214 protein-coding genes, 1 tRNA gene and 5 pseudogenes (2 of these 220 cut by a window edge) are annotated in these 227464 nt (G+C 61.5%); 125 read left to right on the top strand and 95 right to left on the bottom strand.

Features of this window, described 5'->3' with window-relative positions; all coding sequences use genetic code 11:
- The 4 genes from qhpC to ABVN19_RS18620 all read left to right on the top strand — a co-directional run.
- Positions 1-145, top strand: partial view of a quinohemoprotein amine dehydrogenase subunit gamma gene (qhpC, locus tag ABVN19_RS18635; RefSeq protein ID WP_028944146.1) — the end only. The gene continues 179 nt to the left of window position 1, outside the view; 145 of the gene's 324 nt are visible here — the last part of the coding sequence; its start codon lies beyond the left edge, outside the window; its stop codon occupies positions 143-145.
- Positions 146-174: 29 nt separating this feature from the next.
- The gene (gene peaD / locus ABVN19_RS18630) at positions 175-1293 is read left to right on the top strand and encodes a quinohemoprotein amine dehydrogenase subunit beta (protein WP_028944147.1); all 1119 of its coding nucleotides are present in this window, start codon (positions 175-177) and stop codon (positions 1291-1293) included.
- A gap of 258 nt (positions 1294-1551) precedes the next feature.
- Positions 1552-3159 (top strand): tetratricopeptide repeat-containing response regulator, encoded by a 1608-nt coding sequence (locus ABVN19_RS18625; RefSeq protein WP_028944148.1) that lies wholly within the window; start codon positions 1552-1554, stop codon positions 3157-3159.
- Positions 3156-3848, top strand: a complete 693-nt coding sequence (locus ABVN19_RS18620; protein WP_105641629.1) for a HAMP domain-containing sensor histidine kinase — start codon at positions 3156-3158, stop codon at positions 3846-3848. Before ABVN19_RS18625 ends, ABVN19_RS18620 begins: the two co-directional genes overlap by 4 nt.
- Before the next feature lie 46 nt (positions 3849-3894).
- On the opposite strand, the gene dctM is transcribed toward ABVN19_RS18620, so the two are convergent.
- From dctM to dctP, 3 genes are all read right to left on the bottom strand, one after another.
- Positions 3895-5175 (bottom strand): C4-dicarboxylate TRAP transporter large permease protein DctM, encoded by a 1281-nt coding sequence (dctM, locus tag ABVN19_RS18615; RefSeq protein ID WP_028944150.1) that lies wholly within the window; start codon positions 5173-5175, stop codon positions 3895-3897.
- On the bottom strand, positions 5172-5804 hold the full coding sequence (locus ABVN19_RS18610) for a TRAP transporter small permease (protein WP_028944151.1): 633 nt from the start codon (positions 5802-5804) through the stop codon (positions 5172-5174). The genes dctM and ABVN19_RS18610 overlap by 4 nt, the downstream gene beginning before the upstream one ends.
- Before the next feature lie 62 nt (positions 5805-5866).
- Positions 5867-6862, bottom strand: coding sequence for a C4-dicarboxylate TRAP substrate-binding protein DctP (gene dctP, locus ABVN19_RS18605; RefSeq protein WP_028944152.1), 996 nt, complete (start codon positions 6860-6862; stop codon positions 5867-5869).
- 235 nt (positions 6863-7097) lie between these two features.
- Between dctP and ABVN19_RS18600 the strand changes: the two genes are divergently transcribed.
- Entirely contained in the window at positions 7098-7742 is a 645-nt protein-coding gene (locus ABVN19_RS18600; RefSeq protein WP_105641628.1) for an MBL fold metallo-hydrolase, read from the top strand.
- Between the two features lie 96 nt (positions 7743-7838).
- On the top strand, positions 7839-8534 hold the full coding sequence (locus tag ABVN19_RS18595) for an OmpA family protein (RefSeq protein WP_028944154.1): 696 nt from the start codon (positions 7839-7841) through the stop codon (positions 8532-8534).
- Between the two features lie 264 nt (positions 8535-8798).
- Here the strand turns inward: ABVN19_RS18595 and ABVN19_RS18590 are convergent, their stop codons facing one another.
- From ABVN19_RS18590 to ABVN19_RS18575, 4 genes and pseudogenes are all read right to left on the bottom strand, one after another.
- Entirely contained in the window at positions 8799-9377 is a 579-nt protein-coding gene (locus tag ABVN19_RS18590; protein WP_028944155.1) for a hypothetical protein, read from the bottom strand.
- Between the two features lie 167 nt (positions 9378-9544).
- A complete protein-coding gene (locus tag ABVN19_RS18585) occupies positions 9545-10438 on the bottom strand; it encodes an acyltransferase (protein ID WP_028944156.1) in 894 nt (297 codons plus the stop codon).
- Between the two features lie 2 nt (positions 10439-10440).
- Positions 10441-12537 carry a phosphate acetyltransferase gene (gene pta / locus ABVN19_RS18580; RefSeq protein ID WP_105641627.1) on the bottom strand — a complete coding sequence of 699 codons (2097 nt, stop codon included), beginning with the start codon at positions 12535-12537 and terminating at the stop codon, positions 10441-10443.
- A 185-nt stretch (positions 12538-12722) separates the two neighbouring features.
- Positions 12723-12839: pseudogene (locus ABVN19_RS18575) on the bottom strand (DUF3565 domain-containing protein); the annotation flags it as partial.
- On the opposite strand from ABVN19_RS18575, the gene ABVN19_RS18570 reads away from it, so the two are divergent.
- The 3 genes from ABVN19_RS18570 to ABVN19_RS18560 all read left to right on the top strand — a co-directional run bounded on the left by ABVN19_RS18570 (position 12808) and on the right by ABVN19_RS18560 (position 15202).
- Positions 12808-13293: a peptidylprolyl isomerase gene (locus ABVN19_RS18570; protein WP_028944158.1), complete on the top strand. Its 486-nt coding sequence runs from the start codon at positions 12808-12810 to the stop codon at positions 13291-13293. The pseudogene ABVN19_RS18575 and the gene ABVN19_RS18570 sit on opposite strands and share 32 nt — an antisense overlap.
- A 155-nt stretch (positions 13294-13448) precedes the next feature.
- A complete protein-coding gene (locus ABVN19_RS18565) occupies positions 13449-13931 on the top strand; it encodes a glutathione peroxidase (RefSeq protein WP_028944159.1) in 483 nt (160 codons plus the stop codon).
- Between the two features lie 167 nt (positions 13932-14098).
- Positions 14099-15202 (top strand): NADH:flavin oxidoreductase, encoded by a 1104-nt coding sequence (locus ABVN19_RS18560; RefSeq protein ID WP_105641626.1) that lies wholly within the window; start codon positions 14099-14101, stop codon positions 15200-15202.
- On the opposite strand, the gene ABVN19_RS18555 is transcribed toward ABVN19_RS18560, so the two are convergent.
- The gene (locus ABVN19_RS18555) at positions 15171-16388 is read right to left on the bottom strand and encodes a glycosyltransferase family 1 protein (RefSeq protein WP_105641679.1); all 1218 of its coding nucleotides are present in this window, start codon (positions 16386-16388) and stop codon (positions 15171-15173) included. The two genes, ABVN19_RS18560 and ABVN19_RS18555, sit on opposite strands and share 32 nt — an antisense overlap.
- A 178-nt stretch (positions 16389-16566) precedes the next feature.
- Here ABVN19_RS18555 and ABVN19_RS18550 point away from each other — a divergent pair, with 178 nt between their 5' ends.
- The gene (locus tag ABVN19_RS18550; protein WP_028944162.1) at positions 16567-17883 is read left to right on the top strand and encodes a PAS domain-containing methyl-accepting chemotaxis protein; all 1317 of its coding nucleotides are present in this window, start codon (positions 16567-16569) and stop codon (positions 17881-17883) included.
- Positions 17884-17907: 24 nt separating this feature from the next.
- Here the strand turns inward: ABVN19_RS18550 and ABVN19_RS18545 are convergent, their stop codons facing one another.
- On the bottom strand, positions 17908-19242 hold the full coding sequence (locus ABVN19_RS18545) for an amidohydrolase (RefSeq protein WP_036989870.1): 1335 nt from the start codon (positions 19240-19242) through the stop codon (positions 17908-17910).
- A gap of 100 nt (positions 19243-19342) precedes the next feature.
- Between ABVN19_RS18545 and ABVN19_RS18540 the strand changes: the two genes are divergently transcribed.
- Positions 19343-20293: a LysR family transcriptional regulator gene (locus tag ABVN19_RS18540; RefSeq protein ID WP_028944163.1), complete on the top strand. Its 951-nt coding sequence runs from the start codon at positions 19343-19345 to the stop codon at positions 20291-20293.
- An 82-nt stretch (positions 20294-20375) separates the two neighbouring features.
- Here ABVN19_RS18540 and cysZ read toward each other — a convergent pair whose 3' ends face one another.
- Positions 20376-21104: a sulfate transporter CysZ gene (cysZ, locus tag ABVN19_RS18535; RefSeq protein ID WP_105641625.1), complete on the bottom strand. Its 729-nt coding sequence runs from the start codon at positions 21102-21104 to the stop codon at positions 20376-20378.
- Positions 21105-21369: 265 nt separating this feature from the next.
- Here cysZ and ABVN19_RS18530 point away from each other — a divergent pair, with 265 nt between their 5' ends.
- Positions 21370-21969: a peroxiredoxin gene (locus ABVN19_RS18530; protein WP_028942691.1), complete on the top strand. Its 600-nt coding sequence runs from the start codon at positions 21370-21372 to the stop codon at positions 21967-21969.
- Between the two features lie 119 nt (positions 21970-22088).
- Complete coding sequence (gene trxB, locus ABVN19_RS18525) at positions 22089-23051, top strand: thioredoxin-disulfide reductase (RefSeq protein ID WP_028942692.1); 963 nt, start codon at positions 22089-22091, stop codon at positions 23049-23051.
- An 81-nt stretch (positions 23052-23132) separates the two neighbouring features.
- Here the strand turns inward: trxB and nadC are convergent, their stop codons facing one another.
- The gene (gene nadC, locus ABVN19_RS18520) at positions 23133-23981 is read right to left on the bottom strand and encodes a carboxylating nicotinate-nucleotide diphosphorylase (protein WP_028942693.1); all 849 of its coding nucleotides are present in this window, start codon (positions 23979-23981) and stop codon (positions 23133-23135) included.
- 256 nt (positions 23982-24237) lie between these two features.
- Here nadC and ABVN19_RS18515 point away from each other — a divergent pair, with 256 nt between their 5' ends.
- The 6 genes from ABVN19_RS18515 to ABVN19_RS18490 all read left to right on the top strand — a co-directional run bounded on the left by ABVN19_RS18515 (position 24238) and on the right by ABVN19_RS18490 (position 32464).
- On the top strand, positions 24238-26427 hold the full coding sequence (locus tag ABVN19_RS18515) for a DUF1631 domain-containing protein (RefSeq protein ID WP_028942694.1): 2190 nt from the start codon (positions 24238-24240) through the stop codon (positions 26425-26427).
- Between the two features lie 78 nt (positions 26428-26505).
- Positions 26506-27072, top strand: coding sequence for a 1,6-anhydro-N-acetylmuramyl-L-alanine amidase AmpD (gene ampD / locus ABVN19_RS18510; protein ID WP_028942695.1), 567 nt, complete (start codon positions 26506-26508; stop codon positions 27070-27072).
- Complete coding sequence (ampE, locus tag ABVN19_RS18505; RefSeq protein WP_105641624.1) at positions 27069-27902, top strand: regulatory signaling modulator protein AmpE; 834 nt, start codon at positions 27069-27071, stop codon at positions 27900-27902. The genes ampD and ampE overlap by 4 nt, the downstream gene beginning before the upstream one ends.
- 156 nt (positions 27903-28058) lie before the next feature.
- The gene (locus ABVN19_RS18500) at positions 28059-30089 is read left to right on the top strand and encodes a methyl-accepting chemotaxis protein (protein WP_105641623.1); all 2031 of its coding nucleotides are present in this window, start codon (positions 28059-28061) and stop codon (positions 30087-30089) included.
- A gap of 167 nt (positions 30090-30256) precedes the next feature.
- Positions 30257-31456, top strand: coding sequence for an enoyl-ACP reductase FabV (gene fabV, locus ABVN19_RS18495; RefSeq protein WP_028942698.1), 1200 nt, complete (start codon positions 30257-30259; stop codon positions 31454-31456).
- 60 nt (positions 31457-31516) lie between these two features.
- Positions 31517-32464 (top strand): alpha/beta fold hydrolase, encoded by a 948-nt coding sequence (locus ABVN19_RS18490; protein WP_028942699.1) that lies wholly within the window; start codon positions 31517-31519, stop codon positions 32462-32464.
- On the opposite strand, the gene ABVN19_RS18485 is transcribed toward ABVN19_RS18490, so the two are convergent.
- Positions 32451-32789, bottom strand: coding sequence for a HopJ type III effector protein (locus ABVN19_RS18485; RefSeq protein ID WP_028942700.1), 339 nt, complete (start codon positions 32787-32789; stop codon positions 32451-32453). The genes ABVN19_RS18490 and ABVN19_RS18485 overlap by 14 nt on opposite strands.
- 444 nt (positions 32790-33233) lie before the next feature.
- Here ABVN19_RS18485 and ABVN19_RS18480 point away from each other — a divergent pair, with 444 nt between their 5' ends.
- Positions 33234-36671: an autotransporter outer membrane beta-barrel domain-containing protein gene (locus tag ABVN19_RS18480; protein ID WP_105641621.1), complete on the top strand. Its 3438-nt coding sequence runs from the start codon at positions 33234-33236 to the stop codon at positions 36669-36671.
- 39 nt (positions 36672-36710) lie between these two features.
- Here the strand turns inward: ABVN19_RS18480 and ABVN19_RS18475 are convergent, their stop codons facing one another.
- Genes ABVN19_RS18475 through ABVN19_RS18465 form a run of 3 tightly spaced genes read right to left on the bottom strand, consistent with a single transcriptional unit; the run spans position 36711 to position 38355 of the window.
- On the bottom strand, positions 36711-37007 hold the full coding sequence (locus ABVN19_RS18475) for a DUF1244 domain-containing protein (protein ID WP_028942702.1): 297 nt from the start codon (positions 37005-37007) through the stop codon (positions 36711-36713).
- A gap of 24 nt (positions 37008-37031) precedes the next feature.
- Positions 37032-37730, bottom strand: coding sequence for a dihydromonapterin reductase (gene folM, locus ABVN19_RS18470; protein WP_036989554.1), 699 nt, complete (start codon positions 37728-37730; stop codon positions 37032-37034).
- A gap of 55 nt (positions 37731-37785) precedes the next feature.
- Positions 37786-38355, bottom strand: a complete 570-nt coding sequence (locus tag ABVN19_RS18465) for an antibiotic biosynthesis monooxygenase (protein WP_028942704.1) — start codon at positions 38353-38355, stop codon at positions 37786-37788.
- Positions 38356-38581: 226 nt separating this feature from the next.
- On the opposite strand from ABVN19_RS18465, the gene ABVN19_RS18460 reads away from it, so the two are divergent.
- Positions 38582-39532: a MerR family transcriptional regulator gene (locus ABVN19_RS18460; RefSeq protein ID WP_105641620.1), complete on the top strand. Its 951-nt coding sequence runs from the start codon at positions 38582-38584 to the stop codon at positions 39530-39532.
- Here ABVN19_RS18460 and ABVN19_RS18455 read toward each other — a convergent pair.
- On the bottom strand, positions 39517-40134 hold the full coding sequence (locus ABVN19_RS18455; protein ID WP_028942706.1) for a hypothetical protein: 618 nt from the start codon (positions 40132-40134) through the stop codon (positions 39517-39519). The genes ABVN19_RS18460 and ABVN19_RS18455 overlap by 16 nt on opposite strands.
- A gap of 73 nt (positions 40135-40207) precedes the next feature.
- Positions 40208-40666: a PAS domain-containing protein gene (locus tag ABVN19_RS18450; RefSeq protein WP_105641619.1), complete on the bottom strand. Its 459-nt coding sequence runs from the start codon at positions 40664-40666 to the stop codon at positions 40208-40210.
- 140 nt (positions 40667-40806) lie between these two features.
- On the opposite strand from ABVN19_RS18450, the gene ABVN19_RS18445 reads away from it, so the two are divergent.
- Positions 40807-41262, top strand: a complete 456-nt coding sequence (locus ABVN19_RS18445) for a flavodoxin (protein WP_105641618.1) — start codon at positions 40807-40809, stop codon at positions 41260-41262.
- On the opposite strand, the gene ABVN19_RS18440 is transcribed toward ABVN19_RS18445, so the two are convergent.
- Positions 41263-42150, bottom strand: coding sequence for a LysR family transcriptional regulator (locus tag ABVN19_RS18440; RefSeq protein ID WP_028942709.1), 888 nt, complete (start codon positions 42148-42150; stop codon positions 41263-41265).
- A 97-nt stretch (positions 42151-42247) separates the two neighbouring features.
- Between ABVN19_RS18440 and ABVN19_RS18435 the strand changes: the two genes are divergently transcribed.
- From ABVN19_RS18435 to ABVN19_RS18415, 5 genes are all read left to right on the top strand, one after another.
- Positions 42248-42634 (top strand): CidA/LrgA family protein, encoded by a 387-nt coding sequence (locus tag ABVN19_RS18435; protein WP_028942710.1) that lies wholly within the window; start codon positions 42248-42250, stop codon positions 42632-42634.
- Positions 42624-43310, top strand: a complete 687-nt coding sequence (locus tag ABVN19_RS18430) for an LrgB family protein (RefSeq protein ID WP_028942711.1) — start codon at positions 42624-42626, stop codon at positions 43308-43310. The genes ABVN19_RS18435 and ABVN19_RS18430 overlap by 11 nt, the downstream gene beginning before the upstream one ends.
- Positions 43311-43495: 185 nt before the next feature.
- Entirely contained in the window at positions 43496-44401 is a 906-nt protein-coding gene (locus tag ABVN19_RS18425; protein ID WP_105641617.1) for an alpha/beta hydrolase, read from the top strand.
- Between the two features lie 129 nt (positions 44402-44530).
- Positions 44531-45439, top strand: coding sequence for an SDR family oxidoreductase (locus tag ABVN19_RS18420; protein WP_028942713.1), 909 nt, complete (start codon positions 44531-44533; stop codon positions 45437-45439).
- Positions 45440-45517: 78 nt separating this feature from the next.
- Positions 45518-45871 (top strand): hypothetical protein, encoded by a 354-nt coding sequence (locus ABVN19_RS18415; protein WP_028942714.1) that lies wholly within the window; start codon positions 45518-45520, stop codon positions 45869-45871.
- A gap of 295 nt (positions 45872-46166) precedes the next feature.
- Here ABVN19_RS18415 and ABVN19_RS18410 read toward each other — a convergent pair whose 3' ends face one another.
- Positions 46167-46952, bottom strand: coding sequence for an IclR family transcriptional regulator (locus ABVN19_RS18410; protein ID WP_028942715.1), 786 nt, complete (start codon positions 46950-46952; stop codon positions 46167-46169).
- 173 nt (positions 46953-47125) lie between these two features.
- Here ABVN19_RS18410 and hmgA point away from each other — a divergent pair, with 173 nt between their 5' ends.
- From hmgA to maiA, 3 genes are read left to right on the top strand one after another with little or no spacing between them, the layout of a single operon-like run.
- On the top strand, positions 47126-48427 hold the full coding sequence (hmgA, locus tag ABVN19_RS18405) for a homogentisate 1,2-dioxygenase (RefSeq protein WP_028942716.1): 1302 nt from the start codon (positions 47126-47128) through the stop codon (positions 48425-48427).
- Between the two features lie 3 nt (positions 48428-48430).
- The gene (gene fahA / locus ABVN19_RS18400; RefSeq protein ID WP_028942717.1) at positions 48431-49723 is read left to right on the top strand and encodes a fumarylacetoacetase; all 1293 of its coding nucleotides are present in this window, start codon (positions 48431-48433) and stop codon (positions 49721-49723) included.
- 12 nt (positions 49724-49735) lie between these two features.
- Positions 49736-50362 carry a maleylacetoacetate isomerase gene (gene maiA, locus ABVN19_RS18395; protein ID WP_105641616.1) on the top strand — a complete coding sequence of 209 codons (627 nt, stop codon included), beginning with the start codon at positions 49736-49738 and terminating at the stop codon, positions 50360-50362.
- A 1-nt stretch (position 50363) separates the two neighbouring features.
- Here the strand turns inward: maiA and ABVN19_RS18390 are convergent, their stop codons facing one another.
- Entirely contained in the window at positions 50364-51170 is an 807-nt protein-coding gene (locus ABVN19_RS18390; protein WP_028942719.1) for a tetratricopeptide repeat protein, read from the bottom strand.
- A 125-nt stretch (positions 51171-51295) separates the two neighbouring features.
- Between ABVN19_RS18390 and ABVN19_RS18385 the strand changes: the two genes are divergently transcribed.
- Positions 51296-52315, top strand: a complete 1020-nt coding sequence (locus ABVN19_RS18385; RefSeq protein WP_028942720.1) for a Glu/Leu/Phe/Val dehydrogenase dimerization domain-containing protein — start codon at positions 51296-51298, stop codon at positions 52313-52315.
- A 3-nt stretch (positions 52316-52318) separates the two neighbouring features.
- On the opposite strand, the gene ABVN19_RS18380 is transcribed toward ABVN19_RS18385, so the two are convergent.
- Entirely contained in the window at positions 52319-52582 is a 264-nt protein-coding gene (locus ABVN19_RS18380; protein ID WP_028942721.1) for a YebG family protein, read from the bottom strand.
- A 237-nt stretch (positions 52583-52819) separates the two neighbouring features.
- Here ABVN19_RS18380 and ABVN19_RS18375 point away from each other — a divergent pair, with 237 nt between their 5' ends.
- The 7 genes from ABVN19_RS18375 (at position 52820) to ABVN19_RS18345 (ending at position 59990) form a co-directional block, all read left to right on the top strand.
- On the top strand, positions 52820-53326 hold the full coding sequence (locus ABVN19_RS18375) for a disulfide bond formation protein B (protein WP_028942722.1): 507 nt from the start codon (positions 52820-52822) through the stop codon (positions 53324-53326).
- 564 nt (positions 53327-53890) lie between these two features.
- On the top strand, positions 53891-54835 hold the full coding sequence (cyoA, locus tag ABVN19_RS18370; protein WP_028942723.1) for a ubiquinol oxidase subunit II: 945 nt from the start codon (positions 53891-53893) through the stop codon (positions 54833-54835).
- A gap of 3 nt (positions 54836-54838) precedes the next feature.
- Positions 54839-56857: a cytochrome o ubiquinol oxidase subunit I gene (gene cyoB, locus ABVN19_RS18365; RefSeq protein WP_028942724.1), complete on the top strand. Its 2019-nt coding sequence runs from the start codon at positions 54839-54841 to the stop codon at positions 56855-56857.
- A gap of 3 nt (positions 56858-56860) precedes the next feature.
- Positions 56861-57490 (top strand): cytochrome o ubiquinol oxidase subunit III, encoded by a 630-nt coding sequence (gene cyoC, locus ABVN19_RS18360; protein ID WP_028942725.1) that lies wholly within the window; start codon positions 56861-56863, stop codon positions 57488-57490.
- Positions 57491-57823 carry a cytochrome o ubiquinol oxidase subunit IV gene (gene cyoD, locus ABVN19_RS18355; RefSeq protein WP_105641615.1) on the top strand — a complete coding sequence of 111 codons (333 nt, stop codon included), beginning with the start codon at positions 57491-57493 and terminating at the stop codon, positions 57821-57823.
- Between the two features lie 11 nt (positions 57824-57834).
- Positions 57835-58722 (top strand): heme o synthase, encoded by an 888-nt coding sequence (gene cyoE, locus ABVN19_RS18350; RefSeq protein WP_028942727.1) that lies wholly within the window; start codon positions 57835-57837, stop codon positions 58720-58722.
- 137 nt (positions 58723-58859) lie between these two features.
- Positions 58860-59990: a hypothetical protein gene (locus tag ABVN19_RS18345; RefSeq protein WP_028942728.1), complete on the top strand. Its 1131-nt coding sequence runs from the start codon at positions 58860-58862 to the stop codon at positions 59988-59990.
- 8 nt (positions 59991-59998) lie between these two features.
- On the opposite strand, the gene ABVN19_RS18340 is transcribed toward ABVN19_RS18345, so the two are convergent.
- Complete coding sequence (locus tag ABVN19_RS18340) at positions 59999-62188, bottom strand: TonB-dependent siderophore receptor (protein WP_353632763.1); 2190 nt, start codon at positions 62186-62188, stop codon at positions 59999-60001.
- Positions 62189-62398: 210 nt separating this feature from the next.
- Here ABVN19_RS18340 and alaC point away from each other — a divergent pair, with 210 nt between their 5' ends.
- The 4 genes from alaC to ABVN19_RS18320 all read left to right on the top strand — a co-directional run bounded on the left by alaC (position 62399) and on the right by ABVN19_RS18320 (position 65348).
- Entirely contained in the window at positions 62399-63598 is a 1200-nt protein-coding gene (alaC, locus tag ABVN19_RS18335) for an alanine transaminase (protein ID WP_028942730.1), read from the top strand.
- A gap of 195 nt (positions 63599-63793) precedes the next feature.
- Positions 63794-64165, top strand: coding sequence for a YkgJ family cysteine cluster protein (locus tag ABVN19_RS18330; protein WP_028942731.1), 372 nt, complete (start codon positions 63794-63796; stop codon positions 64163-64165).
- A 65-nt stretch (positions 64166-64230) separates the two neighbouring features.
- A complete protein-coding gene (locus ABVN19_RS18325) occupies positions 64231-64791 on the top strand; it encodes a GNAT family protein (RefSeq protein WP_028942732.1) in 561 nt (186 codons plus the stop codon).
- A 2-nt stretch (positions 64792-64793) separates the two neighbouring features.
- The gene (locus ABVN19_RS18320) at positions 64794-65348 is read left to right on the top strand and encodes a hypothetical protein (RefSeq protein ID WP_028942733.1); all 555 of its coding nucleotides are present in this window, start codon (positions 64794-64796) and stop codon (positions 65346-65348) included.
- Here the strand turns inward: ABVN19_RS18320 and ABVN19_RS18315 are convergent.
- Positions 65345-65824 (bottom strand): DMT family transporter, encoded by a 480-nt coding sequence (locus ABVN19_RS18315; protein WP_028942734.1) that lies wholly within the window; start codon positions 65822-65824, stop codon positions 65345-65347. The genes ABVN19_RS18320 and ABVN19_RS18315 overlap by 4 nt on opposite strands.
- An 89-nt stretch (positions 65825-65913) precedes the next feature.
- Between ABVN19_RS18315 and ABVN19_RS18310 the strand changes: the two genes are divergently transcribed.
- Complete coding sequence (locus tag ABVN19_RS18310) at positions 65914-66834, top strand: LysR family transcriptional regulator (protein ID WP_051270475.1); 921 nt, start codon at positions 65914-65916, stop codon at positions 66832-66834.
- Between the two features lie 97 nt (positions 66835-66931).
- Positions 66932-67300 carry a lysozyme inhibitor LprI family protein gene (locus ABVN19_RS18305; RefSeq protein ID WP_105641249.1) on the top strand — a complete coding sequence of 123 codons (369 nt, stop codon included), beginning with the start codon at positions 66932-66934 and terminating at the stop codon, positions 67298-67300.
- Positions 67301-67311: 11 nt separating this feature from the next.
- On the opposite strand, the gene mnmH is transcribed toward ABVN19_RS18305, so the two are convergent.
- Both mnmH and selD read right to left on the bottom strand, forming a co-directional pair.
- A complete protein-coding gene (gene mnmH, locus ABVN19_RS18300) occupies positions 67312-68415 on the bottom strand; it encodes a tRNA 2-selenouridine(34) synthase MnmH (RefSeq protein ID WP_028942736.1) in 1104 nt (367 codons plus the stop codon).
- Positions 68415-69449 (bottom strand): selenide, water dikinase SelD, encoded by a 1035-nt coding sequence (gene selD, locus ABVN19_RS18295; RefSeq protein WP_028942737.1) that lies wholly within the window; start codon positions 69447-69449, stop codon positions 68415-68417. The genes mnmH and selD overlap by 1 nt, the downstream gene beginning before the upstream one ends.
- 122 nt (positions 69450-69571) lie before the next feature.
- Here selD and ABVN19_RS18290 point away from each other — a divergent pair, with 122 nt between their 5' ends.
- From ABVN19_RS18290 to phnE, 4 genes are read left to right on the top strand one after another with little or no spacing between them, the layout of a single operon-like run.
- The gene (locus ABVN19_RS18290) at positions 69572-70426 is read left to right on the top strand and encodes a putative selenate ABC transporter substrate-binding protein (protein WP_028942738.1); all 855 of its coding nucleotides are present in this window, start codon (positions 69572-69574) and stop codon (positions 70424-70426) included.
- Positions 70423-71217, top strand: coding sequence for an ATP-binding cassette domain-containing protein (locus ABVN19_RS18285; protein WP_028942739.1), 795 nt, complete (start codon positions 70423-70425; stop codon positions 71215-71217). The genes ABVN19_RS18290 and ABVN19_RS18285 overlap by 4 nt, the downstream gene beginning before the upstream one ends.
- Positions 71211-72041, top strand: coding sequence for an ABC transporter permease subunit (locus ABVN19_RS18280; RefSeq protein WP_028942740.1), 831 nt, complete (start codon positions 71211-71213; stop codon positions 72039-72041). Before ABVN19_RS18285 ends, ABVN19_RS18280 begins: the two co-directional genes overlap by 7 nt.
- Positions 72038-72805 (top strand): phosphonate ABC transporter, permease protein PhnE, encoded by a 768-nt coding sequence (phnE, locus tag ABVN19_RS18275; protein ID WP_028942741.1) that lies wholly within the window; start codon positions 72038-72040, stop codon positions 72803-72805. The genes ABVN19_RS18280 and phnE overlap by 4 nt, the downstream gene beginning before the upstream one ends.
- Before the next feature lie 23 nt (positions 72806-72828).
- On the opposite strand, the gene ABVN19_RS18270 is transcribed toward phnE, so the two are convergent.
- The 7 genes from ABVN19_RS18270 to gabP all read right to left on the bottom strand — a co-directional run bounded on the left by ABVN19_RS18270 (position 72829) and on the right by gabP (position 80810).
- Positions 72829-73494 (bottom strand): hypothetical protein, encoded by a 666-nt coding sequence (locus ABVN19_RS18270; protein WP_105641248.1) that lies wholly within the window; start codon positions 73492-73494, stop codon positions 72829-72831.
- A gap of 145 nt (positions 73495-73639) precedes the next feature.
- Positions 73640-76183, bottom strand: coding sequence for a TonB-dependent receptor (locus ABVN19_RS18265; RefSeq protein WP_028942743.1), 2544 nt, complete (start codon positions 76181-76183; stop codon positions 73640-73642).
- Positions 76184-76295: 112 nt separating this feature from the next.
- Positions 76296-77288, bottom strand: coding sequence for a FecR family protein (locus tag ABVN19_RS18260; RefSeq protein WP_105641247.1), 993 nt, complete (start codon positions 77286-77288; stop codon positions 76296-76298).
- A gap of 5 nt (positions 77289-77293) precedes the next feature.
- Positions 77294-77803 (bottom strand): sigma-70 family RNA polymerase sigma factor, encoded by a 510-nt coding sequence (locus ABVN19_RS18255; protein ID WP_105641246.1) that lies wholly within the window; start codon positions 77801-77803, stop codon positions 77294-77296.
- Between the two features lie 96 nt (positions 77804-77899).
- Positions 77900-78790 carry a bestrophin family ion channel gene (locus ABVN19_RS18250; protein WP_105641245.1) on the bottom strand — a complete coding sequence of 297 codons (891 nt, stop codon included), beginning with the start codon at positions 78788-78790 and terminating at the stop codon, positions 77900-77902.
- 76 nt (positions 78791-78866) lie between these two features.
- Positions 78867-79343 (bottom strand): GNAT family N-acetyltransferase, encoded by a 477-nt coding sequence (locus ABVN19_RS18245; protein WP_028942747.1) that lies wholly within the window; start codon positions 79341-79343, stop codon positions 78867-78869.
- 66 nt (positions 79344-79409) lie between these two features.
- Positions 79410-80810: a GABA permease gene (gabP, locus tag ABVN19_RS18240; RefSeq protein WP_028942748.1), complete on the bottom strand. Its 1401-nt coding sequence runs from the start codon at positions 80808-80810 to the stop codon at positions 79410-79412.
- Between the two features lie 300 nt (positions 80811-81110).
- On the opposite strand from gabP, the gene ABVN19_RS18235 reads away from it, so the two are divergent.
- Entirely contained in the window at positions 81111-81302 is a 192-nt protein-coding gene (locus ABVN19_RS18235) for a YhfL family protein (protein WP_028942749.1), read from the top strand.
- A gap of 193 nt (positions 81303-81495) precedes the next feature.
- Positions 81496-82008, top strand: a complete 513-nt coding sequence (gene sodC, locus ABVN19_RS18230) for a superoxide dismutase family protein (protein WP_105641244.1) — start codon at positions 81496-81498, stop codon at positions 82006-82008.
- A 66-nt stretch (positions 82009-82074) separates the two neighbouring features.
- Here the strand turns inward: sodC and ABVN19_RS18225 are convergent.
- A tRNA-Leu gene (locus ABVN19_RS18225) sits at positions 82075-82159 on the bottom strand.
- 108 nt (positions 82160-82267) lie between these two features.
- Between ABVN19_RS18225 and queA the strand changes: the two genes are divergently transcribed.
- The 6 genes from queA (at position 82268) to ABVN19_RS18195 (ending at position 88354) form a co-directional block, all read left to right on the top strand.
- Positions 82268-83317 (top strand): tRNA preQ1(34) S-adenosylmethionine ribosyltransferase-isomerase QueA, encoded by a 1050-nt coding sequence (gene queA, locus ABVN19_RS18220; RefSeq protein WP_105641243.1) that lies wholly within the window; start codon positions 82268-82270, stop codon positions 83315-83317.
- Between the two features lie 14 nt (positions 83318-83331).
- The gene (gene tgt, locus ABVN19_RS18215) at positions 83332-84447 is read left to right on the top strand and encodes a tRNA guanosine(34) transglycosylase Tgt (RefSeq protein ID WP_167332098.1); all 1116 of its coding nucleotides are present in this window, start codon (positions 83332-83334) and stop codon (positions 84445-84447) included.
- 46 nt (positions 84448-84493) lie between these two features.
- A complete protein-coding gene (yajC, locus tag ABVN19_RS18210; RefSeq protein WP_028942753.1) occupies positions 84494-84835 on the top strand; it encodes a preprotein translocase subunit YajC in 342 nt (113 codons plus the stop codon).
- Between the two features lie 63 nt (positions 84836-84898).
- Entirely contained in the window at positions 84899-86764 is a 1866-nt protein-coding gene (gene secD, locus ABVN19_RS18205) for a protein translocase subunit SecD (protein ID WP_105641242.1), read from the top strand.
- Positions 86765-86773: 9 nt separating this feature from the next.
- On the top strand, positions 86774-87685 hold the full coding sequence (secF, locus tag ABVN19_RS18200) for a protein translocase subunit SecF (protein ID WP_105641241.1): 912 nt from the start codon (positions 86774-86776) through the stop codon (positions 87683-87685).
- Positions 87686-87805: 120 nt separating this feature from the next.
- Positions 87806-88354: a glycine zipper 2TM domain-containing protein gene (locus ABVN19_RS18195; RefSeq protein ID WP_105641240.1), complete on the top strand. Its 549-nt coding sequence runs from the start codon at positions 87806-87808 to the stop codon at positions 88352-88354.
- A gap of 71 nt (positions 88355-88425) precedes the next feature.
- Here ABVN19_RS18195 and suhB read toward each other — a convergent pair whose 3' ends face one another.
- Positions 88426-89244 (bottom strand): inositol-phosphate phosphatase, encoded by an 819-nt coding sequence (gene suhB, locus ABVN19_RS18190; RefSeq protein ID WP_028942757.1) that lies wholly within the window; start codon positions 89242-89244, stop codon positions 88426-88428.
- A gap of 145 nt (positions 89245-89389) precedes the next feature.
- On the opposite strand from suhB, the gene trmJ reads away from it, so the two are divergent.
- The 21 genes and pseudogenes from trmJ to ABVN19_RS18085 all read left to right on the top strand — a co-directional run bounded on the left by trmJ (position 89390) and on the right by ABVN19_RS18085 (position 108066).
- Positions 89390-90163, top strand: coding sequence for a tRNA (cytosine(32)/uridine(32)-2'-O)-methyltransferase TrmJ (trmJ, locus tag ABVN19_RS18185; RefSeq protein WP_028942758.1), 774 nt, complete (start codon positions 89390-89392; stop codon positions 90161-90163).
- Positions 90164-90946: pseudogene (gene cysE / locus ABVN19_RS18180) on the top strand (serine O-acetyltransferase).
- A gap of 152 nt (positions 90947-91098) precedes the next feature.
- Positions 91099-91590 (top strand): Fe-S cluster assembly transcriptional regulator IscR, encoded by a 492-nt coding sequence (iscR, locus tag ABVN19_RS18175; protein ID WP_028942760.1) that lies wholly within the window; start codon positions 91099-91101, stop codon positions 91588-91590.
- A gap of 42 nt (positions 91591-91632) precedes the next feature.
- Positions 91633-92847 carry an IscS subfamily cysteine desulfurase gene (locus tag ABVN19_RS18170; RefSeq protein ID WP_028942761.1) on the top strand — a complete coding sequence of 405 codons (1215 nt, stop codon included), beginning with the start codon at positions 91633-91635 and terminating at the stop codon, positions 92845-92847.
- 46 nt (positions 92848-92893) lie between these two features.
- Positions 92894-93280 (top strand): Fe-S cluster assembly scaffold IscU, encoded by a 387-nt coding sequence (iscU, locus tag ABVN19_RS18165; protein WP_002552476.1) that lies wholly within the window; start codon positions 92894-92896, stop codon positions 93278-93280.
- Positions 93281-93308: 28 nt separating this feature from the next.
- Positions 93309-93632, top strand: a complete 324-nt coding sequence (gene iscA / locus ABVN19_RS18160; RefSeq protein ID WP_028942762.1) for an iron-sulfur cluster assembly protein IscA — start codon at positions 93309-93311, stop codon at positions 93630-93632.
- Positions 93633-93640: 8 nt separating this feature from the next.
- Positions 93641-94162: a co-chaperone HscB gene (hscB, locus tag ABVN19_RS18155; protein WP_028942763.1), complete on the top strand. Its 522-nt coding sequence runs from the start codon at positions 93641-93643 to the stop codon at positions 94160-94162.
- Positions 94163-94204: 42 nt separating this feature from the next.
- The gene (hscA, locus tag ABVN19_RS18150; RefSeq protein WP_028942764.1) at positions 94205-96067 is read left to right on the top strand and encodes a Fe-S protein assembly chaperone HscA; all 1863 of its coding nucleotides are present in this window, start codon (positions 94205-94207) and stop codon (positions 96065-96067) included.
- Positions 96068-96070: 3 nt separating this feature from the next.
- On the top strand, positions 96071-96412 hold the full coding sequence (gene fdx, locus ABVN19_RS18145; RefSeq protein WP_028942765.1) for an ISC system 2Fe-2S type ferredoxin: 342 nt from the start codon (positions 96071-96073) through the stop codon (positions 96410-96412).
- Positions 96413-96425: 13 nt separating this feature from the next.
- Complete coding sequence (gene iscX / locus ABVN19_RS18140) at positions 96426-96626, top strand: Fe-S cluster assembly protein IscX (RefSeq protein WP_028942766.1); 201 nt, start codon at positions 96426-96428, stop codon at positions 96624-96626.
- A 91-nt stretch (positions 96627-96717) separates the two neighbouring features.
- Positions 96718-97143 carry a nucleoside-diphosphate kinase gene (gene ndk / locus ABVN19_RS18135; RefSeq protein ID WP_028942767.1) on the top strand — a complete coding sequence of 142 codons (426 nt, stop codon included), beginning with the start codon at positions 96718-96720 and terminating at the stop codon, positions 97141-97143.
- Positions 97144-97171: 28 nt separating this feature from the next.
- Positions 97172-98317: a 23S rRNA (adenine(2503)-C(2))-methyltransferase RlmN gene (gene rlmN / locus ABVN19_RS18130; protein ID WP_028942768.1), complete on the top strand. Its 1146-nt coding sequence runs from the start codon at positions 97172-97174 to the stop codon at positions 98315-98317.
- Between the two features lie 13 nt (positions 98318-98330).
- Positions 98331-99089, top strand: a complete 759-nt coding sequence (gene pilW / locus ABVN19_RS18125) for a type IV pilus biogenesis/stability protein PilW (RefSeq protein WP_105641239.1) — start codon at positions 98331-98333, stop codon at positions 99087-99089.
- Entirely contained in the window at positions 99089-100108 is a 1020-nt protein-coding gene (locus ABVN19_RS18120) for a RodZ family helix-turn-helix domain-containing protein (RefSeq protein ID WP_105641238.1), read from the top strand. Before pilW ends, ABVN19_RS18120 begins: the two co-directional genes overlap by 1 nt.
- 3 nt (positions 100109-100111) lie before the next feature.
- On the top strand, positions 100112-101221 hold the full coding sequence (gene ispG, locus ABVN19_RS18115; RefSeq protein ID WP_028942771.1) for a flavodoxin-dependent (E)-4-hydroxy-3-methylbut-2-enyl-diphosphate synthase: 1110 nt from the start codon (positions 100112-100114) through the stop codon (positions 101219-101221).
- Positions 101222-101245: 24 nt separating this feature from the next.
- Positions 101246-102535 carry a histidine--tRNA ligase gene (gene hisS / locus ABVN19_RS18110; RefSeq protein WP_028942772.1) on the top strand — a complete coding sequence of 430 codons (1290 nt, stop codon included), beginning with the start codon at positions 101246-101248 and terminating at the stop codon, positions 102533-102535.
- Between the two features lie 39 nt (positions 102536-102574).
- Complete coding sequence (locus ABVN19_RS18105; RefSeq protein WP_028942773.1) at positions 102575-103216, top strand: YfgM family protein; 642 nt, start codon at positions 102575-102577, stop codon at positions 103214-103216.
- Entirely contained in the window at positions 103217-104359 is a 1143-nt protein-coding gene (gene bamB / locus ABVN19_RS18100; RefSeq protein WP_028942774.1) for an outer membrane protein assembly factor BamB, read from the top strand. It begins immediately after the preceding gene.
- Between the two features lie 116 nt (positions 104360-104475).
- Complete coding sequence (gene der / locus ABVN19_RS18095) at positions 104476-105939, top strand: ribosome biogenesis GTPase Der (protein ID WP_028942775.1); 1464 nt, start codon at positions 104476-104478, stop codon at positions 105937-105939.
- A 199-nt stretch (positions 105940-106138) separates the two neighbouring features.
- Entirely contained in the window at positions 106139-107287 is a 1149-nt protein-coding gene (locus ABVN19_RS18090; RefSeq protein WP_105641237.1) for a pyridoxal phosphate-dependent aminotransferase, read from the top strand.
- Positions 107275-108066, top strand: a complete 792-nt coding sequence (locus tag ABVN19_RS18085) for an amidohydrolase (RefSeq protein ID WP_028942777.1) — start codon at positions 107275-107277, stop codon at positions 108064-108066. The genes ABVN19_RS18090 and ABVN19_RS18085 overlap by 13 nt, the downstream gene beginning before the upstream one ends.
- Positions 108067-108127: 61 nt before the next feature.
- Here ABVN19_RS18085 and ABVN19_RS18080 read toward each other — a convergent pair whose 3' ends face one another.
- Both ABVN19_RS18080 and ABVN19_RS18075 read right to left on the bottom strand, forming a co-directional pair.
- Positions 108128-110680, bottom strand: coding sequence for a sulfite reductase flavoprotein subunit alpha (locus ABVN19_RS18080; protein WP_105641255.1), 2553 nt, complete (start codon positions 110678-110680; stop codon positions 108128-108130).
- A gap of 104 nt (positions 110681-110784) precedes the next feature.
- The gene (locus tag ABVN19_RS18075) at positions 110785-113061 is read right to left on the bottom strand and encodes a TonB-dependent siderophore receptor (RefSeq protein WP_028942779.1); all 2277 of its coding nucleotides are present in this window, start codon (positions 113059-113061) and stop codon (positions 110785-110787) included.
- A gap of 220 nt (positions 113062-113281) precedes the next feature.
- Between ABVN19_RS18075 and ABVN19_RS18070 the strand changes: the two genes are divergently transcribed.
- The gene (locus ABVN19_RS18070) at positions 113282-113962 is read left to right on the top strand and encodes a Fe2+-dependent dioxygenase (RefSeq protein ID WP_028942780.1); all 681 of its coding nucleotides are present in this window, start codon (positions 113282-113284) and stop codon (positions 113960-113962) included.
- 3 nt (positions 113963-113965) lie between these two features.
- Positions 113966-114724, top strand: coding sequence for a tetratricopeptide repeat protein (locus ABVN19_RS18065; RefSeq protein WP_028942781.1), 759 nt, complete (start codon positions 113966-113968; stop codon positions 114722-114724).
- 86 nt (positions 114725-114810) lie between these two features.
- Here the strand turns inward: ABVN19_RS18065 and ABVN19_RS18060 are convergent, their stop codons facing one another.
- On the bottom strand, positions 114811-115974 hold the full coding sequence (locus ABVN19_RS18060) for a type III PLP-dependent enzyme (RefSeq protein ID WP_027595561.1): 1164 nt from the start codon (positions 115972-115974) through the stop codon (positions 114811-114813).
- Positions 115975-116621: 647 nt separating this feature from the next.
- Here ABVN19_RS18060 and ABVN19_RS18055 point away from each other — a divergent pair.
- The 3 genes from ABVN19_RS18055 (at position 116622) to ABVN19_RS18045 (ending at position 120658) form a co-directional block, all read left to right on the top strand.
- Positions 116622-117110, top strand: coding sequence for a sigma-70 family RNA polymerase sigma factor (locus tag ABVN19_RS18055; RefSeq protein ID WP_028942782.1), 489 nt, complete (start codon positions 116622-116624; stop codon positions 117108-117110).
- A 17-nt stretch (positions 117111-117127) separates the two neighbouring features.
- A complete protein-coding gene (locus ABVN19_RS18050) occupies positions 117128-118102 on the top strand; it encodes a FecR family protein (RefSeq protein WP_105641254.1) in 975 nt (324 codons plus the stop codon).
- A 108-nt stretch (positions 118103-118210) separates the two neighbouring features.
- Positions 118211-120658: a TonB-dependent receptor gene (locus tag ABVN19_RS18045; RefSeq protein WP_105641236.1), complete on the top strand. Its 2448-nt coding sequence runs from the start codon at positions 118211-118213 to the stop codon at positions 120656-120658.
- 66 nt (positions 120659-120724) lie between these two features.
- Here the strand turns inward: ABVN19_RS18045 and ABVN19_RS18040 are convergent, their stop codons facing one another.
- Genes ABVN19_RS18040 through ABVN19_RS18025 form a run of 4 tightly spaced genes read right to left on the bottom strand, consistent with a single transcriptional unit; the run spans position 120725 to position 124135 of the window.
- The gene (locus ABVN19_RS18040; RefSeq protein ID WP_028942785.1) at positions 120725-121879 is read right to left on the bottom strand and encodes an ABC transporter ATP-binding protein; all 1155 of its coding nucleotides are present in this window, start codon (positions 121877-121879) and stop codon (positions 120725-120727) included.
- A complete protein-coding gene (locus tag ABVN19_RS18035) occupies positions 121876-122529 on the bottom strand; it encodes an ABC transporter permease (RefSeq protein ID WP_028942786.1) in 654 nt (217 codons plus the stop codon). Before ABVN19_RS18035 ends, ABVN19_RS18040 begins: the two co-directional genes overlap by 4 nt.
- A complete protein-coding gene (locus ABVN19_RS18030; RefSeq protein ID WP_028942787.1) occupies positions 122526-123434 on the bottom strand; it encodes a glycine betaine ABC transporter substrate-binding protein in 909 nt (302 codons plus the stop codon). Before ABVN19_RS18030 ends, ABVN19_RS18035 begins: the two co-directional genes overlap by 4 nt.
- 14 nt (positions 123435-123448) lie before the next feature.
- On the bottom strand, positions 123449-124135 hold the full coding sequence (locus tag ABVN19_RS18025) for an ABC transporter permease (RefSeq protein WP_177431032.1): 687 nt from the start codon (positions 124133-124135) through the stop codon (positions 123449-123451).
- A 481-nt stretch (positions 124136-124616) separates the two neighbouring features.
- Between ABVN19_RS18025 and ABVN19_RS18020 the strand changes: the two genes are divergently transcribed.
- Both ABVN19_RS18020 and ABVN19_RS18015 read left to right on the top strand, forming a co-directional pair.
- Positions 124617-124940 (top strand): XRE family transcriptional regulator, encoded by a 324-nt coding sequence (locus ABVN19_RS18020; RefSeq protein ID WP_028942789.1) that lies wholly within the window; start codon positions 124617-124619, stop codon positions 124938-124940.
- A 128-nt stretch (positions 124941-125068) separates the two neighbouring features.
- The gene (locus tag ABVN19_RS18015) at positions 125069-126652 is read left to right on the top strand and encodes a peptide chain release factor 3 (protein ID WP_028942790.1); all 1584 of its coding nucleotides are present in this window, start codon (positions 125069-125071) and stop codon (positions 126650-126652) included.
- Positions 126653-126744: 92 nt separating this feature from the next.
- On the opposite strand, the gene ABVN19_RS18010 is transcribed toward ABVN19_RS18015, so the two are convergent.
- The 13 genes and pseudogenes from ABVN19_RS18010 to ABVN19_RS17950 all read right to left on the bottom strand — a co-directional run bounded on the left by ABVN19_RS18010 (position 126745) and on the right by ABVN19_RS17950 (position 142321).
- Positions 126745-127824 (bottom strand): polyamine ABC transporter substrate-binding protein, encoded by a 1080-nt coding sequence (locus tag ABVN19_RS18010; protein WP_028942791.1) that lies wholly within the window; start codon positions 127822-127824, stop codon positions 126745-126747.
- 54 nt (positions 127825-127878) lie between these two features.
- Positions 127879-128220 carry a cupin domain-containing protein gene (locus tag ABVN19_RS18005; RefSeq protein ID WP_028942792.1) on the bottom strand — a complete coding sequence of 114 codons (342 nt, stop codon included), beginning with the start codon at positions 128218-128220 and terminating at the stop codon, positions 127879-127881.
- 31 nt (positions 128221-128251) lie between these two features.
- On the bottom strand, positions 128252-129658 hold the full coding sequence (locus tag ABVN19_RS18000; protein WP_028942793.1) for an FAD-dependent oxidoreductase: 1407 nt from the start codon (positions 129656-129658) through the stop codon (positions 128252-128254).
- 63 nt (positions 129659-129721) lie between these two features.
- A complete protein-coding gene (locus ABVN19_RS17995; RefSeq protein WP_028942794.1) occupies positions 129722-130531 on the bottom strand; it encodes a nuclear transport factor 2 family protein in 810 nt (269 codons plus the stop codon).
- Between the two features lie 114 nt (positions 130532-130645).
- Entirely contained in the window at positions 130646-131614 is a 969-nt protein-coding gene (locus ABVN19_RS17990; protein WP_028942795.1) for a peptide ABC transporter ATP-binding protein, read from the bottom strand.
- Positions 131614-132582 carry an oligopeptide/dipeptide ABC transporter ATP-binding protein gene (locus ABVN19_RS17985; protein ID WP_028942796.1) on the bottom strand — a complete coding sequence of 323 codons (969 nt, stop codon included), beginning with the start codon at positions 132580-132582 and terminating at the stop codon, positions 131614-131616. Before ABVN19_RS17985 ends, ABVN19_RS17990 begins: the two co-directional genes overlap by 1 nt.
- A 10-nt stretch (positions 132583-132592) precedes the next feature.
- Entirely contained in the window at positions 132593-133522 is a 930-nt protein-coding gene (locus ABVN19_RS17980; RefSeq protein ID WP_028942797.1) for an ABC transporter permease subunit, read from the bottom strand.
- A 10-nt stretch (positions 133523-133532) separates the two neighbouring features.
- Positions 133533-134543 carry an ABC transporter permease subunit gene (locus ABVN19_RS17975; RefSeq protein ID WP_028942798.1) on the bottom strand — a complete coding sequence of 337 codons (1011 nt, stop codon included), beginning with the start codon at positions 134541-134543 and terminating at the stop codon, positions 133533-133535.
- 73 nt (positions 134544-134616) lie between these two features.
- On the bottom strand, positions 134617-136212 hold the full coding sequence (locus ABVN19_RS17970) for an ABC transporter substrate-binding protein (RefSeq protein ID WP_105641234.1): 1596 nt from the start codon (positions 136210-136212) through the stop codon (positions 134617-134619).
- Positions 136213-136284: 72 nt separating this feature from the next.
- Positions 136285-137609: pseudogene (locus tag ABVN19_RS17965) on the bottom strand (OprD family porin).
- 220 nt (positions 137610-137829) lie between these two features.
- Positions 137830-139422 carry an ABC transporter substrate-binding protein gene (locus tag ABVN19_RS17960; protein WP_105641233.1) on the bottom strand — a complete coding sequence of 531 codons (1593 nt, stop codon included), beginning with the start codon at positions 139420-139422 and terminating at the stop codon, positions 137830-137832.
- A gap of 249 nt (positions 139423-139671) precedes the next feature.
- Positions 139672-141297, bottom strand: a complete 1626-nt coding sequence (locus tag ABVN19_RS17955; RefSeq protein ID WP_105641232.1) for an ABC transporter substrate-binding protein — start codon at positions 141295-141297, stop codon at positions 139672-139674.
- A gap of 307 nt (positions 141298-141604) precedes the next feature.
- On the bottom strand, positions 141605-142321 hold the full coding sequence (locus ABVN19_RS17950; protein WP_105641231.1) for an SIMPL domain-containing protein: 717 nt from the start codon (positions 142319-142321) through the stop codon (positions 141605-141607).
- Between the two features lie 202 nt (positions 142322-142523).
- Here ABVN19_RS17950 and ABVN19_RS17945 point away from each other — a divergent pair, with 202 nt between their 5' ends.
- The 4 genes from ABVN19_RS17945 (at position 142524) to ABVN19_RS17930 (ending at position 146912) form a co-directional block, all read left to right on the top strand.
- The gene (locus ABVN19_RS17945) at positions 142524-143780 is read left to right on the top strand and encodes an ATP-binding protein (RefSeq protein ID WP_028942804.1); all 1257 of its coding nucleotides are present in this window, start codon (positions 142524-142526) and stop codon (positions 143778-143780) included.
- A complete protein-coding gene (locus tag ABVN19_RS17940) occupies positions 143780-144340 on the top strand; it encodes a response regulator transcription factor (RefSeq protein WP_028942805.1) in 561 nt (186 codons plus the stop codon). Before ABVN19_RS17945 ends, ABVN19_RS17940 begins: the two co-directional genes overlap by 1 nt.
- 206 nt (positions 144341-144546) lie before the next feature.
- On the top strand, positions 144547-145488 hold the full coding sequence (locus ABVN19_RS17935; RefSeq protein WP_028942806.1) for an AEC family transporter: 942 nt from the start codon (positions 144547-144549) through the stop codon (positions 145486-145488).
- Between the two features lie 50 nt (positions 145489-145538).
- Complete coding sequence (locus tag ABVN19_RS17930; protein ID WP_105641230.1) at positions 145539-146912, top strand: amino acid permease; 1374 nt, start codon at positions 145539-145541, stop codon at positions 146910-146912.
- Between the two features lie 23 nt (positions 146913-146935).
- Here the strand turns inward: ABVN19_RS17930 and ABVN19_RS17925 are convergent.
- The 6 genes and pseudogenes from ABVN19_RS17925 to gatC form a co-directional block, all read right to left on the bottom strand.
- Positions 146936-147314: pseudogene (locus tag ABVN19_RS17925) on the bottom strand (carboxymuconolactone decarboxylase family protein).
- Between the two features lie 10 nt (positions 147315-147324).
- Positions 147325-148368, bottom strand: coding sequence for a calcium/sodium antiporter (locus ABVN19_RS17920; protein WP_084167939.1), 1044 nt, complete (start codon positions 148366-148368; stop codon positions 147325-147327).
- A 62-nt stretch (positions 148369-148430) separates the two neighbouring features.
- Entirely contained in the window at positions 148431-148802 is a 372-nt protein-coding gene (locus ABVN19_RS17915; protein ID WP_105641228.1) for a septal ring lytic transglycosylase RlpA family protein, read from the bottom strand.
- 81 nt (positions 148803-148883) lie between these two features.
- Entirely contained in the window at positions 148884-150329 is a 1446-nt protein-coding gene (gene gatB, locus ABVN19_RS17910; protein WP_028942811.1) for an Asp-tRNA(Asn)/Glu-tRNA(Gln) amidotransferase subunit GatB, read from the bottom strand.
- Between the two features lie 11 nt (positions 150330-150340).
- Complete coding sequence (gene gatA / locus ABVN19_RS17905; RefSeq protein ID WP_105641227.1) at positions 150341-151792, bottom strand: Asp-tRNA(Asn)/Glu-tRNA(Gln) amidotransferase subunit GatA; 1452 nt, start codon at positions 151790-151792, stop codon at positions 150341-150343.
- A 16-nt stretch (positions 151793-151808) separates the two neighbouring features.
- The gene (gatC, locus tag ABVN19_RS17900) at positions 151809-152096 is read right to left on the bottom strand and encodes an Asp-tRNA(Asn)/Glu-tRNA(Gln) amidotransferase subunit GatC (protein ID WP_028942813.1); all 288 of its coding nucleotides are present in this window, start codon (positions 152094-152096) and stop codon (positions 151809-151811) included.
- A gap of 202 nt (positions 152097-152298) precedes the next feature.
- Here gatC and mreB point away from each other — a divergent pair, with 202 nt between their 5' ends.
- The 8 genes from mreB (at position 152299) to tldD (ending at position 163443) form a co-directional block, all read left to right on the top strand.
- Positions 152299-153336 carry a rod shape-determining protein MreB gene (gene mreB, locus ABVN19_RS17895; RefSeq protein ID WP_008371426.1) on the top strand — a complete coding sequence of 346 codons (1038 nt, stop codon included), beginning with the start codon at positions 152299-152301 and terminating at the stop codon, positions 153334-153336.
- Positions 153337-153479: 143 nt separating this feature from the next.
- Complete coding sequence (mreC, locus tag ABVN19_RS17890; protein WP_105641226.1) at positions 153480-154571, top strand: rod shape-determining protein MreC; 1092 nt, start codon at positions 153480-153482, stop codon at positions 154569-154571.
- Complete coding sequence (gene mreD / locus ABVN19_RS17885) at positions 154571-155059, top strand: rod shape-determining protein MreD (RefSeq protein WP_028942815.1); 489 nt, start codon at positions 154571-154573, stop codon at positions 155057-155059. The genes mreC and mreD overlap by 1 nt, the downstream gene beginning before the upstream one ends.
- Positions 155060-155093: 34 nt before the next feature.
- Positions 155094-155699: a Maf family protein gene (locus ABVN19_RS17880; RefSeq protein ID WP_028942816.1), complete on the top strand. Its 606-nt coding sequence runs from the start codon at positions 155094-155096 to the stop codon at positions 155697-155699.
- An 80-nt stretch (positions 155700-155779) separates the two neighbouring features.
- Positions 155780-157237 (top strand): ribonuclease G, encoded by a 1458-nt coding sequence (gene rng, locus ABVN19_RS17875; protein ID WP_028942817.1) that lies wholly within the window; start codon positions 155780-155782, stop codon positions 157235-157237.
- Between the two features lie 88 nt (positions 157238-157325).
- Positions 157326-161135, top strand: coding sequence for a YhdP family protein (locus ABVN19_RS17870; protein WP_105641225.1), 3810 nt, complete (start codon positions 157326-157328; stop codon positions 161133-161135).
- 14 nt (positions 161136-161149) lie between these two features.
- Entirely contained in the window at positions 161150-162001 is an 852-nt protein-coding gene (locus ABVN19_RS17865; protein WP_105641224.1) for a carbon-nitrogen hydrolase family protein, read from the top strand.
- A 2-nt stretch (positions 162002-162003) separates the two neighbouring features.
- On the top strand, positions 162004-163443 hold the full coding sequence (gene tldD / locus ABVN19_RS17860) for a metalloprotease TldD (protein WP_028942820.1): 1440 nt from the start codon (positions 162004-162006) through the stop codon (positions 163441-163443).
- 42 nt (positions 163444-163485) lie between these two features.
- On the opposite strand, the gene yjgA is transcribed toward tldD, so the two are convergent.
- On the bottom strand, positions 163486-164007 hold the full coding sequence (yjgA, locus tag ABVN19_RS17855; RefSeq protein ID WP_028942821.1) for a ribosome biogenesis factor YjgA: 522 nt from the start codon (positions 164005-164007) through the stop codon (positions 163486-163488).
- 108 nt (positions 164008-164115) lie between these two features.
- Between yjgA and pmbA the strand changes: the two genes are divergently transcribed.
- The 6 genes from pmbA to ABVN19_RS17825 all read left to right on the top strand — a co-directional run bounded on the left by pmbA (position 164116) and on the right by ABVN19_RS17825 (position 169422).
- Positions 164116-165462, top strand: a complete 1347-nt coding sequence (gene pmbA, locus ABVN19_RS17850) for a metalloprotease PmbA (protein WP_105641223.1) — start codon at positions 164116-164118, stop codon at positions 165460-165462.
- A 188-nt stretch (positions 165463-165650) separates the two neighbouring features.
- Entirely contained in the window at positions 165651-166052 is a 402-nt protein-coding gene (locus ABVN19_RS17845; RefSeq protein WP_028942823.1) for a hypothetical protein, read from the top strand.
- Positions 166045-167421: a class II fumarate hydratase gene (locus tag ABVN19_RS17840; RefSeq protein WP_105641222.1), complete on the top strand. Its 1377-nt coding sequence runs from the start codon at positions 166045-166047 to the stop codon at positions 167419-167421. The genes ABVN19_RS17845 and ABVN19_RS17840 overlap by 8 nt, the downstream gene beginning before the upstream one ends.
- A gap of 20 nt (positions 167422-167441) precedes the next feature.
- Positions 167442-167903, top strand: coding sequence for a hypothetical protein (locus tag ABVN19_RS17835; protein ID WP_028942825.1), 462 nt, complete (start codon positions 167442-167444; stop codon positions 167901-167903).
- Positions 167904-167905: 2 nt separating this feature from the next.
- Positions 167906-168517, top strand: a complete 612-nt coding sequence (locus ABVN19_RS17830; protein ID WP_028942826.1) for a superoxide dismutase — start codon at positions 167906-167908, stop codon at positions 168515-168517.
- 11 nt (positions 168518-168528) lie between these two features.
- Positions 168529-169422 (top strand): ZIP family metal transporter, encoded by an 894-nt coding sequence (locus ABVN19_RS17825; protein WP_028942827.1) that lies wholly within the window; start codon positions 168529-168531, stop codon positions 169420-169422.
- A 16-nt stretch (positions 169423-169438) separates the two neighbouring features.
- On the opposite strand, the gene ABVN19_RS17820 is transcribed toward ABVN19_RS17825, so the two are convergent.
- The 10 genes from ABVN19_RS17820 to ABVN19_RS17775 form a co-directional block, all read right to left on the bottom strand.
- Positions 169439-169711, bottom strand: coding sequence for an HPr family phosphocarrier protein (locus ABVN19_RS17820; RefSeq protein WP_028942828.1), 273 nt, complete (start codon positions 169709-169711; stop codon positions 169439-169441).
- Positions 169712-169731: 20 nt separating this feature from the next.
- Positions 169732-170586 carry an RNase adapter RapZ gene (rapZ, locus tag ABVN19_RS17815; RefSeq protein ID WP_028942829.1) on the bottom strand — a complete coding sequence of 285 codons (855 nt, stop codon included), beginning with the start codon at positions 170584-170586 and terminating at the stop codon, positions 169732-169734.
- Between the two features lie 3 nt (positions 170587-170589).
- On the bottom strand, positions 170590-171054 hold the full coding sequence (gene ptsN, locus ABVN19_RS17810) for a PTS IIA-like nitrogen regulatory protein PtsN (RefSeq protein ID WP_105641221.1): 465 nt from the start codon (positions 171052-171054) through the stop codon (positions 170590-170592).
- Between the two features lie 12 nt (positions 171055-171066).
- Entirely contained in the window at positions 171067-171375 is a 309-nt protein-coding gene (gene raiA / locus ABVN19_RS17805) for a ribosome-associated translation inhibitor RaiA (RefSeq protein WP_028942831.1), read from the bottom strand.
- Between the two features lie 81 nt (positions 171376-171456).
- A complete protein-coding gene (locus tag ABVN19_RS17800; protein WP_028942832.1) occupies positions 171457-172950 on the bottom strand; it encodes an RNA polymerase factor sigma-54 in 1494 nt (497 codons plus the stop codon).
- A gap of 179 nt (positions 172951-173129) precedes the next feature.
- Entirely contained in the window at positions 173130-173855 is a 726-nt protein-coding gene (gene lptB / locus ABVN19_RS17795) for an LPS export ABC transporter ATP-binding protein (RefSeq protein ID WP_028942833.1), read from the bottom strand.
- Positions 173856-174380 (bottom strand): lipopolysaccharide transport periplasmic protein LptA, encoded by a 525-nt coding sequence (lptA, locus tag ABVN19_RS17790; protein WP_105641220.1) that lies wholly within the window; start codon positions 174378-174380, stop codon positions 173856-173858.
- The gene (gene lptC, locus ABVN19_RS17785) at positions 174367-174936 is read right to left on the bottom strand and encodes an LPS export ABC transporter periplasmic protein LptC (protein WP_028942835.1); all 570 of its coding nucleotides are present in this window, start codon (positions 174934-174936) and stop codon (positions 174367-174369) included. Before lptC ends, lptA begins: the two co-directional genes overlap by 14 nt.
- Positions 174937-174944: 8 nt before the next feature.
- On the bottom strand, positions 174945-175469 hold the full coding sequence (locus ABVN19_RS17780) for an HAD family hydrolase (protein ID WP_028942836.1): 525 nt from the start codon (positions 175467-175469) through the stop codon (positions 174945-174947).
- Positions 175470-176444, bottom strand: coding sequence for a KpsF/GutQ family sugar-phosphate isomerase (locus tag ABVN19_RS17775; RefSeq protein ID WP_028942837.1), 975 nt, complete (start codon positions 176442-176444; stop codon positions 175470-175472). It abuts the gene before it with no gap.
- Between the two features lie 243 nt (positions 176445-176687).
- Here ABVN19_RS17775 and ABVN19_RS17770 point away from each other — a divergent pair, with 243 nt between their 5' ends.
- The 14 genes from ABVN19_RS17770 (at position 176688) to ABVN19_RS17705 (ending at position 187514) form a co-directional block, all read left to right on the top strand.
- A complete protein-coding gene (locus ABVN19_RS17770) occupies positions 176688-177497 on the top strand; it encodes an ATP-binding cassette domain-containing protein (RefSeq protein WP_028942838.1) in 810 nt (269 codons plus the stop codon).
- Positions 177497-178294, top strand: a complete 798-nt coding sequence (gene mlaE, locus ABVN19_RS17765) for a lipid asymmetry maintenance ABC transporter permease subunit MlaE (protein WP_028942839.1) — start codon at positions 177497-177499, stop codon at positions 178292-178294. Before ABVN19_RS17770 ends, mlaE begins: the two co-directional genes overlap by 1 nt.
- Positions 178294-178761: an outer membrane lipid asymmetry maintenance protein MlaD gene (gene mlaD, locus ABVN19_RS17760; RefSeq protein ID WP_028942840.1), complete on the top strand. Its 468-nt coding sequence runs from the start codon at positions 178294-178296 to the stop codon at positions 178759-178761. The genes mlaE and mlaD overlap by 1 nt, the downstream gene beginning before the upstream one ends.
- Positions 178762-178770: 9 nt before the next feature.
- Positions 178771-179418, top strand: a complete 648-nt coding sequence (locus tag ABVN19_RS17755; protein ID WP_028942841.1) for an ABC transporter substrate-binding protein — start codon at positions 178771-178773, stop codon at positions 179416-179418.
- Positions 179415-179720 (top strand): STAS domain-containing protein, encoded by a 306-nt coding sequence (locus ABVN19_RS17750; RefSeq protein WP_028942842.1) that lies wholly within the window; start codon positions 179415-179417, stop codon positions 179718-179720. Before ABVN19_RS17755 ends, ABVN19_RS17750 begins: the two co-directional genes overlap by 4 nt.
- Before the next feature lie 114 nt (positions 179721-179834).
- Entirely contained in the window at positions 179835-180074 is a 240-nt protein-coding gene (locus ABVN19_RS17745) for a BolA family protein (protein WP_028942843.1), read from the top strand.
- A 24-nt stretch (positions 180075-180098) separates the two neighbouring features.
- Positions 180099-181364: a UDP-N-acetylglucosamine 1-carboxyvinyltransferase gene (gene murA / locus ABVN19_RS17740; RefSeq protein WP_028942844.1), complete on the top strand. Its 1266-nt coding sequence runs from the start codon at positions 180099-180101 to the stop codon at positions 181362-181364.
- Between the two features lie 105 nt (positions 181365-181469).
- Positions 181470-182105 (top strand): ATP phosphoribosyltransferase, encoded by a 636-nt coding sequence (hisG, locus tag ABVN19_RS17735; protein WP_028942845.1) that lies wholly within the window; start codon positions 181470-181472, stop codon positions 182103-182105.
- Between the two features lie 126 nt (positions 182106-182231).
- Complete coding sequence (gene hisD / locus ABVN19_RS17730) at positions 182232-183557, top strand: histidinol dehydrogenase (RefSeq protein WP_105641219.1); 1326 nt, start codon at positions 182232-182234, stop codon at positions 183555-183557.
- 2 nt (positions 183558-183559) lie between these two features.
- Entirely contained in the window at positions 183560-184606 is a 1047-nt protein-coding gene (gene hisC, locus ABVN19_RS17725) for a histidinol-phosphate transaminase (RefSeq protein WP_105641218.1), read from the top strand.
- 96 nt (positions 184607-184702) lie between these two features.
- The gene (locus ABVN19_RS17720) at positions 184703-185353 is read left to right on the top strand and encodes a FadR/GntR family transcriptional regulator (protein ID WP_028942848.1); all 651 of its coding nucleotides are present in this window, start codon (positions 184703-184705) and stop codon (positions 185351-185353) included.
- Positions 185354-185368: 15 nt separating this feature from the next.
- Positions 185369-186652 (top strand): CynX/NimT family MFS transporter, encoded by a 1284-nt coding sequence (locus ABVN19_RS17715; protein ID WP_028942849.1) that lies wholly within the window; start codon positions 185369-185371, stop codon positions 186650-186652.
- A 51-nt stretch (positions 186653-186703) separates the two neighbouring features.
- A complete protein-coding gene (locus ABVN19_RS17710; protein ID WP_028942850.1) occupies positions 186704-187174 on the top strand; it encodes a nuclear transport factor 2 family protein in 471 nt (156 codons plus the stop codon).
- A gap of 40 nt (positions 187175-187214) precedes the next feature.
- Positions 187215-187514, top strand: a complete 300-nt coding sequence (locus tag ABVN19_RS17705) for a GIY-YIG nuclease family protein (RefSeq protein ID WP_028942851.1) — start codon at positions 187215-187217, stop codon at positions 187512-187514.
- On the opposite strand, the gene yejK is transcribed toward ABVN19_RS17705, so the two are convergent.
- Positions 187495-188502 carry a nucleoid-associated protein YejK gene (yejK, locus tag ABVN19_RS17700; RefSeq protein ID WP_105641217.1) on the bottom strand — a complete coding sequence of 336 codons (1008 nt, stop codon included), beginning with the start codon at positions 188500-188502 and terminating at the stop codon, positions 187495-187497. The genes ABVN19_RS17705 and yejK overlap by 20 nt on opposite strands.
- A gap of 408 nt (positions 188503-188910) precedes the next feature.
- Here yejK and ABVN19_RS17695 point away from each other — a divergent pair, with 408 nt between their 5' ends.
- Positions 188911-189192 carry an HU family DNA-binding protein gene (locus tag ABVN19_RS17695; protein WP_009398256.1) on the top strand — a complete coding sequence of 94 codons (282 nt, stop codon included), beginning with the start codon at positions 188911-188913 and terminating at the stop codon, positions 189190-189192.
- A 61-nt stretch (positions 189193-189253) separates the two neighbouring features.
- Here the strand turns inward: ABVN19_RS17695 and rlmF are convergent, their stop codons facing one another.
- The 5 genes from rlmF to ABVN19_RS17670 all read right to left on the bottom strand — a co-directional run bounded on the left by rlmF (position 189254) and on the right by ABVN19_RS17670 (position 195642).
- Positions 189254-190210, bottom strand: a complete 957-nt coding sequence (gene rlmF, locus ABVN19_RS17690; protein ID WP_105641216.1) for a 23S rRNA (adenine(1618)-N(6))-methyltransferase RlmF — start codon at positions 190208-190210, stop codon at positions 189254-189256.
- Positions 190211-190305: 95 nt separating this feature from the next.
- Positions 190306-193152: a valine--tRNA ligase gene (locus ABVN19_RS17685; protein WP_028942854.1), complete on the bottom strand. Its 2847-nt coding sequence runs from the start codon at positions 193150-193152 to the stop codon at positions 190306-190308.
- A 149-nt stretch (positions 193153-193301) separates the two neighbouring features.
- Positions 193302-193664, bottom strand: coding sequence for a DNA polymerase III subunit chi (locus tag ABVN19_RS17680; RefSeq protein ID WP_105641215.1), 363 nt, complete (start codon positions 193662-193664; stop codon positions 193302-193304).
- 4 nt (positions 193665-193668) lie between these two features.
- Positions 193669-194097, bottom strand: a complete 429-nt coding sequence (locus ABVN19_RS17675) for a DNA polymerase III subunit chi (RefSeq protein ID WP_028942856.1) — start codon at positions 194095-194097, stop codon at positions 193669-193671.
- Between the two features lie 51 nt (positions 194098-194148).
- A complete protein-coding gene (locus ABVN19_RS17670) occupies positions 194149-195642 on the bottom strand; it encodes a leucyl aminopeptidase (RefSeq protein WP_028942857.1) in 1494 nt (497 codons plus the stop codon).
- Positions 195643-195928: 286 nt separating this feature from the next.
- On the opposite strand from ABVN19_RS17670, the gene lptF reads away from it, so the two are divergent.
- Entirely contained in the window at positions 195929-197044 is a 1116-nt protein-coding gene (lptF, locus tag ABVN19_RS17665) for an LPS export ABC transporter permease LptF (RefSeq protein WP_028942858.1), read from the top strand.
- A complete protein-coding gene (lptG, locus tag ABVN19_RS17660; protein ID WP_028942859.1) occupies positions 197037-198098 on the top strand; it encodes an LPS export ABC transporter permease LptG in 1062 nt (353 codons plus the stop codon). The genes lptF and lptG overlap by 8 nt, the downstream gene beginning before the upstream one ends.
- Positions 198099-198213: 115 nt before the next feature.
- Here lptG and ABVN19_RS17655 read toward each other — a convergent pair whose 3' ends face one another.
- The 12 genes from ABVN19_RS17655 to arcD (ABVN19_RS17600) all read right to left on the bottom strand — a co-directional run bounded on the left by ABVN19_RS17655 (position 198214) and on the right by arcD (ABVN19_RS17600) (position 212366).
- Positions 198214-198702 (bottom strand): RDD family protein, encoded by a 489-nt coding sequence (locus ABVN19_RS17655; RefSeq protein ID WP_028942860.1) that lies wholly within the window; start codon positions 198700-198702, stop codon positions 198214-198216.
- Between the two features lie 95 nt (positions 198703-198797).
- Complete coding sequence (locus ABVN19_RS17650) at positions 198798-199010, bottom strand: cold-shock protein (protein WP_010220199.1); 213 nt, start codon at positions 199008-199010, stop codon at positions 198798-198800.
- A 348-nt stretch (positions 199011-199358) separates the two neighbouring features.
- Positions 199359-200483 carry a glycine cleavage system aminomethyltransferase GcvT gene (gene gcvT, locus ABVN19_RS17645; RefSeq protein WP_105641214.1) on the bottom strand — a complete coding sequence of 375 codons (1125 nt, stop codon included), beginning with the start codon at positions 200481-200483 and terminating at the stop codon, positions 199359-199361.
- A gap of 28 nt (positions 200484-200511) precedes the next feature.
- On the bottom strand, positions 200512-201888 hold the full coding sequence (locus tag ABVN19_RS17640) for an L-serine ammonia-lyase (protein WP_105641213.1): 1377 nt from the start codon (positions 201886-201888) through the stop codon (positions 200512-200514).
- 86 nt (positions 201889-201974) lie between these two features.
- The gene (gcvP, locus tag ABVN19_RS17635) at positions 201975-204830 is read right to left on the bottom strand and encodes an aminomethyl-transferring glycine dehydrogenase (protein WP_105641212.1); all 2856 of its coding nucleotides are present in this window, start codon (positions 204828-204830) and stop codon (positions 201975-201977) included.
- 9 nt (positions 204831-204839) lie between these two features.
- Entirely contained in the window at positions 204840-205223 is a 384-nt protein-coding gene (gcvH, locus tag ABVN19_RS17630; RefSeq protein ID WP_028942864.1) for a glycine cleavage system protein GcvH, read from the bottom strand.
- A 290-nt stretch (positions 205224-205513) separates the two neighbouring features.
- Entirely contained in the window at positions 205514-207022 is a 1509-nt protein-coding gene (locus ABVN19_RS17625; RefSeq protein ID WP_105641211.1) for a sigma-54-dependent transcriptional regulator, read from the bottom strand.
- Positions 207023-207134: 112 nt separating this feature from the next.
- Positions 207135-207497 (bottom strand): DUF5064 family protein, encoded by a 363-nt coding sequence (locus tag ABVN19_RS17620; RefSeq protein WP_028942866.1) that lies wholly within the window; start codon positions 207495-207497, stop codon positions 207135-207137.
- Positions 207498-207551: 54 nt separating this feature from the next.
- Positions 207552-208484: a carbamate kinase gene (arcC, locus tag ABVN19_RS17615; protein WP_028942867.1), complete on the bottom strand. Its 933-nt coding sequence runs from the start codon at positions 208482-208484 to the stop codon at positions 207552-207554.
- 85 nt (positions 208485-208569) lie between these two features.
- Positions 208570-209580, bottom strand: a complete 1011-nt coding sequence (locus ABVN19_RS17610) for an ornithine carbamoyltransferase (protein WP_028942868.1) — start codon at positions 209578-209580, stop codon at positions 208570-208572.
- Positions 209581-209649: 69 nt separating this feature from the next.
- On the bottom strand, positions 209650-210906 hold the full coding sequence (gene arcA / locus ABVN19_RS17605) for an arginine deiminase (protein WP_028942869.1): 1257 nt from the start codon (positions 210904-210906) through the stop codon (positions 209650-209652).
- A gap of 32 nt (positions 210907-210938) precedes the next feature.
- Positions 210939-212366 carry an arginine-ornithine antiporter gene (gene arcD, locus ABVN19_RS17600; RefSeq protein WP_028942870.1) on the bottom strand — a complete coding sequence of 476 codons (1428 nt, stop codon included), beginning with the start codon at positions 212364-212366 and terminating at the stop codon, positions 210939-210941.
- 442 nt (positions 212367-212808) lie between these two features.
- Here arcD (ABVN19_RS17600) and arcD (ABVN19_RS17595) point away from each other — a divergent pair, with 442 nt between their 5' ends.
- The gene (gene arcD, locus ABVN19_RS17595) at positions 212809-214236 is read left to right on the top strand and encodes an arginine-ornithine antiporter (protein WP_105641210.1); all 1428 of its coding nucleotides are present in this window, start codon (positions 212809-212811) and stop codon (positions 214234-214236) included.
- An 84-nt stretch (positions 214237-214320) separates the two neighbouring features.
- Here the strand turns inward: arcD (ABVN19_RS17595) and ABVN19_RS17590 are convergent, their stop codons facing one another.
- The 6 genes and pseudogenes from ABVN19_RS17590 to gap form a co-directional block, all read right to left on the bottom strand.
- Positions 214321-214716, bottom strand: a complete 396-nt coding sequence (locus ABVN19_RS17590) for a YbaN family protein (RefSeq protein ID WP_028942872.1) — start codon at positions 214714-214716, stop codon at positions 214321-214323.
- 59 nt (positions 214717-214775) lie between these two features.
- Positions 214776-215390, bottom strand: a complete 615-nt coding sequence (locus tag ABVN19_RS17585) for a biliverdin-producing heme oxygenase (protein WP_028942873.1) — start codon at positions 215388-215390, stop codon at positions 214776-214778.
- Positions 215391-215641: 251 nt separating this feature from the next.
- Positions 215642-218160, bottom strand: a pseudogene (locus ABVN19_RS17580) (TonB-dependent receptor).
- Positions 218161-218351: 191 nt separating this feature from the next.
- Positions 218352-219314, bottom strand: a complete 963-nt coding sequence (locus tag ABVN19_RS17575; RefSeq protein ID WP_105641209.1) for a FecR domain-containing protein — start codon at positions 219312-219314, stop codon at positions 218352-218354.
- A 68-nt stretch (positions 219315-219382) separates the two neighbouring features.
- Positions 219383-219901 (bottom strand): sigma-70 family RNA polymerase sigma factor, encoded by a 519-nt coding sequence (locus tag ABVN19_RS17570; RefSeq protein ID WP_028942876.1) that lies wholly within the window; start codon positions 219899-219901, stop codon positions 219383-219385.
- Between the two features lie 172 nt (positions 219902-220073).
- Positions 220074-221075, bottom strand: a complete 1002-nt coding sequence (gap, locus tag ABVN19_RS17565) for a type I glyceraldehyde-3-phosphate dehydrogenase (protein ID WP_028942877.1) — start codon at positions 221073-221075, stop codon at positions 220074-220076.
- Between the two features lie 268 nt (positions 221076-221343).
- Between gap and edd the strand changes: the two genes are divergently transcribed.
- The 5 genes from edd to ABVN19_RS17540 form a co-directional block, all read left to right on the top strand.
- Positions 221344-223170, top strand: a complete 1827-nt coding sequence (gene edd, locus ABVN19_RS17560; protein WP_028942878.1) for a phosphogluconate dehydratase — start codon at positions 221344-221346, stop codon at positions 223168-223170.
- Positions 223167-224123 carry a glucokinase gene (locus ABVN19_RS17555; protein ID WP_028942879.1) on the top strand — a complete coding sequence of 319 codons (957 nt, stop codon included), beginning with the start codon at positions 223167-223169 and terminating at the stop codon, positions 224121-224123. The genes edd and ABVN19_RS17555 overlap by 4 nt, the downstream gene beginning before the upstream one ends.
- 14 nt (positions 224124-224137) lie before the next feature.
- On the top strand, positions 224138-224836 hold the full coding sequence (locus ABVN19_RS17550) for a response regulator transcription factor (RefSeq protein WP_105641253.1): 699 nt from the start codon (positions 224138-224140) through the stop codon (positions 224834-224836).
- 43 nt (positions 224837-224879) lie between these two features.
- Entirely contained in the window at positions 224880-226274 is a 1395-nt protein-coding gene (locus tag ABVN19_RS17545; protein WP_280643230.1) for an ATP-binding protein, read from the top strand.
- Positions 226275-226419: 145 nt separating this feature from the next.
- Positions 226420-227464, top strand: the 5' portion of a protein-coding gene (locus ABVN19_RS17540; RefSeq protein ID WP_105641208.1) for an ABC transporter substrate-binding protein. Its footprint extends 218 nt past the window's final position; only the first 1045 of its 1263 coding nucleotides appear in the window; it begins with the start codon at positions 226420-226422; its stop codon lies off the right edge, out of view.

The following is a 227464-nucleotide window of genomic DNA, read 5'->3' as shown; positions in this document are numbered from 1 at the left end:
CGACCTGTATGGCTGCTCCGACCCTTGCTGGTGGCCGGCCCAGGTGCCGGACATGATGAGCACCTACCCGGACTGGAACAAGGACGCCCAGGCGTCCAACGACAACTGGCGCAACCTGGGCACGGTATTCCCGGACGACAAATGAGCCCCGAGCCCAACAAGAGGGATATTCGCATGCTTCAGATTGCAACCCGCGGCGTGGCCGCGCTGGCCCTGTGTGCCGCCAGTTCCGGTGTCGTCCTTGCCGATGCCGGCAAGGCCCTGAACCCTGGGCAGGAGTACCTGGTCGCCGTCAACTACCCCAACAACCTGCACGTTCTGGAGCTGGCCAGTGACAGCCTGTACAAGACCTGCCCACTGCCCGACGCCTTTGGCCCGGGCACCGTGCAGCTGTCGCCGGACCGGCGTATCGCTTATGTGCTGAACAACCATTACGCCGATATCTATGGCGTCGAGCTGGACAGCTGCAAACAGGTGTTCCACGCCAGCATTACACAGCTTCCGGGCGAGAAAGCACGTTCGATGTTCTCCTTCACCGTCAGTCACGACGGCAAGGAGATCTACACCGTCGCCAATCCCACGCGCATGCTTAACGACCGCTACGAGGTGCAGCCGCCGCGCCTGGACGTGTACGCCAGCAATGCCGGGCTCGATGCAAAGCCTGTGCGCAGCTTCCCCGCACCGCGCCAGCTGACCATCATGCAGAGCGGCAACGATGGCACGCTGTACGTGGCAGGCGCGGACATCTACAAGGTGGATGTGCAAACCGGCAAGTTCGAGGTGATCATCCCCAGCCGCAACTGGCAACGGCCGTTGTACAGCGCGCCGGATGTGCTCTACATCTGGAACCAGCAGACTTACCGGAACGACTTTTCGCTGCTCTACACCACGGCGAAATTCAAGGATGAAAAACGCGATCCGGCCACGGCCGAGAACCTTTATGGTTTCTTCAATATCGACCTTGCCACCGGCAAGACGCAAACCGTCGACTTCGGTCCACTGACCCAAATCTACTTCAGCGGCATGCGTTCGCCCACTGACCCGAACCTGGTGTATGGCGTGCTCAATCGCCTGGCCAAGTACGACATCAAGGAGAAAAAGCTGCTCAAATCAGCCACGCTCGATCACAGCTACTACTGCATTGCCTTCAACAAGGCCGGCACCAAGATCTACCTCGCCGGCACCTACAACGAAGTAGCGATTTTCGACGCCGACAGCCTGGAGCCCATCGGCAAGATCAAGCTGCCGGGCGGCGACATGGCCATTACCACGGCGCAGATCTTCACCCGTTGAGTGTCACCCTGCGCCGCTGCCTTGCCTGGGGCAGCGGCGCTTTACGATCCACTGGGGTTGAACGAAGATGGCGCAACGCCATCAATCGCCGTACCACTGCCCCGGCTGTCATCCGCCTTTGACAGCGCTCTGGCTCAAGCTATTGCCCTGTGCGGCCGATACTGTGCGAGTACGACGAAAACGTTCGTCCCGCGAAGCCAGCCCAGGATTGCACAGGTCTGTGCATCCTTTTTTTATTTGCCATGTCAGGTCTCATGGATGCAGGTCTACAGCAACAAGAGCTTTCTGATCGTCGATGACTATTCCGACTTCCGCAGTTCGGCCCGCTCGATGCTGCGCGAGTTGGGCGTGCGCGATGTCGACACCGCCGACAGTGGCGAACAGGCCCTGCGCATGTGCGGGCAGAAGCGCTACGACTTCATTCTTCAGGACTTCCACCTGGGCGACGGCAAGAAAAACGGCCAGCAGGTGCTCGAAGACCTGATCCTCGACAAATTGATCAGCCATGAGTGTGTGTTCCTCATGGTCACCGCCGAAAGCAGCCAGGCCATTGTGCTCAGTGCCCTTGAGCATGAGCCGGACGCCTATCTGACGAAGCCCTTCAACCGGATCGGCCTGGCCCAGCGCCTGGAAAAACTGGTGCAGCGCAAGACTCTGCTCAAACCGATCCTGCAGGCCCTGGACCGTGGACGTCCGGCTGAAGTGCTGGCGGCCTGCGCGGCGCTGTGCAAACGTGACCCGCGTTTTGCGCCGCTGTGCCTGCGCTATCGCGCCGACGCACTGCGGGACTTGAACCGCTTTGAAGAGCTGGGCAAGTTTCTCAAGGCCATCATTGCCAGCCGCGCCACGCCCTGGGCCTATGCAGCGTTGGGCAGCATGCTGTTCAAGCGCAACCAGATCGCCCAGGCCCAGGGGGTGTACGAGCAAGCGCTAAAGGCCTTCCCGATGATGCCTGGGCTCTACGACGGCCTCGCCGATGTACTGATGGCGCAGGGTGAAAACAAACGTGCCCAGGGAGTGCTGGAGGAGGCGGTGCGCCTTTCGCCGCTGGCGGTACGCCGGCAGATGATGCTGGGCAAGCTGGCCATGGCCAACCAGGATTTCGAGGCGTCTGCCAAGGCCTATCGGCACGCCGTGAGCCAGGGCAAGACCTCCCGCTACAAGGATCCGGAAAGCAACCTGGGCCTGGTCCAGGCCTTGATGAGCAAGAACGCCGGCAATGGCCTGGATGCTCGCACCCGGGTCGAGATCAACACCGTGCTCAGTGACGTTGCCAAGGAAAACGTCGAGGACCAGGGCCTGCAGGTACGGGCACGCTTGATGAAAGCCGCGAGCCTGCTGCAGGCCGGTGATGCCGAAACCGCTGGCAAGCTGACCGAGCAGGCCTTGGTGCGGCTCGACAAGATGGAGCAGTTTTTCTCGGTGGACGCGGCCCTGGTGGTTGCGGCGCAACTGCAGAAACTCGACCAGCATGGGGCGAGTATCGCGATCCTGAAGAGCTGCGTGGAAACCTACGGCGATGACCCCAAGGTGATGCAGAGCGTATCGCAACTGACCGACGACCCCACGGTGCTCAACGCGATCACCGAAGCCGTCGACGTCAACCGCAAAGGCGTGCGCAGCTACCAGGCCGGTCAACTCGACGAGGCGCTGGGCATGTTCCGTCGCGCCCTGACGCTACAGCCTAAAAACATCAGTATCGCCCTGAACACCGCACAGGCGCTGATGCGCATGGGCGGCGAAACGCCCGGGCCGGCCGTGATGGAAGAGTGCCGTGCCTGCCTGACCTGTGTGGCTGGCATTCCGCCGAGTGACAGCCGCTATGACCGTTACCGCAAACTGCATATCCGAGCGTTTGGCGCATGAACCAGAACGACCAGGGGCTGGACTTTTCCACGGTGATCGCCTCCACCGTACACGACATGAAGAACTCCCTGGCAGCGCTCACCCAGGCCCATAGCCAATGGCTGTCGCGCTTGCCCGAAGGGCAGCGCGAGGGCAGTGAGCAAGGGGTGATGGAGCACGAGTTCACCCACCTCAATGGCATGCTGGTGCAACTGCTGGGGCTGTACAAGCTGGGTGTGAATCAGCTGCCCCTGTGCCCGGACTACCACGAGCTGGACGACTTTATCGAGGCCCAGCTAGCGGCCCAGCAGAACCTGCTGCAGCACCGCGACATACTCGCCAGCTGGCGCATCGACACCGCCAGCCCCTTGGGCTTTTTCGACCGTGAGCTGGTCGGCTCGGTGATTGCCAACATCCTCAACAATGCCATTCGCTATGCCGGCCACGCCCTGTTGATCACCGTCAGTGATGAAGGCGAACAACTGGTGCTGAGCATCAACGATGATGGCCCGGGCTTTTCCCAGCACATGCTCGAACGGCAGCAAGACTATGCCCAGGGCATCGATGCGCAAAGTGGCAGCACCGGGTTGGGGCTGTACTTTGCTGCGCGCATTGCAGCGCTGCACGAACGCGACGGCGTGAAGGGGCGGATCGAAATTGCCAATGGCGGGGCGTTGGGAGGCGGGGTGTTCAACCTGTATCTGCCGTGAAATGCTGCAGGGGCAGCACCGAAGACGGCGCCGCCCCTGCAGGACGCTACATGCCCAACATGTTCGGCAATACCAGCGAGATCCACGGTACGTAGGTCACCAGGATCAGGAACAGTACCAGCAACGACAGCCACGGCATGGCTGCCCGCACGGTGGCGGTCAGTGGCATTCCCGTTACCGCCGAGGTGACGAACAGGTTCAGCCCCACCGGCGGTGTGATCAGGCCGATTTCAAGGTTGACCACCATGATGATCCCCAGGTGAATTGGGTCGATACCCAGTTTCATGGCGATCGGGAACAGGATCGGTGCCAGGATCAGGATGATCGCCGATGGCTCCATGAAGGCGCCGGCCACCAGCAGCACGATGTTCACCACCAGCAGGAAGGTCACCGGGGTCAGGCCGGCGTCGATCACCCAGGCGGTAATCTGCTGGGGCAGCTGTTCAGTGGTCAGTACGTGGGCAAAGAGCATGGCGTTGGCGATGATGAACATCAGCATGATGCTCAGCTTGGCCGACTCCAGCAGCACCTTGGGTGCTTCCCGGAAGGTCATGTCCTTGTACACGAACAGTGCAATGAAGGCTGAATACACCGCAGCCACCGCTGCTGCCTCGGTGGGGGTGAACATGCCGCTGTAGATACCGCCGAGGATGATCACCATCAGCAGCAGGCCCCAGACCGCCTTGCGGGCGGCGCTGAGCCATTCCCTGAAAGTGGCGCGAGGCAGGGCGGGCAGGTTCTTCTTCACCGCCACGATGTAGATGGCGATCATCAGGATCAGGCCCAGCATCAGGCCCGGTACCACGCCGGCCATGAACAGCTTTCCCACCGAAGTCTCGGTGGCGGCGGCGTACACCACCATCACGATCGACGGCGGGATCAGGATGCCCAGGGTCCCGGCGTTGCAGATGATGCCAGCGCCGAAGGCCTGTGGATAACCCGAGCGGACCATGCCGGCAATGGCAATCGAACCCACAGCCGCCACCGTCGCCGGGCTTGAGCCGGAGAGCGCCGCGAACAGTACGCACGCCAGTACCGCGGCAATGGCAAGCCCGCCGCGGATATGCCCCACGCAAGTGTTGGCGAAGTCGATCAGGCGCTTGGCCACGCCTCCGGTGGTCATGAACGCGCCGGCCAACAGGAAGAATGGGATCGCCAGCAGGGTGTAGTGCTCGGAGGTCTCGAACAGCTTGATGGCCAGCGAGCGCACCGAGTCCTGACTGAACAGCATGATGGTCAGCGAGCCGGACAGTCCCAGGGAAATGGCAATGGGTACCCCGATGAACATCAATACGAACAGGGTGACGAACAGAAAGAGGATGGTCATTTCTTGTCGTCCTCCTGGTCGGCCAGTTTGAGCGCGTCTGCCGCTTCGTCAGCCAGCCCGAGGCCGGTCTGGCGGTGAGTCAGAATGCGTACGAAGATCTCGGCAAAGCGGATGAACACCAGGGCAAAGCCCACCGGCACGATCAGGCCGATGTGCCATTGCATGATGCCGAAGTGCCCCAGGTCTTCGGCGCCGATGCTGGCGACGAACAAGGTGTGAATCCACTCGAAACTGGCGATGCTCAGGAGGCCCGCGTAACCCAGGCAGCACAGGCAGGCGATCAGGCCGAGCAGGCGTTGGGTGGATTTACTGGTGAGGTTGACCAGCGCATCGACGCCGATATGACCGGCCACGCGCACACCATAGGACAGCCCGAAAAAGATCAGCCAGCCAAACAGCGCCTTGGTCAGGGCGTTGCTCCAGGTCATGGACTGGGCGGCGTCCATCACATGGTCGCCGATGCCATTGAACAGATCGGCGGTAGCGGTCCAGCGTTCGGCCAGGCTGTAGAAGACGGTGTAGAGGTTGTTGAGGATAACGTAGACGAAGGTCACCAGGGTCATGGCGGCCAGGAGGAAGACAATGAATCCCTCCTCGAAATGTTCCCAGATACGCCGCAAGGCATTCATGCGTATTCTCCGATGCGTGACGGTAGCGGGCGCCGCCTCGTGGGCAGCGCCCGCCTGCGGGCTTACTGCGCCTGGTTGGCCGCCTCGGCCGCCTTGATCAGGTCGGGGCCGATATCACCTTCGAACTTCTTCCACACTGGTTTCATCGCCGTGCGCCATTGTTCCCGTTCCTCGGGCGTCAGGGTGATGATCTCGGTGGTCTTGGCTGCCAGGATGCGTTCCTTGTCGCCCTGGTTCAGCGCCTCGGCTTCCTGGTTCACGTGCTGGGTGACCTCGGTAATGATCTTCTCGAGCTCAGGCTTCACGTCGGCCGGCAGGCCATTCCAGAACTTGGTGTTGGTGATCAGCATGTAGTCGAGCACGCCGTGGTTGGACTCGGTGATGTACTTCTGCACCTCGTGCATCTTCTGGCTGTAGATGTTCGAGTAGGGGTTCTCGGCACCGTTGACCACGCCGGTCTGCAGGCCCTGGTACACCTCGGCGAAACTCATCTTGCGCGGGTTGGCCCGGACCGCCTTGAACTGCTCTTCCAGTACCGCCGAGGCCTGTACGCGGAACTTCAATCCGCGTGCATCGGCGGGTACGCGCAGCGGCTTGTTGGCCGACAGCTGCTTCATGCCGTTGTGCCAATAGGCCAGGCCGGTGATGTTCTTGTCTTCCATCGACTTGAGCAGGGCTTGCCCGTCGGGGCTGAGCTGGAAGCGGTTGACGGCGTCGATGTCGTTGAACAGAAAGGGCAGGTCGAACAGTTGCACCTTCTTGGTGTACTGCTCGAACTTGGCCAGCGACGGCGCGATGATCTGTACGTCGCCCAGCAGCAGCGCTTCCATTTCCTTGCCGTCGCCGAACAGCGACGAGTTCGGGTAGACGTCTACCTTGACCTTGCCGGGCAGGCGTTCTTCCACCAGTTTCTTGAACATGATCGCGCCCTGGCCTTTGGGCGTGGAATCGGCGACGACATGGGAAAACTTGATGGTGATCGGATCGGCTGCTTGTGCCCAGCCAGTAGCGGAAATCGCGAGTGCGCAGACAAGCGCCTTGAGTTTGGGAATAGACATCCAGGTACTTCCTCTTGTTGTTGTGGTGCAGCTGCTCCTTGCGCAGGCGCGCGCAGGCAGGTTTGACCCCAGCAAGTCTAGGCGGCAATTGCAGACTTGCTTTGTGCGAGATCAATGAGACGCGTTGTAAGGCTCGTTGTGCCTGGGTTTCGTCAGACTGGGCTGGTCAGAATGCGAAATTGCGGTTATGAAGGGGGATCGTTTCAGGCATGACCCTCACTTCACTGGATTTCCCATGCACGTTGCACAGCCTCAGCTCATCCGCGAAACCTTCCCCGTCGGCCCTTTGCAGTGCAACTGCACCATCATTGGCGACCCGATCAGCAAAAAGGCCATCGTTGTCGACCCGGGCGGCAACCATGAACAGATCCTTGCCCGCCTGGAGGCCCATGGCCTGAAGCTGGTGAGCATCATTCACACTCATGCGCATCTGGACCACTTCCTGGCCTCGGGCCTGTTGAAGGAGAAGACCGGCGCCACCCTGCACCTGCACAAGGAAGACCAGTTCCTCTGGGACAATCTGGAAATGCAGTGCCAGATGTTCGGCGTGCCCTACACCCCGGTGCCTTCGCCGGATCACTGGCTGGCCGATGACGAGGAGCTGGCCTGTGGTTGCGGCGTGGCCTTGCACACGCCGGGGCACACGCCAGGGTCGATGAGCTTCTGGTTTGCCGATGCCAAATTGCTGATTGCCGGCGACACGCTGTTCAAGCGCGGAATCGGCCGCACCGATTTGTGGGGCGGCGACCAGGCGACTATCGTTCGCTCGATCAAACAGCGCCTGTACAGCCTCGATGAAGATGCCACGGTGGTGACCGGCCACGGGCCGGATACCCGCCTGGGCGACGAGATGCGCCAGAATCCTTTTGTCCGGGCCTGATTTTTCAGGGAATTTTTCTGATGTTTGCCACTCCAAGGCTGGCACCGATACGTCAATCGGTCCGCTGCACTTTCGAATTACAGTAGGAGCTTGTCCATGTTCACCATGCGTCGTTTGATTATCGTCGCTACCGCTGCCGTCCTGATGACCGGTTGTGCCAGCCCCAACCCGTACGACAGCCAGGGGCAGGCGCAGCAAGGCTCCACCGGGATGAGCAAAACCGCCAAGTATGGCGGCCTGGGTGCATTGGCCGGTGCCATCGCTGGTGCTGCCATCGACCATGACAACCGTGGCAAGGGTGCGCTGATCGGCGCTGCAGCCGTGGGCGCCGCTGCAGCCGGTTACGGCTATTACGCCGACAAGCAGGAAGCTGCCCTGCGCGCGAGCATGGCCAACACTGGCGTTGAAGTTCAGCGTCAGGGTGACCAGATCAAGCTGATCATGCCGGGCAACATCACCTTCGCCACCGACTCGGCGAACATCGCGCCAAGCTTCTACTCGCCGCTGAACAACCTGGCCAACTCCTTCAAGCAGTTCAACCAGAACACCATTGAAGTGGTCGGCTACACCGACAGCACCGGCAGCCGCCAGCACAACATGGACCTGTCCCAGCGTCGTGCCCAGTCGGTCGTGACCTACCTGACCTCCCAGGGTGTGGATGGTAGCCGCGTGACGGCTCGTGGTCTGGGCCCGGACCAACCGATTGCCAGCAACGCCGACGCCAATGGTCGTGCGCAGAATCGTCGCGTAGAGGTCAACCTCAAGCCAATTCCTGGCCAGCAGTACCAGTAAGTACTTGTGACGTGAAAAAGGGGAGCCAGGCTCCCCTTTTTTTATGAGTGGAATGGTGTGGAGTGGGAGCAACTGTCTTGAGCCACGACCGCTGTGCGGTCAATCGCAGGCTGTCGCCAGCGGCTACACCGGCACTCTGTAGCCGCTGCCGAGGAACGAGGTTGCGATCGGCTGCGTAGCGGCCGTATTCCAGGCATCTCCAGTTGTGCTGGATGTAAGGGCCTTTCGCGGGGCAAGCCCGCTCCGACTCATGCGTGGTGGTTTCTAGTGCTTGGTAGTGATCTTCAGCAAGTCGGTGAAGACCATGTCCACCGTCTGCCCGACCTTCAGGTTTTTCATCCGCTCTTGCAGCTGCGGATCTTCAACCTTCACCACCTTCTGCGGGCCGTCAGGCGGCAACAGGGTCACTTCGTGGGTCTTGAGGTCGATCTTGGTAATTTTCGAGGTGACTTTCACCTGACGGAACGCTTCGCCACCGGGGTTGGGGTTTTCTTTGGTGGCACGAATCACTCCGGCCTCCTTGCTCACGCCAGGCTCACCGCCCACCGTGGTGTCCAGGACCGTCGCCACGGAGCGATTGACCTTGATGTTCACCTGGTCCCCAACCTTGAGGTTATGCAAGTCCTTGGCGTTCTCGCTCAACTGGATCGGTACCTGGGAATCATCCGGGCCGGCGACGGTGACGAGACGCTTGTCGACATCGACAGCCAGTACCTTGGTATCCACGATATTTTCACTGGCAATCCCGTTGATCAAAATGTCTTCTGCCTGCACCGTGAAACTGGCTGCAGACAGGAGTGAAGCAAGAGCGATAGCGTGGGTGAAGGTGCGCAGCGGTTTCATAGGCTTACATTCCGTGTGTTGGCTATTGAGAAACTGAAGGTGCGAAATAGCGTGGGGGAGAGCATAGATGCTCGGAGCGAGTTCGGGGGCGGCGGGGCGATTTTCTGTTGATCTGCCTCAAGCCCAGGGGCAAGAAAACTTCCCGCCTGGGCATAGGGCGATAGGCTTCAGTTGCGTTTCAGGCGGTCGAGCAGGGCGTCCTTGTCTTCCCACAACTGGTTGATCCACTGCTGGAAGGCCAGGCGATAGGCTTCATCCTGGTCGTAGTTCTTGCCAAGGAACTCGGGCGGAATCATCACTTCCTCGAACTGCACCACGATGTGCTTCACCCGACCGCACAACAGGTCCCAGAACCCTGGCGCGCCAGACGGGTAGTGGATGGTGACGTTGACGATCGACTGCAACTGTTCGCCCATGGCATCGAGCACAAAGGCGATGCCGCCGGCCTTGGGTTTGAGCAAGTGCCTATAGGGCGACTGCTGCTGGCGGTGCTTGGCCGGGGTGAAGCGGGTGCCTTCGGCAAAGTTGAAGATGGCTGTGGGTTTACCGCGAAACTTGGCGCAGGTGCGTCGGGTGGTTTCCAGGTCTTTGCCGGCCTTCTCAGGGTGCTTGGCCAGGTAGGCCTTGGAGTAGCGTTTCATGAACGGAAAACCGAGGGCCCACCAGGCCAGGCCAATCACCGGCACCCAGATCAGCACTTGCTTGAGGAAGAACTTCAGCGGGCGGATGCGGCGGTTGAGCACGTACTGCAGCACCAGGATGTCGACCCAGCTCTGGTGATTGCTGGTGATCAGGTAGCTGTGCTGGTAGTCCAGCCCGGCCAAGCCTTCGACCTGCCAGCGCGCCTTGCCCAACAGGTTGATCCAGGCGTTGTTGTTGCTGATCCAGGCCTCGTGGATATGCCGCATCAGTTCGTCGGTCACCCGCTGCGCCGCCGTGAACGGCAGGCACAGTTTGAACAGGCTGACGATGAACAACGGGGTACAGCAGACAATGGTGTTGAGCCCCAGCAGCAGCGAGGCGATCACCCCGCGCAGTGGCGCGGGTAGAAGTCCGAGCATGTTCAGCTATCCAGTGAGCGGTTGGCCTGAATCGCGGTCAGGGCAATGGTGTAGACGATATCGTCGACCTGGGCGCCGCGCGGGAGGTCGTTGACCGGTTTGCGCAGGCCTTGCAGCATCGGCCCCAGGCTGACGCAGTCGGCACTGCGTTGCACGGCCTTGTGGGTGGTGTTGCCGGTGTTGAGGTCGGGGAACACGAAGACCGTCGCGCGACCGGCTACCTGGCTATTGGGTGCCAGTTGCCGGGCGATTTCGAGATTGGCCGCGGTGTCGTACTGCAACGGGCCGTCGATCTGCAGGCTGCGTTGGGTTTCCTGGGCCAGTTGGGTGGCTTCGCGGACCTTTTCCACTTCTTCGCCACTGGCCGAATCGCCACTGGAATAGCTGATCATTGCTACCCGTGGAGCGATGCCGAAAGCCTCGGCGGAGTCGGCGCTCTGCAGGGCGATTTCCGCCAGCTCGCTGGCGCTGGGGTGCGGGTTCATGACGCAGTCGCCGTACACCAGCACCTGCTCGGGGAACAGCATGAAGAACACCGACGACACCAGGCTGCAGCCCGGTGCGGTCTTGATCAGTTGCAAGGCCGGGCGGATGGTATTGGCGGTGGAGTGGACGAGCCCGGATACCAGGCCGTCTACCTCATCCAGGGCCAGCATCATGGTGCCGATCACCACTGGGTCTTCCAGTTGCTGTTCGGCCATGGGGGCGTTGAGGCTCTTGCTCTTGCGCAGGCTGACCATCGGTTCTACGTAGCGACCCCGGATCAGGTCGGGGTCGAGGATTTCCAGGCCTTCGGGCAGGCTGATGCCCTGGGCCCGGGCCACCGCCTGGACATCGTCGGGCTTGGCCAGCAGCACGCAGCGGGCGATGCCTCGGGCCTGGCAGATGGCGGCGGCCTGCACGGTCATGGGTTCGGCGCCTTCGGGCAGGACGATGCGTTTATTGGCCTGCTGGGCACGCTGGATCAGTTGGTAGCGGAACACAGCGGGGGACAGGCGCAATTCGCGCGGGGTACCGCAGCGCTGGTGCAGCCAGTCGGCATCCAGGTAGCTGGCAACGAAGTCGGTGATGATTTCCGCACGTTCGCGGTCATCGACCGGGATTTCCTTGTTCAACTGATTCAACTGGTTGGCGGTGTCGTAGGAGCCGGTGCTCACCGACAGAATCGGCAGGCCGGCCAGCAGCGCGCCCTGGCACAGTTCGAGGATGCGTGGGTCGGGCTTGCTGTCGCTGGTCAGCAGCAGGCCGGCCAGCGGCACGCCATTGATGGCGGCCAGGCTTACCGCAAGGATGATGTCGTCGCGGTCGCCCGGGGTTACCACCAGGGTACCGGGCTTGAGCAGTGGCACGGTGTTGGCCACGGTGCGCGCGCAGATGATGATCTTGTTCATCCGCCGCTGCTCGTAGTCACCGGCGTTGAGCACCTGGGCGCCCAGCAGCTCGGCCACATCGCGGGTGCGCGGGGCGTTGAGGTCGGCCTGGTAGGGAATGCAGCCGAGCAGGCGGAACTCCCCGCCGCGCAGCAGGGGCGAGTGCTCCTTCAGGCGTTCGGCGAAGGCGTCCATGCTCTCGTCGGTGCGGACCTTGTTGAGGATCACGCCGAGCACTTTCGGATCTTTCGGCCCGCCAAACAATTGTGCCTGCAGCTCCACCCGGCCAGACAACTCGGTGAGCACTTCGTTTTCCGGCGCCGAGACCAGGATCACCTCGGCATCCAGGCTCTTGGCCAGGTGCAGGTTGACGCGTGCGGCGTAACTGGCGTGACGGGTCGGGACCATGCCTTCGACCACGACCACGTCCTTGCCCACGCAGGCTTGCTGGTACAGGGTGATGATTTCTTCGAGCAGCTCATCGAGCTGGCCATCGCCGAGCATGCGCTCGACATGGGCCAGGCTCAGCGGCTGCGGCGGCTTGAGGCCGTGGGTGCGGGCCACCAGTTCCGTGGAGCGTTCAGGGCCGGTGTCGCCGGGGTGCGGTTGGGCGATGGGCTTGAAAAAACCGACTTTCAGCCCGGCGCGTTCCAGGGTGCGAACCAGGCCCAGGCTGATGGAGGTCAGGCCGACACCAAAGTCAGTCGGCGCGATGAAAAATGTCTGCATGCGAGCTTCTCGAAGTGAGCTGTGCAAAAGATTCAATTGCCAAGGGTATCGCTTCTGTAGCCGCTGCCGCCAGGCTGCGATCGACCGCGAAGCGGTCGTAGACGTTCACTGGCGACTGCGTTGCAGTCGATTGCAGCCTGGCGGCAGCGGCTACGATCCTGGCTGCGTTGCCGGGGGGAGCGGGCCCGTTTGTCCGGGTTGCGTTCGCTTTCAGGCGATGCGTTGGTTACACTTGTGCGCTCTACATTCTTATGCAAAAGGTCTCGCCCCATGCTGATCGCCGCCAACAAGGCTGTCTCCATCGACTATACCCTGACCAACGACGCTGGTGAGGTCATCGACAGCTCCGCCGGCGGCGCTCCGCTGGTCTACCTGCATGGCGCAGGCAACATCATTCCAGGCCTGGAAAAAGCCCTGGAAGGCAAAACCGCCGGTGACGAGCTGGAAGTTGCCATCGAGCCGGAAGACGCCTACGGCGAATACCTGGCCGAGCTGGTCAGCACCCTGAACCGCAGCATGTTCGAAGGCGTCGACCAACTTGAAGTGGGCATGCAGTTCCACGCTTCCGCTCCCGATGGCCAGATGCAGATCGTGACCATCCGTGACCTGGACGGCGACGACGTGACCGTCGATGGCAACCACCCACTGGCTGGCCAGCGCCTGAACTTCAAGGTCAAGGTCGTCAACATCCGTGACGCCAGCGAAGAAGAAGTAGCCCATGGCCACGTCCATGGCGAAGGTGGCCATCACCACTGATTTTCTGCGCTAAGCTCAGAGAGTCGCGAAGGCGCCCGGGCAAGTCCGTCGCACTCCAGCAGGGGAAGACGGCTTGGCAGGGCGCTTTTTTAATGGGCTGGTGTTACTGATTGCAGCCCGCAGCGGCAACCGGGACCTGGAAAGGGGAGTACCTCATGAGTGCATTTCACGACCTGAAGTTGCAGGCGCTCAATGGCCAGGAGTTGCCTCTTGCGCCATTCAAGGGCCAGGTGGTGCTGGTGGTCAATGTCGCCTCCAAGTGTGGCCTGACCCCGCAGTACGCAGCACTGGAAAACCTTTATCAGCAATACAAAGGACAAGGCTTCAGCGTCCTGGGCCTGCCGTGCAACCAGTTTGCCGGCCAGGAACCGGGCAGCGAGAGCGAGATCGCCGAGTTTTGCAGCCTGAACTACGGGGTGAGTTTCCCCCTGGGCAGCAAGCTCGAAGTCAACGGGGCGCAGCGGCATTCGCTGTACCGCTTGTTGGCAGGCGAAGGGGCGGAGTTCCCCGGCGACATCACCTGGAATTTCGAAAAATTCCTGGTGGGCAAGGATGGCCGTGTATTGGCGCGTTTCTCGCCACGTACCGCGCCCGATGATGCAACTGTCGTGCAGGCCATCGAAAAAGCCCTGGCCTGATTGGCCCTGTCGCGGGGCAAGGCCGCTCCCACAGCACCTGTAGGAGCGGCGGTGCGACGTTTCGCCTTGCCCCGCGATTGCCGTCAAATCACTCCCATCAATAGTGCTGGGCCAGCCCAACTTCTCCCCCTATCCTCAGGCGCATTCCCACCCCATTGGAGCGCCGCATGTCCGCCACCGCACTGTTTACTCCCGTCCAATTGGGCGCCCTCGAGCTGGCAAGCCGTGTGGTCATGGCACCGATGACACGTACCTTCTGCCCGGGCGGCGTACCCCACGCCCAAGTGGTCGAGTACTACCGTCGCCGTGCTGCTGCAGGCGTTGGCCTGATCATCACCGAGGGCACCACCGTCGGCCACAAGGCCGCCAACGGCTACCCGAACGTGCCGCGCTTCTACGGTGAAGATGCCCTGGCTGGCTGGAAAAAGGTCGTGGAGGCAGTACACGCCGAGGGCGGCCGGATCGTTCCGCAGCTCTGGCACGTGGGCAGTGTGCGCCGCCTGGGCGTGGAGCCGGACGCCAGCGTGCCGGGGCATGGCCCAAGCGAGAAGGTAAAAGACGGCCAGGTGCTGGTCCATGGCATGAGCCAGGACGACATCCGCGAGGTCATCGAAGCCTTCGCCCAGGCCGCCCGCGACGCCCAGGCCATTGGCATGGACGGTGTCGAGATCCACGGCGCCTATGGCTACCTGATCGACCAGTTCTTCTGGGCGGCGAGCAACCAGCGCACTGATGAATACGGTGGCGACCTGGCCGCGCGTTCGCGGTTTGCCATCGAGTTGATCCAGGCCGTGCGCGCCGCCGTGGGCCCGGATTTCCCGATCATCTTCCGCTTCTCGCAGTGGAAGCAGCAGGACTACACCGCACGCCTGGTCGAAAGCGCCGAGGCGCTGGGGGCGTTCCTGCAGCCGCTGAGTGAGGCCGGCGTGGATATCTTCCACTGCTCCACCCGTCGCTTCTGGGAACCGGAGTTCCCCGGCTCGGACCTGAACCTGGCGGGCTGGACCCGCCAGCTCACCGGTAAACCGACCATTACTGTCGGTAGCGTGGGCCTGGATGGCGAGTTCCTGCAATTCATGGTCGCCACCGACAAGGTGGCGCAACCGGCCAGCCTGGAAAACCTGCTGACCCGGCTGGACAACGACGAGTTCGATCTGGTGGCGGTGGGCCGCGCACTGCTGGTGGACCCGGACTGGGCCGCCAAGGTCCGCGATGGCCGCGAGCAGGATATTCTGCCGTTCAGCCGCGAGGCGCTGACGACCCTGGTTTGATCGCCAGTGTTGCTGCAGGCTGGGGCGTGATTGCGCCTTGGCCCTGGCGGCAGGCGGCGCTCAAGAGGCTTTCAAACTGCTCGACAATCGCTGGCCAGCACTGACGACTGGCGTGTTGGCGGGCATTGAGGCGTACCCGGCGCAAGGTTTCCGGGTCTTCCAGCAGCCAGTTGCAGGCATCGATAAAAGCGTCGGTATCACCCGGCATGGCCAGCGCGCCGCTATGGCCATGGCGGATATGCTGGGCTGCGGCAGCTTGGTCGTAGGCCACCACGCCAAGGCCCGAGGCCAGGGCTTCGAGCACCACATTGCCGAAGGTTTCGGTGAGGCTGGGGAACAGGAAGATATCCCCCGAGGCGTAGTGTTCGGCCAGCGCGTCGCCGCGTTGGGCACCGCAGAACACGGCGTCGGGCAGTTGTTGCTCCAGGGTGCTGCGCTGCGGGCCGTCACCCACCACGATCAACTTGATGTGCTGCTGTGGATAGTTGCGCCGTGCAGCGTCCAGGCATAGCTGCAGCACACCGAGGTTCTTCTCCGGGGCCAGGCGTCCGACATGGATCAGGGCGATGTCATCGCTGCCCAGTCCCCACTGTGTTCGCAACGCCTCACGGCGCCTGCCCGGGTTGAACAGCTGGCTGTCGACACCTCGGGCCATCAGGGTCAGGTTGTCAAACCCGCGGCGTTCCAGCTCCAGGCGCTGGCTCAGGCTGGGCACCAGGGTGGTGTGGGTGCGGTGGTGGAACCAGCGCAGGTAGTGCGTCAGCAGCCGGGCCAGCAGGCCCAGGCCGTATTCGCTGGAATACTGGTGGAAGTTGGTGTGAAAGCCACTGACCACGGCAATGCCCAGGCGCCGCGCCGCACGCAAGGCGCTCAAGCCCAGCGGGCCTTCGGTGGCGATATACAGCACATCGGGACGGTGCCGGCGCCAGCGGCGGATCAGCTTGTGCATCGACACCTGGCCCCATTGCAGCCCTGGGTAGCCGGGCAACGGCCAGCCGCGGCACAGTAGCTGCAAGTCATCGCCAGGCCCGGCGGGATCACCGCCCTGGCGCGGGCGCACCAGCTCGACCTGATGGCCACGCTGGCGCAAGCCTTCGCTCAGCCGACCAAGGGTATTGGCCACGCCGTTGATCTCCGGTGGGAAGGTTTCGCTGATCAGGGTGACATGCAGGGGCGGTGTGCTCATGAATACCAGTTTGCGCGGCCTCGATTGCGTCGCCATGAAACATTTGTGACGGATACGTGACGCCCGATTTCCGGCGCTTTGGCCTGCAAAATATTTCCCACGCGGGCACTCAAGATTGTTGCGCAATCAGCCGATGCAGACTCATCCGGATGACCGATTTCGCTCCAGGAGAGCGTTGATGTTCAACAGCAAACTGAAAAAAGAAAACCTGCAGCTGCGTGAAGACCTGCTGTCCATCGAGCAGGTCAAAAGCAGCCTCGACAGCGAGATGCTGGTCCTGCAACTCGACCCTCAGGGACGGATCGAGTCGGTCAACGGCAATTTCGAGAAAGAAATGCTGTACAGCAGCCATCAGTTGCTCGGTCGAAACATCGAAGAGATCATACCGGCGCACGTCAAGCAGCTGGATTTCTACCAGCGCATGCGCAATGCCATTACCCGTGGCGAACACCTGAACGGCGCCTTCCGCCTGTTGCGCGGCAACGGTGAAGAGGCCTGGTTGCGTTCGATCCTGCAGCCGGTGAAAAGCAGCGATGGGCGGCTCAAATATTTCACGCTGCACTCCAGTGACCTGACCCGCACCATCGAGACCTCCCGCGAGCACGAAAGCCTGATCAAGGCGCTTATGCGCTCTACTGCGGTCATCGAGTTCAACCTGCAAGGTGAAGTGCTGACCGCCAACGACCGCTTCCTGCAGACCATGGGCTACCGCCTGGAGCAGGTGGTAGGCAAGCACCACCGTATGTTCTGCGAGCCGAATGAGTACAACTCCAAGGCGTATCAGGCGTTCTGGGACCAGTTGCGCCGGGGGGAGTTCATTGCCGAGCGCTTCAAGCGGATGGACGCCCACGGGCGGGTGGTCTGGCTGGAGGCGTCGTATAACCCGATCATCGATGCCCACGACGTGCTCTACAAAGTGGTCAAGTTCGCTACCGTCATCACAGAGCAGGTCAACCAGGAAATCGCCGTGGCCGAGGCAGCGGATATCGCCTACAGCACCTCGGTCGAGACCGACGCCAGCGCTCGCAAGGCCACCGACGTAGTGACCCAGACCGTCGAGGTGATGCGGGGTCTTGAAGCCTGCATGCAAGAGGCCGCCAACGGTATCGAAGCGCTGGACAAGCAGTCCCAGGTCATTGGCTCGATCATCAAGACTATCAGCGACATTGCCGGGCAGACCAATCTGCTGGCGCTCAACGCGGCGATCGAGGCGGCTCGCGCCGGTGAGCAGGGCCGCGGCTTTGCCGTGGTTGCCGACGAAGTGCGGCAACTGGCATCACGCACCAGTACCGCCACCGAGGAGATTGCCCGGGTGGTTCAGCAGAACGAGCAGTTGGCCAAGGCGGCAGTGGATATCATCGACAGCAGCAAGCGCCAGGCCGAACAGGGCCTTAGCCTGGCCGGGCAGACCGGCACGGTGATTGTCGAGATTCAGGACGGGGCCAAGAAAGTGGTCAATGCGGTGGGGCAGTTCTCCAGCCAGCTGTCGGGCTGATGAACGCCGACCACCGCGGGTGCCTCAGCGTGGTTGATTGAAGAACGCCGTGAGCGTCGCGGTGACCGCGCGTGCGCCTGTCGCAATGGCCGGCAGTTCGACGACAAAGCCTGGGGTGTGGTTCATCGCTGCCGGCAGTTGCTTTTTCTCGACCATGTTCTTGTAGACGTCGGGTTTGCCCGAGCCCACTTCAAGGAACAGCACTTTGGTGTCGGGGTAAGGGCTGGCGAGCATGTGGAAGTCCTCCGAGCCCATCAGCGGCGGCACGCCCGGCAACACCTTGTCGGCACCCAGTTGCTGCACCAGAGCGGCCTGGGCCACTTCGGTCTGCTCCTTGCCGTTGAACACCGGGGTGGCATAACCCTTCATGGTGTACTGAGCCTGGTAGTCGGGCGGCATGTCATTCATGACCAACACACCACGGGTGACCGCCTTGATCCCGGCGATCATTCGTTCACGCACCTTTTCGTCGTACCAGCGCAAATTGAGCTTGAGCGTGGCGCTGACCGGGATGATGTTGTTGTTTACCCCGGCCTGGAAGGCACCGACCGTGAGCACGGCAGGCTTTGACTGGTCGAGCATGCGGCTGATGATGGTCTGGTAGCCCATGACCGCCATGGCGCCCATCACCACCGGGTCCTTGGTGACGTGAGGCGTGGAGCCGTGGCCACCGACACCGGGCAGCACCACGTCGATCTGGTCGGTACCGGCCAGGCGCGGCCCTTCGCGAAGGCCGACGCTGTCGGCCGGGTACACCGGTGACACATGGGCCGCCACCAGCACATCGGGTTTGGGCGCAAAGTCATAAAGCCCGTTGTTGACCATGGCGGAGGCGCCTTCGAGCAGCTCCTCGGCCGGTTGCGCTACCAGCACCAGCGTGCCGGACCACTGATCCTTGAGCTGGACCATGACCTTGGCCACTTCCATCAACCAGGTGGTGTGGGCGTCGTGACCGCAGGCGTGCATCACCGGCTGAGCGGGGTTGTCGAGCCAGGGGGTGACTTTGCTGCTCTGGTAGGGCAGGCCGGTCGCTTCCTTGATTGGCAGGGCATCCATGTCGGCGCGGTACATTACCACCGGTCCCGGGCCATTGCGCAAAATGCCGACCACGCCCGTGGTGCCGATGGCGCTCTTGACCTCAAAACCCTGGGCTTTGAGAGCCTTGGCGACCTGGGCAGCGGTTTCTTTCTCCTGGAAGGCCAGTTCGGGATTGCGGTGCAGTTGCTTGAACTGCTCGATCATCTGCGGTTCGTCCTGTTTGACCAGGGTGTCGATGCGCGTGTTCAGGTCGGTGGCGTGTGCCGAAAAGGCGGCGACGCAGGCAAGGGCAAGCAGGCTCTGCTGGGGACGCGAGGGCATGGCGTAATTCCTTGTACTTGTAGGATTTGTTGCGAGGCCGGGTAAGTCTGTGTATCTATGCCTGGTGCGTCCAATGCAAAAGTAGGTGGGGATTAATGCAGTGGCTGACTCAATCGATGTGAAGCGAATCCGCCATCTGGTGCTGCTCAGTGAAGAGCTGCACTTCTCCCGGGCGGCGGAGCGCGCCAACCTTTCGCAGACCGCATTCAGCCGCAGTATCCAGACGCTGGAGGCTGATCTAGGGGTGCGTTTGTTCGATCGCGACACCCGTTCCGTCACGCTCACCGCTGCCGGGCGTCAGTTGCTGGCCCGGGGCCGGGAGTTGCTGGGCAGTGCCGGACGGTTGGTCGCCGAGGCTAACCACATTGCCAAGGCCGACGGTGGGGAGCTGAAGTTCGGTGCGGGCATGATGGCGGCCAATCTGTACCTGGCCGATACCCTGACGACACTGCGCAGGCGCATTCCGAAGCTCATGATGAAGGTCGAAGTCAATCACTGGCATCACCTGATCCACCAGTTGGAGCAGGAGCAGATCGAGTTCTTTGTTGCCTATACCTGCGACCCCGGACGTCTGTCCGACCCCCGTTTTGCAATCACACTGTTGCCGGCCAAACCCACCTCGATTTTCTGCCGCGGCGATCACCCACTGGTACAGCAGCAGGCACCGGTGACCCGCGAGCAACTGCTGGACTATCCGTGGAGTTCAGTGTTGTTTGACGAGGTGGCGCCCGCGCGGTTGCGTGACTTGCTGGATTTGCCCGAAGGGACGAGCGCGCCGTTGGCACTGGGCTGTAATGACTTGCAGTTGCTGCGCAGCACAACCCTGGGCAGTGACTCGTTGCTGTTCACCTGGCGCGCCTGGCTCGAAGATGACCTGCGCAGCGGCGCGCTCCGTGATGTGGGGGCCTTGCTGCAGCCGGGGTTTCCCGGGGGTGGCTGCAACATTGCCAGTGCGATTGTCTGCCATGCCGGGCGGACCTTGTCGCCGATCGCACGCCAGGCCATCGAGCTGATTAGCGCAAGCGCAGGCTTGCCCCTGCCCCCTGGATGAGCGGCTACGGGTTGCAGGTCAGGCCTCTGTAGCCGCTGGCGATAGCCTGCGATCGACCGCGCAGCGGTCGTGGTTCTCGCGGTTATGTGCGTTCGCGCACCCAGAACAGCGTAGCCCCGGCCACGGCCGCCGGCATCATCAGGATATTGACGAAGGGGATCATCAGCGCCAGGTAGGTGATGCCGCCAAAGCCCAGGCTCTGCCAGCGCTTTTCGCGCAGCCAGGCAAGCATGTCCTGCCAGCTCATCTTGTGGTTGTCGGCCGGGTAGTCGATGTACTGGATGGCCATCATCCAGATACCGAACAGCAGCCACAGCGGGGCGGCAATGATGTTGACCACCGGGATCAACGAGAGGATGAACAGGCCGATTGCCCGGGGCAGGAAGTAACCCAGCTTGCGCATTTCACGGCCCAGGGTGCGCGGCACCATGGCCATCAGTTCGGCCCAGCTGAACGCCGGGAAGTCGTCGGTGCCACGCACCACCACTTCGACTTTTTCCGCGAGAAAGCCATTGAATGGCGCGGCAATGACGTTGGCCAGCATGGTGAAAGTGAAGAACACCATCAACGCCACCAGCACCACGAACAAGGGCCACAGGACGTAGCTGAGAAAGCTCAGCCAGTTCGGCAGGCTGGGCATCAGAGAATCGACCCAGAGGCTGAATTGATGGCCGGCAACGTAGATCAGACCGACGAACAGCAGCAGGTTGACCGCCAGGGGCAGCAACACAAAAAGGCGCAGGCTCGGGCTCAGGACCAGTTTCAGTCCTTCGCGCAGGTACTGTGGGCCAGAGAGGACAGGGGCTTGCATAGAGGGCTCCGGGTAAAGGAAAACGCGCTGACCTTACCGAGTTTGAGCGGTCGACGAAAGCGCAGCGCAAAGCGGGACACGGGCCGTAACAAATCCTCGGCGACAGCCCTTGTAGGCTTGATAGACAAACAGCTGTAGCTTTTAGCGATGAATAGAGCCGGCCTATAAGGTGGATTGTCTAAGGATATTTCCTTAATCTCTGCGGCCTCGCTAAAGTGCGCACAACTTTTCAACGCCTTCGAATTCAAACTTTCAAGGAGTTTTCATGAGCATTCTGGTCAACAAGCAAGCCCCTGATTTCGATGCGGCGGCAGTATTGGGCGACGGTTCGATCGTCGACAGCTTCACGCTTTCTTCCCTGCGCGGCAAATACGTCGTGTTGTTCTTCTGGCCGCTGGACTTCACCTTTGTCTGCCCGTCGGAAATCATTGCCCACAATAATCGCATGGATAAATTCCGTGAGTTGGGTGTCGAGGTGGTTGGTGTGTCCATCGACTCGCAGTTCACCCACTACGCCTGGCGCAACACGCCGGTAGAGAAGGGCGGTATCGGCGAAGTCGAGTTCACCATGGTGGCCGACGTAACCCACGAAATCACCCGCGCCTACGGTATTGAACACGAAGCGGGCGTGGCCCTGCGTGCCTCGTTCCTGATCGACCAGCAAGGCGTGGTTCAGCACCAGGTGGTGAACAACCTGCCACTGGGGCGTGAAGTCGACGAGATGATCCGTCTGGTCGAAGCCCTGCAGTTCACCGAGCAGCACGGCGAAGTCTGCCCAGCCGGCTGGCGTCCAGGCCAGAAAGGCATGAAGGCTGACGCCAAGGGCGTTGCCGACTACCTGGCCGAGAACGCCAACAGCCTGTAAGGCTACTGCGATTCAACGTTTTTCAGGACCTGCGACCCAAAGCCTTCCCCAAGTGCTTCGCAGGTTCTTTTTTATTCCAGAAGCGGGCAAGCCATCGCCCGCCTCGACAGGAGAGCGTCATGTCTGAAGTACGTCATTCGCGAGTGATTATCCTCGGCTCCGGCCCTGCCGGTTACAGCGCCGCGGTCTACGCCGCCCGTGCCAACCTCAAGCCACTGCTGATCACCGGCATGCAGGCTGGCGGTCAACTGACCACCACCACCGAAGTCGACAACTGGCCGGGCGACCCCCATGGCCTGACCGGCCCGGCGCTGATGCAGCGTATGCAGGAGCACGCCGAGCGTTTCGAGACTGAGATTGTGTTCGATCACATCAACGCTGTGGACCTGGCCAGCAAACCGTACACCCTCAAGGGTGACAGTGGCTCCTACACCTGCGACGCACTGATCATCGCCACCGGTGCCAGTGCGCGCTACCTGGGGCTGCCGTCGGAAGAAACGTTCATGGGCAAGGGCGTTTCCGCCTGCGCGACCTGCGACGGCTTCTTCTACCGCAACAAGCCTGTGGCTGTTGTTGGTGGCGGCAACACCGCTGTCGAAGAAGCCCTGTACCTGGCCAACATCGCGAGCAAGGTCACTCTGGTTCACCGCCGCGAGACCTTCCGCGCCGAGAAGATCCTGGTCGACAAGCTCAACGCCCGTGTGGCCGAAGGCAAGATCGAACTCAAGCTCAACGCCAACCTGGACGAAGTCCTGGGTGACAACATGGGTGTGACCGGTGCGCGCCTGAAGAACAACGATGGCAGCTTCGACGAAATCAAGGTCGACGGCGTGTTCATCGCCATTGGCCACACCCCGAACACCTCGCTGTTCGAAGGCCAGCTGACCCTCAAGGACGGCTACCTGGTGGTCAACGGCGGCCGTGACGGCAACGCCACCGCTACCAACGTTGAAGGTGTATTCGCCGCAGGCGACGTGGCTGACCACGTGTACCGCCAGGCGATCACCTCGGCGGGTGCTGGCTGCATGGCAGCACTGGATGTCGAGCGTTACCTGGATGGTCTGCAGAACGCTTCGCTGTAATTGAAATGATCGCGGGGCAAGCCCGCTCCCACCTTTGTGTAGGAGCGGGCTTGCCCCGCGATGTTTCCGGTGTCTGACGCCTCAAAGGCTCAGGCGCATGGACAGGTCCACTGCCTTCACATCCTTGGTCATGGCACCAATCGAGATGTAGTCCACACCCGTTTCGGCAATCACCCGCAGGGTGCTTTCATTCACGCCGCCGCTGGCCTCAAGCTTGGCCTTGCCGGCATTCAGGCGTACCGCTTCGCGCATGTCGTCCAGGCTCAGTTCGTCGAGCATGACGATATCGGCACCGGCCTCCAGGGCTTCTTTCAATTCCTCCAGGCTTTCCACTTCTACTTCCACCGGCTTGCCCGGGGCAATCCGCCGTGCGGCGCTGATCGCCTGGGCGATACCGCCGCTGGCCGCGATGTGGTTTTCCTTGATCAGGAAGGCATCGAACAGACCGATGCGGTGGTTGTGGCAGCCGCCGCACGTCACTGCGTACTTCTGCGCCAGGCGCAGGCCCGGCAGGGTCTTGCGGGTGTCGAGCAGCTTGACCTGGGTATCGGCCACCTTGTCGGCAAAAAACTGGGCGTGAGTCGCCACGCCCGAGAGCAATTGCAGGAAGTTCAGCGCGCTGCGCTCGCCGGTCAACAACGAACGAGCCGGGCCTTCGAGGTGAAACAGCGGCTGGTTGGCCCTGGCCCGCTCACCATCCTTGACTTGCCAATGCACTGCCACCCGCGGATCGAGCTGGCGAAACACCGCATCGACCCAAGCGGTGCCAGCGATCACGCAATCATCGCGCGTAATAATGGTGGCCTTGGCCAGGCGCTCAGCCGGGATCAGTTGGGCGGTGATATCGCCACTGCCCACGTCTTCAAGCAACGCACGGCGCACGTTGGCTTCGATTTCGGCGGTCAGGTCGGCGAGACGTAAATTCGGCATGGCGGGCTCCACAAGCTAAGTGCCCGGGATTATAGGGCAGGGCGGGGCGCGCTTGCAGCAAGCACGGCACGCTTGACCTCTGGTCAGTCCAAATGAGCTTTTTACTGATTGCCCGGTCTATCTCCACTCGTGCCAGCGAAGACGCTGCCCAACTGGCGAGTGTCCGGTTTTTGCCAGATAATGCGACTTGTATTTGGCGCCATAGCTTTGACGATTTATCGATTCATTTCACACTTTACCCAGCAAGGAGTCCGGGATGCACAAAGACGGCAAGGTGGTGCCAATCACGGCTTCCATCGAACAGGCGCATTCTGCGCCGCTTGCTCGTCTGCCCGTGGTACTCCTGCAAGTGCGTGACAAGGCAGCCCTGCAACTGCGCCAGGGCTTGCAGGCGTTGTTCGACAACGCCGATGACACCCTGTTCGAGATGGCCGACAAGGCTGCCAGCAACAGTGAGCAGAACTACCTGTTCGAAGCCATGCGCGACCTGCGCCTCAAGCGCAAGCATATCGAGCGCGGCTACCTTGACCGCTTCTACCAGGCATTCGCGCGCCTCGGCCAGACCGACCCGATGCCGTTGGCCACACCCTGTGGCGGCTATGACAAGCTGACGCTGGTGGCCAACGATGAACTGGAGCGAACGGTGGCCCTGGACGCCATGGTTGCGCGGGTGCTGGCCCGCGAAGGTTTTGCTCTCAACCAGTTGACCTTGCGTTTCTCCGCCCTGACCGGGCTGGCGCTGGATGACCGCAGCAATCCCCTGGGGCCGGCCATGCTCTGCGAGTATTTTCTCCAGGCCGGGCGCAACCTGGGGGTTGGCATCAAGGTCAAGCTGATCATCCTCAAGTTGTTCGAGCACTATGTACTGCAAGATGCCGATCAGTTGTATGGCGAGGCCAACCAGTTATTGGTGGCCACCGGCATTCTGCCTGAACTCAAGTCGGTGCCCCGCCGTCGGATCCAGGATCGCAGCGCCCCCAACCGCAGCGATCCGACCAACCACGCCGGTGACGAACGCCTGGGCGCCACCCTGGATGCCAACGAGCAAGCCGTGTTCAGTGCCTTGCAATCCTTGCTGGCGCGGGTGCGCGGTCGAGTCGCACCGCGGCTGGAGGCGGGTGGCACGGTGCAGCCGATCAGCACCCGCGACCTGCTGCGCTTGCTCTCGCACCTGCAGCACTATGTGCCGCCAACCTCGCAGGTCGATGATTTCGACCTGCACCATCAGCTTGAGCAGTTACTGACGCGGGTCAGCGTCAAGAGCGGTACCTACCGCAAGGTCGAAGGCGTGGATGAGGATGTGATCAACCTGATCGCCATGCTCTTCGAATTCATCCAGGCTGATCACAACCTGCCGCATTCGCTGCGGATGCTGATCGGTCGCCTGCAGATTCCCATGCTCAAGGTCGCCGTGCTCGACAAGCGCTTTTTCAGCCGCAGCAGTCACCCGGCCCGACGCCTGCTCAACGAGATCGCAAACGCGGCAATGGGCTGGGGCGCCGGTGACGACTGTCAGCGCGATGCCCTGTACCCGCGCGTGGAGAAGATCGTCCAGCGGTTGCTCAGTGACTTTGTCGACGACCCGGCGATTTTTTCCGACCTGCTGGCCGAGTTCCTCGCCTTCAACAGTGATGAGCGACGACGCAACGAGCTGCTCGAACAACGCACCCGTGATGCCGAAGAGGGTCGTGCCCGCGCCCAGCTGGCTCGCCAGCGGGTGCAGCAGGAACTCAACCGACGCCTGCTTGGCAAGACCCTGCCACGGGTGGTGGTGAGTTTGCTTGAAGAAGCCTGGAGCCAGGTGTTGCTGCTGGCCTGTCTGAAACATGGCGACAATTCGGCGCAGTGGGTGGGGGGGCTGGAGACCATGGACACCTTGATCTGGAGCGTCGAGCCGCATGACGAGGCAGATGCGGGCCCGCGCCTGCTGGAGGTTGTGCCCGGCTTGCTCAAGGCCTTGCGCGATGGCCTGGCCAGTGCTGCCTTCGATCCGTTTGCTACCCGTGAATTCTTCGCCCAACTTGAAGCCTTGCACGTTCAGGCGCTCGACGCTCCGTTCGCAAGCCATGCCCAAGCCTGCGAGCGGGTACTGGTACTCGACGAAATTGTTCTCGCCAGCCCGGAACATCCCGGGCCCGTGCATGGCCTGGTACACCTGGCGGATGATGATCCGGCCTTGCTGCAAGTGCAGCGATTGCGAATCGGCAACTGGGTCGAGTTGAGCGAAGAGGGGGACGTGCAGCGTTGCAAGCTGATCGCCCAGATCGCCAGCACCGACAGGTTCATCTTCGTCAATCGTACCGGCATGAAGGTGCGTGACTACTCGCGCATGGCGCTGGCGGTTGCCCTGGACCGTGGCGATGTGCGCTCGCTGGATGACACGCTGCTGTTTGATCGCGCGCTGGACTCGGTGCTCGGTAAACTGCGCCTGGCCCAGGCGCGCTAGTGCGAATGTGTTTTAACGATGCATCCCGCAACGCCTCGGGGCATACTGGGGCAGTGCTCTCGTGCCTCAGGATTTTCTATGCAACTGGACCGCGCTACAGGCTGGTTCGCCGGTGTCACCCATTGCCCCTCGCCGAACTTCAACGCCCGCCCCGAGGGTGAAGTCATTTCCCTGCTGGTGATTCACAACATCAGCCTGCCGCCTGCGCAGTTCGCCACCGGCAAGGTCCAGGCGTTCTTCCAGAACCGCCTGGACCCCAACGAGCATCCCTACTTCGATGGCATCAAGGACCTGCGAGTGTCGGCGCACTTCTTGATCGAGCGTGACGGCAAGGTCACTCAGTTTGTCTCCTGCCTGGACCGTGCCTGGCATGCCGGGGTCTCGTGCTTCGATGGGCGTGAGGGGTGCAACGACTTCTCCATCGGTATAGAGCTTGAAGGCACCGACGAGTTGCCCTTTACCGATGCCCAATACCAGGCGCTTGAACGGCTGACCCGGCAGATCCGGGCGGCCTGGCCCGCTATTGACGACCAGCGGATTCAAGGCCACAGCGACATTGCCCCGGGACGCAAGACCGACCCTGGCCAGGCATTCGACTGGCCGCGCTACCGTGCGGCCCTCAAGGATAACGAGGACAGATCATGACTTTTCTGGTGTTGTTACTGGTGCTCTGGTTCGAGAAGTTCTCGGCCCTGCGCCAGCGACTGCAGCGTGATGGTTTCTTTCGCAGCGAACTGGCTCGCCTGGAGCGCAACGGCAAAAGCCACCCCTGGTGGGTATTGGCGATCCTGGTGCTGCTGCCGGTCGCGTTGCTGGCCCTGCTCACGCACGTACTTGAACCGGTGGCCTACGGGTTGCTGGCGCTGCCGGTGCATTTGCTGGTGCTGATCTACAGCCTGGGGCGTGGCGATGTGAAGGCTTCCCTGGGACCGTTTCGCGATGCCTGGCGGCGCGGTGACGAACAGGCGGCAGTGCATGTGGCCGAACGCGACCTGGGTGTGACCGGCGATAGCGCGCAATCCTTGCTCGAACGGGTCCAGGGGCATCTGTTGTGGCAGGCCTACCAGAGCTTTTTTGCGGTTATTTTCTGGTATGTGCTGCTGGGGCCCGCCGCTGCGCTGGCCTATCGCCTGCTGGCCCTGACAGCCGAACATGCCCGTCACCCGGCACTGCAGGAACGTGCCCAGCAATTGCGCCATGCCTTCGACTGGGCACCGGTGCGAGTGCTGGGCGTGAGCTTCGCCCTGGTGGGCAACTTTTTGGCCGTGAGTCGGGTGATGCTGCATGAACTGCTCAACTGGAACATCACCGCCGCTCGCTTGATTGCTACGGTAGGCCAAGTGGCGGGGGAGATGCCCGCCAGCGCGGCGGCAGGCCCCGAGGGCCTGGTCGGGCTGGACTCGCTGTGGGAGCTGCTGCTGCGCTCGGCGGTGCTCTGGTATGCCTGTTTTGCCCTGTGGACCGTACTGGGCTGAGGCATTGCGCGGGGCGGCCATTGGTCCGCCCCGCTGACGGTTTACCTTAAGTTACAAAACCCCCTTCCGATATACGTTATACAGGTGCCGGCGAAGACCATCGGTGGCCTAGTGCCATTGTGTGCGCAAAAACAATAAGAATCGGAGGGTACACCCTTGAAGAGCCTGTTGTATCCGGCCATCGCGCTGATGAATCGGCTGAGCTTCGGGATGAAGTTCAGCCTGATCAGTATTCTGTTTTTCCTGCCCATGCTGGTGACCAACTATTACCTGGTCCGTGACTCCTACCGACAGTTCCACGCCACCCAGGTCGAGCTGCAGAGCCTTGAGTTGCTAGGCAGCAGCCTGGCCTTGCGCGGCAACCTGGAAACCCTGGGCAACCTGGTGCAGATTAATGCGGTGCTCGGGCAGTCGGGCAAGGCCGAAAATGTCGAAACGCAGATCGCCAGTCTCGAACAACAGGTGATGAGCCGCTTATCAGGGCTTTCGGCCGTTATCGCCGACGAGGACCAGGCCCGGGATCTTCACGCCAGGCGCGACGAGATGCTTGCCCAGTTGAAGGCTGCCCAGGCGGAGTCGTCGCTGCAAAGCAAGGTCGCCATGCTGGACAAGTTGCTGGGCCAGGCCCAGGTGCTGAGCAAGATGATTGCCAGCCAGGCCGGGCTGAACCAGGACAGCGACTCTGCCATTCGCCAACTCAGCGAGCTGATGACCACGGTCACCCCGGAAGTGACCCAGGTGTTGGGCGAAGGTCGAGCCATGGGCGCGTACTCACTGGGGCAGGGCTTTCTCAATTCGGCGGTCAGTACCCGTTTTGAAGACTTGCTGCAGCGCCTGGATAAACTGGGCGCCGACTATGCCCTGAAACTCCAGGACGCCCTGGCCACCGAGCCCGGTGCCCATGCCAAGCTGAGCACCCTGGCCCAGCGCAGCCAGGCATCGCTCAAGCAAGCCGGCGAGTTGTTCGAGGAACAGGTAGTGGTTGCCGATACCCTGGATGCTCCTTGGCCGGCGTTCTACCAGCAAGTCAGCGACCTGATGGCACAGACCTACGCGTTGAACACGGCGACTGGCGAATTCCTCGACCAGTTATTGCAGCAGCGTCTGGCCGAGCACCGCCTGCACATGATCGTGCTGGTGTCGGCGCTGGCCGGCGTGTTCTTGTTGATCGTCTACCTCTACGGCGGCTTTTATGCCTCGACCCGCCATACGCTCAAGTCCCTCGGTGCGGTAATGGACAAGGTGGCCGCGGGCGACATGACGGTTAATTTCCAGCTCAGCAGTCGCGACGAGCTGGGGGAGCTGGGGCAAGTGTTCAATGGCACCGTGCAGCGCATTCATGACTTGATCGAGCAGGTCGGCCACACCGTGGTTGAAGTCGAGCGCCAGGCTGAACAAGTGCATGCGGTGTCGGCGCGCAGTAACCAGGCGGTCAGCGGTCAGCGCGGGCAGATCGAGCAAGTGACCACGGCCATGAACCAGATGTCGGCCACTGCCCAGGAAGTGGCGCGCAGCGCTGCAGCGGCGGTCAACAGCGCCCACAGCGTCAACCAGGAGACGGTCAGCGGGCGCGGCCTGGTGGAGTCTCAGCAGGGCAATATTGCCCGGCTGGCAGGGGAAATCGACCAGTCGGTGGCGGTCATCCACCAGTTGGCCGGTGACAGCCAGGCGATCAGCCGGGTGCTGGAAGTGATCAAGAGCATTGCCGAGCAGACCAACTTGCTGGCCCTCAATGCTGCCATCGAGGCAGCCCGGGCGGGAGAACAGGGACGTGGATTTGCGGTGGTGGCCGACGAGGTTCGCACCCTGGCCAAGCGTACCCAGCAGTCGACCGAGGAAATCGAGCAGATGATCTCGCGGCTGCACGGCGGCGTCGGTGCGGCGGTCAAGGCGATGGACGCCAGCCATCAGGTGGCGGCCGGTACGGTCGGGCAGTCGCAACAGGTGCAACAGGCGCTGGAGAACATACTCGCAGCGGTGGGCAGCATCGTCGACCAGAACCAGCAGATTGCCGCTGCGGTGGAACAACAGACGGCAGTGGCCCAGGACATCGACCAGAACATCGTCGAGATCAACCGGGCGGCGGAACACACCACCCAGGGGGCGCACCAGACCGAGGACGCCAGCCGTCAGTTGTCGGCCCAGGTGATGGAGCTCAAGCGCTTGATCGGTGCATTCAGGGTCTGAGTGATGTTGCTGAACTTTTCCACGCTGTGACAAAGTAGCGCCCTGAGGGATTCCAGGGAGCCGGATGTGTCGGCAACGCCGCGGGTGTAGTCTCACCCTCACAGCAACGGAACCTCGAGTCCCCGCGATTCGGCTCCCTCAGCAAATTCACTGACGAGGTACAGACATTGGCCATCATCCATCCTAAAGTTCGCGGTTTTATCTGCACCACTACGCACCCGACCGGTTGCGAGCTAAATGTACGTGATCAGATCGAAGCCACCCGCAAGCAGGGCGTGCGCAAGGATGGTCCGAAGAAGGTCCTGGTCATCGGTGCATCCAGCGGCTACGGCCTGGCGGCCCGCATCACCGCAGCCTTCGGTTTTGGCGCCGATACCCTGGGCGTGTTTTTCGAGAAGCCGGGCACCGAGACCAAGCCAGGCACCGCCGGCTGGTACAATGCCGCCGCTTTCGACAAATTCGCCAAGGCCGAAGGCCTGTACAGCAAGTCGATCAACGGTGATGCCTTCTCCGATGAAGCTCGTGCCAAAGTGATCGAACTGATCAAGAACGAAATGGGCGGCCAGGTCGACCTGGTGGTCTACTCGCTGGCATCGCCTGTGCGCAAGCTGCCGCAAACCGGTGAGCTGGTGCGTTCGGCCTTGAAGCCAATCGGCCAGCCGTACAAGTCGACTGCTATCGACACCAACAAAGACACCATCATCGAAGCATCCATCGAGCCTGCCACCGAGCAGGAAATCGCCGATACCGTGACCGTGATGGGCGGCCAGGACTGGCAGCTGTGGATCGACGCCCTGGACACTGCCGGCGTGTTGGCACCCCAGGCGCGCACCGTGGCCTTCAGCTACATCGGTACCGAAATCACCTGGCCGATCTACTGGCATGGCGCCCTGGGCAAGGCCAAGCAAGACCTGGACGAAACCGCCAAGCGCCTGAACAGCAAGGTCGGTGGTGGCGCCAACGTCGCTGTGCTCAAGTCGGTGGTGACCCAGGCCAGCTCGGCCATCCCGGTGATGCCGCTGTACCTGTCGATGGTCTTCAAGATCATGAAGGAGAAGGGTGTTCACGAAGGCACCATCGAGCAACTGGACCGCTTGTTCCGCGACCGTCTGTACCGTGCCGATGGCGCGCCGGCGGCGCTGGACGAAGAGGGCCGCCTGCGTCTGGACGACTGGGAGCTGCGCGATGACGTGCAGGACGCCTGCAAGGCCCTGTGGCCAACCGTGACCACCGAAAACCTGTTCACGGCGACCGACTACAAGGATTACAAGCGCGAGTTCCTCAAACTGTTCGGTTTCGAGCGCCCGGATGTGGACTACGACGCCGATGTCGCCACCGACGTGAAGTTCGACTGCATCGACCTGTAAGGTCATCTTCATCGCCGCCCCTGCCTGAGCCGGGGCGGCGTTTTGCTTGAGGTTCGTGAAATGAGCAGCCTCGAAAGTTTTCCACCCCTGCCTGTCTCCCGCAACACCGCACACGCCTTTCGCGAACGTGCTGCCGATGGCTACACCCTCGGTGGTTTCAGTTGGCGCCACGCCGTACCGGACCGCAATCGCCCGGTGGTGATCATCAACGCGGCCACCTCCGTGCGCTGCAGCTACTACGCCCGTTTTGCCCAATACCTGTTCAGCCATGGTTTCGATGTCATGACTTATGACTATCGCGGCATCGGCGAGTCGCGCCCGGCTGCCATGCGGCACTTCAAGGCCAGTTGGACCGATTGGGGGGCTCTGGATTTCGAAGCCATGCTGCAACGCGCCGCCCGCGAGTTTCCGGGGCAACCGATCGATGTGGTCGGACATAGTTTTGGGGGGTGTGCGGCGGGGCTGGCGGCGTCGGCCGATCGCTTGCGCAGGTTGGTCACGGTCGGTGCGCAATTTGCCTACTGGCGTGATTACGCCCAGGACAGCCGCTGGCAGCTGTTCGGCAAGTGGCATGTGGTGATGCCGTTGCTGACACGGGTGTTCGGCTATTTTCCCGGCAAGCGCCTGGGTTGGCTGGAAGACACCCCGGCCGGGGTGGTGAAGGACTGGAGCACGATGACGCCAGCCTATGAGCGCCGTCCCAGTGGCAGGGCGCATGGGCAGTTGCCATTTGCCAGGGTCAGGGCGCAAACGCTGGCCATCAGCCTGACCGACGATCCGTTCGGCACCATGGCGGCCATCGAGCGGCTACTGGGGTATTTCGAGTCCAGCACACGAAGCCATTTGCGCATCGCCCCTGCAGACATCGACGAAACGCAGATCGGCCACTTCGCTTTTTTCCACAAACGCTTTGAAGCCAGGCTTTGGCCAATTGCCCTGCAGTGGCTGCAGCAGGGGCAACTGGCCGACGATACGCCAGGCCGCGTGGTGACGCTTAGCGTGCCTTGAGTGGCTGGGCGTCGAACTTCACCCCGGCCAGTCCGTGCTGGATCAGCGCGCGGATGTTGGCGTGATCGCTGCCCTCAGGCGTTGCCAGCACCGAGCGGTAGTGCTCGCCGAACGCCAGTAACGCTTCCTGATCGCTCAGGCCTTCAAGCACGGCCAGGCCCAAGGTCTTGCAGGAGCCTTCGTTCTGTCCGGCGGCGTTTTCGACACCACCGTTGTTGAAGGCCTGTGGCTGGTAGTCGTAGTGCGCAGCGATGAATGCCAAGGTGTCGGCGAAGAGATGCTCGCCGCTGTTCAGGCGTTGGCGCAGGGTGTCGAGATCAATCATTCTTTTACAGCTCCTTGTTAACCAATATTAGCGTTGTCAATGATAGCCTGCCGCAACTGCGCTTCATCAGAGACGTTATACTCAGCGGCACCAACAGATGAGCAATATATAGCCAACGCGATAGTTGCTAACCAGGCGAGTTTGCTCCCTGACGGCAGCATAATACCCGCCCCCTCTTGGGCTTTTCGGGTCGAGTTTAAAAACGTCACCCGGGTGATTTCCCGGCCCTGGCACCGCCTAGGCAAATGACATTTACCATGATGCTGGCCTCTGCAAAAATAAAACGTTGCACCTGGTTTTATTAAAGCAGAACTGAATGTAGCCACCGCGATTTTAGAAGTGCAGGTAGGGCGAATTTAAACCGGAAAACTTCGAAAGACGCCGGCAACTTGAAACGACATAAAAAAGTAAATAGCAATTACTCGTAGGCACTCACCATTAGCTATGAACGCCAACAACGATGGCGATCCGGAATCAACTATCACACTTACTGCGAATATCATTGTCAGCGATCCATCTTTCTTGCAGCAGGTCAATAAGGCCTTGCTTATCGATAGTGGGATTTTCCAGCTGGGCACGGCGAGCGCGGGCTCAAATCCAGGCGTAAATCTAACCCTGTCCGGCGGACCACTGCGCTTTAGCGGCAACATTTCGATTGGCGCCGCAGGACCGACCAACAATAGCAATGCGGGTGGCAGCTTTGTCCATTCGAATGGCAGTGTCACGAATCTGGGTTCGATCCAAGGCGGTGCTGGTGGCAATACCAGTACGGCCGCTAATGCGGGTCGCGGCGGTGTGGGCATGAACCTGACGAACACAGTACTCGTCAATTCCTCCACCGGCACCATCGTCGGCGGCGCCGGCGGTTCTAACAACGCTAACAGCACTACGTCAAATTCCACACGCCGCGGTGGGGCAGGGGATGCAGGCATCCGAATATCGAGCGGTGTGCTGGACAATCAGGGATCGATCCGAGGGGGGCGAGGTGGTAGCGTCATCAATATCGGAACAGGAAACGGTGCTGATAACAAATTCGGTGGCGCAGGAGGGGCTGGCGCCATCTTGCTGGAGGGCACTCATAGCAATAGTGGCTTGATCACGGGGGGCATGGGCGGGGCGGGGCGTAATTTTGGTTTCAACGGTAGCGGAGGAGGCGGTGCTGGATTGGAGCTGCGCAACGGAGCGGTACTTACCAACGCCCCAAGCGGCACGATTGTCGGTGCAAACGGCCACCCCGGCGTCGAAGGCGCCCCCACCGTTGGAGGCATTGCTGGAGCGGGTGCATTGGTAGTTGGCAGTACGCTGGTGAATCTGGGGGTCATCAGCGGAGGGAGTGCCGACCCGGCTGTTACTAGTGGGGGGCAGGCGGGGCGGGGCGTTACAGGCAATACCATATACCTCGTCAATGCAGGCTCCATTAATGCCGGTATGGGACTCAGCGGCGCGCCCGGTGTTGCTGTCCAGTTCGACAGTGGTATCAACACCCTCGAACTTCGCTCGGGCTTCAGTTTCAATGGCTCTGTTATCGCAAATGGCTCCGATAGATTCGCCTTGGGCGGTGCAGGCAACGGTACGTTCAACGTTTTTGATATCGGACCCACTCAGGTGTTCCAAGGGTTCGAGACCTTCACGAAAATAGGCGCTTCCACATGGATACTGACGGGGGCAACAAGCCAGCTCACCTCATGGTCCATCCAGGAAGGAGTACTTCAGATTTCGTCCGACCAGAGCCTTGGTGACCCGGCCGCAGGTCTGTCGTTCGATGGCGCCGGTTTAGGCACGCTTCAGGCTACCAGCGATATCTCCATGGCGCGCGCCGTCGTACTCGATGCGAACGGCACCTTGCTGACTGAACCGGGCACAACATTGACCATGACGGGTGTGCTTGCCGGGCCAGGCCGTCTCACCAAGGATGGGGATGGCAGCCTCCTGCTGTCGGCGGCGAATAATTACAGCGGCGGTACGGCATTAAAAGCGGGTCAAATCATAGTAGGCCACAACACGGCATTGGGCAGCGGACCCTTGGCTATGGATGAGGGCACTACGTTGGGATTTTCGGTCGGCGATTTGAACGTGGCGAATGCCATCGAACTCACCGGAACCACCGATCCGGTTATCGATACCGGTAGTTTCACTGAAACATTGTCCGGTGCAATCACCGGCAGCGGAACACTGACTAAGCAGGGCGATGGCACGCTGTTACTGGCTGGGGCCAATACCTACTCCGGCGCGACCCAATTGACAGCAGGGACCTTGCTCGCGGCGGGGCCAAATACCTTCAGTGCCGCCTCGGTGCATGCGGTTGCCTCGGGCACAGTACTCGATACAGGCGGCTTCGATCAGCAGGTCGCCGGGTTGAGTAATAGCGGCCGAGTCAGCCTGGTCGGCAGCAGTGGCAGTAGCACGCTGACGGTCGCCGGACCCTATATCGGTAACGACGGTGTATTGGCATTGAGCACTAGCGTGGCAGGCGGTACCAGCGTGAGCGATCGGATGGTCTTGGATGGGCCGGTCAATGCGAGCGGTCACACCACGATCGAGATCACCGATATAGGTGGGCTCGGTGCCTTGACCAGCGGCAACGGCATTGAGGTCATCGGCGCGATCAATGGAACCACCACCACCGCCCAGAGCACAAAGAACGCGTTCAGCCTCTCGGGTGAGCATGTGGATGCGGGAGCTTTTGAGTACCACTTGTTCGCTGCCAATGCCGATGGCACAGGGGAAAGCTGGTATTTGCGTTCGAGTTTGCCAGCTACACCGGTTGTGCCGACCATACCACCGACACCGACACCGACACCGACACCGACACCGACACCGACACCGACACCGACACCGACACCGACACCGACACCGACACCGATAGGAGACGATGAAGGGAACATAGTGGATGACCAGCCGATTTACCGAAGTGAAGTGCCGCTTCTGGTCGCCCTGCCGTCGCAGGTCAGGCAGGTAGATCTGGCTATGGTGGGTAACCTGCATCGGCGAATGGGTGATGAAGTACCCTCAGGTAGCCGCTCGACCATGCGTGTCAGCGATGACGCAGTTGACCTGCGCGAATCCTGGATACGGGCTGTGTATACCGATATGAACCTTTCGCAATCCGGCCCTGGCCAGGCCCAGAGCGACGGGCATGTGGCTGGCCTGCAAGTGGGCACCGATCTCTGGGCCAATGCCAATTGGCACACCGGTATCTATGTTGGTTACCTGGGGGGTGATATCGACGTCTCCGGGGATGCCAGCGCGCGCAACGGACGTGTCGGCAGCAATGACCTGAGCTCTAACTACCTGGGGGCGTACGCGACCTGGCGGGACAATCAGGGCTGGTACGTCGACAGCGTGCTGCAGAGCGGTCGTCATCATTACGATATCAATCCTGACACTAGCCCCAGCCAGTCGGGCAAGGCGACAAGCTATGTCGCGTCGGTGGAAACGGGTAAGGCTTATCCGCTCAATGATCAATGGGTCATCGAGCCACAGGTTCAGCTGATCTTTCAGCACAGCGATTTTGACGACGAGACGCTGTCCGGTGCCCGGGTTGAACAAGATGCCGGCAATGGCTGGATCGGCCGTGTGGGGGTGCGGATAAAAGGTGATGTGATCGTCGACAAAGTTGGACACGTGCAACCCTATGCTCGCCTCAACGTCTACCGTGCCCACCTCGATGATGATGAAGCTACATTCGTCGGGCCCGGCGGGTCGGCAGTGCTTAGCAACGACGGGGGATACACCTCGGGTGAAGTGGCTGCGGGCGGTACCGTGGCGCTGACTTCCAGCATGGACCTCTACGGTGAGGTCGGCCATATGTGGGACATCAGCGGCGATACCCGCGTGGAGGCTGATGTACAAGCTTCGCTCGGGTTGAAAGTGCGCTGGTAAGTGCGAACCTCATCGCCTATGAGGTTCGCCCGCTAGCGCCTATTCCTTGGGCGTTCCTTTGGCAAATGCCGCCTGTTGCTCGGCGCTGGCTTCTTTCTGGTATTGGGCTTTCCATTCGGCATACGGCATGCCGTAGACCACTTCGCGGGCCTCATCCATGCTCAGGTCGATCTGACGCTCGTCGGCGGCGGCCTTGTACCACTTGGACAGGCAGTTGCGGCAGAAGCCGGAGAGGTTCATCAGGTCGATGTTCTGCACATCCTTGCGGCTGTCCAGGTGGGCAACCAGCCGGCGGAAGGCGGCGGCTTCGAGTTCAAGCTTTTGTTGATCGTTCATGGTCGTTCTCGTGACAAGGGCAATTCAGTCTGTTGCGATGCGGTTCTTCAGGTGGCGACCACCGTTGATCACCACGTTGCTGCCGGTGCTGTACTGGCTGTCGAGCAGGAAACGCACTGCCTCGATCAGCGGCTGGGCGCCGGGTTCGAATTCCAGCAGGGCCTTTTTCAGCGTCTGTCGGCGGTAGGCCTCGTCGCTGTTCTCCTTGAGGATCAACAGCCCGGGCAGGATCGCGTTGACCCTCACCACCGGTGCGTATTTCTCGGCAAACGACAGCACCATGTTCTGCAACGCGGCCTTGGTGGCGGCATAGCCGATGTGGCTCTTGCTGCCGCGCGAGGAGGTCTCGTCGCAGATGTGGATGATGTCGGCCTTGTCCAGCTTCAGCAGTTGCTCGCCCAGCGCCAGGTTCAGGTGATAGGGCGCCTCGACGTGCAGCTTGAACATGGTGTTGAGGTTGGCCAGGTCGTCGTCGAGCCACAACGAGGCGTTGTGGATGATCGCCCGCAGGCCATCGTAGTTGCTCTTCAGGTGATCGATCAGGGCCAGGCGGTCCTGTTCCAGGCACAGGTCGGCCTGGAACTGGATGATGTTGGGGTGGGCCGCTTCGGGGCTTTTGCTGCGGCTGGCGCTGACCACGGTATGGCCGGCCTGCGCCAGGTTCAGGGCCAGCGCCAGCCCGACTCGCTGGCTGGCTCCGGTGACAAGAATTGGGCTTTTCATGGTGGGGGCGGTCAACTTTTACTGGTTCGCTTGGATAACCCCCAGCATACCCGAACTAGGCTGGATTGCGCGCGCCCTGCGGCCTGGCACTGCGGGCCGGGGCATTGAGCCAGTTGGCCAGCAGACGGGTCGACAACGGAATGAACAGGTACACCATCAAAGGCGTCAGGCCCAGGGTGCTGAGCAAGATGCGCGGCACCAGGTCCAGGGCGCCGAGCCAGTGGCCGAACAGCACGTTGAACAGCAGTGAGACCGGGAAGAACGCCAGCCAGATCGCTACGGCCTGTTTCCAGCGCGGCGGGCGCTGCACCGGATGGGTGCCAAACCAGCCGTCCAGGCCGCTGGCGCGCAGTTCCTGGGGTTGTTCGAACAGGCCGTTGCCGCGGGTCAGCCAGGCCTTGCGCGAGGCGGAGTGTTCCCACGCCTGCATGGTCTGCTCGTTGGTGAAGCGGAAGATGATCTGGAACTCGTCGCCCTGCGGGGGCGGCGCCAGTACGCCGGAGCCCAGGTAACCGGTAAAGTCGGTGGCCAGTTGTTCGCCTTCGTGCAGCCAGGCCATCAGGTCCTGGTAGCGGCCTTGGGCAACGCGGCGCGTCACCATCAGGGTTACGGGTGGGGTAGACATCGTGTATCTCCTGGCAACTGGGCGTGGCGGGTGGCCTGCCCATGAAATGCCGCCTGGGGTGGTAGGCGACATCTGGCTGCATGCAAAAAACGGGCGCGGATTATTGCCGAAATAATCTGACCCGTCAGTGCTGGCAGACAAACCGTACCGGCCTAAATGCCAATGGTCGTGTTTCCGCCCCCGGAGTAGAATGCCCGTCGGCCCCTGAATCGTGGTTTTCCCGGCAATGATCGAACCTGCCCAGCCTTCGTTGAACCCCGGCGATCTCGACCACGAGGAGCTGTTCCCGATCCGTGAAGTGTCGCGCCTGACGGGCATCAATCCGGTGACCTTGCGGGCCTGGGAGCGCCGTTATGGGCTGATCCAGCCCACACGCACCGAAAGTGGGCACCGCTTGTACTCCCAGGCCGATATTGACGAGGTGCGCACTATCCTCGGCTGGATCGAACGGGGTGTGGCAGTCAGCAAAGTCGGCAAGATCCTTGCTCGCAGTCACAGCCTCAAGGCCCAGGCTGAGCCACTGCACAATCCTGCGTCCCAGAATGACTTCAAGCAATGGCAGCTACAGCTGCGCCAGGTCGTGCGCGCTTTCGATGAGCAGCGTCTGGGGCAGGTCTATGGCCAGGTATTCAGCGGTTATCCCCTGCTGGTGGCATTCCAGGAGATCCTCATGCCGGTTTGGCAGGCGCTGCGCAGCACCCGCGAAGCCTTCGGCCAGACCAGCGAGTGGCTGTTCCTTGATGGTTTTTTGCGGGGGCGAGTTTTGCAGCGCTTGCAACTGGCCGAAGAGCAGCAGGAGGTGCGGGTTGTGCTGGCGGCCATCCCCGATCATTGCCGGGAACTGGAACTGCTGGTGGCAGCCCTGCTGCTGGGCAGCAGCGAAATTGCCGTGACGGTGTTGAGCCTGGGGCAACCGCTGGAGGAGTTGGCGTTGGTCTGCGAGCACATGGCGCCTCATGCCCTGGTGTTGTTCTCCAACCGCCCGCCGGCGCCGGACATGCCCAAGCGCCTGGCGCGCCTGGCCCTGACACTGGAGTGCCCGTTGTTACTGGCGGGGGAGGCAGCGGACCTGGCCCAGGACAGTCTGGTCGGTTCGCAAGTAGCGTGTCTTGGCAGCGAGGCGCGCCTGATGCGCCGCCGGTTGCAGCAATACCTGGACGGTCACCTGGACAGTTGAGGGTGAAGCTCTGGATGGGCCTGACGATGGGCCTGGAGGATGTACTCGCGAAGCCGTTCGATTTCCTGCGGTTGGCTGGGGCTCAGGTTATAGGCCGCCAGGCTGTCGCCGGTGCGCCGTTGCAGCACACCCTGCAACGCAATCGGCGGGCAGTGGGCGGGCGTGAACCAGAGATTGAAGGAATTCGGCGGCTCGGGTTGATCACGAATTTCGATCAGAACACCCTTGAATGAAATTTCCCGTACCCACAGGCCAGCGCTGAGGCCCAGCTCATCTTCCAGCGCGACCGGTTCATCAAGCGTCAACCGCCATGGCCGGACCATGGGGCCTTCTTCATAGATGTTCGGCGCACCCAACTGAAGGTGCAGGGAATGGAACTCGTCTTCGACCAGTTGCAGGGGGAAGGTCATTTGCTGGTTGTCGAACTGCGCCTGCAAGGTGACTTGTTCCTGGGCAATGAGCCGGGTCAGCAGGTCTTTGATCTCGCTGCCGCCATTGACCAGCAGGCGCGACGCCGGCTCAGCCATCGAGGGCTGCGACGTGTGCTGCATGGACCTGATGAAATCCAGCTCATCCTGAGTCAGGAGGGCATCTGCTTGCATGATCGAACTCGAAAATGTCAGTCGTGAATGCATTTCTTCACCGGGATTGACAGCCAAACGGTGGTTTAGTTTTTTACCGTTGGTCGCTTTCCAGTTCGGCAATGCGTGCCCGTGCCTGTGAAAGCTCACGTTCCAGTTCAATCACCCGCTGTTCGGCCTCGACCTGGCGGCTGACATCCTTCTGGATGCCAATGAAGTACTTGAGCTGGTCGGCTTCGTTATACACCGGGGTAATCGACAGCTCATTCCAGAAGGCGCTGCCGTCCTTGCGGTAGTTACGCAGAATTTCCCGGCACGGCTGGCCGCTCTTGATGGCCTCGCGGATTAGGCTGCGAGGGGCCTGGTCGCGGTCGTCGTTCTGCAGGAAGCGGCAGTCGCGGTAGAGGATGTCGTTGGCGTCGTAGCCGGTCAGGCGCTCGAACGCCGGATTCACGTAGATCAGGATAGTGTCGTCGTCGCCTTCCTGTTCGGCGACCACGATGCCATCGTTTGAGGCGTCAATCATGCGTTGCAGCAGTTTGGCATTGATCATCGAAAGATTCGCAAGGTCATTGGAGCGGGCACGGCGGCTGATTCTAGTTTATTGGTGCGGGGCTCACACCTGGAGAGTGAGGCCTTTTGCCAGTGTCGGATGTTAGTATCCTACGCTTTTACTCAGTTTCGGAATCCACTATGAAAGTCGCCATCCTTTCCGGTTCGGTCTACGGCACGGCCGAAGAAGTCGCACGGCATGCCGAATCCCTGCTCAAGGCCGCAGGTTTCGAGGCCTGGCATGCAGCCCGTGCCACCTTGCAAGACCTCCAGGGCTATGCCCCGGACGCCTTTCTGGCCGTGACTTCGACCACCGGCATGGGCGAGTTGCCCGATAACCTCATGCCGCTGTTCAGCGAAATTCGCGATGTGCTGCCTGCCGCCTGGCGCGGCCTGCCCGGTGCGGTGATCGGCCTGGGTGATTCGAGCTACGGCGATACCTTCTGTGGCGGTGGCGAACAGATGCGCGAGCTGTTCGCCGAACTGGGCGTCAATGAAGTGCAGCCGATGCTGCGCCTGGATGCCAGCGAAACCGTGACGCCTGAAACCGATGCCGAGCCCTGGCTGGCCGAGCTCGTCGCCAAGCTGCGCGGCTGATCACGATGGCTGCGGTTGCTCGCGCAGCAGCTGCAGCCAGGCCTGGGCCGCGCGCGACAGGTAGGCGCCCTGGCGCCAGATGAAGGCGATGTCCCAGCGCAGGTCGGTGGGCTCGCTCAACGCCAGGCGAACCACGCCGGGGCGTTCCAGCCCCCTTGCCACCACGCTGGGCAGCAACACCACACCCTGGCCGGCCGCCACCAGTGCGGCGAGAAAATCGGCCTGGCCGCTGCGTCCTCCCTCCTTGGGAGTAAACCCCAGTTGCTGACATGCACTGAGCAAACGGTCGTTGAGCACGAAACTGCGCTGGTACAGCAGAAACGGCGTGTCGGCCAGTTGCGCCAGGCTGACACGTCCGGCGTTGGCCAGGGGATGGTCGACAGGCAACAGCGCATCGAGCGGTTCGTTGCAGAACGGCTGATAGGCAAAGGCCGGGTCATTGGGAGTGAGGCTGCCTCCCAACTCCAGTTCGCCGCTTTGTACCGCCTGTTCGACGCTGCGGCTGCCGCCTTCTAGCAGATGAATGGTGATGTTCGGGTAACGCCGACGGTATTCGGCAAACAACCCGGCAAACAGCGCATCGCTGCCCAGCAGCGGCAGGCCAAGGCGCAGTTCGCCGCGGCCCAGCTGGCTCAGGTCGTCGAGTTCGCTCTGCAACTCCTGGCGCAGGCGCAGCATGGCTTCGCCGCGCTCGAGGACAATCCTGCCGGCAGCTGTCAGGTGCAGGTGTGAACCCTGGCGTTCGAGCAGCGGCGTACCCAGGTCCTGCTCCAGTTGGGCGACTTGCTTGCTGACCGCCGACTGACTGATATGCAGGGTGTGGGCCGCCTGTGTGAAGCCACCGCGGTGGACCACTTCGATAAAACTGCGCAGTTGTTTGAATTCCATGATCGCAATTCCATTGTGGAATGGAGGCAAGTCTAACAATTCGCTTTTGGCGTGTGGGGCAGGCTTTTAGAATGAAGGCCTGAAGAGGTCCCCTGCGATGAAACCCGCGTCTATCAAACGATTCCTGCGCTTGCTCGCCGAGCTTGCGATCTTCCTTGGCCTTTATCTGTTCGGTGGCCAGCTGGCGGTCTGGCTGGGTTGGCCGATCCCGGGTGGGGTCATGGGCCTGGCCTTGCTGTTGCTGCTGTTTGCCCTGGGCTGGTTGAAGCCTGCCTCGCTGCAATTGGGCGCGGGCCTGCTGATGGCCGAGATGCTGCTGTTCTTCATTCCCGCGCTGATGAGCCTGCTCGACTATGGCAGCCTGATGCGTGACGAAGGCTGGCGAATCCTGCTGGTGATCGGCGTCAGTACCTTGATGGTCATGGTCATGACGGCGGTGACGGTGGAATGGGTGTGCCGCTGGAGGATGCGCCATGACGCTTGAGCCGATGCCACTGTTCTGGCTGGCCCTGACCTTGCTCGCCTACCTGGGCAGCCGCTGGTTGTACCGGCGAACCGGGCGCTACCTGCTGTCTCCGCTAATTCTGGTGCCCGCGCTGCTGTTGTCGGTCGCGGTGCCCTTGCACACGGCCTATGCCGAGTACTCGCGCAATACCCATTGGCTGATGTCGGTGCTGGGCCCGGTGACGGTGGCCTTTGCCGTGCCGATCTGGCAGCAACGCAAATTGCTGGCCCGGCACTGGCCGGCGTTATCGCTGGGCATGCTGGTGGGTAGTGCGGCGTCGATCAGCAGTTCCTGGGGGTTGGCGCACCTGCTGGCGTTGGACCATTCGGTGAGCTTGTCGTTGCTGCCGCGCTCGATCACCACACCTTTTGCCATGCCCCTGGCCCGTGACCTGGGCGGGGTTCCGGAGCTGACGGCCGTGTTCGTGATGTTCACCGGGGTGCTTGGGGCCCTGTTCGGCGGGGTGCTGCTCAAATTTCTGCCACTGCGCACGGCATTGGCCCGTGGTGCGCTGTTCGGGGTGGGTGCCCATGGCGCTGGCGTCAGTCGCGCTCATGAGGTGGGCGGTGAAGAAGGCTCTGTCGCGGGGCTGGTGATGGTCCTTACTGGATTGCTCAACCTGTTTGCCGCGCCACTGCTCACGGTACTGTTGTGACGCGCCTCTCTATTTGCGCGGCTGACTCACAGGGTCAATAAGCTGGCTGCCAATGCAACTTTCCTCCGGATCGGTACTCGCTAGACTGGATCCAATAGAGCACACGAATGTGCCGAGGTGATTGCAATGATCGCAGCCGCTGCCTTGCTCAACACTCCGCTCCACTACCAACCGGGACTGCACTGATGCCTTTGGCCGAGATTCCATTGTGCGTCTGGCGTACCCGGGGCCTGAGTTTTTCGTTCCGGGGCCAGGACATTCGATACTGGACGGCAGGGCAAGGTGATCCCCTGCTGCTTATCCACGGATTTCCCACCGCGAGCTGGGATTGGCACTACCTGTGGGCGCCACTGGCCCAGCGCTTTCGGGTCATTGCCTGCGACATGCTCGGTTTTGGTGACTCGGCAAAGCCGCTGCATCACCCCTACAGCCTTATGGAACAGGCCGATCTGCAGCAGGCGTTGCTCAGCCATCTGCAGATCGATCAGCCGGTACATTTGCTGGCCCATGACTATGGCGCCAGTGTTTCCCAGGAGCTGTTGGCGCGTCGCCACGAGGGGCGGGCGAAGGTCGCCAGTTGCGTGTTCCTCAATGGTGGCCTGTTCCCCGAGCGGCACCGGGCATTGCTGATCCAGAAATTGCTGCTCAGCCGCTTGGGGTGGCTGGTGGGGCGTTCGTTTGGCCGCGATGACCTGGTGCGCCATGTTTCCCAGATCTACGGGCCCTGCACTCGCCCCAGTGAAAGCGCACTGGACGACTACTGGAGCCTGATTGCCACGAATCGCGGTACGCGGATCCTGCACAAGCTGGTGGCCTATGTACCGGAGCGCTCGACCTACCGCGAGCGCTGGGTCGGGGCCCTGATGAGCCAACAGGTGCCGCTGCGCTTTATCAATGGCGCCGTCGATCCTGTTTCCGGGGCACACATGCTTGAGCGCTACAAGGAGTTGGTGCCCAATCCCGATACCGTGTCGCTGCATGGCATCGGCCACTATCCCCATACCGAAGCACCGGTACAGGTGCTGCGCCATTATCTTGATTTTCGTGAACAGCCACTGGCGTACCTTCCCCAGAAGGTCGCCTGGTCCTGATGGACCAGGTGCAACCCCATCATCGTCTGACCTTATCGCCTGCCATTCACCCCGCGCCCGCTTCGTTGTATGCGGGCCGGTGCTGATCGACACTCGGGCATCCCTTGCCGAATTCCTGGAGTGTTGAGCATGAACGATTCGCTGCGCCTGGACGATAAAGTGGTCATTGTCACTGGGGCCGGTGGTGGCCTGGGGCAGGCACATGCCTTGCTGTTTGCCCGTCATGGCGCCCGGGTGGTGGTCAACGACCTGGGCGGCTCGACCCATGGTGAAGGGGCCAGCACCTCAGCTGCCGACCGGGTAGTGGCGCAGATTCGCGAGGCCGGTGGCACAGCGGTGGCCAACCATGACTCGGTCAGCGACGGTCAGCGGATCGTCGAGCAAGCGCTGGATACCTTCGGGCGGGTCGATGTGCTGGTCAACAATGCCGGCATCCTGCGCGACAAGACATTCCACAAGATGGAAGACAGCGACTGGGAGCAGGTTTACCAGGTGCATGTCGCAGGCGCCTATAAGGTTACCCGTGCTGCCTGGCCGCACCTGCGCGAGCAGAACGCAGGACGGGTGATTTTCACCTCATCGACCTCGGGCATCTACGGCAACTTTGGCCAGGCCAACTACGGCATGGCCAAGCTTGGCCTGTACGGCTTGACCCGGACCCTGGCCATCGAAGGGCGCAAGCACGGCATCCTGGTCAATGCCATTGCCCCTACCGGCGGCACACGCATGACCGAAGGGCTGTTGCCGCCCCAAGTGTTCGAGCAGCTCAAGCCAGAACTGGTCAGCCCATTGGTGGTGTATCTGGGAAGCGAGCAGTGCCAGGACAGCGGCGGCCTGTATGAAGTGGGTGGAGGCTGGGTCGGCAAGGTGCGTTGGGAACGCAGCCTGGGCGTGGGATTCAACCCCCATGAAGGCTTTTCAGCGGAGGATGTGGCTGCCAACTGGGAACGCATCAGTGATTTTGCCGACGCGGTACATCCCCGTGACAGCTTGGAGGCCTTGCAACAGATGATGGCCAACTTGCAGAAGTATCAATAGGCACGATCACCTGTGGTTGTGGTCGCCGGATGAAGTTGCCTATGCTGGACGGCCACGTTCGTTACAGGAGTACAGGGGATGTACGAGTCCAAAAGCGACGCCGTCATTTCGCCCCGCCAGTTTCGCTGGCGCCTGATCTGGCATGCCCTGGCGGCCTGCCTGTTGCTGATCGGCTCGATCTTGTTCGGGGTGGTGGGGCACCTGTACTTCGAGCCGCACATCCCTCTGCATGACGCCATCTTCAACGCCACCTTGCTGCTGGGTGGGGTGGGGCCGGTGATCTTGCCGGAGAGTATCGGTGGCAAGCTGTTCTTTGCCGGTTACGGTCTGTACGTAGGGCTGGTGTTCGTTGCCAGTATCGGCCTGATCCTGGCGCCCATCGCTCACCGGTTACTGCACCGCTTTCATTTCGACGACAGCGATGACGACTGACTGCTCGGCATAAAAAAGGCCGCTACAAACGTAGCGGCCAAGTAAGACGCAGATCAAGGAGCTTCAAAATCAACGTCGGTGAACCTGCTGCCGGAAGAGCGGGGTGTACACGCCTCGAATGTCCGGTCTAGAGGGCTTTCTGCTGCAGCGTCGTCCTCGTGCAAACAGAATAAGTCGCTGACCCTCAAGGAAAAATAGCGGTTGCTGACATTCACTGTTACACGCTTGGCAACAGTGTCGTGCCGCTCACGTTATCCCAGGCACCTGTTAATGACTGTGATCCTTTGTAATGAGTTCACGGGGTTTCTTCGTAGCCCATGCGCCAGCTGATTTGCCTGGCTGCTGCCAGCAATTGCTGTGCGGCCGGGCCTTGCTCGTCGGCATGAAAGATCGAGGTCGGGCCAACCACGGTGAGCACTGCGGCAATCTTGCCGACTGCATTGAACACGGGAGCCGAGAGTGCATCGACACCCGGCATCAACAAACCGTGGACATGGTGCAGGCCCCGTTCACGAATGCTGGCGAACAACGCCTCGTATTCGCTGGCGTTGTGGCCGAGGGCAGACAGCTCCTGATCACGCAACTCGATGGTTTCGCGCTCCGGCAGGTAGGCGCCGAACACCAGCCCGGTGGATGAACTGAGCAGCGGCAGCACCGAGCCGATCTGGGTTACCACGGTCACTGCGCGTACAGCAGGCTCGATATTCACCACGGTGGCACCCTGGTTACCCCAAACCGCGATAAAGCAGCTTTCGTTCAAGTCGTCGCGCAGTTGCGACAGTGGCATCGCCGCGACCTTCAGCACATCCATCCCACCCAGGGCTGCAAGCCCAACGCGAAGGGCTTCGCGGCCCAGGCCGTAGTGGTTGGTGGCCGGGTTCTGTTCGGCAAAGCCACTGGCGATCAAGGCCTGCAGGTAGCGATGGACCTTGCTGGCCGGCATGTCGACATGCTCGGCCAAGCGTGAAAGGGAGGTGGAAGGCGACAACTGGGCCAGGGCCTTGAGAATGTCGGTGCCGACTTCGGCCGAGCGTACCTTCTGTTTGCCGGCGCTGTCGGCGGGGGAGCTGGCTTTGGCCATGGTGCATTCGATCCGGGTTGTCCAGGTGGGCGTCTTTATAGCTTGACGGTCTTCGTCAATCAAATTACGTTATGCGTAATTTAATTACGATAAAAATAACGCAGAAGCGCTGCCACGCTGACCGACTCGCAGCCAACTGCCATCAACCGGCCTGCATTGGGCCCGGAGGCTCGATGAACCTCGATAGCACCCCCGTCCTCGACTACCTGAGTGGATTTGGCAACGAATTCGCCAGCGAAGCTTTGCCTGGCGCCTTGCCAGTGGGGCAGAACTCGCCGCAAAAAGCACCCTATGGCCTGTATGCCGAGCTGTTCTCCGGTACCGCCTTCACCATGACCCGCAGCGAAATGCGCCGCACCTGGATGTACCGCATCCGGCCGTCAGCCCTGCATCCGCGCTTCGAGCGCCTGGAGCGTCAGCTGGCCGGTGGCCCGCTGGGGCAGGTAACGCCTAACCGCTTGCGCTGGAACCCGCAGGAACTGCCGAACGCGCCGACCGACTTCCTCGACGGCTGGGTGGCCATGGCCGCGAATTCGGCGAGCGAGAAGCCTGCCGGTATCAGTATCTATACCTACAGTGCCAACCGCTCCATGGAGCGTGTGTTCTTCAACGCCGACGGCGAACTGTTGCTGGTACCGGAGCTGGGCCGCCTGCGTATCGTCACCGAATTGGGCGTACTGGACGTCGAACCGCTGGAAATCGCCGTGCTTGCGCGGGGCCTGAAGTTCCGCGTTGAGTTGCTCGACAAACAGGCCCGTGGTTACCTCGCCGAGAACCATGGCGCGCCGCTGCGCATTCCGGACCTGGGCCCGATCGGCAGCAATGGCTTGGCCAACCCGCGTGATTTCCTCGCGCCGGTGGCGCACTATGAGGACCATCAGGGCCCGGTGCAGCTGGTGCAGAAGTTTCTGGGCGAACTGTGGGGTTGCCAGCTCAACCATTCGCCGCTGGATGTGGTGGCCTGGCACGGCAACAATGTGCCGTACAAGTATGACCTGCGTCGTTTCAATACCATCGGCACGGTCAGCTTCGACCACCCGGACCCGTCGATTTTCACCGTGCTCACGTCGCCGACCAGCGTGCCGGGCATGGCCAACCTCGATTTCGTCATCTTCCCGCCGCGCTGGATGGTGGCCGAGAACACCTTCCGTCCACCGTGGTTCCACCGCAACCTGATGAACGAGTTCATGGGCCTGATCCAGGGCGCCTACGATGCCAAGGCCGAAGGCTTCCTGCCCGGCGGCGCGTCCCTGCACAGTTGTATGAGCGCCCATGGCCCGGACGCCGAGACCTGCGCCAAGGCCATCGCCGTCGACCTTGCACCGAGCAAGATCGACAACACCATGGCCTTCATGTTCGAGACCAGCCAGGTGCTGCGTCCGAGCCGCCATGCTCTTGAATGCCCGCAATTGCAGGCCGACTACGATAGTTGCTGGGCAACGTTGCCGAGCACCTTCACCCCGAATCGGAGATAACCCATGAATCAGTCCGCCATTGCCCGCAGTTGGGTCGAACACGCCAACGGGCATCGCGATTTTCCGCTGCAGAACCTGCCGCTGGGGATCTTCACTCACAAGGATCAGGCCAAACGCTGCGGCGTGGCCATTGGCGATGCCATTCTTGACCTGGAAGGCGCTCTGGCTGCCGGCCTGTTCGAGGGCCAGGCCCGCGCCGCGGTCGAAGCGACCCGTGGTGGTTCGCTGAACGCCTTCTTCGCCCTGGGCCGTGGTGCCCGTGTGGCCCTGCGCGAGCGACTGCTGGAACTGCTGGGTGAGCACAGCGACGATCAGGTCGCGCTCAAGCCACTGTTGCTGGCAAGCGCCGATTGCCAGTTGCACCTGCCGGCGCAGATCGGTGACTACACCGATTTTTATGTGGGTATCGAGCACGCCAAGAACGTCGGCAAGTTGTTCCGTCCCGACAACCCGCTGCTGCCCAACTACAAGTACGTGCCAATCGGCTATCACGGTCGCGCCTCGACCATTCGCCCGTCGGGCACCGACGTTCGCCGCCCCAAAGGCCAGACCCTGCCGGCCGGACAGAACGAGCCGAGCTTCGGACCGTGCGCGCGCCTGGACTATGAGTTGGAGCTGGGTATCTGGATTGGCCAGGGCAACGAGATGGGCGAGTCGATTCCGGTGTCGGAGGCCGCCGAGCATATCGCCGGTTTCTGCCTGCTCAACGACTGGTCGGCCCGTGACATCCAGGCTTGGGAATACCAGCCCCTGGGTCCATTCCTGTCCAAGAGCTTCATCTCGACCATTTCCCCTTGGGTGGTCACGGCCGAAGCGCTGGCGCCATTTCGTTGCGCCCAGCCTGCGCGCCCGGCAGGCGACCCGCCGCCGCTGTCGTACCTGCTGGACAAGCGTGACCAGGCTGGCGGCGCCTTTGACATCGAACTGGAAGTGCTGCTGCTGACCGAGCGTATGCGCGAGCAAAACCTGCCAGCTCATCGCCTGACCTTGAGCAATACTCTAAGCATGTACTGGACGGTGGCGCAGATGGTTGCCCACCACAGTGTCAACGGTTGCCAACTGCAGCCGGGCGATCTGTTCGGTTCGGGTACGCTCTCGGGTGCCCAGCCTGGCCAGTTCGGCAGCCTGCTGGAGATCACCCAGGGCGGCAAGGAGCCTGTGCAATTGGCGTCTGGCGAGGTGCGCAAGTTCCTCGAAGACGGCGACGAGATCATTTTGCGTGCCCGTTGCGTGCGCGACGGCGTGGCGTCGATCGGTTTCGGTGAATGCCGCGGCAAGATCCTTCCGGCACATTGAGAGGGCAGGGCCATGGATCTGTTCAACTATTACCGCTCGACCTCGTCCTACCGGGTGCGCATTGCCCTGGCACTCAAGCAGCTTGAGTACCAGTACGTGCCGGTCAACCTGCTCAAGGGGGAGCAAGGGCAGCCCGACTTCCTGGCACTCAACCCCCAGGGGCGGGTACCGGCGCTGCGGATCGATTCCGGTGAGCTGCTGGTGCAGTCGCCAGCAATCATCGAGTACCTGGAAGAGGTTTATCCACAGCCGGCGCTGCTGCCCGAGGATCACGTGTTGCGTGCCCAGGTGAGGGGCGTGGCAGCGTTGATCGGTTGCGATGTGCATCCATTGCATAACGTCAGCGTGCTCAAGCAACTGCGCGGACTGGGCCACGATGAAGACCAGGTCAACCAGTGGATTGCCCACTGGATCAGCCAGGGCCTGGCGGCGGTGGAAGGGTTGATCGGCGACGAAGGCTTCTGCTTTGGCGAGGAGCCAGGGCTGGCGGATGTCTACCTGGTTCCTCAGCTGTATGCGGCCGAGCGCTTCAACATCGGCCTGGGTGACTATCCTCGGATTCGCCGAGTGGCGGCGCTGGCCGAACAACACTCGGCGTTCGTCCAGGCGCATCCCTCCCGCCAACCTGATAACCCCTGAGCTAATGCAGTGACGGTGTCAGCGGCGGCAGTTGTCCCAGGCGCTCGGTCAGGCGCAGGCGCTGGATCGGGTCGTCACTAAGCAGCAGGGCGTACTCCAGGTCGAAACGTTCGGCCTGGGGGCATTCCAGATGCTGGTACAGGGTGGCGCGGGCCAGGTAGTCGCTGGCAGTGGCGGGGCCCAGTTGCAGGACGCGCTCGGCATCCTTGAGGGCGGCCAGGTCATCGTCGTGGGTCGTATGCAACTGGCGCAGGTTGCGTGACAGGCGTTGCAGCATCTGTTGCGGGGTGGCGGTGAGCAAATGCTCGGCACTGAGCTGCAACTGCGGGCCGAACTGTCGGCCGAGGAGTTCGCGGCAATCGGTCGGGTACAGCCTGCGTCCACCGCAAGGGTCGAGCAGGTGATCGGCACCGGGTACGCGCAGCAGGAAGTGTCCGGGAAAATTCACCCCTTCCAAGGGGATCGACAGGCCCCGGGCCAGTTCCAGGGTCAGCAGCGCCAGCGCCAGCGGTTGCCCGCGGCGACGCTCCAGTACTTTATCGAGAAGGGCTGCCTGCGGGCGCAGCGGGTGATACTCATCCTGCTGGAAGCCCATTGCATTGAGCTCGCGCAGCAAGGGCTGTGCAAGCTCGCCAAGCGGCAACATGGGCAGGTGGTTGCTGACGTCAATCTGCAGGTCGCGAACCTTGCGCAGTTGCTGGGCGGGGTCGACGCCGCCATCGTGTTCGGCAGCGATCCACAACGCCGCTTCCAACAAGGCGACGGGGTCACGTTCGAGGCAGGCCATACAGGCTTGGCGTGGGGTCATGACAATCTCCGCTCAAGCTTCTGTTGTAGCGCTGGCCAACGCGTTCGTCCAGTGGTCCGGGCATTGTCATCATTCGGCAAACGGCGACCTATACTGGGAACAGCACCTCACTGAGGAGCCCGCTGATGTTCGCACTCATGCAAAGCACTCGTACGCAATCGCTGCACCTGTGCATTGACCCGCCGACAGGTCTGAAGGCTGTGGTCGCCATTCACAGCGAACACCTGGGGCCGGCGATGGGCGGGTGTCGTTACCTGGCCTATCCGGATGACGACAGCGCCATGGTCGATGCGATTCGCCTGGCTCAGGGCATGAGCTACAAGGCGGCGCTGGCCGGCCTGCCGCTTGGGGGCGGCAAGGCCGTGATCATTCGCAACCCGCATGTGGAAAACCGCGCGGCGCTGTTCGAAGCGTTCGGTCGCTTCGTCGAAACCCTGCAAGGGCGCTTCATCACTGCGGTGGACAGCGGTACTTCGACCCTGGACATGGACTGCATCGCCCAGACTACCCAGCACGTCACCAGCACCACGTCAGCGGGCGATCCTTCGCCCCATGCGGCCATGGGTGTGTTCGCCGGTATTCGCGCCACGTCCATGGCCCGCCTGGGCAGCGACAATCTGGAAGGTTTGCGGGTGGCGGTGCAGGGGTTGGGTAATGTCGGCTATGCACTGGCCGAACAACTGCATGCCGCCGGTGCCGAGCTGTTGGTCAGCGACCATGACCCGGGACGGGTGCAGTTGGCAATCGAACAGTTCAATGCGCGGCCGGTGGCCAACGAGATGTTGATCAGCACCCCGTGCGACATTTTCGCGCCGTGCGGGGTAGGGCCGGTGCTCAATGGCCAGAGTGTGATGCAGTTGCGGTGTGCCGCCGTGGCGGGGGCAGCGAACAACCAGCTGACCACCTTGCAGGTGGCCGATCAGTTGGAGAGCCGCGGGATACTCTATGCACCCGACTATGTGATCAATGCGGGTGGCCTGATCTACGTGGCGCTCAAGCACCGTGGCGAAGACCTGGGTACCATCACCGGCCATCTGGCGCGCATACCCTCGCGCCTGACCGAAGTGTTCGCCCATGCCCAGGCGGAAAAACGCTCGCCGGCGCGGGTGGCACAAATGCTGGCCGAACGTTTGATCTACGGCTGAGCGTTATTCGGCTGGGGTGTCCGACAGCAGCTCGGCCAGGGCATCGGGCTGGCTCTTGAACGCCTTGGCAAAGACGTCGCGATTCTTTGCCATATAGATGCCGGCATCCTCGACCTGCTGTTCGCTGAGCGACGGCACGGCTTTTTTCAGGACCTCGGCCAGCAGCTCGGCCAGTTCGAGCATCTTGTCGTGACGGTCTGCTTCGGCTTTATCCATGAACAAGCGCTCCAGATCGCGGCTGCTGCGGTATACCACTTCGACGGCCATTCATCACCTCACATGCCTTTTGAATAACGGTGTGCGTAACACTGTGTTTTTGTACAGTGTTAATGATAGGGTAATCCTCAGGACTAAGATAGTGGCAATTCAGCCGTCTGCCGTGCGGGACGAGTCGCGTCGGTTTATCCAGCCCTGGCGCGGCACTTTTACTGCTCTCAATGGTCTTGTCCTGCGTGTAGAATTCCGGAGCAGACCACCCGTTATCCAGTCAATCAAGGATTTGCAATGAACGATCAAACATCGCGCCTGAACCGGGAACGGCGCTTTCTGGTACTGCTGGGTGTGATTTGCCTGGCGCTTATCGGCGGTGCCTTGTACATGCAGATCGTTCTCGGTGAGGCGCCATGCCCTCTGTGTATCCTGCAGCGTTATGCGTTGTTGCTGATTGCCTTGTTTGCCTTTATCGGTGCCGCGATGCCGGGGCGCCGCAGCCTCACGATCCTCGAGGGCCTGGTTGTGCTCAGTGCCATGGGTGGCATGGCCGCGGCGGGCAACCACGTCTATATCCTCGCCAACCCTGCTGTCAGTTGCGGTATCGACACGCTGCAGCCGATCGTCGATGGTCTGCCGTTGGCAACGGTGTTGCCGCTGGTGTTCCAGGTCGATGGATTCTGCTCCACGCCGTACCCGCCCGTACTGGGTCTTTCACTGGCGCAGTGGGCATTGCTGGCGTTCACCTTGACCGCCATTCTGGTGCCCTTCGGGATCTACCGGAACCGTCGCAAGGCTTAGACAAAAGTCATGTATTGACGCAAGTCTGTTGGGCAATGAAATTTTCACATTGTGTCGCACCCCAGTTGATCTGAATCAAGCACCAAGCCTTGTAGATAGGGCGTTACAGGGCTATTGGAAGGGGTGCGACAAACTGTCGCGAAACTGATTTGTAACGCCCGATTGTTGCAGGATCGGTAAAGGACTGTTGCTCAATTAGTCATAGTCATTGATTGCCTACCTATCTACAATCGCCCCCAATTTCCGTTCGGCACCGCTTGCGAGTCGCAGGAACAAAGGAGCTTAAGCCTTCTTTTTGCTGACTCTGACGAGCATCGCCTGCGGCGATGCCGGGCTGACCCCCCTCCGTGATTTCCCGCACCAAATGGAATTGGTCTGAACACAGGCCTGTTGCCTACGAAGTCAAAATAATAAGCACCGTAATACCCGGTCGATACCGAGCCGCCGCAGCTGGCATCACGGTATGACCGTATTCGATCCCATAAATGCTGACGCTTGGCAGGACGAAGTGTTGGCGACCAAAACACAAATTGCATTGAAGCAAGCTGCTCTAGAGGTCGTGAGATGAGTAAAAAGCGTTACCCCAGACTGTTTGGCATTCTGCCCTTTTTAGGCATGCTTTTACTCAGTGGGTGCAACTGGACCCTGCTCGACCCGAAGGGCCAGGTCGGCATTGAGCAAAAGAACCTTATCCTGATCGCTACCGGTTTGATGTTGCTGGTGGTGATTCCTGTCATTTTCATGACCATCGCGTTCGCCTGGAAGTATCGTGCTTCCAACAAGGCGGCGACCTACACCCCTGACTGGTCGCACTCGACCAAGATCGAAGTGGCGATCTGGACCATCCCGGTACTGATCATCATTGCCCTGGGCTATGTGACCTACAAGACCACCCACGAGCTGGACCCTTATCGTCCGCTGGTTTCCGATGTGAAGCCGGTGCAGATCGACGTGGTCGCCCTGGACTGGAAATGGCTGTTCATCTACCCGGAACAAGGCATTGCCACGGTCAACAAGATCGTCTTCCCGGCCAACACTCCGGTCAACTTCCGCGTGACTTCCGACTCGGTGATGAACTCGTTCTTCATTCCGGGCCTGGGCGGCCAGATCTACGCGATGGCAGGCATGACCACCAAGCTGCACTTGATCGCCAACGAGAATGGCGAGTTCGACGGTATCTCGGCGAACTACAGCGGTGCAGGTTTCACCGGTATGAAGTTCAAGGCAATCGCCACCTCCCAGGCCGATTTCGAGGCATGGGTGAACGAAGTCAAGCAATCGCCTAAACAGCTGGATCCGGCTGAATACGCGGCATTGGCCAAACCTAGCGAAAACAATCCAGTCGCGCTGTACAGCGTGGCCCCGTCTGACACGTTCCAGGACATCGTAGACAAATACGAAGGCATGAACCGTGGCAAGCCGGTGGTTCACGAAGTGCAGACCAAAGCAGCGGCCGGTACCGAAGGGATGGACGTGAGTATGCATTCAGCTGCTGGGGCAGAGGAGTAAGAGATGTTCGGTAAACTAAGTCTGGAGTCGATTCCGTATCACGAGCCGATAGTCATGGTGACGATTGCCATGATTGCGCTCGGCGGTCTCGCGCTCGTTGGTGCTATCACCTATTTCCGCAAGTGGACCTACTTGTGGACCGAGTGGCTGACTTCGGTCGACCACAAAAAGATCGGGGTGATGTACATCATCGTCGCGATGGTCATGCTGCTGCGCGGCTTTGCCGACGCCATCATGATGCGCTCGCAACTGGCCATGGCCACTGCCGGCTCCGAAGGCTACCTGCCGCCTGAACACTATGACCAGATCTTCACCGCCCACGGTGTGATCATGATCATCTTCATGGCGATGCCATTCTTCACCGGCCTGATGAACCTGGCGCTGCCTCTGCAGATCGGCGCACGTGACGTTGCCTTCCCATTCCTGAACTCCCTGAGCTTCTGGCTGCTGGTGTCCGGCGTTGCGCTGGTCAACATCTCCCTGGGCGTTGGTGAATTCGCCAAGACCGGCTGGGTGGCCTATCCGCCACTGGCAGGTATCCAGTACAGCCCTGGGGTCGGTGTCGACTACTACATCTGGGCGCTACAGATATCCGGTCTGGGTACAACACTGACAGGCGTCAACTTCCTTGCCACCGTGCTGAAAATGCGCGCCCCTGGCATGAAGCTGATGGACATGCCGATCTTCACCTGGACCTGCACCTGGGCAAACGTCCTGATCGTGGCTTCGTTCCCGATCCTGACCGCTACCCTGGCACTGCTGACGCTTGACCGTTACATGGATTTCCACATTTTCACCAACGAACTTGGTGGCAATCCGATGATGTACGTCAACCTGTTCTGGGCTTGGGGTCACCCTGAGGTCTACATTCTGATCCTGCCGGCCTTCGGTGTGTTCTCGGAAGTTACCTCGACCTTCACCGGCAAACGCCTGTTCGGCCACAAGTCGATGATCTACGCCTCGGGCGCGATCGCGGTACTGGGCTTTGCGGTATGGCTGCACCACTTCTTCACCATGGGTTCGGGCGCAAGCGTCAACACCTTCTTCGGGTTGGCAACCATGCTGATTTCGATCCCGACCGGTGTGAAGTTGTTCAACTGGCTGTTCACGATCTACCAGGGCCGTCTGCGCTTCACCGCGCCGATCATGTGGACCCTGGGCTTCATGGTTACCTTCTCGATCGGTGGTATGACCGGCGTTCTGCTGGCTGTTCCAGGTGCTGACTTCGTTCTGCACAACAGCCTGTTCGTAATCGCCCACTTCCACAACGTGATCATCGGCGGTGCGGTGTTCGGCTACATCGCCGGCTTCGCCTTCTGGTTCCCGAAAGCCTTCGGTTTCACCCTGAACGAGAAGTGGGGCAAAGCTGCCTTCTGGTTCTGGATCTCCGGTTTCTACGTGGCTTTCATGCCGCTGTACGCACTGGGCTTCATGGGTATGACCCGTCGTCTGAACCACTCCGACAACCCTGCCTGGGAACCGTACCTGTACGTTGCCATGGTTGGTGCTGTGCTGATCCTGTTCGGTATCGCCTGCCAGCTGATCCAGCTGTACGTTTCGATCCGTGACCGCAAGGACAACATGGACGTGACCGGTGACCCATGGAACGGCCGTACCCTGGAATGGTCGACCTCGTCGCCACCTCCGTTCTACAACTTCGCCACCATGCCAGAGAAAGTCGGCCTGGACGCCTGGCACGAAGCCAAGGAAGCGGGTGTTGCCTACAAGGCTCCGGCCAAGTACGCACCGATCCACATGCCTAACAACACTGCCACCGGCGTGTACATGGGCGCACTGATCACCGTCTTCGGCTTTGCCTTCGTCTGGCACATCTGGTGGTTGGTCGCGGCCAGCCTGGTCGGCACCATCGCTGTCTTCGTTGCTCACGCTGCGCGTGACGACCAGGGCTACATGGTTCCTGCCGAGGAAGTGGCGCGCATCGAAGGTGAGCGCATGAAGGCCCTGGGCCTGGCTACCGGTTCTCCGGTTGGCGCACGTGTCGAATCGTTTGAACGGGTTTAATCAATGTCCAGTCATGTAATCAACGCTGATACTCATGCTCATGGTCACGACCATGGGCACGATGACCACCACCACGACTCGGGCCAGATGACCGTCTACGGTTTCTGGCTGTACCTGATGACCGACTGCATCCTGTTTGCGTCGCTCTTCGCAGCTTACGCGGTGCTGTCCGGCAACTTTGCCGGCGGCCCGTCGGGTCACGACATCTTCGAGCTGAACTTCGTACTGGCCGAGACCGCGCTGCTGCTGTTCTCCAGTATCACCTTCGGCTTCGCCATGCTGCAGATGTACAAAGGCAACAAGGGCGGCGTACTGGGCTGGTTGGCGGTGACCTTCCTGCTCGGTGCAGGCTTCATCGCGATGGAAATCTATGAGTTCCATCACCTGATCGCTGCGGGTTTCGGCCCACAGCGCAGCGGCTTCCTGTCGGGCTTCTTCGCCCTGGTCGGCACCCACGGTCTGCACGTGACCGCCGGTCTGATCTGGATGGCTGTGATGATGTACCAGATCAACAAGCACGGTATCACCGGTACCGCCAAGACCCGCATGAGCTGCCTGAGTCTGTTCTGGCACTTCCTGGACGTGGTCTGGATCTGCGTGTTCACCGTTGTGTATCTGCTGGGGGTTCTGTAAATGGCTAACGCACATAACAGCCACGCCGAGGGCAACCACGGTAGCGTGAAGTCCTACGCAATCGGCTTCATCCTGTCGGTGATCCTGACTGCCATTCCTTTCGGCCTGGTGATGTTCCCAAGCCTGCCGAAAGACATGACCGTGCTGATCGTGGTGGCTTTCGCCGCGATCCAGATCGTGGTGCACCTGTACTACTTCCTGCACCTGGACCGTTCGAAAGAGCAACGTGAAAACGTCAGCGCCTTCCTGTTCACGGCAATGGTCATTGCACTGTTGGTTGGCCTGTCGCTGTGGATCATGTTCAGCATCCACACCAGCATGATGGCGAAGTGAGGTAAAACGGCATGTCCATTAAGCACTTTATCCAAATCACCAAACCGGGGATCATTTTCGGTAACGTGCTTTCTGTGGCAGGCGGTTTTTTCCTTGCCGCGCAAGGGCATGTCGACTTCATGCTGTTCCTGGCCACGGTGATTGGCACTTCGCTGGTGGTGGCGTCCGGTTGCGTGTTCAACAACTGCATCGACCGTGACATCGACATCAAGATGGAGCGCACCAAGAACCGTGCAATGGTTCAGGGCCAGATCTCGCTGAAAGTCGCACTGGCCTACGCCACCCTGCTCGGGGTGGCCGGGCTTGGCCTGCTGTATGTGCAGGCCAATGCCCTGGCTGCGCTGTTCGGCCTGATCGGCTTCGTCATCTACGTGGGTTTCTACAGCCTGTACCTGAAGCGCAAATCGGTGCACGGCACCCTGGTTGGCAGCCTGTCCGGTGCCATGCCTCCGGTGATCGGCTATTGCGCCGTGAGCAACACCTTCGACCTGGCTGCATTGACCCTGCTGGTGATGTTCAGCCTCTGGCAGATGCCGCATTCCTATGCCATTGCGATCTTCCGCTTCAATGACTACCTGGCTGCCTCGATTCCGGTCCTGCCGGTCAAGCGTGGCATCCTGGTCGCCAAGAAGCACATCCTCTGGTACATCGTGGCATTCCTGGCGGCAACCCTGATGCTCACCATCGGTGGTTACGCCGGCATGAGCTACATGGCCGTCGCTGCCGCCATGGGCATGTACTGGTTGTACATGGCCTGGACCGGCTACAAGGCCGTGGATGACCGGCTCTGGGCGCGCAAGCTGTTCGTGTTCTCGATCTTCACTATCACTGCCCTGAGCGTGATGATGTCGCTGGATACCAAGGTGCCGACCGAGCTGCTGCTGACCTACGCGCACTGATCTCATTGCGGGTAATCAAGAACGCCCCGTGCTGCAAAGTACGGGGCGTTTTTGTTTGTGGCGGTATGGCTGCCCTCTGATCCCGACGGGGATTGCCGATTAGCGTGACCTTCCATTCAACTGTGAGGGTTCGCACCGTGAGTACCTTGACTGTCTATTTCTGCGGCACTGGTTCGCACCGCTTCGACACCGCCAACCCCAGTTTCTGGAACGGCGAGTTGGTATCCACACTGGCCAGCAATGAACAAGGCCGCGAGTTTGCCCAGTGGGTGGCTATCGACGGGCCGGGCAGCGGCAACCTGCAGGCCGATGAGCTGTTCGTCAAGACCGAGTTGTACGGCCCCACGGGCACGCTGTTTGGCAGTGGCTGGGAAGAGAACGTCGACCATGCCCTGCACATCATCAGGGGCCGCTGTGGCTGGCAGCGCAAGGCGCTGAGCCAGCAGCAGTACCAGCAGCTCAAGGCTGCGGGGATACCGATCGAAGAGGTAGGGGAGACCGGCTCCTGGTTCTGGCGAACCTACGACTTCGGCGAGCGCCTGCTGACACCCCAGCAACTGCAGGAACAGATCATCAAGACGTTTCGAGTGGGTGGTCCGATTCCCAGCCAGGTCAACATCGTCGGCTGGAGCCGGGGAGGCGTGAGTTGCCACATGCTGGCCAATGCCATGCTCGAGGACAGCGCGCTCGAACAAATCCCGGTCAACATCTTTGCTATCGATCCGGTGCCAGGGTTGCTGAATTTCCAGGCCCACCGGGTCCAGCTTGGGGAAAACGTCAAACAGTACGTGGGGTTTTATTCGCGCGACGAGCGCTCCAGGGGGTTCGATTGCGTGATACCCAAGACCCACCCCAGCACGCGCTGCCATCTCTATCCGCTGCCGGGGCGCCACGCGACCCTGGTGGGCAATGCATCGCTCGACGGTGCGAGCGAGGGTAATGCGCTAATGGAGCCCGGCCTGATCGTGCGTCACTTTGCCGAGGTCTGCCTGACGCGCTGGGGCGCCAAGCTGGATAAAAGGCTCAATCTCAGCGATAGCAAACTGCAGGCCTACCATCACGCGATGGCCAGGGATGACGACGAGTACCAGAACATGCGGGATTACTCCTACACCGTTCTGTACGCGTCCAGGGAGGGAGAGCGTTGTGTGTCACTGGGAGATGAGGGAACGGCATTTTCCAGGGTGACGGGGGCGATGTTCCAGCCTGACAGTGGCCTTGCCGCCCCTGTCAGGTGGGATTCAAACGCTTACAAGGCGATCCGCTGAAGCTTCACTCAGAAGTCATAGCGGGCGCTGACGCTCAGGTTGCGTGGGTCGCCGTAGTAGTACGAGTTGTAGAAGCCGACGTTGGTGAAGTACTTCTTGTCGAACAGGTTGTTCAGGTTGACTTGCCCGGAGAGGTTGTCGGTGAACTGGTACCTGGTCATCAGGTCTACCAGCCAGTAGGCCTCCTGGGTGTAGTCTTCCTGGCCGCGCACCGGGTTGCTCACCGATTGCCAGGACTTGCCCTGCCAGCGCGCGCCGCCACCGACGGTCATACGCTCCAGGGCTCCCGGCAACTTGTAGCTGGTGAACAGGCTGACCTGGTCTTCGGGCTCCCAGGTCGAGACCTTGTTGTCGTTCTCGTCGCGAATCACCTTGTGGGTGTAGCCGGCCTGCAGCTCCCAGCCGGGTGTCAGCTCACCGGAGATTTCTGCTTCATAGCCTTTGGATTTGGCCGTGATGGCCATGTAGGGGCTGAGCACCAGCGACGGCTGGCCGCTCAGGTCCAGTTCGGCGCGGTTGTCTTCATGGGTCTCGAAGTAGGCCAGGCTGGCATTGAGGCGACCCTCGAACCACTCGCCCTTGATACCCACCTCGTAGTTGTCACCTTCGTTCGGGTCCAGGGTCTTGCCGAAGCGGTCCTGGTTGGACTGCGGGTTGAAAATACTGGTGTAGCTGGCATACACGGCATAGTTGGGGTTGAGGTCATAGACCACGCCAACATACGGCACTGGCCGGCCGGATTCTCTCTGGTCATTGTCGCCTGAGCGGCTGAAGTTGGCGAAGCGGCTGCCCAGAATCAGTGCCAGGTCGTCAGTGGGTTTGAAGCGCGCGGTAATGTAGGTCGCGGTCTGGCGCGTGGTCTCGTCATTGGTGCCCCACTGGCTCCACTCGGGTTTTGGCACCTTGCCATTCCAGGCGTAGAAACTCTCGACGTTGCCGTTGTAGCTGGCGACGGGGGAGTAGCCCTTGCCGTCCCACTTGGCCTGCGAGTAGCTGGCCCCGACCACCAGCTCATGCTGGCGACCTAACAGTTCAAAAGGCCCGGTAGCGTAAAGTTCGGCAGTGTTGGTCTTGGTTTCACCGGTGTATTTACCCAGGTACATGCTGGTGCCCGCCCCGGTGTCAGGGTTGGGGTTGCCGCCGCTGACCGAGCCCAGTTCGGCGTCGTAGCCGTTGATCTTGTGGCTCAGTTCGAGCTTGCTGACCCAGCCGCCGGCGAAATTGTGTTCAAGGCTGGCGAACACGGTACGGGTGTACTGCTCCCAGCTGCTCCATTGGGTGCCGGGGTTGAACGAGCGCGACACCTTGTTGAGCTCGCCTTTGCTGTTGAACAGGGGAATGGCGGCCCAGCTGGAGCCTTCCGGATCGCTGTCCTGATAGTCGGCGCCGAAGGTCAACAGGGTGTCTGCATCCAGGTCCATTTCCAGGATTCCGTAGTAGACGTTGGTCTGGCGCTCGTAGTGGTCCTGGAATGAGTGCTTGTCCTGAAGGGCCGCGACGGCGCGACCGCGCACCGTACCGGATTCGTTGAGCGGGCCGGAAACGTCGACTTCGGAGCGATAGTTGTCCCAGGAGCCTGCGCTGCCGGTGACATGGCCACTGAACTCGGAGGTGGGTTTCTTACGGATAAAGTTCAGCGCTGCACCAGGGGCACCGGCGCCAGAGAGCAGCCCGTTGGCGCCCTTGATCACTTCGATGCGGTCGTAGATGGCGGTGTCGCTGAGGTTGTTGCCGGCGGCGTAGGCGCCGTCCTGTAAGGTCGGAATGCCGTCGTACTGGTAGTTCTGGATCGGGTACCCGCGGGAATAGTAGGTGGACCGCTCGCTGTCCAGCGTCGAGACCGTGATGCCAGGAGTATGGCGCATCACGTCGTCGATGGCGTTGAGGTTGAAGTCGTCCATGAACTGGCGGGTTACCACAGAGATCGACTGAGGGGTTTCCTTGGGCGTAAGCACCAGCCGCGTCGCGGTGGCGATGGTGCCGGGTGTGTAGGAGCCGCTGCCTTCGGTGATGGTGCCCAACTGGTTGCTGGTGACCTCGGTGGTACCCAGTTCCAGCACTTGCGGAGCGTGCTCGGGAGCGGCCGGTTTGTCTGGCTCGGCGGCCTGCAGGCCGGCGCTGGCGGCGCACAGGGCCAGGGCGAGGAGGCTTGGGGTGCCGGGCGAGCGGGGGCGGGGCGGGGTGGACAACGTTGGCATTGCAGCTCCTGTCGGTAAACAAAATCTTAATATTATTGTTAATGGTTATCATTAGTTTGACAGAGCACTTACCTGGAGAGAAGTTGCTGCATTCAAATTTGTCCTCGCTCGCTGGACAGCCGCCCCACCCAGGCTCTATTGTTCGCTCCGGCCACCGCAGTGGCCAACGTCGCTCGGACGGTTCCGGGCGCTTACGTCTTCGAGGAAGCCATGGCTGACCAAGGTTCGCCGCGCCGCTTTGCGCGCATTGATCGTCTCCCCCCCTACGTCTTCAACATCACCGCCGAACTCAAGATGGCCGCACGCCGTCGTGGCGAGGACATCATCGACCTGAGCATGGGCAACCCCGACGGGGCCACGCCGCCGCACATCGTTGAAAAGCTGGTGCAAGTCGCCCAGCGTGAAGACACCCACGGCTACTCGACCTCCCGCGGTATTCCACGCCTGCGCCGGGCGATTTCGCGCTGGTACAAGGATCGCTACGAGGTCGAGATCGACCCGGAAAGCGAAGCCATCGTCACCATCGGCTCCAAGGAAGGCCTGGCGCACCTGATGCTCGCCACCCTGGACCATGGCGACACGGTGCTGGTGCCCAATCCCAGCTACCCGATTCATATCTACGGCGCAGTGATTGCCGGGGCCCAGGTGCGTTCGGTGCCGTTGGTACCGGGTGTGGATTTCTTCAATGAACTGGAGCGGGCGATCCGCGAGTCGATCCCCAAGCCGAAGATGATGATCCTGGGCTTCCCTTCCAACCCGACCGCGCAGTGCGTGGAACTGGACTTCTTCGAGCGGGTGGTGGCCCTGGCCAAGCAGTACGATGTGCTGGTGATCCACGACCTGGCCTATGCCGACATCGTCTACGACGGCTGGAAGGCGCCTTCGATCATGCAGGTGCCGGGCGCCAAGGACATCGCGGTGGAGTTCTTCACCTTGTCCAAGAGTTACAACATGGCTGGCTGGCGTATCGGCTTCATGGTTGGCAACCCTGAACTGGTCAGCGCCCTGGCGCGGATCAAGAGCTACCACGACTACGGCACCTTCACCCCGCTGCAGGTGGCTGCCATTGCCGCCCTCGAAGGCGACCAGCAGTGTGTGCGCGATATCGCCGAGCAGTACCGCCAGCGTCGCAACGTGCTGGTCAAGGGCTTGCACGAGCTGGGCTGGATGGTCGAGAACCCCAAGGCGTCCATGTATGTCTGGGCGAAGATCCCCGAGCAGTATGCCCACCTGGGCTCGCTGGAGTTTTCCAAGAAACTGCTGGCCGAAGCCAAGGTCTGTGTGTCGCCGGGCATCGGCTTTGGTGACTACGGTGACGATCACGTGCGCTTTGCCCTGATCGAGAACCAGGACCGTATCCGCCAGGCGGTGCGGGGTATTCGGCAGATGTTCCGCAAACAGCAGTCGTAAAAAATCGCGGGGCAAGCCCGCTCCCACAAGGCGTGTGGGAACGGGCTTGCCCCGCGATCCGTTCAACCGGCTTCAACCGCCTGTCAGAAGCCAATTATTTCTGCTTAACCCCCCTTCTCAAAGCGTTGCCGAAGCATAGAATGGCGGCGGGTTTCCTCCCAATAACGATAATCTGCCCCCCGTCTTTTTCTCATCATGTCCGATAATCCTTGCTTGAACTGCGGCGCCTGCTGCGGGTATTTCCGTGTGTCTTTCTTCTGGGGCGAGTGTGAGTCGGCAGGTGGTGTGGTGCCCGACGACCTGGTGGTCCAGATCAACCCCACCCGTGTGGCGATGATCGGTACCGACAGCAAACCCTGCCGCTGTATCGGCCTTGAAGGCGAAATTGGTAAAGGGGTGAGTTGCTCCCTTTACGAGAAGCGCTCCACGCCTTGCCGTGAGTTCGAGGCTGCCTGGGTCGATGGCAATGCCAACCCCAGTTGCGATGCGGCACGTGCGGCCTATGGCCTGCCGCCGCTGGAAGCCAACGAACCGATCTGGCCGGATGAAGGGGCCGAGGTCGCCTGAGGGGCGTATCACATTAAGGGTGAGGTAGACTGTGCGGCTTTTCGGCAAGAACAGGAGTTCTACCCGTGTCGCACCCCTATGCCTTTGCTCAGGACCTCAGCCTGCTGACTCCGCGTTTGCAGTTGCGCCCCATGGGCAGCGACGATGCCGCGGCCTGGTTTGCGATCATGGCCGATCCGCAGGTCATGCGGTTCTGGAATCACGCCCCCTGGCGTGAGCTGGCCGAAGCCCAGGCGGCCTTGGCTGTCGATCGCCAGGCTTATGCCGAGGGGCAATTGTTCAAGCTCGGGATTTACCGTCGTGACAGCGACGAGCTGATAGGTATGTGTCAGTGCTATCACATTGAAGCCGAGTCGCGCCGTGGCGAAATCGGCTACTGCCTGGCCAGTAATGCCCAGGGCCAGGGCTTCATGGGCGAGGCGCTGGAGCACTTCGTCCGGTACCTGGGGCAGGGCTTGAACATGCGCCGCCTCGAGGCCGAGATCGATCCGCGCAACCAGGCTTCGGCCCGCACCCTTGAACGGTTGGGCTTTGTGCTGGAAGGCACCCTGCGTGAACGCTGGTGCGTGGGCGGGGAGTTGTCCGATTCGGGGCTCTACGGGCTGTTGCTTGAGCGGACGGTGTGATGATTGCACGCCGCTACATCTCGATCACGCTGCTGCTGTTTTTGGCTTGCCTGAGCTTCAACGCCCTGTACCTCAGTGGCGGGGGTCGCTTGCATGCGTTGCAAGCGTTGTTGTACGGCCCTTGGGGCATCGTGTTCGGTATGTATGGCTGGTTCGCCAACCCGCTGCTGGGGTTGGCAATCCTGTTGCACCGGCGCTGGCGCTGGTTTTCGTTGCTGCTTGGGCTCTGCGCTCTGGGGCTGGGCTTAAGCAGTCTTGGCATCGAGCGGGTACCAGACAACCGCAGTTATGACTTCCTGAACCTTGAGCATTTCGCTCCAGGCTTCTATTTGTGGCTGTTGTCGATCCTCGGGTTTTGCCTGGGGCAGGCCTGGTGGTGTCAAAAGGCGCGTCAAGGCCTGGCGGTACCTGGCTGGCACTGGCCGGACGCTGCCCTGGCGGTGGTGCTTGGGCTGGTGGTCCATTTCGCCCTACAGGCGCCCAGCCTCAGGTTCGAAATCGACCGGGCGCTGGCGCCGCCACCCTATGTTCAACCCTCGACCCCCAACGCCATCTAGCGGGACGTCGAGGTCCCCCACTGCACCACCAGCATGCCCACCACGATCAGGCCGACACCTGCCAGGCGCAGGCCGTTCACCGGCCGCTCCGGCAGGCCCATCAGCCCCCACTGATCGATCAGCAACGAAGACAATACCTGGCCTGCGATCACGCAGACGATAAAGCCTGCAGCGCCCAGGCGCGGCGTCAGTACCAGCGCGGCGGTGATGTAGGCCACACCGGCCACGCCGCCCAGCCATGCCCACCACGGCGCCTGGGCCAGCGCGCCGACCTGCGGCAGGGGGGCACGTAGCACCAATAATGCCGGGATCACCATCAACACACTGACCCCAAGCGACACCAGCGACGCCCACAAGGGGTGCCCCAGCAGGCGGCCCAGTGCTGCGTTACTGCCCGCCTGAAACGGCACGGCGGCACCCGCCAGCAAGGCAATGACCAGGGGGAGCAAGGCAGCAGGGGCGAAAGACAGGTTCATGGCAAGACTCCTTGTTGGTGGCTTGGTAAAGTCTTCGGTATTCGCTTTGGTAATGGAAATTCAAATGCTGCACAGGAGCTATTCGCCTGATGGATGATCTGCGCCGTATTGATTTGAACCTGCTGCTGACCCTGCATGCCCTGCTGGTTGAACAGCATGTGTCGAGGGCCGCTATTCGCCTGCACCGCAGCCAGCCGGCGGTCAGCCATGCGCTGGCGCAATTGCGTGAATTGTTCGGCGACCCGTTGCTGGTGCGTCGGGGTGGACGATTGCAGGCCACGGCCCGCGCCCAGGCACTGATCGAGCCTTTGCAGCAGGCGCTGGCGCAGCTCGACGGGTTGATCGCCAGCCCAGGTTTCGACCCGGGCAAGGCACGGCGAACCTTTCGCCTGGCGATGTCGGACTATGGGGCCCGGGTGGTGTTGCCGGGGCTGATGAAAGTGCTCAGGCAAGAGGCTCCGGGGATCGACCTGGTGGTCATCCAGGGCAGTCGGGAAGCGATGCTGGGGCATTTGTTCGATGGCGAGGCGGACCTTGCGCTGGGTGTGTTCCCGCAATTGTCGGCCGAGCTTCGGGTCGAGACCTTGTTCGAGGAACGTTTCACCTGTGTAGCTGACCGCAGCGTATTGCCTGCGCGTGGCGGCCTGGGGCTGGAGGACTGGCTGGCGCGGCCGCATGTGCTGGTGGCGGTACGTCCAGGCATCGACAACGAGATCGACCTGGCCCTGGAGGGCATCGGCGCCCGCCGCCGGGTTGCCTTGGCGCTTCCGCATTGGGCGGCTGCCCAGGAAGTGGTCGCCGGCACCGACCTGATTCTCACGGTGGCGCGGCGTAGCCTGGACAGCGGCAAGCTGGACCCGCGCCTGCGCCGCTTCGAGCCGCCGTTGCCGATCAAGGCATTCGCCTTCCAGCAGGCCTGGCATCAACGCCGGAACGGCGATGCCGCCCACCAATGGCTGCGCCAAGCCTGTAGGAGCGGCGGTGCGACGTCTCGACTTGCCCCGCGATAGTGACTTTGCAGGCACACCGCATCGCGGGGCATGCCCGCTCCTGCAGGGGGAATTCGGTTATTGTGGCGGGCCCATTCGTTTACAAGGAGTTCACCTGATGAAGCCTCTGCTGGCCATCGCCCTGCTCAGCGTCATAGCGCCTTTGGCCACTGCCAACGACGCCTTCAGCCAATGCATGAGCAGCGCCCAGACAACCCTGGCCATGAATGACTGCAACGGCGCCGAGATCAAGCGTCAGGACACCCGCCTGAACGCCGCCTACAAAGCCGCGATGGCGGGTCTTGAAGCAGAGCAGCAAGGCAAGCTGCGTGAGGCCCAGCGGCAATGGATCAAGTACCGTGACGCCAATTGCGGCCTGTACTTCAGCCTTACCGGCGGCACCATCGATCAGCTCAATGGCGCAGGCTGTGTGCTGAACATGACCAAGGCCCGGGCAGACGAATTGCAGAACCTGCGCGAGCCTTGAGGGCGGGTTAATCAGCGACGGGCGGCGCGGGCACGCAGGTACTCGCGCACCTCGGTGTGGTTGCCGGAGAACTCGATGCGTCCGGCCTTGCTGTCGCGGTGGTAGGCGTACATCGGGTCGTAGTACTCGCTGAGCAGCCCGCTGATCCAGGCACGGTGCAAGGCCACGTCGCCGTTGCGCTGCTGCTCGTCGAGCGCCTGTTGCAGCAATGCCGACAGGCGCTGATAACGCTCGCCGCCCAGGCGCTTGAGGATGTTGTTCATGCTCTGGTTCAGGCGTTCGGCAAACAGCGGGAAGCCTTGCTCGTCACCGTGCAGGGCCACGAACTCGGCGCACAGGTTGATCACGTAGTCGCCCAGAATCCGCTCGACGCGGTTGTCGAAACTGTCTTCCAGCCACACCAGTGGGTACTGCTGCATGCCCTGATACAGCTCAAGAGGCAGTGAACAACTGCCGACGATGCGACCTTCGTCCTCAAGCACGAACTGCTCGATGCCCCGGGCGCGTTTTTTCAGCACGTCGATGGCCAGGCGGTTTTCGAAGTCGATCTGCGCGGGTTGCGCGGTAGCACGTTTACCGAAGCTGGAACCACGGTGGTTGGCATGGCCCTCCAGGTCGATGGCGTTGTCCAGCAGTTGCAGTACTTCAGTCTTGCCGGTGCCGGTCAGGCCGCCGATCAGCACGAAGTCGCATTCGGCCACGGCGCCCTGGGTGGTCTCGAACAGGAAGTTACGCATGGCCTTGTAGCCGCCAACTACCTTGGGGTAGGCGATGCCGGCTTCTTCCTTGAGCCATTGCTGGGCAATCTGCGAGCGCAGGCCGCCACGAAAACAGTAGAGGTAACCGTGCGGGTTGGCCCGGGCGAACGCGGCCCAGGCGGCAATGCGTTCGTCCTTTAGCTGGCCGTCGACCAGTTGATGGCCAAGGGTAATCGCGGCTTGCTGGCCGTGCTGCTTGTAGCAGGTGCCGACCTTCTGCCGCTCCAGGTCGTTCATCAGCGGCAGGTTGATCACATTGGGGAACGCGCCCTTGCCGAATTCGACCGGGGCGCGCATGTCCATCATCGCTACATCGTTCAAAAACAGTTGGCGGTAGTCGGTGGTGTTGTCACGCATTACAGCACCTCAACTGCATGGCTCTGTCGCTCGACCAACTCGCCGATCGGGGCCAGGTTCAGGCCCAGTTCGGTGGCGACGGCAAGGAACTCGGCTTCACCTTCAGGCGTTACCGCCACCAGCAGGCCACCGCTGGTTTGCGGGTCGCACAGCAGGTGCTTCTGATCATCGCTCAGGGGCGCGATCTTCTCGCCGTAGCTGTCGAAGTTGCGCAAGGTGCCGCCAGGTACACAACCTTCGGCCAGGTAGTGCTCGACGCTCGGCAGGCGCGGCACGGTGCTGTAGGTCAGGCGCGCGCTCAAGCCGCTGCCGTCGGCCAGTTCCACCAGGTGACCGAGCAGGCCAAAGCCGGTGACGTCGGTCATGGCCTTGACACCATCGAGCTTGCCGAAGCGGCTGCCGGGGGTATTGAGGGTGCACATCCAGTCGCGAGCCAGGCCCTTGTCCTGATCGCGCAGCTTGGCTTTTTTCTCGGCGGTGGTGAGGATGCCGATGCCCAGCGGCTTGGTCAGGTACAGGCGGCAACCCACGGTGGCGGTGTCGTTGCGCTTCATGTGGCGCTTTTGCACGACGCCGGTCACGGCCAGGCCGAAGATCGGCTCGGGGGCATCGATGGAGTGTCCGCCGGCCAGGGGAATACCCGCTTCGGCGCACACGGCGCGACCGCCACGAATCACTTCGCGGGCGACTTCCGGGGCCAGTACATTGATCGGCCAGCCAAGAATGGCGATGGCCATCAGCGGGTCGCCACCCATGGCGTAGATGTCGCTGATGGCATTGGTGGCGGCGATGCGACCAAAGTCATAGGGGTCGTCGACAATGGGCATGAAGAAATCGGTGGTCGAAACTACACCGCGCTCTTCGTCCAGCGCGTAGACTGCCGCGTCGTCGCGCGAGGCGTTGCCCACCCAGAGGTTCGGGTCCAGCGCCTGGGTACCGCTTTCGGCAAGAATCACTTCCAGCATCTTCGGAGAGATCTTGCAGCCACAACCGGCACCATGGCTGTACTGGGTCAGACGAATCGGCTCGCTCATACGCACCTCGAAAAATCGTGAGGGCCGATTGTAGCAAAGCTGGTCTTTGCGCCGATGACTCTTATAATTCCGGAGCTGGCCTGATGCCGGCTCATTCCCCGCTATTGAACCGGAGAACCCCCATGCTCAAACGTCCCCTGGCGCTGTTCGCCGGCCTCGTGCTGTCTTGCACGTCCTATCTGGCCCAGGCAGCCGACACCCTGCGTGTCAGTGCCATCCCTGATGAAGCCCCCACTGAACTGCTGCGCAAGTTCAAGCCGCTGGGCGAATACCTGGAACAGCAACTGGGCATGAAGGTGCAGTTCGTACCGGTGGCCGACTATCCGGCCGTGGTCGAGGCGCTGGCGACCGACCGTCTGGACATGGCCTGGCTGGGCGGCTTCACCTTCGTCCAGGTTCACCTGAAGAGCCCGACCGCGACCCCGCTGGTACAGCGTGAGCAAGATGCGAAGTTCACCAGCAAGTTCATCACCGCCAACCCCGACATCAAGAGCCTGGCGGATCTCAAGGGCAAGACCTTTGCCTTCGGTTCGATCTCGTCGACCTCCGGCAGCCTGATGCCGCGCTACTTCATGCTCAAGGACGACAACATCAAGCCTGAAAGCTACTTCAGCCGCGTTGCCTATTCCGGTGCCCACGATGCCACTGCCGCCTGGGTGCAGGCGGGCAAAGTCGATGCCGGTGTGCTCAACGCCAGCGTCTGGGACAAACTGGTCGCCTCGGGCAAGGTCGATACCAACAAGGTCAAGGTGTTCGCCACCACCCCGAGCTACTACGACTACAACTGGACCGTGCGCGGCAGCCTCGACCCAGCCCTGAAAGAGAAGATCAAGCAAGCCTTCCTCGCCCTCGATCCTGCCAAGGCGCAAGACAAGGCGATCCTCGACCTGCAGGCGGCCAGCCGTTTCATTGAAACCAGCCCGGACAACTACAAGGGCATCGAGGAGGCTGCTCGCGCTGCTGAGCTGCTCAAGTGACCATTGCGCTTAAAAGCGCCAGCCTGCGCCATGGCCAGGTCCAGGCGCTGAATGAAATCGACGTGCAGATCGGCACCGGCGAGCGGGTGGCGATCATCGGCCCGTCGGGTGCCGGCAAATCCAGTTTGTTGCAGTTGCTGGCCAGCGCCATCGCACCCAGTACCGGCAACGTCGAACTGCTCGGCGAGGCGCCCTGGCGGTTGTCGGCCTCGGCTCGCCAGCGCCTGCGCGCGCGTATCGCCCTGGTACACCAGGCGCCGCCGTTGCCCCCGCGCCAACGGGTGGTGACAGCGGTACTGGCAGGGCGGTTGGGGCAGTGGAGCACACTGCGTGGCTTGCTCAACCTGCTGCACCCCTCGGACATTCCCGGGGTGCGCGAGGTGCTGAGCAGCCTTGGCATGGCCGACAAGATCTTCGCCCAATGCGGGCAGCTCTCCGGAGGGCAGCTACAGCGGGTCGGCATCGCCCGGGCGCTGTACCAGCAGCCGGAACTGCTGCTGGCGGACGAACCGGTGTCGGCCATGGACCCGGTACTGGCCGACCACAGCCTTAAAGTCCTCAACAGCCATGCGCAGTCTCGCAATGTGACCCTGGTGGCCAGCCTGCACGCCGTGGACCTGGCGCTGGCGCATTTTCCCCGGGTGATCGGCATCCGCGAAGGGCAGGTGGCATTTGACCGGCCTGCTGCCGAAGTCTCAAGCGAGATGCTCGATGCCTTGTACGCCAACGAGCACCTGGCCTCGCCGGTGTTGCCGCTACCGACCTTGAACCTGCAGATTCCACGATGCTGAAGGCCGCCGCCAATCGCGATCCGGCAGCGCTGCCACGGTTGCTGCTGACCCTGCTGGCGATTGCCGTGCTGTGGCCGGGTATCAACCTCAGCGAGCTCAATCCAGGCGTGTTGCTGCAGGCCGACAACCGTCGTGAGATGGGCAATTTTGTCAGCGCCTTCTGGCCGCCGGCCCACGATGCGGCATTTCTGGAACTGCTGCTGGAGGCCACGCTGCAGACCCTGGCAGTTGCCACGGCCGGCATGGCCCTGGCTTTGTTGCTGGCGATCCCGGCGAGTCTGCTGGCCAGTCGCGCGTTGTCGATGGGCGCCGCCTCCCGTGGCGGACGCCTGGGGTTCTGGTCCCGGACGGTGCGCCTGCCGGTGCGCGGTCTGCTGATCTTTTTGCGCAGCGTGCCGGAGATCGTCTGGGCGTTGCTGTTCGTCCGCGCGGTAGGCCTGGGCCCCACCGCCGGGGTGCTGGCCATCGCCATTACCTACAGCGGCATGCTCGGCAAGGTGTATGCGGAGATCTTCGAGTCGGTCAACCAACGCCCGGCCCATGCTCTGTTGCAGGCCGGCAGCAGCCGCTTGAGTGCGTTCTTCTACGGCATCCTGCCCGATGCGGCCGCGGAGCTGGTGTCGTACACGGTGTACCGCTGGGAATGCGCAATACGCGCTTCGGTGGTGATGGGCTTTGTGGGGGCGGGTGGCTTGGGCCAGCAGATCGACCTGTCGATGCGCATGTTTGCCGGCGCCGAGGTCGCGAGCATGCTGCTGGCGTTCCTGGTGCTGGTGTGGCTGGCTGATCAGCTCAGCCGATTGTTGCGCGGGAGGCTGGCATGAAACGGTTGATCAACGCCTCGCTGGTGCTCGCACTGGTGGCTGCAGTGCTGGCGTCGTTCGCCTACTTGAGCCTTGATCTGCAGGCTTTGTTTGGCAATGGCGGCCTGGGCCAGATGGGCGCCTATGCCGTACGATTTCTCAGCCCGGACCTGAGCTCGGAGCACCTGCGTGCGGTCGGCAAGGGCGCACTGGAGACCCTGGCCATGTCCGGCCTCGGCACCTTGCTCGCGGTGGTGCTGGGCATGCTGCTGGCCTTGCCGGCTGCGGGGCGCTTCGGCTGGCCGCTGCAGGGGGCTGCGCGTTTGCTGCTCAATGGCTTGCGGGCGATCCCCGAGCTGGTCTGGGCGGCGCTTACTGTACTGGCGGCTGGCCTTGGCCCGAATGCAGGCACCCTGGCACTGGCCTTGCACACCTCGGGCGTGCTGGGCCGGTTGTTTGCCGAAGCCCTGGAAAACGCCCCGCCCGAACCCGCCGCCGCCATCCGTTTGCAAGGTGGCAGCCAGGTGACTGCGTTCTGCTTTGGCACCTTGCCCAACCTCTGGCCGCAGTTGCTGGCCTACAGCCTGTACCGCTGGGAGAACAATATCCGCATGGCCAGTGTGCTGGGCTTCGTCGGGGCGGGCGGCCTGGGGCAGATGCTCTACACCACCCTGAGCCTGTTCCAGGAAGCCCAGGCCAGCACCGTGATCATCGCCATGCTGGTGCTGGTGTTGCTGGTGGATGCCTTGAGTGATCTGCTCCGGCAGCGCTTCGTCCGCGCGTAGGCCCGGGCGCACCGCGAAGTGTTCTAGCCGGGCTTCAAATCATGACAAGCCCATTCCAGGTAGCGAACCAGCCGTCCCTTATGCTGCCTGTACTCGCTGACCATCATCAGCAACATCACAAACAACAGCAGCGCAAGCAGAGCCAGTACCATCGCCAGGTCACCGTTCTGGAACTGCCATAAGCGCGTCAGCTTGGTTTTCTCCACCGCGAGGGCGGCCAGGAACGTCATCAGCCATACAAACAGCGTGTTCTGCATCAGGTTCAGCGGCTTGTACGGATGGCCTGAAATTTTTCCGAATTCAACCATGCGGGCGATCTGGTCCACGTCTGTACCGGTGCGTTTGAGTGCATCGAGAAAATGCGCGTAGTGCAGATAGCTGTCGCGTTGCAGGAAGGGTTGATCGGCGATGGCGTGGCGTTGGTAGTGGTCGAAAAAGTGCTGGCCGGCAAAATACTCCCGAGCAAGAAACAGCGCCCAGGTGTACAGGCCGGTGCAGGCCATCAGCGCGAAGGCCCCCCACGGATGACCGTACACCGAATCGGCCGCAAGGGGAATCAACCCGCCTAACAGCACCGCCGCCCAGGCAGGCAGCAAATGCAGGGCAAATGGATTGCTACAGATGGCGCGCCAGTATTTGGGTCTGCTGCTTTTGTAGAGCTGCAGCATTTCGCTCCATTGCTTGAACATCAAAACCTCGCGGTAAAGTGGCTTACTCAAGGTTAACGGCCGAAATCGCAATGCCTGTAGGACCGGGCTTGCCCCGCGATAGCGATCCATTCGACCCATCGCATCGCAGGGCAAGTCGCACCGCCGCTCCTGCAGCAAAGCCTGGTCAGAACGCGCCGCGCACTGTCAGCATGAAGTTGCGCGGTTCGCCGTAGTAGTTGCCGTACTCCGAGGTGCCCACCGTGGCGTAGTAACGACGGTCGAACAGGTTGTTGCCGTTGACGGCCACGGTCCAGTTTTCATCGACCTTGTACTCGACCATGGCATCGTAGACGGCATAGCCGCTCTGGGTGAAGTCGTAGGGCTTCTCGTTGATCACGTTGCCTGCGGCGTCGAAGTTGTAGGCCGTGCCTTTGACGTAGTTGCTGCTCTGGATGTTCACGCCACCCCCCATCCGCCAGGCCGACCAGTTGTCCGGCAGGGTGTAGACCGACCAGAGTTTGAACAGGTGCTTGGGCGTAATGCTGGTGTAGTCGCTTTCTTCGGTGCGGTTGTCCATCAGGTTCAACGTGTAGCCGGCGATCACCTCCAGCCCCGGAAGCACCTCGCCCGTGGCCTCAATGTCGATACCTTTGCTGATCACCTCGCCCTGGCCGATGAAACAGCATGAGCCGCTGTAGCTGAAGGGGGCCTGAGGGTAGGCCGGGTCTTGCATCGCTTCGTGTTCGCGCTTGGTATAGAACAGGGCGGTGGTCAGGTTCAGCGCGCCGCCGAACAGTTCACCCTTGACACCCGTCTCGTAGGTCTTGCCGGTCATGGCCTCGACCGCCGAGCTGTTGCCTACCGGGCCTTCGAGCTTCTGGGCCTGGGGCTTGAATACTTCGGCATAGCTGGCGTAGGCCGACCATTCATCGTTGAGGGCGTAGATCAGGCCACCGTAGGGCACCACCTTGGTCGGTTCGCGATGGTTGATCTCCGACTGGTAGGTCCACACGTCGTTGGCCTTGGTCTGGTAGGCCTGCTCGTATTTATAGCGCTGGGCGCGGGCACCGATGATCAGTTTCAGCGGGTCGCTGATCTGCAGGCGCAAGGTCGAGTACAGGCCATACTGCTCGCGGGTGTTGGGGCTGTAGTCGCGCCAGTAGTCATGATCGGAGGCGTCCGAGGTCAGTGGTGTCGACTGCGGGTCCCAGAGGTTGATCAGGCCGCCTTTGCCGACCATGCCCCGGGCCGCTCGCCAGCGGCTGGTGACCTTCTGGTAGTCGGCGCCCAGCAGCAGCTGATGCTCGCGGCCGAAGGCCTCGAACGTACCCGAGAGGTTGACGTCGAACACTGACTGCTTGCTCCACGACGAGACATAGCTGCCCCACCAGTACGGGCCGGTATTGGTGGTCTCGTCCACCGAGCCGTAGGGAATCACGCCTTCGGTGTCGGCATTGTCGTAAGAGTAGGTGTAGGAGGTGTTGAGTCTCCAGAACTCATTGAACTGATGGTCGATCTTGGCGAACAGTTCCTTGGCATAGCCGTCCATGTAGGCCTGGTTGGTGGTGTACCAGGTGTGGCGTGGCAGCTTGACGTCGCCACCGGTGCTGTAGCGCGGGAGGCCGTCGCCGGTGCCGTTCTCGTGGGTTTTTTCGTAACTGCCACCGACGGTGATCATCGTGGCGTCGGTCAGGTCTGCTTCGAGAATGCCGTAGATGAACGGCTTTTCGGTGCTGCGGTTATCCATGAAGTACTGGCGGTCGGTGTAGGCGGCGACCATGCGCCCGCGCAGCTTGCCGTCAAAGGCCAGCGGGCCGGTGACGTCGACCTCGCTGCGGTAATTGTCCCAGGAGCCTGCCGAGGTATTGAGCTTGAGCTGGTACTGATCCATCGGACGCTTGCGTACCATGTTGATGATGCCGCCCGGGTCACCGGTACCGCCCAGCAGGCCGGACGAGCCGCGCAGTACCTCGACGTGGTCGAACTCGGCCAGGTCGTAGATCTTGTCGCCGTAGAAGGTACCGATGCCCGAGCCGATGTCCATCGGCGCGGCGCCGTCGATCTGGATGTTGTCGATGCCAAAGCCGCGCGAGGCGAACTTGGGCAGGCGGAAGTTACCGTTTTTCACGGTAATACCAGGCGTGCGTTTCATGGCATCGGACAGGTTGGTCATGCGCAGGTCTTCGATGGCCTGCTGGCTGATCACCGAGATCGACTGCGGGGTGTCCTTGATGCTGATCGGGGTCTTGGAGCCGACGCTGGTCAAGCCGGTGGTGTAGGAGCCTGAGTTCTCGGTGGCCTCACCCATGCCTTGGCCCTGGATGGTGGTCGCGCCGAGTTCCAGCGCGGTGCCGATGGTGACGTGGGGCACCAGCAGGTAGCTGCCGTCGGCTTGTTGTTCGGCGCTGTAGCCACTGCCGGCAAGGACGTGGGCCAGGCCTTCGGCGACTCCATAGTGCCCCTGCAGGCCTGAACTGACCTTGCCAGCGGTGAGCCGGGCGTCGGTGGACAAGGCGATACCTGCCTGGCGACCGAACTGGCCGAGCACCTGGTCCAGGGGCCCGGCTGCGATGCTGAAGTTCGTCCCCGCTTGCTGTTGTACTTCGCCGGCCTGTGCCGCTGGCGTCACCAGACAACTCAAGCTCAACCCGCCGATCAAGGCCAGGCTTAGCCGGGAGGCACGGGTGATGGCGATGGCGCGGGCCAGCGGGTGGGGACGCAGGATCATGACAAGTTTCCGTGTTCAGAGGAGTGGGCCGCACGTAGAGGGCGGGATTTCCTCTAAGCCAAACGAGAATGAGAAACCTGCCGATTTATTTCATATATTTTTTGCTGCCGTTTCAGGCGCGTGTGGTCACCGTGATCCAGTACGGGGTGCGCCGTTGCAACTGCACCGGCAAGCTCTTTTCCAGCAGGGCAAAGATCTGTTCGATGTTGTTCAACGGGAAGGAGCCGGTCAGGTAGAGATTGGCGACGGCCGGGTCGCAGCGCAGTATCCCGACGTGATAGCGCGATAGCTCGGTAATGAAGTCGCCCAGGCGCATGCGCTGGGCGACGATAAACCCGTCGATCCAGGCCGTTGTGCTTTGATCGAGCGGATGGGGTGGGGCGACGCCGTACTGATCGATACGGGTTTGCTGGCCGCTCGGGATCAGTTGCTCGATACCGGCGGCAACAGGCCTGGCAGCGACCTGGCCGCTGCTGACAGCCACGAACGTACCACGGCCGGTGGGTTCGCTGCGCACGTTGAAACGGGTGCCCAGCGCTCGCAGCCGCGCTTCGGCGGTGTCCACAATCAAGGGACGATTGTCGTTGCGGCTCGCACTCAGAACATCCAGTTCGCCTTGATGCAGTATCAGCAGGCGCTGGCTGGCGCTGTAGCGCACATCCAGTGCCGTACGGGTGTTGAGCCAGACCTGCGTGCCATCGGCCAGGGTGTGGTGGCGGCGCTCGCCGGTGCCGGTGTGATAGTCAGCCAGCGCACCTTGCAGCCACAGGCTGTCACGCGACTCCCAGGCCGTGGCGCCGATCAGGCCGAAGCCAACGAAGGCCTTGAGCAATTGGCGGCGATTGGCATTCAGGGTGCGGGTTTGCTGCAGGGCGGTGCGGGCCACCGGGGTGCTCAATTGCCGGGCGCGTTGTTGCAACTGCAAGGGGATGCCCGCCAGGCGTTGCCAGGCACGCTCGTGATCAGGGGCGGCCTGGCGCCACAACTGCAGCTCGAGATGTTCGTCGGTCGTCATATCGCCCGATTGGGCCAGTGTGAACCAGGCAATCGCCTGGTCACGGACGGCGGGTGCAATCGGTGATTGATCGGGCCGGGGGAGTGACATGGCGCTCACTCGTACTGACTGGCGTAGCACAAGGCAAAAGCCTTGCTCATGGACTTCTGCACCTGGTCGATACTCAGCCCCAGCTGCACGGCAATTTGCTTGTAGGTCAGGCCGTCGAGCTGCGACAACAGGAAAATCTCCCGCGCCCTGGGGCCCAGGCCGTGCAGCAGCGCATCGACTTCCACCAGGGTTTCAATCAGCAGGTACTGGTCCTCGGCAGACAATGCCAGGGCTTCGGGCTGCGCCGCCAGCGCCTCGGCATAGGCGCGCTCCACGGCCTGGCGCCGCCAGCGGTTGACCAGCAGACCATTGGCGATGGTGGCCAGGTAGGCCAGGGGCTGGCGCAACTCGCTGATCGGCTGGCGCGAACGCATCACCCGCACGAAGGTGTCCTGGGCCAGATCGTCGGCATCGGCACTTTCGCCCAGGCGCTTGCGCAGCCAGTTGCGCAACCAGCCGTTGTATTCGAGATACAGGTGTTCGACATCCCGCGGCAAAGACTTGGGCATTTCCATGAAAGTGCAAGCGCCAGTATGTTACTGATAATTGTTCTCAATGCTACTGGAGGCTGCAGGAAAGATGCAATGGCTGCCAGGAAAGGACTTGTACGGCTACAAGACTAGCTCTCCACTCTGGGCATCACGCTGCATCGACTCCAGGTTCCGCTCGATCGTTTCACAGATCGCATCCATCTGGATCTGATGTTCACTGAGGCGAAACGGACTCTGCAGGTCGGTACCGATTCGCTCGATTGCCAACAGCATGAAACCCACCACAGTCGAGGCCAGAGGGGTAAACCAGCCCAGCGATTCGACCAGCCCGATCGGCACGATCAGGCAGAACAGCGAAATGAACAGCCGTGGAAAATACACGTAGGGGTAGGGGAGCGGGGTGTTGGCAATACGCTCCATACCGCCCTGGCTGTTGGACAGGTCCACCAGGGTCGATTCCAGCCGTGCCAGGCGAATGCTGTCCAGGCGCCCCGCCTTGTACTCACGGGCCAACAAGGTCGCGGAGCCGGTGAGGATGTCGTTGGCGAAGTTGTTCGAGCGACTGCGACGTTCGAACTCGTCGGGCGGGATGAAGGCCATCAGTTCATCCGGACACGGCTCGCCGCGCAGGTGGGCGGCCAGGCAATTCACATAGGCAATATGCCGTCGCAGCAATGTTGCCTTGATCGGATTGACCCCATCGCGCTCATCGTCGATCAGGGTCAGCACTTGGCGAGCGAAGCTGCGGGAGCTGTTCACCAGGCCTCCCCACAAGGTCCTTGCCTCCCACCAGCGGCTATAGGCACTGCTGTTACGAAAACTTACCAGCACCACCAGCGCCGAGCCCAGCAGGGTCAGTGGCATCAGCGGCAGGGTGAACTTGCTGTTGAAGAACAGCATGAAGTCGATGGTGACCAGCACGTCCCAGATAAGCAGCCAGAACAGCGACCAGCCGACGTAGCCAAGCGTCTTGACGATCAAGCGGTATTTGCGGGCGATGGCGTTTTTCACTGGAGAACCTTGAGCGGCGAATGCACAGGATCGGACGCCGATGCGCGCTCAAGGTTCGCTGCAGTTCATCGATGCGCTACAGCACTTGCTTCATCTGCACCAGCGCAACCCGCGTGCTATCAGGGCCCTGGCGTTCCTCGATGGCAAAGGGCACGAATCCCAGTTGAGGGTAGAGCAACAGCCCGGCGGTATTGTGGTTGAAACATGACACCCAGAGTTCGCGGGCCTCGAACTGGCTACGGGCAAGATCGATCATGCACTGCACCAGGTAACGCGCCACGCCATGACCACGGGCAGCAGGCGCCACCACCACATTGCCCAGGGCACAGATACCGCCGACTTCTGCCTTGTAGAAGTTGGCAAAGGCCAGGACCGTGCCGTCCCCCTCCACCACGGTGGACCCGCTGCGCTGGGCGATGGCCTCGCTCAGTTGCGCCGGTGTCAGCGGATACCGGGCCTTGGGGAACATGTAGAACAATTCGTCCGGGCCTTGTGGAAGGCAGCAGAGGGCGGGGATGTCCTGGGCCTGGACGGGGCGATGGCTCAGTTGCATAAGGCGACTCGTTCAAGGAGGGGCGTAACGGGGATCGTAAACACAATCCCTGATCCACCTTCAACCCTAGACGGCCGAGCGAATCCTTGCTGGCTGCCCGTGCTGGCGAGTCAGCACGATGCCGAGGAGGGAAATGGCCAGTGCCAGACCAATGGTGGTGGTTACCTCCGCGCGATGTTCCGGCGTCACCAGCATCACACCGAGCGCTGCGATAATAAAGACGATGACCGCGTAGGTAAGCCAGGGGAACAGCCACATCTGGAATTCGAGCCGTACATTCTGCCGGCGCAATATCCTGCGCATCCTCAGTTGGGAGACGGCAATGACCAGGTACACCAGCAAGGCAATGGCGCCGGAGCTGGCCAAGAGGAACTGGAACAGCCCGGCAGGGGCGAAGTAGCTGACTACGGTGATGACCGCACCCAGCACCGTGCTGGCGATGACCGCTGTCCGCGGAACACCGGCAGACGAGGTGACTTTTACACGTTTTGGCGCCTCGCCGCGCTTACCCAGTGAGTACAGCATGCGCGAAGCAATGTAGATCGAGGAGTTCATGCAACTGGCCACGGCGACCAACACCACTACATCCATCATGAACTTGGCGTGGGGAATATTCATCAACTCCAGGGCGCGTTGGTAAGACCCTACTTCCGCCAGTAGCGGGTCATTCCAGGGCACGATGGAAATAATCACGGCGATCGACAGCAAGTAGAACACGCCGATACGCCAGATCACCGAACGGGTGGCCTTGGCAATGTTCTTGGCCGGGCTCCGGGATTCGGCAGCGGCAATGGTTACCGCCTCTGTGCCGATAAAGCTGAACATCACGGTAATAAACGCGCCAACGACTGCAGAGAGGCCATTCGGTGCAAAGCCGCCTTGTTCATCCAGCAGTCGGCTGAGGCCGCTTACTTCTCGTTCGGGCACCCAGCCCATCAGCACCGCAAAGCCCAGGCTGATAAAGGCGATGATTGCGATGACCTTGAACATGGCGAACCAGAACTCGAACTCTCCGTACTTCGACACACTGAAAAGATTGGTTGCGGCCAGGACAACGATCGACAGCAAGGCAAATAACCAGGTGTCGATTTGGGGGAACCAGTGGTTGAGTACATGGCCGGCAGCCAGTGCTTCGATGGGAATGACCAGCACCCAGAACCACCAATACATCCAGCCAATGGTAAATCCGGCCCAAGGTCCGATTGCCTGGTCGGCATAGGTGGAAAACGAACCGGTGTCGGGCTTGGCAACGGCCATTTCGCCGAGCATGCGCATGACCAGAATGACAAGGATGCCCGAAAATACATACGCCAGAATGGCCGCAGGCCCGGCGGCGGCGATGGCGTGCCCGGACCCGACGAACAAGCCGGCACCAATGATGCCGGCAATCGAAAGCATGGTGACGTGACGCGGCTTGAACCCTTGCGCCAGCTGACCTTTCGTATCTTCGGAGCCCGGACTGATCATTGTGCTTATTCTCTTTGTTGTTTGATCTTGGGACGTGCTGACTGACGATTAGGCGAACATCACTCCTTCCCAAAGGCCAGGCCACATTACCTAGGTGTATTAACTGGCCGGTTTGTCGAGCGCGCCCCAATCGGGTCCGATCGCGACATGGAGAAAGTTGAAGTTGCGGGGGGGAGGGCAAGTCGCGCAGTTGCAGCGCTGAAGCACAACGTGGACAGTCCGGGAGGTACAAACGATTGATTTGTGTATAATCGCGCCGCTTCCATTAAGGGGGCGCTTCATAAATTAAAGGATTTTTGTATGAAAAAGCTGTTCAAGGTAGCGGTCGCTACTGCCATGGTTTCTGGTGTTGCTCTGCTGTCCGGCTGCACTGGCCAGGTGTACAACCAGCAAAAGAATTGCTCTTACGACTACCTGTTCCACCCTTCGGTTTCGGTATCTAAAGTTATTGGTGGCTGCGGTCCTATCGATAAGCTGCCACAACAGCAGTAATTTTAGAGCGGTACTGACTGGACCCTTTTCGGTTTAGTCCAAGGCCCCCTGCTACGGAAGTAGCAGGGGGTTTTTGTTTATGGCCGAACAGCGCGTGCGCCGGCGGCTCGGAAAATGGAACCCGCAGGGTTGGTCGGGCTCCACAGGAAAGGTGGGACGCTTGGGTTCCACGGCCAGACAATGGAGCTCTACCATGAAAGTACTTTGTTTCACGGCCTTGATGATCGCTGCAGGCGTCGCGCAGGCCCAGACAGTGGAAATCGCCCTGGTGAACGCCGATGGAAGCGCCAAGCCTATAGGCGCTATCACCCTTGAGCAAAGTCGCTATGGCACATTGTTGACACCTGACCTGCGCGACCTGCCGCCGGGTGTGCATGGCTTTCATCTTCATGAAAAACCATCCTGCGAGCCGGCGCTGGTCGATGGCAAGAGCACGCCAGCCGGTGGGGCGGCAGGGCACTGGGACCCTGACAAGACCAAGGCGCACAAAGGGCCCTATGACGACAGCGGTCATAAAGGCGACCTGCCTGCCCTCTACGTGGGTGGCGATGGCAAGGCAACTAACCAGGTACTGGCGCCACGACTCAAAATGGATGAGTTCGAGGGCCACGCGTTGATGGTACATGCCGGGAGTGATAACCATAGTGATCACCCTCAGGAACTGGGTGGCGGCGGGGCGCGAATTGCGTGCGGGGTAGTGCGCTGATGGGTTCGTGAGCGACAAATCGCACCCACAAAAAAGCCGACGTTGAAGTCGGCTTTTTCATGCGTTTGGTGCCCCGAGGGAGACTCGAACTCCCACTCCTTTCGAAAACGGATTTTGAATCCGCCGCGTCTACCAATTCCGCCATCAGGGCTTGTGGCGGCGGAGTATAAAGAGGTGCCTACCGTTGGTCAATCAGGTTTCATAGTCAATTTTTGTCTTTTCGGCTAAACTTTGCGGCCCTGTCGAACCGAACACCATCATGCGCGTCGCCGATTTTTCCTTTGAGCTCCCTGATTCCCTGATCGCTCGCCATCCGCTGGCGCAGCGCCATAGCAGCCGGCTGTTGACCCTGGACGGGCCGAGCGGGGCACTGGCTCATCGCCAGTTCACCGACCTGCTCGAGCACCTGCGCCCGGGCGACCTGATGGTGTTCAACAATACCCGGGTGATTCCCGCGCGCCTGTTCGGCCAGAAGGCCAGTGGCGGCAAGCTGGAAATCCTGGTCGAGCGTGTGCTGGACAGCCATCGGGTGCTGGCCCATGTGCGTTCGAGCAAGTCGCCCAAGCCGGGTACGCAGATCCTCATCGATGGTGGTGGCGAGGCTGAGATGGTTGCCCGTCACGACACGTTGTTCGAACTGCGCTTTGCCGAAGACGTGCTGCCGCTGCTCGACCGTGTCGGGCATATGCCGCTGCCACCTTATATCGACCGCCCCGACGAGGGCGCCGATCGCGAGCGCTATCAGACGGTCTATGCGCAACGCGCCGGTGCCGTAGCCGCGCCCACCGCCGGGCTGCACTTCGATGAAGAATTGATGGCGAAGATCACCGCCAAGGGCGTGGAAACCGCCTTTGTCACCTTGCACGTCGGCGCTGGCACCTTCCAGCCGGTGCGGGTCGAGCGCATCGAAGACCACCACATGCATAAAGAGTGGCTCGAGGTCGGCCAGGACGTGGTCGACGCCGTGGCCGCCTGCCGTGCCCGCGGTGGGCGGGTGATTGCCGTGGGCACCACCAGCGTGCGTTCGTTGGAAAGCGCAGCCCGCGAAGGTGTGCTCAAGGCGTTCAGCGGTGATACCGACATCTTTATCTTCCCGGGCCGGCCGTTTCATGTGGTCGATGCCCTGGTCACCAACTTCCACCTGCCTGAATCCACGCTGCTGATGCTGGTTTCGGCCTTCGCCGGTTACCCCGAGACCATGGCTGCCTACGCGGCGGCAGTCGAAAACGGGTACCGCTTCTTCAGTTACGGTGATGCCATGTTCATCACCCGCAATCCGGCGCCGCGTGGCCCCGAGGATCAAGCATGAGTCGCACCTGTCGTATGTCCTTCGAGTTGCTGGCCACCGACGGCAAGGCCCGTCGTGGTCGCCTGACGTTCCCCCGTGGTGTGGTCGAGACCCCGGCGTTCATGCCGGTGGGTACCTATGGCACGGTCAAGGGCATGCTGCCCCGGGACATCGAGGCCATCGGCGCGCACATGATCCTGGGCAATACCTTCCACCTGTGGCTGCGCCCGGGCACCGAGGTAATCAAGGCCCACGGCGACCTGCACGATTTCATGAAGTGGCAAGGCCCGATCCTCACCGACTCCGGTGGCTTCCAGGTGTTCAGCCTGGGCGCCATGCGCAAGATCAAGGAGGAGGGCGTGACCTTCGCCTCGCCGGTCGATGGCTCCAAGGTGTTCATGGGCCCCGAGGAGTCGATGCAGGTCCAGCGTGACCTGGGTTCGGACGTGGTGATGATCTTCGACGAATGCACCCCGTACCCGGCCGATGAAGACGTTGCCCGTGTCTCGATGGAGTTGTCGCTGCGCTGGGCCCAGCGCTCGAAGAGCGCCCACGGCGACAGCACTGCGGCGCTGTTCGGTATCGTTCAGGGCGGCATGCACCAGAACCTGCGCATGCGTTCGCTCGAAGGTCTGGAGAAGATCGGCTTCGATGGGCTGGCCATTGGTGGCCTGTCGGTGGGCGAGCCCAAGCACGAGATGATCAAGGTGCTGGATTACCTGCCGGGCATGATGCCGGCTGACAAACCTCGTTACCTTATGGGGGTAGGCAAGCCGGAAGATCTCGTTGAGGGTGTGCGCCGCGGCGTCGACATGTTCGATTGCGTGATGCCTACGCGCAACGCGCGCAACGGCCATCTGTTTGTCGATACCGGCGTGCTGAAAATCCGTAACGCGTTCCATCGCCATGATGATTCGCCACTGGACCCAACCTGTGACTGCTACACCTGCCAGAACTTCTCCCGTGCTTATCTGCATCACCTGGACAAGTGCGGCGAAATGTTGGGCAGTATGTTGAATACGATCCATAACTTGCGCCATTACCAGCGTTTGATGGCTGGTTTACGCGAGGCTATTCAACAAGGTACATTGGCCGCCTTTGTCGATGCCTTTTACGCCAAGCGCGGGCTGCCTGTGCCGCCCTTGGACTGATGTTCTGTCGATCCCTAACAAGTACTGAATGCAACTGGAGTGCTAAATGAGCTTTCTGATCCCCGCCGCTTACGCGGACGCCGCTGCCCCAGCCGCTGCCGCCGGCCCTGCCGGTACTGGCTTCGAGTGGATTTTCCTGGTCGGTTTCCTGGTCATCTTCTACCTGATGATCTGGCGTCCACAGGCCAAACGCGCCAAAGAGCAGAAGAACCTGCTGAGCAACCTGCAAAAAGGTGATGAAGTGGTCACCAACGGCGGCATCGCCGGCAAGATCGTCAAAGTGGCCGACGACTTCGTGGTACTGGAAGTATCCGACAACGTCGAACTGAAGTTCCAGAAGGGCGCCGTTGCCGCGACCCTGCCTAAAGGTACGCTCAAAGCGATCTAAGTTTCAGTTTTTTACCAATCGACGGGGCGCGCAAGGCGCCCCGCGTCTTGAACGGGCGGCGTGATGCTGAACAAATACCCTCTGTGGAAATACCTATTGATCGTGGCGGTACTGGCGATCGGTTTTATTTATTCCGCTCCCAACCTTTATCCTGATGATCCGGCCGTTCAGGTCAGTGGTGCCAGCACGGCGCTGCAGGTCACTCAGGCGGATCTGGACCGCGCGAGCAAGGCGCTCGTCGACGCCGGTATCCAGGTCAAGGCTGCAAGCCTGGGCGAAAAGGGCAGGGGTGCACTGCTGCGCCTGACCAAGCAGGAAGACCAACTGCCAGCCAAGGATGTCGTGCGCAAGGCGCTGGGTGATGACTACGTTGTAGCGTTGAACCTGGCCCCGACCACCCCGCAATGGCTGCGCAACCTGGGTGCAAGCCCGATGAAGCTGGGTCTGGATCTTTCCGGTGGTGTGCACTTCCTGCTGGAAGTGGACATGGACAAGGCCATGTCGGCCCGCCTGAAAGTCTACGAAGGCGAAGTCAAAAGCCTGTTGCGTAAAGAGCGTGTGCGTTATCGCAGCCTGCCGCAGCAAGATGGCGACATTCAGTTGGGCTTCTCCGATGAAGCCTCCCGCGAACAGGCTCGCAGCCTGATCCGCAAGAATTTCAATGATTTCGAGCTGACCACCACCGAGCGCAATGGCCTGTCGGTGCTGCGTCTGGCGATTACCCCGGCCAAGGTCGCGGAAATCCGTGAATACTCGATCAAGCAGAACTTGACCACAGTCCGTAACCGGGTCAACGAGCTGGGTGTTGCCGAGCCGCTGGTACAGCGCCAGGGTGCCAACCGCATCGTGGTGGAGCTGCCAGGCGTGCAGGACACTGCCGAAGCCAAGCGTATCCTGGGCAAGACCGCCAACCTGGAGTTCCGTCTGGGTGCCGAGCCGGGCGCTTCCAAAGCCACTACCGAAACCTTCGAGTTCCGTGAGGGCGGTCGTTCGGCCGCTGTCGAGCGTGGCCTGATCATCACCGGTGACCAGGTTACCGACGCCCAGGCAAGCTTCGACGAGCAGGGTCGCCCGCAAGTGAACATCCGCCTGGATGGCCACGGTGGCGAACTGATGAGTCGCGCAACGCGCAGCAACGTCGGTCGCAGCATGGCGGTGATCTTTATCGAGCAGCGCCCGACTACTCGCTATGTGAAGCAGATGGTCGATGGTGTCGAGAAGGACGTCGCTGTCCAGACCTTCACTGAAGAAAAACGCATCATCAGCCTGGCAACCATCCAGTCGCCACTGGGCAGCCAGTTCCGCATCACCGGCCTGAACGGGCAGGGTGAGTCCTCAGAGCTGGCCCTGCTGCTGCGTGCCGGTGGCCTCGCTGCCCCGATGTACTTCGCTGAAGAGCGCACCATTGGTCCGAGCCTGGGTGCCGACAACATCACCAAGGGTATCGATGCTTCCCTGTGGGGCATGCTGTTCGTCTCCCTGTTCATCATGGCTATCTACCGTTTCTTTGGTCTGATCGCCACTATTGCCCTGGCCGGTAACATGGTCATGCTGCTGGCGCTGATGTCGCTGCTGGGGGCAACCCTGACCCTGCCGGGTATCGCCGGTATCGTTCTGACCATGGGTATGGCGGTCGACGCCAACGTGCTGATCTTCTCGCGGATTCGCGAAGAGCTGGCCAATGGCATGTCGGTGCAGCGCGCTATCCACGAAGGCTTCAACCGTGCCTACACCGCGATTGTCGACGCCAACCTGACCACCCTGCTGGTGGGCGGCATCCTGTTCGCCATGGGTACCGGTCCGGTCAAAGGCTTCGCAGTTACCATGTCCCTCGGGATTTTCACCTCGATGTTCACGGCCGTCATGGTTACCCGCGCAATGGTCAACCTGACCTGCGGTGGGCGTGATATCAAGAAGTTGTGGGTTTAAGGGGCTGCCATGTTACGTACCATTAACTTCATGGGTGTGCGCAACTTTGCGTTCGGCGTCACCCTGCTTCTTACCGTACTGGCGCTGTTCAGCTGGTTCTATAAAGGGCTCAATTTTGGCCTGGACTTTACCGGCGGTACGCTCATCGAGCTGACCTACGAGCGTCCGGCCAACCTCGGCCAGGTGCGTGAGGAGTTGGTCAAGGCCGGCTTCAAGGACGCTGTGGTGCAGAGCTTCGGTGCAACCACCGACCTGCTGGTGCGTATGCCGGGCGATGACCCGATGCTGGGCAACCGCGTTTCCGAAGCCCTGCAGAAGGTTAGTACCGACAACCCGGCCGTGGTCAAGCGTGTCGAGTTCGTGGGGCCCCAGGTCGGCGAGGAGCTGCGTGACCAGGGTGGCCTGGGCATGCTGCTGGCTCTGGGCGGCATCATGCTGTACCTGGCCTTCCGCTTTCAGTGGAAATTCGCCTTGGGTGCGATTCTCTCGCTGGTCCACGACGTGGTCGTGACCCTGGGTATCCTGTCGTTCTTCCAGATCACCTTCGACCTGACGGTGCTGGCAGCGGTGCTGGCGATCATCGGCTACTCGCTCAACGACACCATCGTCGTGTTCGATCGGGTGCGCGAGAACTTCCGTGTATTGCGCAAGGCTTCGCTGATCGAGAACATCAACATCTCGACCACCCAGACCCTGCTGCGTACCGTGGCAACCTCGGTCTCCACCTTGCTGGCCATCGCTGCGCTGCTGTTCTTCGGGGGTGACAACCTGTGGGGCTTCTCGCTGGCGCTGTTCATTGGTGTCATGGCGGGTACCTACTCGTCGATCTACATCGCCAACGTAGTGCTGATCTGGCTGAACCTGAGCAGCGAAGACCTGATTCCACCGGTCAAGGCAGAAGGTGTGGACGACCGCCCGTAAGGGCTTTTCCCACGCTGTTTGTCGTAGAAGAAGGCGCGAGCATTGAACTCGCGCCTTTTTTTATGCTCCAAGGCAGGGAGAAGGCGGGCTATGTCCCGCGGGTACGATCAGGAGGTTCACGTGAACAAGTCAATGCTGGTGGGTGCGGTTCTGGGTGCTGTCGGTGTTACCGCCGGAGGTGCTGTGGCCACCTACAGCCTGGTCAAAAGCGGGCCGGAGTACGCCGAGGTTGTGGCTGTGCAGCCGATCAAGCAGACCGTCAAGACGCCACGCGAAGTCTGCAAGGATGTCACTGTCACGCGTCAGGCGCCGGTGAAGGATCAGCATCAGATTGCCGGTACTGTGCTGGGGGCAGTGGCAGGTGGTTTGCTGGGTAACCAGATTGGTGGCGGCACGGGCAAGAAAATTGCCACGGTGGCCGGCGCGGTCGGTGGCGGCTATGCCGGTAACAAGGTGCAGGAAGGCATGCAGGAGCGTGATACCTACACCACCACTCAGACCCGCTGCAACACGGTCAACGACCTGAGCGAGAAGGTGGTGGGTTATGACGTGAAGTATTCGATTGGCGACAAGATTGGCCAGGTTCGTATGGACCGTGACCCAGGTTCGCAGATCCCGCTGGATAAAGAGGGCAAGCTGGTGTTGAGCCAGGCGGAGTCCGGGCAGTAATCTCCCTGTTCCAGGGATGGAGTCCACAAAAAAGCACCCCGAAGGGTGCTTTTTTTGTGCCCGGTCGAAGCTTAACGCTTGATCGAGGCAGGCAGGTGCGGCTGGATAGCAGTCAGGACGGCCTTGAAGCACTTGGTGTTGCCGGCGACGATGTGGCCCTTCTCGAGGAAGTCATGACCGCCGGTGAAGTCGCTCACCAGGCCGCCAGCTTCCTGAATCAGCAGGGCGCCTGCGGCCATGTCCCATTCCGACAGGCCCGATTCCCAGAAGGCATCGAAGCGACCGGCGGCGACGTAAGCCAGGTCCAGGCTGGCAGCGCCGGCGCGGCGGATGCCGGCGGTCTGGCCAACCAGGGCGCGGAACATGCCCAGGTAGTTGTCCAGGTCAGCCATCTGGTTGTCGCGGAACGGGAAGCCGGTGCCCAGCAGTGCGCCTTCCAGGCTGGTGCGTGGGCTGACGCGCAGGCGGCGGCCGTTCAGCTGGGCGCCACGGCCACGGCTGGCGGTGAATTCTTCCTGGCGGACAGGGTCCAGTACCACGGCGTGCTCAAGGCGGCCACGGTATTTGCAGGCGATGCTGACAGCGAAGTGCGGAACGCCACGCAGGAAGTTGGTGGTGCCGTCCAGAGGATCGATGATCCACAGGTAGTCCTTGCCTTCTTCGCCGCTGCCAGCGTGCAGGCCGGTCTCTTCGCCGTAGATGGAGTGGTTCGGGTAGGCCTTGCGCAGAGCGTTGATGATGCTTTGCTCGGCAGCACGGTCGACTTCGGACACGTAATCCTTGGCGTCTTTTTCATCAACCTTGATGCTATCCAGGCGCTCGATGGAGCGGAAAATCAGTTCACTGGCGCTGCGGGCGGCGCGCAGCGCGATATTCAGCATGGGCTGCATGGACGTTTCACCTGGGTCGTTAAAGAAAGCCGAACATTCTAGCAGAAAACTTCGCGCGAAGAAGTGTGTCATTTGCTTTCGTAGCGTAATGTTGGTCGGTTCTGTAAGATTTGCTCCCTTATTTCCATGTCTGTGAGCGCTCGCCTTGCTGCAAAATATTCGTGTTGTTCTGGTCAATACCAGCCACCCCGGCAATATCGGCGGCGCTGCGCGTGCCATGAAAAACATGGGCTTGTCGCGCCTGGTGCTGGTCGACCCGCTGGATTTCCCGTCCCATGAGGCGGATGCCCGAGCCTCGGGCGCCGATGACGTGCTTGCGGGAGCGCAAGTGGTCGCGACCCTCGAAGAGGCGTTGGCCGGCTGCAACCTGGTGCTCGGTACCAGCGCCCGGGATCGGCGTATCCCGTGGCCGTTGGTCGATCCGCGCGAGTGCGGCAGCAAAACCATCGAGCACGCAGCCCAGGGTCAGGAAATTGCGTTGGTGTTCGGGCGTGAATACGCCGGCCTGACCAACGAAGAGCTGCAGCGCTGTCATTTCCATGTGCATATCCCCTCCAATCCGGATTTCAGCTCGCTGAACCTGGCGGCGGCCGTGCAGGTGCTGGCTTATGAGGTGCGCATGGCCTGGCTGGCAGCCGAAGGCCAGCCGTCCAAGGTGGAAAAATTCGAAGTGACGTCGGTGCGCAGCAGCGAGCTGGCGACCATGGATGAAATGGAGTTGTTCTATGAACACCTGGAGAAAACCCTGGTGGACATCGGCTTCCTCGACCCCGAAAAGCCCAAGCACCTGATGCCGCGTTTACGTCGCCTGTATGGGCGCAGCTCGGTCAATCGTTCGGAAATGAGTATTTTGCGCGGCATCCTCACCGAAACCCAGAAAGTGGCCCGGGGCGAGCCGCATAAACGCAAGGATCAATAGATGTTCGAGCGTCTGCGTGAAGATATCCAGAGCGTTTTCCACCGTGACCCGGCGGCGCGCAATGCCTTTGAAGTGCTGACCTGCTACCCGGGCATGCATGCGATCTGGCTGCATCGGGCGGCGCATTCGCTGTAGAAGCGCGATTGGAAGTGGCTGGCGCGGCTGGTATCGAACTTCGGGCGCTGGATGACCGGTATCGAGATTCATCCCGGTGCCAAGGTCGGGCGGCGTTTTTTCATCGACCACGGCATGGGAATTGTCATCGGTGAAACCGCCGAGATCGGTGACGACGTCACGCTTTACCAGGGCGTGACCCTGGGCGGCACCAGCTGGAACAAAGGCAAGCGTCACCCGACGCTTGAAGATGGTGTCGTCGTCGGTGCCGGCGCGAAGGTGCTGGGCCCGTTCACCGTGGGTGCCGGGGCCAAGATCGGCTCCAACGCCGTGGTCACCAAGGCGGTGCCGGCAGGCGCCACTGCGGTAGGTATTCCGGGGCGGATCATCGTCAAGACCGACGCCGAAGTCGAAGCCAAGCGCAAGGCAATGGCCGAGAAGATTGGTTTTGATGCCTATGGCGTCAGTGAAGACATGCCTGACCCGGTGGCGCGCGCCATCGGTCAGTTGCTTGATCACCTGCAGGCGGTGGACGGGCGGCTGGAAGACATGTGCGGTGCGCTGAAGAACCTTGGCAGTGACTACTGTGCCAAGGAGCTGCCGGCCCTGCGTCAAGAGGACTTCGCCGAGGTCAAGGGCGAGGCGCGCAGCGACACGCCGACGCATTGACAGAAGGGCGTGCGCATACGCCCTTTCGTTTGCTATGATTCCGCCGCCTTCCCGCGGCAATCCCGACTAAAGCACTAGGTCTTATAGTTGACTTAAATGCTCGGGAATAGCATACTCGCTCCCATTCCGTAACCCCGTGGTACCTACTAGCCATGCGACTGACTACAAAAGGCCGATACGCCGTGACCGCCATGCTTGATCTGGCGTTGCACGCGCAGCATGGGCCGGTGTCTCTGGCCGACATTTCCGAGCGCCAAGGCATCTCCCTTTCTTATCTGGAGCAGCTTTTTGCAAAGCTGCGCCGCAGCAGCCTGGTTTCCAGTGTGCGCGGCCCTGGCGGCGGCTATCAGCTGTCGCGAAGCATGGAGAGCATTCAGGTCGCACAGGTCATCGATGCGGTTAACGAATCGGTCGACGCAACACGCTGTCAGGGCCTGGGTGATTGCCACGCCGGCGACACCTGCCTTACCCACCACTTGTGGTGTGACCTGAGCCAGCAGATTCACGAATTCCTCAGCGGTATCAGCCTGGCTGACCTTGTTACTCGCCGTGAGGTGCAAGAAGTCGCCCAGCGCCAGGACCTGCGACGTATCGCAAGCCGGGCACCGCAGCTGGACAAGATTGAGACGTCAGCCGTCGAATGACCGTTTCGACGCGCGGCGCGACCGCCTGATAGGAGATATTCAATGAAGTTGCCGATCTACCTCGATTACTCCGCGACCACTCCGGTCGACCCACGCGTTGCCCAGAAGATGAGCGACTGCCTGCTGGTCGACGGGAACTTCGGTAACCCGGCGTCGCGCTCCCACGTCTTTGGCTGGAAAGCCGAAGAAGCGGTTGAGAACGCTCGCCGCCAGGTCGCTGACCTGGTCAACGCCGATCCGCGTGAAATTGTCTGGACCAGCGGTGCAACCGAGTCCGACAACCTGGCAATCAAGGGCGTTGCGCACTTCTACGGCACCAAGGGCAAGCACCTGATCACCTCCAAGATCGAGCACAAGGCTGTCCTCGACAGCACACGCCAGCTGGAGCGTGAAGGCTTCGAGGTTACCTACATCGAGCCGGGCGCCGATGGCCTGATCACCCCGGCCATGGTTGAAGCTGCCCTGCGTGATGACACCATCCTGGTGTCGATCATGCATGTGAACAACGAAATCGGCACCATCAACGACATCGCTGCCATCGGCGAGCTGACCCGCGCTCGCGGCGTCATGTTCCACGTCGACGCTGCTCAGTCCACCGGCAAGGTCGAAATCGACCTGCAGAAGCTGAAAGTCGACCTGATGTCCTTCTCCGCACACAAAACCTACGGCCCTAAAGGCATCGGCGCGCTGTACGTCAGCCGCAAGCCTCGCGTGCGTCTGGAAGCCACCATGCACGGCGGCGGTCACGAGCGCGGCATGCGTTCGGGCACCCTGGCGACCCACCAGATCGTCGGCATGGGAGAAGCGTTCGCCATCGCCAAAGAGCAGATGGCCAGCGAGAACGTCCGTATCAAGGCCCTGAGCGACCGCTTCTACAAGCAGGTCGAAGGTCTTGAAGAGCTGTACATCAACGGCAGCATGACCGCGCGTATCCCGCACAACCTGAACCTGAGCTTCAACTACGTTGAAGGCGAATCGCTGATCATGGCCCTCAAGGACCTGGCAGTGTCGTCCGGTTCGGCGTGTACCTCGGCTTCGCTTGAGCCGTCCTACGTACTGCGCGCTCTGGGCCGTAACGACGAGCTGGCTCACAGCTCGATCCGCTTCACCTTCGGTCGTTTCACCACCGAAGAAGAAATCGACTACGCCGCGCAGAAAGTTTGCGAGGCCGTGACCAAGCTGCGCGAATTGTCGCCGCTGTGGGATATGTACAAAGACGGCGTCGACATCTCCAAGATCGAGTGGGCTGCGCACTAAGTAGTCGCCGGCAAGAGCGGCTCTCTGATGAGGAAGGAATTGCACCATGGCATACAGTGAAAAGGTCATCGACCATTACGAAAACCCACGCAACGTCGGCAAGATGAATGCCGAGGATCCGGATGTCGGGACCGGCATGGTCGGCGCTCCAGCGTGCGGCGACGTGATGCGCCTGCAAATCAAGGTCAACGAGCAGGGTGTCATCGAAGACGCCAAGTTCAAGACTTACGGCTGTGGTTCGGCCATTGCCTCCAGCTCCCTGGCCACCGAGTGGATGAAGGGCAAGACCCTGGACGAAGCCGAAACCATCAAGAACACCCAGCTGGCCGAAGAACTGGCGTTGCCGCCGGTCAAAATCCACTGCTCGGTACTCGCCGAAGACGCCATCAAGGCGGCTGTACGCGATTACAAGCAGAAGAAAGGTTTGCTCTAAGTTCGCCTGTTGCAGGTAAGGAGTCTCGATGGCTATCAGCATGACAGAAGCCGCCGCCAACCACGTGCGGCGCTCTCTCGACGGACGCGGCAAGGGTCTTGGCATTCGCTTGGGCGTTCGTACCACCGGCTGCTCGGGTCTGGCCTATGTGCTGGAGTTCGTTGATCAGCCAGACGCCGAAGACCAGGTCTTCGAAAGCCACGGCGAGAAGGTGATCATTGATCCCAAGAGCCTGGCCTACCTCGACGGTACCGAGCTCGATTTCGTCAAGGAAGGGTTGAACGAAGGCTTCAAGTTCAACAACCCCAACGTGCGCGGTGAGTGTGGCTGCGGCGAAAGCTTCAACGTCTGAGGCTGCGCGTGGGTACTCCTTGTCATTTCGCCCTGTTTGACCTGCAACCTGGCTTCCGTCTGGACCTTGATAAACTGGCCGTTCGCTATCGCGAGCTGGCCCGTGAGGTCCACCCGGATCGCTTCGCCGATGCCTCCGAACGTGAACAGCGCATAGCGCTCGAACGTTCGGCTGCGCTGAACGAGGCCTACCAGACGCTAAAGAGCGCGCCCCGGCGTGCCCGCTACCTGTTGGCGATCGGCGGCCATGAAGTGCCGCAGGAAGTCACCGTCCATGATCCCGAGTTCCTGCTGCAGCAGATGCAATTGCGCGAAGAGCTCGAAGACCTCCAGGACAGTGCCGACCTCGATGGTGTCGCCGTGTTCAAGCGTCGCTTGAAAACCGCCCAGGAAGCGCTCAACGAGGATTTCGCCGCCTGCTGGAACGATCCTGCGCAGCGCGAACAGGCCGAGCGCCTGATGCGCCGCATGCAGTTTCTCGACAAGCTCGCCTACGAAGTGCGCCAGCTGGAAGAGCGCCTCGACGATTAACTCGGCGCTGCTCCTGGCGGCGCCCCTGGTATTCAGATAAGCATGGCCCTACTGCAGATCGCCGAACCCGGTCAGAGCCCTCAACCGCACCAGCGTCGCCTGGCGGTGGGGATTGACCTTGGCACCACCAACTCCCTGGTCGCAGCATTGCGCAGCGGCCGCAGCGAGCCCCTGCCCGACGCTCAAGGTCGGGTCATCCTGCCTTCGGCCGTGCGTTACCATGCCGACCACATCGATGTCGGTCAGGTAGCGCGTGACGCCGCATCCAGCGACCCACTCAATACCGTGCTGTCGGTCAAGCGCCTGATGGGCCGTGGCCTGGCAGACGTCAAGCAACTGGGTGAGCAACTGCCGTACCGCTTTGTCGGCGGTGAGTCGCACATGCCGTTCATCGACACCGTGCAGGGCCCGAAAAGCCCGGTGGAAGTCTCGGCCGATATCCTCAAGGTGCTGCGTCAGCGCGCTGAAGAAACCCTGGGTGGCGAGTTGGTGGGCGCGGTAATCACCGTGCCGGCCTATTTCGACGACGCCCAGCGCCAGGCTACCAAGGATGCGGCGCGTCTGGCCGGGTTGAACGTGCTGCGCCTGCTCAACGAGCCGACTGCTGCAGCCGTGGCCTATGGCCTTGACCAGAACGCTGAAGGCCTGGTGGCCATTTACGACCTGGGCGGCGGTACCTTCGATATTTCCATCCTGCGCTTGACCGGCGGCGTGTTTGAAGTGCTTGCCACCGGTGGCGACAGCGCCCTGGGCGGCGATGATTTCGACCATGCCATCGCCAGCTGGATTGTCGAGCAGGCCGGTCTGTCTTCGGATCTTGATCCGGGAGCCCAGCGCCAGCTGTTGCAAGCCGCTTGCGCCGCCAAGGAAGCCCTGACCGACGCTGACGCGGTCACTGTCGCTTACGGCGACTGGCAGGCCGAGCTGACCCGCACTGCATTCGATGCCCTGATCGAACCATTGGTAGCCCGCAGTCTCAAGGCCTGCCGTCGCGCCGTGCGTGACAGCGGTGTCGAGCTCGAAGAAGTTGCGGCAGTGGTCATGGTCGGTGGTTCGACCCGTGTGCCGCGTGTACGTGAGGCCGTAGGCGCCCTGTTTGGCCGTACGCCGCTGACCGATATCGACCCCGATCAGGTGGTTGCCATTGGCGCGGCAATCCAGGCCGATACCCTGGCCGGCAATCGCCGCGATGGTGGCGAACTGCTGCTGCTCGACGTGATCCCCCTGTCCCTTGGGCTTGAGACCATGGGTGGGCTGATGGAGAAGGTGATTCCGCGTAACACCACCATACCGGTTGCCCGCGCCCAGGAGTTCACCACTTACAAGGATGGCCAGTCGGCCATGATGATTCATGTGCTGCAGGGTGAGCGCGAGCTGATCAGCGATTGCCGCTCCCTGGCGCGCTTCGAGCTGCGTGGCATCCCTGCGATGGTCGCCGGTGCCGCGAAGATCCGTGTCACCTTCCAGGTCGATGCCGATGGTCTGCTCAGCGTTTCGGCGCGCGAGCTGGGGTCGGGCGTCGAGTCGAGTATTCAGGTCAAGCCTTCCTACGGCCTGACCGACGGCGAAATTACCCGCATGCTCAAGGATTCTTTCGAGCACGCAGGTTTTGACAAGGTGGCGCGCCAGTTGCGCGAGCACCAGGTCGACGCCGAGCGCCTGCTTGAAGCTGTGCAGGGCGCGCTGGACGCCGATGGCGACCGGCTGCTGGACGCCGAAGAGCGCCTGGCTATCGAACAACAAATGCAAGACTTGCGTGATTTGATCAACGGCACCGATGGCGCAGCCATCGAGCAACAGACCAAGCGTCTGTCGCAGGTGACCGATGCCTTTGCCGCCCGTCGCCTTGATTCGACGGTAAAAGCCGCGTTGGCCGGGCGCAACCTGAATGAGATCGAGGAATAACTGATGCCGCAGGTGATTTTTCTGCCCCACGAGAAGTTCTGCCCGGATGGCATGGTGGTGGAGGCTGAGACAGGTAAGTCCATTCTTGAAGTGGCGCACGATAACCACATCGAGATCGAAAGCGCCTGCGGTGGTGTCTGCGCTTGCACCACGTGCCACTGCGTGATTCGCGAAGGCTTCAACTCGCTCAATGAAGCCGACGAGCTGGAAGAGGACTACCTGGACCGCGCCTGGGGCCTGGAGCCTACCTCGCGCCTGACCTGCCAGGCCAAGGTCGGAACCGAAGACATCACTGTCGAGATTCCGAAGTATTCGCTCAACCACGCAGCCGAAGCGCCGCATTGATCCTGGAGCCGACATGAGCCTGAAATGGGTTGATGTACTTGAAATTGCAATCCAGCTTGCCGAAAGCAAGCCGGAAGTCGATCCTCGTTATGTGAACTTCGTCGATCTGCACCAGTGGGTGCTGGCATTGCCGGAATTCAGTGACGATCCGCAGCGTGGCGGCGAGAAGGTTCTCGAAGCCATCCAGGCGGCCTGGATCGAAGAAGCCGACTGAGCGCGCTCGGCAGGTTAGGCAATCCCCCGGAACCCGCGTATAATTCGCGGGTTTAATTTTTCGCTTCACTCAACGTTTCTGGAGTTACACCATGGCTGTTCAACGTACTTTCTCCATCATCAAGCCTGACGCCGTTGCCAAGAACGTGATCGGCAAGATCACCACTCGCTTCGAAGACGCTGGCCTGCGCATCGTTGCTTCGAAAATCAAGCAACTGTCCAAAGCCGAAGCTGAAGGCTTCTACGCTGAGCACAAAGAGCGCGGTTTCTTCGGTGACCTGGTTGCTTTCATGACCTCCGGTCCAGTTGTTGTTCAGGTTCTGGAAGGCGAAAACGCCATCGCTCTGAACCGTGAGCTGATGGGCGCTACCAACCCTAAAGAAGCTGCTCCAGGCACCATCCGTGCCGACTTCGCCGAGTCGATCGACGCCAACGCCGTTCACGGTTCGGACTCCGAAGCTGCCGCTGCTCGCGAAATCGCTTACTTCTTCGCAGCTACCGAGGTAACCACTCGCTAAGCGAAAGCTTACGGGTGAGGGTGAATCCATGACGACATCGACTGGCAAAACTAACCTGTTGGGGCTGACCCAGCCGGAAATGGAAAAATTCTTCGACTCTATCGGGGAGAAGCGTTTCCGTGCCGGTCAGGTAATGAAATGGATTCACCACTTTGGCGTCGATGATTTCGACGCCATGACCAACGTCGGCAAGGCCTTGCGTGAAAAGCTCAAGGAAGTTGCCGAGGTTCGCGGTCCGGAAGTGGTCAGCGAGGACATCTCCACCGACGGCACCCGTAAATGGGTGGTGCGCGTGGCGTCCGGCAGTTGCGTCGAGACCGTGTACATCCCCCAGGGCAAGCGTGGCACGTTGTGTGTCTCGTCCCAGGCCGGTTGCGCCCTGGACTGCAGTTTCTGCTCCACCGGCAAGCAAGGATTCAACAGCAACCTCACCGCCGCCGAAGTCATCGGCCAGGTGTGGATTGCCAACAAGTCGTTCGGCACTGTGCCTGCCAAGATCGACCGTGCCATCACCAACGTGGTGATGATGGGCATGGGCGAGCCGCTGCTGAACTTCGACAACGTGGTCGCAGCCATGCACCTGATGATGGACGACCTCGGCTATGGCATTTCCAAGCGCCGGGTGACCCTGTCCACTTCCGGCGTGGTGCCGATGATCGAAGAGCTGGCCAAGCACATCGACGTTTCCCTGGCCCTGTCGCTGCACGCGCCGAACGATGCGCTGCGCAACGAACTGGTGCCGATCAACAAGAAGTACCCGCTCAAGGTATTGCTTGCAGCGTGCATGAACTACATGTCGCAGCTGGGCGAAAAGCGCGTACTGACCATCGAGTACACCTTGCTCAAGGACGTCAACGACAAGCTCGAACACGCCGTGGAAATGGCCGAGCTGCTCAAGGACGTTCCGTGCAAGATCAACCTGATCCCGTTCAACCCGTTCCCGCATTCCGGTTACGAGCGTCCGAGCAACAACGCCATCCGCCGTTTCCAGGATCACTTGCATCACGCCGGTTACAACGTGACGGTGCGCACCACCCGTGGTGAAGACATCGACGCGGCGTGCGGCCAACTGGTAGGTCAGGTGATGGACCGCACCCGTCGCAGCGAACGCCTACTCGCCGTGCGTCAGCTGAACGCTGACGGCGATGTGCAAGAAAGCGCTGTACGGAACTGAAGAGAGGACCTCCATGACCTTGCGCGCCGCGCTGTCGATCCTGTCGCTCGCCCTGCTTGCAGGCTGCGTGTCCGGCGGGAGTTCGGACACGCTGGCCAGTCGCGAGGGCAGGGTCCATGCAGGACAGGCCTATGTGCAGCTCGGGCTGGGTTATTTGCAACAAGGTTTGACCGAACAGGCCAAGGGGCCACTGAAAAAAGCGCTTGATCTCAATAGCCAGGATGCCGCCGCCAACGCTGCCCTGGCTTTGGTGTATCAGGCTGAAGATGAGCCAGAACTGGCTGAGACACACTATCGCAAGGCGCTGGTCAGTCGCCCGGACGATACGCGGATCCGTAATAACTACGGCAGTTTCCTTTATGCTCGGGGCCAATACGCGCAGGCGCAGCAGATGTTTGCCCAAGCAGCGGCCGATACGCTGTATCCTGAGCGTTCCCGGGTGTTCGAGAGCCTTGGCCTGACCGCCTTGAGGCTCGGCCAGCGTGATCAGGCGCAGCAACACCTGGTAAAAGCTTTGCGACTCAACCAGCAGCAACCGCGTGCGTTGCTCGAAATGGCTGAGTTGTCTTACGAAGACAGGCATTATGTGCCAGCCCGTGACTACTACGATCGTTTCAGCCAGCTGAGCGACCACAGTGCCCGCAGCCTGTTGCTGGGCAGTCGCCTGGCCAACGTCTTCGAAGAACGGAACAAGGCCGCCGATCTGGGCCTGCAATTACAACGACTTTATCCCGGTACGCCGGAATATCAGCAATACCTGTCGGAGCAATGATGAAAGCGGCGCATCCCGAAGTAGCAGCAGCGACTCGCGAGAATCCAGGTGAGACTTTGCGTCAGGCCCGCGAGAGCAAGGACTGGTCGCAGGCCGAAGTGGCCCGCAAACTCAACCTGACCGTGAGTTCCCTGAACAATCTTGAATCCGGCGCCTTCGACAAGCTACCCGGGCACACCTTTGCCCGTGGCTACATCCGCGCTTATGCCAAATTGCTGGACATGGACCAGGCCGCCCTGGTGCTGGCCTTCGACCAGTGTACTGGCACCCACGCCCAGGGGAGCGACGTGCATGCCCTTGGCCGTATCGAAGAACCTGTACGCCTTTCCCATAACATCCTGCGTATTGTCAGCCTATTGATGCTGGTAGTGGTGATCGGTGGCGGCTTCTTCTGGTGGCAGGATCAAAGCAGCCAGCGCAGCAAGGACCTGGTCAACATGGCCCTTGAGCATGTCGAAGTCGAAAGCGCCGACGGTACTACCCAGATCCACCCCCTGGATGAGCCTGAGGATCAGGCTGTCAATGCCGGCCAGGAGCCGGAAACCACTCCGCTGAACCTGGACCAGGCTGCCACGCCGGCCGATCAAGCCGCTCAGGCGCCTGCGCCTGAAGCTGCCGGCAGCCCGGCAGTACCTGTACCCTCTGCTCCGGCTGCCGTGGTTCCTGCACCCGCTCAAGCGCCTGCGCCCGTTCCTGCGACACCGGTAGCGCCTGCAGTGGTTGCCAGCGCTCCCGCCGCAACTCCGGCGCCTGCCGCCGCAGCCCCGGTCGCTGCCGGCAGCGGCCAGGTACACATGCAATTCATCGCCGATTGCTGGACTTCGGTCACCGACGGCAATGGCAAGGTGCTGTTCAGCGCCATCAAGCGCAAGGGCGACAGCCTGCAGCTGAGCGGCAAACCGCCGTTCGCGGTACGCCTGGGCTTTGCCCGGGGCGTGCAGCTCAGCTACAACGGTCAGGCCGTCGACCTTGCGCCGTTCACCAGTGGCGAGACTGCTCGCCTGAAGTTGGGGCAATAAGTCATGCACGGCGAATCTCCGATCAAGCGTCGCGAATCCCGGAAAATCTGGGTTGGAAATGTGCCTGTCGGCGGCGATGCACCCATCGCGGTCCAGAGCATGACCAACACCGACACCAATGACGTCGCCGCTACCGTGGCGCAGATCAACCGCCTGGTCGATGCCGGCGTCGACATCGTGCGCGTCTCGGTGCCGGACATGGACGCCGCCGAAGCCTTCGGCCGCATCAAGCAGCAGGTCAGCGTTCCGCTGGTTGCCGACATCCACTTCGATTACCGCATCGCCTTGCGTGTGGCTGAGCTGGGTGTCGACTGCCTGCGCATCAATCCGGGCAACATCGGTCGTGAAGACCGCGTTCGCGCGGTGGTCGATGCCGCCCGCGACCGTGGCATTCCGATCCGCATCGGCGTCAACGCCGGTTCCCTGGAAAAAGACCTGCAGAAAAAGTATGGCGAGCCGACCCCGGCAGCATTGGTCGAGTCGGCCATGCGCCACGTCGAGCACCTCGATCGCCTGGATTTCCAGGACTTCAAGGTCAGCGTAAAGGCCTCCGACGTGTTCATGGCCGTCGAAGCCTACCGCCTGCTGGCCAAGCAGATCATCCAGCCGCTGCACCTGGGCATCACCGAAGCCGGTGGCCTGCGTTCTGGCACGGTGAAATCCGCGGTCGGCCTCGGTATGCTGCTTGCCGAAGGGATTGGCGATACTATTCGCATCTCCCTGGCGGCAGACCCGGTCGAAGAGGTCAAGGTCGGTTACGACATCCTCAAGTCCCTGCACTTGCGTTCGCGTGGTATCAACTTCATCGCCTGCCCGAGCTGCTCGCGGCAGAACTTCGATGTGGTCAAGACCATGAACGAGCTTGAAGGTCGCCTGGAAGACCTGCTGGTTCCGCTGGACGTGGCCGTGATCGGCTGTGTGGTCAATGGCCCCGGTGAAGCCAAGGAAGCCCATGTGGGGCTGACCGGCGGCACGCCGAACCTGATCTACATCGATGGCAAACCATCGCAGAAGCTGAGCAATGACAACCTGGTCGATGAGCTGGAAAAGCTCATCCGCCAGAAAGCGGCCGAAAAGGCCGAAGCCGACGCGGCCTTGATCGCCCGTGGCTGACACCCAGATTCGTAAGGATTTTTCGTGAGCAAATCGCTGCAAGCCATCCGTGGCATGAATGACATCCTGCCCGAGCAGACGCCGCTGTGGCGCTATTTCGAAAGCACCGTGGCAGGCCTGCTGGATTCCTATGGCTACCGCCAGATCCGCACGCCTATCGTCGAGTTCACCGAACTGTTCAAACGCTCGATTGGTGAAGTCACCGACATCGTCGAAAAAGAGATGTACACCTTTACCGACCGTAACGGCGACTCCCTGACCCTGCGTCCGGAAGGTACCGCGGCCTGTGTGCGCGCCGTGCTCGAACACGGTATCAGTGGCGGCGGCCAGGTGCAGAAGCTCTGGTACATCGGCCAGATGTTCCGCCATGAGCGTCCGCAGAAAGGCCGTTATCGCCAGTTCCACCAGATCGGCCTCGAGGTGTTCAACCTCGACGGTCCGGACATCGACGCCGAGCTGATCGTACTGACCTGGCGCCTGTGGAAACTGCTGGGAATCCGTGATGCGGTCAAGCTCGAACTCAACAGCCTGGGCACCAGCGAAGCCCGGGCCCGCTACCGTGATGCGCTGGTCGAGTTCCTCTCGGCGCGTCTGGACCAGCTGGACGAAGACAGCCAGCGTCGCCTGAAGACCAACCCGCTGCGCATCCTCGATACCAAGGACGCCAATACCCAGGCGGTGCTGGTCGATGCGCCGAAACTCGAAGACTACCTGGACGAAGAGTCCCGTGTTCACTTCGAAGGCCTGAAGGCGCGTCTGGATGCGGCCGGCATTCCATTCGTGATCAATACCAAGCTGGTACGTGGCCTGGACTATTACAGCAAGACCGTATTCGAGTGGGTCACCGACAAGCTTGGCTCCCAGGGCACTGTCTGTGCCGGCGGGCGCTACGATGGCCTGGTCGAGCAAATGGGCGGCAAGCCGACCCCGGGCGTTGGCTTCGCCATGGGTATCGAGCGTCTGATCCTGCTGCTTGAAACCCTGGGGCAGATTCCCGAGTCGATCAACCGCCAGGTCGATGTCTACCTGTGCGCCTTCGGCGAGCAGGCGGAGCTGGCTGGCCTGGCCCTGGCCGAGCGTCTGCGTGATCGCTTGCCGAACCTGCGCCTGCAGGTCAATGCCGGTGGTGGCAGCTTCAAGAGCCAGTTCAAGAAGGCCGACAAGAGCGCAGCTCTGTTCGCCTTGATCCTGGGGGACGACGAACTGGCGCAACAAGTGGTAGGTTTCAAACCCCTGCGTGGCCAGGGCGAACAACAAAACATTACCTGGGATGCTCTGGCAGAGCACCTGGAAGCTTCCCTCGCGCAGGCGTGAAGCGGGTCAACAGCCGATTTGGTGAAAAGGAGTATTGGGGTGTCGAGTACCGATGATGAACAGCTGGCGGCATTCAAGGACTGGTGGCAGCGTAACGGCAAGCCACTGGTAACCGGCGGCCTGCTGGCACTGGTAATAGTGTTTGGCTGGCAAGCCTTCCAGAAGTACCAGGGCAACCAGTCGCAAGGCGCCTCGAACCTCTATCAGGCCCTGCTGGAAACCACCTTGACGCCAAGCGGCGAGCCGGATGCGGCCAAGGTTGCCGAGTTGTCGGGCAAGCTCAAGAACGAGTTTGGCGGCAGCGCTTATGCCCAGTACGGCAGCCTGTTCGTGGCCAAGGTCGCGGTCGAGGCCGGCAAGCTGGACGATGCCGCAGCCGAACTCAAGTCGGTGATGGACAAACCGGCCGATGCCACCCTGGGTGAAATCGCCCGTCAGCGCCTGGCCCGTGTCCTGGCTGCCCAGAACAAGGTCGACGAAGCCCTGAAACTGCTTGAAGGCGACGCTGACAAGGCGTTCCTGGCCAGCCGCGAAGAGCTCAAGGGCGATCTGCTGGTGCAACTGGGTCGTGCTGCCGATGCGCATGCCGCTTACGAAAAAGCCAAGGCCGCGCTGTCTGACGACGCTGCGATCGGTGGCCTGCAACTCAAGCTCGACGACCTGGCCAAAGGGGATGCGTAAGTGATCGGTTGGAAACATGCAGCAGTGCTGACCCTGGCCCTTCTGGCCGTGGGTTGCAGCAGCAACAGCAAAAAGGAATTGCCTCCGGCTGAGCTCACCAGTTTCACCGAAGAGGTGGTCCTGAAGAAGCAGTGGAGCCGCTCGATCGGTGACGGTCAGGGCGAAACCTTCAACATGCTGGTCCCGGCGATCGAGAACGACCGCATCTACGCCGCCGATGTCACTGGCGTGGTAATGGCCCTTGATCGCAATACCGGCGACGTGGTCTGGAAGAAAGAGCTCGAGTTGCCTGTTTCCGGCGCTGTTGGCGTAGGTTATGGCATGGTCATGCTCGGCACCCTCAAGGGTGAAGTCATTGCCCTGGATGCCACCACCGGTGAACAGCGCTGGCGTTCGCGGGTGACCAGTGAAGTACTGGCTCCGCCTGCCACCAACGGTGACGTGGTGGTGGTACAGACCCAGGATGACCGCGTAATTGGCCTGGACGCCAGCACCGGTGACCGTCGCTGGATCTACGAAAGCACCCCGGCAGTACTGACCCTGCGTGGTACTGGTGCGCCGATCGTGACCAATCGCCTGGCCATCGCTGGCCTGTCGACTGGCAAGGTCGTCGCACTGGACACCCAGAACGGCGTGCCCGTGTGGGAACAACGCGTTGCCATCCCGCAAGGTCGCTCGGAGCTTGATCGCGTTGTCGATATCGACGGCGGTCTGTTGCTGTCTGGCGGCACCCTGTATGTAGCCAGCTACCAGGGCCGTGTTGCCGGCCTTGACCTGGAAAGCGGCCGTGTGATGTGGCAGCGTGATGCTTCCAGCTACACCGGTGTGGCCCAGGGCTTTGGCAATGTCTACGTGAGCCTGGCTTCGGGCACCGTGGAAGGCATCGACGAGCGTTCGTCCAGCGCGCTGTGGAGCAACGATTCGCTGGCTCGTCGCCAGCTGTCGGCGCCGGAAGTGTTCTCAAGCTATGTTGCAGTAGGTGACCTGGAAGGCTACCTGCACCTGCTCAGCCAGGTCGACGGTCGCTTCGTCGGTCGTGAGCGTATCGACAGCGATGGCCTGCGCGCCCGTCCGCTGGTGGTGGGTGACACCATCTATGTGTACGGCAACAGCGGCAAGCTCGAGGCGCTGACCATCCGCTGAGGCTATGCTTGAGGCCTTGCAGGCCTCGGGCTGCGGCACTTCGGGTGCCGCCCGAACTCCGGCCGCTGCAGTGCAGCGGCCTTTGTATTTTTTGAATTTATGAAGTGGAGAGCCGCATGGTTCCCGTAATCGCCCTGGTGGGCCGACCGAACGTCGGTAAATCCACCATGTTCAACCGCCTGACCAGGACCCGCGACGCTATCGTCGGCGACCTGTCCGGGCTGACCCGTGACCGTCAGTACGGTGAAGCGCGCTGGCAAGGCCGTTCTTACATCCTGGTCGACACCGGTGGTATTTCCGGTGATGAGCACGGCATGGACGAAAAAATGGCCGAGCAGTCGCTGCTGGCCATCGAAGAAGCCGATGTGGTGCTGTTCCTGGTGGACGCGCGTGCCGGCCTGACTGCCGCTGACCAGATGATTTCCGAGCACTTGCGCAAGCGCAACAAGCGCTCGTTCCTGGTGGCCAACAAGATCGACAACATCGATCCGCAGATGGCCATCGCCGAGTTCTCGCCGCTGGGCATGGGCAACGCCATTGGCGTCGCCGGTGCCCAGGGCCGTGGCGTCAACAACCTGCTTGAAGCGGTGTTGAGCGAGTTCCCGCGCGACAAGGAAGAGGAAGAGATCGACACCAACGTCGCCGAAGGCGAAGAAGCGGTGCGTATCCCTGGCCCGAGCGAGAAAGATGGCATCAAGATCGCCATCATCGGCCGCCCGAACGTTGGCAAGTCGACCCTGGTCAACCGCATGCTCGGTGAAGACCGGGTGATCGTCTATGACCAGCCGGGTACTACCCGCGACAGTATCTACATTCCCTTCGAGCGTAACGAAGAGAAGTACACGCTGATCGACACCGCTGGTGTGCGCAAGCGCGGCAAGATCCACGAGGAAGTCGAAAAGTTCTCGGTGGTGAAAACCCTGCAGGCGATCAAGGACGCCAACGTGGTGATCTTCGTCATGGACGCCCGCGAAGGTGTGGTTGACCATGACTTGAACCTGCTTGGCTTTGCCCTGGAAGCCGGTCGCGCCATTGTCATCGCCCTGAACAAGTGGGACGGCATGCAGCCGAGCGAGCGCGACTACGTGAAGACCGAGCTTGAGCGCCGGTTGTTCTTCGTAGACTTCGCCGACATTCACTTCATCTCGGCGCTGCATGGCACTGGCGTGGGCAACCTGTACCAGTCGGTTCAGAACTCGTTCAAGTCGGCGGTTACCCGCTGGCCAACCAGCCGCCTGACGCAGATCCTCGAAGACGCAGTCAGCGAGCACCAGCCACCGATGGTCAACAGCCGCCGGATCAAGCTGCGCTACGCCCACCTGGGCGGGGCGAACCCGCCGATCATCGTGATTCACGGCAACCAGGTCGAGAAGGTACCCAAGTCCTACTCGCGTTACCTGGAAAACACCTATCGCCGAGTGCTCAAGCTGGTCGGTACGCCGATCCGCATCGAGTACAAGGGCAGCGACAACCCGTACGAAGGCAACAAGAACACCTTGACCGACCGCCAGGTCAACAAGAAGCGTCGCTTGATGTCGCACCACAAGAAAGCCGAGAAGAAGCGTAAAGACAAACGCTGACCTGGCTTTCGGGCCTCATTCGCTGGCAAGCCAGCTCCCACAGGTTTGATGTTTACCGACCTGTGGGAGCTGGCTTGCCAGCGATGGGCTGCCGGGAAGGCCTGCGACTGTTACAACCTTTTTCCTGACCACTCAATCCGCTATGCTCGGTCTCTGACCGCGCCGCCTCGAGCCGGAAGATTGCAGGAAAGAGGGCTCCATGATCAGCAGCAAGTTGCCGAACGTCGGCACGACCATCTTTACCACCATGTCCCAGCTCGCCGCGCAAACCGGCGCCTTGAACCTGTCCCAGGGTTTTCCCGATTTCAACGGCCCCCAGGCCCTGCTCGATGCGGCAGGCCGGGCGATCAGTGCCGGCCACAATCAATATTGCCCGATGACCGGCTTGCCTGCCCTGCGCCAGCAGGTGGCGACCAAGATCGCCCGCAGCTATGGCGTCAGTGTCGATGCCGACCATGAAATTACTATCACCCCCGGTGCTACCGAAGCGATCTTCTGTGCCATCCATGCAGTCATTCGCGCCGGTGACGAAGTCATTGTTTTCGACCCCAGCTACGACAGCTACGAGCCATCGGTTGAACTGGCCGGTGGCCGCTGCATCCATGTGCAGCTCAGCGACGGTGACTTCAAGATCGATTGGCAGAAGCTCACCGACGCCCTGAGCCCGCGCACGCGGATGATCATCCTCAACTCGCCGCACAACCCCAGCGGTGCGCTGATCAGCCGGGACGACCTGGAAAAGCTGGCGCTGTTGATCTCCGATCGGGATATCTACCTGATCAGCGACGAGGTGTACGAGCACTTGGTGTTCGACGGCGTGCAGCACGCCAGCGTGCTGGCCATCGAGGCGCTGTACCAACGTGCCTTTGTAGTGAGTTCGTTCGGCAAGACCTATCACGTTACCGGCTGGAAGACTGGCTATGTGGTAGCGCCGCCAGCCCTGAGCGCCGAGCTGCGCAAGGTCCACCAGTACGTCAACTTCTGTGGCGTGACCCCGTTGCAATGGGCGTTGGCCGACTTCATGGCCGCGCACCCAGAGCATGTCGAGGAGTTGCCGGCGTTCTACCAGGCCAAGCGCGATCTGTTCTGCGACTTGCTGGAGCCTTCGCGCTTCACCTTCACCCGTACCGCCGGAACCTATTTTCAGCTGGTCGACTATTCAGCCATTCGCCCGGACCTGAACGACGTCGAGATGTCGCTGTGGCTGACCCGTGAACACGGTGTCGCCACTATCCCGGTGTCGGTGTTCTACCAGCAACCCATCCCCGAGCAGCGCCTTGTGCGCCTGTGTTTTGCAAAACGCGAGGAGACGCTGCGTCAGGCAGCGGAGAAGCTATGCGCGATCTGAGTGAACTGCCCAACCTGAAAGTGGCCCTGGTGCAGACAACCCTGGCCTGGCAGGACCGCCTGGCCAACTACGAACATTTCGAGAGTTTGCTGGAGCAGGCTCGTGGTGCCGACCTGATCATCCTGCCGGAGATGTTCACCACCGGATTTTCCATGGATTCAGAGGCGCTGGCCGAACCGGAAAACGGTCCGACCTACAAATGGCTCAAGAGCCAGGCCAAGAAGCTCGATGCGGTGGTCACCGGCAGCGTGATCATCCAGGCCGCCGACGGCAGCCATCGCAACCGCCTGCTGTGGGCGCGTCCTGACGGCGAGATCCTGTTCTACGACAAGCGGCACCTGTTCCGCATGGCCGGCGAGCACAAGCATTACACCCCGGGCGAGCGCCAGGTGCAGTTTGAAATCAAGGGCTGGCGGGTGCGTCCGCTGATCTGTTACGACCTGCGCTTCCCGGTGTGGAGCCGTGATGCCCAAGACACCGACTTGCTGCTGTATACCGCCAATTGGCCTGCAGCCCGTCGCCAGCACTGGAATCGTCTGCTGCCGGCGCGCGGTATCGAAAACCTGTGTTATGTGGCGGCGGTAAACCGGGTGGGCACGGACGGCAAGGGCTTTGCCTATACCGGCGACAGCCAGGTGCTGGATTTCCAGGGGGAGAGCCTGCTCAGTGCAGGGGAAGCGGATGGGGTGTTCACGGCCGTGCTGAGCGCCGCTGACCTGGCTGCGTACCGCACGCGGTTCCCGGCCAACCTGGATGCTGATACTTTCGATCTGCATTGAGCGTTTCGCGGGGCAAGCCCGCTCCTACACACCGTAGGAGCGGGCTTGCCCCGCGAAGGCTTCAATAAACATCCCGCCGATATCGCCCACGCTCGATCAAACGTTCCACTTCCGCGGCCCCGAGTACTTCGTTCAGCACCTCGTCCACCCCACTGGCCATGCCCTGCAGGCTGCCGCAGATGTAGATCGAGGCACCCTCATCGAGCCAGCGGCGCAAGTCGCTGGCCTGCTCACGCAAGCGGTCCTGAACATACACCTTGTGCGCCTGATCCCGTGAGAACGCCAGGTCCAGTTGGGCCAGATCACCACTGCGTAACCAACGCTCCAGCTCGTCGCCACACAAGTAGTCGTGGGCCTGGTTGCGCTCACCAAACAGCAGCCAGTTGCGTTGCTCGCTCGCCGTAATCCGACCCTTGAGCAGGCTGCGCAACCCGGCAATACCGGTGCCATTGCCAATCAGGATCATCGGCGTTGTCGGCGCCGGCAGGTGGAAGCCACTGTTGCGACGCAGGCGCAGGCTGACGCTGTTGCCCAGCGCCAGATGCTCGGTCAGCCAACCGGAGCCAAGCCCCAGGCTGCCATCGGGATGACATTCCTGGCGCACGATCAGCTCCAGCACGCCATCGCTGGCGATGGAGGCAATCGAGTATTCCCGTGCCGCCAGTGGAATCAGCGCATCAACCAGCGCCTGGGCATGCAGGCCGACCAGGTGCCCGCGGTTTTTGGGCAACTGACGGCTGCCCAGTGCCTGAACCAGCGTTTCCTGCAGCCCTTCGACCTCGACCGGCGCGTTGCCGTCCAGGCCCAGCCCGCGCAGGAACAGGTCCAGGCTGTCAGGGCTGTTGCGTGGCAGGATCTCTACCAGGTCACCCGCATCCCAGCGCTCTGGCTGCTCGGGCTTGAGCCCCAGCAGGTACACAGCCGAGCCTTGGCTGCCCGGGTTCATCAGCGCGCGGCTCACCAGGGTCCAGTTGGCAAACTCCGGGGCTTTCCACGTGGCTGGCGGCTTGCTGCCAGTCAGTTGGGCCAGGTGCTGTTGCCATTGCTGCAGGGCGGCCGGGTCGGCGCTGTCGACTTCCACCGAGGCGAAGGCGCTGGTGGCGCCACGTTCGGCAAGCCAGGCCTGCAAGCGGCGGGCGAAGCCGCAGAAGTGCGGGTACTGGCGATCGCCCAGGGCGAGCAGGGCGTAGTTGAGGTTGTCCAGGGCCCAGGGCTGCCCGAGCACCTTGCGCTCGAAGCCGCGGGCGCTGTCCGGCGCTTCGCCGTCACCGAAGGTGCTGACCACGAACACCGCGCGTTCAGCCCGGTTGAGGTCGTTTTCAGTCAGCTCGGCCAACGGCCGCACCTGCACCGGCAAGCCGGCCGCCTGCAATTGGCCGGCGCTTTGCCAGGCCAGTTGTTCGGCAAAGCCACTTTGGCTGGCGAAGCCAACCAGCCAGCCTTTATCCGAGCCATTCGAGGCGACCAGGCCGCTGCGCGCAGCCCGCACCTGGCGTTTCTTGCGCCGACGGTCGAGGTACAACAGCCAGCCGGTGATGAAGAACAGCGGCATGGTCAGGCTGGCAATGGAGACAATGATTCGGCCGGTCAGGCCGAAGTAACTGCCGACGTGCAGGGCGTAGACGCTGGCCAGCAGTTGAGCCTTGAACGACTTGTCGGTGTAGCGATCATGCTTGCTCACCTGGCCGTTGGCAGGGTCAAGGGTCAGGGTGTTGAAGGCACGTTCATGCTCGGCACTGTCGAGCAGGTAGAACAGCGTTGCTGGTTGCCCACCGGCTGGCGGCAGGCGCAGGTTGTAGGTCACAAGGCCCGGCCCTGCAGCGGCTTGCAGGCTGGTCCAGATCGCGTCGTAGTCGACCACCAGCGGCTTGGAATCCTTGGCCGGTACGCCGCCAGGGCGTCCGCGGCCTTCGCCACGCTTGTGCTGCTGTCCTGCGGCAGGTTGATCGGCCAGCAGTTTGTTCAGGCCCTCGCGGTACCACTCGTACGACCAGAACAGGCCGGTGAGGGCAAACAATAGATAGAACAGCAGGCACCAGGTACCGGCCACCGCATGCAGGTCCCAGTTGAAGGCGCGCCCTTTCTTGGCCCAGTCCAGGGTCAGCCAGGTACGCCAGTTCAGCACCTTGCGCGGCCAGCGAAGGTACAGGCCCGAGAGGCAGAAGAAAATCAGCATCAGCGTACAGGCGCCAGTGATCTGCCGACCGGTGTCGCCCATGGCCAGGAAACGGTGCAGTCGCAGCATCAGGTCGAAGAAACCCTGGCCCGCGACATCGCCTTGCAGCTTGCCTGTGTAAGGGTCGGCGTAGCGCATCAGGCCACGACGTTCGCCGGGCGGTGGGGTAAAGAACACCCGCGCAGCGTTGTCGTTGCGCACATCGACCCAGAGCATGGCGACTTTGTCCCCTTGCTCGTTCTCGATCCTGCGCACCAGCTCTGCCGGCGGCAGTACGCCTTCCTGGCGTACTTCGACCTTGAGTACATCCGGATTGACCAGGCGCAGCAGTTCGTCCTGAAACGACCAGATGGCCCCGGTAATGCCCATCAGGGCCAGCACCAGGCCTGCCGTGATCCCGAAGAACCAGTGCAGTTGGAACAGGGATTTTTTCACCACATCAATCACCTTGTCTTGTCGCAAATGCGAATGCGACGCGCATTATGCCTTGATATACGAAAGCCCCGATCACCTAAGTGAACGGGGCTTGCCGATCAGCGTGCTTAGAAGTGAACGCTGGTGGTCAGCAGGGCAGTGCGCCCGGCAGCCTGGTTGGCAAAGTGCGCACCGTAGGCCTTGTCGTAGTAGGTTTCGTCGGTCAGATTCTGCACGTTGAGCTGCAGGTCGACGTTTTTGGTCAGCTTGTAGCTGGCCATGGCGTCGTAGCGTACATAGGACGGTACGTAGACCGTGTTGTTCAGGTCACCCCAGACATCGTCGACATAGAAGGCGCCGCCTCCCAGGGTGAGCTTGTCGGTCACATTGTAGGTCGACCACAGGGTGAAGCTGTTCTTCGGTGTGTTCGGCAACTCATTTCCTTTGGCCGGATTCGGGCCGCCGGTCAGCTGGGCGTTGCGGTTACCCGCTTCACCCGGGTCAACGGCTTCGCTCTTGAGGTAGCTGTAGCCTGCAAACACTTGCCACTTGTCAGTCAGTTTGCCGCTGGCACCCAGTTCGATACCGTCCACTCGTGTGGTTCCTGAGTTCTCATAGGTGTTGTTGGCAACCAGGACGCGGGTGTTCTCTTTCTCAGTGCGGAAGATCGCCGCGGTCAACGACAGGCGCTCGTGGAACAGGTCCCATTTGGTGCCCAGTTCGTAGTTCTTGGTGGTTTCCGGCTCCAGGTCGCTGACCAGAGTGCTGTTGCCTGGCGTGTTCGGGTTGCTGTCGACGCCATCAGTCACGCCACCGGGTGGGGTTGCCGATGTGGCGAAGGAGGCATAGATACTGCCGTTGTCGGCCGGTTTCCAGACCAGGCCAGCCTGCCAGCTCCAGAAGTGCGAGTTGTTGCTGGCTTCGCCTGTGGTGGAGCTATCGGCCTCAGTCTTGAACGAGTCATAACGGGTGCCCAGGTTCAGCAGCCACTGCGGGTCGAGTTCGATCGTGTCAAAGACATAGGCTGCCCGGGTGGTGGACTCGGTGTCGGTCACGCTGGCGTAGTTGCGCGCCACCGAACCGGTCCACGGATCGTTCGGGTTCGGATTGGACAGCGAGGTGCACGTCGGTGCGGTGCCAGGGTTGCAGGTCAGCTTGCTGTTCGGCGTGACGGTGTAGCCGCTCACCATTGTGTCTTCACGGCTGTATTCAACACCAGTCGAGTAGCTGTGTTTGAAACCCAGTGCCTGGAACTCTCCAAACAGATCGGTCTGGTTGGTGGTGGTGGAGGTGTTGCTGATACGGGAGTTGGCACGGCGCCAAACGGTACCGAACTGGCTGACGTTGTGGGCGCTGTCGTCAGGTTGGGTCAGGACGTAGTCCTGGCTGGTGCTGCCGTGGCGGAGGGTGTTCTTGATGGTCATCGAGTCATTGAGGTCATGCTCGATGGAGAAGGTGCTGATATCCGCACGGGTCTTGCGGAAGTCGCGATCCTTCAGGCCATAGAAATTGCTGCTGTCGCCGCCGTCGGTCGGCTTGTCGTGATCGTGGGCAGCGTTGGCGCCTGGCAGCTTGTAGCCATATGGAATGCCCGAATCCGGCAAGTCGTTACTTTCCATGTGGTAGTAGTTCAGGTTGACCCGGGTTGGCGTTCCCAAGCCGAAGGTCAACGAGGGGGCAACACCCCAACGGTCGTAGTTGATCGCATCACGACCGGCAACGTTCTGCTCATGACTCATCAGGTTCAGGCGGAACGCGGCGCTGTCGAGGAACTGGCGGTTGACATCCAGGGTGTAGCGACGGGTCTGGTCGGAGCCATAGGTAAAGCCGCCGTTGAGAAAGTCGCCTTGTTTCGGCGCTTTGCTCACGAGGTTGAGGCTACCGCCTGCCGCACCACGACCACCCATTGCGGAGTTCGGCCCTTTACTGACTTCGATGGACTCTACGGCGAAGATTTCGCGGGTTTGTGCGCCGGTGTCGCGTACGCCATCGAGGAAGGTATCGCCTTGGGCATCGAAGCCACGAATGAACGGACGGTCACCTTGAGGGTTGCCGCCTTCGCCTGCGCCGAACGTGACGCCAGGGACAGTACGCAGGGCGTCCTGCAACGAAACAGCGCCGGTGTCCTTGAGCACTTGCTGCGGGATGACGGTGATCGAGCGAGGGGTGTCTACCAGTGGCGCGGTGTACTTCTGTGACGACGCGCGTTCAACCTTGTAGTCGGTGCTCTCTTGCGCTTCACCGGTAACGCTGGTTGCGTCCAGGGCGATGGCGCCGTTCTTGGCGGGCGCTTCTTCGGCGGCGTAGGCCATGTGGGCGGCCGAAGTGGCGGTGAGTGCCACGCCAATGGCGGAGGCGAGCAAGCGTGGTGAACTGACAGCGGTTGGCACATAGTGACGCGGCATTGGTAGTCCCCTTCCCCAGGAAATTCAGGCCGCGAAATATAATGTAAACAAATATGAGTAACAATTGAGAAGCATTGCCAATTGCGCCGGATTTACAATCTTTACAATTTGTATCTAACTGTTTCTACGTGCTGAAACGTCCCCGCTGCCGAAAGGGCTTGTAGTCAGTCAATGGGAATCAATATCATTGACGTCTTTTCCGCCTTCAGGTGCCTGCGCCATGCTGCTACATATTTCCGGGTTGTTTACTACCGAGGAAGTCACGCGTATCCGCGAGGCGCTGGAGCAGACCGAATGGGCAGACGGTAAGATCACCGCCGGCTACCAGTCGGCCAAGGCCAAGCACAACCTGCAATTGCCCGAAGGCCACCCGCTGGCCAAGGAAGTCGGCACCGCCCTGATCGAGCGCCTGTGGCAGCACCCGCAGTTCATGTCGGCGGCGCTGCCGCACAAGGTCTTCCCGCCGTTGATCAATTGCTACCGAGAAGGCGGCAACTTCGGCTTTCACATCGACAATGCGCTGCGCCAGCCTCGGGGCAGCCACGAGCGGGTGCGCACCGACTTGTCGTCGACGCTGTTCTTGAGCAACCCCGAGGACTATGACGGCGGCGAATTGGTTATCCAGGACACCTACGGCGTGCAGCAGGTCAAACTGGCGGCAGGCGATCTGGTGCTGTACCCGGGCACCAGCCTGCACAAGGTCAACCCCGTCACCCGTGGCGAGCGCTATGCCGCGTTCTTCTGGACCCAGAGCCTGGTGCGCGAGGACAGCCAGCGTGCCCTGCTGTTCGAAATGGACAATGCCATCCAGCAGCTCGGCACTGACATGCCCGATCATCCGGCGTTGATCCAGCTCACCGGCACCTACCACAACCTGTTGCGTCGCTGGGTCGAGGTCTGAGTCATGCCGTTCGAGTTGCGCAACCGCCAGGAACTGGACAGCGACCAATTCGCCCAGATGCTCGAGCACAGCCCCGCCAAGGCGGCGCAGGCCTTGCTGGCGGCAGCCGGGCAGGGGATCGTTGAAGCCCAGGTGTTGCTGGGGCAGATCCTGCTGGACGGACGCGGTATCGAAAAAGACCCGGCCCTGGCGCGGCGCTGGTTCGCCATCGCGGCCAATGGCGGCAGTGCCATGGCCACCAACATGCTGGGGCGCTGCCTTGAGCATGGCTGGGGCGGAGGCGTCGACCAGGCCGAGGCTGCGCGTCATTATCGTCAGGCGGCCCAGGCTGGTCTGGATTGGGGCCTGTACAACTACGCCAACCTGCTGGCGACCGGGCGCGGGGTGGCCAGGGACAACCTGGCAGCGCTGGCCTGTTATCGGCAGGCGGCCGAACTGGGGCATGCCAAGTCAATGAACCTGCTGGGGCGTTATCTGGAAGAAGGCCAGCATTGCCCGCTCGATGTGGCGGGTGCGCAGCGCTGGTACCAGCGTTCGGCCGAAGCCGGGGATTTTCGCGGGCAGTTCAGTCACGCCGGCGTGCTGGCCGCACAAGGGCGAACGCACGACGCGCTGGCATGGCTGCAGCGGGCACTGGCAGCCGGCAACGTGAATTTCCTGAGGGTGGCGGGCCCGGCGCTGGAGCAGGCCGGAGAGCCCGAGATCCGTGCCCTGGCAGTGGACTACCGGGCGCGGCTGGCGCGGCTCGAAGCGCTCGCCTGAATGCAAGAGGGGCCAACGGTTACCTGAAACCTTCTTCAGGTAACCGTTGGCCCCGCGTCGGGCTGCAAGGCAGCCCGGTACAGCCCTTACAGGTAGTAGGCTTTCAGCGGCGGGAAGCCATTGAATTCCACGGCGCTGTAGCTGGTGGTATAGGCACCGGTCGACAGCCAGTACAGGCGGTCACCGATGGCCAGGTTCAGCGGCAGGCCGTATTTGTAGTGCTCGTACATGATGTCGGCGCTGTCGCAGGTCGGGCCTGCAATCACCACTTCCTCCATCTCGCCTTTCTTCTCGGTCCAGATCGGGAACTTGATCGATTCGTCCATGGTTTCGATCAGGCCCGAGAACTTGCCCACGTCGGTGTAGACCCAGCGCTCGACAGCGGTGCGCGACTTGCGCGCCACCAGCACCACTTCACTGACCAGGATGCCGGCGTTGGCGATCAGCGAGCGGCCCGGCTCAAGGATGATTTCCGGCAGGTCGTCACCGAAGTCTTCCTTGAGGAAGCGGATGATTTCTTCAGCGTAGGTTTCCAGGCTGTTGGTGCGGGTGATGTAGTTGGCCGGGAAGCCCCCACCCATGTTGATCAGCTTGAGTTCGATGCCGTCTTCTTCTTTCAGGCGCTCGAAGATCACCTTGACCTTGGCGATGGCTGCGTCCCAGACGCTGATATCGCGCTGCTGGGAGCCAACGTGGAAGGAAATGCCGTAAGGCACCAGGCCCAGGTCACGGGCCAGGATCAGCAGGTCCATGGCCATGTCGGTCTGGCAGCCGAACTTGCGCGACAGTGGCCAGTCGGCAGTGGTCGAGCCTTCGGTGAGGATACGCACGTAGACTTTCGAACCCGGTGCGGCCTTGGCAATGTTGCGCAGGTCGGCTTCGGAGTCGGTGGCATACAGGCGCACGCCCTTCTCGTAGAAGTAGCGGATGTCCTTGGATTTCTTGATGGTGTTGCCGTAGCTGATGCGGTCGGCGCTCACACCACGGTCCATGACCTTGTCCAGTTCGTAGATCGAGGCGATGTCGAAGCTCGAGCCCTTTTCCTTGAGCAGGTCGATGATCTCCACGGCAGGGTTGGCCTTGACCGCGTAGTAGACCTTGGCGAATTCAAAACCCGCGCGCAGGTCGTCGTAGGCCTGGCTGATCATCTGGGTGTCGATGAGTACGAACGGGGTTTCTTGCTTGTCGGCGAAGGCTTTCATTTTTTGAAAGGTATCGCGCGCGAAGTAGTCTTCGACCTGAATCGACATGCTTAGGGACTCCATGGGCAAACTGAAAAAATAAGTGGCTGCAACTGAACGCCCTCCGTATCCCCACTTTGGTTCGCCTACTTCCCAAGGCATGTCGCCGAAAGCAAAAAGGTCAACCGTGCCTGTTGAAGCGAGCTACGGGTGACCTTGCTGTCTCGTCGTCAGTACTTGAGCCGGATGGATCGTTTCCAGCATGGACGTTCGGCGCGAACTTTAGGACCTGAGGGGCTCAAGATCAACAAAAAATGTCGCGATTTTGCACACGTCTGTCGCCGCGTTTCGGCCAGTCACTTTGCTACCGACCCAGGTAAACAGTAGATGTTCAATTTGATGACAAAAGCGTTAAAAATACCCGTATGCGCGGGGATTTTGTGGTTAGTCTGCTCACGGGTCCATGAGCCACATGATCGACGAAGTTAGCCGCCAAAGGGCCTCGGAAAAACGCATTTTGGCACCTGTCTGCTTGATGTCGAAAATCCCCGGCCGTTCATATTTTTTTTCGGCCTGACAGCTGCAACGAGATGCGCCAGCCTCACTCATTTTTACGCGTTCACACTTCGTCGGCGGTCAAGATCTTCGATTGCTGCGCTTAATAAGAAACATTACTATTCGCGCCTTCCCCCATTGCCTGGCGTAACTCCCGCATCGTGTCGCGACACAAAGGCTTTCTCGACCACTACCATGAACTGATCGGCACCTGGACGCGCAAGTTGCGCAATCGCCAGCAAGCCGAGGATCTGGCTCATGATGCCTTTGTCCGGGTGCTGGAAAATGACCAGGCCGGGGTCGAGCAGCCACGCGCCTACCTGCACCAGACAGCGCGCAACATTGCCGTCGATGGCTACCGCCGTGAAGACCGGCGCCAGGCCCTGGAGCAGGACACCTTCGCGCCTGGCGCCGACGCCCATGGCGACCCGGAGGCCTATATGCATGCCATTGAGCTGGCCGACAGCGTGGAGCGCGCCCTGGCGCAACTGCCGCTCAATTGCCGTCGGGTGTTCGTCTGGCAGAAGCTCGAAGGCCTGACCCAGGCGGAGATCGCCGACCGCATGGGCTTGACCAAGAACATGGTCGAAAAGTATATGATCCGCACGCTCCGGCATCTGCGTGAGCACCTGGATGTGTCAACGAGATGAATCAGGCGAATGTTTTCATGAATCAGCAGGCGTGCCCGTGTGGCATCGAGGCCGTGCGCGAGCAGGCGGCGCAGTGGTTTGCCCGCAGTTGTGACGGCGCACTGGCCCAGGACCAGCAGGCGCTACTGGCGACCTGGCTGGCGCAGCACCCCCAGCACCGATATGAATACGATCAGCTCACCAAGCTCTGGAGCGCCGCCGACGTGATTCCGCGTGGGCGTCTCGAGGTGTTGTGCCAGGCTGATCCGGTGCGCGCGATGCCGCGCCGGCGTTTTCTCCATCAGGCGCTGGCCGCATGTGTCGCGGTTGCTGCCGTGGGGCTTGGCTGGTTCGGCTGGCAGCACCATCAGCTCAATTTCCAGGACCAGTTGCACACAGCCCTGGGCGAGCGCCGCCAGTTGAGCCTGCCGGACGGTTCGGAACTGGAACTCAACGGACGCACCGAACTGAAGGTCGATTTCAGCGCCGGTGTTCGGCGCATCGAACTCACGGCAGGCGAGGTGATGTTCAACGTCGCCCACGACACCGATCGGCCTTTCGTGGTGAGCGCCGGCAACGGTACGGTGACCGTCACCGGTACGCGCTTTGATGTGCGCCTGGACCCGACCCGCACCCGTGTGGCTGTGGAGCAGGGCTCGGTCAAGGTCCAGGGTCGCGACGCCAGTCACGCGCTGCTGACAGCCGGGCTCGGTTCACAGGTCGACGCCCAGGGCAAGGTCGCCGAGCCTTACGCCGTGGACGCTGCCGCGCTTACGGCCTGGCGCAAGGGCAAGCTGGTGTTCAACGATGCACCCTTGAGTGAAGTGGTCGAAGAGGTGTCCCGTTACCGGGCCCAGCCGCTGCGCGTTGCGCCGGGCAAAGTTGCTGCCCTGCGCCTGAGCAGCACCTTCAGCAGTGACGACACCGACGCCCTGCTGCGCGCCTTGCCGAGCATCCTGCCGGTGGCCATCAAGACCCTCGCCGACGGCTCCAGCGAAATAATCGCAAAATAAATTCAGGTTTTTTTCCAGTTGTTCGTCTTCCTGGCCAACTGCAACTGCCAAGCATTTCCATTTGCATGCAGATGGCACTTATCCGGACCTTCAGGATTACTCGACGACGTGAACAACAACAAGTTTTCCCCGCGTTCTGCCTCCCGTTCCCGCTGGTTGCCGCTGGCCCTGGCCCTGGCCGTCAGCGGCGGTATCGCCAGTAGCTATGCCGACCAGCCAGTGACCAGCATCCAGATCCAGGCCCAGCCGCTGGCGTCGGCCCTGAGCCAGTTGGGGCAGCAGACCTCGCTGCAGTTGTTCTTCAGCCCGGAACGGGTGGCCGGCAAGCAGGCGCCGGCAGTGTCTGGCAATCTGGCACCGGAGCAGGCCCTGGAAACCTTGCTGCAAGGGAGCGGACTGACCTACGAGATGTCCCAGGGCACCGTGGTGCTCAAGCCTGTACAAAGCGCAGGCACCCTCAACACCGGTAGCCTCGAACTGGCCCCGACCGACGTCAAGGTGGTCGGTGACTGGCTCGGCAATGCTGACGAAACTGTGGTGCAGAACCACCCGGGGGCCCGAACCGTGGTGCGGCGCGAGGCGATGGTCGAGCAGGGTGCGATGAACGTGCGTGATGTGCTGCGTGGCATTCCTGGCGTGCAGGTGCAGGACTCCAACGGCACCGGCGGCAGTGATATCGCCCTGAACGTCGGTGTGCGCGGCCTGACCTCGCGCCTGTCGCCACGCTCCACCGTGCTCATCGACGGTATCCCGGCAGCCTTCGCCCCCTACGGTCAGCCGCAACTGTCGATGGCGCCGATTTCGTCGGGCAACCTCGACAGCATCGACGTGGTGCGTGGGGCCGGCTCGGTACGTTACGGGCCGCAGAACGTGGGCGGTGTGATCAACTTCGTGACCCGGGCGATTCCAGAAAAAGCCACTGGCGAGCTTTCCACTACGATGGAAACCTCCCGTCACGGTGGCTGGAAGCACATCGAGTCGGCGTTCCTCGGCGGCACTGCAGACAACGGCCTGGGCGCGGCGCTGTTGTATTCCGGCGTGAACGGCAACGGCTATCGCAGCAGCAACAACGGCAACGACATCGATGACGTGCTGCTCAAGACCCATTGGGCGGTCACCGACAGTGACGAGTTCTGGCTGAATTTTCACTACTACGACGCCAAGGCCGATATGCCCGGCGGCCTGACCCAGGCGCAGTTCGATGACGATCCGTACCAGTCCGACCGCGACTACGACGACTTCAGCGGCCGCCGCAAGGACGTCTCGTTCAAGTACCTGCGCCAGATCGACGACGTGACCCAGTTCGAGGTCCAGACCTACTACACCGACAGCTTCCGTGGCAGCACCATTGCTGCCCGCGACCAGAAGACCCTATCGTCCTACCCGCGTACCTACCACGTGTTCGCCATCGAGCCGCGCCTGTCGCGGATCTTCTTCGCCGGCCCGACCACCCAGGAAGTCAGCGTCGGCTATCGCTACCTGAAAGAAGCGATGCACGAGCAGTCGACCCGCCTGGCGCTGATCGACAACGTGCCGACCGTGACACCGACTTCAGACGGCCACGTGTTCCAGGACCGTACCGGCGGTACCGAGGCCAGCGCCTACTACATCGATGACAAGATCGACGTCGGCAACTGGACCATCACCCCGGGCATCCGGTTCGAGCACATCAACACCGACTGGCGCGATCGCCCGGTACTGGGTGCCAACGGTGTACCTGTGCAGGAGAAGAACCGCAGTATCACCAGCAACGAACCGCTGCCGGCGCTGAGCGTGATGTATCACCTGTCGGATGAGTGGAAGCTGTTCGCCAACTACGAAACCTCGTTCGGCAGCCTGCAGTATTTCCAGCTGGGCCAGGGCGGTACAGGCGACCAGACCGCCAATGGCCTGGAACCGGAAAAAGCCAAGACCTACGAAGTGGGGACCCGTTACAACAACGGCACCTGGGGTGGCGAGCTGACGGCGTTCTACATCGACTTTGATGACGAGCTGCAATACATCAGCAACGACATTGGCTGGACCAACCTGGGCGCTACCAAGCACCAGGGTATTGAAGCCTCCATGCACTACGACTTGTCGGGTCTCGATCCGCGCTTGCAGGGGCTGAGCGCCAATGCCGGGTTCACTTATACCCGCGCCACCTATGAGGGCGAGATTCCGGGCTTCAAGGGACGTGACCTGCCGTTCTATTCACGCCAGGTCGTCAACGCCGGGCTGCGTTATGAAATCAACCGCTGGACCTGGAACCTGGACGCCTACGCCCAATCCAAGCAGCGCGCTCCGGGTACCGGGATGAATGCCGATGGCAGCTTCAATGGCAACTACATCACCGAACCGAGTGCCGATGGCCAGTACGGCGACATTCCGGGTTATGTCACCTGGGCGGCGCGGGGCGGCTATGACTTCGGCAAGGAACTGTCGAACCTGAAGCTGGCGGCGGGGGTGAAGAACATCTTCGACAAGCAGTACTACACCCGTTCCAGCGACAACAACGCGGGGTTGTACCTGGGCGAACCGCGCACCTTCTATGTGCAGGCCAGTGTAGGGTTCTGAACCAGATCGCGGGGCAAGCCCGCTCCTAGTGCGTAGGAGCGGGCTTGCCCCGCAATGGCTTCCGGATCAGGCGACGGCTTCAGCCGGTGACACGATGCTGGTCTTGCCCCCGCGCGAGCGTCCGGAACTCAGGTAGGCGGCAATCGACTCCTGCGTTACCTCCCCCAGAAACACCTGTTCGGCATCGAGCACCGGCAACCACGAACGGTTGAACTCGTACATCCGCGACAGCAGGATACGCAAGTGCTCATCGTGCGAAGCCGTGGCATTGAAGGTGCGCAGGAAGTCGGCACAGGTGCCCTGCTGACGGTGCAGGTCACGACGGCGCACATACCCCAGGGCCTTGTTCTGTCCGTCAGTGACCACGACGTTGCGGCGGTCGCTTTCGTCCATCAGTTCCAGCGCTTCAGCCACCGGTGTGGAGGGGCTCACCGACGGCGCATTGTCGGCGGCATCTTCGGCGCGTACCAGCAACAGGCGCTTGAGGGTGCTGTCCTGGCCAACGAAGTTGCTGACAAAGTCATCGGCCGGGTGGGCCAGCAGGGTGTCGGGGTGGTCGAGCTGGATCAATTTGCCAGCGCGGAAAATCGCGATCTTGTCGCCCAGCTTGATGGCCTCGTCGATGTCGTGGCTGACCATGATCACTGTCTTGTTCAACGCTCGCTGCATTTCAAAGAATTCGTTCTGGATCATCTCGCGGTTGATCGGGTCGACCGCGCCGAAGGGTTCGTCCATCAGCAGCAGCGGTGCTTCGGCCGCCAGGGCGCGGATCACGCCGATGCGCTGTTGCTGGCCGCCGGAGAGTTCCCGTGGGTAGCGTTGCAGGTACTGCTTGGGTTCGAGCTTGATCATGCTCATCAACTCGCGGGCGCGGTCATGGCACTTCTGCTTGTCCCAGCCCAGCAGGCGCGGGACCACCGTGATGTTTTCCTCGATGGTCATGTTGGGGAACAGGCCGATCTGCTGGATCACATAGCCGATACGTCGACGCAGGGTCACTTCATCCAGGCCGGTGGTGTCTTCGCCATTGATCAGCACCTTGCCGGAAGTTGGCGCGATCAGGCGGTTGATCATTTTAAGCGTGGTGCTCTTGCCGCAGCCGGACGGGCCGAGGAACACACAGATCTCGCCTTCGTTGACGGTCAGGCTTACGGAGTCGACGGCTTTGACGTCTTTGCCATTGGCGTGAAAGGTCTTGCTCAGGTTCTGGAGTTCGATCATTTGCGCAGTCCTTCTGGAGTCAGGGCACGTTGCAGGATTTGCAGCAGCAGGTCGGCGATGATGGCCAGCAGGCTCACCAGTACGGCGCCGACCAGCAGCATCGACATGTCGCTGCGGCTGATGGAAGTAAGGATGAGGACGCCCAGGCCACCGGCACCGATGGTCGCGGCGATGGTCATGACGCCGATGTTCATCACCACGGCGGTGCGAACGCCGGCGAGAATCACCGGTACCGCGATGGGCAGTTCGACCATGCGCAGGCGCTGGCCGAAGGTCATGCCGATGCCGCGCGCGGCCTCACGGATACCGGGCTCGACGTTGGTCAGCGCCAGGTAGGTGTTGCGCAGGATCGGCAGCAGTGAATAAAGGAACACCGCGGTAATCGCCGGCAAGGGGCCAAGCCCCTGGCCAAACTTGGAATAGAACGGCAGCAGCAGGCCGAACAGGGCGATCGAGGGGATGGTCAACAGCACCGTGGCGCTGGCCTGCAGGGGGCCGGCCAGGGCCGGGAAACGGGTCATCAGGATGCCCAATGGCACACCGATCAGAATGGCCAGGCTGACCGCGATGCCGACCAGAGTGATGTGCTGCCAGGTCAGGTGCAGGACCTGGGCCCAGTCCAGGTGAACGAAGGTATCGAGCATATTCATGGCTGCTCCTGTGCAGGTGGGTGCTGGCGCAGGTATTCGTCGGCAACCTTGCCGGGGCTCTGGTGCTCGACGTCGACCTTGGCGTTGAGCTGGCGCATGGTTTCATCGTCCAGTTGCTCGGCCAGCGGCTTGAGCAGGGTGGCCAATTGCGGGTGGGCGTCCAGCACTTCCTTGCGTACCACCGGTGCTGCGGTGTAGTCGGGGAAGTAGTGCTTGTCGTCGTCGAGCAGTTTGAGGTCGAAGGCGCTGAGGCGGCCGTCTGTGGTGTAGACCAGGCCGCTGAACACCTGGCCGTTGCGCAGCGCGGTGTAGACCAGGCCGGCGTCCATCTGGCGAATGTTGCGGCGGGTCAGTTGCAGGTCATAGGTTTCGGTGAGGCCGACCAGGCCATCGGGGCGGTTGGCGAACTCGGTGTCCAGGGCCACCACATGGTTGCGTTCGCGCTCATCGCGCAGCACCTGGTTCAACTGGCTGATGTTGGTCACCTGGGGGTACTGCTCGGCGACGTTGCGTGGCAGGGCCAGGGCGTAGGTGTTGCTGAACTTCGAGGGTGCCAGCCAGATCAGGTCTTTCTTCGCATCCAGTTCCTTGACCTTGGCGTAAGTAGCCGCAGCGCTGGGCATGCGCTCTTCAATGTGGTTGTAGGACACCAGCGAAACCCCGGTGTATTCCCAGACCATATCCAACTGGCCGGTTTCATGGGCACTGCGGGCCAGGTTGCTGCCCAGGCCGCCGGTGATGCGTACATCAAAACCGTTCTGGTTGAGGTACCGCGCGGTGATTTCCGCCAGCACAGTCTGTTCGGTGAACACCCGCGCGCCGAGGCGAATCACAGGTTTTGTGGCGGCCTGGGCAAATCCCGAGAACAGCAGGGCCGCGCCCAGTAACAAGGCGATTCTTTTCATTGGAGTTCCTTCGCTTAGTGGGCCAGGCCGCGTTCGAGCCAACGCCGGCTGCCTTGGGCCACCAGGGCGTCAAGCAACAGGGCAAGCAGGGCGGTGCAGGCAGCGCCCAGCAGCAATTGCGGCTGATTGTTCAGGGCAATGCCGGGGAAGATCAGGCTGCCGAGGCTGTTGGCACCGATCAGGAACGACAGTGGCGCGGTGCCGACGTTGATCGCCAGGGCTACTCGTACACCGCCGACGATGATTGGCACGGCGTTGGGCAGCTCGACACGCCATAGGCACTGACGGGGCGTCATGCCGATACCGGTGGCAGCTTCCTTGAGCGAGGCGGGAACGTTTTTAAGGCCTTCGTAAGTGTTGCGCACGATAGGCAGGAGGGAGGCGAGGAATAACGCGAAGATCGCAGGGCCTGCGCCAATGCCCAGGAAACTCAGGGCAATGGCCAGAACGGCCAGGGGGGGGATGGTGTTGCCAATGTTGAAAAACTGCATGAAACGTTCGGCGCGGTCGACCCTGTGCGGTCGACTCAAGGCAATGCCAGCGGGTATACCCACGGCCAAGGCCGCCACCATCGAGAGCAACACCAGCATCAGGTGTGCTTGCAGGTAGAACCATAGATCGGCGCGATAGTGCGCGATCGTATCAATGCCGATCCAGTGGATCAGCAGGGCCAGGATGACGAGCACAAAGGCACATCCCATCAGCCCCTTGCCATAGCTTTTAGCCACAGGCGGACTCCTTTTGTTGTCGGCGAGCACACTCCCGTGGCGGCCACCATTCCAGGCGGCAGGCAGTGTGATCGCGATAAGCAGCGCGCTGTCCGAGAGCGGAGCGAAACACGCCATAAGCGAAGCCTCGTCAGGCTCGTGTTGCCGGTGAAACTACCCCTGACGAATGGTAAAAACCGATTGCGAATCAGGGGAGTGGACGCCTCCACAGCCGTAAAGGTTCCCATCTGAAGCGGCATTTGGCCAGTGTTCATTGCCCAGAAGAACTGCAGTGAGGCAGAAAATGCCGACGAAACGTTCAGGGGCATCGTGCGCAAAGCCCCGGTATTTGGCGCTTCGGTGATGTATTGATCGGAGCCGGATGAGTGGCGAAAAAATATTCTCTTCAGGGGATAGTCTCTTAAGGGTATGTTCATGCAAAGCGTCAATGTTCATGTGCCAGGAGAGTAAAGCAATGGGCAAGTCACTTGATCAGGTGATGAATTCGCTCCCACAAGGGCGTAGACAGAAGATCGAACAGCGCGGCCATGAAGTGATCCAGCACCACATGACTCTGCAAGCCTTGCGCAAAGAGTTGCATCTCACTCAAGAGGCCATGGCCGATCTTCTCGAGATCAAGCAGGCAAATGTGTCCAAGGTCGAGAAGCGCACCGATATGCTCATTTCCACCTTGCGTGGCTACATCGAAGCCATGGGGGGGACACTGGAGCTTGTTGCGCGGATACCTGGTCGTGAGCCTGTCCTGCTCCAGGGTTTTCGCGACCTCGAACCAGAGTGATAGTCGTCATTCCGATCAGCTTGCCGTGCAAAGCCTATTGAACGACCGTCCGGAGCACGGACTTTGGTCCCGGTGCGACTTCGGGTATGATACTGGCCCTTTTTGAATCACCTGCCAGGCGATTTCCCATGACCAACCAGGCCGCCGAAGTCGCGAAACGCCGCACCTTCGCCATCATTTCCCACCCCGATGCGGGTAAGACCACCATCACCGAAAAGCTCCTGCTGATGGGCAAGGCCATTGCCGTCGCCGGTACGGTGAAATCGCGAAAGTCCGACCGCCATGCCACCTCCGACTGGATGGAAATGGAGAAGCAGCGTGGTATCTCCATCACTACCTCGGTGATGCAGTTCCCCTATCGCGAGCACATGATCAACCTGCTCGACACCCCGGGCCACGAAGACTTCTCTGAAGATACCTACCGCACCCTGACCGCGGTCGACTCGGCACTGATGGTGCTCGACGGCGGTAAAGGGGTCGAGCCACGGACCATCGCCCTGATGGACGTGTGCCGTCTGCGTGATACGCCGATCGTCAGCTTCATCAACAAACTCGACCGTGACATCCGCGACCCGATCGAGCTGCTCGACGAAATCGAAGCAGTCCTGAAGATCAAGGCCGCGCCGATCACCTGGCCGATTGGTTGCTACCGCGATTTCAAGGGTGTTTACCACCTCTCTGGCGATTACATCATCGTCTACACCCCGGGCCACGGCCACGAGCGTACCGAGGTGAAGATCATCGAGAAGCTCGACTCCGACGAAGCCCGCGCCCACCTGGGTGATGAGTACGATCGCTTCCTCGAGCAACTGGAACTGGTACAGGGCGCCTGCCACGAATTCGACCAGGGCGAGTTCATGCGCGGCGAGCTGACGCCGGTGTTCTTCGGTACCGCCCTGGGCAACTTCGGTGTCGATCATGTACTCGATGCCGTGGTCGACTGGGCACCACGGCCACTGCCACGGGTTGCCAACGAGCGCAGCGTCGAGCCGACCGAAGAGAAGTTCAGCGGCTTCGTGTTCAAGATCCAGGCGAACATGGACCCCAAGCACCGCGACCGTATCGCCTTCATGCGTATCTGTTCCGGCCGCTACGAAAAGGGCATGAAGATGCGCCACGTGCGCACCGGCAAGGACCTGCGCATCGGCGACGCGTTGACGTTCTTCTCCTCCGAGCGTGAGCAGCTGGAAGAAGCCTGGGCGGGCGACATCATCGGTCTGCACAACCACGGCACCATCCAGATCGGCGACACCTTCACCGAAGGCGAAGCCCTGGGCTTCACCGGTATCCCGCACTTTGCGCCGGAACTGTTCCGCCGCGTGCGCCTGAAGGATCCGCTCAAGTCCAAGCAATTGCGCCAGGGCCTGCAGCAGTTGGCCGAAGAGGGTGCGACCCAGGTGTTCTTCCCCGAGCGCAGCAACGACATTATCCTCGGCGCCGTCGGTGTGCTGCAGTTCGATGTGGTCGCCAGCCGCCTGAAGGAAGAATACAAGGTCGAATGCGCCTACGAGCCGATCACGGTCTGGTCCGCGCGCTGGATCAGCTGTGACGACAAGAAGAAGCTTGAGGAATTCAAGAACAAGGCCGTGGAAAACCTGGCCATCGACGGCGGTGGTCACCTGACCTACCTGGCCCCGACCCGGGTCAACCTGGCGCTGATGGAAGAGCGCTGGCCGGATGTGAAGTTCCGCGCCACTCGCGAACATCACTAAGTTGTAAGCATCGCGGGGCAAGTCGAGACGTCGCACCGCCGCTCCTACGGTAGGAGCGGCGGTGCGACGTCTCGACTTGCCCCGCGATCATTTCAGTTCCCTGCCTTGATACTGGTCCAGAGTCGCGTGCGAATGCGGTCGATCTTAGCCGGCATTGCCTCCAGCGCATACAGCTTGCCGAGCATTTCGTCGCTCGGGTAGATCATGGTGTTGGCCTTCAGGGCCGGGTCCACGAGGGTGTCAGCCTTGAGGTTGCCGTTGGCGTACTGCACATGGTTGCTGATGTTGGCCATCACCTCTGGCTGCAGCAGGTAATTCATGTAGGCGTAACCCGCTTTCTCGTTCGGTGCGTCGGCCGGCATGGCAACCATGTCGAACCACATCGGTGCGCCTTCCTTGGGAATCGAGTAACCCACGTTCACGCCGTTCTTGGCTTCTTCTGCACGGTTCTTGGCCTGCAGAACGTCGCCGGAGAAACCCACCACCACACAGATATCGCCATTGGCCAGGTCACCCGTGTACTTGGACGAATGGAAGTAGCTGATGTACGGGCGCACCTTCATCAGCAGTTCCTTGGCTTTTTCGTAGTCCTTCGGGTCCTGGCTGTGGTGCGGCAGGCCCAGGTAGTGCAGGGCAATCGGCAGCAGTTCGGGGCCGTTGTCCAGCACCGCGACGCCGCAGCTCTTGAGCTTGCTGATGTACTCGGGCTTGAAGATCAGGTCCCAGGAATCCACCGGTGCATTGTCGCCCAGCACCGCCTTGACCTTGTCGATGTTGTAGCCGATGCCGGTACTGCCCCACAGGTACGGGAAGCCGTACTGGTTGCCCGGGTCGTTCACTTCCAGGGCCTTGAGCAGCACCGGGTTGAGGTTCTGCCAGTTGGGCAGTTGGCTCTTGTCGAGCTTTTTCAGCGCTTTGCCCTGGATTTGCCGGGCCATGAAGTGGTTGGAGGGAAACACCACGTCGTAACCGGAGTTGCCGGTCATCAGCTTGCCGTCGAGGGTTTCGTTGCTGTCGAACACGTCGTAGGTCGGCACGATGCCGCTGGCTTGCTGGAAGTTCTTCAAGGTGTCCGGGGCAATGTAGCTGGACCAGTTGTAGATTTTCACCGAATCGGCCGCCTGGGCGAAGGACGCCGCCAGCAAGAGGGGTGCGAAGAGCAATGGGCGCATGTCTGGATTCCTTGCTTTGTCTGTTTTTATCGAAGGAGGCAGGCGATCGAATGATCAGAAAATCAGTACATAGGTTTTGCGCACGGTTTCTTCGATGTCCCAGATCCCGGTGCTGTTTGCCGGCAGCATGACAGCGTCGCCGGCTTCGATGGTCAGCGGTTCACCACCGTCAGGGGTGAAGGTGCAGCGGCCTTTGATGAAGTGACAGAACTCCTGCTGGACGATCTGCCGGCGCCAGCGGCCCGGGGTGCATTCCCAGATGCCGGTTTCGACGCCATCGCTGCGCTCGACGGCGGTCACCGAGGCAATCGACACCGGCTCGCCGAGCGGCACGGCAACCGGATTGGATTCTTGCAGCACGGCAGTGTCGGTGTTCTTGAACTGGGTAATGCTCATACCAGTGGTCCTGTTCAGGGGGAACGAAAAGTCAGTGCATGAAACCTTCCATGAAGTCCGCCACGCCGCTGGCCAGGCGCCGGCGCCAAGGAGCGCTGGCAGGGTTGGCGAGGGTCTGGTCCTCATGGACGAAACTCTTGATGATGGCGTTGTAGCCCAGCCAGCGACAGGGCTCGGGCTCCCAGCCCTTGAGGCTGGACAGGGTGCTGTCGGGGTGAACCCAGGGTTGCTCGGTCAACTCGCTGCGCCGCTCCAGAATCAGCTCGGCCAGGGTGCGCCCACCCAGTGCGCTGGCGCCTACGCCTTCGCCACCGTAGCCACCGGCCAGGGCGATGCCTTGCTTGCGGTCACAGAGCATGTGCGGCTGGAAGCGCCGGGCCATGCCCAGGTTGCCACCCCAGGCGTGGGTAATGGCGATGTCCTTGAGCTGCGGGAACAGCTCGCCGAACAAGTAGCGACGCAGCTCGATTTCGCTTTCGGTCAGGTCGAAGTTTTCCCGCAGCCGGCCAGCAAAGCGGTAGCCGCCACGGGCGCCGAACACCAGGCGGTTGTCGGCGCTGCGCTGGCCGTAGGTGACCTGGCGGCTGTTTTCACTGAACGCCTGGCCCTGGTTCAGGCCTATCTTTTCCCAGACGTGTTCTGGCAGCGGTTCGGTGGCCACCAGCAGGCTCTGCACCGGCATCTGGTAATGCCCAAGTGGCGGCAGGTTGACCGAGTAGCCTTCGACCGCCGGTACCAGCCATTGGCATTTGATGCGTGCCTGTGCGGTGCGCACCTCGCCAGCGCGCCAGTCGGTCACCGGGCTGTTTTCGTACAGGCGCACGCCCATGCGTTCCACGGTGCGGGCCAGGCCACGCACCAGTTTGGCCGGCTGGATGGTGGCGACATTGGGATTGAAAATGGCGCCGTAGGGTTTGCTGATACGCAGCTGGGCGGCCAGTTGCGCCGGGCTCATCCAGCGGTAGTCGGCTTCGGTCAAGCCTTGCTTGTAGAGTTTGTCGAGGTAGCTGCGCAGGGTGGTTTCCTGCTCAGGGTAGCGTGCCGCGCAATACAGCACGCCGCCTTTGCGGTAGTCGCAGTCGATGCCTTCGAGCGTCAGTACACGCTGCACTTCATCGGGAATGCCATGTAGCAGGTCGTAGGAGGCGCGCCGCTGCAAGGGGGAACTGGCGGCCAGCAAGCGGTCTTCACCGAGCATATTGCCCATCAGCCAGCCGCCATTGCGACCGGAGGCGCCAAAGCCTGCGATGTTGGCCTCGACAATGGCGATGTCCAGGTGCGGGGCGTGCAGCTTGAGGTAGTAGGCGGTCCACAGCCCGGTGTAGCCGGCGCCGATGATGCAGACATCCACGTCCAGGTCCTGGTGCAAGGCCGGACGCGTGCTCAGTGTCTCATCCAGCTGGTCCATCCAAAGGCTGATCTTGCGCCAGGGCTGCATTGTGTTCGGCTCCACATCCGTTACGGTCTGTGGCGATCCTAGAAGCTGGCGGGGGGTGTTGTCTTAGCTGCGTGCACGCAGAGAATTCTGCTTCACCCAGGCCTTGGGCGAGAGCCCGGTGTGCTGGCGAAAACACTTGTAGAACGCCGAGAGCGAATTGAAACCGGCGGCAAAGGCCAAGTCGTCGATCTTGCTGGTGGCGGGCGCTTGCTCCAGGCCGTTGAGCAAGTGATGCAGGCGTGCCTGGTTGACGTAGCGGTAGAAGCTCTGGCCCAGCACCTGGTTGAGCAGGTAGGAAATCTGGTTGCGGCTGTAGCCACTCTCGCGGGCGACGCGTTGCAGGTCGAGTTCGGGGTCGAGGTAGGGTTGCTGGCGCTGGAAGTACTGCTCCAGGTCCTGGGCCATGGAGCTCAGTTGCCGGGGTGACAGCCCCAGGCGGCTCATGGTCGGGCGCGCATCGCCCGGGCTGGATTCTGGCTTGGCTTCGCGCACCAGCGAGGCGTATTCGTTGACCCGCCAGACCAGGCCGTCGCGCACGGTGATGGCCTCGCTGGACTGGAAGGCGACCAGCCCCTCGCCGCCGCGCAGGGTGACCTGGTACTGGATGAATGCGGTGCAGCCATCGACGCGGATGCGGTCGCTGTGGACGATATCCTCATCGACTTCGCGCGGCATGCTCACGCGTACATATTCACGCAACTCATCGAAGTGCAGTACGCGGTTCTGGAAGTAGTCGTTGTACTGGATATCGGGGTGATACAAGGCCATTACCCCGTCCAGGTCGCGATGCTTCCAGCACAGGTGATAACGCAGCACGGTGGTGGCTGTTTCCGGTGTCTGTTCCGGGCCGTCGGAGATAGGGTCGGGGATCATGTATCGATAGTGATGGGCGGTGGTTCGCCGGTCAAGTGGGGAGCAGTGGGAGCGAGCCTTGCCCCGCGATAGCGGTGTGTCAGTGACATCGCTCTCGCGGGGCAAGGCCCGCTTCTACAGGAACTGCTCGGCGTAGTGGCAGGCAACTTGCCGCGTGCCTACCTGTCGGAACGCCGGCTCCTCGGCCGAACAGCGCTCGGTGGCATACGGGCAGCGCTTGTGGAAGGCGCAACCCGGCGGCGGGTCCAGCGGGTTGGGCAGCTCACCGGCGATCTTGATCTTCGGCTTGAGCGGGTCGGGGTGGATGGTCGGGGTGGCCGACAGCAGCGCCTGGGTGTACGGGTGCAGGGGCTTGTTGTAGATGTCCTCCTTGGGCCCCATCTCGGCCGGCCGACCCAGGTACATCACCAGCACCTGGTCGGCCACATGGCGCACTACTGCCAGGTTGTGGGAGATGAACACATAGGCGGTGTTGAACTCCTTCTGCAGGTCCATGAACAGGTTCAGCACCTGGGCCTGGATCGATACGTCCAGCGCCGAGGTCGGTTCATCGGCCACCAGTACCTTGGGCTGCAGCATCATCGCCCGCGCCAGGGCGATGCGCTGGCGCTGCCCCCCGGAGAACATGTGCGGGTAGCGCTGGTAGTGCTCCGGGCGCAGGCCGACCTGTTGCATCATGGCCTGGACCTTTTCGCGGCGCTCGGCCTTGGACAGCGTGGTGTTGATCAGCAGCGGTTCTGCCAGCTGGTCGCCGATCTTCTGCCGCGGGTTGAGCGAGGCATAGGGGCTCTGGAAGACCATCTGCACATCCTTGCGCAGTTGCTTGCGCTCGGCCTTGTTGGCCCCGGCCACTTCCTGCCCGGCAATTTTCAGCGAGCCCGAGGAGGGCTCCTCGATCAGGGTCAGGGCACGGGCCAGGGTCGACTTGCCACAGCCGGACTCGCCGACCACGGCCAGGGTCTTGCCAGCCTCAAGCTCGAACGACACGCCGTTGAGTGCGCGCACCAGGGCATGACCCTTGAACAGGCCACGGGAGACTTCGTAGTGACGTGTCAGTTCACGGGCGGTAAGAACGACGGTCATTACGCCACCTCCTGGTTCAGCGGGTAGAAACAACGGACCTGGCTATAGGCCTGGGGATCGAGACTCGGGCGTTGCCGGCGGCAGTTGTCCTGTACATATGGGCAACGCGGCGACAGCAGGCAGCCTTGCGGGCGGTCGTAGCGGCCCGGGACGATACCGGGCAGGGTGGCCAGGCGTTCGGCGCCTTCGCTGTGCTCGGGGATCGCTGCCAGCAGCGCTTCGCTGTAGGGGTGGGCGGGTACATCGAACAGCTCCGGCACCTGGCCGACTTCCACGGCCTGGCCTGCATACATCACGCAGACCCGCTTGGCGGTCTCGGCAACCACGGCCAGGTCATGGGTGATCAGGATCAGGGCCATGTTCTGTTCTTTTTGCAGGTTGAGCAGCAGCTCCATGATCTGCGCCTGGATAGTCACGTCCAGGGCGGTAGTCGGTTCATCGGCGATCAGTAGCTTGGGCTCGCCGGCGATGGCCATGGCAATGGCCACGCGCTGGCTCATGCCACCGGAGAGTTGGTGGGGGTAGGCATCCAGGCGGCTTTCGGCTGCCGGGATCTCGACTTTCTTGAGCAGCTCCAGGGCGCGCTGGCGAGCCGCCTTGCCGCGCAGGCCCAGGTGCTGGCGCAGGACTTCCTCGATCTGGAAGCCCACGGTGTAGCTGGGGTTGAGGGCGGTCATCGGGTCCTGGAAGACCATGGCCATATCCTTGCCCACCACCTTGCGCCGCTGGCGGCCGCTGAGGGTAAGCATGTTGGTGCCGTCGAACGTCAGGGCGTCGGCGGTGATGCGCCCGGGAGCATCGATCAGGCCCATCAGCGCCATCATGGTCACCGATTTGCCCGAGCCCGATTCGCCGACGATGGCCAGGACCTCGCCCTCGTCGACGCTCAGGTCCAGCCCATCGACCACTGGCACCGCGTTGGCGTCGCCAAAGCGCACATTGAGGTTCTTGATTTGCAGAAGTGACATGGCGATCTCCTCAGGCGGCATTCTTGAGTTTCGGGTCCAGCGCATCGCGCAGTCCGTCGCCCATCAGGTTGATTGCCAGCACGCTGAGCAAAATGGTCAGGCCAGGCAGGCTCACTACCCACCAGGCGCGTTCGATGTAGTCGCGGGCCGAGGCCAGCATGGTGCCCCACTCAGGGGTCGGCGGCTGCACGCCCAGGCCGAGGAAGCCCAGGGCCGCAGCATCGAGGATCGCCGAGGAGAAGCTCAAGGTGGCCTGGACGATCAGCGGCGCCATGCAGTTGGGCAGCACGGTGACGAACATCAGGCGTGGCAGGCTGGCACCGGCCAGGCGTGCGGCGGTGACGTAGTCACGGTTCAGTTCGCCCATTACCGCGGCGCGAGTCAGGCGCACATAGGAGGGCAACGAGACGATGGCGATGGCGATCACGGTGTTGATCAGGCCAGGGCCGAGGATGGCGACGATGGCCACCGCCAGCAGCAGCGAGGGCAGGGCCAGCATCACGTCCATCAGGCGCATGATCGAAGGACCGAGGATACGCGGGAAGAACCCGGCCAACAGGCCCAGGAAGATCCCCGGAATCAGTGAGATCACCACCGAAGACAGGCCGATCAGCAGCGACAGGCGCGAACCCTGGATCAACCGTGAGAGCAGGTCGCGGCCCAGCTCGTCGGTACCCAGGATGAACTGCCAGTTGCCGCCTTCGAGCCATACCGGCGGGGTCAGCAGGAAGTCGCGGTATTGCTCGCTGGGATTGTGCGGTGCCACCCAGGGTGCAAACAGCGCGCAGAACACGATCAGGCTCATGAACATCAGCCCGGCCACGGCGCCCTTGTTGCGCGAGAACGCGTGCCAGAACTCCTTGTACGGCGAGGGATAGAGCAGGCTCTGGTCGACGGCGGTGGCGGACGTGGTAACGGATTTTGCAAGTGGGGTAGTCATGACATGGCCCTCAGCGCTGATGACGGATGCGTGGGTTGGCCAGGCCGTAGAGGATGTCCACGACGAAGTTGACCAGGATCACCAGGCAGGCAATCAACAGGATGCCGTTCTGTACCACGGGGTAGTCACGAGCGCCGATGGCTTCGATCAGCCATTTGCCGATGCCCGGCCAGGAGAAGATGGTTTCGGTAAGTACCGCGCCCGCCAGCAAGGTACCGACCTGCAGGCCGAATACCGTGAGCACCGGGATCAGCGCATTGCGCAGGCCATGCACGAATACCACGCGGGCAGGCGACAGGCCCTTGGCCCTGGCCGTACGAATATAGTCTTCGCGCAACACTTCGAGCATCGAGGAGCGGGTCATCCGGGCGATCACTGCCAGCGGGATAGTACCGAGCACGATGGCCGGCAGGATCAAGTGCATGACGGCATCCTTGAAGGCGCCTTCTTCATCGCTGAGCAGAGTATCGATGAGCATGAAGCCGGTTTTCGGCTCGATGTCGTAAAGCAGGTCGATGCGCCCGGAAACCGGGGTCCAGCCCAGGCTCACCGAGAAGAACATGATCAGGATCAGGCCCCACCAGAAGATCGGCATCGAGTAGCCGGCCAGGGATATCCCCATGACCCCGTGATCGAACAGCGAGCCACGCTTGAGGGCGGCAATCACCCCGGCCAGCAGGCCGACGATACCCGCGAAGAACAGTGCCGCCAGGGCCAGTTCCAAAGTAGCCGGGAACAGGGCGAGGAACTCGTGCCAGACGCTTTCGCGGGTACGCAGCGACTCACCCAGGTCGCCCTGTGCCAGTTTGCCGATGTAGTCCAGGTACTGCTCGGGCAGCGGTTTGTTCAAGCCAAGGCGTTCCATGGCCTGGGCGTGCATTTCGGGGTCGACCCGGCGCTCACCCATCATCACTTCTACCGGGTCTCCCGGTATCAGGCGTATGAGCGCAAAGGTCAGCAAGGTGATGCCGAAAAAGGTCGGGATCAAGAGTCCCAGGCGCCGGGCAATAAAACTAAACATCTTCTGGTGTACCTCATCAGCCTGTCAGGCAAGCCCGCCAGCAACCGGGTAGGGGCTGGCGGTCGTTCTTGTTCTACTTCACCTGGGTGGTGGCGAAGTTGTTATTGGTGAGGGGGTTGATGTGGTAGCCCTCAACGTTGTTGCGCATGGCGGTGAACATCTTCGGATGCGCCATGCTGATCCACGGTTGGTCTTCATCGTACACCGCCAGCGCCTTTACATAGAGCGCTGCGCGCTCGTCCGTGTCGGTCACGGTGCGGGCTTTGTCGATCAACGCCTGGAATGCCTGATTGCACCAGCGTGCATAGTTCTCCCCGCTTTTTACGGCATCACAACTGAGCAGCGGGGTAAGGAAGTTGTCCGGGTCACCGTTGTCGCCGGCCCAGCCTGCCGACACCATGTCGGCTTCGCCGTTCTTGGCGCGGCGCAGCATTTCGGCCCATTCCATCACGCGGATGTCGACCTTCAAGCCGATTTTGGCCAGGTCCGCCTGGAGCATTTCGGCGCTCAGGCGCGGGTTGGGGTTGGTCGGGCCGCCGCCGTTGCGGGTGAACAGGGTCAGTACCGTACCTTCCGGCACGCCGGCCTCCTTGAGCAGGGCGCGGGCTTTGTCCAGGTCGCGCGGCGGGTTCTGGTTGGCGGTGTTGTAGCCCATCAGGGTGGGTGGGTAAGGGTTGACGCCCACCAGCGCATTGCCTTTGCCGAACAGCTGTTCGACGTGAACCTTGCGGTCGAAGGCCATGTTGATGGCTTTGCGCACGCGCACGTCGCTCAGGTACTGGTGCTGGGTGTTGAGCGAGATATAGCCGGTGGTCAGCGCTTCCATCTCGGCCACTTTCAATTTGGGGTCGGCCTTGATGCTGGGGATGTCGTCAGGCTTGGGGTAGAGCGCCACCTGGCATTCGTTGGCCTTGAGCTTCTGCAGGCGCACGTTGTTGTCGCTGGCGATGGCGAAGATCAGCGCATCGGCCGGCGGCTTGCCGCGAAAGTAGTCGGGGTTGGGCTTGTAGCGGACCTGGGCGTCCTTGTTGTAGCGCTGGAAGATGAACGGGCCGGTGCCAATGGGCTTGCTGTTGAGGTCGGCGGTCTTGCCGGCCCTGAGTAACTGGTCGCCGTACTCGGCGGAGTAGATCGAAGTAAAGGCCATGGCCAGGTCAGGCAGGAACGGCGCCTCGGGGCGGGTGAGGGTGAATACCACGGTATGATCGTCGGTTTTCTCGACGCTCTTGAGCAGTGCCTTGAAGCCCATGCTCTCGAAGTAGGGGAAGCCGACGCTGGTCTTGTTGTGCCACGGATGGTTCGGGTCCAGCTGACGCCGGAAACTCCACAGCACATCGTCGGCATTCATTGCCCGGGTAGGGGTGAAGTAGTCGGTGGTATGGAACTTCACCCCTTCACGCAAGTGGAAGGTGTAGGTCAGCCCGTCCGGGCTGATGTCCCAGCGCTCGGCCAGGGCTGGCTGGATCTCGGTGGTGCCGGGCTTGAAGTCGACCAGGCGGTTGAAGACGGTTTCGGCCGAGGCGTCGGCCGTCACGGCCGTTGTGTACTGGACGATGTCGAAGCCTTCCGGACTGGCCTCGGTACACACCACCAGCGGCTTGGCCGAAAGCCCCGCCGCAGTGCTCAACAGGACGGCTGCCAGGGCAGCCTGTAGCGGTAGCAGTTTCATGAAACCTCCCGGCTATCAATTTAGCCAGCGTAGTCGCCATGGCCGGTTCGGTGAACCGGCCATGGCCAGCCGTCAGAGAATGTTGAAGGGAATGGTGGTCACGATCCGCAGCTCGTCCAGGCTACCGTCGGCCTGGGCCTTGCTGGCCCGGTGGGCGGTGTAGGTGGCGCGGATGGTGGTGTCCTTGAGCGCACCGCTCTGCACGGCATAGCTGGTGCCGATACCCCACTCGTAGTGCGTTTCGCCATCCTGGCCTTGCACGTCGTAGCCAGTACCGCGGTAGTGGGTGCCATCAATGCCCCAGCCGCGGGCGTTGTACAGGTTGAACTTGAGACCCGGCACGCCGTACTGGGCCATGTTCAAGCCATAGGCGATCTGCATGGATTTCTCGTTCGGGCCGTTGAAGTCCGAGAGCAGGGAGTTGGCCAGGAAGATGGCGTTGGTTTCATGCAGGTAGTCGAAGTACTCGTTGCCGTTCACCTGCTGGTACGAGAAGGACAGGCTGTGCGCCTGATGGGTCAGGCCCAGCGACAGGCTGTAGGTGTCGTTGTCGATTTCACCGAGTTCGCTTCGGCCTTCATCCTTGGTCTTGTAGTAGTTGAGGCCGGTGGTCAGGCTCAACACTGCGCTGTCGCCCAGTTCATGGTTGGCGCCGAAGTAGTACTGGTTCCAGAAGTCTTCGACCTTGGAGGCGTACAGGCTGGTTTTCAGGCTGCGCAGTGGCTGATAGTTGAGGCCGATCATGCTGATGCGATCGGTTTCTGAGCCGTTGGCGGCGTACTCGGAGCGGAACTTGCTCAGGCTCTGCTCGGTTCGCGGTGATACGCGGTCAAAGGTCCCGGCGTCGAACGACAGGTTGTCGAATTCTTCACTGTGAACGCTCACCCCTTGGAAACTCGAGGGCAGGGCGCGGTTGCCGATGTAGGCGATGACCGGTGTATCCATCGACTGGCGGCCGGCGGTCAGGGTGGTGTTGGACACTCGCGCCTTGACGTTGGCCAGGCCCATCTTGCTCCACTGGCCGATGACATCGCCGTCGCTGTGGGTGAGGGTGCGGTTGTTGGGCCGGCGACGGCCGCGCGCCCCTGTTCCAGCGCAATGGCGTTGTAGGCAGCGACTTCGGTGGCGAAACCGATGGCGCCTTCGGTAAAGCCCGAGCTGTAGTTGAGGATGGTGCCCTGGACCCAGTTGTCGCGGCTGTGGGTGTCGTGGCGCGTGCCGTCACTTTTGTAGTACTTCCACAGTGGCGCACGGGTGGCGCGTTCGCGGGCGTACCAGTTGCGGGTAGTACCGGACAGGCTCTGGCCTTCGATAAAGCCGCTGGCCTGACTCTGGGCACTGGTGTCTTTGACACTGACCGGGACAAAGTCCTGGCTGGCGGGTTCAGCCTGGGCCATGACGGACAGGCCTGTGAGGGACAAGGCGAGAACTGCAGTGGTAGATCGTCTCAAGGTAAAGCTCCCTTTCTTCTTCTTTTTTTTGTGAGCGCCTGGCCTTGTGGGTTGGGCGCTTTTGCGGTGGAACAGGGGTTGCAAACGTTTGCCCGATCGCCATCGGGCAGATCCAGGCTGCACAGGGCCGAAGGCGTGGATCGCACGCCTTTGGCCATGGCAGGGATTAGTGGATGCTGACGCCGGAAAAGACGTTGCGCCCGAATGGGCTTACCTTGAAGTCCTCGACCTTGGCACTGAGCGGTTGATTGACCGTCGAGTGCGCGATCGGGGTGATGGGCACCTGCTGCTTGAGGCGCTGCTGAGCCTGTCGATAGAGCACAGTGCGTTGCTCGCGGTCGGTGATGGTCTTGGCTTGCTTGACCAGTGCGTCGTACTGCGGGTCGCACCACATGGAATAGTTGTTACTGCCGATCGCGTCACAGCTGTACAGGGTGCCCAGCCAGTTGTCCGGGTCGCCGTTGTCGCCGGTCCAGCCGATCAGCGAGATATCGTGCTCACCGTCCTTGGTGCGCTTGAGGTATTCGCCCCACTCGTAGCTGACAATCTTGACCTTCAGGCCGACCTTGCCCCAGTCGGCCTGGAGCATTTCGGCCATCAACTTGGCATTCGGATTGTAGGGCCGTTGTACAGGCATGGCCCACAGGGTGATTTCGGTACCTTCCTTGACCCCGGCTGCCCGGAGCAGTTCGCGGGCCTTGTCCGGGTTGTAGCCGGCATCCTCGATGCTGTCGTCATACGACCACTGGGTGGGTGGCATGCTGCCGACAGCCAGTTGCCCGGCATGCTGGTAGACCGCCTGGACAATGGCCGGTTTGTTCACCGCCATGTCCATGGCCTGGCGTACCTGCAATTGGTCGAAGGGTTTGTGTTGCACGTTGTAGGCGATGTAGCCCAGGTTGAAGCCGGGCTTTTCGATGACCTGGAGCTTCTGGTCGGCCTTGAGTGCCTCCAGGTCAGCCGGGCGTGGATGCACGGTGACCTGGCATTCGTTCTTGCGCAGCTTCTGGATGCGCACCGACGGGTCGGTGTTGATCGAGAAAATCAGCTGGTCGAGCTTTACCTGGTCGGGGTTCCAATAGTCCTTGTTGCCGCGATAGCGGATCTGCGAGTCCTTCTGGTAGCGCTGGAACACGAACGGGCCGGTGCCGATCGGTTTCTGGTTGATGTCGCTGGGGCGTCCGGAGGTCATCAGGTAGTCGGCATACTCGGCCGAGAGGATGGCGGCAAAACTCATCGCCAGGTTCTGTACAAAGGCGGCATCGACGCTGTTGAGGGTGAATTCCACGGTCATCGGGCCGGTCTTCTCGACCCGGGCAATGTTCTTGTCCAGGCTCATGCCGACGAAGTAGGGAAACTCGGTGGGGTAGGCCTTGCGAAACGGGTGCTCTCGATCAAGCATCCGACTGAAGGTGAACAGCACGTCGTCGGCGTTGAGTTCACGCGTGGGCTTGAAGTCCTTGTTGCTGTGGAACCTCACGCCTTCGCGCAATTGGAAGGTGTAGGTCAGCCCGTCGGGTGACACTTCCCAGCTTTTGGCCAAGGCCGGTTTGACGGCCGTGGCGCCTCGCTCGAATTCCACCAGGCGGTTGTAGATCGGCTCGGCGGCATCGTTGTCGGTGGAGCTGGTGTATTGGGCGGTGTCGAAGCCGGCGGGGCTGCCTTCGGAGCAGAACACCAGGTTCCTGGCCTGGCTCATGGGTGCCTGGGTGAGCAGGCCCAGGCCCAGCAGTGCTGCAAAAAACGGGGTATGGCGCATGACGATCCCTTATCTCTTGTTGTTTTTGAGCGGTCCGGGGCGCACGTCCTCGGGCGGCACATACGGCAATGCCGCGACGCCAAATGGCATCGAAGCGTTGCTGCAAAGGGGGTTACGCGAGGGCGTACAGGAGGTCCGCGCAAAGCGGCACCGACGTTCCCGCGTCGATGCGCTTGCGCTTGACCTGCCAGGCCAGCATCAGGCCGTTGCGCACACCGGAAGGTGCTGCACAGCGGCCGCCAGTGGCTGCTACTTGGACACGCTGACGCCGTAGAAGGAGTTCAAGGCAAACGGGCTGATCTTGAAGTCCTCCACGTTTTTGCGCATGGGCTGATACACCGTGGAGTGAGCGATCGGCGTGATCGGCACTTGGGTCTTGAGGCGCTGCTGGGCTTGTTTGTACAGCTCGGTACGCTTGGCCTGGTCAGAGGTGGCCTTGGCTTGCTTGATCAGCTTGTCGTACTCGGGGTCGCACCATTTGGAGAAGTTGTTGCCGTTGATCGCATCACAGCCATACAGGGTACCCAGCCAGTTGTCCGGGTCACCGTTGTCACCGCTCCAGCCGATCAGCATGGCGCCGTTCTCACCACCCTTGGAGCGCTTGATGTACTCGCCCCACTCGTAGCTGACAATCTTGGCCTTGATGCCGATCTTGGCCCAGTCGGACTGCAGCATTTCTGCCATCAACTTGGCATTGGGGTTGTAGGGGCGTTGCACCGGCATGGCCCAGAGCGTGATCTCGGTGCCTTCCTTGACGCCAGCTTCCTTGAGCAACTGCTTGGCTTTCTCCGGATCGTACTGGGTGTCCTTGATGGTGGTGTCGTACGACCATTGGGTTGGCGGCATGGCGTTGACGGCCAGTTGGCCGGCGCCCTGGTATACCGAATTGATGATCTGCTGCTTGTTCACCGCCATGTCCAGCGCCTGGCGGACTTTGAGCTGGGCCATGGGGTTGGGCTCATTGCTGCCTTTGATCTTGTCCATCACGTTGTAGGCGATGTAGCCCAGGTTGAAGCCGGGCTGGTCAGGCATCTTCAGGTTTGGGTCTGCCTTGAGCGATTCGATGTCGGCCGGGCGCGGGAAGAGGGTGACCTGACACTCATTCTTCTTGAGCTTTTGCATGCGTACCGAGGCGTCGGTGGTGATGGCGAAAATCAGGTTGTCGATCTTCACGTCCTCGGGTTGCCAGTATTCCTTGTTGCCCTTGAAGCGGATCTGCGCGTCTTTCTGGTACTTGCTGAACACGAACGGGCCGGTACCGATCGGCTTCTGGTTGATATCGGCGGCCTTGCCCTGCTTGAGCAACTGGTCGGCGTACTCGGCCGACTGGATCGAGGCGAAGCTCATGGCCATGTTCTGGATGAACGCGGCATCGACTTCATTGAGGGTGAACTTGACGGTGTGGTCGTCGAGCTTCTCCACCTTGGCAATGTTCTTGTCCATGCCCATGTCGGTGAAGTAAGGGAACTCGGTGGGGTAGGCCTTGCGGAACGGCATGTCCTTGTCGAGCATGCGGTTGAAGGTGAACAGGACGTCGTCGGCGTTGAATTCGCGCGTCGGCTTGAAGAAGTCGGTGGTGTGGAACTTGACGCCTTCACGCAGGTGGAAGGTGTAGGTCAGGCCATCGTCGGAGATGTCCCAGCGGGTCGCAAGGCCCGGGATGACCGCAGTGCCGCCACGTTCGAACTGGCTCAGGCGGTTGAAGACTGTCTCGGCTGAGGCATCGAAGTCGGTTCCGGTGGTGTATTGGCCGGGATCGAATCCGGCCGGGCTGCCTTCTGAGCAAAACACCAGGTTAGTCGCCGCGAGGGCTGAGGGTGCGCCGGCAAGCAAGCCTGCGCCGACCAGGAACGGAATGACCGCGTGTTTGAGCATGGTGGCCTCATTTGTTGTCATTTTTGATTTTGAGGGGGCCTTGTGAGCCGTACTGCGGATACTTATGCAGGCCCTGTACCCAATGCAACAGTCAAAAGGATGTATGACAACAAAGAGTGGGACGGACGTACAGGAATGTCGCATCCGTGTAAATTTTACGGAGTTGATCGTTTGCGAGTGGGTATTTCAGATTGTTTCGAAGACGTTGTGCGCAGATTGATTCACGCCAAGCACCAGGATGGTGCGCGTGTTGTCGGGTGTGGCCATCGCGGCAGCCGAAACTGCCGCGGTAGAGCATAGGCGTGGCTCAGGGCATTTGAACTTCGATGGTGCCGTCGGCGCTCAGGCTGACCTGGCTGGTGCCCGCCTCGATGTCCGGGCTTGGCGCGGCGCCTTCGGCATCCATGCTGGCTTTCATCATCATTGGGGCGCTGCGGGCATAGGGATGCGGGTAGCCGCTGCTGTTGAGGTTCAAGTTGACCACTTTGTAGCCCTTGCCGCCCAGGGCCTCGGTGGCCAGTTGAGCGCGGGTCTTGAAGGCATTGACCGCGTCCTTGAGCAGCTCGTCCTCACTGGATTTGCGTGTGGCTGGCGCGATGGAGAAGTCCATGCCACCCATTTTTAGTTGTTGCAGCAGCTCGCCGGTCAGTTTGGACAGGGCAGGGAAGTCGGCGCTTTCCAGGCGCAGTTCGGCACGCTCGCGCCAGCCGGTGATTTTCTGCCCCTTGTTGTCGTAGATCGGGTAGCTGTTGCGGCTGCCCTGGCTGATCTTCACTTCCTTGACTTCACGGGCCTGCTTCACCGCCTTGTTCATGGTCTCGGTAATTTCGTTGGCCAGCTTGCCCGGGTCGGTGTTCTGCGCTTCGCTGTACAGGGTCACGATCATCAGGTCGCGAGCCACTTCCTTGCTGACTTCGGCGCGCAGCGAGATCTGGTTGTAACGGGGCGCCTCGGCCAGTGCCGGAAGGCTGGCGAGCATGCTGGTGGCCATCACGAGGGCGGCGCTACGACGAGGGTTGAGCATGTATGACTCCTTGAAAAAAGGCGTGGGCGCTGGGAGCTCCATTCCACGCATGGCCCATGAGACTGGCAAGAGTGCAGTGAGGTTCAAAAAGGCCATCATTGTTGTGTAAAAAAGTGTGGCGCTTTGCCGCATGTCAGCAGCCGCGCCTGCAGCTTCGGTATACTCGCCACGATTCGCCCTGGAGCACTCATCAGGAGAGCTCATGCTCGCCCCCGTACAAATGTTGTCCGCCACTCGCCAGAACCTCTGGCGCCTGACCTTCATCCGCATCCTGGTGCTGGCCGCCCAGGCAGGCTCAGTAGGTGTTGCCTACTGGACCGACCTGCTGCCGCTGCCCTGGTTGTCGCTGGTAATCACCCTGGGTCTGTCGTCACTACTGTGTGCCTTCACGGCATTGCGCCTGCGCCTGTCGTTGCCGGTCACGGAGCTCGAGTACGCCTTCCAGCTGGCCTGCGACCTGCTGATTCACAGTGCCTTGCTCTACTACTCGGGTGGCTCCACCAACCCCTTCGTCTCCTATTACCTGGTGCCGCTGGCGATTGCTGCGGTGACGTTGCCCTGGGTCTATTCGCTGATTCTTTCCGGTATTGCCCTGGCTGCCTACAGCCTGTTGCTGGTGCAGTTCTATCCGTTGGAAACCTTCCCCATGGCACGGGAAAAGATGCAGGTCTACGGCATGTGGCTGAGCATCGCCCTGGCCGCTGCGGTGATCACCTTTTTCGCAGCCAAGATGGCCGAAGAGCTGCGCCGCCAGGAGCAACTGCGCGCCGAGCGACGTGAGGAGGGCCTGCGTGACGAGCAACTGCTGGCCGTGGCGACCCAGGCTGCCGGTGCCGCCCACGAGCTGGGTACACCCCTGGCAACCATGAGCGTGCTGATCAAGGAAATGCGCCAGGACCACCACGACCCACTGCTGCAGGAAGACCTGGCGGTGCTTCAGGACCAGGTCAAGCTGTGCAAGGAAACCCTGCAGAACCTGGTGCGTGCCGCTGAAGCCAATCGGCGCATGGCCGTCGAGGACCAGGAAGTGACCGCCTGGCTGGATGAAGCCCTCAACCGCTGGCACCTGATGCGCCCCGAGGCCAGTTATCGCTTCCAGCGCCTGGGCCAGGGCAGTGTGCCGCGCCTGGCGCCGCCACCCGACCTCACCCAGGCGTTGCTGAACCTGCTGAACAATGCAGCCGATGCCTGCCCCGACGAGCTTGAAGTGCGCCTGGACTGGGATGCCCAGGACATGGTCATCAGCATCCGTGACCACGGCCCGGGCGTGCCGGTGGCCATTGCCGAGTCCATCGGCAAACCCTTCTTTACCACCAAGGGCAAGGGCTTCGGCCTTGGCCTGTTCTTGAGCAAGGCCAGCGTGACCCGTGCTGGCGGCTCGGTAAAACTCTATAGTCATGAAGAGGGCGGTACGCTCACCGAGCTGCGCCTGCCGCGTGACGCGCGAGGAGATGTGTGATGAGTGATGAAATTCAGGTTGAAGGCGAAGAGCTGCCACACCTGTTGCTGGTAGATGACGACGCCACCTTTACCCGGGTCATGGCCCGGGCCATGAGTCGCCGCGGCTTTCGCGTGAGTACGGCCAGTTCCGCCGAAGAAGGGTTGGTACTGGCCCAGCAGGATGTGCCTGACTACGCCACCCTGGACCTGAAGATGGACGGCGACTCGGGTCTGGTGTTGCTGCCCAAGCTCCTGGAGCTCGATCCGGAAATGCGCGTGGTGATCCTCACCGGTTACTCGAGCATCGCCACGGCCGTCGAGGCCATCAAGCGCGGTGCCTGCAACTACCTGTGCAAACCAGCCGATGCCGATGATGTGCTGGCGGCATTGCTGTCCGAGCATGCCGATCTGGACAGCCTGGTGCCGGAAAACCCGATGTCGGTCGACCGCCTGCAGTGGGAGCACATCCAGCGCGTGCTGACCGAGCACGAGGGCAATATCTCCGCCACCGCCCGGGCCCTGGGCATGCACCGGCGTACCTTGCAGCGCAAACTGCAGAAGCGGCCGGTTCGGCGTTAACCCCTGAAATCGCGGGGCAAGCCCCACCTGGCGGCTGCTGCTCAGTCGATTGCAGTCTCGTTCCTCGGCAGCGGCTACAGATCGCCGGTGTAGCCGCTGCCGACAGCCTGTGATCGAGCGTGCAGCGAGCTCGCCCCGCAATCGATTTATCCGGCGGCGCAGGCGTATCATTAGCCCCCTAACGACAGCCACCGGGACCGCCCTGCATGCTCGCCCTCTTTCTCCAGACGCTGAACATCACGGCGCCGGTCTTTGCCATGTTGTTCATGGGCGTGCTGCTCAAGCGCATCAATGCCATCAACGACGGCTTCATCCACACGGCTTCGGCCCTGGTCTTCAATGTCTGCATGCCGGCATTGTTGTTCCTGGGGATCTACCACGCTGACCTGACCACTGCAGTCCAGCCTGGGTTGTTGATCTACTTTGCCCTTGCCACCCTGATCGGATTCGGCCTGGCATGGGGCCTGGCGATCTGGCGCTGCCCCCGTGCAGACCGTGGCATCTACACCCAGGGCGCATTCCGTGGCAATAACGGGGTCATCGGCCTGGCGCTGGCGGCGAGTATGTATGGCGATTACGGCATTTCGCTGGGCGCGGTCCTCGCGGGCCTGGTGATCCTGCTCTACAACTCCCTTTCGGTGGTGGTATTGGCGGTGTACAGCCCGAGCGCCAAGTCCGATCCATGGAGCATCTGCAAGAGCATCCTGCGTAATCCACTGATCATCAGTGTGCTGCTGGCGGCGGTGCTGGCTTATGGGCAGGTGGCCCTGCCGAACTGGTTGCTGACCTCCGGTGACTATCTGGCGCAGATGACGCTGCCCCTGGCACTGATCTGTATCGGCGGTACCCTGTCGCTGGCGTCATTGCGTCAAAGCGGGGGGCTGGCGGTCAGTGTCAGCCTGTTGAAGATGGTGTGGTTGCCCCTGTTGGCTACCCTGGGTGCCTGGCTGTGGGGGTTTCGTGGAGCGGAGCTGGGCATCTTGTTCCTGTACTTCGGCAGCCCTACGGCGGCGGCCAGCTATGTAATGGCGAGGTCGACCAATGGCAACCACGAGCTGGCGGCGGCAATCATCGTCATAACCACCCTGATGGCCGCCATTACCACCAATATCGGCATCTTTTTCTTGCAGTGGGGCGGTTGGATCTAGATTCTGTAAGAAAATAATTCCAACACTGCCTCCCCCTCAGAGGACACTTCATGCAAGACGAGATCACCCCAGAGCGGTTGCACCGCGGGTTGAAGAATCGCCATATCCAGTTGATCGCACTCGGTGGTGCCATCGGTACAGGCCTGTTCCTGGGGATTGCCCAGACCATCCAGCTGGCGGGCCCTTCGGTGCTGCTGGGCTATGCGATTGCCGGCCTGATCGCTTTTTTCATCATGCGCCAGCTGGGTGAGATGGTGGTCGAGGAGCCGGTGTCCGGCACCTTCAGTCACTTTGCCCATCGCTACTGGAGCGAGTTCGCCGGGTTCATGTCGGGCTGGAACTACTGGGTGCTGTATGTGCTGGTGGGCATGGCCGAACTGACGGCCGTGGGGATCTACATCCAGTACTGGTGGCCGGGTTTTCCGACGTGGGCCACGGCGGCGATCTTCTTTGTCGTGATCAACTTGATCAACCTCAGCCAGGTGAAAGTCTACGGCGAGATGGAGTTCTGGTTCGCCCTGATCAAGGTGGTGGCCATCGTCAGCATGATTGCCTTTGGTGGCTATCTGTTGATCAGCGGCAACGGCGGCCCGGATGCCAGCGTTGCCAACCTCTGGCAGTTCGGCGGCTTCTTCCCCAACGGCGTCAGTGGCCTGATGATGGCCCTGGCCGTGATCATGTTTTCCTTTGGCGGCCTGGAACTGGTGGGGATTACCGCCGCCGAGGCCGACAACCCCAAGTACAGCATTCCGCGCGCCACCAACCAGGTGATCTACCGCATCCTGATTTTCTACATCGGCGCGCTGGCCGTGCTGCTGTCGCTGTACCCGTGGCAGAAGGTAGTGCAGGGGGGCAGCCCCTTCGTGATGATCTTTCATGCGCTGGACAGCAACCTGGTCGCGACGATCCTCAACCTGGTCGTGCTGACGGCGGCCCTGTCGGTCTACAACAGCTGCGTGTACTGCAACAGCCGCATGCTGTTCGGCCTTGCGGTGCAGGGCGATGCGCCCAAGAGCCTGCTCAAGGTCAACGCTCGTGGTGTGCCCCTGGCGGCCCTGGGGATCTCGGCGCTGGCGACGGGATTGTGTGTGGTGATCAACTACCTGATGCCGGCTGAAGCGTTCGGCTTGCTGATGGCGCTGGTGGTGTCGTCGCTGGTGATCAACTGGGGGATCATCAGCATCACCCACCTGAAGTTCCGCCGCGCCAAGCAGGCAGCTGGCGAAACCACGTTCTACAAGAGCTGGGGCTACCCGCTGACCAACTATGTGTGCCTGGCCTTCCTGGCCCTGATCCTGGTGATCATGTACCTGACTCCCGGCATCCGCATTTCGGTGCTGCTGATTCCAGTATGGCTGGTGGTACTGGGCGTGGCCTTCTGGCTGAAGAAGAAGGGCCACAAGGCCGCCGTCGCTGCCGACTGACGGCCCGGGCGCGGGGTGATCGATCAGCCTTGCTGGTAGCTGTCGATCACCTCCTGGGCGGCGCGAAACGCGTCGATGGCCGCCGGGCACGCCGGCGTACACCGCGCAGTGCAGCAGCGCTTCACGAATCTCTTCGACGGTGCAACCGTTGTTCAGGGCGCCGCGCACGTGGCCCTTGAGTTCTTGCGGGCACTTGAGCGCGGTCAAGGCAGCCAGGGTGATCAGGCTGCGGGTTTTCAGCGGCAGCCCTTCACGGCTCCAGACGCTGCCCCAGGCGTGTTCGTTGACGAAGTCCTGCAGCGGCTGGGTGAAGTCGGTGGCATTGCCCAGCGCACGATCGACGAAGGCATCGCCCATGACCTGGCGGCGGACTTGTTCACCGGTTTTGTTGTTGTCGCCCATGTTGTTTTCCTTAGTGTTGGCGGCGCCAGGCGCGCAGGGTCGTGTACAGCAAGCAGGCTCCCAGCGCTGGCAGTGCATAGAACAGCATCAGTTTTTCCAGGCGGGTGGCCAACGGCATGCCCGTGGTGAAGGCCACCACGTGCAGTCCATAGGCCAGGTACAAACCGAGAAACACCAGACCTTCGGCGCGGGTGACCCGGTAACCCGAGTAGAACACCGGGAGGCTCAAGGCGGCGACGCCAAGCATCACCGGCAGGTCGAAATCCAGGGCATTGGGCGAAATGGACAAGGGCTCGGGCGCAATCAGGGCCGTCAGGCCGAGCACCGCCAGCAGGTTGAAGAGGTTGCTGCCGATCACGTTGCCCACGGCGATCTCCCGTTCACCCCGCAGGGCCGCGATCAGCGATGTCGCCAGCTCCGGTAGCGAGGTGCAGACCGCCACGACCGTCAGGCCGATCACCCGCTCCGACAGTCCAAGGTCCACCGCCACTTCCACGGCGGCCTCCAGCAACAGGTGCCCGGCAAGGCTGAGCAAGCCCAGGCCCGTGAGCATCATCAGAAGGCTGGTGATCCAGAACCCGCCACCTTGCTGCGGCCGTGGGCCGGGGGCAGGGTAGGTACGAGCATAGTGACGCGACTGATGCCAGAGGATTGCCAGGTAGCCCACCAGGCCTGCCAGTAGCAGCGCACCTTCCAGGCGTCCGAGCAGTTCGTTGAGGGCCAGCAGATAGACCAGCAGGCTGGCGCCGATCATCAGGGGGATGTCCAGGCGCACCAGTTGGCGCGAGACGCGCAGCGGAATGATCAGCGCAGCCAGGCCCAGGGTGACGAGGATGTTGAAGATGTTGCTGCCGACCACGCTGCCCACCGCCACATCCGGTGCGCCGGTATAGGCGGCCTGGAGGCTGACGGTCAGTTGCGGTGCGCTGCTGCCGAAGGCCACCAGGCTCAAGCCGATGATCAACGGGCGTACCTGCAGGCTGGCGGCCAGGCGCAAGGCGGCGCGCACCAGCAGTTCGGCACCGGCGATCAGCAACAGCAGGCCGAAGCTCAGTTGCAGCAGGCTGAAGGTGGGTAAAGCGGCCAGGTCGAAAATAGTCGTACTCCGTTACAGGATCAGTCGCTGAGACTTTGTACCCGTACACGCGCCGTTCCGCTACGGATCATGCCCAGTTTTTCTGCGGCGGCCTGAGACAGGTCAATCAACCGGCCACGGGTGTGCGGGCCGCGGTCATTGATGCGTACCACGACCGTGCGATCGTTTTTCAGGTTGGTGACCTTGACCCGGGTGCCGAAGGGCAGGCTGCGGTGGGCAGCGGTCAAGGCATTCTTGTTGAAGGGCTCGCCACTGGCAGTGCGTTTACCGTGGTGTCGGGAACCGTAATAGGAGGCGGTGCCGGTCTTGTCGTAACCGCGGGGATCGATATCGTGGCTGGCGCAGCCGGCCAGCAGGGCAAAGAGCGCGAGTGCGCTGAGGGGACGCCACATGTATGCAAGTGCTCCGGGGGTGTGGCCATCGCGGGCAAGCCCACTCCTACAGGTAGGAGCGGGCTTGCCCGCGATCAGCAATTAACCTTCGAGCTTGCTCTTGAGCAATTGGTTCACTTGCTGCGGGTTGGCCTTGCCTTTGGAGGCCTTCATGGCCTGGCCGACGAAGAAGCCGAACATCTTGCCGCGCTTGGCCTCATCGGCGGCGCGGTACTGCTCGACCTGCTCGGCATTGGCCGCCAGCACTTCGTCCAGGACCTTCTCGATTGCACCGCTGTCGGTGACCTGCTTGAGGCCTTCGGCTTCGATGATCTGGTCGGCATCGCCTTCACCGGCGGCCATCTTCTCGAACACGACCTTGGCGATCTTGCCGCTGATGGTGTTGTCGAGGATGCGCTTGAGCATACCGCCCAGATGTTCGGCACTGACCGGCGCCTGGTCGATCTCGAGACCGAGCTTGTTGAGCAGGCTGCCCAGCTCGACCATGACCCAGTTGGCGGCAAGCTTGGCATCGCCGCACACGCTGACCACCTGCTCGAAGTAGTCGGCTTGCTCGCGGCTGGAGGCCAGCACGTTGGCATCGTAGGCAGAGAGGCCGAACTGGCTCTGGAAACGCTCGCGCTTTTGCGGTGGCAGTTCCGGCAGGGTGGCGCGGATGGTGTCGAGGTAGGCGCCTTCGATCACGACCGGCAGCAGGTCCGGGTCGGGGAAGTAACGGTAGTCGTTGGCTTCTTCCTTGCTGCGCATGGAACGGGTTTCGTCTTTGTTCGGGTCGTACAGGCGGGTTTCCTGGGTGACCTTGCCGCCGTCTTCGATCAGTTCGATCTGGCGCTGGATCTCGCTGTTGATCGCGCGCTCGATGAAGCGGAACGAGTTGACGTTCTTGATCTCGCAGCGGGTGCCGAACTCGACCTGGCCTTTTGGTCGGATCGAGACGTTGCAGTCGCAACGCAGCGAGCCTTCGGCCATGTTGCCGTCGCAGATGCCCAGGTAACGCACCAGGGCGTGGATGGCCTTGACGTAGGCCACGGCTTCCTTGGCGCTACGCATCTCGGGCTCGGAGACGATTTCCAGCAGCGGAGTGCCGGCACGGTTCAGGTCGATACCGGTCGAACCGCTGAAGTCTTCGTGCAGGCTCTTGCCGGCATCCTCTTCGAGGTGCGCACGGGTAATGCCGATGCGCTTGACGGTACCGTCTTCCAGGGCGATGTCCAGGTGGCCCTTGCCGACGATCGGCAGCTCCATCTGGCTGATCTGGTAGCCCTTGGGCAGGTCGGGGTAGAAGTAGTTCTTGCGCGCAAACACGTTGTGATGGCCGATCTCGGCGTCAATCGCCAGACCGAACATGCAGGCCATGCGCACTGCTTCCTGGTTGAGCACCGGCAGTACGCCGGGCATGCCCAGGTCGATCAGGCTGGCCTGGGTGTTGGGCTCGGAGCCGAACGTGGTGGCGCTGCCGGAGAAAATCTTCGACTGGGTGGCGAGCTGGGTATGAATCTCCAACCCGATGACAACTTCCCATTGCATGTGGTGATCCCTCAGAAGCCGTTAGGTGCGCGAGTGTGCCAGTCAGTGACTTGCTGATAGCGGTGCGCGACGTTGAGCAGGCGGCCTTCCTGGAAATACGGGGCCAGCAGTTGCACGCCAACCGGCAGGCCATCGACAAAACCGGCTGGCATCGACAGGCCCGGCAGGCCCGCGAGGTTGGCGGTGATGGTGTAGATGTCTTCCAGGTACGCGGCGACCGGATCGTTGTTCTTGGCGCCAATTTTCCAGGCCAGGTTTGGCGTGGTCGGGCCCATGATCACGTCGACGTCTTCAAAGGCGGCCATGAAGTCGTTCTTGATCAGGCGGCGGATCTTCTGTGCCTTCAGGTAGTAGGCGTCGTAGTAGCCAGCCGACAGGGCGTAGGTACCGACCATGATCCGGCGTTGCACTTCGCTGCCGAAACCCTCGCCACGGGAGCGTTTGTACAGGTCGGTCAGGTCGGCCGGATTCTCGCAGCGGTAGCCGAAGCGCACGCCGTCGAAACGCGACAGGTTGGAGGAGGCTTCGGCCGGGGCGATCACATAGTACGCGGCGATGGCGTGCTGCATGTTCGGCAGGCTGATTTCCTTGATCACGGCACCCTGGTTTTCCAGCGCCTTGACGCTGGCCTGGACCAGCTCGGCGATGCGCGGGTCCAGGCCTGCGCCGAAGTATTCCTTCGGCAGGCCGATGCGCAGGCCTTGCAGCGAGCTATTCAGGCTGGCGCTGTAGTCCGGGACGGGCTCGTCGATGCTGGTGGAGTCCTTGGCGTCGAAGCCGGCCATCGCTTGCAGCATCAATGCGCAGTCTTCGGCCGTGCGGGCCATCGGGCCGCCCTGGTCGAGGCTGGAGGCGTAGGCGATCATGCCCCAGCGCGAAACCCGACCGTACGTCGGTTTCAGGCCAGTGAGGTTGGTCAGGGCGGCGGGCTGGCGAATGGAACCGCCAGTGTCGGTGCCGGTGGCAGCTGGCAGCAGGCGCGCTGCGACGGCCGCAGCCGAACCACCGGACGAACCGCCGGGAACGTGCTCGAGGTTCCACGGGTTCTTGACCGCGCCGTAGTGGCTCGACTCGTTGGCCGAGCCCATGGCGAACTCGTCCATGTTGGTCTTGCCCAGGGTCACGGTGCCGGCTTCGGCCAGCTTGGCAACCACGGTGGCGTCGTAGGGCGCCGTGAAGTTGTCGAGCATCTTCGAGCCGCAACTGGTGCGTACGCCCTCGGTGCAGAACAGGTCCTTGTGCGCCAGCGGGGCGCCGAGCAGGGCACCGGTTTCACCGGCGGCGCGACGGGCGTCGGCAGCACGGGCCTGGCTCAGGGCCAGTTCGTCGGTGACACTGATGAAGCTGTTCAGCTGCGGATCGAGCTGCTTGATCCGCGCCAGCAGGCTCTGGGTCAGCTCTTCGGAAGAGAATTTCTTGTCGGCGAGTCCGCGGGCGATCTCGGCCAGGGTCAGTTGATGCATGGCAGGCTCTATTCCCTTACTCGATGACTTTCGGAACCAGGTACAGGCCGTTTTCGGTCGCCGGGGCGATGGCCTGGTAGGATTCGCGCTGGTTACTTTCTGTTACCACATCGGCGCGCAGGCGCTGACTGGCTTCAAGTGGGTGGGCCAATGGCTCGATGCCAGTGGTGTCGACCGCTTGCATCTGGTCGACCAGTCCCAGAATACTGTTCAGGGCATCGGTAGTGCGTGGCAAATCGCCTTCATTGAGGCCCAATCGGGCCAGATGAGCGATCTTTTCCACGTCGCAGCGTTCAAGCGCCATGGGGATCTCCTGGGGAAACAAAAACGGAATTGGTCCGCGATGAGGAACATGCTGACAGATTTACGGTCATAAGGCCGCGATCGTGTGCTGGCTTGCTCGGAAAAACTGCCAATTTAACATATTGGCGCCTTGCCCAAAATCCCCGCCGTTGTTAGAGTTTGCCGCACTTTTTTACCCACGCGTTGCCTAGGGTCACTTTCCCATGTTCAAGAAACTGCGTGGCATGTTTTCCAGCGATCTTTCCATCGACCTGGGCACTGCCAACACCCTTATTTACGTGCGTGAGCGCGGTATCGTCCTGAATGAGCCATCGGTTGTGGCCATTCGTACTCACGGCAACCAGAAAAGTGTCGTCGCTGTCGGTACTGAAGCCAAGCGCATGTTGGGCCGTACACCTGGCAACATTGCTGCCATTCGTCCGATGAAGGACGGCGTGATCGCCGACTTCAGCGTCTGCGAAAAAATGCTGCAGTATTTTATCAACAAGGTTCACGAGAACAGCTTCCTGCAGCCTAGCCCTCGGGTGCTGATCTGCGTGCCGTGCAAATCGACCCAGGTCGAGCGTCGTGCCATTCGTGAGTCGGCGCTGGGCGCCGGCGCCCGCGAAGTGTTCCTGATCGAAGAGCCAATGGCCGCCGCCATCGGTGCCGGCCTGCCGGTCGAGGAAGCCCGCGGTTCGATGGTCGTCGATATCGGTGGCGGCACCACTGAAATTGCGCTGATCTCCCTGAATGGTGTGGTCTATGCCGAATCCGTACGGGTGGGCGGCGACCGTTTCGACGAAGCGATCGTGACCTACGTGCGCCGCAACTACGGCAGCCTGATCGGCGAATCCACCGCCGAGCGTATCAAGCAGGAAATCGGTACTGCCTATCCGGGTGGCGAAGTCCGTGAAGTCGATGTTCGCGGCCGTAACCTCGCCGAGGGTGTGCCACGTGCCTTCACCCTGAACTCCAACGAAGTGCTCGAAGCCCTGCAAGAGTCGCTGGCAACTATCGTCCAGGCGGTCAAGAGCGCCCTGGAGCAGTCGCCGCCGGAACTCGCCTCGGACATCGCCGAGCGTGGCCTGGTGCTGACCGGTGGTGGCGCACTGCTGCGCGACCTGGACAAGCTGCTGGCCCAGGAAACCGGCCTGCCGGTCATCGTTGCCGAAGACCCGCTGACCTGTGTCGCCCGTGGCGGCGGTCGCGCCCTGGAAATGATGGACAAACACACCATGGACCTGCTCTCCAGCGAATAAGCTGGCTGCAGCAAACATGCCGCCCCGGTTTACAGGTAGTGCCCACAGTGCTACCTGTATGTGCTGGGCTGACGTCCGTGTGGGCGTCATTTTCCGTCAATCCACAAGCAGGCCGGTGCATTGCCGTATGAATGACCTCTTGAATAGTCGTCCACGAGGAGCGGCCCATTAAACCGCTTTTCGCCAAGGGCCCTTCGCTGGGCGTACGCCTGCTGGTGCTGGTTGTGCTGTCGATCACCCTGATGGTGGTCGATGCGCGCTTCACCCTGCTCAAACCGGTGCGCAGCCAGATGGGACTGGTCCTGATGGAGTCGTACCACATCACCGACTTGCCGCAGAGCCTGTGGCAGGGTATCGCCGGCCAGTTCGGCAGCCGTACCGAGCTGATCGCCGAGAACGAAAAACTAAAGACCGAAGCCTTGCTGATGCAAGGGCGCGTGCAGAAGCTCGCGGCCTTGACCGAGCAGAACGTGCGCCTGCGCGAGTTGCTCAACTCCTCGGCATTGGTCAATGAGAAGGTCGAGGTCGCCGAGTTGATCGGTGTCGACCCCAACCCGTTCACCCACCGTATCCTGATCAACAAGGGCGAGCGTGACGGCGTGGTCCTGGGCCAGCCGGTGCTCGATGCCCGTGGCCTGATGGGGCAGGTGGTGGAGCTGATGCCCTATACCGCTCGCGTCCTGCTGCTGACCGATACCACCCACAGTATTCCTGTGCAGGTCAATCGCAACGGTTTGCGGGCCATCGCCAGTGGTACCGGTAATCCCGAGCGCCTGGAACTGCGCCATGTCGCCGACACCGCCGACATCAAGGAAGGCGACCTGTTGGTCAGTTCTGGCCTGGGGCAGCGTTTTCCGGCCGGTTATCCGGTGGCCACGGTCAAGGAAGTGATCCACGACTCCGGGCAGCCGTTCGCCATTGTCCGGGCCATCCCCACCGCTGCACTCAATCGCAGCCGCTACCTGTTGCTGGTGTTCACCGACAGCCGCACCCCCGAGCAGCGCGCGAGCGATGCCGCGATGGCCCAGGAAGCCGCAGATCGACAAGGTCTGCCCGGGGCCACCGAGCCGGTTGCGCCCGGCGCGACTCCAACTGCACCTGCACCCGCGGCCACTAGCACCCCGGCAACGCCTGCCAACGTGGCACCGACAGCGGCGCCTGCAACGGCAGCGCCCGCAGCAACGCCGGCAGCGGCCAGCGGCACTGCGGCACCCCCTTCCCGGGAGAGAAACTGATGGTAAGTACTCGCAGCCGAAACGGCTGGGTGGTCTGGCTGACCTTTGTCGTTGGCCTGCTGCTCAGCGTTTCGCCGTTGCCGCAGTTCATGGAGGTGTTCCGGCCGATGTGGCTGGCGCTGCTGTTGGCCTTCTGGACCCTGGCCCTGCCACATAAAGTCGGCATGACCACTGCATTTGTCCTGGGCCTTGCCGAGGACGTGTTGTACGGCACCTTGCTGGGGCAGAACGCCCTGGTCCTGACCTTGATTACCTTCCTGGTGCTGTCGTTGCAGCAACGCCTGCGGATGTTCCCGATGTGGCAGCAAAGCCTGGTGATCCTGGTGATCTTCGGTCTGGCACAGCTGGTGCAACTGTGGCTTAGCGCCCTGACCGGCAATCGTCTGCCGACCCTGGCGCTGATCTGGTCGGCGGTCATCAGCGCTTTGCTCTGGCCGTGGGTCAGTTATGGCCTGCGCGGACTGCGATTGCGCCTGGGTATCAACTGAGCCCGCTACCCGACGTTGACAGGGAGAAGTCACGATGACCCTGCTGTACCTGGCCTCTGGTTCACCCCGCCGCCGTGAGTTGCTGACCCAGATCGGCATTCCATTTACTGCGTTGAGCGCTTCGATCGACGAAAGCCCTTTGTCGGGCGAAGCCGCGCCTGCCTATGTCGAACGCCTGGCGCGGGACAAGGCCGCAGCCGGCATGGCCTCCTTGGCAGGCCCGGCCACGGACGGAACGTTTGCCGTCCTGGGCGCCGACACCGCAGTGGTATTGGACGGACGCATTCTGGGCAAGCCCGCCGACCGTGAGGATGCTCTGGCCATGCTGGCGGCCTTGTCCGGCCGCGAACATCAGGTACTGACCGCCGTGGCGGTTGCCGACCGGGAGCGTTGCCTGAGTGTCTGCGTTGCCAGCCAGGTTCGGTTTCGTCACATTACCCAACAAGAAGCACAGGCCTACTGGGACAGCGGCGAGCCGCTGGACAAGGCAGGCAGCTACGCGATTCAGGGTCTGGGCGCGGTGTTCGTGCAGCGAATCGAAGGCAGTTATTCAGCGGTGGTCGGTTTACCCTTGAGTGAAACTGCCGAGCTGCTCAGCCAATTCGCCATTCCTTGCTGGCAACCGTTGTCGGCCCGTTGAGCGAGGACACACCGGACAGCTGCTAGCCAGTCGCCTGCGAGCGATCCATCATTACTGAAGTCCTTTGACGAGAGCCTGCCATGAGTGAAGAGATTCTGATCAATATCACACCGATGGAATCACGCGTGGCGGTGGTGGAGAACGGTGTTCTTCAGGAAGTGCATGTAGAGCGTACCCAGCGGCGCGGCATTGTCGGCAACATCTACAAGGGCAAGGTGGTTCGTGTGCTGCCTGGAATGCAGGCTGCATTTGTCGACATCGGTCTGGACCGCGCCGCCTTCATCCACGCCTCGGAAATTTCCCAGCGCGAAGGCTCGGCCGTGGAGAGCATCAGTGCCCTGGTGCATGAAGGCCAGAGCCTGGTGGTGCAGGTCACCAAGGATCCGATTGGCTCCAAAGGCGCGCGGCTGACCACGCAACTGTCGATTCCCTCGCGTTACCTGGTGTATATGCCGCGCACCAGCCACGTTGGTATTTCCCTGAAGATCGAAGACGAAGCCGAACGGGAACGCCTCAAGCAGGTGGTTACCGACTGCGTGGCCCAGGAGAACATCCAGGACGCAGGGGGCTTTATCTTGCGGACTGCGGCCGAAGGTGCCGGTGCCGACGAGATCCTGATGGATATCCGCTACCTGCGCAGGCTCTGGGACCAGATCGGCGCCCAGATCAAGACCGTCGGCGCGCCAACGGAAATCTACGAAGACCTGGGCCTGGCCCTGCGCACGTTGCGCGACCTGGTCAACCCGAAGATCGAGAAAATCCGCATCGACTCCCGGGAAACCTTCCAGAAGACCACGCAGTTCGTCGCCGAACTGATGCCGGAAATCGCCGATCGCCTGGAGCACTATCCGGGCGAGCGGCCGATCTTCGATCTCTATGGTGTGGAAGACGAGATCCAGCGCGCCCTGGAGCGCAAGGTACCGCTCAAATCCGGCGGCTACCTGGTGGTCGATCCGGCTGAAGCGATGACCACCATCGACGTCAACACCGGCGCTTTTGTCGGGCACCGCAACCTTGAAGAGACCATCTTCAAGACCAACCTGGAAGCGGCCACCGCCATCGCCCGGCAGCTTCGCCTGCGCAACATCGGCGGGATCATCATCATCGACTTCATCGACATGGAAGATGAGGAGCACCAGCGCCAGGTGCTGCGCACCCTGGAAAAGCAGCTGGAACGCGATCACGCCAAGACCAACATCATCGGCATCACCGAGCTGGGCCTGGTGCAGATGACGCGCAAGCGCACCCGTGAAAGCCTGGAGCAGGTGTTGTGTGAGCCGTGCCTGTGCTGCCAGGGTCGCGGCAAGCTGAAAACTCCCGAGACAGTTTGTTACGAGATTTTCCGCGAAATCCTTCGCGAAGCCCGTGCCTACCAGGCCGAAGGCTATAGAGTGCTGGCCAATCAAAAGGTGGTGGATCGCCTGCTGGATGAGGAGTCGGGGAACGTCGCCGAGCTTGAAACCTTCATCGGACGAACCATCCGCTTTCAGGTCGAGTCCATGTATTCCCAGGAACAATACGATGTGGTGCTGCTCTGACGCAGTCTGATTGCACCTGGCCGCAAGGCCGGGTGGCAAAGCGCCCGGTTGCGGCCATAGTTAAGGCACGACTTGGAGGGCCATTGCCATGGAACGTCTGATGCGCGTTCTAGGCGCCATGACCCGCTGGGGCCTGGGGATCTGTGCCTTGCTGGCTGTGCTGGTGGCGCTGTATGTCAGCCTTGGCCGACAGCTGGTGCCCCTGGTAGCCGAATACCGCGCTGAAGTTGAAGACAAGGCCGAGCAGGCCTTGGGCTTGCCCGTGCACATCGGCAGCCTGGAAGGGCGCTGGAGTGGCTTGGCACCGGTGCTGCTGGTCAATGACATCCAGGTTGGCGAGGGCACAACGGCGTTGCGCCTGGACGGCGTCAAAGTGGTTCCAAACTTGTGGGCCAGCCTGACCGAGCGTCAGGTGCGCCTGGCCAATCTCGAAGTCGGTGGCTTGCACCTGAGCCTGCACGAAGATGAAAACGGCGCCTGGGCACTTGATGGTCTGCCGAAAACCGATGACCAGCCTCTGGACCCTGAGCAACTGCTGCAGCGTATGCAGGTGGTGTCGAAGGTCACGATCGTCGACAGCCAGGTCACCCTCGAGCCGTTCCAGCGCGACCCCATGACCCTCACCTATGTCAACGTTGGCCTGCAGACCGGCAGCGTACGCCAGCGTCTGGACGCACGCCTGACCTTGCCTGACGGCCAACCCGTGGCGATGAGTCTGCGCAGTCGTGTCCGTGCAGCCCACTGGCGTGACGGTGAAGTCGAAGCCTACCTCAGCCTGCCCCAGAGCGATTGGGCGCGCTGGGTGCCGCCCCGTTTGCTGGGTCAATGGCAAGCCAAGGAGCTCAAGGCCGGCGGCGAGTTCTGGCTGAACTGGGGCAAGGGGCAACTGCAAAACGCCACGGTACGTCTAAACGCGCCGCAGTTGCGGGGTGCTTATACCGGCCGCGAAGAGGCCAAGGTGGAAAACGTAGCGCTCAATGGCTGGTTCCAGCGCCAGGCACGCGGTTTCGATGTGAAACTCGACTCCCTGGCCATGAGCCTGGGCAAAACGCGCTGGGAGTCGCACCTGCAATTGAATCAGGTCGCCGCGAGTGAGGGCGTCGAGGAAACCTGGAAAATCCAGGCAGACCGCCTGAACCTGACCCCGCTCACACCCCTGGTCGAATCTCTGGCACCTTTGCCGGAACGGGCCATGGCCGTGGTCCAGGGGCTGAAAGTCACCGGGAGTTTGCGCAATGTGCTGGTAGATGTTCGCCCCAAGGCTGCTGGCGATCAGCGCTTGAATTTTGCCGCCAATCTGGAGCGAATCGGCTTCAACGCCTACCACGGTGCCCCGGCGGCGGGGAATGTCAGCGGCAGTGTCAGCGGTGACCTGGGGCATGGCGAACTGCGCCTGGATACCGATGCCTTCATGCTGCACCTGTATCCGATCTTCGCCAAACCTTGGCAATACCAGAAAGCCAACGCGCGCCTGACCTGGCGCCTGGATCAGGACGGCTTCACCCTGATCGCGCCCTACCTGAAGGTACTGGGCGAAGAGGGCAAGATTGCCGGTGATTTTCTCATTCGCCTGCTGTTTGAAGAGGGGCAGGAAGACTACATGGACCTGCGCGTCGGCCTGGTCGAGGGTGATGGGCGATACACCGCCAAGTACCTGCCGGAGGTACTGAGCCCGGCCCTTGATGAATGGTTGCGCACCGCCATTCTCAAAGGCGCGGTCGATGAGGGTTATTTCCAGTATCAAGGTTCGCTCAATCATGGTGCCGCGGAGCAGGCGCGCAGTATCAGCCTGTTCTTCAAGGTGCATGATGCCGCGCTGGACTTCCAGCCAGGTTGGCCACAGGTCCAGAAGGTCGATGGTGACGTGTATATCGACGACAATGGCGTGAGGATCACTGCCAAGCGTGGCCAACTGCTCGATACCCAAGTGAATGACGTGCAGGTCAACATCCCCCATGTTCCCAGCGGCCAGAACAGCCACATGTATCTGGATGGGGGCTTCGATGGAGGCCTGGGCGATGGCTTGAAAATCCTCCAGGAGGCACCGATCGGTACCGCGGCGATGTTTGCGGGCTGGGAGGGGCAGGGCGGCCTCAAGGGCAAGCTGAAGCTGGATATTCCCCTGGCCAAGGGCGAGCACCCTAAGGTGGTCGTGGATTTCGACACCAACGATGCCCGCCTGAAAATTGCGGCTCCGGTGCTTGAGTTGAAACAGCTCAAGGGTGCCTTCCGCTTCGATTACAACAAGGGGCTCAGCGGTCAGAACATCAGTGCCCGAGTGTTCGACAAACCGATGACCGCGCAGATTTTTGCCGAAGGTAAGCCAGGCGAGATACAAAGCCGCATAGAAGCCAAGGGTCAGGTTGCACTCAAGGCGCTGACCGACTGGCTGAAGGTCACGCAGACCTTGCCGATAGCCGGCGATCTGCCCTACCAACTGCAGCTGAAGCTGGGGAGCCGCGACAATGAGCTGAAGGTCGACTCCAGCCTCAAGGGCCTGGCAATCAATCTGCCTGCGCCCATTGGCAAAACGGCAGATGAAACCCGAGACAGCCAGTTCACCATGACCTTGCAAGGGGCCGAGCGGCGATTTGGCGCCAGTTACGCCAATGTTGCCAGCCTGATTTACGCCGCTCCCATGGACAAACTCGACCAAGGGCGCGGCGAACTGCTGTTCGGTGGCGGCAATCCACAACTGCCGTCCGGCCAGGGAGTGAGCGTCCGTGGACGGCTGGCCGAGCTTGACCTCAAGCCTTGGCAGCAACAGCTGGGCGGACTGGCCGGCAATGATCCGAGCGGTAATGCCCGCCAGTTGCTACGCGGTGCTGACCTGAGCATCGGCAAGCTGCAAGGTGGCGGGCTGACCTTGAACCAGGCCGTGGTACGCCTGGACCGCAACAGCAACAACTGGGCGCTGCGCCTGGACAGTAGAGAGGTTATCGGCAACGCACGTATTCCCGACGCCAAGGGTGCTCCGATGGTGGTCAACCTGCAGACCATCCACCTGCCAGCCGCTGATCCTGCCGAAATTGCTTCGCCCAACGCCCCCGATCCGATGGCCGATATCGACCCGCGTAAAATCCCCTCCATCGACCTGACCATCGACAAGCTGTTTCGCGGAGATGACCTGCTGGGCAGTGTTGCCCTGAAGGTGCGTTCCACGGCCAAGGGGATTGCCCTGAACGATCTGGACTTGAGCCTCAAGGGCCTGATCATTGATGGCAATGCGGGCTGGGAGGGCGCCCCGGGTGCAAGCAGCAGCTGGTACAAGGGCCGTCTGGAAGGTAAGAACCTGGCCGACGTGCTCAAGGCCTGGAATTTCGCCCCGACCGTTACCAGTCGCGATTTTCGTCTGGATGTCGACGGCCGCTGGCCGGGTTCACCCGCCTGGGTGGGGCTGGGTCGATTCTCCGGCAGTCTCGATGCGGCGTTGCGCAAGGGGCAGTTCGTCGAGGTCGAGGGCGGCGCCCAGGCGCTGCGGGTGTTTGGCCTGCTCAACTTCAACTCGATCGGCCGGCGCCTGCGGCTGGACTTCTCCGACCTGGTCGACAAAGGCTTGAGCTATGACCGGGTCAAAGGGCTGCTGGTGGCCAGCGAAGGGGTGTACGTGACCCGCGAGCCCATTACCCTGACCGGTCCATCGAGCAACCTTGAGCTCGATGGCACGCTCGACATGGTCCGCGACCGGGTCGATGCCAATCTGCAGGTCACGCTGCCGGTGACCAATAACTTGCCGTTGGCTGCCCTGATTGTCGGCGCGCCGGCGGTCGGTGGTGCGCTGTTTCTCGTTGACCGCCTGCTTGGCGACCGCGTAGCCCGCTATGCCAGCGTTCACTATCGCATCGAAGGTCCGTGGAAAGAGCCTAAAATCAGCTTTGTGAAGCCTTTCGAGAAGTGAAGCCAGGAGCGTGCATGAAGTCAGCGGTGATCCAGATGGTCAGCCAGAGCGATGTTCAGGCCAACCTGGTACACGCCAGGCATTTGCTTGAACACGCCGCGGCAGGTGGCGCCCGGCTGGCCGTGTTGCCGGAGAATTTTGCCGCCATGGGGCGTCGCGACAGCGCCGCCATCGGGCGCGCCGAAGCCACGGGAGAAGGGCCGATCCTGCCCTGGTTGAAACAGACCGCCCGCGACCTCAAGTTATGGGTGGTGGCCGGTACCATTCCTTTGCCGCCTGTCGGTCAGCCTGAAGCCAAGTCCCATGCCTGTTCACTGTTGATCGACGAACATGGCGACACCGTGGCCCGATACGACAAGCTGCACTTGTTCGATGTCGATGTGGCCGACAACCGTGGCCGCTATCGGGAGTCTGATGACTATGCCCATGGCAGTCAGGTGGTGGTGGCTGACACCCCCGTGGGGCGGCTGGGCTTGAGCGTGTGCTACGACCTGCGCTTCCCGGAGCTGTACAGTGTCTTGCGCCAGGCCGGTGCCGAGCTGATCAGCGCGCCTGCGGCGTTTACCGCAGTGACCGGGGCGGCGCACTGGGAAGTGTTGATACGTGCCCGGGCGATCGAAACCCAATGCTATGTGCTGGCCGCTGCCCAGGGCGGAACACACCCGGGACCACGGGAAACTTATGGTCATGCCGCCATCGTCGATCCCTGGGGGCGGATCGTCGCCGAACAGGACAGCGGCGAAGCGGTGCTGCTGGGTGAACGCGACAGCAGCGAACAGGCGTCCATTCGGGCGCGGATGCCGGTGGCCTTGCACCGGCGCTTTTTCTCGCAGGACGCTTTGCGGCCTGCGCACACCTCGGAGTGACTATGAGCGAGATGTTATCCACTGTCAGCGAGCACCTGCTGGCGCCAGGGGGATTGACCCTCGACAGCCTGCAGTCGGTACTGGGCGAGTTGGCCGGGCCGGGCATCGATGCGGCCGACCTGTATTTCCAGGGGCAGATTTCCGAGTCCTGGGCACTCGAAGACGGGATTGTCAAAGAAGGCAGTTTCAATCTCGACCAGGGCGTGGGCGTACGGGCCCAGTCAGGCGAGAAAACCGGTTTTGCCTACAGCAACGCCATCAACCTCGAAGCCCTGACCTCGGCAGCCCGTGCGGCGCGCTCGATCTCCCGTGCGGGGCAGAATGGCAGTGTCCAGGCGTTCAAGAGCCAGGACGTCACGCAACTCTATGGCGCCGATAACCCGCTCGAAGTGATCAGCCGTGCCGAAAAAGTCGAGCTGCTCAAGCGTGTCGACGCAGCCACCCGTGCGCTGGACCCGCGTATCCAGCAGGTCACTGTGAGCATGGCCGGGGTCTGGGAACGCATCCTGATTGCCGCCGCCGATGGCAGCCTGGCTGCCGATGTGCGTCCTCTGGTGCGTTTCAACGTCAGCGTGATCGTCGAGCAGAATGGCCGGCGGGAGCGCGGCGGCCACGGGGGGGGCGGCCGTACCGACTACCGCTATTTCACCGATGAACGGGTCATGGGCTTTGCCCGTGAAGCGTTGCGCCAGGCTCTGGTCAACCTCGAAGCCATTCCAGCGCCGGCAGGCACCCTGCCTGTGGTACTGGGGTCAGGCTGGTCTGGCGTGCTGTTGCATGAGGCCGTCGGCCACGGCCTTGAAGGTGACTTCAATCGCAAGGGCAGTTCGGCCTACAGTGGCCATATGGGCGAGAAGGTTGCGTCCAGCCTGTGCACCATCGTTGATGACGGCACCCTGGAGGGTCGCCGCGGTTCGTTGAGCGTGGATGACGAGGGCACCCCGACTGAATGCACCACCCTGATCGAGAACGGCATCCTCAAGGGCTACATGCAGGACAAGCTCAATGCTCGCCTGATGGGCATGGCCGTCACCGGCAACGGGCGTCGTGAGTCTTATGCGCACCTGCCAATGCCGCGCATGACCAACACCTACATGCGCGCAGGCGACAGCGATCCGGCGGAAATCATCGCCTCGGTGAAAAAAGGCATCTACTGCGCCAACCTCGGCGGTGGCCAGGTGGATATCACCAGCGGCAAGTTCGTGTTCTCCACCAGCGAGGCCTACCTGATCGAAGACGGCAAGATTACCGCTCCCGTCAAGGGCGCGACCCTGATCGGCAACGGTCCGGAAGCCATGAGTCGGGTGTCGATGGTCGGTAATGACCTGTCCCTGGACAGCGGTGTGGGTACCTGCGGCAAGGACGGTCAGTCGGTACCGGTTGGCGTTGGCCAGCCGACCCTGAAGATCGATGCGATCACCGTGGGTGGCACGGGCGCATGAAAATGACACCGGGCGGGCAGGGCGCCTGCCCGGTTGCGAAGATCAACGCAGGCCGCGTTGGGTTTCGTCGAGTTCGCGGATGTATTTGAAGATCTTGCGGCTGGCGGTAGGCGTCTTGTTGGTCTTCAGCTCGTGCTGGGCCTGCCGGATCAGCGAGCGCAGTTGCTGTCGATCCGCCTCGGCGTACTCCTGGACAAATTTCTCCAGGACTTCGTCGGTGCCATCGATCAGCCGGTCGCGCCAGCGTTCGAGGTTGTGGAAACGCTCGTTGTACTGGCGGGAGGACGCGTCGAGTTGGTCAAGAAGCGCAGTGATGGCCTCGATGTCCTGGTCGCGCATCAGCTTGCCGATGAACGACCGATGTCGCCGTTTGGCCTCGTTTGCCGTGTGCTTCTTGTGCTCTTCAAGTGCCGAGCGCAGTTCGTCGGTCAAGGGCAGTTTGGCCAGGGTGTCGGGCTTGAGCGTAGTGAGACGCTCGCCCATATCGACCAGCGCCTGCATCTCGCGCTTGACCTGGGTTTTGCTTTTTTCGCCATCAAAGGCGTTGTCGTAAGAATCAACCATGGGGGCAGTCCGCTGAGAATCGCCGCCATGATAACCAGTCGGGGGCCGCTTGTCCGGCCCGGTCGTAGCAAGACCCTCGCCGAACGCAGAATTTGAGTGGAGAAAACCATGAGTGCAGACCAGAGCGTAGGTCCACAGGCCCTGCCGGCGTTGCAGGAACAGGTCGAACAGATCATCGCCGAAGCCAGGCGCCAGGGCGCCAGCGCCTGTGAAGTGGCGGTGTCGCTGGAGCAGGGGCTGTCGACCTCGGTGCGCCAGCGCGAAGTGGAAACCGTCGAGTTCAACCGCGACCAGGGGTTCGGCATCACCTTGTATGTGGGCCAGCGCAAAGGCTCGGCCAGTACCTCGGCCAGCGGCGCCGAGGCGATTCGCGAGACGGTCGCTGCAGCGTTGGCAATCGCCAAGCACACGTCTGAAGACGAATGCGCGGGGCTTGCCGACCCTGCCCTGATGGCGCGGGACTTGCCGGATTTCGACTTGTATCACGCCTGGGACATTACTCCCGAGCAAGCAATCGAGAAGGCCCTGGCCTGTGAGGCGGCAGCCTTCGAGGCCGATGCCCGGATCAAGAACGCCGATGGCACAACCCTCAATACCCACCAGGGCTGCCGGGTTTACGGCAACAGCCATGGCTTCGTCGGCGGCTATGCCTCCACCCGTCACAGCCTGAGCTGTGTGATGATTGCTGAGGCTGACGGGCAGATGCAGCGCGACTACTGGTACGACGTCAATCGCCAGGGCGAATTGCTGGCCGACCCGCGCGGCATCGGCCAGCGCGCCGCACAACGGGCGGCCAGCCGCCTGGGCGCGCGCCCGGTTCCCACTTGCGAGGTGCCCGTGCTGTTTTCGGCTGAACTTGCCGGCGGCCTGTTCGGTAGCTTTCTGTCGGCGATCTCGGGCGGCAACCTGTATCGCAAGTCCTCGTTCCTCGATGGGGCCATGGGGCAGCGCCTGTTTCCCAGCTGGTTGACCCTCGACGAGCGTCCACACCTGCAGCGTGCATTGGGCAGTGCGGCATTCGATGGTGACGGCCTGGCGACCTATGCCAAGCCGTTCGTCGAAAAAGGTGAGTTGGTGTCCTATGTGCTGGGTACCTATTCCGGCCGCAAGTTGGGCCTGCCGAGCACCGCCAACGCCGGTGGTGTGCACAACCTGTATGTGACTCATGGCGTGGAAGACCAGGCAGCATTGATTCGACGCATGGGCCGCGGTTTGTTGGTGACCGAGTTGATGGGACACGGTTTGAACATGGTGACCGGCGATTATTCTCGTGGCGCGGCGGGGTATTGGGTTGAGAACGGCGAGATCCAGTTTGCAGTCCAGGAGGTAACGATCGCCGGGAATATGAAGGACATGTTCCAGCAGATTGTCGCGATCGGTAATGATCTTGAAACCCGCAGCAACATTCATACGGGTTCCGTTCTGATCGAACGGATGACCGTTGCCGGTAGCTGACCGAAGGTAGGAGAGGCTTGCCTCGCGATGCGATGTCGCTGACGAGATGTGATGGTGGGTCAAGCCCACTCCTGCAGGAAATATCAATTTGAGGCCCGACCCATGCGTCGGGCTTTTTTGTTTTTCTTTTTCGCCAACCTTGAATTGATTCTGATTATCACTTAATAATGAATATCATTATCTAGGCGATGATGTTCATGAAACCCGTCCTTCACGAATTGCCCTACCTCGAAAACTGGCGCTGGCTCAGTCGTCGTATCCGTTGCGCGATGGAGCCGGACGAACCGCGCTTGATCGAACACTACCTGGCCGAGGGTCGATATCTGGTGTGTTGCACCGACACCTCTGCCTGGACCGTCGCCTTGACCTCTTTCCGCCTGCTCCTGGATACCGCCTGCGATCGCATGCTGCCTTGGCATTGGCGCTGCCTGTGCCTGGACCAGGCCTGGAAGCCGCTATTGCAGCTGCGCAAGCTCGATGGTTGCGAGCATGGCCAGCGCTGGCAGCCTTACGCATTGCAATTGGCGAACTGCACGCTGCTGCCTTCTGTTTCTTTCGCTGAACTGATGCAAGGACTTGATGATGAGTAATACCCGAATCGAGCGTGACAGCATGGGTGAACTGCAGGTGCCGGCCGAGGCCCTGTACGGTGCCCAGACCCAGCGCGCGGTGAACAACTTCCCGATCAGCCAGCAGCGCATGCCCACGCAGTTCATTCGCGCCCTGCTGCTGGCCAAGGCCGCCGCAGCCAAGGCCAACATCGAACTCAAGCAACTGGAAGAAGGGCAGGGCACGGCCATCGTCAAGGCGGTGGAACAGCTGTTGGCTGGCGACTTCATCCAGCACTTCCCGGTGGATATCTACCAGACCGGTTCCGGCACCAGCTCGAACATGAACGCCAACGAAGTGATTGCCACACTGGCCACCCGGATTCTGGGCGACAAGGTCAACCCGAACGACCACGTCAATTGTGGCCAGAGCAGCAACGACATCATTCCGACCACTATCCATGTCAGCGCCGCACTGGCCCTGCACGAACAATTGCTGCCGGCGCTCAAGCACCTGGTACAGGTGATCGAGCAAAAGGCCGAGGCCGTGCATCCGTTCATCAAGACTGGCCGCACCCACCTGATGGACGCCATGCCGGTACGCATGAGCCAGGTGCTGGGCGGTTGGGCCGCCCAGATCAACGGCGCCATCGGCCACATCGAGGCCACCCTGCCGGCCTTGCAGTCCCTGGCCCAGGGCGGCACGGCGGTGGGTACCGGTATCAACGCCCATCCAGAGTTTGCTGCGCGCTTCAGTCAGCAGCTCAGCGGCCTGGCCAAGGTACCGTTCACACCCGGGCAGAACCTGTTCGCCCTGATCGGCTCCCAGGACACCGCCGTGGCACTTTCCGGTCAGCTTAAAACCACTGCGGTGGCGCTGATGAAGATCGCCAACGACCTGCGCTGGATGAACTCGGGGCCATTGGCGGGCCTGGGCGAGATCGAGCTTGAAGGCTTGCAGCCCGGCTCCTCGATCATGCCGGGCAAGGTCAATCCGGTGATTCCGGAGGCCACTGCCATGGTTGCCGCCCAGGTTATCGGCAACGACGCGACCATCGCCGTTGCCGGCCAGTCGGGCAACTTCGAACTCAATGTGATGCTGCCGATCATTGCCCAGAACCTGCTCAGCAGCATCGAGTTGATGGCCAACGTCAGCCGCCTGTTGGCCGACAAGGCGATTGCCAGCTTCAAGGTCAACGAACCCAAGCTCAAGGAAGCCCTGGCGCGCAACCCGATCCTGGTGACTGCGTTGAACCCGATCATCGGCTACCAGAAGGCTGCCGAGATTGCCAAGACCGCCTACAAGCAGGGGCGGCCGATCATCGAGGTCGCCCTGGAGCACACCGACCTGCCGCGCAGCCAGCTGGAAGTGCTGCTGGACCCGGAAAAACTCACTGCTGGCGGTATCTGATACCGCACTGGAGGTTTGTCATGCAGCACTGGAAGCGCACCACCGAAATCGCCAATCGCCTGTTCGATCAGGGCGAGCTGGTTGATGCCCGCGAGTTGTATCTGCAGGCCCTGGCCCTGGCCCAGGTGTTGTTCGAGCGCTGGCATGACGCCGATGAAGCGGTGGCCGTGTGCGTCATCGCTCATCACAACCTGGCGGACCTGCACTTGCGCCTGAACCAACCTCAGGAAAGCGCGGAGTACCTCTGCGCGATCCATCAGCGGTTGTTGCAGGCCATGCAGGACCAACGCCTGGCACCGGCGCTGCGCGAAGCGGCGCTACGTCACAGCAGCAAGACTTACACCGAGCTTTTGAACTTCATCAGCGAGTACGGCCAGTACCCGCGTACCGAACGCCTGCTCCATAGCCATGGCCCGCAGCCGGTGGTTATGGCCGGTCAGGAAAGTGCCGGGTCGTCGGCTCACCACTACGGAATCCATTGAACATGCCTTATACCTTGCCTGCCTTGCCTTACGCCTACGATGCGCTTGAGCCGCACATCGACACCCAGACCATGCAGATTCACCACAGCAAGCACCACCAGACCTACATCAACAATCTGAACGCAGCTGTCGAAGGCACCGAGTGGGCCGAGTGGCCAGTAGAAAAACTGGTAGCGGCAGTCAAGCAGTTGCCGCAACCGCTGCAGGCGGCTGTGATCAACCAGGGTGGCGGGCATGCCAACCATTCGTTGTTCTGGACGATCATGTCGCCCAAAGGCGGTGGTCTGCCGCAGGGTGCGGTGGCCAAGGCCATTGATGAACAGCTGGGCGGTTTCGAGGCCTTCAAGGATGCTTTCACCAAGGCAGCCCTGACCCGTTTTGGCAGCGGTTGGGCCTGGCTCAGCGTGACACCTGAGAAAAAGCTCATGGTGGAAAGCAGCGGCAACCAGGACAGCCCGTTGATGAATGGAAACACACCGATCCTTGGGTTGGACGTGTGGGAACATGCCTACTACTTGCTGTACCAGAATCGCCGACCTGAATACATCAATGCCTTCTACAGCGTGATCGACTGGTCCGAAGTCGAACGTCGCTACGTAGCCGCCCTGGTGTGAGTCGTACCGGTATGCCTACGGATGTGATGTCCATCAGTGGCGTGCGCCTGTTTCGCCTGGCCCTCGGTACGCTGCTGTTGCTGGTCGGTTGTGCCTTGCTTATGGCGCAGGGAATCGCCTGGCTGGACCTTGAGCCGCGCATGATGCGCGCGCTCGAGGGTGGTGCCCTGTGCGCGCTGGGTACGGCGCTGGGTGCAGTGCCGGTGCTGGTGATCCGCAGCATGGCGGTTGCCCTGGCCGATACCTTGTTGGGTTTCGGTGCCGGTGTAATGCTGGCGGCCACGGCCTTCTCGCTGATCATTCCAGGGCTGGATGCGGCCCAGGCTATCGGGTTGAACAAGTGGGGAGCGGGCGGGCTGATCAGCTTCGGCCTGCTGTTTGGCGCATTTTGCCTGTACCTGGTTGATCTCAAGGTTTCCGGCGGGTCGCCGGAAGCCCTGGTGGGAAGTGCTCAGCAACCGGTGATAGCTGCACGGATCTGGGTATTCGTCATTGCCATCATTGCCCACAACATTCCCGAAGGCATGGCTATTGGCGTGTCAGCTGGCGGTGGTATGCCAGATGCCGACAGCCTGGCCATGGGTATTGCACTGCAGGATGTGCCTGAAGGCCTGGTCATCGCCCTGGTGCTCGCCGGGGCGGGAATGGGGCGGTTCAAGGCGTTTTTGATCGGCGCGGCGTCCGGGCTGGTCGAGCCGGTGGCGGCTCTGTTGTGCGCCTGGCTGGTAACGGTGGCAGAGCTCTTGCTGCCATTGGGGCTGGCGTGTGCCGCCGGAGCAATGTTGCTGGTGGTGACTCAGGAGATCATCCCTGAATCACGCAGCAACGGCCATCATCGCCTGGCAAGCCTGGGACTGTGCATTGGCTTCTGCCTGATGATGGTGATGGACACGGCGTTGTCTTGAACGAAAACGAGGGCGATCACTCGCCCTCGTCAAAATAGTTGTTGATCAGCTCGACCAGTGCTGTGAGTGCTGCGTCCTCGTCTTCGCCTTCGGTATGTAGATGCACCTGGGTACCTTTTCCAGCCGCCAACATCATTACGGCCATGATGCTTTTGCCATCGATCAGTTTGTCGGGCGCACGACCTACACGCACCGTGCAGGGGAAGCGTCCAGCCACGCCAACGAATTTTGCAGCAGCCCGGGCATGCAGCCCCAGCTTGTTGATGATGGTGATCTCACGAGCAGGCATCGCGGCGGTAGTCCTGTGGGCTAGAGGTCGCGGTGGCGGACCTGGACGTTCTTCAAGGATTGTTGCAACAACTGGCCCAGGCGCTCGGTCAGGTAAACCGAGCGGTGGTGTCCACCGGTGCAGCCAATGGCAATGGTGACATAGGCGCGATTGCTGGCAGCAAAGCGCGGCAGCCATTTGAGCAGGTAGCTGGAGATATCCTGGAACATCTCCTCGACATCGGGCTGGGCCGCGAGATAGTCGATGACCGGTTGCTCCAGACCCGAGTGCTCGCGCAGCTCCGGCTTCCAGTAGGGATTGGGCAGGCAGCGCACGTCGAACACCAGGTCGGCGTCAATCGGCATGCCCCGCTTGAAACCGAAGGATTCGACGAGGAAGGCAGTCCCGGGTTCCGGCTGGTTGAGCAGGCGCAGCTTGATCGAATCACGCAGCTGATACAGGTTCAGGTTGGTGGTGTCGATTTTAAGGTCGGCGAGGTCGGCGATAGGGCCCAGCAGCTCGGTTTCGTCCTTGATGGCTTCGGCCAGGGAACGGTTGGCGTTGGTCAACGGGTGACGGCGGCGGGTTTCCGAGAAGCGCTTGAGCAGTGTGTCTTCGTCGGCATCCAGGTACAGCACATCACACTGGATATGACGACCGCGCGCCTCTTCCAGTAATTCCGGGAAGCGCGACAGGTGGCTGGGCAGGTTGCGGGCATCGATCGATACGGCCACCTTGGGCTGCATCAGCTCGGTATTGATCAGGGCGTTCTCGGCCAGTTGGGGCAACAACCCGGCGGGCAGGTTGTCGATACAGTAGTAGCCGTTGTCCTCAAGGACAGCGAGGGCAGTACTCTTGCCGGAGCCAGACCGGCCGCTGACGATGATCAAGCGCATATATCAATGCTCGTTCTGTGCGTCCAGTACGACCTGGTACAGGGCTTCGCTGCTGTTGGCGGCGCGTAGCCGGTCACGTACGTCCTTGCGGTCGAGCATGCTTGCGATCTGGCGCAGCAATTCCAGGTGCGCATCGGTAGCCGCCTCCGGAACCAGCAGGACAAACAGCAAGTCGACTGGCGCGCCATCAATGGCGTCGTAGTCGATCGGTGCTTCCAGGTGTATCAGGGCGCTGATAGGCGATGAGCAGCCTTTGAGGCGGCAGTGTGGAATGGCAATGCCATTGCCAAACCCGGTTGACCCGAGTTTCTCCCGGGCAAACAGGCTTTCAAATACGTCCTGCATCTCCAGGTCGGCAACTTCCCGGTCGATCAGGGTGGCGATTTCCTGGAGGACGCGCTTTTTACTGCCGCCCGGCACGTTCACAAGGGAACGGCCGGGGGTCAGGATGGTTTCAAGTCGGATCATGGATGAGGGGGATCAGCGGGCCGCTGCACCTTGCAGCAGGCTTTGCTGTTTTTCCTTGTGTTTTTTCAGTTGGCGGTCGAGCTTGTCAGTCAAGGCATCGATCGCTGCATACATGTCTGTGTGTTCGGCATTTGCAACAACTTCGCCGCCGGGAATAAACAGCGTTGCTTCGATTTTCTGCTGCAGCTTCTCGACCTTCATGATTACCGTCACATTGGTAATCTTGTCGAAGTGCCCCTCCAGTCGCTTCAGTTTCTGTTCGACATACTCACGCAGGGGCTGAGTGACTTCTACATGCTGTCCACTGATATTGACTTGCATACAGCTTCTCCTTTGTTGCCGGTGCATAAGAGGCAGGTGTTGCGCCTGCCACTGAACTGCGATGGCACACCTCAGGGGCCGTTACATCAATCGCTTGCGCTCGCTCGACGGTGCAATGCCGAGGGACTCGCGGTACTTGGCGACGGTGCGACGGGCTACCTGGATGCCTTGTGCCTCCAGTAAACCAGCGATCTTGCTGTCACTCAATGGCTTTTTCTGATTTTCAGCTGCAACCAGTTTTTTGATGATCGCGCGGATGGCTGTGGACGAGCATTCGCCGCCTTCGGAGGTACTCACGTGGCTGGAGAAAAAGTACTTCAGCTCGTAAATGCCCCGTGGGGTATGCATGTATTTCTGGGTGGTTACCCGGGAAATCGTCGACTCGTGCATGCCTACCGCTTCGGCGATGTCGTGCAGCACCAGCGGCTTCATCGCTTCGTCGCCGTGGTCGAGAAAGCCCCGTTGATGCTCGACGATCTGGGTGGCGACCTTCATCAGGGTCTCGTTGCGGCTCTGCAGGCTCTTGATGAACCAGCGGGCTTCCTGCAACTGATTGCGCATGAAGGTGTTGTCGGCACTGGTGTCGGCGCGACGGACGAAGCCTGCGTACTGCGGGTTGACCCGCAGGCGCGGGACGGCTTCCTGGTTCAGCTCGACCAGCCAGCGTTCGTTGTCCTTGCGTACGATCACGTCCGGGACAACGTACTCGGGCTCGCTGGACTCGATCTGCGAACCGGGGCGCGGGTTGAGGCTCTGGACCAGTTCGATCACCTGGCGCAACTCGTCTTCCTTGAGCTTCATGCGGCGCATCAGCTGGCTGTAGTCGCGGCTGCCGAGCAGGTCGATATAGTCGCTGACCAGGCGCTGCGCCTCGGCCATCCACGGCGTCGTGGCAGGCAGTTGGCGCAGTTGCAACAGCAGGCATTCGCCGAGGTTGCGCGCGCCGATGCCGGCGGGCTCGAATTGCTGGATGCGATGCAGTACGGCCTCGACTTCATCGAGCTCGATATCCAGCTCGGGATCGAAGGATTCGCAGACTTCTTCGAGTGTCTCGTCCAGGTAGCCCTGGTTGTTGATGCAGTCGATCAGCGTCACGGCGATCAACCGGTCGGTGTCGGACATCGGCGCCAGGTTCAACTGCCAGAGCAGGTGGCTCTGCAGGCTTTCACCGACCGAAGTACGGGTGGTGAAGTCCCACTCGTCATCGTCATTGCTGGGCAGGCTGCTGGCGCTGGTCTGGTAGATGTCTTCCCAGGCCGTGTCGACTGGCAGTTCATTGGGGATGCGCTCGCTCCACTCGCCCTCTTCGAGGTTGTCCACTGTTTGCGTGGTTTCCTGGAAGCTGGTGTCCTGGGTTTCGGCGACAGGCTTGCTTTCGGCGTTATCGGCCATCGGGTCGCTGTTGTCGAAATCGTCGCCTTCTTCCTGGCGTTCGAGCATCGGGTTCGACTCCAGCGCTTCCTGGATCTCCTGCTGGAGATCAAGGGTAGATAGCTGGAGCAGACGGATGGCCTGTTGCAACTGCGGGGTCATCGTCAGTTGCTGGCCCATTCTTAGGACGAGCGATGGTTTCATGGCAGGGGCTTAACACCTTATTTGCCGGCGCACATGCGCCATCCACTACAAGGGCACCGAAGCGCCAACTTTAAGCAAATTATATGCCTGAAGTTGAAGCGTTTGCCTAGGGTGCGGTAACAAATATGCCGCATTTCGCCGGTTCAGCGGCCCATGGCAAACGCTGTGCTGCTTCGAACTTACAAGCGGAACTCGTGGCCCAGGTAGACCTCTTTAACCAGATCGTTGGCCAGGATGGTCTGCGCATCGCCTTCGGCGATCAGTTGGCCATCATTGACGATGTAGGCGGTTTCGCAGATATCCAGAGTTTCCCGAACGTTATGGTCGGTGATCAGCACGCCAATGCCTTTGGCCTTGAGGTGGTGGATGATCTGCTTGATGTCGCCGACCGAAATCGGGTCGACACCGGCAAAGGGTTCGTCGAGCAGGATGAACTTCGGGGCCGTGGCCAGTGCCCGGGCGATTTCCACGCGTCGCCGCTCGCCCCCGGAAAGGCTCATGCCGAGGTTGTCGCGAATATGGCTGATGTGGAATTCCTGCAGCAGGCTTTCCAGCTCCTTGCGGCGTCCGGCGGCATCGAGCTCCTTGCGGGTTTCGAGGATCGCCATGATGTTGTCGGCCACCGACAGCTTGCGAAAGATCGATGCCTCCTGGGGCAGGTAGCCGATGCCGGCACGGGCACGCCCGTGCATCGGCTGGTGGCTGACATCCAGGTCGTCGATCAGGACGCGTCCCTGGTCGGCCTGGACCAGTCCGACGATCATGTAGAAGCAGGTGGTCTTGCCGGCGCCGTTAGGGCCGAGCAGGCCGACGATCTGGCCGCTGTCGATAGACAGGCTGACGTCACGTACTACCTGACGGCTTTTGTAGCTCTTGGCCAGGTGCTGGGCTTTGAGGGTTGCCATTTACTCGGCCTTCTTCTTCGGCTGGATCACCATGTCGATGCGTTGGCGTGGCGTGGTGACGTTGCTGCCACGGCCGGCGGTCGCTACCTGGGACTTGGTGTTGTAGACGATCTTCTCTCCTTCGGTGGTGTTGCCTTCGTTTTCCACCTTGGCGCGATCGGTCAGTACAACCAGTTCTTTTTGCGACTGGTACTGGATAGTGACGGCCCAGCCTTTCATCTTGTCCGGCTTGTCGGCGCTCTGCTGTTGCTCGAAGTAGGCGAGGTTGCCCACCGAAGTCACGACGTCGATGTCGCCGGAGTCGGCGCGGGTGATGGTCACGGTGTTGCCTTTGATCATCATCGAGCCCTGGGTGATGATGACGTCTCCGGTATAGGTGGCGACGCCTTTCTTGTCGTCCAGGTGCGCGTTGTCGGCCTGGATGCGAATTGGCTGGTCACGGTCGGTCGGCAGGGCCCAGGCGCTCGCGCTTCCCAGTGCTGCGCTCAGGCTGAGCAAAAAGGGGAGGGTTTTAACGAGCCTCATACTGTCCTCTTACGTTGGACAGCAGGTCCATCCTGCCGTCTTTCAAATACGCTTTCATTCCGTTACCCGTAGTCACGCCACCGGCGCCGTCGATTCTAACGGCTTGCTCGGTTTGCGCATATTGCTTCTGTGGGAACACGGTCATGCGCGTGGTGGTAATAATGGTCGTGCGATTCTTTTCGTCGGTGCGGGCAATCCGTACCGAGTCGATCAGTTCTACTTCGCTGCCGTCCGGGTTCACTTCGCCTTTCTCGCTCTGAACGTGCCAGGGGAATGTGGTACCACGGTACATCTGCAGGTCCGGCTTGGTCAGCAAGGTCACTTCGCTGACCTTGAGGTGTTCGACCTTGTCGGCCGTCATTTCATATTGCAGCTTGCCGTCAGGCAGGAACTGCACGCTGTGGGCGTTGGTTGCGTAGTAGTCGATGGCGTTTTCATCGACAGTGGCCACCGGTTTGTCGAGAAAGCTCTCGGGGCCGATGTTCCAGTAGCCGACGGCTACCAGCAACGCGGCAATCACACTGAACAGCGCAATGGTGCGGATTTTTTTGAACATTTGTCGCTCTACAGGTAATGGGCGTTGGCGGCGTCAAGATTGCCCTGGGCTTGCAGGATCAGCTCGCAGAATTCACGGGCAGCGCCTTCACCGCCGCGGGCAAGGGTGACACCGTGGGCGTGTTCGCGAACGAACGCTGCGGCGTTGGCTACTGCCATGCCCAGGCCGACGCGACGGATCACCGGCAGGTCGGGCAGGTCGTCACCCAGATAGGCCACTTGCTCATAGCTTAGGTTGAGCTGGCCGAGAAGCTCGTCCAAAACCACCAATTTATCTTCCCGTCCCTGATACAGGTGAGGGATGCCGAGGTTCTTGGCGCGTCGCTCCACCACCGGAGTCTTGCGTCCGCTGATGATTGCCGTGGTCACGCCCGACGCCATGAGCATCTTGATGCCGTGGCCGTCGAGGGTGTTGAAGGTCTTGAATTCGCTGCCGTCCTCGAGGAAATACAGGCGGCCATCGGTCAGTACGCCGTCAACGTCGAAAACAGCCAGCTTGATGGCCTTGCCGCGGTGCATCAGGTCGTTGGTCATCTACATCACTCCAGCGCGCAGCAAGTCATGCATGTTGAGCGCGCCGATAGGGCGTTCGTCGTTGTCGACCACCACCAGGGCGTTGATCTTGTGGTCTTCCATGATCTTCAGGGCTTCGGCGGCAAGCATTTCTGCGCGAGCCGTCTTGCCGTGGAGGGTCATGACCTCGTCGATCAAGGTCTTGTGTACGTCGATGTTGCGATCGAGGCTGCGGCGAAGGTCGCCGTCAGTGAAAATACCGGCAAGCCGTCCGTCGGGTTCAACGACGACGGTCATGCCCAAACCTTTGCGAGACATTTCAAGTAGCGCGTCCTTGAGCAGGATGCCGCGCGCTACCTTGGGCAGTTCATCGCCCGCGTGCATGACGTTCTCGACCTTGAGCAGCAGGCGGCGGCCCAGGGCGCCACCGGGGTGCGAAAACGCGAAGTCTTCGGCGGTGAATCCACGGGCTTCAAGCAGGGCGATCGCCAGTGCGTCCCCCAGTACCAGTGCCGCGGTGGTCGAAGACGTGGGCGCCAGGTTCAGCGGGCAGGCTTCCTGCTCGACACGGGCGTCCAGATTCACTTCGGCGGCCTTGGCCAGTGCTGAATCAGGGTTGCCGGTCATGCTGATGAGCTGGATGCCCAGGCGCTTGATCAGCGGCAGCAAGGTAACGATTTCGGCGGTGGAGCCCGAGTTGGACAGCGCCAGGATCACGTCTTCGCGGGTGATCATGCCCATGTCACCATGGCTGGCTTCGGCCGGGTGGACGAAAAACGATGGCGTGCCGGTGCTGGCGAGGGTGGCGGCAATTTTTCTGCCGATATGACCGGACTTGCCCATTCCAACCACGACGACGCGCCCCTTGCAGGCCTGGATCAGCTCGCAGGCTTTGACGAAATCGGCGTCGATGTGGGCCAGCAGGCCCTCTACCGCCTTTACTTCAAGGCGGATAGTGCGCTGCGCGGATTGAATCAGCTCGCTGGATTGGCTCATGGCGGAAAACGATTGCCTGATGAAAGGCGCCGATTATAGCGACAATGCGCAAAACCCTCACCTTGTGATTGTCAAACAGACCGCGATCTAGCTTAACCATAGCTGAACGAGCGCTGCGGCGGCCTTGGGGCGCTGCTATCAGCGGTGCTATAGTTCGCCGCCTGTTCGGCCCGCTTGGGACGTGCGTGCCTCCATGAAGGGGGCGCGCGTCTGAGTGAGAAGGCTGCATCGCAAGGAGTCTAGATGAGCGTTGATAACGCCTACGCGGTCGAGTTGAAGGGCGTGTCCTTCAAGCGCGGTACGCGCAGCATCTTCAATAATGTCGATATACGCATTCCGCGGGGCAAGGTTACCGGGATCATGGGGCCTTCGGGGTGTGGCAAGACCACATTGCTGCGTCTGATGGGGGCCCAGTTGCGGCCTGCCAGCGGCGAGGTCTGGGTCGGCGGGCAGAACCTGCCCACGTTATCGCGTGGCGACTTGTTCGATGCGCGCAAGCAAATGGGTGTGTTGTTCCAGAGCGGCGCGTTGTTCACCGATCTCGATGTGTTCGAGAACGTGGCGTTCCCGTTGCGGGTGCATACCCAGCTGTCCGACGAGATGATCCGTGACATCGTACTGATGAAGCTGCAGGCCGTTGGCCTGCGCGGTGCCATCGAGCTGATGCCGGACGAACTCTCAGGTGGCATGAAGCGCCGTGTCGCGCTGGCCCGGGCCATTGCCCTGGACCCGCAGATCCTCATGTACGACGAGCCTTTTGTGGGGCAGGACCCTATTGCCATGGGGGTTCTGGTGCGCCTGATCCGCCTGCTCAATGACGCCTTGGGTATCACCAGCATCGTGGTGTCCCACGATCTGGCCGAGACCGCCAGTATTGCCGACTACATTTACGTCGTTGGTGACGGGCAGGTACTGGGCCAGGGCACGCCGGACGAGCTGATGGGCTCCGATAACCCGCGCATTCGCCAGTTCATGAAGGGCGATCCGGATGGCCCTGTGCCCTTTCACTTTCCTGCGCCTGATTACCGCGCCGATCTTCTGGGGAAGCGTTGATGCGCAGAAAATCCTTGCTCGAACGCATTCGTCGATTCGGCCGTTCGGCCATCGACGTGCTGGCCGTACTCGGCCGTTCCTGCCTGTTCCTGGTGCATGCACTGGTGGGGCGCGGTGGGATCGGTGGCGGCTTTCAATTATTGGTCAAGCAACTCTATTCGGTCGGCGTGCTGTCGCTGGCGATCATTGTCGTCTCAGGGGTATTCATCGGGATGGTGCTGGCCTTGCAGGGGTTCAGCATCCTGGCCAAGTACGGCTCGGAGCAGGCCGTGGGGCAGATGGTTGCGCTGACCTTGCTGCGCGAGCTGGGGCCGGTCGTCACAGCGCTGCTGTTCGCCGGTCGAGCAGGTTCGGCACTGACCGCCGAAATCGGCAACATGAAGTCGACCGAACAACTTTCCAGCCTGGAAATGATCGGCGTCGACCCACTCAAGTACATCGTTGCCCCGCGCCTGTGGGCTGGTTTCATCTCGTTGCCGTTGCTGGCGCTGATTTTCAGCGTGGTCGGTATCTGGGGTGGTTCCTGGGTGGCGGTTGACTGGCTGGGCGTCTATGACGGCTCGTTCTGGGCCAACATGCAAAACAGCGTGTCGTTCACCGATGACGTACTCAACGGTGTCATCAAAAGCCTGGTTTTTGCCTTTGTCGTCACCTGGATTGCCGTATTCCAGGGCTATGACTGTGAGCCCACCTCAGAGGGGATCAGTCGTGCCACCACCAAGACCGTGGTCTATGCCTCATTGGCAGTCCTGGGTCTGGACTTTATTCTGACCGCCTTGATGTTTGGAGATTTCTGATGCAAAACCGCACCCTGGAAATCGGTGTTGGCCTGTTCCTCCTGGCCGGGATCCTGGCGCTGCTGTTGTTGGCATTGCGCGTCAGCGGCCTGTCTGCCAGTCCGAGCAGCGACACCTATAAAGTTTATGCCTACTTCGACAATATCGCCGGTTTGACGGTCAGAGCTAAAGTGACCATGGCTGGTGTGACCATCGGCAAGGTCACGGCCATCGATCTGGACCGTGATACCTATACCGGTCGGGTGACGTTGCAACTGGAAAAACGTGTAGACAACCTGCCTACCGATTCCACTGCCTCTATCCTCACCGCGGGTTTGCTCGGCGAGAAGTACATCGGTATCAGCGTTGGCGGCGATGACGCGGTGCTCAAGGATGGTGCAACTATCCACGACACCCAGTCGGCGCTGGTACTGGAAGATCTGATTGGCAAGTTCCTGCTCAATACTGTTGGCAAAGAAGCTAAATAAGGAGTTTCCATGATCTCTATCCTGCGACGCGGCTTGCTGGTTCTGCTGGCGGCGCTGCCATTGATGGCGGTGGCCGCACAGTCGCCCAAAGAAGTGATACAGGGTACGACTACCCAATTGCTGGCTGACCTGAAGGCCAACAAGGAGCAATACAAGTCCAATCCAAGCGCGTTCTACGACGCGCTCAATGCCAACCTGGGGCCTGTGGTCGATGCCGACGGCATCTCTCGCAGCATCATGACGGTCAAGTACTCGCGAAAAGCCACTCCGGAGCAGATGCAGCGCTTCCAGGAGAACTTCAAGCGCAGCCTGATGCAGTTCTATGGCAATGCCTTGCTTGAGTACAACAACCAGGGCATCACCGTAGGCGCGGAGAAAATGGACGGCAACGACCGTGCCAGCGTCGACATGACCGTCAAGGGCAACAATGGTGCCATCTATCCGGTTTCCTACACGCTGACCAAGCTCGACGGCGAGTGGAAAGTGCGTAACGTGATCGTCAACGGCATCAACATCGGCAAGCTGTTCCGCGATCAGTTCGCCGATGCCATGCAGCGCAACGGCAATAACCTGGACAAGACCATCGACGGCTGGGCCGGCGAAGTGGCCAAGGCCAAGGAAACTGCCGAGCAAGAAACCGAGAAGCAAACGCAATGATCGATAGCACCATCACCCTGAGCGAGGACGGTGTACTCGGCCTCGCTGGCGTACTGGACTACCGTACGGGGCCGGCGTTGCGCAAGCAGGGCAAGGCGCTGATCGCGTCGAGCAAGGGTGCGACGCTGGTGCTCGATTGCTCCAAGGTCGAGAAGTCCAGCAGTGTCGGGTTGTCCCTGCTGCTGGCGTTCATGCGTGATGCCAAGGCGGCCGGCAAGGCCGTCGAGGTGCGCGCGATGCCTCAGGACATGCGTGAAATCGCCGAGGTTTACGACCTCGATGAAGTACTGGCGGGGCAGTGACTGCCCGATGATGATGGCCCCTCTGTCAGAGTCCTCGATTACGGGGTTCGCAGGCGAGGGGCTTTTTTGTATCATGGCCGACCCGCGCGCACTGGGCGCCGATTGAGGTTGAGCATGCAGGCCGTAGAAGTTAAGAACTTCCTTGAAGAAAAGTTGCCGGGAACCCGGGTCGAAGTTGAAGGCGAAGGCTGCAACTTCCAGTTGAACGTGATCAGCGACGAATTGGCGGCCTTGAGCCCGGTCAAGCGTCAGCAGCAGATCTATGCTCATCTTAATCCGTGGATCACTGATGGCAGCATCCATGCGGTAACCATGAAATTTTTCAGCAGCGCAGCCTGGGCTGAGCGCAACTGAGCCTAAATTGGCGGCGAGACAGAAATGGACAAACTGATTATTACTGGCGGCGTTCGTCTTGATGGCGAGATCCGCATTTCCGGTGCCAAGAACGCGGCGCTGCCGATTCTCTCGGCAACCCTGCTCTGCGATGGCCCGGTAACGGTCGGCAACCTGCCGCACCTGCACGACATCACCACCATGATCGAGTTGTTCGGGCGCATGGGCATCGAGCCTGTGATCGACGAAAAACTCTCGGTGGAAATCGACCCTCGTACCATCAAGACCCTGGTCGCGCCGTACGAGCTGGTGAAAACCATGCGTGCCTCGATCCTGGTGCTGGGCCCGATGGTTGCCCGCTTTGGCGAGGCTGAAGTTGCCCTGCCTGGCGGTTGCGCCATTGGTTCGCGTCCGGTCGACCTGCACATCCGTGGCCTGGAAGCCATGGGCGCGAAGATCGAAGTCGAAGGCGGCTACATCAAGGCGAAGGCCCCTGAAGGCGGCCTGCGCGGTGCGCACTTCTTCTTCGATACCGTCAGCGTGACCGGTACCGAGAACATCATGATGGCCGCTGCCCTGGCCAAGGGCCGCAGCGTACTGCAGAACGCCGCGCGCGAGCCGGAAGTGGTCGACCTGGCCAACTTCCTGATCGCCATGGGTGCCAAGATCCAGGGCGCCGGTACCGACACCATCACCATCGACGGCGTCGAGCGCCTGGGTTCGGCAACCTACCGCGTCATGCCTGACCGTATCGAGACCGGTACCTACCTGGTTGCGGCAGCGGTCACCGGTGGCCGGGTCAAGGTCAAGGACACCGATCCGACCATCCTTGAAGCTGTCCTTGAAAAGCTCAAGGAAGCCGGCGCCGAAATCACCACCGGTGAAGACTGGATCGAGCTCGACATGCACGGCAAGCGGCCAAAGGCCGTTAACCTGCGTACCGCTCCGTACCCGGCGTTCCCGACCGACATGCAGGCGCAGTTCATCTCGCTCAATGCCATTGCTGAAGGCACGGGCGCTGTGATCGAGACGATCTTCGAAAACCGTTTCATGCACGTGTACGAAATGCACCGCATGGGCGCGCTGATCCAGGTCGAAGGCAACACTGCCATCGTCACCGGTACCAAGACCCTCAAGGGTGCGCCAGTGATGGCCACCGACCTGCGGGCCTCGGCCAGCCTGGTACTGTCGGCACTGGTTGCCGAAGGCGATACCCTGATCGATCGTATCTACCACATCGACCGTGGTTACGAATGCATCGAGGAAAAACTGCAGATGCTGGGCGCCAAGATCCGTCGCGTACCGGGCTAGTCTGTAGTCGGCGCAGGGACGCGCCAGCCAATTGCTGCACCGAATTGAACGCGGTCGGGCCCCTGGGTCCGACCGGCTGTAGCCGCATAAGGACCGACGTTTCCCATGTTGACCATCGCGCTATCCAAGGGTCGGATTCTCGACGATACCCTGCCGTTGCTGGCTGAGGCCGGTATCGTGCCGACCGAGAACCCGGACAAGAGCCGCAAACTGATCATCCCGACGACCCAGGACGATGTGCGCCTGCTGATCGTGCGGGCTACCGATGTGCCGACCTATGTCGAGCATGGCGCCGCCGATCTGGGTGTGGCTGGCAAGGACGTGTTGATGGAGTACGGCGGCCAGGGCCTGTACGAGCCCCTGGACCTGCAGATCGCCCAGTGCAAGCTCATGACTGCCGGTGCCATCGGCGCGGCCGAGCCCAAGGGGCGCCTGCGCGTTGCGACTAAGTTCGTCAACGTCGCCAAGCGCTACTATGCCGAGCAGGGTCGTCAAGTCGACATCATCAAGCTCTACGGCTCGATGGAGCTGGCGCCACTGATTGGCCTGGCCGACAAGATCATCGACGTTGTCGATACCGGCAACACCCTGCGTGCCAACGGCCTGGAACCCCAGGAGCTGATTGCCACCATCAGCTCCCGGCTGGTGGTCAACAAGGCTTCGATGAAGATGCAGCACGCCCGCATCCAGAGCCTGATCGACACCCTGCGCCAGGCTGTCGAATCGCGACACCGCGGCTGACTTCTGCGCGCGACCTTCGCTGTCGCGCCCGTCTATCCGCGTCATAGCCAATTTTCTCAGGTGCCCGCGCGGATCGACTGGTAGCCTAGGGTGCCTGAGCATTCGCCATTAATTGAGGCCCTCGCTATGACCGCGTCCACTGCAATTGCCCGACTCAATGCCGCCGACCCGGATTTCGCCCGACATCTGGATCATCTGCTGAGCTGGGAAAGCGTGTCTGACGACGCGGTCAACCAGCGTGTGCTGGACATCATCAAGGCCGTGCGCGAGCGCGGTGATGTTGCATTGGTGGAGTTCACCCAGCGTTTCGACGGGGTTGACGCCAAGTCCATTGACGACCTGATCCTGGGGCGCGAGCGCCTGGAGCTGGCGTTGACTCGCATCACCCCGGCCCAGCGCGAAGCCCTGGAAAAAGCCGCCGATCGCGTGCGCAGCTACCACGAGCGCCAGAAGCAGGATTCCTGGACCTACACGGAAGCCGACGGCACGGTGCTGGGCCAGAAAGTCACCCCGCTGGACCGTGCTGGCCTGTACGTGCCGGGGGGCAAGGCCTCCTATCCGTCGTCGGTGCTGATGAACGCCATTCCGGCCAAGGTGGCCGGCGTGGGTGAAGTTGTGATGGTGGTGCCGACCCCGCGGGGCGAGATCAACGAGCTGGTACTCGCCGCGGCGTGCATCGCCGGGGTCGATCGCGTCTTTACCATCGGTGGCGCCCAGGCGGTGGCCGCTCTGGCCTATGGCACCGAAAGCGTGCCGCAGGTCGACAAGGTGGTCGGGCCGGGCAACATCTACGTCGCCACTGCCAAGCGCCATGTGTTTGGTCAGGTGGGTATCGACATGATCGCCGGTCCTTCGGAAATCCTTGTGGTGTGTGACGGCCAGACCGACCCGGACTGGATCGCCATGGACCTGTTCTCCCAGGCCGAACACGACGAAGATGCCCAGGCGATCCTGGTCAGCCCGGATGTCGCGTTCCTCGACAAGGTTGCGGCCAGCATCGACAAACTGCTGCCGACCATGGAACGTGCCGAGATCATCAAGACTTCGATCAATGGCCGTGGCGCGCTGATCCAGGTGCGCGACATGCAGCAGGCAATGGAGGTGGCCAACCGTATCGCGCCAGAGCACCTGGAGCTATCGGTGGCTGACCCACAGGCCTGGCTGCCGCAGATCCGCCACGCCGGCGCGATCTTCATGGGTCGCCACACCAGCGAAGCCCTGGGCGACTACTGCGCCGGTCCAAACCACGTGCTGCCCACCTCGGGGACCGCACGCTTCTCGTCACCACTGGGGGTCTATGACTTCCAGAAGCGCTCTTCGATCATCTTCTGCTCCGAGCAGGGGGCTTCCGAACTGGGGCGCACCGCGTCGGTTCTGGCCCGTGGTGAATCGCTCACCGCCCACGCCCGCAGCGCTGAATACCGCATCGTTGCTGACAAGAAGGGGAACTGAACATGAGTAAATTCTGGAGCCCCTTCGTCAAGGACCTGGTGCCTTACGTGCCGGGCGAGCAGCCCAAGCTGGCCAAACTGGTCAAGCTCAACACCAACGAGAACCCCTATGGCCCCTCACCCAAGGCGCTGGAGGCCATGCGTGGCGAGCTGAACGATAACCTGCGCCTGTACCCGGACCCGAACAGCGACCTGCTCAAGCAGGCGGTGGCGGACTACTACGGGGTCAAAGGGAACCAGGTATTCCTGGGCAACGGCTCGGACGAGGTGCTGGCGCACATTTTCCACGGCCTGTTCCAGCACGGTGCGCCGTTGTTGTTCCCGGACATCAGCTACAGCTTCTATCCGGTTTACTGCGGTCTGTATGGCATCCCTTTCGAGCAGGTGGCGCTGGACGAGCAGTTCCAGATCCGCGTCGAAGACTACGCCAGGCCCAATGGTGGCATCATCTTTCCCAACCCCAACGCACCGACCGGCTGCCTGTTGGCGCTGGAGGCCATCGAGCAACTGCTCAAGGCCAGCCCGGAGTCGGTCGTGGTGGTCGATGAGGCTTATATCGACTTCGGTGGGCAGACGGCGATCAGCCTGGCGGATCGCTATGACAACCTGCTGGTGACCCAGACACTGTCCAAGTCGCGCTCGCTGGCCGGGCTGCGGGTTGGTCTGGCAGTCGGGCACCCGGACCTGATCGAGGCGCTGGAGCGGATCAAGAACAGCTTCAACTCCTACCCGCTCGATCGCATGGCGATTGTCGGTGCGGCGGCGGCCTTCCAGGATCGCGCCTACTTTGAAGACACCTGCCGCAAGGTGATCGACAGCCGTGATGCGCTGGTTGGCGAGTTGACCGCACGTGGCTTTGAAGTGCTGCCTTCGGCGGCCAACTTCATTTTCACGCGTCACCCGCAACACGATGCGGGTGAACTGGCAGCCAAACTGCGCGAGCAAGGCGTGATCGTGCGCCATTTCAAGCAGGCGCGCATTGCCCAGTTCCTGCGTATCACCATCGGTACGCCGGAGCAGAACCAAGCGTTGCTTGATGCATTGAACTGACTGATCGCGGGACAAGCCCGCTCCCACACAGCCACTGTGGGGGCGGGGTTGTCCCGCGATTGTATTTCCAGATAATTCATCCGATGATTGGATGTCATGACATTACTCAGCAAACGATCCCTGGTCGAACAAGCCGTCGACCAATTACGCGAACGCATCGCCCATGGCGCCTGGGCCGTTGGCCAGCGCCTGCCTACCGAACCTGAATTGGCAACCGAGCTTGGCATCAGCCGCAACACTGTTCGCGAAGCCATGCGGGTGCTGGCGTTCAGTGGTCTGGTCGAGGTGCGCCAGGGTGACGGTAGCTACCTGCGTACTGCGGTTGATCCGTTGCGGGCGCTGCAGGCACTGTCGCGCTGCGACCTGGCACAGGCCCGTGAGGCGCGGCATATCCTTGAAGCCGAAGCTATCGGCCTTGCCGCCCTGCGCCGTACAGACGAAGACCTCAAAGGCCTGCGTGAGGCCCTTGAACATAGCAGCGCGCACTATCACGACGATCTGGAGCGCTACATCAGCTGCGACCTGGTGTTTCACCAGCGCATGGTGGATGCCGCACACAACCCGGCCTTGAGCGAGTTGTACCGCTATTTTTCCGGAGTGGTGGCGGCCACCTTGCACCACAACCTTTCCCACGCGCCGCGCTGTCAGTCGGTCTTCGACCTGCATGGGCAGATTCTCGACGCTATCGAACAACGCGATTCGGACACGGCCAAGGCCCTGAGCCGAACCCTGATCAACGAATCCTGACTTTGCGAGACTGCCATGGCCCATGACACTTCCCGAAATGTTCCACCGACCCAGGGACCGGAGCTTGAAGAACTGCTGATCGACGCCGAGGCCGACGATGAACAGGTACAACACCAGCCGGTGCTGCTCAAGCGCCCTTGGCTGTTGCTGGTGGGTTTGGTGCTGGTGGCGCTGAACCTGCGCCCGGCGCTGTCGAGCATGGCACCGTTGCTCAACCAGGTCTCCGAGAGCCTTGGGCTGAGTGCTTCTGCGGCCGGCTTGCTGACCACCTTGCCGGTACTGTGCCTGGGACTGTTCGCGCCATTGGCGCCGGTACTGGCGCGTCGTTTTGGTAGTGAGCGGGTGGTCCTCGGCATTCTTCTGGTACTGGCGCTCGGGATTGCGGTGCGCAGTGCCTTTGGCAGTACCGGGTTGTTCCTCGGCACCATCATGGCCGGGGCCAGTATCGGCGTGGTAGGCGTATTGCTGCCAGGGATCGTCAAGCGCGATTTCCCGCAGCACGCTGGCACCCTCACGGGCGTCTACACCATGGCATTGTGCCTGGGGGCAGCGCTTGCCGCTGGCGCTACCGTGCCGCTGAGCCAGCACCTGGGCGACAGCTGGTCCCTGGGGTTGGGTTTCTGGTTGATTCCGGCGCTGCTGGCCGCCTTGATCTGGTTGCCCCAGGCGCGTGAAGGGCACGGCGCACACCATGTCGCCTATCGGGTGCGTGGCCTGTTGCGCGATCCGCTGGCCTGGCAGGTGACGCTGTACATGGGCCTGCAGTCGTCGCTGGCCTACATTGTGTTTGGCTGGCTGCCATCGATCCTGATCGGCCGCGGCCTGACCCCGACCCAGGCTGGCCTGGTGCTGTCAGGTTCAGTGATTGTGCAATTGATCAGCTCGCTGGCTGCCCCCTGGTTGGCAACCCGTGGCAAGGATCAGCGCATCGCCATCGTCGGCGTTATGGTGTTGGTGCTGGCGGGCCTGTTCGGTTGCCTGTATGCACCACTCGAGGGTCTGTGGGGTTGGGCAATCATTCTAGGGCTGGGGCAGGGTGGCAGTTTCGCCCTGGCCTTGACCTTGATTGTGCTGCGCTCAAAGGACGCGCATGTCGCTGCCAACCTGTCGAGCATGGCCCAGGGCGTGGGCTACACCCTGGCTTCCCTGGGGCCGTTCGCGGTCGGCCTGGTGCATGACCTGACCGGCGGCTGGGAAGCCGTTGGCTGGATTTTCGCGCTGGTGGGTATCGGTGCTATCGCCTTCGGCTTGAAGGCCGGGCGCAGTCTGCACGTGCAGGTGGTCAGCGAGCGCGTCTGACCTGCCAGATGCTATTGTGCGGGTCTGTTCCCTCGGTAATGGACCCGCCTCATGAGCGATGCCAACAACGCCCTGATCACGCGTTTTTACCAGGCCTTCCAACGCCTCGACGCCGAGGCCATGGTGGCCTGCTACAGCGATGACATCGTCTTCAGTGATCCAGCCTTCGGAACCTTGCGTGGCAAGGATGCCGGCGATATGTGGCGCATGCTCACCACTCGCGCCAAGGACTTCTCCCTGACCTTCGACGCCGTGCGTGCCGATGAGCGAACCGGCAGCGCCCACTGGGTCGCCACCTACCTGTTCAGTCAGACTGGCCGAGTTGTGATCAACGATATCCAGGCGCGATTTGTCGTTCGTGACGGCAGGATCTGTGAGCATCACGACCGCTTTGACCTGTGGCGCTGGTCGCGACAGGCACTGGGTATCAAGGGACTATTACTGGGCTGGACACCGCTGGTACAAGGCAAGGTCCGCCAGCAGGCATTGAAAGGCTTGCGTGCGTTTCAGGCCGGGCGCTGAACGGGTAAGCTGTCGGCTTTGCCGTTCACTAGACAGCACCGTGACCCAAGCCACTGCCGATTCACCTGCAAAATCCTGGTACCTCTATCTGGTACGGGCCGCCAATGGCTCGCTCTATTGTGGTATCAGCGATGATCCGCAACGACGTTTCATCGCCCATCAAAAGGGGCAGGGGGCGCGCTATTTCAGTACCAGCCCGGCCGTGGCGCTGGTGTATATCGAAGCCTGGCCCAGCAAGGCCGAAGCCTTGCGCCAGGAACGCTTGGTGAAGAAGTTGCGCAAAGGTGCCAAGGAAGCCCTGGTGGCCTCCTACAACTCGATCAGTCCTTGCGACGCTTGAGCTGATCGGTCAGCTGTGTCGGCAAGCCCTTGATGATTAACGTGCCGGCTTCTTCGTCGTATTCGATTTTCGAGCCCAGCAGGTGTGCTTCAAAGCTGATCGACAGTCCCTCGGCACGGCCGGTGAAGCGGCGGAACTGGTTCAGGGTGCGTTTGTCGGCCGGGATTTCCGGCGACAGGCCGTAGTCCTTGTTGCGGATGTGCTCGTAGAAGGCGCGTGGACGGTCTTCATCGATCAGCCCCGAGAGCTCTTCAAGGGTCACTGGCTCACCGGCCTTTGTCTGGCTGGTGGCATAATCGACCAGGGTCTGGGTTTTCTCCCGGGCGGCCTCTTCGGGCAGGTCTTCACTTTCGACGAAGTCGCTGAAGGCCTTGAGCAAGGTGCGTGTTTCGCCGGGGCCGTCGACGCCTTCCTGGCAGCCGATGAAGTCACGGAAGTACTCCGAGACCTTCTTGCCGTTCTTGCCCTTGATAAAGGAGATGTACTGCTTGGAGGCCTTGTTGTTCTGCCATTCGGACAGGTTGATGCGGGCCGCCAGGTGCAACTGGCCCAGGTCCAGGTGACGGGACGGCGTGACGTCCAGTTCGGCGTTTACCGCTACCCCTTCGCTGTGGTGCAGCAGGGCGATGGCCAGGTACTCGGTCATGCCTTGCTGATAGTGGGCGAACAAGACATGGCCGCCGACCGACAGGTTGGATTCTTCCATCAGTTTTTGCAGGTGCTCGACGGCGACCCGGCTGAAGGCAGTGAAGGTGCTGCCTGCATCCAGGTACTCCTTGAGCCAGCCGCTGAACGGGTGGGCACCCGATTCTGCGTGGAAGAAGCCCCAGGCTTTGCCTTGCTTGGCGTTGTAGCTGTCGTTGAGGTCGGCCAGGAGGTTTTCGATGGCGCTGGACTCGGTCAGTTCCGAGTCGCGTGCGTGCAGCACAGCGGGGCTGCCATCGGGCTTCTTGTCGATCAGGTGGACGATGCAATGACGGATCGGCATGGGATTCTCGGTTGAAAATGGGCGGTGCAGGCCGCGTTGCAAAGCTGCCAAGTGTACCTCAGCCCAAGGGTGATTCTGCGGCCAGTTGTTGGCAGAAATGGCGGTTGTTCGTTTTTTGTTCAATTTTTTGCGTTTTTTCGCGCAAACCCCCGAAAAACCTGCACATTTGCCCTGCCAGAGGCGGATATTTATCTATTCCTGTGGTAGTTTTGCCCGGTCTTGCGCCCCGTGTGTGGCGCATTGCTGGCAGACCGCTTGCGTCGCGTCGAACCAAACGCCGTTTTGCGTATCTACATACGCGATTGACGTGGCTGTAACACCGGACCGCCGGTTCCCCCGCAGGTCTGGCTCGATGACTGACGTAGCACTCTGCATACTCACTGAATTTGATAGGGAAGGAACACCACCATGGCATTGACCAAAGACCAACTGATCGCCGACATCGCCGAAGCTATCGACGCGCCGAAAACCACCGCGCGTAACGCTCTGGAGCAACTGGGTCAGATCGTTGCTGATCAACTGGAAAATGGCAGCGAAATCACCCTGCCAGGCATTGGTAAACTGAAAATCACCGAGCGTCCTGCCCGTACCGGCCGCAACCCTTCGACTGGCGCTGCCATCGAAATCGCTGCCAAGAAAGTCGTCAAGTTCGTGCCAGCCAAAGTGCTGACCGACGCTGTAAACAAGTAATTGTAAGCAGCTACAAAAAACCGCGTCCGGTTCATCCGGACGCGGTTTTTTTTGCCCGCTCCTACCGGGGTGTCCAGCGGGTTTCGCGCCATGTGTGGCGGGACGCTTGATCCTGGAAGGTCCAGGCCACCATACGGCTCTGCTTCTGCCCCTGGCCCATCTCGACGATACGCACCACCTGCGCACCCGCCTTCTTCAGGACGGCCTGGATGCCAGGTAGGTTGGACGCTTTGGACACCAACGAGGTGAACCACAGCACCTGCTGGCCCAAGGTCGCGCTCTCTGTCACCAGTTGGCTGACGAAGCGGATCTCGCCGCCTTCGCACCAAAGCTCGTTGTTCTGCCCGCCAAAGTTCAGCACCGGCAGCTTGCGCTTGGGGTCGGCCTTGCCCAGGGCACGCCACTTGCGCTGGCTACCACGCGTGGCTTCCTCGCGGGAGGCATGGAAGGGCGGGTTGCACAAGGTCAGGTCGTAGCGCTCGTCGTCTTTGAGCAGGCCTAGCAGGATGTGTTTGCGATTACCTTGCTGGCGCAGGCTGATGGCCTTGTCCAGGCCGTTGGCCTGGACGATGGCCTTGGCGGCGGCGAGGGCCGTGGGGTCGATATCGGAGCCCAGGAAGCGCCAGCGGTAGTCGCTGTGGCCCAGCAGTGGGTAGATGCAGTTGGCGCCTACGCCGATATCCAGTGCCCGCACCTGGGAGCCTCGTGGTATTTCACCGCCGTTTTCTTCGGCCAGCAGGTCGGCCAGCACATGGATGTAGTCGGCGCGCCCGGGAATGGGCGGGCACAGGTAGTCGGCCGGAATGTCCCAGTGCTGAATGCCGTACTGGGCCTTGAGCAAGGCACGGTTGAATACCCGTACGGCTTCGGGGTTGGCAAAGTCGATGCTGGGCTTGCCGTGGGGGTTGGTGATCATGAACTGGCCCAGTTCGGGGCTGCTCTTGATCAGCTCGGGAAAGTTGTAGCGGCCCTGGTGGCGGTTGCGCGGATGCAGGGTCGGTTTGTCGGGTGTGGTCATCGTGGTGTCCGGTGGAAAGCATCGCGGGTCAAGCCCGCTCCTGCTGGTGCAGGAGCGGGCTTGACCCGCGATGGCATCACTGAGATCAGCGATCGTTACAGCGCAGCGATCCGCGCATGCTGCTCGGTGAAGTTGGCCAGGGCCTGTTCGGCCTCAGCCAGCTTGGCGCGTTCCTTGTCAATCACCGCCGGCGGAGCCTTGTCGACGAAAGCGGCGTTGGACAGCTTGCCGCCCACGCGCTGGACTTCGCCCTGCAGGCGCTGGATTTCCTTGTTCAGGCGTGCCAGCTCCGCGTCCTTGTCGATCAGGCCGGCCATCGGCACCAGCACTTGCAGGTCGCCAACCAGTGCGGTGGCGCTCAGCGGTGCTTCGTCCTGCTCGCCCAGCACGGTGAAGGACTCGATCTTCGCCAGCTTCTTGAGCAGCGCTTCGTTCTCCTGCAGGCGACGCTGGTCTTCGGCACTGGCGTTCTTGAGGAACAGTTGCAGGGGCTTGCCCGGGCCGATGTTCATCTCGCCGCGAATGTTGCGCACGCCGAGCATCAGTTCCTTGAGCCATTCGATATCGCCTTCGGCAGCGGCATCGATGCGGCTTTCATTGGCCACCGGCCATGGCTGCAGCATGATGGTCTTGCCTTCGGCACCGGCCAGCGGCGCCAGGCGCTGCCAGATTTCTTCGGTGATGAACGGCATGAACGGGTGCGCCAGGCGCAGGGCCACTTCCAGTACGCGTACCAGGGTGCGGCGGGTGCCACGGGCGCGCTCGACCGGGGCGTTCTCGTCCCACAGTACCGGCTTGGATAGCTCCAGGTACCAGTCGCAGTACTGGTTCCAGATGAACTCGTAGAGCGCCTGGGCGGCCAGGTCGAAGCGGAACTGTTCCAACTGGCGGGTCACCTCGGCTTCGGTGCGCTGCAGTTGGGAGATGATCCAGCGATCAGCCAGCGACAGCTCGTAGGCTTCGCCGTTCTGGCCGCAGTCTTCACCTTTGTCCAGGACGTAGCGGGCGGCGTTCCAGATCTTGTTGCAGAAGTTGCGGTAGCCCTCGACACGGCCCATGTCGAACTTGATGTCGCGCCCGGTGGAGGCGAGGGAGCAGAAGGTAAAGCGCAGGGCGTCGGTGCCGTAGCTGGCAATGCCTTCGGGGAACTCGGCCTTGGTCTGCTTGGCGATTTTCTCGGCGAGCTTGGGCTGCATCAGGCCACTGGTGCGTTTTTCCAGCAGCTCGTCCAGGGTAATGCCGTCGACGATGTCCAGCGGGTCAAGGACGTTGCCCTTGGACTTGGACATCTTCTGGCCCTGGCCGTCGCGGACCAGGCCGTGAACGTACACGGTCTTGAACGGAACCTGCGGGGTGCCGTCTTCATTCTTCACCAGGTGCATGGTGAGCATGATCATCCGGGCGACCCAGAAGAAAATGATATCGAAACCGGTGACTAGCACGTCGGTGGAGTGGAAGGTCTTGAGGAACTCGGTCTGCTGTGGCCAGCCCAGGGTCGAGAAGGTCCACAGGCCCGAGCTGAACCAGGTGTCGAGAACGTCGTTGTCCTGGTTCAGGACCACGTCGGCACCCAGGTTGTGCTTGGCGCGGACTTCTTCTTCGCTGCGCCCGACATAGACCTTGCCCGACTCGTCGTACCAGGCCGGAATGCGGTGGCCCCACCACAGCTGGCGGCTGATGCACCAGTCCTGGATATCGCGCATCCAGGAGAAGTACATGTTCTCGTACTGTTTAGGCACGAACTGGATACGACCGTCTTCAACGGCGGCGATGGCAGGCTCGGCCAGCGGTTTGGTCGACACGTACCACTGGTCGGTCAGCCAAGGCTCGATGACGGTGCCGGAGCGGTCGCCCTTCGGTACCTTCAGGGCGTGGTCGTCGACGCTGACCAGCAGGCCCGCGGCGTCGAAGTCGGCAACGATCTGCTTGCGCGCGACGAAGCGGTCCAGGCCTGCATACTGCGCGGGCAGGGTGGCGTCGACGCTTTCGTTGACGCTACCGTCGAGGTTGAACACCTGGGCTGCCGGCAGCACGAAGGCGTTCTTGTCGAAGATGTTCAGCAGCGGCAGGTTGTGACGCTTGCCGACTTCATAGTCATTGAAGTCGTGGGCCGGGGTAATCTTCACGCAGCCGGTGCCGAACTCGGGGTCGCAGTAGTCGTCGCCGATGATCGGGATGCGGCGGCCAACCAGCGGCAGCTCGACGAACTTGCCGATCAGCGCCTTGTAGCGCTCGTCTTCGGGATTCACAGCCACCGCTGCGTCGCCGAGCATGGTTTCCGGGCGGGTAGTGGCAACGATCAGGTAGTCTTTGCCGTCGGCGGTCTTGGCGCCGTCAGCCAGCGGGTAGCGCAGGTTCCACAGGTGGCCTTTTTCGTCGTGGTTTTCCACTTCGAGGTCGGAAATCGCCGTGTGCAGCTTGGTGTCCCAGTTGACCAGGCGCTTGCCGCGGTAGATCAGGCCGTCTTCATGCAGGCGCACGAAGGCTTCCTTGACAGCTTCAGACAGGCCATCGTCCATGGTGAAGCGCTCGCGGCTCCAGTCGACCGACGAGCCCAGGCGGCGGATCTGGCGGCTGATGTTGCCACCCGACTGATCCTTCCACTCCCAGACCTTTTCCAGGAATTTTTCGCGACCCAGGTCGTGGCGGTTCTGGCCTTTGGCTTCGAGCTGACGCTCGACCAGCATCTGGGTGGCGATACCGGCGTGGTCGGTACCTGGCTGCCACAGGGTGTTGCGACCCTGCATGCGGCGGAAACGGATCAGGGCGTCCATGATCGCGTTGTTGAAACCATGACCCATGTGCAGGCTGCCGGTGACGTTCGGCGGCGGAATCATGATGGTGTAGGAATCGCCCGCGCCTTGCGGGGCGAAATAATTCTCGGACTCCCAGGTGTTGTACCAGGAAGTTTCAATTGCGTGCGGCTGGTAGGTCTTATCCATGCGCGGCGGGACCCTTAGGCATTTATTCAGGAAAGCCGGTAAGTATAACGGGGATAAGGGCCGGGGCGTAGAGCGAGGTGATGGCAGGAGGCAAAAACATCGCGGGGCAAGGCCGCTCCTACCGGGCAGGAGCGGCCTTGCCCCGCGATTCACTCTGGAAGCTGGCCGAGCAGCCGCTCCAGGCGAGCATCGAGACGACGCTTGATTTCGTTCTCGATGTGCGGGGTAAAGTCGTTGATCACATCTTGCATGATCAACTGCGCGGCGGCACGCAACTCGGTGTCCAGGTGCAGCAGGGTTTCCTGGCGGCGAGCCTGTGGGTCGTCAGCCACTACCGGGGCAGAAGCAGGAGCTGGCGGCACGATGGCTTCTTCGAGCAACAGCGGGATTTGCTCCTCGACGGTATCGGTCAGCAGCGGTGGCTCAAGGGATTCGTCGCCCAGCAACTGGCGAATCGACTCGAGGTCGTCCAGCAGGTGTGCGGATTGGGGCAGGGCAGTGGGTTTATCCATCGTCTCAGAGTCGCTGTAAGCGGTGATTCTGCAGAGCATAGCCCTGTTCGCGGTAGAAACGGTAACTCTCTCGGGCAGCCAGACGAATCGTCGGCTCCTCGACCACGATCTCGGCAATACGGGCAAAGCGCGCGGCGAACGGCGGTACCTTCAGGTCCAGGTTGATCAACAGGTCCTGATGGCTGCCGGCGTCGTCGCCAAGGCCGAGGGCCACACTGCCTTGCGGGTCGTCTTCGGCCGGGCTGTGGGGCACGAAGGCCTCGCCCTTGAAGGCCCACAGGCGCGCGTCCAGTTCATCGCGCTGGGCGGCATCGCTGCAGTGCAGGTAAACCCTGTGGCCAAGGCGCCAGGCCTTGTCGCAGAGCTTGCAGGCGAAATCCAGGCGCGCCGAGGGCGCGTCGCTGGGCAGAATATAGAAATCGACTTTGCTCATGGTCAGCCTGCCGGGCGATTACGTCCGAAGACGCAACCGCCCGGCTGTCACTCAGGCGTTGGCGCGATCGAGCAGGTACTGGGTCAGCAGCGGGACCGGACGGCCAGTGGCGCCCTTGTCCTTGCCGCCGCTGATCCAGGCCGTGCCGGCGATGTCCAGGTGGGCCCAGTTGTAGGCCTTGGCGAACCGTGACAGGAAGCAGCCGGCAGTGATGGTGCCGGCCTTTGGCCCACCGATGTTGGCGATGTCGGCGAACGGGCTGTCGAGCTGTTCCTGGTACTCGTCGAACAGCGGCAGCTGCCAGGCGCGGTCGTCGGCACGCTTGCCGGCGTCGAGCAGTTGGCCGACCAGCTCATCGTTGTTGCCCATCAGGCCCGACGTGTGGCTGCCCAGGGCGACAATGCAGGCACCGGTCAGGGTGGCGATGTCGATCACGGCCTGGGGCTTGAAGCGCTCGGCGTAGGTGAGGGTGTCGCACAGTACCAGGCGGCCTTCGGCGTCGGTGTTGAGGATTTCGACGGTCTGGCCGCTCATGGTGGTGACGATGTCGCCTGGACGGGTGGCGCCGCCGCTCGGCATGTTCTCGGCACAGGCCAGCAGGCACACCAGGTTGATCGGCAGTTGCAGTTCGAGCACGGCGCGCAGGGTGCCGAAGACGCTGGCGGCACCGCCCATGTCGTACTTCATCTCATCCATGCCGGCGCCGGGCTTGAGGCTGATGCCGCCGGTGTCGAAGGTGATGCCCTTGCCCACCAGTACGAACGGTTTCTCGGACTTCTTGCCGCCCTGGTGGCTCATCACGATCAGGCGTGGTGGCTGGTCGCTGCCCTGGCCAACGGCGTAGAACGCGCCCATGCCCAGTTCCTTGATTTTCTTCTCGTCCAGCACTTCGACCTTCAGGCCCTTGTAGGCCTTGCCCAGGCCCTTGGCCTGTTCGGCCAGGTAGCTTGGGTGGCAGACGTTCGGGGGCAGGTTGCCCAGGTCGCGGGTGAAGCGCATGCCAGCGGCAATGGCGCGGGCATGCTTGAGGGCACGTTCGACTTCGCCGGCACCGGCCTTGTCGGCCAGCAGGGTGATTTTCTTCAGGGCACGGGGTTCGGCTTTCTGGCTCTTGAACTGATCGAAGACATATTCACCGTCGAGCAGGCTCTCGGCCAGCAGGCGCGTCTTGCCATAGAAGGCATCGCGGCCAGTGACGGCGACGTCATCGAGGGCCAGTACCGCGTCGCTGCCGTTCAGGCCCTTGAGCACCGCCAGCACGCTGGATACCACTTTGCGCCAGCTGCGATCACCCAGTTCGGCTTCTTTGCCGACACCCACCAGCAGCACGCGTTCGGCCTTGAGGTTGGCCAGGCCTTGCAGCAGCAGGGTCTGACCAACCTTGCCGGCCAGGTCGCCGCGCTTGAGTACGGCACTCAGGGCACCGGCACTGGCTTCGTCCACAGCTTTGGCGGTGGCGCCGAGCTTGCGGCCTTCACCGACAGTGAGCACCAGCGTTGCGGTTTTCAAGGATGCAGCGGCTACGCTCTTTACAACCAGTTCCATGTCAGGGTCCCCGAATGATCTGTCTATGCGCGCTGTCTGTGCAGGCGCAGTAAGCGAGCTGGCCGCGTGGTCGCGTGCCAGTGATAAAGCTGCCAGTTTGAGCCTGCATGGACTGCCCTGACAACCCCGATATGAAGCATTGCAAGCCGCCAAGTGACAGGCACGGCCAATCACAGGATAATGCGCCAACTTTTATCCAGGTTCGCATTGGCGAGCCGGTAACTATCTTGGCAGTTATGTATTCCTTGTTCGGCTGTCCGAGCCTGACAACCCAGGAGTGTCTGGTTTGATCGTCTTCCGTTATCTGTCCCGTGAGGTCCTGGTGACCCTGAGTGCCGTCAGCGCCGTGCTGTTGGTCATCATCATGAGCGGGCGCTTCATCAAGTACCTGGCCCAGGCGGCCCAGGGCATCCTCGATCCGGGTGTGCTGTTCCTGATCATGGGGTATCGCCTGCCGGGCTTCCTTCAATTGATCCTGCCGCTGGGGCTGTTCCTCGGGATTCTCCTGGCCTATGGCCGGCTCTACCTGGAAAGCGAGATGACCGTGCTCTCGGCGACCGGCATGAGCCAGCAGCGCCTGCTGCGCATGACCATGGCGCCTGCGGCACTGGTGGCTTTGCTGGTGGCTTGGCTGAGCCTGGGCCTGGCGCCTCAGGGCGTGACCAAGGTCGCCCAGATCATCAACCAGCAGGATGCCTTGACCGAATTCGACACCCTGGTGCCAGGGCGATTCCAGACCTTGCGCGACGGCACGCGGGTCACCTACACCGAGCAGTTGTCCGAAGACCGCGGCAACCTGGGCGGCGTGTTCATTTCCGAGAAGCGCTTCTCCGAAGACAAGACCAAGGAGCGTGCGCCCTCGGTACTGGTCGCCGAGAAGGGCCGGCAAGAAGTCGGTGCCGACGGCAATCGCTACCTGATCCTGGAAAACGGCTACCGCTACGATGGCAACCCCGGCCAGGCCGACTACCGCGCGATCAAGTACGACACCTATGGCGTGTTGCTGCCCAAGCCTGAGGTCAGCGAAGAAATCACTGACCGCGAGGCGATCCCGACTTCCGATCTGATCGGCCACGACGGCCTGCGCGAGCGTGCCGAGCTGCAATGGCGCCTGTCGCTGCCGCTGCTGGTGTTCATCGTGACCCTGATGGCAGTGCCGCTGTCGCGGGTCAACCCGCGCCAGGGCCGCTTCCTCAAGCTGCTGCCGGCGATTCTTCTGTATATGGCGTACCTGACAATGCTGATTGCCGTGCGTGGCGCCCTGGAGAAAGGCAAGCTGCCGATCGGCCTGGGTATCTGGTGGGTCCACGGGCTGTTCCTGTTCATCGGCCTGGGCTTGATGTACTGGGAGCCGATGCGCCTCAAGCGTGCCGCTCGCCGTGCGGAGGTGGCCCATGGTTAAGCTCGACCGCTACATCGGCAAGAGCGTCCTGGTGGCCATTCTTGCCGTGCTCGGGATCATCCTGGGCCTGGCCTCGCTGTTCGCCTTCATCGACGAAATGGGCGACATCAGCGACAGCTACACCCTGATGGATGCCGGCAATTTTGTCTTGCTGACGGCACCGCGCCGGCTCTACGACATGCTGCCGATGGCGGCGTTGATCGGCTGCCTGATCGGCCTGGGCAGCCTGGCCAGCAGCAGCGAGTTGACCATCATGCGCGCTGCCGGTGTGTCCATCGGGCGGATCGTCTGGGCGGTCATGAAGCCGATGCTGGTGCTGATGCTGGCTGGTATCCTGATCGGCGAATACGTAGCCCCTGTGACCGAGAACAAGGCCCAGGCCGATCGTTCGCTGGCCCAGGGCAGTGGTGAGGCACAGAGTTCCAAGCGTGGCATGTGGCACCGCCAGGGCGAGGAGTTCGTACACATCAACTCCGTGCAGCCCAATGGCCTGCTGTATGGCGTCACCCGCTATCGCTTCGATAACGAGCGTCACCTGGTCACCTCCAGCTTTGCCCGCCGGGCGCAGTACCAGGACGACCATTGGCAGCTGAGCGACGTGACCACCACCCACTTCCGTGGCGATCACACCGAAGTGGTCAAGGCACCGGCAGAGCGCTGGGATGTAACCGTCACGCCGCAACTGCTCAATACCGTGGTGCTGGCGCCTGAGTCGCTGTCGATCACGGGCCTGTGGGACTACATCCACTACCTGTCCGACCAGGGCCTGAACAATGCCCGCTATTGGCTGGCGTTCTGGACCAAGGTCCTGCAGCCGATGGTGACGGCGGCGCTGGTGTTGATGGCCATCTCTTTCATCTTCGGCCCGTTGCGTTCGGTAACCCTGGGCCAGCGTGTGTTCACCGGCGTGCTGGTGGGCTTTGTATTCCGCATCGCCCAGGACCTGCTGGGGCCATCGAGCCAGGTGTTCGGCTTCCCGCCGCTGCTGGCAGTGGTGATCCCGGCGGCAATCTGCGCCGGCGCCGGCTGGTGGATGTTGAGACGCGCTGGATAGCACAAAAAAGCCGACCCAAGGGTCGGCTTTTTTGTGCCCGTTGGTGCGGGCTTGCCCCGCGATAGCGGAATATCAGGAAGATCGCTATCGCGGGGCACGCCCGTTCCTACAGTGGTTATTTGGTGCGTTTGGGGACGCGTACCAGTTGGGTGTCGGAGTAGATGTCATGCCAGCTGCGCTGGCGCTTGTCGAACAACGACCAGATAAAACCCAGCCCCAGGCACAACCACGAGGCAATCGCGACCACAAAGCGCAACAGGGCTTGCCACAAGCTGATGGCGCTGCCATCGGCATTCTGCACGCGGATGCCCCACACCTGCATGCCCAGGGTCTGGCCACCGTGGGTCCAGAACTTGGCGAAGAAGCCGAACAGGACGAACACCAGCACCGTCGACAGCAACGGGTCGCCATCCAGGGCGCCGGCGTCGGTCATGGCACGCATGCGCGTTTCGCCGATGATTGCCATCTGGATCATCTTGTAGATGCCAGCGGTCACGATCAGCAGTGCGGTACACAGCAGGAAGTCATAGAACATGGCCGCCAGGCGCCGACCGAGGCCAACGGCGGGGAAGTCGCCCTGGGGCTGTAACAACGGCTTGGGCATACGCGGGGCCCTCCTTGCGCAAAACGCCCATTCTACGGAATTGCGCGCACAAAAAAGCCCCTGCTGTTACCAGCAGGGGCTTTTTATATCGGGAATCAGGCTTCCGCGATAACTTCGTCAGCCTGCATGCCTTTCTGGCCCTGCACGGCGATGAAGGTGACTTTCTGGCCTTCTTTCAGGCTCTTGAAGCCGTTACCCTGGATAGCGCGGAAGTGTACGAACAGATCCGGACCGCTTTCTGGAGTGATGAAACCAAAACCTTTCTCGTCGTTAAACCACTTGACGGTACCGCTCTGACGTTGGGACATTGTCTTATTTCCTTTGAAACTTAGAATTAGTAACAGCTTCTTCCAAATGAAAGAGTACTGGGCTGGGTTGCAGGAAAGTAAGAGACGTCGAACGGGTTGTAGCAATCTCAGCGCTACTGCCCAGGTCACGAACCATAGCGACCCATGCAAACACAGTGCAGTGACTCTACGCTAACTCTGTCGGCAAAAACAAGCCCTCAAAGCCGCTCCCGCTCTACCTTTTAGCGTCCGTTCGGTCGATTTTTTCCGGCTCATTCCAGACCATGCCGCGATGCTTTTCGAAAGTTATAAAACGCGTTCGAATTCGAAAACCCGAACGCACTATGACACAAAGTTTCAACTAACGATTCAGCCGCGGTAGTAGCGCTGCGCAACGAATGGCATCTTGCTGACTTTCATTGCAACACGCTTGCCACGCACGATGGCCCATACCGGGGTATCGACTGCGGTATATGCGCTATCGACATAGCCCATTGCCACGGGGCCTGCCAATGTCGGGCCAAAACCACCGCTGCATACTTTGCCGATAACAGTACCGGCCTCATCGACAATCTCGGCCTCTTCACGCACCGGCGTACGTTCCTGTGGCAGCAGGCCGACGCGTTTGCGTGCAACGCCATTTTGCTGTTGGGCGAAGATCTGCTCGGCACCCGGGAAGCCACCGGCACGGCCACCATCGGCGCGTCGCACCTTGGAGATGGCCCACAACAGGCTCGCCTCGATTGGGGTGGTCTGCGCGTTCATGTCATGGCCGTAGAGGCACAGGCCGGCTTCCAGGCGCAGGGAGTCGCGAGCCCCCAGACCAATGGCTGCCACTTCCGGTTCGGCCAGCAGGCGACGGGCAAGTGCTTCGGCCTGGTCGGCCGGTACCGAAATCTCGAAACCGTCTTCGCCGGTGTAGCCCGAGCGGCTGACAAAGCAGTCCGCACCCAGCAGTTGCACGGGCTGGAACTGCATGAAGGTCATCTTCGCAACCGCGGGCGCCAGGCGCTCCAGCACCTTCACCGCCGCCGGGCCTTGCAAGGCCAGCAGGGCGCGTTCCTCGAACAGTGGCACGATCTGGCAGTGCTCGCCGATGTACTTTTGCAGGTGCGCCAGGTCCTGGTGCTTGCAGGCGGCGTTGACCACCAGGAACAATTCGTCGTTGCCCAGGTTGGCAACCATCAGGTCATCGAGGATGCCACCGTGTTCATTGGTGAACATCGCGTAGCGCTGCATGCCCACGGGCAGATCGATGATGTCCACCGGTACCAGGGTTTCCAGGGCCTTGGCGGCGCCGGCACCCAGAAGGCGGATCTGGCCCATGTGAGAGACATCGAACAACCCGGCCTGTTCACGGGTATGCAGGTGTTCCTTCATGACCCCAAGCGGGTACTGCACCGGCATGTCGTAGCCGGCGAACGGCACCATGCGCGCGCCCAGTTCAAGGTGCAGGGCGTGCAGCGGGGTCTTTTGCAGTGTTTCGGTGGACATTGATGACTCCTTGGTGCGTGAGAGGGTGTCAGCATTCGATGATGTTGACGGCCAGACCGCCGCGGGCGGTCTCCTTGTATTTGCTTTTCATGTCGGCGCCGGTCTGGCGCATGGTACGAATGACCTTGTCGAGGGAGACGAAGTGCTGGCCGTCTCCCCGCAGCGCCATGCGCACCGCATTGATGGCCTTGACCGAACCCATGGCGTTGCGCTCGATGCAGGGCACCTGGACCAACCCGCCAATCGGGTCGCAGGTCAGGCCCAGGTTGTGTTCCATGCCGATTTCGGCGGCGTTCTCGACCTGCTGCACCGTGCCGCCCATGACCTCGCACAGGGCGCCGGCGGCCATCGAACAAGCCACGCCCACTTCGCCCTGGCAGCCGACTTCGGCACCGGAGATCGAGGCGTTTTCTTTGTAGAGAATGCCGATGGCGGCCGCGGTGAGGAGAAAGCGCACCACGCCATCTTCATTGGCTCCGGTGATAAAGCGCATGTAGTAGTGCAACACGGCCGGAACGATGCCGGCGGCGCCGTTGGTGGGCGCAGTGACCACGCGCCCGCCAAAGGCGTTCTCTTCGTTCACCGCCAGGGCGTACAGGTTGACCCAGTCCAGCACCGAGAGAGCATCGCGCAGGCTGGCTTCCGGGTTGCTGCACAACTGGCGATACAACGCTGCCGCTCGACGTTTGACCTTGAGCCCGCCCGGCAGGATGCCTTCGTTGCGACAGCCGGCGGCGACGCAGTCCTGCATCACTTGCCAGATGTGCAACAGGCCGCTGCGGGTTTCGCTCTCCGGTCGCCAGGCCGCCTCGTTGGCCAGCATCACCTGGCTGATTGCAAGGTTCTGTGCGGCGCAATGGCCGAGCAGTTCCTTGGCGGTCTTGAACGGGTAGGGCAGTACGGTGCTGTCTTCGACAATGCGGTCGGCACCGGCGGCGTCTTCATCGACGACAAAGCCTCCGCCCACCGAATAGTACTCGCGGCTACGAATCTGCAAGCCCGCGGTGTCAAAGGCGCGAAAGATCATGCCGTTGGGGTGGTAGGCCAGGGGTTTGCGAATCATCGCCAGGTGCTGCTTCTCGATGAATTCGATCTCGTGTTCACCCAGCAACCTGAGCCTTCCACTACTGCGGATAGCCTGCAGGTGGGCAGGAATGCTTTCGGTGTCGACGCTGTCGGGATGTTCGCCCTCAAGCCCGAGCAGCACGGCCTTGTCGCTGCCGTGGCCCTTGCCGGTGGCGCCGAGTGAGCCGTACAGCTCGGCCTTGACGCTGACCGTAGCCTTGAGCAGATCGTCGCGGCGCAGCCCTTCGGCAAAGCGCGCGGCGGCACGCATGGGGCCGACGGTATGGGAGCTGGAGGGGCCGATGCCGATCTTGAACAGGTCGAAAACGCTCAGTGACATGGTCGTACCCTCGTGTTGGGTGGGAAGCCATCGCGGGGCGAGCCTGCTCCTACCGGGTAGGAGCGGGCTTGCCCCGCTATCAGGACTCAGACGTCCTGATAGCTCTCGATCGACGGGCAGGCGCAGACCAGGTTACGGTCGCCGAAGACGTTGTCGACACGACCGACCGGTGGCCAGTACTTGCCTTCAACCAGGGTGGCCAGCGGGTACACCGCTTGTTCGCGGCTGTACGGGTGGCTCCACTCGCCGGCGATTTCAGCGGCGGTGTGTGGTGCGTTCTTCAGCGGGTTGTCGTCCTTGTCCAGGCTGCCGTTTTCCACTGCGCGAATTTCTTCGCGGATGCGGATCATCGCGTCGCAGAAACGGTCCAGTTCTTCCTTGGACTCACTTTCGGTCGGTTCGATCATCAGCGTACCGGCCACCGGGAATGACATGGTCGGGGCGTGGAAACCGAAGTCGATCAGGCGCTTGGCCACGTCGTCGACGCTGATGCCGCTGCTGTCCTTGAGTGGACGCAGGTCGAGGATGCACTCGTGTGCGACCAGGCCGTTGCTGCCGGTGTACAACACAGGATAGTGCTCTTCCAGGCGGCGGGCGATGTAGTTGGCGTTGAGGATCGCCATTTGCGAGGCGCGCTTGAGGCCGGCACCGCCCATCATGCGGATGTACATCCAGGTAATCGGCAGGATGCTGGCGCTGCCGAATGGCGCTGCGCAGACCGCGCCCTGTTTGTTCTCCATATGACCGTGGCCTGGCAGGAACGGTGCCAGGTGCGACTTGACGCCGATCGGGCCGACACCCGGGCCGCCACCGCCGTGGGGAATGCAGAAGGTCTTGTGCAGGTTCAGGTGCGAGACGTCGCCACCGAACTTGCCAGGGGCGCACAGGCCGACCATGGCGTTCATGTTGGCGCCGTCGATGTACACCTGGCCGCCGTTGTCGTGGATGATCGCGCAGATCTCGCCGATGGCTTCCTCAAACACGCCGTGGGTCGATGGGTAGGTGATCATCAGCGCGGCGAGGTGTTCACGGTGCTCGATGGCTTTGGCGCGCAGGTCGTCGATATCGACGTTGCCGCGGGCGTCACAGGCGGTCACCACTACACGCATGCCAGCCATGTGGGCGGTGGCCGGGTTGGTACCGTGGGCCGAGGATGGGATCAGGCAGATGTCGCGGCGGGCATCGCCACGGCTCTGGTGATAGGCGCGGATGGCCAGCAGGCCGGCGTATTCACCCTGGGAGCCGGCGTTGGGCTGCAGCGACACGGCGTCGTAGCCGGTGGCGGCGCAGAGCATGGCTTCCAGCTCGTTGGTCAGTTGCTGGTAGCCCTGGCTTTGCTCGGCAGGTGCGAACGGGTGCAGATTGCCGAACTCGGCCCAGGTCACCGGGATCATTTCGCTGGCGGCGTTGAGCTTCATGGTGCACGAACCCAGCGGGATCATGGTGCGGTCCAGGGCCAGGTCCTTGTCGGCCAGTTTGCGCAGGTAGCGCATCAGTTCGGTTTCGCTGTGGTAGCGGTTGAACACCGGGTGTCCGAGGATGGCCGACTGGCGCAGCAGGGCGGCAGGCAACCGGGCCTGGACGCCGTTGGCCAGGTCGCTGAAATCCGGGGCAGTCTGGCCGTCGGCGAACAGTTGCCACAGGGCCTCGACGTCAGCCTGGGTGCTGGTTTCATCCAGTGACAGACCCAGGCGCTGGGCATCGATCTGGCGCAGGTTCAGGCGCTGGGTGCGGGCCTTGTCGTGCAGGGCGGCGGTGGCGTCGCCCGTGGCCAGGGTCAGGGTATCGAAGAAGGCTTCTACTTCGACGTCGACGCCCAGTTGCTCGAGACCGGCCTTGAGAATGGCGGTCAGGGCATGGGTGCGCTGGGCGATCTGCTTCAGGCCCTGCGGGCCGTGGTACACGGCGTACATGCTGGCGATGTTGGCCAGCAGCACCTGCGCGGTGCAGATGTTGCTGGTGGCCTTTTCGCGGCGGATGTGTTGTTCGCGGGTCTGCATGGCCAGGCGCAGGGCCGTCTTGCCGAAGCGGTCGATGGACACGCCGACCAGGCGGCCCGGCATGTCGCGCTTGAACGCATCGCGGGTAGAGAAGTAGGCCGCGTGCGGACCACCAAAGCCCAGCGGTACACCGAAGCGCTGGGCGCTGCCGATGGCGACGTCTGCACCGAACTCGCCTGGTGGGGTCAGCAGGGTCAGGGCCAGCAGGTCGGCGGCGACCGCCACCAGGGCGTTGGCGCCGTGGAAGCGCTCGACCAGCTCGCGGTAGTCGAAGACTTCGCCGCTGCTGGCCGGGTACTGCAGCAGTGCGCCGAAGAATGCGCTGACATCGTCCAGCTCGCGCTCGTCACCCACGACCACTTCGATACCCAGTGGCTCGGCACGGGTACGCAGCACGTCCAGGGTTTGCGGGTGGCAATGCACCGAGGCGAAGAAGGCGTGGCTGCCCTTGTTCTTGCTCAGGCGCTTGCAGAAGGTCATGGCTTCGGCAGCGGCGGTGGCCTCGTCGAGCAGGGAGGCGTTGGCGATCGGCAGGCCGGTGAGGTCGCTGATCAGGGTCTGGAAGTTGAGCAGCGCTTCCAGGCGGCCCTGGGAAATTTCAGGCTGGTACGGGGTGTAGGCGGTATACCAGGCCGGGTTTTCCAGCAGGTTGCGCAGGATCGGCGCCGGGGTATGGCAGTTGTAGTAACCCTGGCCAATGAAGCTCTTGAACAGTTGGTTATTGCCGGCGATGGCCTTGAGCGAGGCCAGGGCATCGGCTTCGCTCTGGCCAGCGCCGAGCTCCAGCACGCTGGTGCCCTTGATGCTGTCAGGGATGACGGCGGCGCTCATGGCTTCCAGGGAGTCAAAGCCCAGGGTGGCGAGCATGTGTTGCTCGTCGGCCTGGCGCGGGCCGATGTGACGAGCAATGAATTCGTTGGCAGTGCCGAGGTAGATGGTCATGGCGAGTCCTCAGGCGTCAGCGTTGGCTTTGATCAGGCGGTCGTAGGCGTCCTGGTCGAGCAGTTGCTCGACGGCGCCGGCTTGGGCCGGGATGAAACGGAAGAACCAGCCTTCTCCCAGCGGGTCTTCGTTGACCAGCTCAGGGTTGGCTTCGAGCTGTTCATTGACAGCCACTACTTCACCGCTCAGGGGCATGTACACGCCGCTCGCGGCCTTTACCGACTCGACGGTGGAGGCTTCGGCGCCCTGGTCGTAGTTTTGCAGCTCCGGCAGTTGCACATAGACCACATCACCCAGGGCATTCTGGGCGAAGGCGGTAATTCCGACGGTGACGCTGCCGTCGGCTTCCGTACGCAGCCATTCGTGATCTTCGGTAAAACGCAACTCGCTCATGGAAACTCCTCGGGGCCGCAGGGGGCGGCAGTGGACATGGCTCAGGAACGGCGCTGAGCACTGGAATGAGTAATCCATTAGCAATAACGCGGCCATTTATAAAATATCGTTATAAATCAGCTAGTTATAAAATATCGTGAACGCAAGAAATCCCAGTCTGTAACGAAATCGCTACAGCCTGGGGTGATAAAAAAAGCTTAAAGGGATCAAACCCTTGCACTACGGCGTTGAAACTCGACTGTATTGATATCGTTACGCTGTATCGTTTTCAGTACGGTCGACCTGCGTATTCAGGATCGGGTCGGGATGCCGTACTTGCGCAGGCGATGGGCGATGGCGGTGTGGGAGGTTTGCAGCCTGCTGGCCAGCTGGCGGGTGGACGGGTAGCGGGTGTAGAGCTTCTGCAGCAGGCTGCGTTCGTAGTCTTCCATTGCCTGCTCGAGGCTATCGACCTCGCCGTCGTGTTCACGGGCTACCGAGGTGCCGGCGATGTCCAGGTCGCCGATGTCCACCAGGTTGCCTTCACAGATCGCGGCAGCACGGAAAATCACGTTCTGCAGCTGGCGCACATTGCCCGGCCAGCGGTTGCCCAGCAGTGCCGGGTAGGTGCCCGCCGTCAGGCGGCACAGTGGTCGCTGGATCTGGGTGCAGGCCTGCTGCATGAAGTAGCCGGCCAGCAGGAGGATGTCCTGGCCGCGCTCACGCAGGGGCGGCACTTGCAGGTTGAGCACGTTGAGGCGGTAGAACAGGTCTTCGCGGAAGGAGCCCTCGGCGACCATTTTTTCCAGGTCGCGATGAGTGGCGCTGAGGATACGAACGTTGACCTTGACCTCGCGATCGCCTCCCACCCGGCGAAAGCTGCCGTCGTTGAGAAAGCGCAGCAGCTTGGCTTGCAGGTAGGGCGACATTTCGCCGATCTCGTCTAGAAACACGGTGCCCTGGTTGGCCAGTTCCATCAGCCCCGGCTTGCCGCCACGCTGAGCGCCGGTGAAGGCACCGGGTGCGTAGCCGAACAGCTCGCTTTCGGCGAGGTTCTCCGGCAGCGCCGCGCAGTTCAGCGCCAGGAATGGCGCGCTGTGACGGCTACTGATGGCGTGGCAGGCGCGGGCCACCAGTTCCTTGCCGGTGCCGGTCTCGCCATGAATCAGCAACGGCGCATCCAGGGCTGCGACGCGCAGGGCGCGGGCCTTGAGGGTGCGGATCGGTGGTGAGTCGCCAAGCAGGGCATCAAAACCCTCAGCGTGATCGTGGTGCAGGGCCGAGAGCCGCTCGCCGATACGGTTGGGCTGGTACAGCGTCAGCAGGCCACCGGCGTTGGTGATGGGGGTGGCGTCGAGCAACAGCGTCTGGCCATTGAGCACCACTTCGCGCATGGGCAGGCGAAACCCTTGCTCGATCAGCGCTTCGAGCAGGCCAGGGTCGTCGAACAGGTCGACCACCGAGCGATCGGAGGGCTCCTGGCCGCACAGGTCTACCAGCGCCGGGTTGGCCAGCAGCACGTGGCCGGCGCTGTCCAGTGCCAGCACCGGGTCGCTCATGGCGGCGAGCAGGGCATCGAGCTGCAGGTGGCGGCGTTGGCCAGGGAGAATGTCCACGACCCGTACAGACTGCACGCCATGCACGTTCAACAAGGCGTCGTGCAGCTCTTCAAGTACATGGGGGCTGAGGGTCGGGGCGTCGATATAGACATTGGGTGGGACCATCTCCACCGCGTCCAGGTTGAGGTTGCGGGCGCCGAGCAGGGCCAGCACTTCCTGGGTGATGCCAACGCGGTCGATGAAGCTGACGTGGATGCGCATGGGGGAGGGGTCAAGGCTTACGAAGGCGGGGAGTATGCTGTGCAGACGAATCGCGGGGCAAGCCCGCTCCTACACTGTAGGAGCGGGCTTGCCCCGCGACGAATTCGCAAACTTACTCGAAATGTTCCGGTTTGATCGGATCGCCGGATTTCATGTTCAGCTGTACGCGGACGTCCTCGAACATGGCGTCGTAGTGCTTGTGTACCGAGCCAATGCTGCTATAGGCCTTGGGGATGCCGTACTTCTCGGCAATCTTGGTCACGTTGCTGGCGAAGTTGTATGCCTGCTCCTTGGGCAGGAAGAACGACTCACTCATGTCCTTGCCCTGGATCGAGCCGTGCATTTTGAACTGCATGCCCTTGCCTTCCTTGGGGTCGGTGGCAACTTCGTAGTCGATGTTCAGGTCGTAGCTGACGTCGTCCTTGGTCAGGGCATGACGCTCGATATGCAGGTGACCGGGGGTGAACTGGGCCATGGCGGGCTCCTCTGGAAGGTTGAAACGGGCGGACCTTCAGTCCGCCCAACTGCATCAACGGTAGCTTATTCCAGGTTTGGCCGTGCTGACACGGGTACCGGCAGTACCTTTGACGATATCTTCGATGTCAGCCAGCGAGCCAATCACCGCGACCTTGCCGGTGTTGCGGGCAAACTCGCAGGCGGCCTGGACTTTCGGGCCCATGGAACCAGCGGCAAAGCCCAGGCGTTCCAATTCGTCAGGGTGAGCCTCGGCGACGGCCTTCTGGGTGGGTTTGCCCCAGTCGATATAAGCCGCATTGACGTCGGTGGCGATCACCAGCAGATCGGACTTGAGCTCCTGGGCCAGCAAGGACGAGCACAGGTCTTTGTCGATCACCGCTTCCACGCCGCTGAGCTTCTTGCCGCTCTCGTCGTACATGGTCGGGATACCACCACCGCCGGCGCAGATCACCACGGTTTTCTTTTCCAGCAGCCAGGTGATCGGACGGATTTCAAAAATGCGTTTTGGACGTGGGCTGGCGACCACTCGGCGGTACTTGTCACCGTCGGGTTTGACGACCCAGCCCTTTTCCTTGGCCAGGCGCTCGGCGTCTTCCTTGCTGTAGACCGGGCCGATGAACTTGGTCGGGTCCTGAAAGGCCGGGTCCTTGCCATCGACTTCAACCTGGGTCAGGAGCGTTGCGAACGGCACTTCGAACTCGAGCAGGTTGCCCAGTTCCTGTTCGATGATGTAGCCAATCATGCCTTCGGTTTCAGCACCGAGCACGTCCAGTGGATAGGCTTCGTCCGGCTTGTAGGATTGCGCTTGCAGCGACAGCAGGCCGACTTGCGGGCCGTTGCCGTGGGCAATGACCAGTTCGTTGCCCGGATGGATCTTGGCGATCTGCTCGGCGGCGATGCGGATATTGGCGCGCTGATTGTCCGCAGTCATGGGTTCGCCACGGCGCAGCAGGGCGTTACCGCCCAATGCAACAACGATACGCATGATGGATTCCTTCTAGCAAAGGGGGGTGTAGGAGCGGGCGTGCCCCGCGATAAAGCTTTCGCGGGGCACGCCCGCTCCCACAGGATTACAAGTCAGCGAGGGTCGAAACCAGAATCGCCTTGATGGTGTGCATGCGGTTCTCCGCTTGCTCGAAGGCGATGCAGGCTGGGGACTCGAACACGTCGTCGGTGACTTCGATACCGTTGGCCAGGTTCGGGTACTGCTCGGCGATCTGCTTGCCGACCTTGGTGTCGGAGTTGTGGAACGCAGGCAGGCAGTGCATGAACTTGGTCCGTGGGTTGCCGGTGGCTTTCATCAGCTCGGCGTTGACCTGGTAGGGCAGCAGTTGCTGGATACGCTCGGCCCAGGCTTCAACCGGCTCGCCCATCGATACCCAGACGTCGGTGTGGATGAAGTCGACCCCCTTGACCGCGGCTTTCGGGTCTTCGGTCAGGGTGATGCGTGCGCCACTTTCTTCCGCGTATTTCTTGCAACGTGCGACCAGGTCGTCATGGGGCCACAGGGCTTTGGGGGCGCAGATACGCACGTCCATGCCCAGCTTGGAACCGACCAGCAGCAGCGAGTTGCCCATGTTGTTGCGGGCGTCGCCCAAGTAGACGTAGCTGATCTCGTGGATTGGCTTGTCGGCGTGCTCACGCATGGTCAGCACGTCGGCGATCATCTGGGTCGGGTGGTATTCGTCGGTCAGTCCGTTGAATACGGGAACGCCTGCGAACTTGGCCAGCTCTTCGACGATTTCCTGCTTGAAGCCACGGTATTCGATGGCGTCGTACATGCGGCCCAGGACACGGGCGGTGTCCTTCATGCTTTCTTTGTGGCCGATCTGCGAGGAGTTGGGGTCGATGTAGGTGACGTTGGCGCCCTGGTCGTAGGCGGCCACTTCAAAGGCGCAACGGGTGCGGGTCGAGGTTTTCTCGAAAATCAGCGCAATGTTGTTGCCTTTGAGGTGCTGCTGCTCGGTGCCGGTGTACTTGGCACGTTTCAGGTCGCGGGACAGGTCCAGCAGGTAGCGCAACTCGCGAGGGGTGTGGTGTTCCAGGCTCAGCAGGTTACGGTTGTGGATGTTGAACGCCATGATGATTCTCCTTGGATGCGGTGATCGGCCCGGCCGGCACCGGGTAGGTGCGGCCGGGTTGATGGTCGTTTAGTAGTCGATAGGGTCACGAACGATTGGGCAGGTCATGCAGTGACCGCCGCCCCGGCCCCGGCCCAGTTCGCCGGCGCTGATGGTGATGACCTCGATACCGGCCTTGCGCAGCAGGGTGTTGGTGTAGGTGTTGCGGTCGTAACCGATGACCACGCCAGGCTCCACGGCCACCACGTTGTTGCCGTCATCCCACTGCTCGCGTTCGGCGGCAAAGCTGTTGCCACCGGTTTCGACGACGCGCAGTTTCTTCAGGTTGAGGGACTCGGCCACCACTTCGATGAAGGTTTTGTTTTCGCGACGCACGTCCATGCCATACGGCTTGCTGCTGTCTGGACGGATGACGAACGGTACGATTTCCTTGACCACTTCAGGGAAGACAGTGACCAGGTCGCGATCGCAGAAGCTGAATACGGTGTCCAGGTGCATCGCTGCACGGGACTTCGGCAGGCCGGCGACGACGACTTTCTCGACAGCGCCTTTGGCGAACAGCGATTGCGCCAGTTGGCCGATGGCCTGGCGCGAGGTGCGCTCACCCATACCGATCAGTACCACGCCGTTGCCGATCGGCATGACGTCGCCGCCTTCGAGAGTGGCCTTGCCGTGGTCCTGGTCAGGGTCGCCGTACCAGACTTCAAAGTCGGCACCGGTGAACTCGGGGTGGAACTTGTAGATGGCGGTGGTCAGCAGGGTTTCCTGACGTCGCGCCGGCCAGTACATCGGGTTGAGCGTTACGCCGCCGTAGATCCAGCACGTGGTGTCGCGAGTGAACTGGGTGTTGGGCAGCGGGTCCAGCAGGAAGCTGGAATGGCCCAGGTAGTCGCGGTACATCTTGATGACACCGGAGCCTTCGCTCTCCGGCAGGTCTTCACCGGCCACGCCGCCGATCAGGAACTCGGCCAGATGACGTGGTTCCAGGCCTTCGAGCCAGCTGCGCACTTCGTTGGTCAGGCCGACACCGACGGTGTCCGAAGTGATCTTGCGGTCCAGGATCCATTTCAGTGCTTCAGGTTGCGCGACGATGTCGGTCAGCAGGTTGTGCATCTCCAGCACTTCGATGCCGCGCTCGCGCATTTTGGTGACGAAATCGAAGTGGTCGCGCTTGGCCTGGTTGACCCAGATGACGTCGTCGAACAGCAGCTCGTCGCAGTTGCTCGGCGTCAGGCGCTGGTGCGCCAGGCCAGGGGAGCAGACCATTACTTTGCGCAGTTTGCCGGCTTCGGAATGTACGCCGTACTTAACTTTTTCCGTGGACATGGTTCATTTCCTCCAAGTTTCGAATACGGGGGTTACAGAGTCAGGAAGCCGTCGTAGAGACCATAGGCAGCCACCAGGGCGCCTACTACCACGGCGGCGAAAAGCAGTTTCTCCACGTTGGTAAAGATGGGTTGGCCGATCTCGCGCTTGGCCTTGGCGAACAGGATCACGCCAGGGGCATAGAGCAGGGCCGAGAGCAGCAGGTATTTGACGCCACCGGCGTACAGCAGCCAGATCGCGTAGACCAGGGCGATGCCGCCGATGATCAGGTCTTTCTTGCGTTCGGCCAGGGCTTGTTCATAGGTTTCGCTACGCCATGCCAGCAGGAAGGCATAGGCCGCCGACCAGAGGTAAGGCACCAGGATCATCGAGGTGGCGAGGTAGATCAGCGACAGGTAGGTACTGGCCGAGAACAGGGTGATGACCAGGAAGATCTGCACCATGGCGTTGGTCAGCCACAGGGCGTTGGCCGGCACATGGTTGGCGTTCTCGCGGCGCAGGAACTCCGGCATGGTGTGGTCTTTGGCAGCGGCGAACATGATCTCGGCGCACAACAGTACCCAGGAGAGCAGGGCACCGAGCAGCGAGATGATCAGGCCGACGCTGATCAGCACTGCACCCCAGTGGCCGACCACGTGCTCAAGCACGGCTGCCATCGAAGGGTTCTGCAGTTTGGCCAGCTCAGGCTGAGTCATGATGCCCAGCGACAGCACGTTCACCAGTACCAGGAACAGCAGCACGGTGATAAAGCCGATCACGGTGGCCTTGCCCACGTCCGAGCGTTTTTCGGCCCGTGCCGAGAAGATGCTCGCGCCTTCGATGCCGATGAACACCCAGACGGTGACCAGCATCATGTTGCGCACCTGGTTCATCACGCTGCCCAGGTCCGGGTTCATGGTGCCCCAGATGTCAGCGGTGAAGATGTCCAGTTTGAAGGCGAACAGGGCGATCAGGATGAACAGTGCCAGTGGCACGACCTTGGCCACGGTGGTGACCAGGTTGATGAAGGCCGCCTCCTTGATGCCGCGCAGTACCAGGAAGTGTACGGCCCACAGCAATACCGAGGCGCCGATGATGGCCGCCGGGGTGTTGCCCTCGCCAAAGATCGGGAAGAAGTACCCCAGGGTACTGAACAACAGGACGAAGTAGCCCACGTTGCCCAGCCAGGCACTGATCCAGTAGCCCCAGGCCGAGGAGAAGCCCATGTAATCGCCAAAGCCGGCCTTGGCGTAGGCATACACCCCGCCATCAAGGTCCGGCTTTCGGTTGGCCAGGGTCTGGAACACAAATGCCAGGGTCAGCATGCCGATGGCGGTGATACCCCAGCCGATCAGAACAGCGCCGACATCGGCACTGGCAGCCATATTTTGTGGCAGCGAAAAGATACCGCCGCCGATCATCGAGCCGACGACAAGTGCAACCAGGGCACCGAGTCGTAGTTTTCCGGGAGCGTCTGACATTGAATAACTCCGTACCGGGAGAAGAGATGACGCTAGAGTAAATCCAGCGGCGAAGTCATAAGCTGATTCAGGTCAGTTCATGGGGACATTCCATTGCAGTTCATCGACTGAAAGAGCCTCCCGGAGTATGCCGACGGCAATACTGCAAGCCTTGCGCACTGGCACCTCCATGGTGATTTAGAGCATTCGCTCTGACAGGCTGCGAGATTTGAAGCTAGTCCGTTTCACAGGTTTAGCAAATTTTTAGCGAGAATTTTTCTTATTACCTTGAAGCGGTGGAGATAGTGCACAAAACTCACCAAATAGTTCGTCTGGCATAGACGTCATAGTTATGAGCGCTATAGTCTTAAAGGCCAATAACATATAAACGCGAACGTACCTGCTTTATTTAACTCAGGGTGCCGCCCTGAGGTTACAAAGACGAGACAGAGAGGGGATCTGCATGTCCGAATCAGGACAAAAACTGCGCCTTGGCGCGTTGATCGCGCTGGTGGTCGGCTCGATGATCGGCGGCGGGATTTTTTCCCTGCCGCAGAACATGGCTGCCCGCGCTGACGTTGGCGCTGTATTGATCGGTTGGGGGATCACGGCGGTCGGTATGCTGGCCCTGGCATTTGTGTTCCAGACCCTGGCCAACCGCAAGCCGGAGCTCGACTCGGGGGTCTACGCCTACGCCAAGGCCGGTTTTGGCGACTACATGGGATTTTCATCTGCCTGGGGCTACTGGATCAGCGCCTGGCTGGGCAACGTGGGTTACTTCGTGCTGCTGTTCAGCACCCTGGGCTTTTACTTTCCGGTGTTTGGCGAGGGCAACACGCCGATCGCCATTGCCTGTGCTTCATTGCTGCTGTGGGCAGTGCATTTTCTGGTGCTGCGTGGCATCAAGGAAGCAGCGTTCATCAACCAGGTGACCACCGTGGCCAAGATCGTGCCGCTGGTGATGTTCATCGTGATTGCCGCCGTGGCCTTTCGCGCCGATATCTTCACCCGTGACATCTGGGGCTTGAGCAACCCGAAATTCGGCAGCGTGCTCGATCAGGTGCGCAATATGATGCTGGTGACGGTATTCGTGTTCATCGGTATCGAAGGTGCCAGCGTGTACTCGGGGCGTGCGCAGAAGCGCTCGGACGTGGGCAAGGCCACGGTGATCGGCTTCATCGGCGTGCTGGCCTTGCTGGTGATGGTCAACGTCCTGTCGCTGGGCGTCATGACCCAGCCAGAGCTGGCGGCATTGCAGAACCCGTCGCTGGCGTCGGTGCTGGAGCACATCGTCGGGCCGTGGGGGGCATTGCTGATCAGCATCGGCCTGGCGATTTCGTTGCTCGGGGCATTGTTGTCGTGGGCATTGCTGTGTGCCGAGATCCTGTTTGCCACGGCTCGTGACCAGACCATGCCGCGTTTTCTGGCCCATGAAAACGCCAACCATGTGCCGTCCAATGCGCTGTGGCTGACCAACATCATGATTCAGCTGTTCCTGCTGATCACACTGTTTTCGGCGGGCACCTACACCAGCCTTATTTACCTGGCTTCCTCGATGATCCTGGTGCCGTACCTGTGGTCGGCCGCGTATGCCGTGCTGCTGGCGGTGCGGGGAGAGTCGTATGGAGGGAACCCTGGCGCACGGCGCAAGGACCTGGTGATTGCCGCCATCGCCCTGGTGTATGCGGTCTGGCTGCTTTACGCCGGGGGCTTGAAGTACTTGCTGTTGTCGGCACTGTTGTATGCGCCGGGCGTGATCCTGTTTGCCCGGGCCAAGCACGAGCAGGGACAGTCGCTGTTCACCCACTGGGAGAAAGTGATTTTTGCTGCAGTGCTGGCGGGGGCTGTGTTGGCGGCGTATTCGCTCTATAGCGGAATGCTCACCCTGTAGAAATGGATTCGCCGAGTTACGACCGCTTTGCGGTCGATCGCCGGCAAATCCGCCTCCCACAAAGTCTGGGCAACACCGTCACTTTTAGCACTGTTCAGGGGCTGCTTCGGGTCGCGACCAGATCCACAGGTTGCCCAGGGCCATGCCGCCAATGGCCAGGAATACCGGCCAACCGTGGTCCAGGAACACCAGCATCACTGTTGCACACAGCACCATGCTGGCGGTGGCGCTGAGCTTGGCGCGTCGCTGGATGACCTTGCCGTTGCGCCAGTTATGCAGGATCGGGCCGAACAACCGGTGGTTCTCCAGCCAGGCGCTCAGGCGCGGAGAACTGCGGGTGGCAGCCCAGGCGGCAAGCAGGATGAACTCGGTGGTGGGCAGTCCGGGCACGACGATGGCGACCAGGCCGATGGCCAGGCTGACGTAGGCCAGAAGGCCAAACAGCAGGCGCGAGAGTTTGGAGGCGGCAGGGCGGGTCATGGGCTTTTCAGGTGCACGGGCAAGGCCCGGTTACCACGAGGGTAACCGGGTACGGTGCATCAGGCCAGTTCGGCTTTAGGCGCAGTCGCGTAGGCATGTTTGAGCAACTCGGTGAAGCGCTCGAAGGCAGCCACGGCGCCTTGTTCGGCCTTGGCTTCTTCTTCCGGGCTCAGTTCCAGGCCGTCGAGGATGCGGGTGAATTGTTTCCAGCCTTCGGCACGGCCACCGGCCGGTTCGCCCAGGTGACGAGCGCCGAAAGTATCCGACAGGCCCAGTCCAACTGCACGCTTGATCAGGAAGGCGGCGCCGAGCTTGGAGCCTTCGGAGACGAAGATCCAGCCCATGGCTTCACCCAGGCTCGGGCTTTGCACCGCACCCGGGAAGGCGTCAGGAATGACGGTGTCCAGGTCGGCCAGGTCGAGGGCAGCCTGTTCGGCACGGCAGCGTTCGGCCAGGTCGGGGACGATGGCGGTCAACTCAGGGTTGGTGTACAGCGCCTTGAGTTCGTTCTGGAACAGGTACTGGGCCACCACGAAACGGGCGAAGCTTTCGCGGGTCTCGAATGGGGCATGGGATTTGACCAGTGCATCCAGCTCGGTATGCGGGGCATGGGTCAGCTGGTTGAGGCGTTGCGAACGCAGGCTGGCGCGTTCGGTGGTGGTTGCGGCGGTCATGGTGATTCCTTGCGAAGTGGGCGTGCCTAGTGACTAGACGAAACAGAAGACGCGCGACAGTAAAAAAACCTCACCCCTAGGGAGGCCTGTCTTGAACCACGACCGCTGCGCGGTCGATCGCAGGCTGTCGCCAGCGGCTACATCGGTAAATCTGTAGCCGCTGGCGAGAAACGAGGCTGCGATCGGCCGCGCAGCGGCCGTATTCCAGGCACCATCAGGATTGCTGGATGCACTGGTCTGCGAAACCTCTACTAAATGTCCCAGACCAGGTTGATGGCGAAATTGCGCCCTGGCATGGTCAGGCGATCCAGGTTGGCCGGCGAGGTCACCGCCGCTTCACCCAGGCCGTCGTAGCCGCGCACGTCATCCCACTGCCAGTATTTTTTGTCGGTCAGGTTGTACAGGCCGGCGTTGACGGTGATGTCGTCGGTGACCTTGTAGAAGCCGGCAAGGTCGAGCACGCCGTAGCCGGGAGTGCGGAACTGCTGGCTGGCACCGTCGGGGGCGAAGAAGGTGGTGTCGTCGACACGGTCCTTGCGCTTGACCAGGGTCCAGCTCAGCAACGCGCCGTACTGCTCCTGCTCGTAGCCCAGGCCCATCACGGCGGTCAGCGGGTTGACGCTGTTGAGCGGTTGGCCGGTGTCGTCGTTGCGACCACGGGCGTAGGCGATCGAGCCCTGGGTATAGAGACCTTGCGCGGCACCGAAGTGGTCCAGGTTCAGGCGGCCCTTGAACTCGGCACCCTTGATGGTGGCGTGCTTGATGTTGTTGGCCTCGAAGGTCTGGCCCAGGTTGCTGCCCTGCACGGCGTCTTCGTTGATGAAGTCGCGATACTTGTTATAGAACACCGCCACGTCGAAATTGCCGGCGTCGAAGTTGCCGCGCAGGCCGGTCTCGTAGCTCTTGCTCTTTTCCGGCTCAAGGTCGGAATTGCCGCGCACGCTGTAGCCCAGGCCCGGGTTCTCAAAGCGGCCATACAGCGACTTCGCGGTGGGGGTGCGGAAACCTTCGGCGTACTGGCCATACCAGGTGTAGTTGTCGTCGAAGGCGTAGGTTACGCCGAACTTGGGCGATACCCGGTTCCAGGTTTTCTCGTCATCGTCCACCGGGTCAGTGCTCGACGCACCGATACCGCGCAGGAATTCGTCGGTCATGTGCGGCTTGAGCTGGGTGTAGTCGTAGCGCACACCCGGCAGGAAGGTCCATTGGTTCCAGCGTATCTCGTCCTGGGCAAACAGGCTGTAGGTGTTGACGGTCGGGTCCGGGAAGTCGCTGACCAGTGCCTGGCTGTCGTTGACGCTGATCTGGCCGATGGCGCGGCACGCACCACCGACGTTCAGGCAGGTGCCGGTGCCGCTGCGCGAGCCCGTGACCTTTTCGTTCTTCAGGGTGGTGCCGTAGGTCAGCAAGTGCTCGGTTTCACCGACGCTGAAGGCTTTGTCCAGCTGTGCGTCGAAGACCCACTGGCGGTCCTTGTAGGTGGTCTTGCGGTCACGGGCTACCTGGCGGCCGGAGGCAAAGTAGATTTCATCGGTGCGCTGGTCGGTCTTGCCGATCTGGTAGTTCAGGCTCCACTTCACATTGTCGGCCAGCAGGCTGCCCAGGGCGAACTCATGGTTGATGCCGAAGCGCTCGCGGGTCACCACGTCGTTGCCGGTGCGGTCGCGGTATGAGTTCATGGCACCGAAGCCCGGGATGAACGGCCCGCCGACGGCGCTCTTCTGCTCCAGGTCGCGGTCATCCTTGTACTTTTCATAGGTGAACGCCAGGCGCGAATCGTCGGCGTAGTTCCAGCCGGCCTTGGCCAGGATGTTGGTGGTGCGCACATCTTCGGGGTTGGCTTCGGTGCGCTCGAGGCCGGTACCGCCGTGGCCACCGTAGGACTCGGTCTCATGGCCATTGCGCTGGCTCAGGTGCAGCAGGCCGTCGAAGTCGCCCTGGCGGCCGGCGACGGTGGCTGAATTCAACCAGCTTTCGTCGGCCGAGCTGTAGCCGGTCTTCAGGCGTGCGCCGACATCCTTGCCGGGCTTGATGATGTCGTCGGGGTCGAGGGTGAAGTAGCTCACAGCACCGCCGATGGCGTTGCTGCCGTACAGCACCGAGGCCGGGCCACGAAGAATTTCCACGCGCTTGACGATTTCGGGGTCGACGTAGTTGCGCTGGGTCTGGGCGTAGGGGCCGAAGAAGAAGCTGTCGGGGATCGACACGCCGTCGATCTGGGTCAGTACTCGCTCACCGTCGATACCGCGGATGTTGTAGCCGTTCAGGCCACTGCGCTGGCCGGTGCCACTGACCGAGACGCCCGGTTCGTAGCGCACCAGTTCCTTGATGTCGTTGACGTTCTGGCGGTCCAGTTGTTCGCGGGTATGTACGCTGACGGTGCTCGGTACCTGGCTGATGTCCTGGGCGCTACGGGTGGCGCTGACCGTGATCTGCTGCAGGGCGATGACGTTGGAGGTGCTGCGCTCGATCACCACGTTGCCGCTGCCCAGGGTGCGATAGTTCAGGCCGGTGCCGGCCAGCAGTCGCTTGAGCGCAGCCTCGGGCTTGAGAGAGCCCTGAACGCCTGGCGATGCTACGCCTTCGGCCAGTTCGGCAGACAGGCCGACCTGCCAGCCGGTAACGGTGGTAAAGGCATTGAGGGCCGATACCAGCGGTTGCTGGGCAATGGCAAAGCGGTAGTCACCCATGCGCGGCGCAGTTGCCTGGGCAGGTTCGGCGGCCAGGGCCGGAAGCTGCAGGCGCCGCTGGTGAGCAACGCCAGGGTCAACAGGGAGAGCGTGCAACGCTGCAGGCCGGGTTTACGAGAAGTGTCTGAAGACCGACGAGTAGAACCAGTGGACATCGAAAGCGCTCCCTGTCGCGCGAAGTATAGGTATGGCCGATTCAAAAATAAGAATCAGTTGCATTGGCTATAACGAGACGTTTCGGTTCAGGGAATCGCGTAAAAATAATTGCAGATCAGTTGAGAATGACCACGGCGGGGAACTCGTGCAACTGGGCCGACGTGATGTGGGCCAGGGCGCGCAAGGTCTCGATCGGTTGATCCAGGCGGTAGTTGCCGGTGACCGCGACCTGCTCCAGGCGCTCGTTGCGCGAGATGATCATGCCTGGGTAATAGCGGCGGATTTCAGCCAGCACCTGCTCAAGTGGGCAGTTTTCGAAAATCAGCCGGCCGTGGACCCAGGCCAGGTCTTTTTGCGGATCGACCCGCTCGCGCTGGCCAAAGCCGTTGGGACCGATGCGGATGCTGTCGCCGCTGGACAGGCGGATGTGCTGGTCGCTGCTGGCGCGCAGGTCGATATCGCCACGCTGCACGCGGACCTGGGCCTCGCCGTTGAGGTAGCGCACGGCAAAGTCGCTGTCGCGCACGCTGGCACGCAAGGGGCCGGCTTGCAGTTCAAACGGTTGGGCCATGCCGGCGGGTACCTCGAAGAACGCCTCGCCCTGGTAGAGGCGGGCGACGCGCTGGCGATTGTCGATATCGCTGGAGAAAGCCGAGTTGGTGTTGAGCAACACCTTCGAGCCGTCTTCGAGTTGCAGTCGCTGGCGCTCGCCGACCACGGTCAGGTGATCGGCTTGCAGGCGCATCGGTACATTGCCCACGGTGAAAACCCCGACCAGCAACACAGCGGCAGCTGCCAGCGGCTTCCAGTGCGGACGCAGGCGGGCCAGGCGCGAAGGGCGATTGGCCTGGGCAATCTGGGCAGCGGCCTGGCGTAGCGTGTCGCCCTGCCATAGGGCTTCGGCTTCGACATAAGCCTGGGCATTGGCCGGGTCGGCCTCGAGCCAGGCTTCAAAGGCGAGGGTGTCTTCAGGCGTGGCGCATTGCAGGCGGATCAACCAGTCCAGGGCCTGGTCCATGGCACTGTCGCAGGCAGCCGAGTCTGGCGGCGAAGGGCGATGAGGGGCGCTATCGGTCACGGAGAGTCCTGGAAGGTCTTGTCGTTGTATTTATGATCAAGCGTTATGGCAGCGCTGGCAACCCACCGTCAGTCGCGGTTCAGGCGATTGGCGACACCTACACAGATGGCCATGATCAGTTTCAGTTCCTTCTGGACTGTACTGGCGGAAACGTTGAGCTGCTCGGCGATCTCCAGGTAACTGGCGCCGTGCAATCGGCTGAGAATGAAAATACGCTGCTGGCGTGGGGTCAACTGGCCGAGGCTGACACTCAGGCGCTTGAGCAGTTGTTCGGCGTGGGCGGCGTCTTCGGCGCTGCTGCTGGGGGCGGCGACGTTGTGCAGAATTTGTTCGGGCACATCATCGACCAGGTTGCGAGCCTGGGCGCGGCGCGCGCGCAAATGGTCCAGCGCCAGGTTGCGGGCGGTCTGGAAAACAAAAGGCTCAAGGTGCTCGATGGGGCGCTCGCCGAGGGCACGGGTGACGCGCAGGTAGGTCTCTTGCAGCAGGTCTTCGGCGGTGCTCGGGTTATCAACCATGCGTTGCAGGGTGCGCAGCAGGCTGACTCGCTGGGCGAGAAATACAGTGTTGAACTGGGACTGGCTCACAGTGATACCCGAGCAATGCGAAGCGAATGATAATGCTTATCATCTTTGCATAGGTCAAGTCTGTAATGCCTGCAGGAGCGGACTTGCCCCGCGAGGGGCCATTCCAGCCACCGAATCCGTGTGGTCTGGAAGGGTGGGCCGCGGGCAAGCCCGCTCCTGCCGCGCGCCTGTTCTATCGGGCGCTGCACAGCGCCAGGCAGTTATCCAGCATGCGGTTGGAGAAACCCCATTCGTTGTCATACCAGGCCAGCACCTTGAGCATGCGGCCGCTGGTGCGGGTGTGGTTGGCGTCGAAAATCGACGACAGCGGGTTGTGGTTGAAGTCGCACGACACCAGCGGCAGGCTGTTGTAGCCCAGCACCCTGGAGTGTCGGCTGGCCTCCTTGAACAGGGCGTTGACCTCGTCGGCAGTGGTCTCGCGCGCAAGGTTCACGGTCAGGTCCACCAGCGATACGTTGATCACCGGTACGCGCACTGCCATGCCCGTCAGTTTGCCCGCCAGTTCCGGCAGCACCAGCCCCACGGCCTCGGCCGCACCGGTCTTGCTCGGAATCATCGACTGGGTGGCCGAGCGCGCACGGAACGGGTCGCTGTGGTAGACGTCGGTCAGGCTCTGGTCATTGGTGTAGGCATGAATGGTGGTCATCAACCCTTGCTCGATGCCCAGTTCGCGGTGCAGCACCTGAGCCAGGGGCGCCAGGCAGTTGGTGGTGCAAGAGGCAGCCGAGATGATCTGGTGGCCGGCCCGCAAGATATCGTGGTTGACGCCATACACAATGGTCGCATCGGCACCCTTGGCCGGTGCCGAGATAATGACTTTGCCCGCCCCGGCAGTAAGATGGGCGGCTGCCTTGGCGCGATCGGTGAATAGCCCGGTGCACTCGAATACCACATCAATGGCTTCGGCTTTCCACGGCAGTTCCGCCGGGTTGCGGATGGCACTGACAGCAATGCGGTCGCCATTGACGGTCAGGCTTTCATGATCGGATTCGACGTCGGCAGCAAAGATGCCATGGACGCTGTCGTACTTGAGCAGATGGGCATTGATCGCGCTGTCACCCAGGTCATTGATCGCGACGACCTGCAGGTCCTGGCGGTAGCCTTGGGTATAGAGTGCGCGGAGGATGTTGCGGCCAATGCGGCCAAAGCCATTGATTGCGATGCGAAGGGTCATGGAGCTACCTCTGGCAGACCGGGTTAAGCCCGTGGCAAATGAAGAATTGCTTCACTGCATCTGATTTTGTTGTTGGAATTACAAGATTATTCGTAAAAAAATAGAAAACAAGCCTTTTTGCTGGCAGTATTTTGTTCAATCTACAACGAGCGATCGGCCAAGCCGTCCCTCCCTCGACACTCGCCCCTGCCTTTGAGCCTAGGTGGCGATTGCGGATAAGGGAAACGGCCGCAGAGGTCGCAATCACCGATAGCCTGGAGTCCAGTACATGCATCCGCGCATTCTTGAGGTCACCCAACGGCTGATCGACCGCAGTCGTCCCACCCGCGAACGCTACTTGCAGTTGATTCGCGGCGCTGCCAGCGACGGGCCGATGCGCGCCAAGCTGCAATGCGCCAATTTCGCCCACGGTGTGGCGGGCTGTGGCACCCAGGACAAAAACAGCCTGCGGATGATGAATGCGGCCAACGTCGCCATCGTCTCGGCCTACAACGATATGCTCTCGGCCCACCAGCCCTACGAGCACTACCCCGAACAGATCAAGCAGGCACTGCGCGACATTGGTTCGGTTGGCCAGTTCGCCGGCGGTGTGCCGGCCATGTGCGACGGCGTCACGCAGGGCGAACCGGGCATGGAGCTGGGTATCGCCAGCCGCGAAGTGATCGCCATGTCCACCGCCATCGCCCTGTCGCACAACATGTTCGATGCCGCATTGATGCTGGGCATCTGCGACAAGATTGTGCCCGGCCTGTTGATGGGCGCGCTGCGCTTTGGTCACCTGCCGACGATTTTCGTGCCGGGCGGGCCGATGCCCTCGGGTATTTCCAATAAGCAGAAGGCCGATGTGCGCCAGCGCTATGCCGAGGGCAAGGCCAGCCGCGAGGAGTTGCTGGAGTCGGAAATGAAGTCCTACCACAGCCCTGGCACCTGTACCTTTTATGGCACCGCCAACACCAACCAGTTGTTGATGGAAGTGATGGGCCTGCACCTGCCGGGTGCCTCGTTCGTCAACCCGTACACGCCGCTGCGCGATGCCCTGACCATCGAGGCGGCGCAACAGGTCACGCGCATGACCAAGGCCAGCGGCGACTTCATGCCGCTGGGCGAGATTGTCGACGAGAAGTCCCTGGTCAACTCCATCGTCGCCCTGCACGCCACGGGTGGTTCGACCAACCACACCCTGCACATGCCGGCGATTGCTCAGGCAGCCGGGATCCAGCTCACCTGGCAGGACATGGCCGAGCTGTCAGAGGTGGTGCCGACCCTGTCCCATGTGTATCCAAACGGCAAGGCCGACATCAACCACTTCCAGGCGGCGGGCGGCATGGCGTTTCTGATTCGCGAACTGCTCGACGCCGGGTTGCTGCACGAAGACGTCAACACCGTGGCCGGTCATGGCCTGCGTCGTTATACCCAGGAGCCGTTCCTGCAGGAGGGCAAGCTGGTGTGGCGCGAAGGTCCGCAGGCGAGCCTGGATGAAGCCATTCTGCGTCCGGTCGCGCGACCGTTCTCGCCTGAAGGCGGTCTGCGGGTGATGGAAGGCAACCTGGGCCGTGGTGTGATGAAAGTCTCCGCCGTGGCCCCTGAACACCAGGTTGTCGAAGCGCCGGCGCGCGTATTCCACGACCAGCAGGCACTGGCCGATGCCTTCCAGGCGGGTGAACTGGAATGTGATTTTGTTGCGGTGATGCGCTTTCAAGGCCCACGCTGCAACGGCATGCCCGAACTGCACAAGATGACTCCGTTCCTGGGCGTGCTGCAGGACCGCGGCTTCAAGGTGGCGTTGGTGACCGATGGGCGTATGTCGGGTGCTTCGGGGAAAATCCCGGCGGCCATACATGTGTGCCCCGAAGCCTTTGACGGCGGGCCGCTGGCGCGGGTACGCGATGGCGATATCGTACGGGTCGACGGCGTTGCCGGCACCCTGACGGTGAAACTCGACGCCGCGACCCTCGCCGACCGGGAAATTTCCGCGGCGCCCAGCGGTAACGACCTGGGCTGTGGCCGTGAACTGTTCGGCTTCCTGCGCATGGCCCTGAGCCCGGCCGAGCAAGGCGCCAGCGCCTTCACCTCGGCGCTGGAGACGCTCAAATGAAGCGCGCCCTGGTCGGTGATATCGGCGGTACCAACGCACGCTTCGCCCTCTGGGAAAACAACGCCATGCATTCGGTGCAGGTGTTTGCCACCGCCGACTACACCAGCCCGGAGCAGGCCATTGGCGCCTACCTGGCGGCCCAGGGCCTGGCCAGGGGCGAGCTCGAGGCCGTCTGCCTGGCGGTGGCCGGGCCTGTGAGCGGTGATGAGTTTCGCTTCACCAACAACCACTGGCGGCTCAGTCGCCAGGCGTTCTGCAGGGCCCTGCAGGTCAAACAACTGCTACTGATCAACGACTTCACCGCCATGGCCCTGGGCATGACCCGGTTGCAGGCCGACGAGTGCCGCGAGGTATGTGCGGGTGTTGCCGATGCCGGGCGCCCGGCGGTGGTGATCGGCCCGGGTACGGGGCTGGGCGTGGGCACTTTGCTGGCCCTGGGTGACGGCCGCTGGATGGCCTTGCCCGGGGAGGGCGGGCATGTCGATCTGCCGGTGAGTACCCCGCGTGAGGCGCAGATCCACCAGCAGATTGCCCTCGAGACAGGGCACGTCAGTGCCGAGACTGTGCTCAGTGGCGGTGGCCTGTTGCGCTTGTACCAGGCTGTCTGCGCGCTGGACGGGCAGCAGGCAACACTGCAGAGTCCGGCGGCGATTACCGATGCGGCCCTCGCGGGCGATCCCGTGGCGTTGGCGGTTATCGAGCAGTTCTGCCGCTTTCTGGGGCGTGTGGCGGGCAATAATGTACTTACCTTGGGTGGGCGTGGCGGTGTCTACATTGTTGGTGGTGTGATCCCGCGATTCGCCGAGCTGTTCTTGCGCAGCGGGTTTGCCGAAAGCTTTGCCGACAAGGGCTGCATGAGCGGTTACTTCAAGAACGTGCCGGTGTGGCTGGTGACGGCGGAATTCTCCGGATTGCTCGGCGCAGGCGTGGCTCTGGAAGGAGTCAACGCGTGAGTAAGTCGATACTGATGGTCGACGACGATCAGGAGATTCGCGAGCTGTTGCACACTTACCTCAGCCGTGCCGGTTTCCAGGTCACTGCCGCCTCCGACGGTCGCGGTTTTCGCCAGGCCCTGGATAGCGGCGAGTGGGACCTGGTGATTCTCGACGTCATGCTGCCCGATGAAGACGGCTTCAGCCTGTGTCGCTGGGTGCGCCAGCATGGGCGTCTGGCCCAGGTGCCGATCATTATGTTGACCGCCAGCTCCGATGAGGCCGACCGGGTGATCGGCCTGGAGTTGGGCGCCGATGACTACCTGGGCAAACCCTTCAGCCCACGCGAATTGCTGGCGCGCATCAAGGCCTTGCTGCGCCGGGCCGGGTTCGGCCAGGAGCGCAACGGGGGCGATGTATTGGCCTTTGACGAGTGGCGCCTGGATACGATCAGCCACCGCTTGTTTCATCGCGACGGCGAGGAGGTAATTCTCTCTGGTGCCGACTTCGCCTTGCTCAAACTGTTTCTCGATAACCCGCAACAGATCCTCGACCGCGACACCATCGGCAACGCCACCCGCGGGCGCGAACCCATGCCCCTGGACCGTATCGTCGACATGGCTGTCAGCCGCCTGCGCCAGCGCCTGCGCGACACTGACAAGCCGCCGCGGCTGATACGCACCATTCGCGGCAGCGGTTACCTGCTGGCGGCCAGCATTGCGCCCGCGCACTGAGCGGCGCCGGCGCCTGCCACTGCCGCGCTCGCTGCTGGGGCGCATGCTGCTGTTGACCTTGCTGGTGGTGCTGCTGGCCCAGGGCCTGTCGAGCCTGATCTGGCTGTCGCAATTGCGCGCCAGCCAACTGGAAGGACTGGTGGCCAGTGCCCGCAGCCTGGCCCACTCGATGAGCGCCAGTGTCAGCTATTTTCGCTCGCTGCCGGTGGCCTACCGGCCCATGGTGCTGGACCAGTTGCGCAACATGGGCGGCACCCGTTTTGTGGTCTCGCTCAATGACAAACCCCTGGAGATGCAGGAGCTACCTTCGACTGTGCGCAAACAGGCGGTGATCACCGCCGTCGATGAGGTGCTGCACCAGCGACTGGGCCAGCAACTGGAAATCTCGGTGAAGTTTGTCAGTCCTCAGGATCTGCGTATCTTCAACAGCGGCCTGAAACTCGATGAACTGCCGCGCTCCTGGGCGCACTATGCCTTGACCCTGGAGCCGATCAATCCGCCGGTGCTGGTGATGCAGATTCACCTGGGCGAAGGCGAGTGGCTGTACATCGCCTCGCTGCTGCCTGAACCCTACACCAGCCTTGAGGAGCAGGAACTGCCAGCCCAGCAGGTCTGGTTCATTCTCCTGACCAGCTTCTTCCTGCTGTTGTTCATCGGCTTGCTGGTGCATTGGCAGAGCCGCCCGCTCAAGCGTCTGGCCCTGGCTGCGCGGGAGATGTCGCTGGGGGCGGATGTCGAGCCGGTCACCGAAGGTGGCGGCAGCGAGGTAGAGGAGGTGGGGCGTGCCTTCAATGCCATGCGCGAGCGTATCAGTCGCTACCTGACCGAGCGCAGTCAGTTGTTCAGTGCTATCTCCCATGACTTGCGTACGCCAATCACCCGCCTGCGCCTGCGCGTCGAGTTGCTCGATGACGAGGCCGTGCAGGCCAAGTTCAGCCGCGACCTAGATGAACTGGAAATGCTGGTCAAGGGTGCGCTGCAATGTGTGAAAGACACCGACATCCACGAGAACATCGAGCGCATCGACCTGAACCAGGTGCTGGAGTGCCTGGTCGAGCCGTACCTGAGCAGCGGCAGGATCACCCTGGAAGGACGAGCGATGGCGCCCTATCCGGGCAAGCCGCTGGCGCTCAAGCGCTGCATGGGCAACCTGATCGACAACGCCTTGAAGTATGGTGAGCGTGCGCACCTGCGGGTGATCGACAGCGGCAGTGGGTTCGTTCTGCAGGTCGACGATGAAGGCCCTGGAGTGCCCGAGCAACGCCTGGAGCAAGTGTTCGAACCGCATTTTCGTCTGGCGGGCCAGCAACAGGGCTACGGCCTGGGCCTGGGTATCGCGCGCAATATCGCTCACAGCCATGGCGGTGAGGTGAGCATGCGCAACCTGCGCGAAGGCGGCTTGCGCGTGACCTTGAGCTTGCCGCGCAGCGGTGACTGAGCCGCTGGCCAGGCGAATGTCACCAGTTGGTGACATTCGCGCATCCCTTCGTTACGTCCCCTCGATCAACCTCTGTTTAGACTCCGATGCAAGCGCAAGCAGCATGACTTGCACCTGCATAACAACAAGAAAAGGTTTGCCCTCAATGAATGCGATCAATCGTCTCGCCGCTGTCATTTCCCTTGCCTCCTTGTTGCCCCTGAGCGCTGTTGCCGCCGATGCCGGTACGGTTGAAGTGCTGCATTGGTGGACCTCCGGCGGCGAAGCCAAAGCCGTCGAAACGCTCAAGGCGCAGGTGCAGAAAGACGGCTTCGTGTGGAAGGACAACGCCGTGGCCGGTGGCGGCGGGGCCGCTGCCATGACCGTGCTCAAGACGCGCGCGATCTCCGGCAATCCACCGGCCGCCGCACAGATCAAAGGCCCGGATATCCAGGAGTGGGGCGCACTGGGTTTGCTGACTGAACTCGATGACGTCTCCAAGGCCAACAACTGGGATGCGCTGCTGCCCCGGAAGGTGGCCGAGATCATGAAGTACGACGGTCACTACGTGGCCGTGCCGGTAAACATCCACCGAGTCAACTGGCTGTGGATCAACCCCCAGGTGTTTGCAAAGGCCGGTGCCAAGGTGCCCACCACCCTTGACGAACTCTTCGCCGCCGCCGACAAGCTCAAGGCTGCCGGTTTCACTCCCCTGGCCCATGGCGGGCAGCCCTGGCAGGACAGCACCGTGTTCGAGGACCTGGCCTTGAGCATCCTGGGGCCGAAGGATTATCACGCCGCCTTTGTCGAACTGGACGAAAGCACCCTGACCGGCGAGAAGATGGTCGAGGTGTTCAAGACCTTGCAACGCCTGGGCACCTACATGGACCCCAACCGGGCCGGGCGTGACTGGAACATTGCCGCTGCCGAGGTCATCAGCGGCAAGGCCGGCATGCAGATCATGGGCGACTGGGCCAAGAGCGAGTGGACCGCTGCCGGCAAGGTGGCGGGCAAGGATTACGAGTGCGTGGCCTTTCCCGGCACCCAGGGCAGTTTTGCCTACAACATCGACTCGCTGGCGATGTTCAAACTCAAGAACGAGAACGACATCAGGGCCCAGAACGACCTGGCCAAGGTCGCCCTGGAGCCGCAGTTCCAGACCGTGTTCAACCAGAACAAGGGCTCGCTGCCGGTACGCCAGGACATGGACA

It is taken from the genome of Pseudomonas vranovensis (assembly GCF_040438935.1).
GTDB lineage: Bacteria > Pseudomonadota > Gammaproteobacteria > Pseudomonadales > Pseudomonadaceae > Aquipseudomonas > Aquipseudomonas vranovensis.
This window is presented reverse-complemented; position numbering and strand designations above follow the sequence as displayed.

Bases quoted from the DNA above. Each gene is read 5' to 3' on its own strand.
- ABVN19_RS17650 (WP_010220199.1), bottom strand. From the start codon at position 199,010: ATGTCCCAACGTCAGAGCGGTACCGTCAAGTGGTTTAACGACGAGAAA.
- ABVN19_RS17745 (WP_028942843.1), top strand. From the start codon at position 179,835: ATGCAGGCCGTAGAAGTTAAGAACTTCCTTGAAGAAAAGTTGCCGGGA.
- ABVN19_RS18425 (WP_105641617.1), top strand. From the start codon at position 43,496: ATGCCTTTGGCCGAGATTCCATTGTGCGTCTGGCGTACCCGGGGCCTG.
- ABVN19_RS18075 (WP_028942779.1), bottom strand. From the start codon at position 113,061: ATGCCGCGTCACTATGTGCCAACCGCTGTCAGTTCACCACGCTTGCTC.
- ABVN19_RS18550 (WP_028944162.1), top strand. From the start codon at position 16,567: ATGTTCAACAGCAAACTGAAAAAAGAAAACCTGCAGCTGCGTGAAGAC.
- ABVN19_RS17830 (WP_028942826.1), top strand. From the start codon at position 167,906: ATGCCTTATACCTTGCCTGCCTTGCCTTACGCCTACGATGCGCTTGAG.
- lptB (WP_028942833.1), bottom strand. From the start codon at position 173,855: ATGGCAACCCTCAAAGCCCAGCACCTGGCCAAGAGCTACAAAAGCCGT.
- ABVN19_RS17950 (WP_105641231.1), bottom strand. From the start codon at position 142,321: ATGCTCAACCCTCGTCGTAGCGCCGCCCTCGTGATGGCCACCAGCATG.
- ABVN19_RS17820 (WP_028942828.1), bottom strand. From the start codon at position 169,711: ATGCCTGCTCGTGAGATCACCATCATCAACAAGCTGGGGCTGCATGCC.
- ABVN19_RS18565 (WP_028944159.1), top strand. From the start codon at position 13,449: ATGAGTGCATTTCACGACCTGAAGTTGCAGGCGCTCAATGGCCAGGAG.
- ABVN19_RS17940 (WP_028942805.1), top strand. From the start codon at position 143,780: ATGAGTGATGAAATTCAGGTTGAAGGCGAAGAGCTGCCACACCTGTTG.
- mreB (WP_008371426.1), top strand. From the start codon at position 152,299: ATGTTCAAGAAACTGCGTGGCATGTTTTCCAGCGATCTTTCCATCGAC.
- ABVN19_RS17555 (WP_028942879.1), top strand. From the start codon at position 223,167: ATGAAGCGCGCCCTGGTCGGTGATATCGGCGGTACCAACGCACGCTTC.
- ABVN19_RS17770 (WP_028942838.1), top strand. From the start codon at position 176,688: ATGAGCGTTGATAACGCCTACGCGGTCGAGTTGAAGGGCGTGTCCTTC.
- ABVN19_RS17655 (WP_028942860.1), bottom strand. From the start codon at position 198,702: ATGCCCAAGCCGTTGTTACAGCCCCAGGGCGACTTCCCCGCCGTTGGC.
- selD (WP_028942737.1), bottom strand. From the start codon at position 69,449: ATGAGCGAGCCGATTCGTCTGACCCAGTACAGCCATGGTGCCGGTTGT.
- gcvH (WP_028942864.1), bottom strand. From the start codon at position 205,223: ATGAGCGAGTTGCGTTTTACCGAAGATCACGAATGGCTGCGTACGGAA.
- ABVN19_RS17955 (WP_105641232.1), bottom strand. From the start codon at position 141,297: ATGCTCAAACACGCGGTCATTCCGTTCCTGGTCGGCGCAGGCTTGCTT.
- nadC (WP_028942693.1), bottom strand. From the start codon at position 23,981: ATGCCGAATTTACGTCTCGCCGACCTGACCGCCGAAATCGAAGCCAAC.
- ABVN19_RS17870 (WP_105641225.1), top strand. From the start codon at position 157,326: ATGGAACGTCTGATGCGCGTTCTAGGCGCCATGACCCGCTGGGGCCTG.
- ABVN19_RS18375 (WP_028942722.1), top strand. From the start codon at position 52,820: ATGAACGATCAAACATCGCGCCTGAACCGGGAACGGCGCTTTCTGGTA.
- ABVN19_RS18025 (WP_177431032.1), bottom strand. From the start codon at position 124,135: ATGGGATGTGCCTTTGTGCTCGTCATCCTGGCCCTGCTGATCCACTGG.
- hscA (WP_028942764.1), top strand. From the start codon at position 94,205: ATGGCCCTACTGCAGATCGCCGAACCCGGTCAGAGCCCTCAACCGCAC.
- iscR (WP_028942760.1), top strand. From the start codon at position 91,099: ATGCGACTGACTACAAAAGGCCGATACGCCGTGACCGCCATGCTTGAT.
- ABVN19_RS18560 (WP_105641626.1), top strand. From the start codon at position 14,099: ATGTCCGCCACCGCACTGTTTACTCCCGTCCAATTGGGCGCCCTCGAG.
- ABVN19_RS17995 (WP_028942794.1), bottom strand. From the start codon at position 130,531: ATGATCCCCGACCCTATCTCCGACGGCCCGGAACAGACACCGGAAACA.
- ABVN19_RS18440 (WP_028942709.1), bottom strand. From the start codon at position 42,150: ATGGAATTCAAACAACTGCGCAGTTTTATCGAAGTGGTCCACCGCGGT.
- ABVN19_RS18235 (WP_028942749.1), top strand. From the start codon at position 81,111: ATGAAAAAGCTGTTCAAGGTAGCGGTCGCTACTGCCATGGTTTCTGGT.
- ABVN19_RS18465 (WP_028942704.1), bottom strand. From the start codon at position 38,355: ATGTCTACCCCACCCGTAACCCTGATGGTGACGCGCCGCGTTGCCCAA.
- ABVN19_RS17960 (WP_105641233.1), bottom strand. From the start codon at position 139,422: ATGCGCCATACCCCGTTTTTTGCAGCACTGCTGGGCCTGGGCCTGCTC.
- mnmH (WP_028942736.1), bottom strand. From the start codon at position 68,415: ATGCGTGACAACACCACCGACTACCGCCAACTGTTTTTGAACGATGTA.
- ABVN19_RS18290 (WP_028942738.1), top strand. From the start codon at position 69,572: ATGCTCAAACGTCCCCTGGCGCTGTTCGCCGGCCTCGTGCTGTCTTGC.
- ABVN19_RS18555 (WP_105641679.1), bottom strand. From the start codon at position 16,388: ATGAGCACACCGCCCCTGCATGTCACCCTGATCAGCGAAACCTTCCCA.
- ABVN19_RS18590 (WP_028944155.1), bottom strand. From the start codon at position 9,377: ATGAAACCGCTGCGCACCTTCACCCACGCTATCGCTCTTGCTTCACTC.
- ABVN19_RS17750 (WP_028942842.1), top strand. From the start codon at position 179,415: ATGATCGATAGCACCATCACCCTGAGCGAGGACGGTGTACTCGGCCTC.
- ampE (WP_105641624.1), top strand. From the start codon at position 27,069: ATGACTTTTCTGGTGTTGTTACTGGTGCTCTGGTTCGAGAAGTTCTCG.
- tgt (WP_167332098.1), top strand. From the start codon at position 83,332: ATGTCCTTCGAGTTGCTGGCCACCGACGGCAAGGCCCGTCGTGGTCGC.
- ABVN19_RS18385 (WP_028942720.1), top strand. From the start codon at position 51,296: ATGTTCGCACTCATGCAAAGCACTCGTACGCAATCGCTGCACCTGTGC.
- gap (WP_028942877.1), bottom strand. From the start codon at position 221,075: ATGACCCTTCGCATCGCAATCAATGGCTTTGGCCGCATTGGCCGCAAC.
- ABVN19_RS18090 (WP_105641237.1), top strand. From the start codon at position 106,139: ATGATCAGCAGCAAGTTGCCGAACGTCGGCACGACCATCTTTACCACC.
- ABVN19_RS17680 (WP_105641215.1), bottom strand. From the start codon at position 193,664: ATGGATAAACCCACTGCCCTGCCCCAATCCGCACACCTGCTGGACGAC.
- ABVN19_RS18430 (WP_028942711.1), top strand. From the start codon at position 42,624: ATGACGCTTGAGCCGATGCCACTGTTCTGGCTGGCCCTGACCTTGCTC.
- ABVN19_RS17625 (WP_105641211.1), bottom strand. From the start codon at position 207,022: ATGCGCATCCACGTCAGCTTCATCGACCGCGTTGGCATCACCCAGGAA.
- ABVN19_RS17670 (WP_028942857.1), bottom strand. From the start codon at position 195,642: ATGGAACTGGTTGTAAAGAGCGTAGCCGCTGCATCCTTGAAAACCGCA.
- ABVN19_RS18435 (WP_028942710.1), top strand. From the start codon at position 42,248: ATGAAACCCGCGTCTATCAAACGATTCCTGCGCTTGCTCGCCGAGCTT.
- ABVN19_RS17585 (WP_028942873.1), bottom strand. From the start codon at position 215,390: ATGACCGCCGCAACCACCACCGAACGCGCCAGCCTGCGTTCGCAACGC.
- queA (WP_105641243.1), top strand. From the start codon at position 82,268: ATGCGCGTCGCCGATTTTTCCTTTGAGCTCCCTGATTCCCTGATCGCT.
- yajC (WP_028942753.1), top strand. From the start codon at position 84,494: ATGAGCTTTCTGATCCCCGCCGCTTACGCGGACGCCGCTGCCCCAGCC.
- ABVN19_RS18490 (WP_028942699.1), top strand. From the start codon at position 31,517: ATGAGCAGCCTCGAAAGTTTTCCACCCCTGCCTGTCTCCCGCAACACC.
- ABVN19_RS18005 (WP_028942792.1), bottom strand. From the start codon at position 128,220: ATGAGCATTACCCAGTTCAAGAACACCGACACTGCCGTGCTGCAAGAA.
- ABVN19_RS18530 (WP_028942691.1), top strand. From the start codon at position 21,370: ATGAGCATTCTGGTCAACAAGCAAGCCCCTGATTTCGATGCGGCGGCA.
- murA (WP_028942844.1), top strand. From the start codon at position 180,099: ATGGACAAACTGATTATTACTGGCGGCGTTCGTCTTGATGGCGAGATC.
- ABVN19_RS18595 (WP_028944154.1), top strand. From the start codon at position 7,839: ATGTTCACCATGCGTCGTTTGATTATCGTCGCTACCGCTGCCGTCCTG.
- iscA (WP_028942762.1), top strand. From the start codon at position 93,309: ATGGCTATCAGCATGACAGAAGCCGCCGCCAACCACGTGCGGCGCTCT.
- ABVN19_RS17865 (WP_105641224.1), top strand. From the start codon at position 161,150: ATGAAGTCAGCGGTGATCCAGATGGTCAGCCAGAGCGATGTTCAGGCC.
- ABVN19_RS18330 (WP_028942731.1), top strand. From the start codon at position 63,794: ATGTCCGATAATCCTTGCTTGAACTGCGGCGCCTGCTGCGGGTATTTC.
- ABVN19_RS17610 (WP_028942868.1), bottom strand. From the start codon at position 209,580: ATGGCGTTCAACATCCACAACCGTAACCTGCTGAGCCTGGAACACCAC.
- gabP (WP_028942748.1), bottom strand. From the start codon at position 80,810: ATGATCAGTCCGGGCTCCGAAGATACGAAAGGTCAGCTGGCGCAAGGG.
- alaC (WP_028942730.1), top strand. From the start codon at position 62,399: ATGGCTGACCAAGGTTCGCCGCGCCGCTTTGCGCGCATTGATCGTCTC.
- ABVN19_RS18305 (WP_105641249.1), top strand. From the start codon at position 66,932: ATGAAGCCTCTGCTGGCCATCGCCCTGCTCAGCGTCATAGCGCCTTTG.
- ABVN19_RS17985 (WP_028942796.1), bottom strand. From the start codon at position 132,582: ATGTCACTTCTGCAAATCAAGAACCTCAATGTGCGCTTTGGCGACGCC.
- ABVN19_RS18390 (WP_028942719.1), bottom strand. From the start codon at position 51,170: ATGACCCCACGCCAAGCCTGTATGGCCTGCCTCGAACGTGACCCCGTC.
- ABVN19_RS18015 (WP_028942790.1), top strand. From the start codon at position 125,069: ATGACCAACCAGGCCGCCGAAGTCGCGAAACGCCGCACCTTCGCCATC.
- ABVN19_RS18515 (WP_028942694.1), top strand. From the start codon at position 24,238: ATGCACAAAGACGGCAAGGTGGTGCCAATCACGGCTTCCATCGAACAG.
- ABVN19_RS18035 (WP_028942786.1), bottom strand. From the start codon at position 122,529: ATGAATATGCTCGATACCTTCGTTCACCTGGACTGGGCCCAGGTCCTG.
- ABVN19_RS17780 (WP_028942836.1), bottom strand. From the start codon at position 175,469: ATGACCAACGACCTGATGCACCGCGGCAAGGCCATCAAGCTGGCTGTT.
- ABVN19_RS18475 (WP_028942702.1), bottom strand. From the start codon at position 37,007: ATGAACGATCAACAAAAGCTTGAACTCGAAGCCGCCGCCTTCCGCCGG.
- lptA (WP_105641220.1), bottom strand. From the start codon at position 174,380: ATGAGGCTCGTTAAAACCCTCCCCTTTTTGCTCAGCCTGAGCGCAGCA.
- arcD (WP_028942870.1), bottom strand. From the start codon at position 212,366: ATGTCAGACGCTCCCGGAAAACTACGACTCGGTGCCCTGGTTGCACTT.
- mlaE (WP_028942839.1), top strand. From the start codon at position 177,497: ATGCGCAGAAAATCCTTGCTCGAACGCATTCGTCGATTCGGCCGTTCG.
- ABVN19_RS18310 (WP_051270475.1), top strand. From the start codon at position 65,914: ATGGATGATCTGCGCCGTATTGATTTGAACCTGCTGCTGACCCTGCAT.
- yejK (WP_105641217.1), bottom strand. From the start codon at position 188,502: ATGCCGATCCGTCATTGCATCGTCCACCTGATCGACAAGAAGCCCGAT.
- ABVN19_RS18030 (WP_028942787.1), bottom strand. From the start codon at position 123,434: ATGAAAAGAATCGCCTTGTTACTGGGCGCGGCCCTGCTGTTCTCGGGA.
- ABVN19_RS18265 (WP_028942743.1), bottom strand. From the start codon at position 76,183: ATGATCCTGCGTCCCCACCCGCTGGCCCGCGCCATCGCCATCACCCGT.
- ABVN19_RS17880 (WP_028942816.1), top strand. From the start codon at position 155,094: ATGACCCTGCTGTACCTGGCCTCTGGTTCACCCCGCCGCCGTGAGTTG.
- ABVN19_RS18170 (WP_028942761.1), top strand. From the start codon at position 91,633: ATGAAGTTGCCGATCTACCTCGATTACTCCGCGACCACTCCGGTCGAC.
- pilW (WP_105641239.1), top strand. From the start codon at position 98,331: ATGACCTTGCGCGCCGCGCTGTCGATCCTGTCGCTCGCCCTGCTTGCA.
- iscX (WP_028942766.1), top strand. From the start codon at position 96,426: ATGAGCCTGAAATGGGTTGATGTACTTGAAATTGCAATCCAGCTTGCC.
- ABVN19_RS18315 (WP_028942734.1), bottom strand. From the start codon at position 65,824: ATGAACCTGTCTTTCGCCCCTGCTGCCTTGCTCCCCCTGGTCATTGCC.
- mreD (WP_028942815.1), top strand. From the start codon at position 154,571: ATGGTAAGTACTCGCAGCCGAAACGGCTGGGTGGTCTGGCTGACCTTT.
- fahA (WP_028942717.1), top strand. From the start codon at position 48,431: ATGAATCAGTCCGCCATTGCCCGCAGTTGGGTCGAACACGCCAACGGG.
- ampD (WP_028942695.1), top strand. From the start codon at position 26,506: ATGCAACTGGACCGCGCTACAGGCTGGTTCGCCGGTGTCACCCATTGC.
- hisC (WP_105641218.1), top strand. From the start codon at position 183,560: ATGAGTAAATTCTGGAGCCCCTTCGTCAAGGACCTGGTGCCTTACGTG.
- ptsN (WP_105641221.1), bottom strand. From the start codon at position 171,054: ATGATCCGACTTGAAACCATCCTGACCCCCGGCCGTTCCCTTGTGAAC.
- gcvP (WP_105641212.1), bottom strand. From the start codon at position 204,830: ATGACCATCTACCTCGGCACTGCCAACGAATTCATTGCTCGTCACATC.
- cysZ (WP_105641625.1), bottom strand. From the start codon at position 21,104: ATGCAAGCCCCTGTCCTCTCTGGCCCACAGTACCTGCGCGAAGGACTG.
- hisG (WP_028942845.1), top strand. From the start codon at position 181,470: ATGTTGACCATCGCGCTATCCAAGGGTCGGATTCTCGACGATACCCTG.
- ABVN19_RS17685 (WP_028942854.1), bottom strand. From the start codon at position 193,152: ATGGATAAGACCTACCAGCCGCACGCAATTGAAACTTCCTGGTACAAC.
- ABVN19_RS18450 (WP_105641619.1), bottom strand. From the start codon at position 40,666: ATGATCAATGCCAAACTGCTGCAACGCATGATTGACGCCTCAAACGAT.
- peaD (WP_028944147.1), top strand. From the start codon at position 175: ATGCTTCAGATTGCAACCCGCGGCGTGGCCGCGCTGGCCCTGTGTGCC.
- pta (WP_105641627.1), bottom strand. From the start codon at position 12,537: ATGCAGACATTTTTCATCGCGCCGACTGACTTTGGTGTCGGCCTGACC.
- ABVN19_RS17715 (WP_028942849.1), top strand. From the start codon at position 185,369: ATGGCCCATGACACTTCCCGAAATGTTCCACCGACCCAGGGACCGGAG.
- ABVN19_RS17935 (WP_028942806.1), top strand. From the start codon at position 144,547: ATGCTCGCCCTCTTTCTCCAGACGCTGAACATCACGGCGCCGGTCTTT.
- ABVN19_RS17755 (WP_028942841.1), top strand. From the start codon at position 178,771: ATGATCTCTATCCTGCGACGCGGCTTGCTGGTTCTGCTGGCGGCGCTG.
- lptC (WP_028942835.1), bottom strand. From the start codon at position 174,936: ATGTTCAAAAAAATCCGCACCATTGCGCTGTTCAGTGTGATTGCCGCG.
- ABVN19_RS18420 (WP_028942713.1), top strand. From the start codon at position 44,531: ATGAACGATTCGCTGCGCCTGGACGATAAAGTGGTCATTGTCACTGGG.
- ABVN19_RS17825 (WP_028942827.1), top strand. From the start codon at position 168,529: ATGCCTACGGATGTGATGTCCATCAGTGGCGTGCGCCTGTTTCGCCTG.
- ABVN19_RS18480 (WP_105641621.1), top strand. From the start codon at position 33,234: ATGAACGCCAACAACGATGGCGATCCGGAATCAACTATCACACTTACT.
- ABVN19_RS18410 (WP_028942715.1), bottom strand. From the start codon at position 46,952: ATGGCCAAAGCCAGCTCCCCCGCCGACAGCGCCGGCAAACAGAAGGTA.
- secF (WP_105641241.1), top strand. From the start codon at position 86,774: ATGTTACGTACCATTAACTTCATGGGTGTGCGCAACTTTGCGTTCGGC.
- ABVN19_RS17945 (WP_028942804.1), top strand. From the start codon at position 142,524: ATGCTCGCCCCCGTACAAATGTTGTCCGCCACTCGCCAGAACCTCTGG.
- ABVN19_RS17695 (WP_009398256.1), top strand. From the start codon at position 188,911: ATGGCATTGACCAAAGACCAACTGATCGCCGACATCGCCGAAGCTATC.
- edd (WP_028942878.1), top strand. From the start codon at position 221,344: ATGCATCCGCGCATTCTTGAGGTCACCCAACGGCTGATCGACCGCAGT.
- ABVN19_RS18545 (WP_036989870.1), bottom strand. From the start codon at position 19,242: ATGCCCTCGCGTCCCCAGCAGAGCCTGCTTGCCCTTGCCTGCGTCGCC.
- ABVN19_RS18570 (WP_028944158.1), top strand. From the start codon at position 12,808: ATGCTGATCGCCGCCAACAAGGCTGTCTCCATCGACTATACCCTGACC.
- fdx (WP_028942765.1), top strand. From the start codon at position 96,071: ATGCCGCAGGTGATTTTTCTGCCCCACGAGAAGTTCTGCCCGGATGGC.
- arcA (WP_028942869.1), bottom strand. From the start codon at position 210,906: ATGTCCACGGAAAAAGTTAAGTACGGCGTACATTCCGAAGCCGGCAAA.
- ABVN19_RS17840 (WP_105641222.1), top strand. From the start codon at position 166,045: ATGAGTAATACCCGAATCGAGCGTGACAGCATGGGTGAACTGCAGGTG.
- cyoD (WP_105641615.1), top strand. From the start codon at position 57,491: ATGGCTAACGCACATAACAGCCACGCCGAGGGCAACCACGGTAGCGTG.
- dctM (WP_028944150.1), bottom strand. From the start codon at position 5,175: ATGACCATCCTCTTTCTGTTCGTCACCCTGTTCGTATTGATGTTCATC.
- ABVN19_RS17930 (WP_105641230.1), top strand. From the start codon at position 145,539: ATGCAAGACGAGATCACCCCAGAGCGGTTGCACCGCGGGTTGAAGAAT.
- ABVN19_RS17675 (WP_028942856.1), bottom strand. From the start codon at position 194,097: ATGAGCAAAGTCGATTTCTATATTCTGCCCAGCGACGCGCCCTCGGCG.
- ABVN19_RS17975 (WP_028942798.1), bottom strand. From the start codon at position 134,543: ATGTTTAGTTTTATTGCCCGGCGCCTGGGACTCTTGATCCCGACCTTT.
- pmbA (WP_105641223.1), top strand. From the start codon at position 164,116: ATGAGTGCAGACCAGAGCGTAGGTCCACAGGCCCTGCCGGCGTTGCAG.
- cyoA (WP_028942723.1), top strand. From the start codon at position 53,891: ATGAGTAAAAAGCGTTACCCCAGACTGTTTGGCATTCTGCCCTTTTTA.
- ABVN19_RS18415 (WP_028942714.1), top strand. From the start codon at position 45,518: ATGTACGAGTCCAAAAGCGACGCCGTCATTTCGCCCCGCCAGTTTCGC.
- ABVN19_RS17720 (WP_028942848.1), top strand. From the start codon at position 184,703: ATGACATTACTCAGCAAACGATCCCTGGTCGAACAAGCCGTCGACCAA.
- hmgA (WP_028942716.1), top strand. From the start codon at position 47,126: ATGAACCTCGATAGCACCCCCGTCCTCGACTACCTGAGTGGATTTGGC.
- rapZ (WP_028942829.1), bottom strand. From the start codon at position 170,586: ATGCGCTTGATCATCGTCAGCGGCCGGTCTGGCTCCGGCAAGAGTACT.
- ABVN19_RS18485 (WP_028942700.1), bottom strand. From the start codon at position 32,789: ATGATTGATCTCGACACCCTGCGCCAACGCCTGAACAGCGGCGAGCAT.
- ABVN19_RS18585 (WP_028944156.1), bottom strand. From the start codon at position 10,438: ATGCTCGGACTTCTACCCGCGCCACTGCGCGGGGTGATCGCCTCGCTG.
- rlmN (WP_028942768.1), top strand. From the start codon at position 97,172: ATGACGACATCGACTGGCAAAACTAACCTGTTGGGGCTGACCCAGCCG.
- ABVN19_RS18020 (WP_028942789.1), top strand. From the start codon at position 124,617: ATGGGCAAGTCACTTGATCAGGTGATGAATTCGCTCCCACAAGGGCGT.
- ABVN19_RS18000 (WP_028942793.1), bottom strand. From the start codon at position 129,658: ATGCAGCCCTGGCGCAAGATCAGCCTTTGGATGGACCAGCTGGATGAG.
- ABVN19_RS17545 (WP_280643230.1), top strand. From the start codon at position 224,880: ATGCTGCTGTTGACCTTGCTGGTGGTGCTGCTGGCCCAGGGCCTGTCG.
- cyoB (WP_028942724.1), top strand. From the start codon at position 54,839: ATGTTCGGTAAACTAAGTCTGGAGTCGATTCCGTATCACGAGCCGATA.
- ABVN19_RS18380 (WP_028942721.1), bottom strand. From the start codon at position 52,582: ATGGCCGTCGAAGTGGTATACCGCAGCAGCCGCGATCTGGAGCGCTTG.
- ABVN19_RS18455 (WP_028942706.1), bottom strand. From the start codon at position 40,134: ATGCAAGCAGATGCCCTCCTGACTCAGGATGAGCTGGATTTCATCAGG.
- gcvT (WP_105641214.1), bottom strand. From the start codon at position 200,483: ATGTCCACCGAAACACTGCAAAAGACCCCGCTGCACGCCCTGCACCTT.
- iscU (WP_002552476.1), top strand. From the start codon at position 92,894: ATGGCATACAGTGAAAAGGTCATCGACCATTACGAAAACCCACGCAAC.
- rng (WP_028942817.1), top strand. From the start codon at position 155,780: ATGAGTGAAGAGATTCTGATCAATATCACACCGATGGAATCACGCGTG.
- ABVN19_RS18245 (WP_028942747.1), bottom strand. From the start codon at position 79,343: ATGCAACTGAGCCATCGCCCCGTCCAGGCCCAGGACATCCCCGCCCTC.
- mlaD (WP_028942840.1), top strand. From the start codon at position 178,294: ATGCAAAACCGCACCCTGGAAATCGGTGTTGGCCTGTTCCTCCTGGCC.
- gatC (WP_028942813.1), bottom strand. From the start codon at position 152,096: ATGGCGCTTGAACGCTGCGACGTGGAAAAGATCGCTCATCTGGCCCGA.
- trxB (WP_028942692.1), top strand. From the start codon at position 22,089: ATGTCTGAAGTACGTCATTCGCGAGTGATTATCCTCGGCTCCGGCCCT.
- ABVN19_RS18085 (WP_028942777.1), top strand. From the start codon at position 107,275: ATGCGCGATCTGAGTGAACTGCCCAACCTGAAAGTGGCCCTGGTGCAG.
- ABVN19_RS18610 (WP_028944151.1), bottom strand. From the start codon at position 5,804: ATGAATGCCTTGCGGCGTATCTGGGAACATTTCGAGGAGGGATTCATT.
- der (WP_028942775.1), top strand. From the start codon at position 104,476: ATGGTTCCCGTAATCGCCCTGGTGGGCCGACCGAACGTCGGTAAATCC.
- cyoC (WP_028942725.1), top strand. From the start codon at position 56,861: ATGTCCAGTCATGTAATCAACGCTGATACTCATGCTCATGGTCACGAC.
- rlmF (WP_105641216.1), bottom strand. From the start codon at position 190,210: ATGACCACACCCGACAAACCGACCCTGCATCCGCGCAACCGCCACCAG.
- ABVN19_RS17590 (WP_028942872.1), bottom strand. From the start codon at position 214,716: ATGACCCGCCCTGCCGCCTCCAAACTCTCGCGCCTGCTGTTTGGCCTT.
- ABVN19_RS18620 (WP_105641629.1), top strand. From the start codon at position 3,156: ATGAACCAGAACGACCAGGGGCTGGACTTTTCCACGGTGATCGCCTCC.
- ABVN19_RS17620 (WP_028942866.1), bottom strand. From the start codon at position 207,497: ATGGCCCAGTTCACCCCCGGTCACCTGCATATCGAGCGTCATGCCCTG.
- arcC (WP_028942867.1), bottom strand. From the start codon at position 208,484: ATGCGTATCGTTGTTGCATTGGGCGGTAACGCCCTGCTGCGCCGTGGC.
- ABVN19_RS17835 (WP_028942825.1), top strand. From the start codon at position 167,442: ATGCAGCACTGGAAGCGCACCACCGAAATCGCCAATCGCCTGTTCGAT.
- ABVN19_RS17845 (WP_028942823.1), top strand. From the start codon at position 165,651: ATGATGTTCATGAAACCCGTCCTTCACGAATTGCCCTACCTCGAAAAC.
- yjgA (WP_028942821.1), bottom strand. From the start codon at position 164,007: ATGGTTGATTCTTACGACAACGCCTTTGATGGCGAAAAAAGCAAAACC.
- ABVN19_RS18460 (WP_105641620.1), top strand. From the start codon at position 38,582: ATGATCGAACCTGCCCAGCCTTCGTTGAACCCCGGCGATCTCGACCAC.
- ispG (WP_028942771.1), top strand. From the start codon at position 100,112: ATGCACGGCGAATCTCCGATCAAGCGTCGCGAATCCCGGAAAATCTGG.
- ABVN19_RS17710 (WP_028942850.1), top strand. From the start codon at position 186,704: ATGAGCGATGCCAACAACGCCCTGATCACGCGTTTTTACCAGGCCTTC.
- ABVN19_RS18280 (WP_028942740.1), top strand. From the start codon at position 71,211: ATGCTGAAGGCCGCCGCCAATCGCGATCCGGCAGCGCTGCCACGGTTG.
- ABVN19_RS18010 (WP_028942791.1), bottom strand. From the start codon at position 127,824: ATGCGCCCATTGCTCTTCGCACCCCTCTTGCTGGCGGCGTCCTTCGCC.
- phnE (WP_028942741.1), top strand. From the start codon at position 72,038: ATGAAACGGTTGATCAACGCCTCGCTGGTGCTCGCACTGGTGGCTGCA.
- gatA (WP_105641227.1), bottom strand. From the start codon at position 151,792: ATGCATCAACTGACCCTGGCCGAGATCGCCCGCGGACTCGCCGACAAG.
- ABVN19_RS18270 (WP_105641248.1), bottom strand. From the start codon at position 73,494: ATGTTCAAGCAATGGAGCGAAATGCTGCAGCTCTACAAAAGCAGCAGA.
- arcD (WP_105641210.1), top strand. From the start codon at position 212,809: ATGTCCGAATCAGGACAAAAACTGCGCCTTGGCGCGTTGATCGCGCTG.
- ABVN19_RS17640 (WP_105641213.1), bottom strand. From the start codon at position 201,888: ATGTCACTGAGCGTTTTCGACCTGTTCAAGATCGGCATCGGCCCCTCC.
- ABVN19_RS17800 (WP_028942832.1), bottom strand. From the start codon at position 172,950: ATGAAACCATCGCTCGTCCTAAGAATGGGCCAGCAACTGACGATGACC.
- ABVN19_RS18040 (WP_028942785.1), bottom strand. From the start codon at position 121,879: ATGATCGAACTCCAGAACCTGAGCAAGACCTTTCACGCCAATGGCAAA.
- ABVN19_RS17990 (WP_028942795.1), bottom strand. From the start codon at position 131,614: ATGACCGTCGTTCTTACCGCCCGTGAACTGACACGTCACTACGAAGTC.
- ABVN19_RS18070 (WP_028942780.1), top strand. From the start codon at position 113,282: ATGCTGCTACATATTTCCGGGTTGTTTACTACCGAGGAAGTCACGCGT.
- sodC (WP_105641244.1), top strand. From the start codon at position 81,496: ATGAAAGTACTTTGTTTCACGGCCTTGATGATCGCTGCAGGCGTCGCG.
- raiA (WP_028942831.1), bottom strand. From the start codon at position 171,375: ATGCAAGTCAATATCAGTGGACAGCATGTAGAAGTCACTCAGCCCCTG.
- ABVN19_RS17775 (WP_028942837.1), bottom strand. From the start codon at position 176,444: ATGAGCCAATCCAGCGAGCTGATTCAATCCGCGCAGCGCACTATCCGC.
- gatB (WP_028942811.1), bottom strand. From the start codon at position 150,329: ATGCAATGGGAAGTTGTCATCGGGTTGGAGATTCATACCCAGCTCGCC.
- ABVN19_RS18600 (WP_105641628.1), top strand. From the start codon at position 7,098: ATGCACGTTGCACAGCCTCAGCTCATCCGCGAAACCTTCCCCGTCGGC.
- ABVN19_RS18255 (WP_105641246.1), bottom strand. From the start codon at position 77,803: ATGGAAATGCCCAAGTCTTTGCCGCGGGATGTCGAACACCTGTATCTC.
- ndk (WP_028942767.1), top strand. From the start codon at position 96,718: ATGGCTGTTCAACGTACTTTCTCCATCATCAAGCCTGACGCCGTTGCC.
- ABVN19_RS18625 (WP_028944148.1), top strand. From the start codon at position 1,552: ATGCAGGTCTACAGCAACAAGAGCTTTCTGATCGTCGATGACTATTCC.
- folM (WP_036989554.1), bottom strand. From the start codon at position 37,730: ATGAAAAGCCCAATTCTTGTCACCGGAGCCAGCCAGCGAGTCGGGCTG.
- maiA (WP_105641616.1), top strand. From the start codon at position 49,736: ATGGATCTGTTCAACTATTACCGCTCGACCTCGTCCTACCGGGTGCGC.
- ABVN19_RS18060 (WP_027595561.1), bottom strand. From the start codon at position 115,974: ATGTCGATTCAGGTCGAAGACTACTTCGCGCGCGATACCTTTCAAAAA.
- hisD (WP_105641219.1), top strand. From the start codon at position 182,232: ATGACCGCGTCCACTGCAATTGCCCGACTCAATGCCGCCGACCCGGAT.
- ABVN19_RS17980 (WP_028942797.1), bottom strand. From the start codon at position 133,522: ATGACTACCCCACTTGCAAAATCCGTTACCACGTCCGCCACCGCCGTC.
- ABVN19_RS17550 (WP_105641253.1), top strand. From the start codon at position 224,138: ATGGTCGACGACGATCAGGAGATTCGCGAGCTGTTGCACACTTACCTC.
- ABVN19_RS18445 (WP_105641618.1), top strand. From the start codon at position 40,807: ATGAAAGTCGCCATCCTTTCCGGTTCGGTCTACGGCACGGCCGAAGAA.
- ABVN19_RS18340 (WP_353632763.1), bottom strand. From the start codon at position 62,188: ATGCCAACGTTGTCCACCCCGCCCCGCCCCCGCTCGCCCGGCACCCCA.
- dctP (WP_028944152.1), bottom strand. From the start codon at position 6,862: ATGTCTATTCCCAAACTCAAGGCGCTTGTCTGCGCACTCGCGATTTCC.
- lptG (WP_028942859.1), top strand. From the start codon at position 197,037: ATGGTTAAGCTCGACCGCTACATCGGCAAGAGCGTCCTGGTGGCCATT.
- suhB (WP_028942757.1), bottom strand. From the start codon at position 89,244: ATGCAGCCCATGCTGAATATCGCGCTGCGCGCCGCCCGCAGCGCCAGT.
- secD (WP_105641242.1), top strand. From the start codon at position 84,899: ATGCTGAACAAATACCCTCTGTGGAAATACCTATTGATCGTGGCGGTA.
- ABVN19_RS18120 (WP_105641238.1), top strand. From the start codon at position 99,089: ATGAAAGCGGCGCATCCCGAAGTAGCAGCAGCGACTCGCGAGAATCCA.
- ABVN19_RS18065 (WP_028942781.1), top strand. From the start codon at position 113,966: ATGCCGTTCGAGTTGCGCAACCGCCAGGAACTGGACAGCGACCAATTC.
- ABVN19_RS17970 (WP_105641234.1), bottom strand. From the start codon at position 136,212: ATGAAACTGCTACCGCTACAGGCTGCCCTGGCAGCCGTCCTGTTGAGC.
- cyoE (WP_028942727.1), top strand. From the start codon at position 57,835: ATGTCCATTAAGCACTTTATCCAAATCACCAAACCGGGGATCATTTTC.
- ABVN19_RS18260 (WP_105641247.1), bottom strand. From the start codon at position 77,288: ATGTCACTCCCCCGGCCCGATCAATCACCGATTGCACCCGCCGTCCGT.
- tldD (WP_028942820.1), top strand. From the start codon at position 162,004: ATGAGCGAGATGTTATCCACTGTCAGCGAGCACCTGCTGGCGCCAGGG.
- ABVN19_RS17915 (WP_105641228.1), bottom strand. From the start codon at position 148,802: ATGTGGCGTCCCCTCAGCGCACTCGCGCTCTTTGCCCTGCTGGCCGGC.
- ABVN19_RS18050 (WP_105641254.1), top strand. From the start codon at position 117,128: ATGAATCAGCAGGCGTGCCCGTGTGGCATCGAGGCCGTGCGCGAGCAG.